The organism is Halomonas sp. HL-93 (assembly GCF_900086985.1).
Classification (GTDB): domain Bacteria; phylum Pseudomonadota; class Gammaproteobacteria; order Pseudomonadales; family Halomonadaceae; genus Vreelandella.
Window position 1 is genome coordinate 2056637 of the sequence record NZ_LT593974.1, and the last position, 229759, is coordinate 2286395.

The following is a 229759-nucleotide window of genomic DNA, read 5'->3' on the forward strand; positions in this document are numbered from 1 at the left end:
TCGCCAATGGGGTCGACGGGGCCGACGTAATAGATGAAACGGCCCTTCATATCCACGGGTAGCGGTTCGCCCTTGGCAAGCATATCCACCATGCGCTTGTGCGCGGCGTCGCGGCCGGTGAGCAGCTTACCATTGAGCAGCAGCGTGTCCCCGGGCTGCCAGGTTTTGACGTCTTCCGGGGTCACGGTATCGAGGTTGACGCGCTTGACGTTATCGCCAGCCTCGCGGGTGATTTCCGGCCAGTCTTCGAGCTTAGGCGCCGGCAGGGCCACGGGGCCCGAACCGTCCAGGGTAAAGTGCGCATGGCGGGTAGCGGCACAGTTGGGAATGATGGCGACCGGCTTGTTCGCCGCATGGGTCGGATAATCCTTGACCTTGATATCCAGCACGGTGGTTAAGCCGCCCAGCCCCTGAGCCCCAATGCCGCTTTTGTTGACCTTGTCGAACAGCTCAAGACGCAGTTCCTCGGCGCGGTTGCTCGCGCCACGTGCCTGAAGCTCCTGGATATCGATCGGCTCCAGCAGTGCTTCCTTGGCGATCTCCATGGCCTTTTCCGCCGTACCGCCAATGCCGATGCCCAGCATGCCCGGCGGACACCAGCCGGCCCCCATCTTGGGCAGCTGCTCCATCACCCAGTCCACGACGCTGTCAGACGGATTGAGCATGGCAAACTTGGATTTTGCTTCGCTACCACCGCCCTTCGCTGCCACGTGAATATCGACCTTGTCGCCCGGCACGAGCTTATGGTGGATAATCGCGGGCGTGTTGTCCTTGGTGTTTTGACGCTTGCCGTCGGGGTCTGCCAGCACCGAGGCGCGCAGGATATTGTCGGGAAGCTGATAGGCGCGGCGCACGCCCTCGTTGACCATGTCATCCAGGCTCATGTCGGCGTCCCAGGTCACCTGCATGCCTACGTGGACAAAGACCGTCACGATGCCGGTATCCTGGCAAATTGGCCGATGACCCGTGGCGCACATCCGCGAGTTGATCAGAATCTGCGCAATCGCGTCCTTGGCAGCGGGGTTTTCTTCGCGCTCATAAGCGGCCGCCATGGCGTCGATAAAGTCTTTGGGATGATAGTAGGAGATATACTGCAGGGCATCGGCAACGCTTTGAATCACGTCGTCCTGGCGAATCACGGTCATGGACAAACAGCTCCTTGGTTATCGTCTTATCGGCAAGCCTAAGCGATCTTTTGCCGCAAGGGCCTGCTCGGCTTTACGCATTATACCGTATTGGCCCCACCCCGGCAGCAACACCAACGTCATAGAAACGAACAGATATAGGCAGTTGCCAAATTTAAAACGATACAAGATAACGGTATAAATTATGGTGTATTAACCTGACAGCCCGGGCACCAATACAGCCGCCTGGACCCTACCATGGTGCGCTCGATGACCTCGCCGCAGCGGTGACAGGAAAGCCCGGCCCGCTCGAAGACGCTGAACCGCCATTGGCGACGCGGTTCGCCGGCGGTGATGGCCTGCTCAATCCAGGCTTTGGTATTAGTGACGCCCGCCTGTTCATACGCCTGACGCGTCACTTGGATAATACAGGTGGCCAGCTGATGGCGCTGAGACTCGGTCAAGTCAACCGGACGTTGCTTGGGGTGGCACTGGGCAAAGAACAGAATTTCTGAGCGCAGGTAATTACCCAACCCCGCGACAAGACCCTGGTCGAGTAACAGACCACCCAAGCGACGGCGTAGAAAGGCGCGTGAGGCAAGCCGCACCGCCACGTCATCAGCGGTCAGCGAGTGGCTGAGCAAATCCGGCCCCAGCCGAGATAAAAAGGGATGTTGCTTCAGATCTTGCGCATGCCAGAGCGAAATATCAGACGCACTGTAGAGACTCGCCGCCCTACCGTCGGCCACCAGACGAACGCGCAGCGAGCGCTTGGTGGAAGGAGGCTTGGCCGCGTCGTGGAGTTTCCACACGCCGTATAGCTGGTTGTGGGAATACAGCACCTGCTGGTTGGCAAAGCGCAGCAGCATGGCCTTCCCCCAGGTATCCACTGCGTCGACGCGAACCCCCTCCAGAACGTTTGCCTGCTCGGCAAGCTCAGGAAAGGCAAACCAGGCCTCGTCGACCACCCTGCCGCCAATCTGAAGCTGAATCTTGTCCGCCGCGCGACGGATTTCCGGGCCTTCAGGCATGCCCTACCCCAGCGCCAGTTGTTTTTCTTTCATTTGATGCAGCTGGTCGCGCAAACGGGCGGCTTCCTCGAACTCGAGATTTTGCGCAGCCTCGAACATCGCATCTTCCAACTTGCTGATCGCCGTGAGGAAATCGTGCTTGTTCATGTTGGCCGTATCGTATTCGGCGGCGGCTTCGGCAACCTTGCGATCACTGCCGCGTTTACGGCTGTTTTTCTTGCCGGGCGCCTGAGCGGCTTCCATGATGTCGGTTACCGAGCGGGTAATCGTGGTGGGGGTAATGCCATGGGCGTCATTGTGTGCCTTCTGCTTGTCACGCCGACGCTCGGTTTCGTCCATCGCCCGACGCATGGAATCGGTCACTCGATCGCCATAGAGAATGGCTTTGCCCTGGGCGTTGCGCGCGGCACGGCCGATGGTCTGGATCAAGGAACGCTCGTTACGCAGGAAGCCTTCTTTGTCGGCATCAAGGATAGCGACCAGCGACACCTCAGGGATATCCAGGCCCTCGCGGAGGAGGTTGATCCCCACCAGGACGTCGAACTTGCCCAGACGCAGATCGCGAATGATTTCCACCCGCTCGACGGTATCGATATCCGAGTGCAGATAACGCACGCGAATCCCGTGCTCGTCCAGGTATTCCGTCAGGTCTTCGGCCATTCGCTTGGTCAGCGTGGTTACCAGGACCCGCTCGCCCACCTCGGTGCGCAGGCCGATCTCTGACAACAGGTCGTCGACCTGGGTACTGGCCGGGCGCACCTCCAGTTCAGGGTCCAGCAGCCCCGTCGGCCGCACGACCTGCTCGACGATTTGCCCGGCATGCTCGGCTTCGTAGGGGCCGGGCGTTGCCGAGACAAAAATCGTTTGCGGCGAAATCGCCTCCCACTCTTCAAATTTCATAGGACGATTGTCCAACGCCGACGGCAAGCGAAACCCGTACTCGACAAGCGTTTCTTTGCGCGAGCGGTCGCCTTTGTACATGCCTCCCACCTGGGGCACGCTGACGTGGGATTCATCGATGAACAGCAGCGCATCGTCGGGCAGGTAGTCGAAGAACGTCGGCGGCGGCTCGCCGGGCGCGCGGCCCGATAAATAGCGCGAGTAGTTTTCGATGCCGTTGCAGTACCCAAGCTCGAGCATCATTTCGATATCGTACAGGGTGCGCTGTTCGAGGCGCTGTGCCTCGACAAGCCGCTCATGCTTGCGCAGCCAGTCGAGGCGCTCCTTGAGCTCGGCCTTGATATCATCGATGGCGCCGAGGATGGTCTCGCGGGGCGTCACATAGTGCGACTTGGGGTAGATCGTCATGCGCGGGACCTGGCCCCTTACGTCACCGGTCAGCGGATCAAACAGCCGGATCGAATCGATTTCATCATCGAACAGCTCGACGCGCACCGCCTCTTCTTCAGCGTCCGCCGGAAAAATATCGATCACGTCGCCACGTACCCGGTAAGTACCGCGGCGAAAATCCATATCGTTACGGGTGTACTGAAGTTCCGCGAGCCGGCGCAGAAACGCCCGCTGGTCGATCAGCTCGCCGCGGGTAAAGTGCAGGCGCATCTTCAGGTACTGATCAGGGTCACCCAAGCCGTATATCGCCGACACCGACACGACGATCAGGGCGTCGCGACGCTCCAGCAGCGCCTTGGTGGCGGAAAGGCGCATCTGCTCGATGTGATCGTTGATCGAGGCATCCTTTTCGATAAAGGTGTCCGATGACGGCACATAGGCTTCCGGCTGATAGTAATCGTAGTAGGAAACAAAGTACTCGACGGCGTTGTCGGGAAAAAACGCCTTGAATTCTCCGTACAGCTGGGCGGCCAACGTTTTATTGGGCGCCATGACGATCGTTGGGCGCTGCTGCTGCTCGACGATATTGGCCATGGTAAAGGTTTTGCCGGACCCCGTAACGCCGAGCAATGTTTGGTGGGCAAGCCCCGACTCAAGACCGCCGATCAAACCTTTTATAGCATTGGGCTGATCCCCTGCGGGCTTAAATTTTGACTGCAACCGGAATTCCTTGCTCATCATCGCTCCTGTCGGGGTAAGACGAGCTACTCGGTGCTCGTCGTAATATCCACGGTAGAATGGGTCATCAACCGCTGGATGGGGCAGCGGTGGCTGATATCTTCAAGCCTAGCGCGCTGCTCAGGATCATCAATGCCGTGGAACGTCAATATGACAGCCAACTTGTAGACGCCTTTCCTTTCCTGACTATCATCGCGCTGCACCCTGACGGTAATGCCTTCCAAAGGCCATTGCTTGCGTTTGGCGTACATTTGTACCGTGATCGCCTTGCACGTACCCAACGCAATATCGAAGTAGTCATGGGGGTCCGGGGCACTGCCTTCCCCCCCGACAACGGGCGGCACATCGGCATACATATCCTCCCAACCGTCTACTTCTACGCGCTGGCGGAAAATGCGGTTGCGTTCACTGATCACGGTAATGGGCTTGTGCATCATATTACCTTTATGCCGAGGTTGAGTTTTTCAACGGCCTTGATGAGCGCCTCGCGTTTTACCCGACCGTCTATTTCGGCGCCGTAGCGGCCAACTTCGGCACTGTCCACGCCATCAAGCATCATCAACGCAGTGGTAATCTGGTTGACTTGCTCGGCGGATTTAACACCGTGAAAGGTTAATGATTGCTGTGCCATCGCGCTGGGCTCCCTCATTACGACTGCAGTATATCGCCACAGGCCATCGCCAACCGAAGTGGCTCGCCAAGTGCGCTGGTTTCGCCCTATGCAAAACTGATACAGACAAATGAGTCTAGCATGCAGCATGTACCTTGCAATCGCTGCCTACTGCCCACACGTTAAACATTATTGATTTATATTCTTTATTAGGAGTTGTCATTGTGATCGTTCCCTCATTCGACACTCTCAACAGCGGTGTATGGCTTAACCACCTAGCCGCGTTAGACGTGAAAGGTGTCGACGCTGAGAAATTTCTACAGGGACAAACCAGCACTCAGGTTAGCCTCGCAGACGGCCGATTTGCTCCCCTCACCTGCTTCTGCACCCCGAAAGGGCGCATGCTGGCAAATGCTCAGCTGATGAAAATCGGTGACGCTCACTATCGCCTTTTGCTCAGCGCGTCGCTGCTGGAAACTCTGGCCAGTCACTTAAAAAAATTTGCTGCCTTCTATAAAGCTGAGTTAACCCCACTTCCTGAGCTCTCGCTGATTGGAGCAGGTGAAAATGCTCGCTCGATCGCGCAAGCGCTAGGTTTAACCCTGCCCACCGCGCCTGGGACTCACTTCACCAATGAGCACGCCAGCGTACTTTGTTACCCGGGCGACACGCCGCGCTGGCTATTCTGCCTGGAAGACAACGCCGACATCTCAGCGCTGGATGATGATGCAGGCCGGGCGGCCTGGCAGTTGGCTGACATACGAAGCGGCCTCGCGTGGCTGACCGATGCACAGCAAGACCACTTTTTGCCGCAGATGCTTAACTGGGAAGCACTGGGAGGTATCAGCTTTAAAAAAGGCTGTTACACCGGTCAGGAAGTCGTTGCCCGCGCCCACTTCCGTGGCCAGGTAAAAAAACGCCTGGTGCGCGCCGAGCTGACAAACGCGACTGCGCCAGCAACCGGGGAGACTATCGTCAACGAAACCGACAAGGGCGTTGGCGAAGTCGTCACCAGCGCTTTTAGCGAAACAGGCAATATTGAGCTTCTGACCGTCATGAACACCAAGGTAATGGACGAGGCAATGCCCGTTTATCTTGGGGAAGCACGCTTGACACTACTCGACCTTCCCTACCCTATTGAGCGGCTCGACCCTGAGCAGCTCGCCATGGGCCTGGCTAATTAACCGCAGGTAGGCAAGCGAAACATGCGGGCAGCATTAGCGCTACTAATCGCGGCGACATGCTCGCATGTTTGGCCGCGTAATCCGGCCACTACCTTGCACACGTCGCTCACTCGGCAAGGCTCATTGCGTTGGCCTTGATAGCCGCTCAATGGCATGTCCGGGCTATCCGTTTCCAACACAAAGCTGTCATCGGGCAATGCCTTGATAACGCGTTGCAGCCGTTTTGCCCGCCGATAGGTTGCCGCACCGCCAAGACCCAGCACATAACCGAGATCCACAAATTTTTTGGCCTGTTCGTAAGACCCGGCAAAGGCGTGGATCAGACCAGCTCTGGCAAGCGCGCGTTGGCGAAGCCGTTTGGCGACGGTATCGTTGGCTTTGACACAGTGCACGACGATGGGCAATCCATGTTGCTTGGCCAGCGTTAATTGGGCATCAAAATAATCCCACTGCGCGGCGAGCGTATCGTCAAAGCGACCATCGATTCCGCATTCGCCCACCGCGACGAGTTCGGGATGCTCACTCAATACGCTATCTAATTGGTTGATATCTTGCTCGCGGTGCTCCGCTATGAAGTAGGGATGAAGGCCAGCGCAGACGCTAATATCAGCCCGGCACTGGCCCAATGCCAGCACGCTTTGCCAGCGGGCTCGCGTGGTGCCTGGCACGATAAAATGCTTAACGCCCACGCCTCTTGCGGCTTCGATGACCGCATCGCGGTCTGGATCGAAAGCTGCAAAATCAAGATGGCAGTGGGCATCGATCAGCATGTTCGCCTCGTGATGGCAAGGCGAGCGATTAGTGTTCACGTGTCGGCTGGAAGCGGACCTCAGGCCAACGCTCTTGCGTCATCTGCAGGTTAACCCGGGTCGGCGCAATATAAGTTAAATAGCCACCACCATCGATGGCCAAATTGGCACTTGCCTTACGCTTGAATTCCTCAAGCATCTTGGCGTCCTCGCAATACACCCAGCGCGCCGTCTGAACATTGACGCCTTCATACAGGCAGTCAACCTTGTATTCTTCTTTTAAGCGATGTGCCACCACGTCAAACTGCAGGGTCCCTACCGCGCCAAGAATCAGGTCATTATTGTCAATCGGCATAAAGACCTGGGTGGCCCCCTCTTCCGAAAGTTGCTGCAACCCTTTTTGCAGAGCCTTCATCTTAAGCGGATCTTTTAAACGAACGCGTTTGAAAAGCTCGGGGGCGAAGTGAGGAATCCCAGTGAAGCGCATATCTTCACCGACAGTGAACGTGTCCCCAATCTGGATGGTGCCGTGGTTATGCAAGCCAATAATATCGCCGGGCCAAGCTTCCTCAACCTGGGAGCGGTCGGAGGCCATGAATGTCAGCGCGTCAGCAATTTTGACATCCTTACCGATACGCACATGGCGCATCTTCATGTTCTTATCGTATTTACCCGAGCACACCCGCAGAAACGCGATACGGTCACGGTGATTAGGGTCCATATTGGCCTGGATCTTGAACACAAAGCCGGTGAAGCGTGGATCATCGGCTGGTACATTCCGCACATTGGTTTCCCGGGCTTGAGGCGCTGGGGCATATTCAACAAAGCCATCCAGCATTTCACGTACGCCAAAATTGCCCATCGCGGTCCCAAAATAGACTGGCGTCAATTTACCGCTACGGTAAGCCTCCAGATCAAACTCATGGGAAGCCCCACGCACCAGTTCTACTTCCATACGGAGCTCTTCGGCCTGCTCTTCGCCCAGCACTTCGTCAACATCGGGATTATCCAGCCCCTCGATGCGCTTGTCCTCGGGAATGCGGCTGCCCTGGCCCTGGGTATAGAGATGAACCACATCGTTATAGAGGTGATAAACGCCTCGGAAATGCCGCCCCATGCCGATGGGCCATGTCATTGGCGCACACTGGATATTGAGAACCGTTTCGACTTCATCCATCACCTCGATAGGATCTCGGATATCGCGGTCCATCTTGTTGATAAACGTCAGAATCGGCGTGGTGCGTAGGCGGCATACGTCCATCAGTTTGATGGTCCGGTCCTCAACACCTTTCGCCCCGTCAATCACCATCAGGGCGGAATCCACCGCCGTCAATGTACGGTAGGTGTCTTCAGAGAAATCTTCGTGACCCGGCGTATCCAGCAGGTTGACGATACGCCCGCCATAGGGGAACTGCATCACCGAGGTCGTTACCGAGATGCCCCGCTCCTGCTCCATTTTCATCCAATCTGAGGTGGCATGCCGGTCGTTACGCTTGCTCTTCACCGAGCCGGCTAACTGAATGGCATTGCCAAACAGCAGCATTTTTTCAGTGATGGTCGTTTTCCCGGCATCGGGGTGCGAAATGATAGCAAAGGTTCTTCTAAGCCCGGCTTCTTGGGCTAATTGAGTATCTTTCATCGGGCCTCATCATTAGCGTGGACTCAGCCGAACATATAGATACCAAGTGACAACGGCTGAGCTAAATGGCAATGCCGGGATTGTACCCTTGCAGAGCGCATTGAGCCACAAGGGGCCAGGCAGGCTAACGGGTAGGTAACGAAGCGCAACCGGATACAATGGCATAAAAAAACACCGGGCGAACCGGCGTTTTTTTCAATCACAGCTTTATAACTGCTAGAACACAACCACTCAGGCGAAAGTATTAACCTGAGTGCCTACGCTCCCTTCCTGAGCCAAGTCTGGCTCAGCACCCATATCAGCTGAAGCCATAATTTCACTGACCTGCTGCTCTTGGGTATTAAGCGCATCTTTAAACACTTTCATTTGCGCTTGTTCAGCACTTTGTGCCTGATTCATGGATAGCGACGTGCTTACCGCATTACTAACCGCAACATCCATAGGTTCACCTCATTGTAGTGCGAATGTATGAGCAGCCTAGCAAAGAGTATGAAAACACGCAAAATCAGACCTATTAAAACCGCTCAGCCCTAAAGGGCGCCATATCGATGGCCGGTGTTTTGCCCTCCATCATATCGGCAAGCAAATAGCCCGTCGCCGGTCCCAATGTAAACCCTTGATGACCATGCCCAAAGGCCAACCACAGCCCTTTATGATGCGGGGCGGGCCCAATTACCGGCTTCATATCGGGAAGACATGGACGCGCGCCTTTCCAGGCCGCCTTGTCTCGCCGCTCACCTAACGGGAAGAGCGACCGAGCAACTTTTTCTGCGGCGCCTAATTGTTGCTCGTCCGAGGGCGACTCAAGACGATCCAACTCAGCACCGGTCGTGAGCCGTATGCCAGCATTCATCGGCGCCAGCAAATACCCCACTTCAGCGTCCATCAGCCAGTAACGCAGGCAGGCAGGCGACTGCGTCGAATAGTGCATGTGGTAGCCTCGCTTAACAAAGGTCGGAAAGCGGTAGCCTAATCCTTTCAACCACTCGCCTGCCCAAGGCCCGAGTGCCATTACGACGTCGTCTGCGGCTAGTTCCTCATCGGCGGTAGTAATACGCCATTGGGCTTCGAGCTGCGTTACCGACTGAATATCGCTTTGTACAATCCGACCGCCATTGGCAACAAATGACGCCGCATACGCGGCCACCAGAGCACCAGGATCTGCGACCGTCCAGGGGTCAAGCCAATGAATTGCCCCAATAATGTCATCACTAAGGTCGGCTTGTTTGTCTAGTAAGGCCGGGCGATCTAGCACTTGAAACTGAACATCATAACGTTCACGGGCTTCTTGCGCCTCTTGCGCACGCTTAGCAAGCTTTTCCGGCGTTCGGTAGATTTCCAGCCACCCATTTCGACGCACCAAATGCTCGACGCCGGCCGCTTCAATCATTGGTCCGTGGGTCTTAAGACATAGCTGAATCAGCGATGCATATTCCGGCACAATTTGCTGGTAGCGGCGCGATGATGAGTGATGCCAATAACTTAGTAAGGGCGATGCAGCCTTAAACATCCCACCGGTGCGGTAGCGAATATCGACCCGGCGATTGGGCAGTACGCTTAGGATGGTTTTCATATCGCGAGGAAACGGGTAAGGCTTTATCGCTTCCCGCTGGATAATACCAGCATTACCAAACGATGTTTCCTGCCCTGGCTGGCGTCGATCAACTAACGTGACCTGAATGCCACGCTGCTGTAAGTGCCATGCAATGCTGACACCTACCATGCCTGCTCCTAACACCACCGCGTGACGCGACATTAATAACGCCCTCCATCTGCTGATTACTCGACGCGCAGGCAAGGTCCATCGCGCGCCTCTCTATCTAAAAAAATAGCACTGATAAACAAGCATTAATACAGTGTAAAAAACTGTTTTTAATTGAGAAATCAGGAATTAATGTCGCCAAATCAGCAATAACGCCAACATCATGCATTGCGGCACAGCAATTGCTTAGCCTTATAACTACGCGGGCCATCGCAAAGCGATAAGAGGTTAATTCAGCACTACCTTAATCATCTTTACGTGGCACAGCGCACTAAAAAAGCACGTCAATCGCACCAAAATTTGATGTTAAGCATCGACTACGCGCAGTTTTTTATTAGGGCGCCCCGTCCCACTCACCCAAGCGACCGGTCGCCCAATCAAAGTAATGCCACGCTAGAGCAAGGCAAATAAAACTAAGTAAGTATAATGGGACAACAAACGAGGACAGAGTAAAGCGGAAATGAGCTGCATGAGGAGGTTAATGGGGTGGATGATGGGGATCGAACCCACGACCACCGGAGCCACAATCCGGGGCTCTACCACTGAGCTACACCCACCATAACCTAAAGAAGGGAAATACTACTGCTTGATTTTGCTGCGTTGTCGCTGGGGTGGATGATGGGGATCGAACCCACGACCACCGGAGCCACAATCCGGGGCTCTACCACTGAGCTACACCCACCATTGACAACTGCGGCTTAAAACACATTGAGGCTGATCGCCAGTGTTACAAATGGCGCGCCCAGCAGGATTCGAACCTGCAACCTACGGCTTAGAAGGCCGTTGCTCTATCCGGTTGAGCTATGAGCGCACATGTAATATCTGTAAGCAAAGACATTGATGAGCACTTGACCACAACCACCGCCTGGAAAAGCAAAACTACCTTTCACGTTAGACGTGGTCGGGGTGGAGGGATTCGAACCCCCGACATCCTGCTCCCAAAGCAGGCGCGCTACCAGACTGCGCTACACCCCGATTTTACTAGCCTAAACGCTGCCGCATGGCCCGTCTCAAGCGAGGCATATATTACTGTTTTTAATTTTAAAGTCAACCATCAAGCTAACAACTTACCCAGGCACTTTGCCTAACTGCCCCATCATGCGAAAATTAGCCATGGCTGGCCTTTGGTTAACCCTATTACTTTGTTCGCCTTCAACCTCACAGGGATTTCTTTACATGACCGCCCAACTCATCGATGGCAAAGCTATCGCCGCCAATGTCCGTCAACAGGTTGCTCTAAAGGTAACGGCTCGCCAACAAGCTGGCAAACGAGCACCCGGACTTGCGGTTGTGGTGGTAGGAAACGACCCTGCTTCGCATGTTTATGTAAACAATAAGCACCGTGCCTGTGAGCAGGCAGGCATCCTTTCCTTTCAGCACGCGCTGCCCAGCAACACTTCCCAGCAGGCACTTGAAACCCTGATTGACCAATTTAACGACGACCCCGCCGTAGACGGCATTCTCGTCCAACTGCCACTACCCGACCATCTCGACGCCGAGCCAATTTTAGAGCGTATCCGCCCTGACAAAGATGTGGATGGCTTTCACCCGTTTAACATTGGCCGACTCGCCCAACGCATGCCCGCCCTTCGCCCCTGCACACCAAAAGGCATTATGACGTTGTTTGAGCAGAGCGATATCAAAGTGCGTGGCCTGGATGCCACGGTAGTAGGCGCCTCCAACATTGTCGGACGTCCCATGGCGCTGGAGTTGATGCTCGCCGGCGCAACAACGACGGTATGCCACCGCTTCACACAAGACTTAGCGGCGCACGTTCGACGCGCCGACATTGTCGTGGTCGCCGTTGGCAAACCCGGCATCGTTAAGGGTGAATGGATTAAACCCGGCGCGGTGGTCATTGATGTAGGCATTAACCGCCAAGACGATGGCACATTGAGGGGGGACGTGGATTTTACCGCCGCCGCCGAACGCGCCAGCTTTATTACACCCGTTCCGGGGGGCGTGGGGCCAATGACCGTTGCCACGCTACTTGAAAACACCTTAGCTGCCGCTGAACAACACGATCAATCTGAAAGCTAACGACGGCTAATGGCCATCCCTTTAACGATAGGAAATTAACACAGTGAAGCGTATTGGCATTATCGGCGCCATGGCACAAGAGGTCAGCATCTTAGCGTCACAGCTGGACAATCCAGAGCGTTACGAGCACGCGGGCTTTATTTTCCATCGCGGCACGCGCCACGGCCTGGACATCACTATACTCCAGTCAGGCATCGGCAAGGTAAATGCGGCCGTTGGCACGGCGCTACTTTTAGAGCGACATCAGCCAGACGCGATAATCAACACTGGATCAGCCGGCGGGTTTGCCAGCGATCTGCGTATTGGCGACATCATTATTTCGGACGAAGTACGCCACCACGACGTGGACGCGGTGGTATTCGGCTACGAGATGGGCCAGGTTCCCGGCATGCCAGCGGCGTATCCAGCCGACGCGACATTGCGAGACATCGCCCGTGGAGCTATCAAAACACTGGGCGAGGTTAACGTGCGCGAAGGCTTAATTGCCACTGGCGATGCCTTTATGGCTGACCCTGCCCGAGTGGACGCAACGCGCGCGCTATTTCCCAGCATGTTAGCGGTAGAGATGGAAGCGGCTGCCATCGCCCAGACATGCTACTTGTACCAATGCCCCTTTGTAGTCATTCGCGCCCTATCCGACATTCCCGGCAGCGGTGATAACCACCTATCTTTCGAGCAGTTTCTCGATGTGGCTGCCGACCACTCATCGCGAATGGTCGATCAGATGCTACTTACGTTAAGTGCTAGCTAATTGACCAATCGAGTTTTTCCCCGGCCAGCAACGGGATAATTGCTTCGCCATCGGCATAGGGATAGCTGGCGGGGAGTGTTTGCGAACGCCTGGATAGGGTAATCGTGTCGCCATTAGGCGGCATACCGTAAAAATGCGGCCCATTCAGGCTGGCAAATTTTTCCAACGCAGAAAGCGCCCCCGCCTCTTCAAACGCCGTGGCATACAACTCAATGGCAGTTGATGCCGTGTAAGCACCCGCACAACCACAGCCAGACTCTTTCGCCGTTTGCGCATGCGGTGCGCTATCGGTGCCCAGGAAAAACTTCCCACTGCCGCTGGTCGCTGCTTTTAAAAGCGCCTGGCGGTGCTGTTCGCGTTTGAGAATGGGCAGGCAGTAATAATGTGGCCGTATGCCGCCCACCAGCATTTTATTGCGATTAAACAATAGGTGGTGCGCGGTGATTGTCGCGGCCACCGTATCCGGCGCTTGGGCGACAAACTCAGCGGCTTGCTGGGTAGTAATATGCTCAAACACCACTTTTAGCGTGGGATGACGCGCCAAAAGAGGTGTCAGCACGCGCTCTATAAAAACCGCTTCACGATCAAAAATATCAATATCACTATCGGTGACTTCGCCATGCATCAATAACGGCATGCCCGCCTCGGCAAGCGCCGCAATCGTGGCGTCGCAAAGCGCTAGATCGGTAACGCCTGAGGCGGAATTGGTTGTCGCGCCAGCAGGGTAAAGCTTGACGGCTTTAACAATGCCGCTTTTGACCGCCCGCTCGATTTCTTCCGGGGGAGTGGTATCGGTCAGATAAAGCGTCATGAGAGGCTCAAAGCGACTCCCAGCGGGCAGAGCCGCGAGAATACGCTGACGATAGGCCACGGCCTGTTCCGTCGTAGTGATTGGCGGCGTCAAGTTCGGCATAATGATAGCGCGCCCCATTTGGGCCGCCGTATGGCCCACGACCGCTTTAAGCGCCTCGCCATCACGCAGATGTAGGTGCCAATCGTCTGGCCGAGTCAAAGTAATAGCGTCCACGGAAAATCCTGTACGTAGTCAGTAACGTCGTATGATGCATAGCAAAGTAAAAAATGAGCCATGCAGTGCCCCAACTCCTCAGTATACCGGATACGCCACCAGGTTGAATCGACCAGAAGTCACCCACAGCTAACGTGATCTGGCGTATGATTAATTATCGTTGTTTGGTTAAAGGATACACTTTATGCAGAACGTTCGGCGCTATGCCGATATCATTGCCAGCGCCGAAGGCCTGATATGGCTGGGCCTTGCATGGTCGGTATCGTTTTCTGCGTATTACGGCAGTACAGAAGCGACCCTCGCCATGCTGCTTATCATTGCCACACTGGTATTTTTTAGCTGGGCGCACCGCCCGTTTCGCTGCCTGCTGCGACGCTACCACGTGCGTAAACGGCGTACCGATATGTGGATTCACCTGCTGGCTTTGCCGCTTCTTATCGCGATGTTTTTCCACATTATGATCGAAGGCCTGCTGGGCAGCGCTTGGCTGCCACCTAAAATGCTTATGGTCAATATTGTCGCCACGGCGGGATGGCTAACCTATGTGGTGACGCTATGCATTAAATTTTTAATCCACCGCTTTAAAACCACCGCCAAGTGAGCGACATGCCAACCGAGCTCCCACTGCCGCTATCAACCCCAAACCGAAACTTGGTTCGCTTGACCATTGTGCGAGGCATTACCTGGACGGGGTTTCTAATTGCCATCATTGTGGGCACGAAGTTTCTGGCATTTGAGCTACCCATTCCCGAGGTGTTGAGCGTTGTTCTAGCGATGGGACTGCTCAATATTGCCACATGGTGGCGACTGGGGCGCCCTCGTGCTGTCGAGCATCTAGAATATTTAATGCACTTACTCGCCGACTTGGTGGGTTTGACGCTGCTGTTTTATTTTTCCGGCGGCTCTACCAACCCTTTTATTACCTATTATCTCGTGCCGATTACCATAGCGGCAGCCACCTTACCCTGGCGCCATGCATGGATTATTGCAGGCTGCGCCATGGCGGCGTATAGCTTTCTGATGATTGATTACCATCCCATTCCCCAACTTGGCCATATCAATAGCAGCAGTCCCTTGAGCCTACACATTCTTGGTATGTGGGTGAATTTTGGTATGTCGGCGGGGCTAGTCACTTTTTTCATTTATAAAATGGCCCATGCCCTAAGACGCCGGGACCAAGCGCTTTCTCGCACTCGAGAGGCAGCATTACGCAATGAGCAAGTACTGGCTGTCGCGACTCAAGCCGCAGGTACAGCACATGAATTGGGCACGCCTTTATCGACGATGGCGGTCCTGCTTAAAGACATGCAGGAAGAAGCCAAAGACAACCCGGAACATCAAGAAGATATCGCCTTGCTGCGCCAGCAAGTCGATATTTGTAAATCACGCTTACAGCATCTCGTCAGCCAAGCGGACAGGCGGCGCATGGCGGAGCCAGAAATGCTTGACGCTGAAACGTGGCTCACCGGTGTTGTGCAACGTTGGCTAGTACTCCGACCCGATGTAAGCCATCGACTTGAAATTGCAGAACGTCGTGGGCGGCCCTGGCTGGCGGTCGACGCTACGCTCGACCAAGCACTCACCAACCTGCTCAATAACGCCGCAGATGCCAATCCCGAGGGCGTTGCCATCGGTTTGGATTGGCATTCGGATCGCATCGTGATCGATATTCGTGATCACGGCCCAGGCGTTGCCATGTCAATTGCTGACCAGCTTGGCGATACGTTTATTTCAACTAAAAGCAAAGGCATGGGCATTGGCTTATTTTTAACCCACGCCACCATCAATCGCTTTGGTGGCGGGGTCAGTCTGTATAACCATCCCGAGGGCGGCACGTTAACCGAAGTCACGCTTCCCCGTGCAGGCGCTGCTTAACGCCCTACTGCGTGTTCCGTTAGTTATTTATTGAGGTCATCATGCAAACACAAGACCAACGGCTGCTGATTGTCGACGACGACGAAATGTTTTGTCACGTGCTCAGCCGATCGCTCACCCGGCGAGGCTTTGAAGTCATCGTCGCACATGATGCTGACCAAGCCCTTACGCTGGCGGCTCAACATATGCCCACTATGGCCACACTCGACTTAAAGCTGGAAAACTCCTCGGGACTCAAGCTACTGCCCGAGCTTCTGACGGTGTCTCCAAGTTGCCGTGTGGTCGTGTTGACCGGCTATTCAAGTATTGCGACAGCGGTTGAAGCCATCAAGCTAGGGGCGGTCAACTATTTATGCAAGCCGGTCGACGCTGACGATGTGTTAACTGCGTTCGAACGATCAGACGGTGACCCTAATATTGAGGTTGCTGATAACCCACCCTCGATTAATCGCATTACCTGGGAGCACATTCAAAAGGTATTACAAGAGCACGACGGCAATATTTCCGCCACTGCCAGGGCGCTTGGCATGCACCGCCGCACGCTGCAGCGCAAACTACAAAAACGCCCCGTTCGCCACTAACGGCACGCCGAGATTAACCAGCAGCCGTTTTGAGTTAACACTAATTAATGGGCGGTCCAGCCAAGATCAATGTTCCAACTCGCTCCGGTCACCGCCCCGGCTGCATCGGAGGCCATATAGGCCACAAGCTGCGCCACTTCACTGGGCTCAATAAGGCGTTTTACCGCTGCGTTTTTGAGCATGATATTTTCAATCACTTCTTGCTCGCCCATGCCATGCAACTTCGCTTGGTCAGCAATTTGATTGTCGACCAGTGGCGTTTTCACATAGGCCGGGCAAATCGCATTGGCCGTAATTCCCTGCTCACCGCCTTCTAATGCAGCCGTTTTGGTCAGGCCAATCATGCCGTGCTTAGCACTTATATAGGCTGCCTTGCCTGGCGAGGCCACTTGGGCATGAATGGAGGCAATATTAACAATTCGCCCCCAGCCCTTTTTGCGCATATGCGGCCACGCTGCCTGAGTAAGCAAAAATGGCGCCGTCAGCATCAGGTCGATAATTTGACGCCATTTTGCTTCAGGAAAATCTTCAATGGCCGCGACATGTTGAATCCCTGCATTGTTAACCAGGATATCCACGCCACCAAAGCGTTTCACTGCTTCGGCGACGGCTCCTCGGCAGGCAACCGGATCGGTTAAGTCAGCTTGATAAAACGCAGCACCTGCTGCCTCAGCGACGGCTTTACCATCCGGGTTAAAATCGACCGCTAATACTTGATGGCCTAATTCACAAAACTGCTTTACCACCGCCTCGCCAATACCGCTACTAGTACCGGTTACGAGGGCAATACGAGGGGTAACCGCTGGTGTCGTTGTCATGGCAATTCCTGTTAATCAAATGCATTTAGTGGATGAATTTAGTTTAGTCGATTGCTCACGGCACCACTGCGTCTATACGATAAAAAGCTGCAGATGATAACGTGATTCAATAACCTTTTTAGCGTGGCCCTATTGGATAACATTCGATGGCTGGTTCACAATTGACCATTCTTTATGGGGTTGGCAAAGGAGTTATGCATGTTTGTAGTCATTTTTGGGCGCTTATCCTGCCCGTTTTGCGTTCGCGCCAAGCAGCTCGCTGAGCAACTAGAACAGCTAGGCAATATTGAAGGCTACCGTTACATTGACATGCCTTCTGAAGGTGTCAGCAAAGAGGATATTGCCAAAACCGCTGGCAAACCCATCCATACGGTTCCACAAGTGTTTGTGGATCAGCAACACGTAGGCGGTTTTACCGAGTTTGATCAGTTCGTACGCGACCGCCAGTTACTCAGCGCATCATCTACCGCCTAGACGATCGTTAGTCCGCCGTTTAGCTGCGTTGAACCATCGTATTGCCACTTGCCTATACTTGAATCGATATAAACCCATACCCAAATGGGCCGACACGTTGGCAAGGAAGGCACTATGCACCGCGAGGAGTTCATCCAGCAGTTATGGCTGGATTATATTCATACCCACCCTGATATCGGGGCACTTCGCCTATGGCCCCTTTCCACCCCAGCGGATTACCTCACCCTGGTAACACTTAACGTGGGTAATTTCTCCGCTCAAGCGCTATCGCCAGCGCTTGCTCACATGGGGTATCGCCATACTGGGCATTACGCGATGGCCGATAAAGGACTATTAATTTATTTGCTCGCTCCAGCAGACGGTGGCAGCTGGCTAGTCCTCGCCGAATTGCAGACAGGCACTCTATCCAAGCCCCTGCGCGATGCATTGCTTGATCTCGTCCAGCAAACACACCCGCAAGACGGTAAGGGACAAAACCTGCTATGCCGCGGCCGCCCTTGGCCAATGCCTTCATGGGCGCTTTATCAGCAACTGCACAATGCGCATCCGCTCGCCGCTTGGCTGGCCGTCATGGGGCCCAGGCTGCACCACGCAGGTTTTGATTGCGAACAGCTAGGCAACTCACTTGAAGCGCTTGACGAACAACTTCTACAAAGTGGTTTAACACACATGGACGACCAGCAAAACGGGGTATTCGGCGTTTCTAACCTCCTTGCACATCGCTTTTATCCTGCCACGCCGCAAAAGATAATTTTCAGCCAAGGGGATGAACATCGACTTTGTTTGGGTGGCCTTGCCATTGTTCAAAAGTACCTGGGCAATGACCACGAGCGGGTGGCGGAATTATTGCTGCCTTTACACGCTCGCTGCGAGATGGCGTAACCGAGATTAACCGTTACGCCGCCCGCCGGACAACGCGCCCGTCACACTTCAACAAACGTCATTTCAGGCACGTGGTCCGGCACCACCAGCTTGCCAGCGGTTTTTTCGATAATTTCTTCAACGCTGACACCGGGTGCCCGTTCTTTCAGGATGAAAGTACCGTCTTTGATTTCCAGGTAGGCCAGATCCGTCAAGACGCGGTTAATACAGCCGGCGCCGGTGAGTGGCAGGTTGCACTGCTCAAGCAACTTGGACTCGCCGTGTTTCGAGGCGTGGGTCATGGTACAGATGATATTTTCCGCGCCAGCAACCAAATCCATGGCGCCGCCCATGCCTTTAATTAACTTACCGGGAATCATCCAGGAAGCGATATTGCCGTTTTGGTCCACCTCAAAAGCGCCCAGCACGGTGAGGTCGACGTGACCGCCACGAATCATCGCAAAGGACTCTGCCGACGAAAAGATCGCGGCGCCGGGGCGCGCCGTAACGGTCTGTTTGCCAGCATTGATCATATCGGGATCAACTTCCTCTTCAGTGGGATAACGTCCCATACCCAGCAGACCATTTTCCGACTGCAGCATGACGTCCATGCCGTCGGGAATATAATTAGCGACCAGCGTCGGAATCCCAATACCCAAGTTAACGTAAAAACCGTCTTCAAGTTCGCGTGCCACACGCTGTGCCATTTGTTCACGTGTTAAAGCCATGGTCAGTTCCTCATAGTGAATCGATTAAAAGCCGAAGCAACAACGTTTGTTAAGAGCGTACCGTGCGTTTTTCGATGCGCTTCTCAAACGTGCCCTGGATGATTCGGTCGACATAGATACCCGGGGTATGAATCTGACTGGGTTCTAACTCGCCAGGCTCGACGATCTCTTCAACTTCAACGACGGTAATTCTGCCCGCCGTTGCGACCATGGGATTAAAGTTTTGCGCAGTGTGACGGTACATCACATTGCCGTAGCGGTCGGCCTTCCAGCCCTTAACAATAGCGAAATCGCCGGTAATCGCTTCTTCCAAAATATGCGGACGACCATTGAACTCACGAACTTCTTTGCCTTCACCGATGGGCGTACCGTACCCAGTAGCAGTGTAGAAGGCCGGGATGCCCGCCCCGCCTGCGCGCATTTTTTCCGCTAGTGTCCCTTGGGGCGTCAGGATCACTTCAATTTCATCATTGAGCATTTGCTGCTCAAACAGCGCGTTTTCACCTACATAGGATGCCAGAATCTTGCGTATTTGACGGTCTTCAAGCAACAAGCCAAGCCCAAAACCGTCAACGCCACAGTTATTCGATACAACGGTAAGGTCCTTAACCCCACGTCGCTTTATTTCGGCGATTAAGTTTTCGGGGATACCGCATAGGCCAAAACCGCCGGCTAACACGGTCATACCGCTTTCAATGCCTTCCATCGCTTCTTCATAGGAAGCAACACGCTTATCAAATCCTGCCATTGTTATGCCTCGTCTTATTGTCGGTGATACGCCAATGTCGCTAAGCCCACGATCCGCAAGCTGTGACGGCTAACGCGACGCAGACTTCTGACTTGCAGTGTTGTGCCAGATGATATATTTGTTAAGTTTGTTTTTCTTATCAATTTATTTGTATAACTTATAAAGAGCCTTCCATGACCGTCAAGCAACTCCGCGCCTTTCTGGCTGTTGCCCAGACTCTGAGCTTTACACAGGCCTGTGAACGGCTGCATTTATCGCAGCCTGCCCTGAGTTTAGCCATAAAAGGTCTGGAGGATGCGCTGGGCGGCAAATTATTGCTGCGTAGTACACGCAGCGTCCGTTTAACGCCTGAAGGCGAATCGTTGCTGCCGCTGGCTAAACATTTACTTGCCCAATGGGACAATACCGAAGAGCGTCTGCGGCAACGCTTCACCCTACAGCTGGGTCGGCTAAGCGTGGCGGCGATGCCTGCCTTTGCCTGCAATCTGCTACCCGCCGCACTGGTGCGTTTTCGTCAACAGTACCCCAAAATTAATGTGACCGTGCACGATGTCATCAACGAAGACGTGACCGATATGGTGCGCTCACGCCAAGTGGAAATGGGCATCGCGTTTTCGCCGGAAGGTACCGATAGCCTGTCGTTTACGCCCCTGTTCGAGGATCATTTTGTCGCCGCCGTCCCCCAGGATTCAGCGTTGAACGGTCATGCATCTATAACATGGGAACAGCTGCTTAAAGAGGACTTTATTACCTTGCAGCGTCCGTCGATGGTCCGCCGGTTGCTGGAGCACGCACTTTCCAAACAGCGGATTGACTTGCCGGTCGCATTCGAAAGCCATCAACTCTCTACGGTCGGCCGCATGGTCGGGGCGGGTCTCGGCGTCAGCGGGGTGCCCTCAATGTGTATTCCTCAAATGCAGGCGTTGGGCGCTCGTTGCGTACCCTTAACATCGCCTACCATCGCCTGCCGAGTTGGCATACTGACGCAACAAGAATTATCAGTAGCCGCTCATGCATTGCGCACGGTGTTGCTGGAAACGGTACAAGCACCCTACTTACCTGAGCAAGAGGCTGGGCAGGGTTAGCAATATCCTTTAGCATTCATCAATACGCACGACGATGGTAAGGAAATGCGGTATGCCAATATTGAAAGGAGTGATTAGCGTTACGCTATTAACGCTCAATACGCTGTTCTGGGGAATACCGCTGATTGCGCTTACGCTGGTCAAATTAGTCACCCCTTCTGGTCGCCCTAGGCAAACAGTGCTTCAGGGGCTAAACCGCGTTGCCCTGAATTGGATTGGCGTCAATTTGTGGTGGATGCGCCGTTGGCTCAAGCCTCAGTTGAATGCCTCCCTTCCTAACCATCTGCATCCAGACCAATGGTGGCTGGTCATTTCCAACCACCGCAGCTGGACGGATATTTTCATGTTGTTAATGGTCCTCCATCGACGCATACCCATGCCGCGTTTCTTTGTTAAGCGGCAATTGCTCTGGATACCCGTTGTCGGCCTTGCCTTTTGGGCTCTCGAATTTCCTGTGATGCGCCGTATCACCCGGGAGCAAGTGGCCCAAAACCCGACACTTGCAACGTTGGATCAAAAGGCAACAGAGCGCATGTGTGCCCGCGCTCGACAGACCCCCATTGCAATCTTTAATTTTGTGGAAGGTACTCGCTTCACACCGCACAAGCATGGCCTGCAGCAAAGCCCCTATCGCCACCTGCTTCGCCCCAAAGCCGGCGGTGTCGCCCAGGTGCTCAGATTGTTGGGTGACAAACTCGACGGCATCCTTGACGTCACGTTGAGCTATGCCAACCCCACGCCTACCTTTTGGGGTTTTCTGTGTGGAAAGGAAGCACCTGTCACCTTACAGGCACGTGTCCTTGACGTGCCCCAATGGATGCTAACCGCTGATTATCACGCTGAAACCCAGCACAAGGAAAAATTTCACACATGGATCAACGCACTCTGGCAGGAAAAAGACTGTCAGCTGGATGGTCAGATCGATCACGCCTGAGCCATTGGCTTGGCATGTTCATGTTGGTCAGCGCGATGGCCGGTTGCGCCAGTTCGCCCCCTTCTTCCCAACGAGTCACCGCCCCGGCGGCGGCTCAGATCAGTGGCAGTTGGGTGGAAATCCAGCGCGGTGACACATTGGGCCAGTTAGCCAAACGCGCTAATGTGCCACTAGAGCGCTTACAGCGCTTCAACCCCGGCGTCAAAGCACGTCACTTGGTGGTTGGCCAACGGTTGCTTGTCCCTACTCAGCAGGAGCGTGCTCCAGCGAGCGGCCCATACCGTTATCAAATTCGCCCTGGTGATACCTTTTCGAGCCTAGCTCGCCACTTCGGGACGACTTCATCTCGCTTGCAAGGCGCCAATACCGGCAGCTCGGCGACAGCGCTACGCGTTGGGCAGATGATCAACATCCCTATCGGCTCAAACCCCAGCGCCTCAAGCACCGCGAGTTCGACCCCAGTCAGTGCTAGCCAGCCTGCTAAGCCAACGTCTAGCAAAAACAACTCATCACTCCCCGCCTCAGCCAAAGGCTGGCCCTGGCCGCTGGAAGACTACCGTGTCGTTCGACGCTTTGGTCCCGATAGCCGGGGCACGCTTCAGCCCATGCTGCTAGCAACACAGGCGAATGCAAATGCGCACGCGGTAGCCGCAGGCGAAGTGCGTTTTGCGGGCAGCATGCGGCAACTTGACAAGGTGGTCATTGTCCACCATGCGGATAATCTGCAAAGTGTCTATGCGCTTTGCGAAACAATAACCGTTGAAGAAGGACAGGAGGTATCCGCTGGGGACCCTCTTTGCCAAGTAGGCAAAAGCCGCGCAACCGACCGATATGATTTGTTGTTTGACTTACGTCAGGGAGGGAAACCTATTGACCCGAGGAAAATATTGGAATGACGACACCCCCGCGGCGTATGCCATCGCGGGGGCTATCTCAAGCGGCTTTCAGACCTAGCCACGATAAAAGTTGGCTGTTACAAAAGGCGTCTTGCTAACGGTCATGGGCAGCCGCTTGCCGCGTACTTCGGCATACACTGTCGTGCCCGGGGTTTCGGCGTCTCGGGTGACATAGCCCATCGCCACCGGTTTGCCAACACTCGGACCGAAACCGCCAGACGTTACCTGCCCCACCTCGTTGCCTTCTTCATCTACCAGCAAGGCCCCTTCACGAACCGGCGCCCGTCCATCAGCGACTAAACCAACACGCTTACGGCTATGGTCTTTGGCCTCTACTTGGTGAAGAATCAAATCTGCGCCCGGAAAACCTCCAGGCCGCTCGCCTCCATGTCGACGCGGTTTGCTGATTGCCCAGATCAAACCGGCCTCAACCGGTGTGGTGGTGGTATCCATATCGTGGCCGTAAAGACATAGACCTGCCTCAAGACGTAATGAATCCCGCGCGCCAAGACCAATCGCTTCCACTTCAGGCTCTGACAGCAAGCGCTCAGCCAACGTTTCAGTGGCGTCGGCGGGGACTGATATTTCAAAGCCATCTTCACCGGTATAACCACTGCGACTAATCCAAACCTCATGATCAAGCACCTGGAAGCGTCCGTGCTGCATAAAGACCAGTTCACAGGCAGCCGGGCAAAGACGCTGCATCACTCGGTGAGCAGTAGGGCCCTGCAAAGCCAGCAAGCCTCGGTCCAATCGCTCTACGGTCAGGTGATCGCCCAAGTTAACTCTCAGGTGGGCAATATCCTGGTCTTTACAGGCAGCATTGACCACTAAATAAAAGTGATCACCGGCGTTGACGGCCATCAGGTCATCAAGAATCCCGCCTTCGTTATTGGTAAGTAGGCCATAGCGTTGTGCACCCTGTGCCAAGCCTATCAAGTCGGCAGGAATTAACGTTTCCAGCGCCTCAGCCACGTTATCGCCAGAAACAATCACCTGCCCCATGTGTGAGACATCAAACAAGCCACACTGCTGGCGAGTGTGCTCGTGTTCTTTTTTTACGCCCATCGGAAATTGAACGGGCATATCGTAACCGGCAAAAGGCACCATTTTCGCCCCTAGGCGGCCGTGCAGTGCATGCAACGGTGTTTTTTTAAGCTCAGTCATTGATCACTCCTTTACAAACAAGAGCGGGAAGTCACATGAGTGCCTTCCCGACTCTTCAAAAGCATTGCAAATGCGCACGAGCGCCTAGCAACTATTAGTTATCGTGGTCTAACGATTCCCCTGGCAACACATCTTTGCCATCGAAATAGTCTTTGGTCAGTTTAAACACGACGGGCGATAGCAGCGCCAAGGCGATTAAGTTCGGAATGGCCATCATGGCGTTGAAGGTATCCGCCATCAGCCAGATGAAACCAAGCTGCGCGATAGCACCGAGCGGAATTGCTAATACGAATAGCACGCGATACAGCATAATGGAGCGCGTTCCAAACAGGAACTGGAAGCATTTTTCGCCGTAGAACGACCACCCAAGAATGGTTGTAAAAGCGAATACGGCCAACGCAATGGCAACAATTTGATTACCAAACCCGGGTAGCGCCGCATCGAAGGAAAGCGCCGTCAGCGATGCGCCCTCTTCACCATCAACCCACACCGTAGAGGTGAGGATAACCAGCGCTGTGATAGTACAGATAACAATGGTATCAATGAACGTTCCCAGCATGGCAATTAAGCCCTGACGCACAGGATTTTTGGTTTGCGCCGCCGCGTGGGCAATGGGCGCACTGCCTAGACCCGCTTCGTTAGAGAAAATCCCTCGCGCTACGCCAAAGCGAATAGCCGCCATGACGGCAGCACCCGCAAAACCACCAGCGGCAGCAATCGGGTTAAAGGCGTAGTAGAAAATCAGGCTGAAGGCTTCACCGATCTGCCCAGCATTGACAATCAAAACAATAATACCCGCGACCACGTAGGCGATACCCATCACCGGCACCAGCTTGCCGGCCACCTTTGCAATCCGCTTGATGCCACCAAGAATGACTGCCCCGGCGAGCACCATAATGACAACGCCAGTAAGCCAAGTGGGCACACCAAAAGTCGAGCTCATGGCATCGGCCACCGAGTTGGACTGAACCGTATTGCCGATCCCGAATGCCGCGACAGCCCCAAAGAAAGCAAACAAGCCGCCTAACCACATCCACTTTTTGCCAAGACCGTTTTTGATATAGAACATCGGCCCACCGACATGGTAGCCAGTGCTATCGGTCTCGCGGAAACGAACCGCCAGTACGGCCTCGGAGAATTTCGTGGCCATCCCCACCAGGGCAGTGATCCACATCCAAAAAACCGCCCCGGGCCCACCGAGCGCAATCGCAGTGGCTACCCCGGCAATATTACCGGTACCAATCGTTGCCGATAATGCCGTCATTAACGCGTCAAAAGGCGAAATTTCGCCTTCTTTATCATCGGCACTTTTAACGTCAGCTGCCGCCCCACTGCGCCCCTGCCACATTAGCTTGAAACCCATACCGAGCTTTCTAATCGGCATCAGTTTCAAGCCAAGCTGAAGGTAAATCCCCACACCTAACAGCAAGATGAGCATCAACGGGCCCCAGACCACCCCGTTAATGGCTCCGAAGAGACTTGTTAATGTTTCCACTTGTTATCTCCTTAACCCTTTCATGGTTTGATTTATTCGAAGTCGACCCAACCGGTCAATGTCTTACACATCAATTTATTCTGGCCATCAAACGCTAACGTGTCACGAACCATTCGCCGACCACGCTAAACGTAAGATTGGCATGTTTTACACCATAACTTCGGTGGCTTGCTATGCCATTGTCGAGTTAATGCAGCAAATATCGCTATTTTGACAATTCATCGCCACGTAATCCTCATTGCTGGCAAGGTTGATCAAATGCAGAGGCAGGCGGCATCAAGAAACTTGTTTCCTATCGGAAACACGTTACCATGCACCGCTAAACGCTTGCCGTGAACAGCGCCCATCGCCAAGGTGGACTACAAGCGCTAACATGGCGGCTCCACATCCGTTTCGTATAGGGAATCATTATGAGCAACCTTCCTGCCAATCTTCGTTACGCTGAGAGCCACGAGTGGGTACTTGATCATCAAGACGGCACAGTCACCATTGGCATTACTGACCACGCACAGGCCGCGCTTGGCGATGTTGTATTTGTCGAATTACCAGACGTTGGCGCTACGCTGACCAAAGGCGATGAGTTTGGTGTGATTGAATCGGTCAAGGCCGCTTCCGATCTCTACGCCCCCGTTGATGGCGAAGTCATCGAAGTCAACGAGGCGCTGGAAGATGCCCCTGAAACGGTCAACGATGCACCCTATGAAGGCGGCTGGATCATGAAGGTGCGTCTAAGTGACCCTAGCCTTGACGGGCTAATGGATGCCGATGCTTACCAAGCGACGCTAAGCAGCGACGACTAGCCGTTAACGCCTGTCTTTTGTCAGGCGTAATTCCAAGCCCTGCACGGTTTTCTCATCACGTTCGGAATTTTCTCCATGCCTTTTGAAACTCGCCGATTAGCCGAACTGGCTGACCACGATGCTTTTATCAAACGTCACAATGGCCCCAACGCCGATGACGCGTCCACAATGTTAAAAGCGCTCGACCTTCAGCGCATGGATGACCTGATCGAGCAAACCATTCCGGGCGACATCCGCCTGGGCCGAGAACTTGCCCTGGACGACTCCAGAAGCGAAGCCGAAGCGCTTGATTACCTGAGCCAGCTGGCGCGTCAAAACCGGGTCGCCAAAAGCTATATCGGCCAGGGGTATTACGGCACCCACATGCCCGCGGTGATTCAGCGCAACGTGCTGGAAAATCCAGGCTGGTACACCGCCTACACGCCCTATCAGCCGGAAATTTCCCAGGGCCGTCTCGAGGGGCTACTCAATTTCCAGCAGGTCGTGATGGATTTGACCGGCATGGAACTGGCCAATGCGTCGCTGCTGGATGAGGCCACCGCGGCCGCAGAAGCCATGGCGCTGTGCAAGCGGGCCAACAAGAAAAGCAAGTCCAATGCATTTTTTGTCGCTGACGATGTCTTTGCACAAACCCTGGACGTGGTGAAGACCCGCGCCAACTTTTTTGGCTTTGAACTGATCACGGGGCCCGCAGACTCGGTTGCCGAGCATGATGTGTTTGGCGCTTTACTGCAGTACCCCACCGCCAGCGGCGAGATCAGCGATTTGGCACCGCTGATCCGTGCGGCGGCTGACCGCTCAATCATGACCTGTGTCGCCACCGACTTGCTAAGCTTGGTGCTGCTTAGAGAACCGGGCGCTCTCGGCGCCGACATTGTGGTGGGTAACTCCCAGCGCTTTGGGGTTCCCATGGGCTTTGGTGGCCCCCACGCCGCGTTTTTTGCCACGTCGGACAAGCTCAAGCGGTCAATTCCTGGCCGGATTATTGGCGTGTCCAAGGACAGCCGCGGCAATACGGCGCTGCGCATGGCGATGCAAACCCGCGAGCAGCACATCCGCCGCGAAAAGGCCACGTCGAACATCTGTACCGCTCAGGCACTGCTGGCCAATATTGCTGGCTTCTATGCCACTTACCATGGTGCCGAAGGGCTGCGTAAAATTGCCGGGCGCGTACATCGCTTGACTACCTTGCTGGCGCATGGCCTTCAGCAGTCGGGAGTTCGACTGGGCCACGACACCTGGTTCGATACGCTGCGTTTGACCGAGGTAGACGCAGGTAAGATTCACGGCCGCGCCATGACCCACGATATCAACCTACACTACTTTGCCAACGGCGACGTAGGCATCAGCCTGGACGAAACCACTACGGCTCATGATGTGGCGACGCTCTTTGATGTACTACTTGGCGATGAGCATGGCCTTTCAGTCGCCACCCTTGACGAACAGATTGTTGCTGAACGTATTTCAGGCATACCTAGCGCTTACCAGCGCGAAAGCGATTTCCTGACCCACCCGACGTTTAAGCGCTACCGCAGCGAAACCGAAATGCTGCGCTACTTGAAGCGGTTGGAAAATAAAGATTTATCGCTTGCACACGCGATGATTCCGCTTGGCTCGTGCACCATGAAGCTCAACGCCACCAGCGAGATGATTCCCGTTTCCTGGCCGGCCTTTGCCCATATTCACCCGTTTGCCCCTCGCGAACAGGCGGCAGGCTACCATCAGATGATTGATGAGCTAGCCGCCTTCTTAGTCGAAGTGACCGGCTATGACCATATCTCCATGCAGCCCAACTCTGGTGCTCAAGGTGAATACGCCGGGCTAGTGGCAATTCGGCGCTACCAAGAGGCCCAAGGCGAAGGCCATCGTAATGTTTGCTTAATACCCAGCTCCGCCCACGGCACCAATCCGGCATCGGCGGCGATGGTGCAAATGAAAGTGGTGGTGGTCGAATGCGACGCAAACGGCAATATCGACCTGGCGGACCTGCGCCAGAAGGCAGAACAGCACAGCGAGCAGCTCTCCGCCATCATGCTCACCTACCCGTCCACTCACGGTGTCTTCGAGACCAGCGTGCGTGAAGCCTGCCAGATCGTTCACGATAATGGCGGCCAGGTGTATATCGACGGGGCCAACATGAACGCCCAGGTAGGATTAACGCGGCCCGGCGATTTTGGTGGCGACGTGTCTCACCTCAATCTGCACAAAACGTTCTGCATCCCACACGGTGGCGGCGGCCCTGGCATGGGGCCCATCGGCGTTAAAGCCCATTTGACGCCCTACGTGTCCAACCATGTCGTCACGCCGATCAACGGTGTCAATCCAGAGAGCGGCGCCGTATCCGCTGCGGCGTTTGGCAGTGCTTCCATTCTGCCGATTTCCTGGGCCTATATTAAAATGATGGGCGCACGCGGGCTGCGCGAAGCAACCGAGCTGGCCATTTTAAACGCCAACTATATTGCCAAGCGGCTTGAAGCAGCCTACCCGATTCTATATCGCGGCCAGAACGGCACGGTGGCCCATGAATGTATCATTGATATTCGCCCAATCAAGGCGGCGTCTGGCATCAGTGAAGAAGATATCGCCAAGCGCTTGATGGATTACGGCTTCCACGCCCCGACCATGTCGTTCCCCGTGCCGGGCACGCTGATGATCGAACCCACCGAGTCGGAATCGCTCTACGAAATTGATCGATTCTGCGATGCCATGATCGCCATTCGCGAAGAGATTACTCGTGTCGAACAGGGCGAATGGCCGCTGGACAATAACCCGCTAGTAAATGCGCCGCACACCCAGGCCGATATTATCGACACCGAATGGCAGCGCCCTTACAACCGCGAACTGGGCGCCTTCCCTACTGAAGCCGTCAAGGCGTCGAAATACTGGCCAGCAGTGAATCGAGTGGATAACGTCTTTGGTGACCGCCAGTTGATTTGCTCTTGCCCCCCAATTGACGAGTACCGCGACGAATAACGGCTCACTCAGCCGCCTGACCGCCTTGAGGCTTCCTGTATCCCAGCGAGCCTCAGGGCGTTTTTTCCTGCAGCCGCTGCTGGTGAAAACCGTCGAGTAGCTTTTCATACCGCTTGGGAAGCACGGAATCTTGCCGCCGCAGTAAATACAATACTTCATTAACCGTATTGGGAAGGTTAAGCGCCTTCACCTGGCGCTGCCAGGGGGATGTCTCAAGCACCAGGCGAGACACCACCGTAAAACCCAGCCCCCGCGCAACGGCATCCAATACCATGCTGACTTCATTAGTGAAGCCCTGGTGCCGGAAATGCGTCATCGATCGAAAATCATCGGGATAGTTGGCGCGCAATAGGGCGTTGGCGTGATTGATGCCATCGTAATAGTTAAGAAACCCAATGCCCATTAGGTCCGAAAGTGTACCTTCGGCAAAATCAGCAGGCACGACCAAACACAGCGGTTCCTGGTGCCAGATTTGGCATGCCAAATCTGGATGATTGACTGCTTCGGTGACGATCCCGATATCGTAACGTCCTTCTAATAAATCATTTACGATCTCGTGGTTAAACGCGAAACTATAGCTAACGGTTAAATTGGGATGCCTTTGCTGCTGGCCCAAGATATAAGGGTAAAACATCAGGCCAACGCTACCCGGTGACGCAATACGGCATTCGCCGCTATCCAGCAAATCGTCATCTAACGCGTGACGAAATTGCTCGTGCTCAGCAAATAGTTTTAACGCATAGTCGTAAGCACGGCGTCCCGACTCGGTTAACGTAAAACTTCGGCCACGCCGTTCTAATAAGGTCTTATTTAAATAACGCTCCAACTTGCGAATATGCTGGCTCACCCCCGGCTGCGTCATATCAAGCCGCTGCGCCGTGCGTGTAAAACTGCCAGTTTCTACTAAGGTGATGTACGTTCGAAAATATTGCGCATTAAACATGTTGGGCATCATCGGGTTAGCAATGGTACTTATCATATCATACTGCCCGCAGGGCTCTGACGGTGTACCTACTTAAGGAGCGTGATAGTATGCGATAAGACCTCACACCGTCAGGAACTGCACCACTAATGACCCACAACGCTCAACCGCGCGACACTATTTCCAGCATTATCTCGCCTGAAGGCAGCCTTGAAGTTCTCTCACAACACGAAGTCAATCGACTGCACCGCACGTCAAAAAGCGGACTGCATGATTTACTTAGGCGCTGCGCATTAGCCGTGCTTAACTGCGGTAGTCCGACTGACGACAGCTTAGCAATTTTAGAAGCCTATAAAGACTTTGATATTGAAGTGCTTCAGCAGGATCGTGGCATTCGTTTAAAATTGACCAATGCGCCCGCCGAAGCCTTCGTTGATGGGCGCATGATTCGCGGTATTCGGGAACACCTTTCATCGGTAATCCGCGATATCGTTTATATTTACAACGAAATCCAACGCCACGATCGTTTTGACCTCACCACCGCCGAAGGTACCACTAACGCGGTGTTTCATATTTTACGCAAAGCGGGCACGCTCAAACCTGGCCGTGACCCTAGCCTGGTGGTTTGCTGGGGCGGCCACTCCATTTCTCGGGAAGAGTACGAGTACACTAAAGACGTCGGTTACCACTTGGGCTTGCGCGACTTGGATATTTGCACAGGCTGCGGCCCCGGCGCCATGAAAGGCCCGATGAAAGGCGCCAACGTGGCCCACGCCAAGCAGCGTCGCCGCGATGGCCGCTATCTAGGCATTTCAGAGCCAGGCATCATTGCGGCCGAAGCGCCAAATCCTATCGTCAACGAGCTTGTGGTCATGCCCGATATCGAAAAACGCCTTGAGGCGTTCGTACGATTGGGCCACGGTATTATTGTTTTCCCCGGGGGTGTCGGTACCGCGGAAGAAATCCTTTACCTGCTGGGTATTCTGTTACATCCCTCGAATCAAGATATGCCGTTCCCGCTGATCCTAACCGGTCCGGCCAATTCAGCGGCCTACTTTGAGAAAATTGACGAATTTCTGGTATATACCCTTGGCGAAGACATTCGACGCTTTTACACCATCATCACCGGCGACCCGGTAGCCGTCGCACGCCAGATGCGCCAAAGCATCGATGAAATCACCGAATTCCGCCGCACCCACCAGGACGCCTTTTACTATAACTGGCGCTTAACGGTTGCCCGTGACTTCCAGGCCCCTTTCGATCCCACACACGATGCCATGCGCGCCTTGGCGCTTCACCGCCAACAGCCGACCCATGAGCTCGCCGCCAACTTACGACGCGCTTTCTCGGGCATCGTTGCGGGTAACGTCAAAGAGCAAGGTATCCGCGCCATAGAGGCACACGGCCCTTTCGTGCTTAATGCCGAGCCTGAGCTTATGCTGCGTTTAGATGAACTGCTAAGCTCGTTTGTAGCGCAGGGGCGGATGAAACTCGACGGGCAGGATTACACTCCTTGTTACGTTTTGACGTGACAGGGCGGGCAAAACACCGCCAACCCGCTACACTAGGCTAGTCTGATTAGCCATTTAGGGTTCACCACGGATAGGAGATCAATATGGACATGATTAATCAGTTAAGTGATGGCAAAACCAAGGCGTTCGCCAAGCATTGTTTTGAAAGGCATTCGAAAGATGAGCTCGAAACTGCCGCCAAAGGAAGCCCCGATCAAGCTGAAATGAAGCACTGGGGCATTAGCGAAGGAGAGTGGGAAGAAGCGGTTGCCGCCGCCCTCGCCGATCATCAGTCGCAAGGCTAATGCCAAAGATAATAAGTCTACAAGGCTTATTATCTGCACATGAAATATGCCGCATACCCATAATGCCGCCTGAGAATAAAATCTGGCGGCATTATGATTCAGCTTAAGCCTAGCTTTTCCGGATCTACTTCTCCCCATACACAAAGAAGTCTTATTGCATTGCTCATCAGCGATGTCACTGAGACAATTCACCGGCCAATTAGAGTTCAGCCAAACGCAACGCTGGAGGCCTGTATGAAGCCTTTATCAAATATGGGGTTTGCCCTCTTTGGGGCCGCTCTCGTTGCAATCAGTTACGGACTTGCGCGCTTTGCGTTTGGCTTGTTCGTGCCGTCCATCAGTAACGAGTTGGATCTGTCAGCATATGTCGTCGGCATCATCGGCGCATTGCCATTTGTCAGTTTCGTGCTTGCCACGATGGTGGCACCGCTTGCCGCTAATCGCCTCGGGGCTCGCAACCTGGCGATGCTCTCGGGGTGTTTGGGTGTTGGCGGCCTTGCACTGATAAGCCGGTCCTCAGACGCCCTATCGCTGTCTATTGGTGTGTTTATTTGCGGCATCTGTACGGGTTTGATGATGCCGGCGCTTACCTCCGCCATGCAGGTAATGGTTAGCCGTTCGATGCACGGGCGCGTTAGCTCGATTATGAACGCCGGCACCAGTATCGGCATCATCGTGGCGGTGCCCACCGTCGTGTTTCTTGCAGATGCATGGCGTTTTACCTACACAACCTTTGCCGTACTGGCAGGCACGGGAGTCGTGGCAGCATGGTTTTTTATCCCCTCGGTCTCACGGGTTATTCCCGCCAACGCGGCTCCCCCACCGCCCGTGACTCGGCAGCAGTGGTCGCGCCTTACCCGGCTTTCGCTGTTCGCCTTCGCGATGGGTTTTGTGTCTGCGCCGTACTGGATTTTCGCTCCGGACCTAGTGGTTAAGCTGGGCGAGTTGCCTTCCGCCTTTACAGGCTGGCTATGGTTTGCAGCCGGCATTGCCGGTCTTGGAGGTGCTGTGATCAGCGATTTAGCTGATCGAAATAATCCTCCCATTACGCAAGCATTGATGCTTATGATGCTGTCGTCGAGCCTTGTGCTACTGGCCGCCAGCCCTGACGAGTTGGCCCTGGCGATGTTTTCCGCTTTGATATTCGGCCTTGCCTACATGAGTTTGACAGGGTTGTATCTGATGACCGGCATCCGCCTATTGCCGGGCCGCCCATCAATGGGCCCGGTACTGCCTTTCATGGCCTGCGCGCTGGGACAGGCCGCCGGCTCTCCAGTGGTCGGCATGCTGGTCGGCGAGTTCGGCTATGCCGATGCTTTTTCAATATTCTGCGTCATCGGCATTCTGATGGCGGTGCTCTCACCTATCTATCCAGGCCACATTGACTATTTGACAGAAGACGACGAGCCGCAAGAGGGAGAGCCCGAAGAAACAGGCCTTCAGGCAGCATACGACCACCAATTCCTTGACGAGGATGGTAACCCCCTCGAACCGGTCGAGAACGAAGAGGAAGCATCTCCCCAGGAACAACGCTAACAGTTGCGCTGAGCGTTATACTTCCCCCATAAAAAAGGCCACTTGCTTTATTAGCTAGTGGCCACTTTTATATATTTTGGTCGGAGCGACAGGATTCGAACCTGCGACTTTTGCAACCCCATTCCGTTTACCCCAAATTTAAGCAGGAACTAACAGAAACAAGAAGCAACATTAAAATATTGAAAATATTAAATTAATCATGAATTATAGTTTTCCCATTGTTTCCCTCTGTACCCTATTATATTCAGCTCCTGCTACCTATTTGCTACCTAGAAAATAAGAGACCAAGCATGGAAACCACGGGAAAATGAAGCTAACCGGCAAAGCGCTTGAGCAGCTTATCAATCAGGGGGAGATGTCGGCGGGAATGTTACGTAGAAGTGAGTGCATCAGCCGGCACGAGCACGACGAGCTGGCATACAAAGTATAATCAAGGGCTGCCAATTTAAGCGCACCTTGGCCCTGAACGGTGAAAGCGTCAACGTCACCCCACCCTAGCCCAGGTCTATATTAGAATCGCCTTGTAAGCGAACTGCTTAACAACGATCATCGAAACCTCTGATATTGCACTGATGGTCGACCAGCTGTCAGTCTGCCTTATGCTTTTGGCTTAGCAAGAGAACTGAAAGTACGAAGCATTTCAACATTCCATCACCATGCTCATTCGACCCAAGAGAACGCTTTCTCAATTAAGCACCTTAACAGGCAGCACAATTAGGCTTGTGCGGAGCCCAAACCGGAAAACGTAATCTATCTGCTTTTGTGTCCGACATAAATCGTGACAATGCACTGGTTGAGCGGCACTTCGAACCCTCGGATCAATTCTCAGGCATGCTAAAACATTAATGCCTCAAGTCTAATTTTATTTTACATGCGCTTTAGTTGGTGCATTCGCATGCTCGTTTAACCTGACCGGCCATAGGCGCCTGCGAACCCAGGTTTCGATTTCCAAAATCACCAGCACCGCCACTCCGGCTAGACAAGCTAAGACCAGCATTTCCAGGGATAAGGCACTAGTTTCAAAAGTGTTATGGAACCAAGGCAAATAAGTAAACAGAAGTTGCAAAACTACGATTGCCGCTACTGCAAGTAATACAATAGGAGTGCCCAAAACACCACGAAGCGTAATAGACGGTGTGTCGAGATAGCGCACAGCGAACAGATAAAACACCTCCATGGCTACTAAAGTATTGACGGCCAGGGTGCGAGCTATACTTTGGTCGTCATAGTGGTGCATGGCAAAGAACCAGGCGCCGAAAATGCCTGTTAGAAACAGTAGTGACACGAAAATTACCCGCCAGATCAAGAAGCCTTGCAGCAAGGACTGTTCTCTCGGCAGGGGCGGGCGTTTCATGACATCCGGTTCTGGTGGCTCAAAAGCCAGGGTCATTGCCAATACAACAGCGCTGACCATGTTGACCCAGAGAATCTGCAGCGGCGAAATCGGTAACGCGAGTCCCAGTAATAAAGCGATGATAAGGCTGATGGACTCACCGCCATTAATTGGCAGCATGAACGCAATGCCCTTTTTCAAATTAGTATAAACCGATCGCCCCTCGCGAATGGCCGCAACTATGCTGGCAAAATTATCGTCCAGCAATACCACGGATGAGGCCTCACGCGCTGCTTCTGATCCCTTCACACCCATGGCAATTCCCACATCGGCCCGCTTCAGGGCCGGGGCGTCATTGACACCGTCTCCGGTCATGGCAACAACCCCATGCTGTGCCTGGAGGGCTTCGACCAATCTCAGTTTATGCTCCGGGCTAGTGCGCGCGAACACATCTACTTCAGTCACTAGTTGTTGCAACTCATCAGTGGTGAGATCATCCAAATCCATTCCGGTCAAAACACGCTCGCTGTTACGCAGCCCCAGTCTTCTCGCAATGGCCCCCGCCGTCAGAGCATGATCCCCAGTAATCATCTTTACTCGGATACCCGCCGCATGGCAGTCGGAGATGGCGCGTATTGCTTCTTGCCGGGGCGGATCCAGCAACCCCACTAGGCCCAGAAGTTCTACGCCGGTGCCAATATCCTCCACTGCGAGATCGGCCGTGCCTCGGGAAACGGGTTTCCGGGCCAAGGCTAGTACCCTCAATCCATCCGATGCCAAATCGGCAATCATCTGGTCCCACCAAGAACGCTCAAGGGCAGCGGTACCATCGTTTTCTGTCACTTCCACCTCGCACATGTCCAGGATGCGCTCCGGAGCACCCTTGACGTACACCATGCTGTGGCCATGGTGATCATGGTTAAGAGTGGCCATAAAACGGGTCTGGGTGTCGAAAGGGATTTCATCTCTGCGGGGCCAATCATGTGCACTACCTTCAATATCAAACGCCGCCTTGTGAGCAAAAACTTTCAGGGCTGCCTCCATAGGATCGCCCTGAATACGCGGCTGCTTTTCTCGAAAATCAAGGTGGGCATCGTTGCAAAGCCCGGCGGCCCGAGCCAGCTCCTCCAGCGCCCCGGTGATATCCACGGGCTTGCTATTCTGGCTTACGACCCCCTCCAGTTCATAACCCTCACCGGTTATGTCAAGTCGCTGCTTGCCCACCACTGCTGTGGTCACCACCATTTCATTGCGAGTGAGCGTGCCGGTTTTGTCGGAACAAATTACTGATACCGCCCCCAGTGACTCAAGGACGGGCATTCGACGTACCACGGCCTTTCGTCTAGCCATCTGGCGGACACCTATCGCCAAGGTGATGGTCAGTATGGCCGGTAATCCCTCTGGAATAGCGGCCACCGTCAGCCCTACAACAGCCATGAACAGCTCTCGGAAAGGCAGGTCACTGAAGACCAGCCCCCCGGCAAATATGACCGCACCGGCAATGACCACAATGATGGACAAGATTTTGGCAAAGCGGTCCATCTGTTCTACCAAGGGTGTTTTTAGAGACGTGGTCCGTGCCAACAGACCAGAGATACGACCAATCTCCGTCGACGCTCCGGTGCGAACCACCACGCCACGCCCGGTACCCGTAGATACCATGGTGCCGGAAAACGCCATGCTGGTTTGGTCACCCAGCGCCGCCTCTTTCTCCACCGGTTCCGGGGATTTCTCTACCGCTACGGATTCACCCGTAAGGATGGCTTCCTCGATCTTCAAGTTATGGCATTTTTCCAGGCGGGTATCCGCCGGTACGCGATCGCCGGGTTCCAATAGCACCGTGTCTCCGGGCACCAGGTCAGCGGCGTTAATTTGATGCTGGCCATCCTCACGGACTACACGTGCCTTCGGTGCCAGCATGTGTCCAATGGCGGACAATGCCTGCTCGGCCTTGCCTTCCTGGATAAAGCCCACAAGCGTCTGGATCACAACCACAGCCATGATGACCCCAGCATCTACCCAGTGGCCAAGTGCCCCTGTAATAGCCGACGCAGCCAAAAGAACGTATATCAGGAAGTTGCGGAGCTGGCGAATGAGTCTAGCAATGGGCCCGCTTGCCTTTCCTTCCGGAAGACGATTAGGGCCATAGACTGCAAGTCGCGCGGCGGCTTCCTCACCACTAAGAGGCGCTGTTGCTTCCAGTTGCTCTCTGGTACCGAAGGCATCCACTGTGTGCCAGTGCTGTTCTGGAGACTGGACGGGTAAGTTATCAACGGACAACACAGGTACCTGCCCGGCGCTCAAGAATTGCGAGAGCATCCCTCAGCCTACCAATGCCACTGACACCACCGCTTTCGGCGAAGTTGCCCGCTGCCGCCATTTTGGGATCCATTGAGCCGGCCGGCAGGTCAAGTTCTCTGGCTTCAGCAAGAGTTAATTCATTGATCGGTTCAGCGGAGTCCATTCCGAAATCGCGATAGATGGCATCCACATCTGTGAGGAGTAATAAGGCATCGGCACCCAGTTGGCGGGCCAGCAGTGCGCTCGCAGCATCTTTATCGATCACAGCTTCCACGCCGATCATGCTGCCATCATCAAGGCGAAGAACGGGAATGCCCCCGCCCCCTGCGCAGATCACCACAACGCCCTGCTCCAGCAGCAGTTTCAGCACCCGCATGTCGGGTATCTCCAAAGGTTTGGGCGAGGGCACGACTCGCCGCCACTTATCACCGTCCTGAGCTATCTTCCAACCTGCCGCTTCAGCTCTGGCTTCGGCCTCTTCTCTGCCATACACTGGACCGATAAATTTCGTGGGTTTGCTGAAAGCAGGATCGTCCTTGTCTACCACTACCTGGGTAAGCAGAGTTGCTACCGGCCGGTCATGTTCAAGAGCATTTTCCAGCTCCTGTTCGATGACATACCCAATCATGCCTTCGGTTTCGGCGCCAAGCACGTCCAATGGATAGGCTTCTTCAGATTTGTAAGCCGCACCCTGCAGCGCCAGCAGGCCTACCTGCGGGCCGTTGCCATGAGTGATCACCAGCTGATGGCCTGCCCGGACGATTTTGGCCAGTGATTCGGCGGCAACCTTCACATTTGCTCGTTGAGCCTCAGCGGTCAGTGGTTCACCGCGACGCAACAGGGCATTGCCGCCCAGAGCTGCAACTACCAGCATGTGTGACTCTCCCTATCAGCTTCCAAGAGTGGCAACGAGAACCGCCTTGATGGTATGCATTCGGTTCTCCGCCTGATCAAATACGATTGAAGCGGGGCTTTCGAAGACTTCATCAGTAACTTCCATGGCATTAATCTTGAACTCCGCCTCCATCTCCTTCCCGACAGTGGTTTCGGTGTTGTGGAAGGCTGGCAGACAATGCATAAATCTTGCCCTGGGGTTACCGGTTTTCTCCATCAGAGCCGTATTCACCTGATAAGGCTGAAGCAGCTTGATCCGTTCCGCCCACTTTTCCTTAGGCTCACCCATTGACACCCACACGTCGGTATAGACGAAATCCACGCCCGCGACAGCGGCATCAGTGTCTTCAGTGATCATGATCCTCGCGCCGGTGTCAGTGGCAATGGCCTGGGCTTCCTTCTGAATTGCCTCGCTTGGCCAGCAAGCTTTAGGGGCACACATACGGACATCCATACCCATCTTCGCACCCCCGATCAGCAGGCTGTCGCCCATGTTATTTGCGGCGTCGCCGATGAACACAAACGCTACGTCCCGCAGCGGCTTTTCAACGTTTTCCTGCATGGTCAGGAAGTCGGCCAGTATCTGAGTAGGGTGGAATTCGTTGGTCAGGCCATTATAAACGGGCACGCCAGCGAACTTGGCCAGCTCCTCAACCACCGACTGGCCAAACCCTCGGTACTCTATTGCGTCATACACCCGGCCTAGCACCCGTGCAGTGTCTTTCACCGACTCTTTATGGCCAATATGAGTACCTGTTGGCCCCAGGTAGGTCACCCGGGCTCCCTGATCAAACGCTGCAACTTCAAATCCCACCCTGGTTCGGGTGGAGTTTTTTTCGAAGATCAGCGCAATGTCTTTGCCTTGTAACTGCGGTACTTCTGTGCCGGCGTACTTGGCAGTTTTCAGGTCGGCAGAAAGCTTGAGCAAAAAACTTATCTCACGGGGAGTAAAGTCCCGTAGCGTCAGGAAATGACGATTCTTGAGGTTAAAAGCCATGTACTTCTCCTTTACTGTCAGACAGCATCCCTGATGGTTGGGCAGCTCATGCAGCGTCCGCCGCCCCTGCCGCGGCCCAGTTCAGCACCAGGAATAGCCAGCACTTCTATGCCGGCCGCTCCCAGGGCGGCGTTGGTGTCGTCATTACGGTCATAACCGACAACTACCCCGGGGCTCAGCGCCAGCACGTTGTTACCATCGTTCCATTGCTCCCGCTCACGCTCTTGCGGGCTATTGCCGCCTGTTGGCACAACCTCCAGCGTCGGGAATCCGAGAACCTCGGCAACTACTTCAAACAGGTGGCGGGAATCCTGTATGAAGGCCAATGTTTTGGCGCCCTCGCCCGGCCTCAGGTCATAGCAGACCACCGCATCTGCCACCTCCGTGAAAGCGGTCACAACGTTTCCGCCACAAAAGGTAAATACCGTATCCAGGTGCATTGCTGAGCGGTTTTTTGGCAACTGACAGGCAATAACTCGTTCTACCGTACCGTCGTCGAACAGTGCTTTTGACAGCTGGCCAATGCCTTGAGGGGAGGATCTTTCGCCCATACCCACCAGGACCGTGCGATTACCCAGAGGCATGATATCTCCCCCCTCCAGAGTGGCCAGACCATGGTCTTTCAGGGGGTCCCCCCAATGTACTTTCACTTTGCCCGCAAATTTCGGATGAAACTTGTAGATGGCGTTCATCAAAAGGGTCTCCGGCTTTCGGGCTGCCCAATACATGGGGTTCAGTGTTACCCCGTCGTAAACCCAGGCACTGTTGTCCCGGGTGAAAAGAAAGTTGGGCAGCGGGGGCAACACGAATCCGAAATGCCCAAGATGGTTACCAAACAGCCCAGTCGGGTCAAAAGGAAGATCCCCGACCTCCAGGCCGCCAATCAGGAATTCGGCCAGATCTTTACCAGGCAGTTCATTCATCCAGGCCTGAAGGTCCGATACCATGCCAACGCCGATGTAGTTCCAGTTGATACGATGGCCCAGAACCCATGCGCGACCCTCCGTAATTTCCAGCGTTTCTGCCAGAAGGTCATTAACATCTAGAACATCAATGCCGCGGCTCCGCATCAGATCGGTAAATACATCGTGGTCTTTCTGGGCCTGCTTTACCCAGAACACATCATCAAAAAGCAGGGAATCGCAGTTCGAGGGCGTTAACCGACGGTGGGCCAAGCCAGGCCGACAGACAATGACCTGGCGCAGGATCCCGGTTTCAGAGTGCACTCCAATGCTTTGTCCAGACATGGCAAACGTCCTTTTTCCAAGCGTCACAGCATAGTTCCGACGCTGATAATCACGGTGATAAACACGGTTAGGATGAGCAGCAGAGGCCAGATAAAGGCGAGCCAGCGATCGTAAGACACCCGCCCGATGGCAAGGCCACCAACTACAACTGCAAAAGTGGGATTGATCAGATTTACAAGACCGTTCGCTGACTGGTAGGCCGTCACCACGAGATCTCGTCCCACGTCCGCAAAATCGGCGAGCGGTGCCAGAATCGGCATGGAAAGAACAGCCAGCCCGGAGGACGATGGCACAAAAAAGCTCATGCCGATCTCAATCCAGAACATGAGATTGATGAAAGCGAGCTCTGGCAGACCGCCTAGCGATGCTTCTGCGCTGTGGAGGATGGTATCGGCAATCATGCCCTGCTCCATGATCACCACAATGCCACGGGCTAGCCCAACCACCAGAGCAACACCGAGAAGATCTCGGGCACCATCCACAAAGCTGCCGGTCAGTTTCTTTTCACCCAGTCGGGCAATGATGCCAATAACAATAGCGGCACCAAAAAACAAAGCGCCCATTTGCGCCATCCACCACCCCTGGGACGAAACACCCCAGATCATGACAACAAAGGCCAGCCCAAAGATAATCAGCGAAATGATCTGAGTCTTGGTGAGTCTAGCGCTATGGGTATTTTCATCATGTCCCTGTATGAACAGTTTGCGGTGGGCGTCCCACTGTTTTGCAACCACCGAGCGGGACGGGTCTGCTTTAACGCGGTGGGCATACCGCATGACATAGGCAATGCAGATCAGCAGACCGCCAATAAGCAGAATAAAACGCAGCACGATACCATCGGTAAACGGGATGCCTGCAGCATTAGCCGCAATAACGGTGGCGAAAGGATTGATAGTGGAGCCCAGTACGCCTATCCCCGCGCCAACCAAAATGATAGCGACACCGGTCACCGCGTCGTATCCGGCCGCGAGTATGACGGGAACAAGAATGGCGTAGAAAGCAAGAGTTTCTTCAGCCATCCCATAGGTTGTTCCGCCTAGTGCAAACAACGTCATCAGGATAGGAATCATCCAGATTTCATGCCCCTTTAGGTGGCGCATAGCGCTACGAATGCCGGTATCAATGGCACCGGTTGCATTCATCACGCCGAGAAAGCCCCCTAAGAACAGCACAAATAGTGCGACATCAATGGCATTCGCAGCGTAACTCTCGGGATCGTAGAATCCGGCGGTTGGGGCCAGCATGACCTCAACAAATCCCTGAGGATTGGGATCAACGGTTTGATAGGTACCTGGCACTGCCACTTCACGACCGACCTCTTCATTCATAGTCCGTTCATACTGCCCTGCCGGGATAATCCAGGTCAGAGCAGCAATCAGCATAATCAGACAAAAAAGAATGGTGTAAGCCGTGGGGAAGCGCGAAGCTAGGTTGTTTTCTAAGTTTACTGACGCTTTTGGATCTTCAGCCACGATATGTCTCCAGTCCATAATCGCATTGTGCAGACAAGCTCTCTCCTGGAACTTCAAATCAAGTCTAGCACTGGAATTCCAGTATTGGGTCGACCAAAACACGGAGCAATCGGCTATCAGCTTCCAGGACGCACCTACCTACTTCAATGTGGTCCTATTATTCGTGCTCAACTTCTCCAATCGTCCCGGTAGGCTTGTCTTCCGTCATCGTAAGAACAGTCGAACCGGGAATCTGATAGCCGATCGCTTGTCGCAGTGCTTCTTAATTAGGAACACTAGACTGGCAATCTAATGGGTTCTGTGCGCTAAGAAACATAAGGAGCAAGAAGAGAAAAACCTTTTCTCCCGAGATAGGATAAAATGCGGCACCGAACCGTACTGGCACCCCAGGCTCCAATTCTTGGGGCAGGCCGAGCGTGACGACTGGGCAGTGGGAGGATATTACGAACTTTGAGCGTAATTAGAACAAGCGTGATAGCAGATAGTTGGGCGTAACTCATCCAGATTCGCAATTAGACAGCTTTACATTCGATACTTGAAGTGATGTCTTAAAGACCGAAAAGGAACCGTTCCAACTAGGTGTTTCGTACGCTTGTCACCTAGCAACAAGCACACATAAAAACGGCCACTGTAGCAATGAGCTAAGTGGCCACTTTTATATATTTTGGTCGGAGCGACAGGATTCGAACCTGCGACCTTTGCAACCCCATTGCAACGCGCTACCAAGCTGCGCCACGCTCCGTACGTCTCAGCATACGATTCTTGCCTCAAGACGGTGCGTATACTAGCGTTTTATCGAACAAATGAAAAGCTCTTTTTGCGCTTTCTTTTCAAGTGCTTGTCTTCCATAAAGATTCATAAATACGCCCTACGCATGGCTATCTGCGTCGCGTAGTAAATTAGCCATCGCGGAATAAATGGCGGGTGCGCTGACGAGCAAGTGCTTGGAGTAAAGATCCTCGGGCACGTCATCAGGTACGTCGTAAAGATGACCAATACGTGCACCCGCCTCGCGGGCAATCACCCAGCCTGCAACGAAATCCCAAGGCGAAACGCTTTCATAGTAAGCGTCCAAGCGGCCGCAGGCGACGTCACAAATATCCAGAGCGGCCGCCCCATTGCGACGCATGTCTCGGCAGTTAGCCAATACGGCGGCTAGGCGAGGCAACAGGGCATCGCGAGCCTCACGCTGGTACGGAAAACCGGTCGCCACAAGGCTATGCGCTAGCTCACGGGCTTCACTGGGAGCGATCGGCTTATCATTGCAATATGCCCCAAACCCATCGGCCGCGGTAAAGGTTTCATTCAAAAACGGCGCGTGGACGACGCCGATTTTCGCCACCCCGTTCTCCAGCCAGCCTATCGAGACCGCCACATGGCGTAGCCCCTGGGCAAAATTAACCGTGCCATCAATCGGATCGACGACCCATAGCTGCGGTGTACTGACGTTGAACGCCTGGTCGGGGGATAGCTCTTCACTTAGACGGGTCTCGTCAGGAAAATGCAAGGCTAACTGCTTGCTGATAAAGCGATCTACCGCTATATCGGCATCCGTTACTAGCTCATCACCTGCTTTTAAGTGCCGACCAAATGACTGGTTTTGGCGTGCCTCGATAATCATTTGCCCCGCCTGTTCGGCAATCGACCGGGCAATTTCCAGGCGCTCTTTGAGCGTATAGGCCGACATAGCAACTCCATTAGTGGATGAGACGTTAGCGTAGAGCATCCACCAGGATATCGACAACCACACGAGTAGCCGCATCAATCAGCACTACATCGGCGCCCACTCGCTGCCATTCATAACCCGGATAATCGGGAAGCTGATTGGCTAAAGAGCCGTCAAAGCGCTTGGCGATACCCGGCGGCAACGGCTTGCCACGCGCCAGGTTACGCTCAATGCCGGGCGGCAGCGACTCAGCTCGGGGCGCACCATACTCACGCAGCAAGCGCTGAAGTGCGCGCTCTTCAATGCGCGGCTGATCGTCACGGTAATCACGCTCACCGCGATGGTCGGATGACCGCTGACGGTGCTCTTGATGCTGGCCTTGCTGATGCTGTTTATCCCGAGCACCATGCGCCGGGGCATGATCAGGCTGAGCAAACGCCGCGCTACTGAGCACCAGGGCGGCCACGCCACCAACAAAAACGATTTTGAAAGGATTCACTGTAAGCTCCTCGTATGGGCTTAGAACCTACAGTGTAACGAGCGAATGCGCAGGGAATGAGCAAACAACGAGCATATTGCAGACATCAAAATATCTAAACGACTCCTCTGCAAAAAAGCTGGCTTACTTGGAAAGCTTAAAGCTCTTTCTCATCACGGCAGGAACCCGGCAAATATTTTTCGTCAAGCGCATTGCCTGCCCCAGTAGTGGTTCGACAAGACCACTGAAGAGAACCCTCTGAAGCCGTAGACTCCATCACCACCCATTTACCCGCAATAGCGCTGTTGGAATTGTCACTCATCTCCATAACAACACGGGCATCGTAATTTTCTTCGCCAGGCCAGATGCCAATATAGGCCACAAAACTGTCGTTATTGATCTCCCCTCCGTTTCCGCTCCTATCGCTATCTTCAGGCAGACCAGCCTCCTCATTACTATCGGGGAAGCGGCCTCGTACCGAATAAAACTCACTCATGGTCGTTTTATACGCCGATGCCAGATTAAATGCCTCAGATACCTGGGCACGGGCGGTATAGTTCTGATACTGAGGAATGGCGATAGAGGCCAGTACTCCGATAATGGCGACCACAATCATTAGCTCGATTAGCGTAAAGCCTTGCTGGATTTTCTTCACGTTCCATCCCTCTAAGGGCGGTCTTGGTCGTCACTATATAAATTGGGGCCATTAAGGCCCCAACAGTTTGCGTTTGGTAATAAAATTAGTCTTTACATCCCGCAGGAATACGATTATCAGCTATAGCATTTTCTCCATCACCACCGCTGCATACCCACCCTTCTTGGGGATCTTCGGTTTCCAGAAGCATAGTGCCGCCTTCTAATGCACTATCCGTTTCAAACGTTACAGTGATAGTGCCAGTATCCTCTTCGAATGCATATGAAGCATTTTGCACATATCTACCTGCTGGCTCATCGTCGGCTTCGACTAAGTCATCGACATCATCAGTTGATGGCATATCTCCCTGAAGTGAGTATTGCTCAGCAATATCTGCGCGCATGCCTGCCGTCACCGACAGTCCTTCACTTGCCTGGGCGCGGGCGGTGTAGTTCTGATATTGCGGGACGGCAATGGACGCCAGTACGCCGATAATCGCCACCACGATCATTAGCTCAATCAGCGTAAAACCGCCCTGTTTTTTGTTACCTACTGCCGGTTGTGCAGAATGCTGCATGGAGTCGTCTCCTTGGGGAATCGTACTCAGCGTCGGCGCTGGGCATCACAATTGGGTGAAGGCTTAATGACATTAACTTACAGTCTGTTATTTATCAACGCTGCGCATTAACCCTAACGTATGAACATTATCGACCGTTATATGCTTTTCTTGAGTTTATCGGCTTAAGCCATGTTACTGCCGTGCGGGGCCAAGTATGGTAAAAGTACCCCACAGCGCTATTCACTAATGAGTCCTGCATGAGCGAATCTAATGTCGAGTCCACTTTAAGCCATGCCGCCGCCCGGGGCGGGCTTCGAGGTATTGCCCAGCGTTTGGTCAAGCATGACTTGCTCACTGAGGCTCAGGCGGCCACCGCCGAGGCGACGGCCTTTGATTTAGACATTTCACTGCTACAACACGTGGTGGATAGCGGCCTAGTCGACTCTAAGCAGGCAGCAGTCGCCGCTGGCTGGGAGTACGGGCTGCCGGTGATTGATCTCAATGCAGTGCGTTTATCATCGCTACCGCCGGCCGCGGAATATCCCGTCAAAGTGCTGCAACATTTAACCGTTTTGCCGCTGGCGCGTCATGGCCACCGGCTCACCGTTGCCGTCCCCTACCCCGCAACACTCACCCAACTGGATGAGTTGCAATTTGCCACCGGTCTAAGTGTTGAAGGGGTGCTGGCCCCCGTTGACCAACTCGCCACGGCGCTAAATCAATACCTAACGCAAAACGAGCGCAGCATGCTGGAAGAGCTTGACGACGTCGATGATGCCGTCAGCTCTTTAAATGTCGTTCAGGGCGCGGGGGATGACGCTCCACTTGAAGAGGCACCCCAAAATAGCGACGATGCGCCGATCGTTAAATTCGTCAACAAATTATTGTTGGATGCCATTCGCCGAGGCGCGTCGGATATCCACTTTGAGCCCTATGAAACCCAATACCGCGTTCGCTTCCGGATTGACGGCATGTTAATTGAAGTGGCGCGCCCTCCTTTTGCCATGCGTAACCGCATTGCCGCGCGCTTGAAAATCATGGCGCGGCTGGATATTTCCGAACGTCGACTGCCCCAGGACGGGGCCATTAAACTGAAACTGTCACGCACCCGTTCTCTCGATTTTAGGGTTAACTCTCTGCCCACCGTGTATGGCGAAAAGCTGGTGTTGAGGATTCTAGACCCTACCGCCACACAACTGGGTATTGAGCAGCTTGGTTTCACTGATGACCAGCGTGGCTACTACGAGCGGGCGTTAGCACAGCCACAAGGGATGATCCTGGTGACGGGTCCAACGGGCAGTGGTAAAACCGTATCGCTATATACCGGCATCAATATGCTCAACCAGGTAGAACGCAATATCTGCACTGCCGAAGATCCTGTAGAAATCAAAGTCCCTGGCGTTAACCAGGTCAACGTGCTGCCGAAAATAGGTCTGGATTTTGCCAGCGCGTTAAGGGCATTCTTGCGCCAGGATCCCGACGTGGTCATGGTGGGTGAAATACGCGATTTAGAAACCGCTGAGATTTCGGTCAAAGCCGCCCAAACCGGCCACCTGGTTCTGTCCACCGTACATACCAACTCGGCAGCCGAGACCTTGACTCGCTTATCCAATATGGGGGTGTCCTCCTTCAATATTGCCAGTGCGGTCAGCTTAATTATCGCACAACGTTTGGCGCGCAAGCTTTGTCCTCATTGCAAAGCACCCGCTGATATTCCCCATGAAACCCTTCGGCGCGAAGGCTTTAATCAACAGGAAATTCAGCAAGCTACTCTCTATCGTCCGGTGGGCTGTAAGCAGTGTACCCAAGGCTACAAAGGACGCGTTGGCGTTTATGAAGTGGTCCCCATTACCGATGCGATGCGTCAGTTGATTATGCGCGATGCCAATGCCCTCGATATTGACCAGTTGGCTCGTCGCGAAGGGTATCCTAGCTTGCATCGCAGCGGCCTTTTAAAAGTGATGCAAGGGATTACCAGCCTTGAGGAAGTTAACCGCATCAGCAAGGAGTAAATCATGGCCAAGGCGCCCCGCGCTCGACGCCAGCCGACCGTTCAACTTTATCGTTGGAAATGGGAAGGTACAGGACCACAAAATCGTACACTGAGCGGAGAAATCGTTGGCCGCAGCAAGGCGGATGTGGCAAGCGAGCTGGCGAATCAACAGATCAGCGTGCGTCGACTACGCAAAAAAACCGGCCTCAGTGGGCGCGGGCGCATTAATCCGCAAGATATCATGGTGTTTGCTCGTCAAATGGCCACCATGATTCGCGCCGGCATTCCGCTTTTGCAGGCGTTGCAGGTGGTGGCCGAGAGCCTTAAAAAACCGGCGATGGTGGCGCTGGTACAGCAAATGATGAGCGATATTTCCGCGGGTGCCAGTTTCTCCGATGCGCTACGCCGCCATCCTAAATATTTTGATCGGCTGTTTGTGAACTTGGTAGAAGCAGGTGAGCAAGCCGGTGCGCTGGACCAGATGCTTGACCGAATCGCCACCTATAAAGAAAAAGTCGAATCGCTGAAGAGCCGCGTTAAAAAGGCCTTGTGGTACCCTTCCGCCGTGTTGCTTATCGGTGTAGGGGTCACTTTGCTGTTACTGGTTAAGGTAGTGCCCGAGTTCGATAGCATGTTTGACAGCTTTGGCGCGGAGCTACCCGCCTTGACGCAAATGACCGTCAACCTATCCGACCTTGCCCAGCGATTTTGGCTACACGCACTGGGGGCCGTCCTAGCAGGCGTATTACTGCTAAAACAATCCATTAAGCGCTCTCCGCGCATTGCTTACCGAGCGCACAGCGTTATACTGCGCCTGCCCATTGTCGGCGACATTTTGCATAAATCGGCAGTCGCCCGTTTTGCCAGAACCCTGGCGACGACGTTTGCTTCTGGCGTGCCATTAGTCGAGGGACTTGATACGGCGTCAGGTGCCACCGGCAACAGGGTTTACGAGCGCGCAGCCACCCAGACACGTCATGACGTCGCCACCGGCCAACAGCTACATTTCGCCATGCGCATGACCAATCAGTTCCCGCCCCTGGCGGTACAAATGGTCAGTATTGGTGAAGAAGCTGGCTCACTTGATGCCATGCTAAACCGCGTCGCGGACTACTACGAAGAAGAAGTCGACAACAAGGTTGATGCCTTAACCTCGCTGATGGAACCGCTTATTATCGTGGTGCTAGGCCTTTTGGTTGGCGGTGTCGTGGTGTCGATGTACTTACCCATCTTTAACTTAGGCTCGGCTCTATAAGGGTCAGTGCAAAGGCTTGTCATGCAGTATTTTTCGATAACGTTCTGGCCGCTTATTTTTATACTGGGGTTATGCCTGGGCAGTTTTCTTAACGTTGTCATCACTCGACTGCCCGTCATGCTGATGCGGCAATGGCGCCAGGAAGCACGCGCTCAATTGGCGCTGGGCGACGAGCCATTGCCGCGATTCAATCTTGCCCAACCACGCTCCATGTGTCCTCGCTGTGAAACCACTCTTCATTGGCACGACAATCTACCACTAATCGGCTGGCTTAAGCGACGCGGGCGCTGCGCGCATTGCCAGGCCAGAATCAGCGTACAGTATCCGCTAATTGAGTTTGCCGGTGGTGTCCTGGCCATCACTGTTGTCTTGCTTTATGGCTTCAGTTGGCAAGCCCTATGGCTTTATGGTGCCTGCTTAACGCTGCTTGCGCTGGCGGTCATCGACTGGCGAGTGCAGCTGCTACCTGACGCTCTAACGTTGCCGTTACTGTGGGCCGGGTTACTTTACCAGTGGCTCTTTCAGCCTGCTTTCCTGGCCGATGCTGTCATCGGCGCCGTGGCCGGTTATCTAAGTCTTTGGAGTTTCTACTGGTTATTCAAACTTGCTACCGGCAAAGAGGGCATGGGCTTTGGTGACTTTAAACTATTAGCCGCATTGGGCGCTTGGCTGGGTTGGTTATCACTACCGCTGGTCATGCTATTTTCAGCGGGCTTAGGAGCCATATTGGGCATCGTCTATCAAGCATCATCTCCCCAAGCCCGCGGCACGCCTATACCGTTTGGGCCCTTTTTGGCGCTCGCCGGCTGGATTATGCTGCTTGCTGGCAACGAGGTATTAGCAATGTACTTGAATATCGTCAGTTAAGCATCACGCAAACAAATGACATGTCACAGGTATAAACACCATGATTATTGGCTTAACGGGGGGGATCGGTTCGGGTAAGTCGACGGTCGCCCGCGCCTTTGGCGAACGCGGCATTGGTTGGGTCGATGCCGACGACGTCGCCCGTGAAGTTGTCGCGCCCGGCGAGCCCGCCCTCACCGACATCCTTAACCGGTTTGGGCCCGAGGTGATCGCCGAAGATGGCTCGCTCAACCGGGCCACACTTCGCGAGATTGTTTTTGAAGAACCAGAGCAACGCCAATGGCTTGAGCAACTCACTCATCCACTCATTCGTGAACGCCTCATTGCAGCGCTACGGCACATCGAAGCGGGACCTTCACCTTACGCGCTGCTGGTATCGCCTTTACTGTTCGAGTCTGGGCAAGCGGCATTAGTGGATCGTACCCTGGTGATCGACATTCCCACCGACATGCAGCTATCAAGAACGCTGAAGCGAGACGGTGTCAGTGAAGCAAACGTGCGTGCTATCCTAAAAGCACAAATGTCGCGTGAGGAGCGCTGCGCTAGGGCCGATGACATCATCGACAATAGTCGCGATATTGCGCATATGAAGCAGCAAGTCGCTAGCCTTGATCAAGCCTATCGCGCGTACCTTTCTTCATGATTGGCTTCACAACTATTTTCGTTTCTCACTCACTAATACGTTTTACATCACTTCGGATTTATTATGCCTCAACCCGCTAACGACAGCCCATTTGAAGTTGCTTGCCCCCAGTGTACTCGCGCCGTTCCGTGGAGTGACGAAAGCCCCTATCGTCCATTTTGCAGTAAGCGATGCCAACAGCTCGACTTGGGTGCCTGGGCAGAGGAGTCTCATCGGATTGCCGGTGAAAACGCCATGGACGAAGCGGATATCGACACCCTTCTAGCACAGGCAGATCGCGATGCACCGCTTTCCTGACCTTTTAGCTTATTTACAAAGCGCATTCCACGATCAAAGAGTCACCGCTCCATGACGGCACCACACTACCCTGCCTACCAACTTATGCAGGAGCTTGAGCGGTGTTTTGACAATCTGATGGCAGCATTGGAAGTACTCGCAAAACGCTACGAGGAGCAACGTCCGCTTACCTGGACACTATTGCCGACAAACGATACCTCATCTGAATGGTTTAGAACGGCCATGTTTGATGTCTGGCACCAACCGGGGCAGGACGGCCGGGAAACACGCAATTACCTAGGCATTGTGGTTGCCAATGATGCGCTTATCGACGCTGCTCACAATGTTAATTTGGCGAAAGAGGCTTTTCATACAGGCTTACAAAAAATCAAAAACACCTCACCGAAGGCGCTGAGTGACGCCAAAGCACGCCTAACAACACGGCACCCAGAAGTTAAAAGCGTTTTACGTAAAGAAGGCCTAGCTCGGCTGCATTTAAAGCAATGCTGGCGTCAGTTACCTATCGCAGATGCGGAGGTAAGCAAAGTACGCTTTGCCTGGTACCAAAGCGGGCGGTCAATTAAACGCATCACCGTTCGAGAAGCAGAACAAAAACTTCTCCAGCTTGACGCCGAAGCACCTCATGTAAAGCTGCAACTGCGTCGCCTTGCAGGTTTGCCTAGCGGTGAGCCGCTCGCCCAAGTCCAGCCTCAGGCACCGCTAATGCGAGCCAATCTATTTTTTACCCACCCGCTTGCAGATGGCCATACCAGGCGAGCGTTAAACGTCGCAATGCCCCTATTTGTTCCCAGCACTAGCGCTGGGCTACCTAATATCAAAGCACCGCCTTCTCATCCTCAGCCCACGCGAACACGTGCAACTCGACGCGATGAAAAGCTAGAATCTGACGTTTTTTTACCCAGCCTGCGAGTCTATCGTTACCGCTCATAACCACGACTTGAAGACTTTAGGCAGGCACCTGTCCGTCTGTCCAACGCCCAGCCGTTATTAATGTCTCTATCAGGAGGCGTAGGTCATGCGGGGCAATATGGTACTCCGTCAGCAGGGCTTCAAAACGCTGCTGAAACTGCTCCTCGCGTAGATGGGCATTCTTTTCCGCGTCTTCTTTCTCAAGCGCTTCCAAAGAGCGAACAGGCGGTCCGGTAGGAATATCCATCGTGCTGCCAGGGTCTTCTAGCTGACGTAGCGCTTGCGCAAACGCATCATCTAATTCACGAAATTTGCGAAGCTTATCGCGCTCGTCCAACTGTTTATGAACTTTTTGATATTTCATTGATGTTTCATTTACACCCTTTCGATTATGGGATTCGCCTGTTTATTTGGCTATTTTCCCTAAAAACTGTGCCCAAACGCGTAAAAAGGCAAAGCAAACTTGCCTTCATCGGCTGTTACTAGCATAAAGAGAGCATCGTTATAAATCGGTGCACATAGCAAAAAAAGCTTACGTATCGTTGCCCATTTTGCAATCACTGTAATAGTAAGCTGCAATGTAACTATCACGGCGCCAAGTAAGCCGTCGTCACATTGCCCTAATGCGAAAGTACACCCGCTACATCAACGCACCGGGAGGGTGCACATTACAGCCAGATCCGGCATCTGGCCGTAATACTCATGCATGGGAGGCCAGATAATGTTCAACGCAATGACACGAGCTGAGATCTGGCTGCAGGACACACTTGAAAAGCCATTAAGCATTGATGATCTTGCTCAAAATCTAGGGTATTCAGCTTCTCAAGTACGGCGCCAATTCCGCCATTACTTCCACACCTCGCCGAGTGCTTATCGAGAAAAACGGCGTTTGGAACGAGCTGCAGTATTACTAGCCTTTACTCCACGTAATATAGCGCAAATAGCGATAAGCTGTGGCTACCAAAATCACTCATCTTTCTCGCGAGCTTTTCAGCGGCACTTTCAATTATCCCCGCGAAATTATCGTCAGGCTATACGCTACGTGCTACACCAGCAGATACCCTCTCACGGCTTTACGACACGTATTGAGCGCGCACCCGCGCGACAGGCAGTTTTAATGCGGCTGTATAAGTCGCCTGAACACCTACAAGGCCTGGGGGATACTACTTACCATAGCCATCAGTTGGAAGGCCTGCAAGCACGTTTGGCTGACTCCACACCGGTCGTCTCGCTGCCCGATCTGCTAAGCGAGAAAATAGACGCACTCAGCGATCAAACATCACATCCAGTACGCACTGATATCGGACTTTATCTGGAAACGCTTCATAATATAAAAAGCATTCCATTACCAGCGCCCTATCGCCGCGTAAATATTGCAACGCGCTATTATGCAAGCACCTACTTTCATGAATTTTCACAGCTTTCACGCGCATTAACCAACACGCTGCTAGAGCTTCTGCATAAACCAAAAAACGTCTATATTAGCGGCGATGCACCTATGGTTCTCTGGCAGCCGGATTATTTGGAGCTAAGGGTACCGCTGACACACTGAAAATAGAGATTATTTAGGGCCATAAATAAACCGGCACTTCAATAGAAATGCCGGCTTGTAGATGCTTAGTACTTAGTCTTCCATGCGGACGAGCCAGGACTCAACGGCCTCATCGCCGTGTTCGTCTTTCCAGCTGCGCAGCCCTTTGTGGTTACCGCCACGCGTTTCAATAACCTCACCTGTATGGGGGTTTTTGTATATCTTCAAACGGCGCTTACGGCGACCAGCATTGCTGCCAGTTGATTTCGCACCACGCTGATCAGCGGCAGGATCAAGTAACGCCACCACATCGGCTGGCCGCTTACCAAATTCATTCATTAGCGCTTCAAGCTTTGACTTGAACTCTAGCTCGCTTTTGAGCCGCTGATCACCCTCAAGGCGCTGAAGATCTTCTTGAAGCTGCTTCAGTTGCTGTTCTTTTTGGATGTATTCATTAAGTAGTGACATGGGGAATCCTTTAACATCAGGTCAAACCAGATAAGATACCGAACTGACATTGCCAGTATCCATTAGTTCAGAATGCGTATTCATTATTACTGCAAAAGAGCCAACTGACAACAGTCTAGTTCATTTTTAGTCAATTACGAAAATTTTTTAAATATTGACTTAGCATGGAATAACTTTAAAAGGCTTTATCAATAAGTCACTGAAGGCAGGAAGTCACAGACAAAAAAGCGCCGCCTTAAAGGCGGCGCTCTTACAAAGCCATGACTAATGCGTCATTAGTCTTGACCCATCTGCTGCTTAATCAAGTCACCGATAGTGGTGGCACCACCTGTTTCCGGCTCTTGCTCACGTATTTTCTTAAGGTTCTGACGCGTGTCGTCTTGCTCTTTCGCTTTTACTGAAAGATTAATCTGACGACTCTTACGGTCAACGCTTACAATGCGCGCTTCAACACTGTCACCTTCGTTGAGCACGTTACGTGCATCTTCAACGCGATCAGCGGCGATTTCAGATGCCTTAAGGACGGCTACCACATCAGTGGCCAGCTCGACATGAGCTTCTTTAGCATCCACTTCAACTACACGGCCCGTGACGATACTGCCTTTGTCGTTAACCGACAGGTACTCGGCAACCGGATCGGAATCCATTTGCTTAATACCTAAGGAGATACGCTCGCGCTCAGGGTCGATAGACAGAATAACCGCTTCAGCTTCGTCGCCTTTCTTGAAGTTACGAACCGCTTCTTCGCCAGTATCTGTCCAGGAAATATCCGACAGGTGAACCAGCCCGTCGATACCGCCTTCCAGGCCGATAAAGATACCGAAGTCAGTGATTGACTTGATGGTACCTGATACACGGTCGCCTTTGTTGTACTCGGCATTGAACGTTTCCCACGGGTTCGCAGTGCACTGCTTAATACCCAGAGAAATACGACGACGCTCTTCGTCGATATCCAATACCATGACGTCAACATCATCGCCCACTTGCACTACTTTGGACGGATGAATGTTTTTGTTGGTCCAATCCATTTCAGAAACGTGAACCAAACCTTCAACGCCTTCTTCCAGTTCAGCAAAGCAGCCGTAGTCGGTCAGATTAGTGACCACTGCGTGCACTTTGGTACCTTCTGGGTAACGGTCTTTAATGTTAACCCACGGATCTTCGCCCAACTGCTTAAGACCCAGCGAAACGCGGTTGCGCTCACGGTCAAACTTAAGCACTTTCACGTTGACTTCGTCGCCTACGGCCACGATTTCAGACGGATGCTTGATACGCTTCCACGCCATATCAGTGATGTGCAGCAAGCCATCAACACCGCCCAGATCAACGAAGGCACCGTAATCGGTCAGGTTCTTAACGATACCTTTGATTTGCTGGCCTTCCTGGAGTGTTGCCAGCAGCGCTTCACGTTCAGCGCTATTTTCTGCTTCCAGAACCGCACGGCGTGAAACCACGACGTTATTGCGCTTCGGATCGAGTTTAATGACTTTAAAGTCCAACTCTTTATTTTCCAGGTGCGCGGTATCGCGAACCGGACGAACGTCAACCAGAGAGCCTGGCAAGAAGGCACGGATAGAGTCGACGTCGACAGTGAAGCCGCCTTTGACCTTACCGTTGATCACGCCTTTGACAACTTCATCTTTCTCGAAGGCGGCTTCCAGAATCTTCCAAGCTTCTGCGCGCTTGGCTTTTTCACGGGACAGACGCGTTTCACCGAAGCCATCTTCAACAGCTTCAAGTGCAACGTGCACATCGTCACCGATGGCAATGTTCAGTTCGCCATTCTCGTCACGGAACTGAGACGCGGGAATCTGACCTTCCGATTTTAGACCGGCGTTAACGGTAACCCAGTCACCGTCAATATCGACAACTTGGGCCGCAACGATAGCGCCCGGCTCCATGTTAATGTCGTTAAGAGACTGTTCAAACAGTTCAGCAAAGCTTTCGCTCATGGTGTTCCTACGTGATCAACGTTGTTGAGGCATAAATGCCTTCTCCGTACCACCAGCGAGTACGGGCCTAATGTCACTCTGCTTTTGGGGGTGTTAGCGCTGGTTAGACCTGACCGGGCTCACCGATGTGAGTATTGCGCCCTGCCATGTCGTGACACCTATCCAAAAACGCCGCAAGGGAGAGTCAAATGCCGGATGCTAAGCCATGCTGGGAAAGCAACTCGGTCAATTGATCAACCACTTCCGGTATGCTCAGGCACGTGGTATCAAGCGTAATGGCATCATCTGCCGGCTTGAGTGGAGCCACGTTGCGCTGCATATCGCGTGCATCGCGCGCCTGAATCTCCTTTAGAAGACTCGAAAGACTAGCATCCACGCCCGCTTCCTGCAACTGCTGATGGCGACGGCGGGCCCGCTCGGAGGCCGATGCAGTCAAGAATATTTTTAAGGAAGCGTTAGGAAAAACGATCGTTCCCATATCGCGGCCATCCGCCACTAGTCCAGGTGCTTGGCAAAAGTTGCGCTGGCGTTGCAATAGCGCCTGACGAACTTTGGGCAGCGCGGCCACCTGAGAGGCGCGCTCACCAGCCTCTTCAGTACGAATCACGCGGCTAACATCCTCTCCTTCCAAAAGCGTCCGCGCCTGACCATCATCAACTGGAAAGGCGACATCCAGTGATTGCGCCAATGTTGCCAGGGCATCTTCATCATCAAGCGCAACCTGATGCTTAACAGCCGCCTGCGCGGTTAAGCGATACAGAGCACCACTATCTAATAGATGCCATTTCAAACGGTCAGCCACCAGCCCGCTAATGGTGCCTTTACCCGCACCACCGGGACCATCAATCGTCAACACAGGGAACTGCTCGGTCATACGCCCTCCGCTGAAAGCGTCATGCCCACGCGTGTGGCCAGAGGGACAAAATCAGGGAACGAGGTGGCGACATTAGCGCAGTCGTCGATCACGATATCGTCACTTGCCCGTAGCGCCGCAATGGCAAAGGCCATCGCGATACGGTGATCACCAAGGCTATTGATCCGACCACCGCCGTAACTGGGTGTTTGATCATTGCCATTGCCAATGATATCGATGCCGTCAGCAACCACTGTGTTTTCAACGCCCAAAATAGTGAGTCCATCGGCCATTGCCTGGATGCGGTCAGACTCTTTAACCCGTAACTCTTCTGCTCCGCGCAGCCGGGTGGTGCCTGTGGCATTCGCGGCGGCAATAAACAACGCAGGAAATTCGTCAATCGCTAGTGGCACTTGGTCTACGGGGATATCAATGCCGGTGAGGGGCGAGTAGCGAATGCGAATATCCGCAACGGGCTCACCCCCCACTTCGCGCTGGTTTTCAAGCGCTAAGTTTGCACCCATTAAGGTGAGAATATTGATCACACCAATGCGGGTCGGGTTAATGCCGACGTGCTCAAGCGTTATGTCAGACCCCGGCGTAATAGCAGCAGCGACCAAGAAGAATGTCGCCGATGAAATATCCGACGGCACATCAATCGGGCCTGCTGTCAGCTTACCGCCGCCCTGCAGCCAGCAGGTGTCGCCTTCGCGCGATACTGCATAGCCAAAGCCATTAAGCATGCGCTCAGTGTGGTCGCGAGTAGGCGCGGGTTCTCGAACGCGGGTTTCACCCTCGGCGTATAATCCAGCTAATAATAAGCAGGACTTCACCTGGGCACTGGCCATGGGCATATCGTAATAAATGCCCTTCAGAACGGCGCCGCCGGTAATCTTCAAGGGCGGCCGTCCGCCTTCTGCGGTATCGATCGTTGCCCCCATCAATCGCAGCGGGTCGGCAACGCGTGCCATCGGGCGCTTGTTCAACGACTCATCGCCTGTCAGTTCGGTATTAAAGGCCTGACCAGCCAATAAACCCGCAAACAAACGCATCGCCGTGCCTGAGTTGCCTACATAAAGCGGCCCGGAAGGCGCTTTTAGCCCCTGCATACCAACGCCATGGATAGTAACGCGTCCCTGGTGAGGGCCCTCAATGGCCACGCCCATTTCCCGAAACGCTTGAAGAGTCGCGAGGCTATCTTCACCCTCTAGAAACCCCGTGACATCAGTGACACCCTCAGCAAGCGCGCCAAGCATAATGGAGCGGTGCGACATGGATTTGTCACCGGGTACACGTAGGCGACCTTGCGCCTGACCGCCTGGCCGCACCCGGTAAGTCACCTTACCTTGTGGTTGCATATGATATTCCGCCTGGTAAGTGGTTTTATTCAATAACGTATCAAAATAATGGCGTGCGTGACTGGCCCGATCAAATGTCGCGATCAGGGCATCACTATCGCCACGCTCAACGGCATCCCGCAGCCGAGCGAGGCCTGCTTCAAACTCGTCCAAGGACGTTAGCACTGCCTGGCGATTGGCAATAAAAATATCTCGCCACATCACCGGGTCGCTACCGGCAATACGGGTAAAATCACGAAAGCCACCGGCGGCATAACGGAAAATATCCAGCCGATCATCCTGACGTGCCAGCGTATCGACCAATGAAAAAGCCAACAGGTGCGGCAAATGGCTAGTGCGTGCCAATACATGGTCGTGGTGCTCAACGCTCATCTCAAGCACTTCAGCCCCGCAGGCTTTCCAAAGCGTTCGCACACGCGCTAACGCGGCCGGGTCAACATCGGGCTCGGGAGTCAAAATCACTTTATGGTGACGATAGAGGCCTGGGTCGGCCGCCAAGACGCCGCTCTTTTCCGAGCCTGCAATGGGGTGACCCAATACCATGTTAGTGGGCACGCGGCCGAACACACGCTCAGCACAGGCCCGAATCGTCGCCTTGGTGCTACCCACATCGGTAATGACTACATTTTCGCCGGCGCGCGGTAAAGCACTGGCAAGCGCTTTCATGACCGTTTCCATTGCCAGCACCGGTACAGCCAGCACGATCAATGATGCATCAACCACTTGATCGCCAAGCTCGGTTCCACCGCTGTCAATTATCCCCATCTCGACGCCACGCGCAATTTCATCTGGATTGGGGTCGCAGCCGACTATCTGACTCTCAAAACCAGCCGAACGCAGTGCCGCTGCCAGTGAGCCACCTATCAACCCAAGACCAACGATCAATACTCGCGATTCATTAACGCCAGTCACCCCATTATCCCCTGGCGTCACAATACGCCCTGGGGGTAGGAGCCCAGCACGCGCAACTCAGCGGCACGGAGTTGGACTTCTTCCAATACGGCCGCGACACGGGGCTCGTCGCGATGACCTTTAAAGTCGATAAAAAAGACATAGTTCCACGCGCCGGTACGCGACGGACGCGTCTCCAGGCGGGTCATATCAATTTGATGGCGATGAAACGGCTCAAGCAGATCATGAAGCGCGCCTGGCTGGTTGCGCATAGCAACCACAATCGACGTTTTATCCTCTCCCGACATGGGAATATCTTGGTTGCCGATAATTAAAAACCGTGTGGAGTTATCCGGACGGTCTTCGATTTTTTCTGCCACGGGCTCCAAGTTATACAGTTTTGCCGCCATATCACCGGCAATCGCCGCGCTGTGCCATTCGGTTTTCACCAGTTTTGCCGCTTCGGCATTGGAGGAAACCGGCACTCGCTCAGCGTGTGGAAAGTGCGCGTCAAGCCACTTGCGGCACTGGGCAAAGGACTGGGGGTGAGAGTATATACGCGAGACTTTATCGCGGCGGGTGGTTTCACTAACCAACAAGTGGTGATGAATACGCAACACCACTTCACCGCAAATCCGAATGGAAGATTCCATAAAGGTATCAAGGGTGTGGTTCACTACGCCTTCGGTGGAGTTCTCAACAGGCACGACACCGTAGTTAACAGCACCGGCTTCTACCTCACGAAATACTTCATCGATAGCAGCCATGGGGAGACTAACGGCACTTTCACCAAAGTGCTTTAACGCCGCCTGCTGAGTGAAGGTGCCTTCAGGCCCCAGATACGACACCTTGATGGGCTTTTCCAGTGCCAGGCAGGCCGACATAATCTCGCGGAACAGCCGCGCCATTTCTTCAGAATCAAGCGGGCCTTTGTTCAAAGACATAATGCGGCGCAGCACCTGGGCTTCGCGCTCAGGGCGATAAAACACCGCACCTTCGTCCTCGGCAAGCTTGACATGCGCGACCTGCTGAGCGCAGTCGGCACGCTCACTAATCAAACGCAGGATATCGTCATCCAGCTGGTCAATACGCTGGCGCAACGCGTCCAGATTGATCGGCGTATCGGACATGGTGATTAGCCCCTTCGTTGTTCGAAATCTGCCATGAAGGCAATCAATGCGTCCACGGCTTCCTCGGGCACGGCGTTATATAGGCTGGCGCGCATGCCGCCAACGCTGCGATGGCCTTTCAGATTCAGTAGCCCGGCCTCATCTGCCTCTTTTAAAAACAGCTGATCCAGTTTAGCGTCCGCCAAAACGAAGGGCACGTTCATGCGTGAACGGTTATGAACCGCAATCGGGTTGCTATACAAATCACTGGCGTCGATAGCAGCATAAAGCTTTTGGGCTTTGCGTTGGTTAATCGCATCCATCGCTTTAAGGCCACCAACGTCTTCTTTAAGCCACTGGAAAACCAACCCCGCCAAATACCAAGCATAGGTAGGCGGTGTATTGACCATAGACCCCGCTTCGGCGAGAAGCTGATAGTCGAACAGCGAAGGAATGGTGGGCTTAGCCTTACCCAATAAATCATCACGCACCAAGACTAGCGTTAACCCTGCCGGGCCAATGTTTTTCTGCGCGCCCGCATAAATCACGCCGAACTCACTGACATCCAGCGGCCCGGAAAGAATGCTAGAGGACATATCACACACCAGCGGAACAGCGCTGCCATCACTGCGCTGCACCCTTGGGGTGTAATCAAACTCAAGGCCGCCAATCGTTTCATTAGCGGTATAGTGAAGGTACGCCGCATCATGGCTTACATTCAGCGACTGGGCCGCTGGCACGGCGGTATGGCCGCTGGCCTCGCTACTGGCGGCCACATGACAATCGAAGCCGAGCCGCTTGGCCTCGTTGAGCGCTTTTTTACCCCAAATACCGGTTTGTATAAAGTTGCCACAGCCTCCTGGCCCCAATAGATTCATTGGCAGCATTGCGAACTGCAGACTGGCGCCGCCTTGCAGAAACAGCACTTTATAGTTGCTGGGAATATCCAGCAACTGGCGCAAATCGGCTTCAGCTCGTTCGGCAATCGCAACAAACTCGTCGCTACGGTGACTCATCTCCATCACCGATAAACCACGCCCCTGGTAATCGAGCAGTTCATCACGGGCCCGCGCCAACACCGCCTCAGGCAGTGCCGCCGGTCCCGCGCAAAAATTATAACGACGTGTCATCGGCTCCGTCATCCTGTGCGTCATTATCATTGGCGTCGTCTGTCTCCGCCTCTTCGAGCGCTTCAAACTCTGCCTCTTCCGGCTCATCGACGCGCACGGTCTTGACCAGCTTCTCTTCTTTACCGAGGCGGATCAGCATGACCCCCTGGGTATTGCGCGATGTGATCGAGACTTCTTCCACCCGCGTGCGGACCAACGTGCCGCGATCGGTAATCAGCATCATTTCGTCGCTGTCGTAGATCTGCATGGCGGCCACCAGCGAACCATTACGCTCGCTGGTCTGCATGGCGATCACGCCCTGGCCACCGCGGCCGCGCAGCGGGAACGCTTCCAGCCGGGTGCGCTTGCCATAACCGTTTTCACTGGCGGTGAGAATGTAGATATTGCCGCCATCGGACGGGCTTTCGACATCGCCGTCGGTGGCGTCGTCTTCGCCGTCGATCTGCTGCGTCTTGGGGATGATCAGGCTGATCACTTCAGCGTTATCCGTCAGACGCATCCCACGCACACCGCGGGCCGTACGGCCCATGGCACGCACGTTACCTTCCTCGAAGCGGATCGCCTTGCCGTTGGACGACAGCAGCATCGCATGATCAGACCCCGAGGTAATTGCGGCGCCCACCAGACGATCGCCCTCTTCAAGGTCGATCGCAATCAGGCCCACGCTGCGCGGACGCGAGAACTGTTCGAGACTGGTGCGCTTGACCGTCCCCTGCGCGGTGGCAAAGAAGATGTAGTGATCGGGATCGTAATCGCGCACCGGCAGGATCGCGTTGACCGCCTCGCCTTCCTCGAGCGGCAGCATATTGACCAGCGGCTTGCCACGCGAGCCGCGGCTGGCGTTGGGCATTTCGTAGACTTTCAGCCAGTACACCTTGCCGCGGTTGGAGAACAGCAGCACCGTATCGTGGGTCGACGCCACCAGCAGGTGCTCGATGACGTCTTCGTCTTTCATGGCCGTGGCGGACTTGCCGCGGCCACCGCGACGCTGGGCCTGGTAGTCGGAAAGCGGCTGGGTCTTGGCATAGCCCGAGCGGGAGACGGTGACCACCATGTCTTCTTCGGCAATCAGGTCTTCCATCGACAGGTCGAGATGGCTGGCCTGGATTTCGGTGCGACGGTCGTTGCCGAACTGATCACGCACCGCGTGCAGCTCTTCACGAATCACTTCCATCAGACGGTCTGGCGAGGCAAGAATCTCTGTCAACTCGGCTATTTTTTCCAAGATGGAGAGATATTCATCAAGCAGCTTCTCGGTTTCAAGGCCGGTAAGACGATGCAAGCGAAGCTCCAGGATCGCCTGAGCCTGCGCTGGCGACAACCGGTACTCAGTAGCGCTGGGGTTTAGGCCAAAGCCTTCTTCAAGCTCTTCTGGCTTGCACGACGTTGCACCGGCTCTCTCCAGCATGGCGGTCACTTGGCCGGGCTGCCATGTCTTGGCGAGCAGCTTCTCACGCGCTTCTGCCGCATTGGGCGAGGCTTTGATGAGCTCAATGACTTGATCAATATTGGAGATGGCGACGGCCAAACCTTCCAAGATATGACCACGCTCACGGGCTTTTTTCAGTTCAAACAGCGTACGCCGAGTCACCACTTCGCGCCGGTGGCGGATAAACGCTTCGAGCATTTCTTTCAGGTTCAACGTGCGAGGCTGGCCATTTTCGAGGGCCACCATGTTGATACCAAAGACGTTTTGTAGCTGTGTTTGAGCGAAGAGGTTATTCACCACGACGTCGCCGGACTCGCCGCGTTTAATTTCAATAACCACGCGCAGCCCGTCTTTATCGGACTCATCGCGCAGTTCGGCGATGCCCTCTATCTTCTTCTCTTTGACCAATTCGGCGATCTTTTCGATCAAACGCGCCTTGTTTACCTGATAAGGCAGTTCGGTAATGATGATGTGATCGCGGCCGGTTTTATCGTGGTGCTCGATGGTGTGGCAAGCGCGCACATAAATGCGTCCCCGCCCGGTACGATAAGCTGACAGAATACCCGCGCGGCCATTGATAATAGCGCCTGTGGGGAAATCCGGGCCGGGGATATACTCCATCAAATCATCCACCGACAGCGTATAGTCATCAATCAGAGCCAGGCAGCCATCAATCACCTCGCGCATATTATGCGGCGGGATGTTGGTGGCCATGCCCACAGCGATACCCGATGACCCATTAATCAACAGATTGGGAACTTTTGTGGGCAGCACCTCAGGAATACGCTCGGTACCGTCGTAATTGTCTACCCAGTCGACGGTATCTTTTTCAAGATCGGCGAGCAGCTCATGGGCCAGGCGCGACATACGCACTTCGGTATAACGCATGGCCGCTGCATTATCGCCATCGATCGAACCGAAGTTACCCTGGCCGTCGACCAGCACGTGGCGCATTGAGAAATGCTGCGCCATGCGAACGATGGTGTCATAGACCGCACTATCGCCGTGCGGGTGGTATTTACCGATAACGTCACCGACGACACGCGCCGACTTCTTATACGGTTTATTCCAGTCATTGCTCAGCTCATGCATGGCAAACAGCACACGCCGATGAACAGGCTTCAGGCCGTCACGCACATCAGGTAGCGCGCGGCCGATAATGACACTCATCGCATAGTCGAGATACGACTGTTTGAGCTCGTCTTCAATATTGACGGGCAAGATTTCTCTGGCGATGTCACCCATGAAAGTCAGATCCTTTGCACTGCATTGGCACTGCGAGAGTTGAAAGCGCTTATAAAAACGGCCTTAAAGGCACGGCAAAGCGGCGCCCAAATACTGCCCCATCATACCACTGCATTGGCACCAAGGGCAGCCGGTCACATCGTCAAGACGTTTCAATCGGCAAATACCGCCTTCTCTACTGTTAAAGCCTCAAGCGTCTGGCGGACATTGCCGTCAATAGCGCTAGCCTTGTTGGCCCGCACGTCCAGCAACACAAAGGTGAGATCCGCTTGGGCCACTAAACGGCCATTCTGTTGGCGAATCTGGTGGTGGCATATCGCACTACGCTCGCCCACATCGACAATCCCCGTCATGATCACCAAGTCGTCGCCTTGAACGGCGGCGGCACGGTAATCAATATTCAAATTAACCACGACAAATGCCCGACCGGCATCGTGCAATTCTTTCATGAGCGCGGGATGTGCATCGAAAAACGCCCAGCGCCCTTCTTCCATAAATTCCAAGTAACGCGCATTGTTAACGTGCCCATAGCCATCCAAATGATACCCACGTACACGGAGATGAATACGCGATACTAAGTCAGCCGACATAAATACTCCCAGGGTGTATACGTTATTGATAATGACCGCTAACCAACTTAACTGAGCCAGCGCCATCCCCAATCAAACATAAGTTTGAAACACTCGCAACATTCAACCTCTTGGTGACGGTGCTGGTAGGAAAGCGCTGCTTTCGACATAATGTGCCACCTTTTAAACAGGACAGGCGACATGTGGTTCAAACACCTGCACTTATATCGCGTACATAGCGCCCCGGCGCTAGACCAATCGGCCCTGAGCGACGCGCTGGATGCGCACGCGGCGGCGCCCTTAGGTAATGCCGATGCGCGGCGTCTTGGTTGGACGGCACCTGCCGGGCGGCTCGGTAGTGGTCAGCGGCTACATGAAATCCAAGGCCATCGTCTGCTGTCGGCGCTACGCCAAGAACGCTTGTTACCCGCTTCTGTCGTTAAAGAGGAAGTCGACGAGCAGGTGGCCAATATTGAAGCAAGCGAAGGCCGCAAAGTAACCCGCAAAGAGAAAACCGCTCTTAAAGAACAAGTCACTGAAGACCTGCTGCCTCGCGCCTTTGTTCGCAGCCAAAAAATTGATTTATGGTGGGATACGGGCCGCCAACTCATCGGCATTAATGCCAGCTCGCGCACACGGGCGGAAGATATTCTAGACCTGCTACGCGAATCCCTGGGCACCTTGAGCGTTACACCGTTAGCTTCTCAGACGCTGCCCATGCGTGCCATGACCACTTGGCTAGGTGACCCCACAAGCCGCCCCGCCGACCTTCAGCTTGGCTATCAGGTAGAATTAAAAGCCAAAGGCGACGATGGCGTGCTCCGCGCGCGGCAGGTTGACCTGGACAGCGACGAAATCCAACAGCTATTAGAGAGTGGGCGCCAAGCGAGTAAACTCGCTCTACATATCGAAGGTCGCCTAAGCTTGGTATTACACGAGGACTTAGCGCTTAAGTCGCTGCGTTTTGGCGACGCACTAATAGAAGAGGCCGACCAAACCGATGATGGCGACGATGCGTTGGCCCGGTTAGAAACCGACTTTATTTTGATGGCGAACGCCCTGTCTGAGGATATCGCTCGCTTGATGGAATGGCTTGGCGGTGAGACACAACGGGAACCTTCAGCCCCTTGAGCACTCTGTCTGACAGTTTCGACTTTCTGCTGCCCACACAATTGATTTTATTATTGAAATCCTACGGATCGCATGACACATCACAATAACGCTTCAACTACCTCGACGACATCAGACCCTTGGGCGGATATTCGCCCTTACATGGATCATGAAGTAGCCAACGTGCTTGCCAAGCTTTCACGGGATAACGAGCTGCTTGATGCGCTTACCCGCTTCCGGCTGCCCCGCTTAGCCCGTTGGGCTCCACCGCTGGCACGAGCCATTGCCAGCCACGCGGTGCGCCGGGAGGTTAAGGACGTCACTAGCGTGCGCGAATTTCAGATGCGCATCGCAAGTTACATGGTGCGCATGATTCGCACGACCACTGATGCCTTTGAGGTCGAGGGGTTAGATAAGCTCGACGCTGATAGCGCCTATTTATTTATAGGTAATCACCGGGATATTTCGCTTGACCCAGCCTTCGTCAACTACGCCCTCTATCAAGCAAACCGGGATACCGTGCGCATTGCGATTGGCGACAACTTATTGAAAAAGCCTTATGTCACCGATCTAATGCGGCTGAACAAAAGCTTCATTGTACCCCGCAGCGTACGTGGAAAGCGGGCCATGCTGGCCGCTTATCAGCAACTCTCAGCCTATATCCGTCACTCGATCACCGAGGATCAGCACTCGATTTGGATGGCACAGCGGGAAGGTCGAGCCAAAAACGGTATTGACCGGACTGACCCTGCCATTATCAAGATGCTGACTATCGCCAGCCGCACCAGCAACCGTGACGTACTGTTCGGCGAAGCGATTGCCGAGCTTAAGCTCGTGCCGGTCTCAATCAGCTACGAGTACGACCCCTGCGATCTGCAAAAAGCCCAAGAGCTTTACGATATCGACACCAAAGGCAGCTACGCGAAAAGCGAATTCGAAGATATTCGCTCCATTGTCGCCGGCATTACCGGCACCAAGGGGCGTGTTCAACTGCGCTTTGGCTCGCCGGTTGGCGCCGACATGGCCACTCCTGACGAGGTCGCCGCTGACATAGACCGACAGGTAATTGGCGGCTACCGGCTGTTTCCCAGTCATTATCTGGCGCTTGAAGCACTGGGTGATGCGCCAGAGCTGGTGGCCCGGCGTGCCATTACCCGTGACGACCGGGAGCGCTTCAATGCACGGCTGGCCAACGTCCCTGAACAGCTACGCCCATACTGGTTGGCGCAATACGCCAACCCGGTAAAACACAAAGCGGGGCGCTTAACGAGTTGAGCACACCCGCCCATGCTCGCTGGCGGAAAAAATGCTATGGTCAAAGCATTTAGTGGTCTCGGCTGACGCTCAGCACGTCGCGATCTTAAGGAGAATCCCATGTCCGCTTCAGAAATTCAGAAAACGCGCATCATTAATGAGCTACGTGGTTTTATTCGCAAGCTGCTGCAAGATCCCAAAATTCTTGAACAGTCGCTGGTCATTGCCCGCGAACAGCTTAGCGAAGGCAGCAGTCCAGCCGTTATGGCGCAAATTGCCAACCAAATATCCGATACCACTAGCGTGCATATCCCCGAAGACCCGGCTGAGCACTCAGAGGCGGATAAGCTGTTTCTGGAGCTTTTGCGCGAAGTGGTCCAAGAGGAGCAGGCGCTTTACTAGCGCGCACTGCGTCACTCCCGGCGAGGCATAAATGCCTCGCCATATATCTTTTTTGTTAATGTCTGATCGGGATTTTCGTTCATCATGTCAACTATTTCTTCGCGCCGCATTCTGGTAACCAGTGCGCTTCCTTACGCTAACGGCGCTATTCACCTGGGCCATTTGCTGGAATATATCCAAACCGATATTTGGGTGCGTTTTCAGAAAAGCCGTGGTCAGCAATGCTATTACGTATGTGCCGATGATGCGCACGGCACCGCCATAATGCTGCGTGCTGAACAAGAAGGCATTTCCCCTGAGGCATTAATTGACCGGGTCTCACGCGACCACCAAGCCGACTTTGCCCGTTTTGGCGTCGCCTTTGACAACTACCATTCCACTCATTCGGACGAAAACCGCTATTACAGCGAGTTGATCTATCAGCGTCTACGCGATAAAGGCCATATCGCCACACGCGAAATTGAACAAATGTTTGACCCACAAAAAGGGCTATTTCTCGCCGACCGCTTTATTAAAGGCACCTGCCCTAAATGTGGCTCTGACGATCAATACGGCGATAACTGTGAGAAATGCGGCGCTACTTATACGCCGGCAGAGCTCATCAACCCGGTCTCGGCGATTTCTGGTGCCACCCCTGAAGTACGCAGTTCAACGCATTATTTCTTTAAGTTACCGGACTTTGCAGATTTTCTTCAGCGCTGGATTAACGATGGCCACGTTCAGCCGCAAATTCGCAATAAACTAATGGAGTGGTTTGAGTCAGGCTTTAACGAGTGGGATATTTCCCGCGATGCGCCTTACTTTGGCTTTGAAATACCCGACGCTCCTGGCAAATACTTTTATGTATGGCTTGATGCGCCGATTGGTTACCTGGCCAGCTTCAAAAACCTGTGCGAGCGTGAAGGCATCGATTTCGACAGCTTTTGGCAGCCAACATCTGACGCTGAGGTTTACCATTTTATCGGCAAAGATATCGTTTATTTCCACGCTCTGTTCTGGCCGGCCATGCTCCACGGTGCCGATCTGCGCACACCCACCGCGGTTAACTGTCATGGTTTCTTGACTGTGGACGGTGCCAAGATGTCGAAGTCCCGAGGCACCTTTATTAAAGCCGCCACCTACGCCGACCACCTCAACCCTGAATATTTGCGTTACTACTTTGCCGCCAAGCTAACCTCCAAGGTCGACGACCTTGACCTGAACCTTGAAGACTTTGCCGCAAGAGTAAACTCAGACCTAGTGGGCAAAGTGGTCAATATCGCCAGCCGTTGCGCGGGCTTTGTTAAGAAACTAGGCGGCGGCCAGTTGTCGGCCCATTGCAGCGAGCCGCAAATGGTCGCCCGTTTCATTAGCGCTGGTGACAGCATTGCCCAGGATTTCGAAGCTCGCGAATTCAGCCGCGCGATGCGCAGCATCATGGAATTGGCCGACGAGGCGAACACCTACATCGCTGAAAAAGAGCCCTGGGTGCTGGCCAAGCAGGAAGGACGCGATGCCGACGTGCTGGATATCTGCTCGGTAGGCATTAATTTGTTCCGCCAACTAATGGTATACCTCGCCCCGGTGGTTCCCAGCATGGCCGAGCAGGCGCGGGTGTTCTTGAACGTCGATACGCTAAACTGGGAGAGTCGCCAAGACGTTCTGGTCGATCATGCCATTAATAAATTCAACCCCCTCATGCAGCGCATCGAGCGCGACAAGATTGACGCCATGATTGAGGCCTCAAAGGAGGATCTGGTGGAAGAACAAAAGCTTAAGGAATCACCCAAAGGCCCTTTGACTGAAAACCCAATCGCGCCCGAAATCAGCTTCGATGAGTTTGCCAAGGTCGACCTGCGCATTGCCCGCATTGCCAAGGCGCAATACGTTGAGGGTGCCGATAAGTTGCTTCAACTAACGCTAGATCTAGGTGGCGAAACCCGCAATGTATTTTCGGGCATCCGTTCGGCCTACGCTCCGGAAGCGCTTGAAGGACGCTTAACGGTGATGGTCGCCAACCTTGCACCGCGTAAAATGCGCTTTGGTGTATCGGAAGGCATGGTCCTCGCCTCGGCCAATCAAGACGGCATTTATCTGCTTTCCCCGGATTCCGGCGCTGAACCGGGTCAACGGGTAACATAATCAGGTAAACTTTAATTTAGGGGCAAGGCAAGCTGCCTTAGCCCCTTTTTTATGCGTTTATATTGGCAAGTTCAACACGGCTGAGCTCACTATATGCAACATCGCTTCTCACGCTCACTGCGATTTCGTTTTTTTGCTGCTCTTGGTGGTTTACTTGTCTGTGCAATAGCCGCGCTGGCAGCCCTCAGCGCATGGATTATATTTCCAGCATTACAAGCTGAAGAGCGGGCAATGGTGAAACGCGAGCTGGACCGTGTTGAACGTAGCTTCCAACTTGATCAGCAGCAATTACAGTCCCAGGTTCGCGACTGGGCTCATTGGGATGATACCTATCAATTTGTTCAAGGCGACTATCCACGCTATTCAGAGGTCAACTTTAGCCAAGAAATGTTTGAGGACATGCGCTATCAACTGATGGCGTTTTTCACAACCACAGGCGATGTGCACTTTTTGGCGGGTATTAATCCTGTCACCGGCAATTATCAAACGTGTACGACACCCAATGATGAATGTGCCTGGATGACGCCTTTTGTAAAAACCATGCAAGCCGCCATCGCGGAGGATCGCTCAGAGAGCACGGCTATCTACGCTGATCATAATGCTGCACTCATGGCTTCAACCCCCATTTTACGTACCGACAAAAGTGGTGATTCAGTTGGCTGGCTATTCAAAGTTCGTTCTTTAGACGATGAATGGATAAGCTACATGGAAGATTATACGGGCCTGCCTATTTCGCTTACTCTCAGCAACGAGAAAGCGCCCGGCAGCGATGATTTCCACTTTTCGGGCAATACAGTATTTGCCGAACGCTACTTCCCTGCCTATGGCTCGGCCAACTCCCCTTCATTAGCGTTAGGTATAGACCTCAATCGCACCAGCTACTTAACCAGTTTAACCACCTTCCGCTATGTACTGGTGTGGACTGCAGTTCTAATGATCATGGTTATCGCCCTGGTGCTACTCTTGCTTGAAAAAATTGTGCTTAAGCCACTGCGTTTATTAACTCAATTTACCCAGCAAATAGGTATGACCGAGTCACAAACTGATTGGCTTACCAAGCGGGATGACGAAATAGGTTTGTTATCGCGTGCGTTTCAGGAACAGTTTGCCCATCAGCAACAGCTCAATGATGAACTGCTGAAGCTGTCCACTCATGACGCACTGACTGGGCTGCCGAACAGGAGACTCTTTGACCAGCGTCTTGATGCCGCCTTTAGCGAAGTCGACGGCACTTCAGACTTGCTTGCGGTGATGATGCTCGATATTGATCACTTCAAACTCTACAACGACCACTACGGGCACCCTGAAGGGGACATCTGCCTGCAGCGTCTTGCCGAAGTTATGCATAATGTCGCGCAGGCGCGGGGCTTTTTTATTGCCAGAACAGGGGGAGAAGAATTCTGCGCTATCCTGCCCCACACGTCGCCCGGTTCTGCCAAACATATTGGCGAACAGCTCTCATTAGCGGTAGATCGATTGCAGATCCCTCATGCAACATCGCCAGTGAAGCCTTTTGTCACGATAAGCGCGGGCATTGCCATGCTGCAGGACCCTAAATCCCAGTCACCGAGTGAGGTCGTCAGCTGCGCCGATCAGGCACTCTACCTTGCCAAGGAAGCTGGTCGACATCAGGTGGTATTATTCAGACCACCGCTAGCCAGCGGCGTGATTTCTGAGCACAATACGCCGCCATGAGTGAGCTTTTCGTTATTCTGATAAGCACCGCGCTGGTCAACAATTTTGTGCTGGTACAGTTTCTTGGCTTATGCCCATTTATGGGCGTTTCCAATAAACTAGAGTCAGCCATGGGCATGTCGCTGGCCACAACCTTTGTGCTTACGCTTGCCTCGGCCGCCAGCTTTGTGGTGTACCACGGGCTGTTGGTACCTTTAGACATTACCTATTTACGCACCATCAGTTTTATCGTGGTGATTGCCGCCGTGGTTCAGTTCACCGACATCATGGTGCGCCAGCTAAGTCCATTACTGCACCGTGTACTGGGGATTTTTCTACCCCTGATTACCACCAACTGCGCGGTACTTGGCGTTGCACTGTTATCGCTGAATCGCGATCTGGGCTTTTTTGCCACCACCCTTTATGGGCTGGGAGCGGCGATTGGGTTTTCATTGGTGCTGGTGCTGTTTGCCGCCATGCGCGAACGCTTGGCAACGGCGGATATACCGACCCCTTTCAAAGGTGCCGCTATCGCGATGATCACGGCCAGCTTGATGTCACTTGCCTTTATGGGCTTTTCTGGCTTGGTCCAAGGATAATGTGTCAATGAGCGAAACATTTTCGATGCTTGGCCTGCTGAACGCCGTCGGTGTGCTCACCGCTTTGGGCGTGGGGTTTGGGGCCTTGCTGGGCGCTGTCAACGAGCGTTTCAAAGGCGACGAGTCCTCGCTCGTTGAAAACATTGACGCTTTGCTTCCCCAGACGCAATGCGGACAATGCGGTTATCCCGGGTGCCGTCCCTACGCCGAGGCCATCAACCAGGGGGATGCTATCAACAAGTGTCCGCCTGGTGGTGAAGCCACTATTATCGCCCTCGCCGACCTGCTAGGTCGAACGCCTGAACCTCTGGATGGCGAAGCCCCTGGTGAACCATTGGTCGCGTTTATCCGCGAGGATGAGTGCATTGGATGCACCAAATGTATCCAGGCGTGCCCGGTCGACGCAATCATTGGCGCGGCCAAACAAATGCATACCGTTATTGAGGATGAATGTACGGGGTGTGATCTTTGCCTTGAACCCTGCCCGGTAGATTGCATCGATATGCTGCCACCCAGCACGCCGCTCAACCAATGGCAGCCAGTTACCCAACCGCCGCACGTTATTGCCAGCGATCGTCCTCATTCAGTGGAGATGCCTTATGGCTCGCACGTTTGAGTTTCATGGCGGTATCTATCCGCCCGAACGCAAACAGCGCTCTTTAGTGCCAGTGCGTCATGCGACATTGCCCTCTCGGGTCGTGCTGCGATTGGATCAACATACCGGACGCCCTGCCCTGGCTACCGTCGCCGTGGGCGAAAGGGTCAGCGTCGGCACGCCTATCGCCAGGCGCGATGGCATGATTTCAGCTGACCTACATGCCAGCATCAGCGGTACCGTTTCGCATATGGATGCCAAGGCCATCACCATCGACAGTGACGGTTACGATACCTGGGAGCGTTTAGCCCCGCTTGAATGGCCCACCGCCAGCGCTGAGCAACTATTGGCGCGTCTGGAGCAAAGCGGTGTGGTAGGGCTTGGCGGAGGGGGCTTTCCTACCCACATCAAGGCCCGGGTGGGTGAACGCCAGCGTATTGATACCTTGGTGGTCAACGCCGCCGAGTGCGAACCCTATATCACCACCGATGACCTTACCCTGCAGCACTTTGCGCTGGAGGTGCTCGAAGGTGCACAACTCATAGCCTCTCTTTGCAGCGCGAAGCACATTATAGTGGGCATCGAAGATAACAAACCTGATGCCATTCACGCCCTAAGGCAGGCTATTGGGGTCAGCCATCCGCTACCTATCACGCTGTCTGTGATGACCACACGCTACCCCAGCGGTGGCGAGCGTCAATTGATTAAAACGCTGCTTAACCGGGACGTGCCCAATCAAGGCCTGCCAGTGGATGTCGGTGTGCTCTGCCATAACCCCGGCACCTTGTTAGCGGCGCTGCGTGCGGTTCGCGATGGCGAACCGCTGGTGGAGCGGCTGGTGACTCTAACCGGCGAAGCCATCAGCGACCCCGGTAACCGTTGGGTGCGTATCGGCACGCCGATAGTCACTTTGCTTGATGAGGCGGGCCTGAATCGCTCAGTACTTCACCAACTGATTGAAGGCGGCCCGATGATGGGTACGCCGCTGCCTGATCTTGGCGCCTCGGTGACCAAAGCAACAAACTGCTTAATTGCCGCCACGTGGGAAGAACTGCCACCTGCGCCACCTGAAACGCCTTGTATCCGCTGCGGGGCGTGTGAAGACGTCTGTCCCGCTAACTTGCTGCCACAACAGCTGCACTGGTATGCGCGTGCGAATGACGATGACAAGCTGGCTCACTACCGGCTGTTCGACTGCATTGAATGCAATGCCTGTAGCTACGTATGCCCAAGCCATATTCCCTTAGTCGCCGACTACCGTAGTGCTAAAACCCGGCTTCGCCACCAGCAGTTGGAAACCGCCAAAGCTGAACACGCCAAACATCGCTTTGAATGGCGCCAAGCGCGGCTCGCCCGTGAAGAAGCGCAAAAGCAGGCACGCCGCCAGGCACGCCTTGCGAAGCAACGGCCACCTCAAGCCCACGATTCCCAAGCCCCCTCTCCCCAAGCCGACCTGAGGAGTTTACGGATCGCGCAAACGGCGGCCAAAGCCGCCGTAAGGAAAGCCGAAAAAAATCTGGCGAGAGCGGCACAGCAAGACCCTCAACAAGCCCATGATGACCTTGAGACACAACTGGCCACCGCGCAGGAAAATTTGCACGCAGCTGAGGCACGCCTCGCCGAGGCTCGAGAAGCGGACGCCCCCCAAGAGATCCCATAAGTATGCTGCATGCGTCCCAGATCAATGATCGACCCCACCTGAGCATAATGCCTAGTACCGGAGGCATTATGCGCTGGGTGCTGATTGCCACGCTGCCCGGCCTTATCACCATGACGTTTTTTTTCGGCCTGGGAGTGATCAGCAATGTGGTGCTGGCCGCTGCTTTTGGCCTGGGCTTTGAAGCGCTTATCTTATGGCTGCGCAAGCGCCCGCTGCGCCCAGCACTTAACGATGCCAGCGCGCTGCTCACTGGCGTATTGTTGGGCGCATCGTTACCGCCGGCAAGCCCCTGGTGGCTTATTGGCATCGGCATGGTCGCCGCTATTATCGTTGCTAAGCAGCTTTATGGCGGACTAGGTAATAACCCATTTAACCCGGCAATGGTCGGCTATGCACTGCTACTGGTGTCGTTTCCCACCTATATGACCCTATGGCCGACTCCCCAGCCGCTATGGCCTGATATGTTATGGGGTCAAATCATGGGCAATGTCTCGGTCGACCAGATTGATAGTTTAAGCGGCGCCACACCGCTTGATGCCTTTAAGCACAAAGGCGAGGGGGTATCAGCCAGCCAATTTTGGGCCAGTCAACCACTGCCAAGCGGCACCCTAAATGCTTGGCAATGGGTCAGCTTTGCTTGGCTTGCGGGCGGCGTACTCTTGCTGGCCAAGCGCATCATCACCTGGCATATACCCTTGACGATGCTAGCCAGCATGATGGCCTTTGCCTCGCTGCTGTACTTGTTTGATCCGGAGTACTTCGCCTCGCCTTGGCTGCACCTGCTCACCGGTGCCACGCTCTTCGGCGCATTTTTCATTGCCACCGACCCCGTTTCTGCTGCCACCAGCCAACGCGGAAAACTGATCTACGGCGCAGGCATCGGCGCGCTTGTCATGCTGATTCGTACCTGGGGCGGGTATCCCGATGCAATTGCGTTTGCAGTGCTACTCATGAACCTGTGTGTTCCGCTACTAGATCTATACACCGTGCCTCGCCCAACTGGCCTGAAAAAAACGACATCTAAGGAGCAGCCATGACCCCCCTCAATGCCATGCAGCAGGGCGCGCTGGTACTGGGGCTCTTTGCACTGATCACCGCGGGCAGCGTCGCCACGCTTCGTGGCTTGACCGCTGAACGCATCGATACGCATCAACAAGCCTACCAGCAGCGCCAACACCAGGCTGTACTACCTGATCCATTAAAGAACGCCCAGGTGAGTTCTATCTCGTTACCCAATGCGTCACAACTTGGCTTCCTCGACGGTGCAACCGGTTGGCAGGTAGATAACGACACCCAACGCGCCCTCGTCTTGCCGGTTGTAACGCAGCGCGGCTATAACGGTGAAATACGACTGTTAGTGGGCATTGATGATCAGCAGCGCATCAGCGGCGTACGCGTGACCCATCATCAGGAGACACCGGGTCTAGGCGACGATATCGAGCGGCGGCGTAGCGATTGGATCACTCAATTCGATGGCTTAACATTAGATTCACTACCGTCCGAGGGTTGGGGCGTTACTCAAGACGGCGGGCAGTTTGATGCGTTCACTGGCGCCACCATTACGCCCCGCGCGGTAGTCGATGCGGTTCATAGCGCCCTGCAATACGCCACCAGCACCCCTTTACTTGGGGAAAACAAGGAGTCCCAGCCATGAGCCCGCTAAGTCAACTTACCCGCGAAGGGCTATGGTCAAATAACCCGGCGCTGGTACAACTATTGGGGCTGTGCCCGTTGCTAGCCGTAAGTGCTAGCGTGGTCAACGCGCTTGGGCTTGCCATGGCTACGCTGGTCGTGATGGTCGGCGCAAGCACCACCGTATCGCTGATTCGTCACCAGGTACCGAGTGCCGTTCGCCTGCCTGCCTTTGTCATGATTATCGCTGCGTTTGTCACCTGTACCGAATTGCTCATGGCCGCTTATGCCTACCCCCTCTACCAAGTTCTGGGGATTTTTATTCCGTTAATTGTTACCAACTGCGCAATTTTGGGCCGCGCAGAAGCCTTCGCCTCTCGCCAGCCGGTTTTACCTTCCGCCATTGATGGCTTGATGATGGGCCTCGGCTTCGGCGCCGTTTTAGTTGTACTAGGAGCACTGCGGGAATTATTGGGCCAGGGCACTCTGTTCAGAGAAATGTCGCTATTGCTGGGGCCCGTGGCCGAAGGATGGCAACTGACGCTTATAGACGACTATCAGTTTTTGTTTTTTATTCTGCCCCCCGGCGCATTTTTTGTAGTGGGCCTATTGATCGCGCTAAAAAACGTTGTTGATCAACGCCATAAAGCGTTTACTGAACCTAAGACCGTCACACCCCGTGAGCAACGCCGGGTCCGCGTCACCGGTACGATTAAATAACCCAGAGAGTTACCATGAATGCCCAAAAGCGTCATGAAATTTTTGCCCGACTGAAAGCCGAAAACCCACACCCAACGACCGAGCTTAATTGGCGTACGCCTTTCGAACTGCTCGCCGCCGTGCTGCTCTCCGCCCAGACGACCGATGTGGGCGTGAATAAGGCGACTGCCCGCCTTTTCCCCGTAGCTAACACGCCCCAGGGCATTATCGATTTGGGCATTGATGGGTTAAAAACACATATCAAAACCATCGGCTTGTACAACACTAAAGCCGAAAACCTGATGAAGACCTGCCACATATTGGTTGAACACCACGGCGGTGAAGTACCTCAAACCCGCGCCGCATTGGAGGCCCTCCCTGGGGTTGGCCGAAAAACGGCTAACGTGATTTTGAATACCGCGTTTGGCCAGCCGACCATGGCCGTGGATACGCACATTTTCCGCGTGGCCAACCGAACGGGCATTGCCAAAGGCAAAAACGTCGTCGAGGTGGAACAAAAGCTGTTACGTCACGTCCCCAAGGCTTTCCTGCAGGATGCCCACCACTGGCTTATTCTACACGGCCGTTATACGTGCATCGCCCGTAAGCCGCGATGCGGCAGCTGCATTATTGAAGATTTATGCGACTATAAAGAAAAAACCGAGATCGCCTAAACGGGTAACTGATTGCGCCAGGGGAAAACCATTCATGCCAACGCCTGCCTCACTGCTGCATGACCAACCTATCGAACAGCGAATTGACGCGCTGTTTGATTTATCGCGCCAGCACGCGGCGCATTTTTGTAGCCCCGACGCAGAATTGGCCAGACGGCATTACCTTGCCAAGCACCCCACCTCTATCCTGGTAATGAAGTGCATGGATGGCCGTATCCATATACCCCATGCCACACGCACCCCTCTCGGCATCATCACGCCCTTTCGCAATCTCGGCGGGATTTTCGACCTTGGCTGGCCCTATTTAGGAGAGCTACTCACTGAAGCCGTCATTGATGCAGCTACGCAGGGCCGGGGCACCTTGCTACTCATCACCTATCACTTTTCCCATGGCAGCAAAGCCCGTGGTTGCGCCGGATTTAATTGCGATACACAAGCTGCCAGGGCGCATGCCTACGCGATTTCCAAGCAAGCCGAGCACTTATTTGGCCGTGAACGGCAACAAGTTTATCCGCTTGTTTGTGGCTTTGAGACCGACAGCGATGCGTTGATTGTTCACGGTCAGCACGGGGCAACGCTTGATACTCGCGAATGTATTGGCCACTCACCGGCACAGCTCAGTACTGCCCTTCAGGCGACTTGCCCGGATATGCCTACCGAGATGCGCCGCGACTTGCTTCCCTTATTGACCGGCAACCTCGCTCACGTCAACGAACTTCAAGGCACTCAGCGGGAACTGGATATCGAGCATCGTGAATGGGTGATCTGCATTGGCCGAGGCTTTGATTTCTTGCACCTACCCAACACCGCGCTGATTATTGGCCCTTACGGGCCTGATTTAGCGAAGCCAATTGGCACTGCAGCGTCTATTATTGATGCCAACCGTCAGGCAAAACGCATCCCCGATGATGGTTTCTTATTGCTTGCCTCCACCCCTTATCAGCACAGCGGCGTTGACCGCGCGCGTGCCGAACTTAAATCACGGTTTTTATCAGAGTTTGCCGAACAGGTGATTCGCCGCGAGCATCCGAATTTGGCGGCTTCCATGCGGCGTCGCACAGCCGTGGTGCACTGGCCGACGCGTCGTCTTGATCAGTTAACCACGGCGTCTGCCAGCAACGCCGAATAAGCTACCCGCCAAGCGGGCCACTCCCAATCAGCGCTGTTCAGTGGTGGGGGTTGAGCCGATGGTGTGGTCAACCAACGGTTTAAGTGATCGTAAAGCCCTCGACGCGTGCCGTCGTAGCGATAGACATCCGGATATAGCTCAGGAAAACACAGGCGATCAGGCACCAGCGGTCGCACGCCGCGCTGGGCGGCTTCCATAATCGCCAAGCCTTGAAATTCGTGCCAGGTCGTCGACACCACGATTCCCGCTTTATCGAGTTCCGTTTGGTAGCGCTCTTGAGGCTGAGGCCCCCAAGTAACGATATGCCTTGCCAGACGTTGCTTCGCCTCAGCAAAGATTGGCGGCACATGGCGAAAGTGCTGTCCAACCACTGCCAGCTCGAAAACCACACCCTGATCGCTTAGCTCACACAGCACTGCAAAAAAGTCCTCGGGGTTCTTGTCATACTCCCACCGGTGGTTCCATAGGATGCGCTGGGGGTTGCGTTGCTGTTGACGCTCGTCTTCGAGTGGCATAATTGGGACAGGCAGTACCTTGGCGCGTTTACGCAGCGCCTCAAGCGGCTTTACTGCCGGCACATTCTCGGGCATTTTTTTCAAGAAAGCGCGCGCACCATCGACAAATGAATCGCGGTTATAAGCGGTATTAAACACTACCGTGTCCGCCGCTAATGCCGCATAAAGGTTTACTATTTGAGCTTCTACCTGAGGCCGCTGCTCTCCCGACGCGGGGTAGGCAAACTGGTTTTCATGGAAGTAAACAATCTTGCGTGCTTGCCCAAGCGAAGGGAACAAGCCGGCCAAGGTGGCTAAATCCACCATTGAGGTCGCAAGCACCACATCATACTGCTGGCTGAGTGTCTCATGCTCTTTCCACAGCCAGGTCAATGGGTTGCCCCGAATACGCCAACTAAAATGGCGAGCGGGTAAGCGCAACTGAGTCCATGCCACACCATCGACGTGCTGCATCACACTGTCGGCCCAGTAGCGATGACTTACGGCATCGTAGGCGGATAGAAGCAATGCCCGCATTAAAAGCCCTGCTGTTCAAGCTGGGCGGCTAACGCCTCCAGAGCCTCTATCCCCTGTACATCAGTAGGCTGCCACTCAAGCTTAGGCCGCGGTAAGCGAGCAAATAGTTCATCAATGCGGGTCAAATAGTGCGCTTCTTGCTCTCGTCGGGAGGCGAGAAAAGTACCGTCTGCTTGATGGGGAATTACTCGGTTAATAAGTGTCCCCGCGACCGGTATATCGGCGTCTTCCAGGGCGCGCACCGCACGATCGGTTTCAAGAATCGGCAGTCGCTCCGGTGTCATGACAAACAGAAAACTACAGGCGTCAGCATCCTCAATACGGCGTCTAGCTTGATGAAACAAACGCCGACGATTGATCAGCGTTTTAGCCACATCGCGTGTACGCTCGTCCAAATCATCCAACGGATCTTCCGTGGGGTCATCAAACGGTGTAGCCACATCGCGGCCGCGCTTGGGGGTTAAATGATCCAATACCTTGCCCAGCTCAGCCGATTTTCGGTTATGAGCCAAAAGCCCATCTGTCCACGCTGCCATGGCTTCTGGAAGCGTGAGCAACCTTAACGTATGGCCCGTAGGCGCGGTGTCGAAAATAATTAAATCGTAGGGCGCGTCGTCATCGATCATCAAGCGCGCCAAACGCTCTAACAAGGCGGCTTCCTGCGTGCCTGGCGACTGCCGGGTAAGGCGCATCTGGCGTTCTAGCTCTTGCATCATCTCGGGCGCCGCATAGCGGCGCATTTGCTGCGTGACGCGCTGGAGGTGCGCCTCGACTTCCACATCGGGGTCAATTTCCATCGCGTCAAGGTTAGCTAATAGGCGCCGCGGTGCATCGCCAAGGGTACGATCAAACACATCGCCAAGGCTGTGCGCCGGATCCGTCGACACTACTAACACGCGTTTACCGCGCCCGGCGGCCAGCACAGCGAGCGATGCGGCGACAGTGGTTTTACCGACCCCGCCTTTCCCGCCTACCCACAGCAGGCGTCGATTGAGTAAAGCTTGCATTCATGACTCTCTAGATGACGTGAACTCAGCAACAACGAAAATGATCCAGCGGAGAGCGCTCCATACCCATGCGCTTATGCCAGTCATGGAAGCGTTCTAACAACAACGGTTGAAGCTCAAGCGTGTAGTATGAGGCGGGATTCTGTAACCCCATCATCTCGGAAAATACCAACAGCATAAACAGGTCGTCTTCGTCGCGGCGCGCCCGGGCGATGGCACCTCGATAACGCGCGCTATATACCTCTTCAGTGAAGAAACGGGCTTGGTCTAACCAAGCCCGTAATCCGCTGCGACGTGACGACCCATGTTTGGGTTCGTCGGTCATTAGCTGTCACTCCTCAAGGTTGATCGTGCTGCGCTGCAATGTCGGCTCGCGAACGCTTAAGGGCTGCTGAGCACTCCATTGCCACTAACACGGCCGCTATCAACACCACGACGTCGAGCACTAACAGGAACATATTGCCATCATTCCAGAACGTACGAAGCTGTAGCAACAACGCCAGGATGGTCATCACCAGCAAAAAGCAAAGGGGTGCCAGCGTAAACCACATGGGCCTCTTCAGGCGCACTAGCATAACGGTAATCACTAGCAGCGTAAGGCCTGCTAACAACTGGTTGGTCGTACCGAAAAGTGGCCAAATAATTAGCCCACCGGAGCCATCCGCGCCACCGGCGCCAAAGGCAAGTACCAGGCACGACCCTACGGCCAGGCCGGTCGCAATAGACGGTTTTTTCATCCACTGCTGCTGATAGATCTCGCCCCATTCCTGGAAGATATAGCGCTGCAAACGCAGCCCGGTATCCATTGTTGTCCCTGCAAACAGCGCCGCCATCACGGTGAGAAGCGTCGACGCGGTGGCTTCTGGCAACCCTATACCGTTGTGAATAATAAAGGCACCACCTTCCACAAAGGCATTCACGCCACCCTGGCCGAACGCAGTGTACATTGCCTCCCAATCGCCCATTGTGGCAAACCCCGCGGTCGCAGCCAGAATGGCGGCCAGCGCCAGCATGCCCTCACCTACGGCACCGAAATAGCCTACAAAACGCACATCGGTTTCTTTATTGAGCTGTTTCGAGGTAGTGCCCGACGATACCAAGCCATGGAAGCCAGAAATGGCACCGCAAGCAATCGTTACGAAGAGCAGCGGTAATAATGACGGCGTGCCATCGGGCACATCATTGTTAAATGCTGGAGCGACCAAGGTCGGGTTAAGCAGTACCAAGGCCCCATAAAGAATGATCAGACCGATAAACAGTTGCAGACCATTAATATAGTCACGGGGCTGCAGCAGCATCCAGACAGGCAGCAGCGATGCGACGGCCGCATAGCCAAACAGAATCAAAATCCATACCGCATTGCCTGACATAGCCCCGACCTCGTCGGGCATTTGAATGGGGACTGAGGGGCCAATCCCGATCAACGCATAGAGAGCAACTACGCCTAATATCGATACCACCGGGAGGCTTAATATCCGCCGATAAATCATTTGGCCGATGATTAGCGCCACGAAAATTGCGCCCCAAACCGGCACTACGGCGCTTGAAAAGTTCATCATCAAGCCTGCAATCACCACCGCAAACACGGCGTTTACCATCAGCAGAACCAAAAATATGACGATCATAAAAATACTACGCGCTCGCGTGCCTACCACATCGCCCGTGAGTGCCCCAACGGATTTTGCCTTATTGCGAACGCTGGCCCAGATGGCACCGGAATCATGAATACCGGCGAAGAAAATAGTACCGAACACCACCCATAAAAATGCCGGCGCCCAGCCCCAGATCACAGCAATAGCAGGACCCACAATGGGCGCAGCACCGGCTACTGACGTAAAGTGGTGCCCCCAAAGCACGTAGCGATTGGTCGGCACATAGTCCACCCCATCTTCAAATTCGTGGGCCGGCGTTTTAAAGTCAGGGTCAAGCTGAAAGATCTTTTCGGCTATGAACTTGGAGTAAACAAAATACCCCGCTGCCATTGCCCCTAGGCCTAGCAGCAGCAAGATAACAGCACTCATAGGATTGTCTCCTTTGGCTTTTGATTATCAATTAGTTACGCCAATCATAATATACGGCAAGCCATCATATAGTGGTACGACGATTGGCTGACGTCCACGCTAACCACTGATAACACAACAAAATTACATCTAAAGTCTTAGCTATCAGCCAACTAGTAAGGCAGTCACCGTCAGCAAAAGGTCGTCTTGGCGCGGCACCTCCATCTGCCTACACTCTTCATTAACAACGGGGAACACATTCTGCCCCGCCAATTCAATTTCGGGAGAGCACGATGGCCAGAGTGCTTGTGGTCGATGACGAGCCCAACATCCTCATCTCGCTTGAGTTTCTTATGCAGCAAGCGGGCTTCGACGTCGTCACTGCCGAAGATGGCGAGCAAGCGATGACCTGCGTTAATCAAGCCAAGCCGGATCTTATCTTGCTGGACATTAGCCTACCGGGCATCAGTGGTTTTGATGTGCTGGAGCAGTTGCGTCAGGACAGCACCACCGCGACACTGCCCATCATTATGCTAACGGCACATGGCCGTGAGGTAGAGCGTGAAAAAGGCATGGCACTTGGTGCAGACGATTACATTACCAAGCCTTTTTCTACCCAGGCACTGGTCGAAAAAGTCAACGCGCTGCTAACCGAGACGCGGCCATGACAAAAGGCGGGTTGCCCAAGCGCCAGCGTTTAATTGGTCTATGGCTATTGCTCAGCGGCATTAGCCTGCTGGGCGGCGCTATTTTTGCCGCGTGGCTAGAGGCACAGTTTGCCCCCACCGGGGGAACGCGAATAGCCCTATGGTTGGGTAGCTTTTCTGGTGGTTCGACGATTTTTTTAGTCGGCTTGCTGCTTGAGCGTATGCTGTTTACCCCACTGCGCCACTTACAGGTGCAGCTAGCACGCTTAGTGGCAAACCCCGATGCGCGCGATGAATACCCACCCGAAGGCTGGCTAAAAGGGTTAGGCCCGGACCTACAGCGAGTGCGCGAAAGCTGGCGTGCGGACCGTGGCCGCCTGGCCACCGCGCATACTGAAGGCGCACGCAGCGCGGCCAAAATCCGTCAAGAACTAGAAACCCTGCTGCAAGTGCTCGAGACACCGCTATTGCTGTGCGATCATCACCGCCGCGTGATGCTGTTTAATCAGGCCGCCGAGGACTTTTTCGTCGATAATACAGGGCTCGGTTTAGGTAAACGCCTGGAAGCCCTGCTACCGGTAGCAAGTTTGCAACAGGCGTTAAGCCAGTTACCTAACGACGGCGCTCCTCGCGAGCTGCTCGCCCCCTGCGATAACCGCTGGCTAAAAGTCATTATGCGTCGCGTTCCAGGCAGCGACGGCGAAACGCTATTGACGTTTAATGACGCAACCGCCTCCTGGTCAAGCGAAATGGGCGTCAGAGCAGAGCTTGCCGATATGCTGACACCGCTTCGTCAGCATACTGCAAGCCTAACCAGTGCTGCCGACGCGTTGATTCAACTACGCCTTCAAGGCGGCGTCGATACCTCAGCGCTGCGCCAACGCTTTGAACGCGTCATTCAGGAAGAAGGCGCCACGCTCGGCGACAACGTCGCGAAAATTGGCCAGCTCCTTGATGATATGCAGCATCAAGGCGAACGCTTAACCCCGATGTGGTCCAATGATTTCTGGCAGGCACTCGATGAACGCCTCGACCCTGAGCACCGTTTAATTACCCCGGTGGGCATGCCCGCCTGGTTTAAAGGCGATGCCCCGGCCCTGATCGCCCTGTTTGATTCGCTAGTCAAACATTTAAGTGCCCACCTTCCCGACAGTGGCTTTGAGGGTGAAATATGCTTGGGTAATAAACGCGTCTATTTAGACCTTATTTGGCGCGGAAAGGCGTTGCCGGAGCATGCTCTCGCCGAGTGGCGACAACAAACGCTGCCTTCATTACCGCTGAATCCAAGCGTTGCTGATGTGTTACGTCAGCACGCCAGCGATATTTGGAGCCTGGCGGCCGATGATGGTATCCATGCCCGCTTGAGGCTTCCGCTGCCCGCCATGGAACGCGTAGGCGCCCCTAGGGAAACCGCCCCACCGCGACCCGAATTCCATGATTTTGGGATTGCCGACCTTCCTCCGCCCGACGAAGCCCTCGCCGGTCGCTCTCTGCGCAGTCTGGAAGTTGTGGCCTTTGATACCGAAACCACTGGGCTTGAGCTTCGCCGGGGAGATACCGTCATTAGCCTGGGGGCATGCCGCGTGGTGAACGCGCGACTGTTAGCAAGCGATGTGTTTGATCAAAAAGTCGATCCCAAGCGACCCATCCCGTTGGCCAGCACCGCCATTCATGGGCTTACCGATGCCGATGTGGCCGGCGCACCGCCACTGGATATCGTGCTGACTCGCTTTCGCGACTACGTAGGAGAAGCAGTATTACTGGCGCATAACGCTGCTTTTGATTTGCTGGCTATTAGCCATAAGGGCGTTACCTTCGATATTCCCGTGATCGACACCCTGCTCATCTCGCGCGCACTGGACGAAGCGCTGGATGGACATGACCTGGATAGCCTTGCCCAGCGCTACGACTTGGCTTTCCCGCCGGGCACTCGCCATACTGCGCTGGGCGATGCGCGGGTCACCGCCGAGTTGTGGCTCGCGCTATTACCGCGCTTGGAAGCCCGTGGCGTTGATACCCTTGAGCAACTGCTCGCACTGCAAGCCAATGCCTTCGACCGACAGGATGCCAGCGCCTCATGAAACCTTCTGGTCTGAAAACGCGCAAAACAGAACGCTTGGTGGCGTTGGTGGTGATCGCCCTGCTGCTGTTCTGCCCACCACTGATTATCGTGGTCGACCGCCTTCCCCCGTTCGGCATAGGTTGGCTACCCGTGTATTTATTTAGCGCCTGGGCAATCGTCATCGGCTTGGCGGCATGGCTTATGGAATACCGTGCGGGCCGCTGACCATGCGAACTGACCCCATCATTCTAGGCACTGCCTTTGGCTACCTGGCGCTACTTTTTGTGGTTGCCGCCTGGGGCGATCGACGTGCCGAGCAAGGCCGCTCACTGATTGGTTCGCCCACGGTCTATGCCCTCTCCATTGCCGTGTACTGTACCGCCTGGACCTTCTACGGCAGTGTAGGCCGCGCCGCCGAGCACGGCCCCAGCTTTCTACTCATCTACCTAGGGCCTACGCTGGCAATGCTGCTGGCGCCGTTTGTGATTCGTAAAATGGTGCGCATCGCGGCGCGCCAGCGAATCACCTCGATTGCCGATTTTATCAGCGCTCGCTATGGCAAAAGCACAAGCCTGGGTGCGCTTGTTGCCTTGATGGCACTGATTAGCATCACGCCGTATATCGCCCTTCAGTTAAAAGCGATCACCGTGAGTCATGCGGTACTGATTAACTACCCCCATACCGCCGATACCACCCTTGTGGATGAACGCTTCTGGATGGACAAATCCCTCTGGATCGCCCTGGTGCTGGCCGTGTTTATTATTCTGTTTGGCACGCGCCATTTGGATGCCAGCGAGCGCCACGAAGGCATGGTCGCAGCAATTGCCTTGGAATCCATCGTAAAGCTCGTTGCTTTCATGGCCGTCGGCGTGTTTGTGGTCTTTGTAATGTTTGAAGGACCCGCCGCACTGTTTGCCCAAATAGCAGCCACACCAACGCTGATTGACAGCATGCGCTTGGACAGTGTGCCTGGCGGCGTTACCGGCTGGGTAGGCATGTTAGTGCTGTCATTTTTGGCGTTTTTAACCCTGCCGCGCCAGTTCCAGGTCTTGGTGGTAGAGAATGTCGATGAGCAACACCTCACCCGCGCGAGCTGGCTTTTCCCTCTTTATATGCTGCTGATCAACCTGTTCGTGATTCCCATTGCTCTAGCAGGCCTATTGCTGGGCGCAAGCGCAGGTGACCCGGACAGCTTTGTGCTAACACTTCCCCTTTCGGCCGGACTTGAGGGATTGCCGCTACTGGTGTTTATTGGCGGCCTCTCGGCGGCCACTGGCATGGTTATCGTCGAAACGATTGCGCTTTCCACCATGGTTAGCAACCAACTGGTCATGCCGCTACTGTTGCGTTCGCGGCGGCTGCACCTAAGCACCAAAGGCGAACTTGCCGGCTGGCTATTGGGTATCCGCCGGGTGGCTATCGTGCTTATTTTGTTACTCGGCTACCTCTACCATGCACTGATTGGCGACTCCTATAGTCTGGTCACCATTGGCCTGGTGTCCTTCGCGGGAGCCGCACAGTTTGCGCCTGCGCTGTTAATTGGCCTTTACTGGCGTGGGGCCACCCGCCAAGGCGCCGCCTCAGGATTAATTGCCGGTTTCCTGGTGTGGTGCTATACGCTGCTGCTGCCGGGGTTTGCCCAGTCCGGCTGGTTAGATGCAGCGCTCCTCACCGAGGGCCCTTGGGGGATTGGCTGGCTGATACCTTACGGTTTATTTGGTCTTGAAGAATGGGACATCTATACCCATTCGCTGCTCTGGAGCATGCTCGCCAACGTGGGGCTGCTGGTGGGGGTGTCTTTGTTTACTCGTCCAACGCCCCTTGAACAGACCCAGGCGGCGCTGTTCACCGAAGCCATGCATCCCAACCTGCAAACCGCTCCGCTATGGCGTGGGCAAACGACTCAAGGAGCACTCAGCGAACTGCTCGTTCGCTACTTAGGTGACCAGACAACGCGTCGCGTATTCAAGCAAAGCCCCTCCAGCAGCGCACTCGCTGCGGAAGAGCCCGCCAATGCCGAGCTGATCACACGTGCCGAGCAAGCGCTTGCTGGCTCATTAGGTAGCGCTTCAGCGCGGGTGCTGATTAACTCAGTCGTACGTGGCGAAGCGTTGGATATCGAGTCGATTCTGAGCATTCTGGATACGACCTCCCAAACCCTTGAGTACAATCGCCGCCTGGAGCAGAAGTCCCAGGAGTTGGTCCAAATCGGCGAAGAGCTGCGCAGTGCCAATGAACGACTGCGCGAACTGGACAGGCTCAAAGACGAATTTGTCGCCATGGTCAGCCATGAACTGCGCACGCCGCTCACCTCAATACGCGCCTTCGCAGAAATTTTACGTGATAACAGCGAGCTCCCCGATGACAAGCGCCAGCACTTTCTGGGGGTTATCGTCCATGAGAGCCAGCGCCTATCGCGCTTAATCGAAGAGATTTTAGACCTTGCCCGCCTAGAAAGCGGTCGTTTAACGCTCAACCCAGTGCCGCTCGATCTGGCCGCGCTCGCGAGACACAGCATTGATGCTATTGCGCGTCTGCATGAGCAACGTGGCATTACCCTGGAGGTCAGCTTAGCAGCGGATCCCGCGATGGTGATCGGCGACCAAGACCGGCTAGAACAAGTGATTATCAATTTATTGGATAACGCGGGTAAGTTTGCCGATCGCCACCAGCCCAAAGTACGCTTAGCGCTTTACCCCCATCGCGGCCATTTTCGTTTAAGCGTTGAGGACAACGGCGCGGGGATCAGCATAGACGAACGCGAGCGGGTGTTTGAAAAATTCCATCAAATACAGCAAGACGGCGATATTCCCCACGGCCGACCAAAAGGCAGCGGCCTTGGGCTACCTATTAGCCGCGGCATTATCGCCCACCTAGGCGGACGACTATGGGTGGAGGATGCCAAGACGCTAGGGGGTGCCTGCCTAACATTGGAACTTCCATCGGCGCCGGATAATACCTCCACGGTTTAATGGCGGACACCGCGTCATACCCATAGTGCGCTTAGCTATGCGTTTCTTACTTGCTTCACAAAAGCTTTAATCTGCTGAAGATCAAATTTTAAAAGTAACCGTTGGTCTTCGCGTAGATGACGCAGGTCCACCCAACCATCAGCGGCATGGCCATGGGCTTTATTGACACGCTGCTGATCCAATAGACATTGCTGCAGGCGTTCAAAAGCCGCCAGAAGCATATCTGATTGCATCGACGTTAAGGCCCTGGATTCATGATTGAGTGCAATCAAACGCTCGCGGGTGGCTATTTCATGGCGCTGATGGCGCACACAAAGCAAACGCACGGCGCTAACCAACGGCATTAATCCCTGATGTTTAAGGTTGATGGCCTGGTCGTGCGGCGCCGCAAGACCAGGGCTTGAGGCTATCCGCCCAAAGCGGTCCAGGGCCACCGGCAGCTCGTCAAGCAACGCGGCCATTTCATGCATAAATAACGGCGCCTTGGGCAGCGTCGCCGCGATGGTCTCCCCAAGTCGTTCCGCAAGCGCTGGATTGCCCGCCACCGGGGAAAAATCGAGCAGAATATTGGTTTGCTGTACCCGCTTCACTTGGCGATCAGCGCTCCAAATTGCCAGTTGTGCACGCCACTCGCTCAACCGTTTACGCCACATCGGCCAGCGCGCCATCACGTGGCCTCGGCACAGCGGAATACCCGCCTCATCAAGGCGTGCTGTAAACCGCTCGCCTAACGCTTGAAAGTAGCCATCGATTTCGACATGCCGGTGGTCTGGGTAATCATCAATAATCATTGCATTGTCCTGATCAGGACCCAGCAAGCTTTCATAGCGCGCTGCCGAACCTAACAGCAGGACGCAGTAATCCACCGGCGGCTCTCCCCAGCCCTGGGCACGCATTTCGTCAAGCGACAGCTCGATCGCCTGACGGTAAAGCATGGCGTTATGGTCACTAATGATTTGGCTAATGCGCCAGGCAGGCAAATCGTAATGCACCAATGATTCAACCAGGGATAGTTGCCACGCATAGGCGTCGACTAATGAGGTCTGCGGCGAGGAAATATAATTAAACAGATGAACCAGCGGCGCAGTGAGCGCTGATGTATCGAGCGTCCCGTCAGCGTTTAGCAGGGAGCGCCAGGGTGAGGCTCGGTGTACAACACGCATACGCCTCTCCTTGAACGTTAGAGCGGCTTCGCTGTTAAGTATTGCCTTCGCGACGCGGGTCGGGGGTGAACATGTCGTCGCCTACTTCATCGATATAGCGCTGGGCCTTGCTGACCATCATGGCGTCGCATGCCTCGCGGCTAGGCAGCATATCCGAACGTTCAAAACGGTGTTCCAGATCATCACCCTCTCCTTGGGGCCGACGAATCCAACCGCTGACACGGTATTGACCGCTTTGGTTATCGGGCTGGGAGGTGATGACATACCCTTTGTATTCAACTGATTCGGCAGCCTGTGGTTTACCCGCAGCGCCGTCACGGCCACCGCCCAGCAAACCTGAGAGTAGTTTTTTAAACATTTTAACTCCTACGCACCTAGCAGGCGGCAAGTTTGTCTTGCCGCCCCGCCAGCCTGTTAGCTTTGTTTGCGACCTTTACCCGCCGCTATCCGCAAGCGCAACGCATTCAGCTTGATAAAGCCTTCCGCGTCTTTTTGGTCGTAAGCGCCCGCATCGTCTTCGAAGGTAGCGATCGATTCGTCAAACAACGACTGGTCGGACTTGCGGCCTACCACGATGGCGTTACCTTTATAGAGCTTCATGCGTACAACACCGGATACGTTATGCTGCGTCTCGTCGATGGCCGCCTGTAGCATGCGGCGCTCGGGGCTCCACCAGTAGCCGTTGTAGATCACTTCGGCATACTTCGGCATCAATTGGTCTTTCAGGTGGGCCTCTTCACGGTCAAGGGTAAGCGACTCGATCGCGCGGTGTGCGCGCAACATGATGCTGCCCCCTGGGGTTTCGTAACAGCCACGCGACTTCATGCCCACGTAGCGGTTTTCCACAATATCCAGACGCCCGATGCCGTTGTCGCCCCCTAACTTATTAAGTTTTTCAAGCACTTCGTGCGGCTTATGGGCTTCACCGTCAATCGCGACAATATCGCCTTTGTCAAACGTCAGTTCCACATAGGTAGGCTGGTCGGGTGCTGCTTCAGGCGAGACACTCCAGCGCCACATGTCTTCTTCCGCTTCCGCCCACGGATCTTCGAGAATGCCGCCTTCATAAGAAATATGCAGCAGATTGGCATCCATTGAGTAAGGCGACTTTTTCTTTTTGCTGGAAAAGTCGACGGGAATGTTGTGCTCTTCGCAATAGGCCATGAGTTTTTCACGCGAGGTAAGGTCCCACTCGCGCCAGGGCGCAATGACTTTCACGCCTGGCTTCAAGGCGTAGCCGCCCAGCTCAAACCGAACTTGATCGTTGCCCTTACCGGTCGCGCCATGGGAGATAGCATCAGCACCGGTCTCGTTGGCAATGTCGATCAAACGTTTGGCGATCAATGGGCGGGCGATAGAGGTACCCAACAGGTACTCACCCTCGTAGATAGTATTGGCGCGAAACATCGGGAAGACGTAGTCACGCACAAACTCTTCGCGCAGGTCCTCAATGTAAATTTCCTTTACGCCTAACGCCTGTGCCTTGGCGCGTGCGGGCTCAACCTCTTCACCTTGACCGATGTCGGCGGTAAACGTCACTACCTCGCAGTGGTAGGTTTCTTGCAACCACTTGACGATAACGGATGTGTCCAGGCCGCCTGAATATGCCAGCACAACCTTTTTGACATCGGACATTCTTGACTCCTTTTTCTGAATAAAATGCGCGCCACACACGCGATGGTGTTATTAGCTCACGCGATCGAATAAACGTTAAGTATAGCGTTCTCAGTGCTCAGCGAATACCGCCAACGACGCCTTAACAGGAAACTGCTAGAATCACCCCACGAAAAGCGCTAGATGCTCTTTGCCCACTGATTACTCGCTTACTAAGGAGAGCTGCATGAGCGAGGCGATTGCCCGCGAATTAATGGCCCAACGTTTTCGCAGTTATCTGCCCGTTGTGGTTGATTTAGAGACGGGCGGCTTTAATGCGCAGGGTGATGCTGTGCTGGAAATTGCAGCCGTCACTCTGACAATGGACCCTGAGGGCAACCTCCTGCCCGATGCCACTTACGCCTACCATATTCAGCCGTTTGACGGGGCCAACGTTGAACAATCGGCGCTGGATTTCACCGGCATCAATCTGGACGACCCGTTACGCCGTCAGGTAGCGCTGAGCGAAGAACAAGCCCTCGGCGAAATTTTTCGGCCTATCCGTAAGTCAATCAAAGCCCATGGATGCTCGCGGGCTATTCTGGTGGGGCACAACGCAGCGTTCGATCACGGTTTCTTGAACGCAGCGGCTAACCGCTGCGGCATCAAGCGCAACCCCTTTCATCCTTTTTCCAGCTTTGACACGGCGACACTCGCAGGCTTGGTTTACGGCCAAACCGTGCTGGCTCGCGCGTGCCGAGCTGCTGGCATCGAATTTGATAACAAGGCTGCCCATTCGGCACGCTATGATACAGAACGCACAGCGGAGCTATTCTGCGCCATGATCAATCGCTACAAGGATTTGGGCGGATGGCAATTGGCCCAACGCGAGCAGGCCATGGATAACGGCGACTAGCCGGATGCAGGCCTAAACGCTTTACGCTAAACTTCGCCTAGTTATTTTTACGCCTTCCGACCTCCAGGAGATGAGATTTTTCCATGGCTCAGCATAATGCCTTTTACGCCCAATCAGGCGGTGTCACCGCTGTGATCAATGCCAGCGCTTGTGGTGTCATCGAAGCTTGCCGACAAGCCCCCGACCAGATTGGTAAGGTCTATGCCGGTCATAACGGCATTATTGGCGCCCTAACGGAAGACCTCATCGATGTGACCCAAGAGAGCGACGATGCCATCGCTGCTCTACGCTACACACCGGGAGGCGCTTTTGGTTCGTGCCGTTACAAACTTAAGGATATCGACACGCATCGTACCCAGTATGAGCGCCTGATCGAGGTCTTCAAGGCCCACGATATTCGTTACTTTTTCTATAACGGTGGCGGTGACAGCGCGGATACCTGCCTAAAAGTCTCCCAGCTGTCCGAAAAACTGGGCTACCCGCTGACCGCGATTCACGTTCCCAAAACCGTCGATAACGACTTGCCCATCACCGACAACAGCCCAGGATTTGGCAGCGTGGCAAAGTACATTGCCACGTCTACCCGTGAAGCGTCTTTGGACATTGCGTCGATGTGCGCCACGTCAACCAAGGTATTTGTACTTGAAGTCATGGGGCGCCATGCCGGCTGGATCGCAGCGGCGGGCGGCTTAGCGGGCGAAGGCCCAGGCGAGCCACCTCACCTGATCATATTCCCGGAAATTCCGTTTAATCGTAAAGCGGTCATGAACAGAGTCGAGCAAAGCGTCCAACAGAATGGCTACTGCGTTATTGTGGTATCTGAAGGGGCACGCTACGAAGACGACACTTTCCTGGCCGATGCTGGCAACACCGACGCCTTCGGCCACCGGCAATTGGGCGGTGTCGCTCCTACGCTGGCTGGCATGATCAAGCAGGACCTGGGCTACAAATACCACTGGGCGGTTGCGGATTATTTACAGCGCGCCGCGCGCCACTTGGCGTCTAAAACCGATGTGGAACAGGCCTACGCGGTAGGTCGTGAAGCAGTTACCCTGGCACTTGCGGGCAAAAACGCCATGATGCCGGCCATTCGTCGCATCTCTCAGTCACCCTATCAGTGGGATGTCATCTCTGCCCCATTGTCTCAAGTGGCTAACCAAGAGAAGTTTATGCCCCGCGATTTCATCAGCGAGGAAGGTTTCGATATTACCGACGCCTGCCGGGACTATCTCTCGCCGTTGATCCAAGGTGAGGACTTTCCGCCTTTCGAAAATGGCCTGCCTAAAGTAGCCAAACTGAAACTGGCCAAAGTAGAACGCAAACTGCCTGTGTTCACGCTTTAAACGTTCACTGATACTCATAAGCGAAAGCCCAGGATCGTTTTAGCGACACCTGGGCTTATTTATTATTGATGGGTACTGGCAAGTGTTAACGCAACAGCCACGACAGCACGAGCAGCAATAGCAAAATACCCGCGACTCCCTGCCAGAAATGACGCGGCTCTTTGCGCTCTTCATCGTCCGTCGAGCGTTTGCCCAACGGCAACCGCAAAGCATGCAAAAACTCGGATAAACGCCTGAAACGCAGGGAGCGCTGGGGGTCCAAGGCGCGCCGTAAGGCTTCGTCGAGCTCCGGCGATATTTCCGGATTAGTGGTCCGTGCGTTGCGGTAGGTCAGGCCTTCCAGGTCAGTATGACTGCGTAGCCGGTTAGGCGTCAGGCTATAGGGCATTGCCCCAGTCAACAGCCAATACACGGTCGAGGCTAATGAGTATTGGTCACTGCGCCGCCCGACGCTATCGCCCAGCGCGTACTCTGGGGCGGTGTGTTCATTAAATCCTAACTGCCTCAACAGCTCGCCTGAATGACGGTGGCCATCCACTTCGCGCATATGGCAGGCACTAAAGTCAGTGAGAACGACCTTGCCATGGGGGTCGATCAAAATATTATCGGGGTTGATTTGTTGGTGAATGATTTCACGATGGTGCAAGGCCTGAACGGCTTTACCCAATTGATTGGCGATATCCAACCGCTGGGACAGATTTGCCTGCGGATGGCGCTCGGCCCACTGGCGTAATGTCTCGCCTTCAATATGCTGCATCAAATAGTAAAGGTAGCGCCGGGGACGCGACGGCTCAACGACCTTAACCACAAACGGCGAGTTAACCCGCTCAACGACCCATTGTTGAAGCAAAAAATGCTCTAAGTAAGCGTTGCGTAACGACAGCTCGGGGCTCGGTGCCTTCATCACCATTTCGCGCTCTGAATACACATCCCGTACGCGATAAATACGTGACTGCGCCGTGCGTGACAGGACAGCCAGCACTTCCAGGCCATCCAATCTTGCCCCAGGCGCCAACTCTGGTGGAATCGGCAACTCACCGTATAGCTGACCGGGATGGTCTCGGCTTTCTTCAGGCAGCTCATCAATGCGTACCAGTTGGAAACAAAACTGGTCGCCGCCGTAACCACGCTCTTGAGCCCGTTGCTTCGCCTCATTGGCAAGACGTTCGCAGGCCGCGTCCAGATCGCTTGCGTCCTGACGAATCAATCGCACGTAGTCGGAGGGCAGCAAGGTGCCGCCGACTGCCTGGGTAGTAAACAAGAACAGATCGCCCTGCTTCACCTGCAAGTGGGTATAGTCAATATCCACGCTGCCATCCATACCCAGCGCTCGCGACGGATAACGGTATCCCCCCAGGTCCGTGACATGGTCGCGGGTCAACTGCTCAAACTCGGCGCCACGCAAGCGAAACACCAGGGTGTCACCCATATGGAATAAGTGGGCATCGCGTTCACGGAATACGATGGCTGACAGCGATGACACAAAGCTGCCGTTTTTGACGTGCTGACTTTGACCATAACACCAGCTATTGAGTGCTCTAAGCACGCGAGTCGCTGACGTTTTAACATCCCAGTGATCCGGCGTTGAAAAATAATCGGCTAAAAAGCCGCGTACGCTTATATCGCCCGCTTGTTTTGCTAGGGTATTGCGTGAGAGCGAGTCGCTAATGACCGCACAGCCCCCCTTTGCTTTAAGCAACGGCGGTTCGGGAAAGCGTACCGACATGGAACTGCGGTGCAGGCGGCGGTCGGGTGCAACAAATGCCTGACCGTAACTGATCAGCAATTGGGCGTGTGCCAAGTCATCCTCCTGAGCATACAGCGTTGGCAACTGACATCACTGTCTAAGTAGAACCTATGATACACGCTGATAGCGCTAAACGATGCCCGCCAAACGTCGTGAGATGGCAAGGCAGGCTATTCAGCGCTGATAGCATTTACGCAACACCTATGTCGCATTGGTAATCCTGCGGCCATGTTCGTATAATTCGTCGTTATCCATATAGCAACTTCGATTGCCTAGCCATTGTACGACCAAGGAATTAACGATGAACTTCGACAACATCCCCGCTGGTAAGGATCTGCCCAACGACTTATACGTGGCGATTGAAATCCCTGCCAACCATGCGCCGATCAAGTACGAGATCGACAAAGACATGGGGGCCCTGCTGGTCGACCGCTTTATGGCCACTCCCATGTTCTATCCGGCCAACTACGGTTTTATTCCCCACACCTTGGCCGACGATGGTGACCCGTTAGACGCCCTCGTCGTTACCCCCCATCCGGTTCAGCCGGGAAGCATTATCCGTGCACGCCCAGTAGGCATCCTCAACATGACGGATGAAGCCGGTGAAGACGCCAAGCTGGTCTGCGTCCCTCACCCCAAACTCAGCTCGCTTTACGACGACATTCAGGAAGTCACCGACTTACCCGAGCTGCTGCGTCAGCAAATCGCCCACTTCTTCGAAAACTATAAGGACCTCGAAAAAGGCAAATGGGTGAAAGTTGAGTCCTGGGAAGGCGTAGAAGCGGCACGTAAAGCGATTGAAAAATCAGCGGCGGCTTACCATAAAGCCTAACCTCTCTCGGTTTAGCGCCGCACGCAACGGGGCCACCTTCGGGTGGCCCCGTTGCTTTATAAACCCACTGGCATGCGCTGGATGCTCGCTTAGCTTGCAACCGTTGCCAGCGCTTTAAGTTGCGGTATGCTAGGCAGCTGAATATTGACCTATTGACCAAGGACGTACTTTGCTGACACTTCGACGTTTAGGGCTTGTATTACTGCTAGGGGCGTTACCGATATTGGCCCAAGCCCAGTGGTTCTCATCAAGCGATCAGAGTGACGATTTTCTTCCGGTGTCAGAGGCCTTTCAGCCGACGGCTTGGCATGACGGCGAGACATTATTTATTGGCGTCGAAAGCGCTGAGGGTTACTACCTCTATCGCCATCAGTTCGCAGTAGAGAGCCTTGAAAATGACGTAGAATTAGGCGAGCCCGACTTACCTGAAGGCACGTTTACCAACGATGAGTTCATGGGCGACGTGTATGTTTTCCGTGATCAAGTGATCATGGAAGTACCTCTGGAAAGCGCCTATTCGGGCCCTCTGGACGTCGATTTCACTTTTCAAGGCTGTGCCGACGAAGGACTCTGCTACCCCCCAGAGACGCTGTCTCTGCAAGCCACCGAAAGCCAGCCACCGAGTCAATTTGCCGACGAGCAGCCGTCCGCCACTTCCAACGAAGCACCCGCTTCCTCGCCATCGACAGCGCCAACTGAAAACGGCACCACCGCCGACACAACACAGGCACCCTCAGCGTTTGACGACAGTGAGGATATTGACGACGCACCAAAAAGCGCCGACAGCCGCTTTAGCACCTTGATGACCGATGCCAGTTTGCCTCTGGCGCTAAGCATTTTCTTTATAGCTGGCATCGGACTGACATTTACACCTTGCGTATTACCCATGGTGCCTATCCTGTCGTCGATTATCGTCGGGCAGCAACCCACCCGTCCTCGTGCTTTTCTGCTTTCGGCCAGCTATGTTCTCGGCATGGCAGCCACCTATGCCGGGGTAGGTGTACTGATGGGTCTGTTTGGGGCCGGCCTCAATCTCCAGGCGCAGTTGCAGTCTGCCCCCGTGCTGATCACCTTCACTATTCTATTCAGCCTGTTTGGCCTGGCGATGCTCGGCGCGTTTGACCTGCGCCTTTCGCCTCGCCTCGCTCAGCGCGTAGATGCCTGGCAGTCACGGGCTCAAAAAAGCGGCCCTGGGGGCTTGGCACTTGCCGGCGCCCTATCAGTGCTGGTGGTATCCCCCTGTGTAACAGCGCCCTTAGCCGGAGCACTGGTTATAATCTCGACCACCGGTGATGCCCTCACTGGCGGTGCCATACTGTTTGCGCTGGGCATGGGGATGGGCGTGCCGCTGTTACTCGTGGGTACTTTTGGTGCGACGTTACTCCCCCGTTCGGGGGCATGGTTGAACGGCGTCAAAACGGCGTTTGGCCTACTGCTGTTTGGCGTGGCTATCTGGATGATAGAACGCCTAATCCCCGCTCAGTTGACGCTATTACTCTGGGCGCTGCTTGCCATTGGTACGGCATTGGCATTGGGAGCCGTACAAACCAATACTCCTTCCGGCTGGCCCAAAGCCCGCCAAACACTGGGGCTTGTGCTGTTAACTTGGGGGATTGCCCTCACGATAGGGGCTGCCCTGGGGTCCCATAATCCGCTTCGCCCGCTACAGCTCCCAACCACCAGCACTAATGCCACTTCGGCACCGCTCGAGTTTCAACGTTTGGATCGGTTATCAGCGCTCGATAACGCTATCGACGAAGCTGAAGCTGCAAACAAGCCAGTCTTCGTCCATTTCACGGCGGATTGGTGCATCTCCTGCCGCCAGTTAGAACGTGAGGTTTACACTGACCCTGACGTTATCGATGAACTCTCAGGCTTTGAGCGTATTGCCGTCGATGTTACTGAGACCAATGCACAAAGCCGAGAACTGCTGGATAGTTACCAGCTATTCGGCCCGCCTAGCTTGTTATTTTTTCACCAAGGGCAAGAAGTGCGTGAGGCGCGCATTCAAGGCGACATTAATGCCACTGACTTTACCCAGCACCTCCGCGAATTGGCACGCTGGGTTGAGAATCGCTAGGCTGGCATAGGCGAGCACAGCGTAGCTAAGACGTGATAATGGGGCTACTTGTCGCGAATATCGTAAAACAGTCGTTTAAAAATACCATTAGGCAGCCGTTACACGATGGCTGGACATCGTTTGAGTTTTTCGGCACACTTCGCCCCATATTGTTTGAACTTCTGCTTTTATAAGCAGTAAAAAAGGGTAACGTTCGTCATCGTGCGGCGTTCTCTACATTTTTTCATTTGGTTTACTGCGCTATTAGAGCGTGGTAGGCACACCACTCTTAACAATAGTGACGGGGCTAGGTAATGGATATCCGCAAAGTTAAAAAGCTGATTGAACTACTTGAAGAGTCCAATATTAGCGAGATTGAAATCCAGGAAGGCGAAGAGTCTGTCCGTATCAGCCGCCATCCCAATGGCGCCACATGGCAGCCACAACCCATGCCTCAGTATGCCCAGCCAGCCCCGCAACAGGCCCCTGCTGCACCTGCCGTTAATACCCAGGCCTCTGAAGCAGACCCCATTCCCGGCAACAGCTATCGCGGTGAAGCCGTTAGCTCGCCAATGGTCGGCACTTTCTACCGCAGTCCGGCGCCGGGCGCCAAATCCTTTGTTGAAGTAGGCGACACCGTTAAACAAGGTGATACGGTTTGCATCGTCGAAGCAATGAAGATGATGAATCAAATTGAAGCGGACCGAGACGGCGTAGTGGAAGCCATTCTGGTGGAAGACGGTGAGCCGGTGGAATTTGATCAGCCCATGATCGTCCTCGCTTAATCCTTTATTTCAACACGGGTGGACTCTACCATGCTCGACAAGGTACTTATCGCCAACCGCGGCGAGATTGCCCTACGTATCCTCCGGGCCTGTAAAGAGCTAGGCATCAAAACCGTGGCGGTTCATTCCAAAGCGGACCGCGAGCTAATGCACGTGCGCTTAGCCGACGAAGCGGTATGTATCGGCCCAGCCTCCTCTGCACAGTCCTATTTAAATATTCCTGCGCTAATCAGCGCCGCAGAAGTCACCGATTCCAGCGCTATTCACCCCGGCTATGGCTTTTTATCCGAAAACGCCAACTTTGCCGAACAGGTCGAGCGATCAGGCTTCACGTTTATCGGCCCTCGCGCCGAAACCATTCGGCTAATGGGCGACAAAGTAAGCGCTATTGAGGCCATGAAAGTCGCTGGCGTACCTACCGTACCCGGATCAGACGGACCACTGGGTGACGACGATAAAACCAACCTCGCCATGGCTCGGCATATTGGCTACCCCATCATTATCAAGGCAGCCTCTGGCGGGGGCGGTCGCGGTATGCGGGTGGTGCACTCTGAAGGCCATCTTCTTTCCGCCATTAACGTCACACGTACCGAAGCCCACTCCGCGTTTGGCGATGGCACAGTCTACATGGAGAAATTCCTGGAAAATCCGCGCCATGTGGAAGTCCAGGTACTCGCCGACGGCCAAGGCAACGCGATTCACCTCTATGACCGGGATTGCTCGCTGCAGCGACGCCACCAGAAGGTCTTAGAGGAAGCGCCAGCACCCGGCATCGATCCTGAAGCGCGCGCCAAAGTATTGGAAGCATGTCGCCAAGCCTGCATTGAGATTAACTATCGTGGCGCTGGCACCTTTGAATTCCTTTACGAAGACGGTGATTTTTTCTTTATCGAAATGAACACCCGCGTTCAGGTCGAACACCCGGTAACAGAAATGGTAACCGGCGTGGATATTGTCAAAGAACAACTGCGCATCGCCTCCGGCCTGCCGATGTCGATTCGTCAAGAAGACGTAGTGCTGAACGGCCACTCCTTCGAATGCCGCATCAATGCCGAAGACGCACGGACATTCATGCCGTCTCCCGGCAAGGTCACGCTTTACCATGCGCCTGGCGGTCTCGGGGTACGCATGGACTCCCACCTTTATACTGGCTATACCGTTCCACCGCATTACGACTCACTGATTGGCAAGCTGATCACCTGGGGAGCGGACCGCGAAATCGCCTTAACACGCATGCGCAATGCGCTTGATGAACTGCTCGTTGAAGGCATCAAAACCAATATCGATCTGCAAAAAGATTTAGTGCGTGACAGTTACTTCCGCCAGGGTGGTGTCAACATCCACTATCTCGAAAAGAAACTCAGCAACTAACTCAACCTGAGTTTAATCAGCACGGGGTGGCCGCCAAACCACCCCGTCCCTTTTTGTGTTGCGGAGAACCGGCATGCCATGGCTTCAACTAAAAGCACACGTTCCGCCCGAGCAGGCAGAGCTTCTGGAAGAGCTACTGCTGGAAGAAGGAGCAACGGCGATTGGGTTTCAAGATGCCCATGATGAGCCGGTATTCGAGCCTGAACGCGGCACAACACCGCTATGGCAAGACACCGTTGTCACCGGGCTCTATGACGACCTCGAAGGCATTGACGCCATGCTCGCGCGCATCGAAGCCGCTTGGTCAGAACAGGTGCCCGACGAGCCCTGCCCTGCCATTGAATATGAGTTACTGGCGGACAGGGACTGGGAGCGCGAATGGATGGAGGATTTTACCCCTCTGCGCATGGGCCAGCGACTCTGGATTGTGCCAAGCTGGCACGAACCACCCGAGTCCGACGCCGTTAATTTGGTCCTCGATCCAGGCTTGGCCTTTGGCACTGGCACACACCCAACCACCGCACTGTGCTTGGAATGGCTTGATGAACTAGCAGTAAGCGGCCACCTCGCCGGGCAACAGGTGCTCGACATTGGCTGCGGCTCGGGCATCCTTGCCATTGCCGCATTAAAGCTCGGCGCGGCGCATGCCGATGGTACTGATATTGACCCTCAGGCACTGCAAGCAAGTCGGGAAAATGCCGAACGCAACCATATCGCTGAGACATCGCTGGCACTCTATTACCCAGAGCAACTGGCCGCACACGACTATCCGATTGTCACCGCCAATATTCTGGCGGGTCCACTGGTGGAACTCGCAAGTACCATTGCTGGCCACGTGGCCCCTGGCGGACGTATCGCTCTCTCAGGTATTTTGGCCAACCAAGCCGACGAGGTGCTGCACGCGTACCAAGAAGAAGGCCTGCACATGGAGCCGCCAACCGTTCGAGAAGGCTGGGTACGTCTTACCGGTCAGCGACCGGTTTAATTCAGTTAACCTAGCCTTCACCCCACCGCCGAGTAGGCGTATCATACGCCACCTCGAACGACCTGACGGTCGTTAACTGCATCATCGAAGCGCAACTGCCATGACCCTATCAACACCTCAAACGCTGAAGATCGGTCCCTACGCCTTGCCCAACCGGGTAATGCTTGCCCCCATGGCGGGTGTGACCGACCAACCTTTCCGCCAGCTGTGTCGACGGCTGGGAGCGGGTTGGGTGGTAGGCGAAATGGTCACCTCCGACCCGAGCCTCTGGCATACGCGTAAATCGAAGCTGCGCATGGATCATCGCGGCGAGCCCGGCCCCAGGGTCGTGCAAATTGCTGGGGGCGACGCAGAGATGCTTGCCCATGCGGCTAAATTAAATGCCGAGCTTGGCGCGCAGGTAATCGATATCAATATGGGCTGCCCGGCGAAAAAGGTCTGCAATAAAGCCGCAGGATCAGCGTTGCTTCGTGATGAAAAGCTCGTCAGCGAGATTCTCGAAGCGGTGGTCAGCGCCGTCGACATTCCCGTGACACTTAAAATTCGTACCGGTTGGTGTGCAGAGTCCAATAACGGCGTCAGAATTGCGCGGCTTGCCGAGGAAACCGGCATCCAATCGTTAGCGGTTCATGGCCGACATCGCGAGCAGCGCTATACTGGTTGGGCAGAATACGACACTATTGCCGATATCAAGTCACGTCTAGGCATTCCTGTGATTGCCAACGGGGACATTACCAGCCCGGAAAAAGCGGCAGATGTTCTGCGCTATACCCAAGCAGACGCGGTAATGGTGGGACGAGCGGCCCAGGGTAATCCTTGGATTTTTGATCAGATCCAGCACTTTCTTGAGCATGGTAAGCACCGCGCCAAGCCAAGCCTAGCAGAGCGCCGTGGCGTGCTAATTGACCATTTGAACGCTCTCCATGCGTTTTATGGGCCCACCATGGGCGTGCGCATCGCGCGTAAGCACCTGGGCTGGTATCTGAGTGATGATGACCGTTTTATCCCAGCGCAACGACGTGAATTGAAGCAGCAGTTCAACGGATTGGCATCCACAGAAACACAAATAAATTGGATCAACGACGCCATGGCCCCTGATGCCATCAAGCGTCTGCTAGCCAAAGGAAGCTATGCAGCATGACCGAACGCGACCTTGATCTCCTTTCCAGCGACAGTGCGCCAGATAGCCACGCACGGTTAAATGGCACACTGGCAGACCCTGCGGCCAGCACGCCGCCGCAGCCCCTTCGTGAAGCCGTTGAAACAGCGATGCGTCGCTACTTCGAGCATCTCGATGGCAGTCAGGCGACCGACCTGTACGCCATGGTGATGGCCGAAGTAGAGGCTCCATTGCTCACCTGCGTGCTTGAACACACCGACGGCAATCAAACCCGCGCCGCGGATGTGCTGGGCCTAAACCGTGGCACGCTGCGTAAGAAGCTAAAGCTTTATGGACTTATTGAAGGCGACGCCCCATAACCCGGGGCGTTATTGTTTATTCACTTTTTACTCTGCACACGAGCACCCTCATGGCTGATAGCACTGCGACCCCCGTCCGCCGCGCCCTTCTGAGCGTTTCTGATAAAACCGGTATCGTCGAGTTCGCTCGCGGCTTATCCGAGCATGGCGTGGAATTGCTCTCCACGGGCGGCACTTTCCGCTTGCTACAGGAGCACCACATTGCGGTGAAAGAAGTCAGCGAGCACACCGGCTTCCCTGAAATTATGGATGGCCGCGTAAAAACACTGCACCCTAAAATTCATGGCGGCATACTGGCTCGTCGCGGGCAAGATGACGAGGTCATGGCAGCCAACGATATCACGCCGATAGATATGGTCGTGGTGAATCTCTACCCCTTTGCCGCCACGGTCGCCAACCCCGACTGTACGCAGCAAGAAGCCATTGAGAATATCGACATTGGCGGTCCGACCATGGTCCGCGCCTGCGCCAAGAATCATGCCTACACCACTATTGTCGTCAATGCCGACGACTACGCCCGGGTGCTGGGTGAACTGGCGGCTCTTGATAGTTGCGTCAGCGAGGCCACACGCTTCGATCTTGCGGTGAAAGCCTTTGAACACACCGCTGGCTACGACGCGGCTATTGCCAATTACCTGGGACGCCAAGTGGAAAAGGCAGACGCCGACTTCCCGCGCACGTTCAACTTGCAACTGCATAAAAAGCAGGCCATGCGCTACGGTGAAAACCCCCACCAGCAGGCAGCTTTTTACGTAGAAGAAGATACCCATGAACCCAGTGTGGCAACGGCGAAAATGCTGCAGGGCAAACCGCTGTCGTATAACAATGTAGCCGATACCGATGCTGCCTTTGAGTGTGTCAAGGCTTTTGAAGACACCGCCTGCGTTATCGTCAAACACGCCAATCCCTGCGGCGTCGCCATCGGCGCCACGGCCTTGGAAGCCTACGACAAAGCTTTCGCTACCGATCCCACCAGTGCGTTTGGCGGCATTATCGCCTTCAACGTAGCACTCGATGCCGTCACCGCGCAGGCGATTATTGATCGACAATTCGTCGAAGTGATTATCGCCCCAGGCGTCAGCGATGATGCCGCTGCTATTGTGGCAGCCAAACAAAATGTACGCCTGCTGGACGTAAGCGCACACTGGCCCGGGGAAGCCAAGCCGGCATTTGACTTCAAACGCGTCAACGGTGGGCTGCTGGTACAACAACGCGACCACGGCATGGTAACGCGTGAGGCACTAACAGTGGTTAGCGATCGTGCGCCCTCAGAACAAGAACTGCGCGATCTATCGTTTGCTTGGCGGGTGGCCAAATTCGTCAAATCCAATGCCATTGTCTACGCCAACAATGGTCAAACGATAGGCGTCGGCGCAGGTCAAATGAGCCGCGTCTATTCCGCTAAAATCGCCGGCATCAAAGCCGCCGATGAAGGACTCTCTGTGCCAGGCTCGGTGATGGCATCGGATGCCTTCTTCCCCTTCCGTGATGGTATCGATGCCGCCGCCGCCGCAGGCATTACCGCTGTCATTCAACCGGGCGGCTCAATGCGCGATCAGGAAGTGATTGATGCAGCCAATGAGGCGGGCATTGCCATGGTGTTTACCGGCATGCGCCACTTCCGCCACTAACCCTTACCGCCACGCCCCTCATCAAAAAGCCCTCATCGTCGATGAGGGCTTTTGTGATACCTTCAGAACACGTCAAGAACGTGGCTCAACCAAGATCAATACATAGATACTTGGTTTCCAGATATTCTTCTAAGCCCTGATGGCCTCCCTCACGCCCCAAGCCAGAGGCTTTAACGCCGCCGAAAGGCGCCGCCGCGTTGGAAATCAGCCCGGTATTAATGCCGACCATGCCATATTCAAGCGCCTCGGCAACTCGCCACACCCGACCCAGATCACGCGAGTAAAAGTACGACGCCAACCCATACGGGGTGTCGTTAGCCATCTCAATGGCAGTTTCTTCATCGTCGAAGGGGAATACCGCTGCCAAGGGACCGAAGGTTTCTTCGTGGGCGACTTTCATTTCATGAGTAGCAAAGCTAATCAGCGTAGGGGTAAAGAAATTACCGCCCAGGGGGTGCGGGTACCCGCCCAATAACAGCTCGGCACCATGGTCCACAGCGTCTTGAACGTGTTCACTGACCTTATTGACCGCGTCCTGGTCAATCAACGGTCCGATATTGATATTGTCTTGCGTTCCATCACCCACATTTAGCTCGCTGTTCATTGCCACAGCCAGTTTTTCGCAAAACGCATTGATAACGCTCGACTGGACCAAGAAGCGATTGGTACACACGCACGTTTGCCCCGCGTTACGAAACTTAGCGGCCATGGCCCCGTCTACCGCAGCATCCAGGTCGGCATCCTCAAAGACGATAAAGGGTGCGTTGCCGCCCAGTTCAAGCGATATTTTTTGCACGTGCTCGGCGGCCTGCGCCATCAGCTTACGGCCTACTTCGGTTGAGCCAGTAAAGGTGATTTTGCGCACTTTGGGTGACTGGGTAAGCGCCTGGGCGATCTCGGCAGCGCTGCCCGGCACAACATTAAAAACGCCGCGAGGAATCCCAGCGCGCTCAGCCAGCATGGCGAGTGCCGTGGCGGAAAACGGCGTTTGGCTAGCGGGCTTAACGACAATCGTGCAACCAGCGGCCAGTGCAGCACCGGCTTTACGGGTGATCATCGCGGCGGGGAAATTCCACGGCGTAATAGCCCCTACCACCCCTACGGGCTGTTTGGTGACCACAATGCGCTGATTGGCATTGGCAGCAGGAATGGTTTCACCGTATGCGCGACGGGCTTCTTCAGCGAACCAGCGCAGGAAGCTTGCTGCGTAGGCGATTTCACCGGCTGCTTCTTTTAACGGTTTGCCCTGCTCATAGGTCATCAGCATGGCAAGGTCTTCCTGGTGCTCGAGCATCAGGTCATGCCATTTGAGCAGTAAATCTGCTCGCTCTTGGGCCGTAAGACCACGCCACGAGGGCAGCGCGGCATCGGCCGCCTCAATGGCACGTTCGGTCTCTGCTTTACCCAGCCTTGGCATATCGCCCACAGGCTTGCCAGTGGCTGGGTTGAGTACGTTGATCTGATCTCCACTGTCGGCCGCTACCCAACTTCCATCAATATAGGCAAATGGACAGTACAGCTGCGTCTCTTTCAGCGCTTCCATGACAGACTCCTGCCCCCGGTAAGGGACTCATCAGCAAATTAACCTCTTCATGCTATGACGAAACAGGGTAATAGACCAACCGTACTGGCCCATCATATAACGTCTGGTTTAGCTGACCAGCGTTAAAAACTCCTGACGCGTCGCTTGATTAGCACGGAAAGCGCCCAACATTACGGAAGATGTCATACTGGAATTTTGTTTCTCCACGCCCCGCATCATCATGCAAAGGTGACGCGCCTCAATAACCACCGCCACGCCTCGCGCTTGAGTAACCTGCTGCACCGCCTCGGCGATTTCGCGGGTCAAATTCTCCTGAATCTGCATACGACGAGCGTACATATCGACGATCCGGGCAAATTTGGAAAGCCCCAGCACATTTCCACTCGGCAAATAAGCAATATGGCATTTACCAATAAACGGGAGCAGGTGATGTTCACACATTGAGTACAGCTCGATATCTTTAACCAGCACCATTTCGTCGGTTTGTGACTCAAATACGGCACCGTTAATAATTTCCTCTAGCGACTGATGATAGCCCGCCGTTAAAAACTGCATCGCTTTCGCTGCGCGCATCGGCGTATCTTTTAGTCCCCCACGCTCGGGATTCTCTCCCAGTGCGCTAATGATATGTCGATAGTGGTGGGCGATATCATCCGTCATGGTAAGCCTCGTCGAAAGGTTTCGAACGCGCTGAGGAAACCCCTGACGCGCCAAATAGAGCTGACTACTGCCCGCTAGATCTACGTAGCATCACGCAGCGCAGACATTAATGTACAATTAATATAATTTATAGAAGTCATGTACAATATTTTAATCGATTGAGATCGAAAAAAACGCATTTTACCGCACCCTACCCCAATATCACCATGCGTTACGCAAACCATCGGGGGGATTTAAGCATCATCAACTGCTGCTCAAGCTGACGAATATGCTGATCCCAGTAGCCTTTATCGGCGACCCAGGGAAACGCCCGTTGAAATGCGGGATCTTCCCAGCGGGACACCAGCCATGCGCTATGCCGAATTAGCCGATAGGCGCGAAGCGGTTCAATCAGTGCAACTTGCTGGTGAGGGAAAGGCCGGCTTTCTTCGTACCCTTCTACAATCTCACTCATCTGGCGTCGCCATTCCTCAGGCTCATTTGCCGACAGCAACATCCAGATATCCTGAATTGCCGGGGCCATTAAGCAATCATCAAAATCGACTAGCGAAAAGTGCTCATCACGCCCCAAAATGTTGCCCAAATGACAATCACCATGACAGCGTATCATCACATCATCCTCCCACTGGTGGGGCGCAAGCGCTTCCAGCATACGGGTGATAACACTTTCATAACCTCGCCGCTGATGACGATCCAAGCGCTGACTATCCAACACCCGCTGCTGGGAGTTTAGCACCCCGTCCACCAATACCAAACGCGGACGGTGGGCAAACGTTGCTTTGCTTGAAACATCGTGCAGTTGGCCCATCAACTCACCCAAAGCAAACAGATGAGCATCATTGTCTAGTTCGGGCGCCTGGCCCGGACAATGGTGAAACAGCGTGAAGCGAAACCCTTCGTAATGGTGCTGACTCCGACCACTGGCATCACGCCAAACAGCAGCTACCGGCACCCCCGCTTGGCTAAGCTCAGAAAGAAAGTCGTGCTCCTCCTGAATAGTCGCGTCTTGCCAGCGCTCTGGACGATAGAACTTGATGATCCACTGCTCCCCTTGGTCATCGCGGAACATCATTACTCGGTTCTCATAGCTGTTTAATGCAAACGGTTCCGACGTTGGCCATATATCCAACGACTCAACCGCCGACATCACAAGGCCGGGAGAGAGTGAGCGAAAAGCATGCGTCATGATGACTCCAGAGACAGTCAAAAAAGAAAATAAAGAAGAGAGCGAGGAGCTAACGATTAATCGAGCACAAGCGGCGTGCGCGCGGCCGCCCAAATATCCACGCGACGAGCACCTGCACGCCGCAATGCCAGTGCTAGCGCATGGGCCGTCGCCCCTGTCGTAACAACATCGTCAACGATTCCAACATAAGCTGGCGGTGGTGAGTTGACCACAAAAGCGCCCGCCAGGTTGGCAAAACGCGCCTGCCGGTTCAAGCGACGTTGCGAAGGCCCTTGTTTGGTTCGCTCGACCTCAAACATTGGCACACCGCTGCGCCGCCCTAATTCAGCGGCAAGCCAGCGCGCCTGGTTAAACCCGCGGTCGCGGGCACGCTCGGGCGTCATGGGTACGGGCAGTATTGCATCAAACGGGGGCGATGGAAGGCTTGCCAGCATCAGCTCACACAGCAACATGCCCGCCCTAGGCTTGGCGTCAAATTTAAAATCGCGCACCAGCGCATTGATGGGAAACTGATAACGCAAAGCCACATGGGCCGCCTCAAATGCAGGACGCTTACTTAGGCAATGGCCGCACCAGGTTTGATGATCCCCGGCTAGCTCGTCACCACAGCGCGGGCAGGCCGGTTGATTCCAGGGCAGCTGTTCATAACAGGCAGAGCACCAGCTTGCGTGCCCCTCAAGCGGTGCCAAACAAAACGCGCAATAGCCGGGTAGCGCGCGCTTCACGATATCACTGCTTCCTGCTATCCAGCGTTTCCACAACATGGGCGCTCCCTCGCAAGCGAATCAAACACTTTATGATTGACTTTATATAAAACGCTGATAGTATACGCCTCGTTCCGCGGATGTGGTGGAATTGGTAGACACGCTAGATTTAGGTTCTAGTGCCGTAAGGCGTGGGAGTTCAAGTCTCCCCATCCGCACCAATTCAGATTTATCGTATACCCCTTCTCCTGCTAATCCCGTATTGCTCCCCCTTGCATGCCTCTGCTATTGCCTAACGTTATTTGATTAATACTGTCTGAGCTAATGCGCGCCCATTATATGCATTTTTTCTTATATTTATAAGGCAAGAGTTATTCTCCCACTGGCATCTTCAGCGTATTGGGCTAGCTTTTCTTCTATCTCTTAAGCACCCAATAATCCAACAGGCTAAGGAATGCTTCCATGGAATGGCTAAACGACAATGCACAGGCAATTTCCGCTATCACAAGCATCCTAACGCTCGGCGTTTGGTTCTTTTACGCGCAGTTGTTATATAACGGCTATGTACGCCAGCGACGGCCTCGCGTGATTATCAACCGGGGCCTCGGCACCGGGCAGAACGCGCTGTGTTTAATCAGCAATATGAGTAGCGAATCCATCTATATCCAGCATGTAGTGGCGATACTCCACACTGAACAACGCAGCTATCAGGTCGACGTTGCCGAGTATCAGGAAGAAAAAGAAGACAAACAGCAAGAAAAGTCCATCAGAAGCCATCAGGGGCCTCTAGCCTCCGGCGATTACCTACATATGCAGCGTTTCGCTGACATCGCCGAGCAGATCCGCGCCACCTGGCAATTGGATAACAACATCTTTGAACAGCCCAATCTGCAGTTAGAACTGCGCGTGATTGCGATCTATGGCTCGGAGGATCGGCCCATCGGGGCTTCACGCACTTTTTATTTGAGGGATCCATCGACCTCCAAGCCCGCATTAATCCCCGTCAGTGTGGATACCAGGCGTCTTAACAGTCGCCTTCAGCGACGTAAAGTGAAGCGTTGGGCGGAAGATATCGACAACCTGGAATCGCGCTAAGCAGCTGCTAAAAAGGCCGCGCTAATACGCCACGGCCAGTGCTGCACCATTCAGTTAGAGTCGTAATCCGCCATCGCACTCGATGATACGCCCCGAGAAGTAATCATTTTCAATCACAAAGGCCACACTCTGGGCAATATTATCCGGCTCACCCAGGCGTTTGAGCGGCACCTTCGACGCAATACGTTCCAGCATATCCGGGCGCATGGAGGCAGTCATTTCGGTATCGATGAAGCCCGGCGCTACCGTTCCCGTTCGAATGCCGTATCGTGCCAGTTCATTCGCCCAGGTGACCGTTAATGCATGCACTCCGGCCTTGGCGGCCGCGTAATTGCTTTGCCCGGGATTCCCCGCTTTAGAGATACTGGAAATATTAACGATCACGCCTTCGTGATGGGCTTCAATCATTTGCGTCGCTGCTTCGCGGCCACACAGAAATACGCCTGTCAGATTAATATCGATGACCCGTTGCCACGCCGCCAGCGACATACGCGTTTCTACCTGGCCCTCTTTGGCTTTCACCATTAAGGCATCGTCGGTAATGCCCGCGTTATTGACACACCCGCTAATCGGACCTTGCCTATCGGCAATCTCGGCAAATGCCTGCGCAACGGACGCCTCATTGGCGACATCGACGATCACCCCCTGCGCATCGATTCCCTGACCGGCAAGCCTGGAGACAGCATCATCCAATGCTTCACCACTAATATCCAGCAATGCCAGCCGTGCCCCTTGCTGCCCTAAACGTAGCGCCACGGCGTAGCCTAAACCTTGCGCGCCCCCGGTTATTGCAATCACCCGACCATCCAGCTTCATTTAACGCTCCTTTCATCAGCCTTTCATTTAATCCACATAACGGCTCAAACTGACACGCAAACTATCCCCCGGCAATCCCCCAAAGGCGCAACTGGGCTTACATACACTATTTAGCACGGCTTGTTTTTCAATCAGACTGTCACCATATTTACTGCGACGCCTATAACGGAGTTTGTTATGCCTATTTTGGTTTTTGTTTCCCTGTTCACGTTGCTTGATTTTGTCATCCTGTTTTCAATTGGCAGCCAAATCGGTTTGTTAACCACCCTGCTACTGGTGATTGGTACGGGGATCGTGGGGCTCCATCTCATTCGTAAGGAAGGCGTGGCGACATTTGCCCGTGCTCGCCAGCGTATGCAGGCAGGCGAAATTCCTTCCAACGAACTGTTTACCGGGGCCGCGCTGATATTTGGCGGCGCTCTGTTAATGGCACCTGGCTTTCTGTCCGATGCCCTCGGTCTTGCGTGCCTGATACCAAACGCGCGCCACCTGCTATTTAAACTGCTCACAGCGCTCGGCCTTAAGGCCACAGTGCAGCGCTCGACGGGGCATCACGAGTCACATACCTATCAAAAAAGCGAGTCTCGCTATCACCAGCACGAGAGCGCATCATCCGCCGGGCAGCCACAAGGCCCGATTGAAGGCGACTTCATTAGTCGAGACGAGCCGAAACATCGCCGATAAGGGCAGAGAGGCTAAAAACAAGCCCTCAAGATTTTTTTATGAGCGCCCCCTTGAAAGGTCATCCGCAGCCCCCATTTTTCAGGCAGCACACAAGTTCGGTAACCGCTTCACTATAAAGTGGTTGCCATTAACAGCGAAGACGTCTTGTCTTCATTTTTCGCGGGCTCTGCCCACGAAAACCATCAACATTAACCGCCCTGATTTGGGCTTTGACGATACTCAGGAGAACGTGAGCATGAATATCCGTCCTTTGCACGATCGCGTCGTCGTCCGTCGCGTGGAAGAAGAGCAGAAAACCGCTGGCGGCATCGTGCTTCCGGGCAATGCGCAGGAAAAGCCTACCCGTGGTGAAGTTCTCGCCGTAGGCAATGGTCGCATTCTAGAAAGCGGTGATGTTCGCCCTCTCGACGTGAAAGTTGGCGACAGTGTGATTTTCAAAGACGGCTTCGGCGTTGAAAAACAGAAAATCGACGGCGAAGAAGTCTTGATCATGAGCGAAGCCGATATTCTGGCAGTTGTCGAAGGCTGATCATCGCCTCGACCGCTTACTTACTTTCCCATTTTTCTGAATTTATTAGGAAGTAACGAACATGGCAGCTAAACAAGTCAAGTTTTCCGATGATGCTCGTAAGCGCATGGCGCGTGGCGTTGACGTTCTCGCCAACGCAGTAAAAGTTACCCTGGGCCCGAAAGGACGCAACGTCGTTCTTGAGAAATCCTTTGGTGCGCCCACCGTCACTAAAGACGGCGTCTCGGTCGCCAAAGAAATCGAACTGAAAGACAAGTTCGAGAACATGGGCGCTCAGATGGTTAAAGAAGTCGCTTCGCAAACGTCTGACGTTGCGGGCGACGGCACCACAACCGCCACAGTTCTGGCCCAGGCCATCATTGCGGAAGGCCTGAAAGGCGTGACCGCCGGCATGAACCCGATGGATCTCAAGCGCGGCATCGACCAAGCCGTCTCGGCAGCCGTCAAAGAAATCCAGGCGATGTCAGTGCCCTGCACCGACACCAAGTCCATTGCCCAAGTCGGTACTATCTCGGCCAATGGCGACAAGCGTATCGGCGAGATCATTGCCGAGGCGATGGAAAAAGTGGGTAAAGAAGGCGTCATCACCGTTGATGAAGGTCGCGGCTTCGAAGACGAGCTGGAAGTCGTCGAAGGCATGCAGTTCGACCGTGGCTACCTGTCGCCCTACTTCGTGACCAACCAGGACACCATGTCCGTTGAACTGGAAGATCCTTACATCTTGCTCGTGGATAAGAAGATCTCCAACATCCGCGAACTGCTGCCGGTCCTCGAAGCCGTTGCCAAGCAAGGCAAGCCGCTTGCCATCGTTGCCGAAGACATCGAAGGCGAAGCGTTGGCCACACTGGTCGTGAACAACATGCGCGGTATTGTTAAAGTCGCGGCCACCAAGGCGCCTGGCTTTGGCGATCGCCGCAAGGCCATGCTTCAGGACATCGCGATCCTCACCAACGGCACCGTGATTTCTGAAGAAGTCGGTCTGACCCTCGAGCAGGCGAACCTGGATCACCTGGGTACCGCCAAGCGCATGACCATGACCAAGGAAAACACCACCATCATCGATGGCGCCGGTGTTGAGGCAGACATCGAAGCACGTGTTAACCAGATTCGCACTCAGATCGAAGATACGTCTTCTGACTACGACAAAGAGAAGCTGCAAGAACGTGTCGCCAAACTGGCGGGCGGCGTTGCGGTTATCCGTGTCGGTGCGGCCACCGAAGTTGAAATGAAAGAGAAGAAAGCCCGCGTTGAAGACGCGCTGCATTCGACTCGCGCCGCCGTTGAAGAAGGCGTTGTGCCTGGCGGTGGTACCGCACTGGTTCGCGTCATGGCCAAGGTACAGGGTCTGACGGGTGATAACGAAGACCAGAACCACGGCATCAACATGGCGCTCCGCGCCCTGCAGTCGCCGCTGCGTCAAATCGTGAGCAACGCTGGCGAAGAACCGGCTGTGATCATCAACCGCGTGAAAGACGCTGAAGGCAACTTCGGCTACAACGCGCAAACCGGTGAGTTCGGCGACCTGTTTGAAATGGGTGTGCTTGACCCGGCCAAGGTAACGCGTTCCGCGCTGCAGTCTGCGGGCTCTGTTGCTGGTCTGATGATCACCACCGAGTGCATGATCGCCGACGACCCTGAAGAGAAAGAAGCCGCGCCAGACATGGGTGGCATGGGCGGAATGGGTGGTATGGGCGGCATGATGTAATTGCCCCCCGAGCCTTATCGCTCTGACGGTTAGCCGTCATCAAGAACCCCGCCCTGTGCGGGGTTCTTGTCGTTAAAGCATGGTAAAATCGCTGTTTTCCATTGCTATTCAGGCTGTCTTATCACCGTGCTTTCCAATATTCGCATTGTGCTGGTGCAAACCTTTCATCCCGGCAATATTGGCGCCACCGCCCGGGCCATGAAAACCATGGGCTTGACGAACCTGGTGCTGGTCAACCCGCGTCAATTTCCCGACGAGGAAGCCACTCGCCTTGCCGCTGGCGCCACCGACGTACTCGACAGCGCCCGGGTGGTCACTCAGCTCGACGAGGCAGTGAGTGACTGTGTTCAGGTTATCGGGGCCAGCGCAAGGCTGCGCAGCCTCCCCTTGCCACATTTTGAAGAACCCGACGACATGGCCCAGGCGGTGACCCAGAACGCGCAGCATGCGCCGGTAGCACTCGTGTTTGGCCGTGAGCGTTCAGGGTTAACCAACGATGAAATTCGCTGTTGCACGCATCAGGTAAGTATTCCCGCCAATCCAGACTATGGCATTTTGAACCTATCCCAAGCCGTACAGATCCTTGCCTACGAGGTGCATCGCGCGTGGCGTAAGCGCGACGGCAGCGACTATGTCTATCAGCAGCCTGCTGAAAGCACGCCACCTAGCCGCGAGCAATTCATGCACTTTCAAGACCATTTGGGTCGATTGATGCAGCAAAGCGGCTTTATCACCCAGCCCCATGCGCGCACCGAGGAACAGCTGCAAGCGCTGTTTACCCGCGCCCAACCAAGTCGCAAAGAACTGTCCCTGCTGCGGGGCTTGCTAAGCGCCTTTGAGTCCCACCTGCCTGATCGGTAAATCGGATCGAGCAGGCATCGGGGGCCATCATCAGGGCATCAGCCTGGCAATCCCCCACCAAGCTCACAATAAAAAACGGCGAGCTATGCTCGCCGTTTTTGACACTGAAGGTAAGGCTAATTAACGCGTCAGCCATGCGACCAATGCCTCGGCAGTAGGTGCAGAGGAAGGTGGGTTTTGGCCGGTAATCAGTTGGCCATCTTCACGCACATAAGGGGTAAAGTCGTCGGCTTTGCTGTAGATACCGCCACACTTCTGAAGCGCGTTTTCTACTAGATGAGGCACAACATCCGTCAGCCCGACGGCATCTTCTTCACCGTTGGTAAAGCCGGTCACTTCGCGACCTTTCACCAGCGGTTCGCCATTCGTGTCTTTCGCATTGACCAGCACAATAGGCGCATGGCAGACCGATGCCACCGGCTTACCTTGCGCGATAAAGGTTTCGATCAGCTTGATAGAGTCTTTATCATCGACCAAATCCCAAAGCGGGCCATGGCCGCCCGGATAAAATACCGCATCGAAATTATCAGCGCTCATATCACTTAAGCGATGGGTGGCGGCAAGTTCAGCATTGGCCTGTTCATCCTGCTTGAAGCGCCGCGTTTCGTCGGTCTGGCTATCTTCAGCATCGCTTTTCGGGTCTAGCGGCGGCTGGCCACCTTTAGGCGACGCCAGCGTTACCTCGGCGCCAGCGTCTTTGAACACATAGTAAGGGGCGGCGAGTTCTTCCAGCCAAAACCCGGTCTTGTCGCCGGTATCACCTAGCTGATCATGAGACGTCAGGACCACCAAAATACGTTTGCTCATCTAACTTCTCCTAGCGTGATGCGTTCAAAACTACGCTTAACACTCTTCTAGGTGGGGGCATATCCGCTGAGTTGCAAGCCGATTCCAGTTGTCCTTCTCGCCCTGGAGGGTTAAAGCGTCATCGCCGCCAGCCAGCCGAAGCCGATCAGCGGTAGGTTGTAGTGCAGGAAGGTCGGCACCACGCTGTCCCACATATGATCGTGCTGTCCATCCACATTCAGCCCTGCGGTTGGGCCAAGCGTCGAGTCGGATGCCGGCGAGCCCGCATCTCCCAAGGCCGCCGCGGTACCGACCAGCACCACGGTCGCCATGGGGGAGAAGTCGAACTGAACGGCGAGCGGCACAAAGATGGCGGCAATGATGGGAATCGTCGAAAACGACGAGCCGATGCCCAGGGTGATGAACAAGCCAACCAGCAACATGACCAGGGCGGCCAGGCCGCGATTATCACCGAACAGGTCAACAGCGCTGGAGACGAGTGTGTCGATATCGCCGGTGGTTTTCATGACCTCCGCAAAGCCTGCCGCCGAAATCATGATAAAACCAATAAGCGCCATCATGCGCATCCCGCTGGTGAACAAGTCATCGGCCTCGCGCCATTTAAAGATACCGCCCAGCGACAGCAGGCCGATACCCACCAGACCGCCCAGTATCATCGAGCCGCTATACAGCTGAAGCCCGAGGGCGGCGACAATGGCAACCCCCGACATGACCAGCCCAAGCATATGGGGCTTGGCGGGCGTGGCTGAATGCCCTGCCGACGTGTTCGCTAACGGCTTGGCCGCATAATCACGACGGCCGCGATAGCTGAAGCTTAGCGCCACGATCAACCCCATCAGCATCCCGCCGACGGGTATCGCCATGGCCATGGGAAGCATGTCGCGGGTAATCTCCAGTCCCAGCGGCTCCCCCGCACTGTTAAGATTGGCCAATAGAATATCGTTGAGAAAGATCGCCCCAAAGCCAACGGGAAGCAGCATGTAAGGAGCCGTCAAGCCGAACGTCAGCGCACAGGCCACCGCCCGACGGTCTAGCTGTAAGCGGTTCATGACGACCAGCAGAGGTGGAATCAACACCGGGATAAACGCGATATGCACGGGGATCGCGTTCTGGGACAGAATCGCGACCAGCACGACCGCGGCCAACAACACCCACTTCACGCTATTTTGGTTGGCCGCATGGGTTTCTTTCCCAAGCATTCTGATCAATACGTTGGCCAGCATGTCAGGAAGCCCAGAGCGGGAGATCGCCACGGCGAACGCCCCCAGCGTCGCGTATGCAAGCGCCACCTGGGCGCCACCGCCTACCCCATCGTTGAAGGCCTCAAGCGTCTGATCCATTGAAAGCCCGCCCACAAGCCCCCCAACTAACGCGCCCACGATAAGGGCGAACACAACCGACACCCGCGCTAGCGAGAGCGCGACCATGACAAGTACGGCAATAATTACGGCGTTCATCAATCTTCCTAAAGCAAAGCAATGAAGTGGTCAGCGAGAAAACGCGGGATTTTATCAGAGAAAACACCTACATGAGGCGTCTTTTGCCTGATATAACACTTATTTACGCCACTACCACTTTAGTCACACCCCTATTGCTGCCATGCAACATAATGCCTAGTATCCGCGGTTCGCTTACTTCGCGTTTATCTAAATTAAACTTTACCCAGGAGCCCGCATGAGCACACTTGCTATCGTTATTTCGTTAATGCTGCTCATCTTCTTTGCTTACCGTGGGATTAGCGTCTTACTGCTAGCCCCTCTGATGGCCGCACTCGCCGTCACGCTCTCTGGTGACGTTGCCTTCTTACTGCCTATTTACACCGACACCTTTATGGGAGCGCTGGGTGATTATGTTATTCAGTTTTTCCCGCTGTTTTTGTTGGGCGCTCTGTTTGGCCAGCTTATGGCAGACTCCGGCGCGGCCCAGGCAATCGCCAACGGCATTGTCAATAAACTGGGCACCCAGCATGTGGTGTTAACGGTGGTGATCGCCTGCGCAATTCTTACCTACGGAGGGGTGTCGCTGTTCGTGGTGGCATTCGCCATTTACCCGATCAGCCGTGAACTGTTTCGTCGCGCCAACGCGCCTAAGCGGTTGATTCCAGGCGCTATTGCGCTGGGCTCTTTCACCTTCACGATGACCGCCCTTCCCGGCACACCGGCAATTCAAAATGCCATTCCCATTCCCTACTTTGAGACCAATAGCTTCGCGGCACCCGGCCTTGGGATTATCGCCGGGCTTATCATGCTTGGGTTAGGCACTATCTATCTGCAGTCACGGGTGAAGCAGGCGGCCGCCAAAGGCGAAGGTTATGGCCAGCATACGGAACGCGAAGCCGAACAGACTGACACCGAAAATACTGACGCCTCTGCCACCTCGATGCACATGGCCATCGCACTGATTCCCTTGATTATGGTGATTGGCCTGAATGCCCTTCTCACTTACGGCATCTTCCCGTCACTTGACTTGAGCTTCATCAGCGATGAATTTGAAGACGTGTCGCCAAGTGGCCAAACCGGCCTGTGGTCGATATTAATTGCCCTGCTGAGCGCATCGGCCTGGCTCATCATCAGCCAGTGGAAACGCTGGGCCAACCTGAAAGGCACGGTGAACAACGGCTGCTTCGGCTCACTGCTACCGATTTTCAACACCGCCTCCGAGGTCGGGTACGGTGCGGTAATTGCCAGCCTTGCCGGCTTTGCATTGATTCGCGATGCGGTGCTTAACGTGTCACCAGGCAATCCGCTTATTTCCGAGGCCATGGCGATGAGCGTACTGGCGGGCATTACGGGGTCGTCTTCCGGTGGCTTATCCATTGCGCTGGAAACACTGGGCAGCGAATACCTAACGATGGCCCAGGAAGCCGGCATCGACCCCGAACTGATGCACCGCGTGGCCACGATTTCTGCCGGCGGCATGGATACCCTGCCGCATTCCGGGGCCGTCATAACGCTACTGACCATATGCGGGCTAACCCATCGGCAGTCCTACGGTCACGTGGCCATGGTCACCATCGTGTTGCCGATTGCCGCCCTGATAAGCGTCATTACCCTCGGCACCCTGTTCGGCAGCTTCTAAAAGCGGGGCTAGGCACTACCTTTTCTTATGTTGAGTACGGTTTACATTGAGCAGAATCATGTTTTTGTAGGCCGTACTCCTCTACACTCATTCACTAGCTTCCCTCGTCCCTCCTTTGAAACACGGAAATGCTGATGTATTTTGTGGCATCGCTTGCCCGCCAACTTAAAGATAGCTTGCGCGATTTAGCCCCCGTCGTGCTGGTCATGGCTTTTTTTCAGTTAGTCGTTATTCGTCAGCCCCTTCCAGACACCTTGGCATTAGCCGACTTAGCGTTAGGTCTGCTGTTTGTCGTGGTCGGCCTGACATTGTTTATTAAAGGGCTTGAACTAGGGCTTTTTCCAATTGGCGAGAACTTGGCCCATGCGTTTGTTAAAAAAGGATCGGTCGCATGGCTGCTGCTTTTCGCCTTTGCCCTGGGGTTTGGCTCCACGGTGGCAGAGCCGGCCTTGATCGCCATTGCCGCTCGCGCAGCAGAGGTCGTAGCGCAAGGTGGGCTGATTATCGACACGCGCAGTGCTCAAAGCACTTTTGCCTTTACCCTTCGTATGGTGGTGGCTGCTTCAGTTGGGCTGGCGGTGGTCGTCGGCGTGCTGCGGATTTTTAAGGGCTGGCCACTTCACTTAATGATTATTACGGGCTACCTGGTCGTGCTTCTTCTCACTCTATTAGCGCCCGCCGAAATGATCGGTATAGCGTATGATTCGGGGGGCGTTACAACCTCTACCATTACAGTACCGTTAGTGACAGCCCTGGGCGTTGGACTCGCCTCTTCTATTAAAGGTCGCAGCCCTATGCTGGATGGCTTTGGGCTTATTGCGCTCGCCTCGGTAATGCCGATCATTTTTGTATTGTTATTCGGTATTGTTGGCCTTCATATACTCCCAGGAGTTACCCCATGACATTTATAGCGACCTTATGGGGAACGCTACTGGATATTCTGCCCATTGCCGCCATTATTTTTGGTTTTCAGTACGTCGTTATTCGCAAACCCGTAAAGCGCCTGGCCCAAGTACTCACCGGATTTGTGATGGTGTGGGTGGGATTGTCTTTTTTCCTGTTGGGTTTAGAGCAGGCGTTGTTTCCACTGGGCGAACTGATGGCGACCCAGCTCACCAACCACGATTTTTTACCTACTTTAGCGCAAGACGATCAGCGCCATTGGAGCGATTATTACTGGGTGTATATTTTCGCTTTCACTATCGGCGCAAGTACGACCATCGCGGAGCCCTCGCTTATCGCGGTATCCTTGAAAGCCGGTCAGATCTCGGGCGGAACGATTAACCCATTTATGCTGCGAATTGCCGTCGCAATAGGCATGGCTTTTGGCATCACTTTGGGCGCATGGCGTATCGTCATGGGCTGGCCACTTCAGTGGTTCGTCTGCACCGCTTATCTGCTGGTGATAGTGCAAACGCTTCGCTCACCCCGCTCGATCATCCCCCTCGCCTATGACTCTGGTGGGGTGACAACCTCAACTATTACTGTTCCTATTATTGCTGCTTTAGGGTTAGGGCTTGCCTCCACCATTCCGGGCCGAAGCCCCGTAATGGACGGTTTTGGCATGATTGCCCTGGCCTGCTTGTTTCCAATTATCACCGTCATGGGCTACGCCCAGCTTGCTGAATGGCAAGCCAAGCGTAAGCTCAAAACTGCCACTTCTGCACCTAGCAAGGCTCAGCCTGCCTCAAAAGGAGGTCCGTAATGCGCTTTAAACTTATTGTCGCAATGGTCGAGGATGACCTAACCAACACTCTGCTTGACGCCGCTCGGCAAGCAGGTGCCACCGGCTCTACCGTGATTAATAACGCACGCGGCGAAGGGTTAAATAAAGCGCTGGGTATCTTTGGCATGGAGATCACCGCACAAAGGGATATGTTGCTATTCCTTGCCGAAGCGCACCGGAGCCAACATATCCTGGAAGCCATCGCCCGGGTTGGCGAATTTGATGAAACGCCGGGAACCGGCATCGCATTTCAACTGGATGTAGAAGAGGCAGTCGGGGTGAAGCATCAAATAGAAGCCCTTTCCGATACCAAGGGCCAAAAAAACCAATAACCCGCGTTAACATAGCCTTAGTTCATTCGCCAACGTCGCCATTGGCGGGCCAACACCCCGTGCCTTGGAGAAAACAGCAACGCGAGAAAGAACCAACCAGTGGCCACCAGCACGATCGTGCCACCAGACGCCACATCCAAGGCAGCCGAAAGCCACAGGCCGATCACCGCTGAACTCACGCCCACGGCAACCGAAATCAGCATCATAGTACGAAACCGATCGGTGAGCAGGTGGGCGGTGGCCCCGGGCGTTATCAGCATCGCCACCACCAGGATGATGCCCACGGTTTCAAGGCTTGCCACGATGGTCAGCGTTAACAACAAAATCAGCCCGTAGTGAATCACGCTGGTATTGAAGCCCAGCGCCTGCGCCTGCTGCGGGTCAAATGCGTAGAGCAACAGCGGCCGAAAGCAAAGCCATACCACCCCCAGAGCAATCACGCTCGCCACCAGGGTTAGCAACAAAGCCGACTCACGCACGCCAAGCACGTTACCGAAAAGGATGTGCATCAAGTGGGTACTAGAAGCAATTTTGCTGATGATCACAATCCCCAACGCAAAAGCGCCGGTAAACATCAGCCCCATCGCGGCATCCGACTTAATGCGTGTATGGCGCTCAATAGCCCCGATGCCTATTGAGGTCAGCGCGCCGGTAATAAACGCACCGATAAAAAACGGCCAGCCGAGCAGGTAGGCAATCGCCACGCCGGGCAGCACCGCATGAGAGATGGCATCCCCCAGCAGCGACCAGCGCTTGAGCACCACGTAGCACGACAGCAGTCCGCAAATCGCCCCCACCATGACCGAAGTCAGCAGCGCGCGCTGCATAAAGCGGTACTGAAAGGCGTCCGACAAGGTATCAGGCAGTAGATTGACCACCACCATGAGGGCACTCATAAGACCGTTTACCAGCGCGGAGCTTAAGGTATCTAGCACTTCCATGGTCCAGCGCCTCCTGGTTAACCTATCGCGGTGGTAAGTGAGCTGGATATTAATCCATTATCGTCAGCCGAGGCGTCAATAGCGCTGACGGCTAGCGCCGCCAGCTTGGTATCGCTAAGCATGTCGTCGGGGCGACCCACGCCACGAATCACTCGATTAATCAGCACGACATGATCAGCATAACGGCGCGCGCTTGGCATATCGTGCGTCACCATAATAATGGTGCTACCTGCCTGCCGTTCGCGGCATAGAACATCTAAAATGAGCTTTTCACTGGGCGGGTCAACGCCGGCAAGCGGTTCGTCAAGTAGCAAAATGTTGGCCTGCTGAGCGAGGGCTCGCGCTAGCAGTACACGTTTTTTCTGCCCGCCGGAAAGCGCGCCAATTGGCCGGTCCGAAAACGCCAGCATGTCAACAGCGGTCAATGCATTGCGCACAGCCTCACTGTGACGTGGGTGATACCAGCGCGCGGGCAGACAACGCCGCCACCAAGCATCCTGGCGCATATGGCCGAAGCGGCCGCCCATTACTGTCTCCCACACTGACACGGGAAAGTCCCATTCGATGGCCTCTCGCTGGGCCATATAGGCAATCTGACCTGCTCGGCGGTGCTCGGCAATAGGCTGACCGAAGGCATGAACCCGGCCACGCAAAGGTTTCATACTGCCTGTCAGTACATGGAAAAGCGTCGATTTACCCGCTCCATTAGGACCCACAATGGTGGTCCACTGACCGGCCGGAAACACCAGGTCGATATTTTCCAGCACCGGCTTGCGCTGATAAGCCGCATACAGACCTTCAATCTCAATGGCGGCGGTGGATGTGTCAGGGTTTAGGGACATGACGGATTACTCGCTTGCCAAATGATCACGCAAAAGCTCAGCGTTGTGGCGCAGCATGGCGAAATAATCGGGCGCATCGCCATCGGGCTCGCTCAGCGAATCGACATACAGAGGGCCGGCCACAGGCAGGTTCGTATCATTCGCCACGCTGGTGACATGTCGATCAGAAATGGTGCTTTCCCAGAACAAGGCGGCTGGCTTTCGCTCATTAATCATGTCGATGACCCGCATTAGCTGGCGCGGTGAGCCTTCCGTTTCAGCGTTGGTGCCCCAGATGCCATCGTGTTCGAAATCGTAAGCATCGGCGAAGTAAAGAAACGCAGCTTCGCTGGAAAGCAGCACACGACGCTCTTCAGGTATTGAGGAAAGAGTTTCTTGTAGCTCAACATGCAGATCATCGAGTGATGCTTCAGTCTTTTCAGCACGGCGCTGAATGTCGTCTGCCTGGTCAGGTAGCGCGTCTTCAAGCTGATCGGCAATCGCCTTCACGTAGGCTACCGCCGCGCGCGGGTCCATCCACAGATGGGGATCGACATCGCCTTCCATATCACCGGTGACGATGGTCTGAGTCGGGTAGCCCGACGCCTCGGCCACCGCCACGACAGGGGTATCGTCATCCACCGTGGCATTGACTTGCGACATCCATTGCTCTAGCTGATAGCCGTTGTAAAACACCACATCAGCGTCTTCCAGGGCGGCAAAGTTGTCAGGCGTTAACTCCCACTCGTGTACCTCGGCATTAATCGGGGTCAGCACAGATACCTCGGCACTATCCCCCGCCACTTGCTCAACCAGGTCACCCAATACCGAAAAGGTGACAGCCACCTTGAGAGGCGACGCGTCTTGATCCGCCTGAGCACTGGCCACGGTTGCGGTAAATACCAGGGGTATGCAGAACGTCAGCCTCTTATCTCGTTGGCGCATAATGACTCTCCACTGTGATAGGATCGTGTTAAACACAACTTTAGCTCACTTAAAAAGCATCATGCAAATAGTTTAGCCTTGGCTAACAATTATTCCAAAAAATACGCTACCATGCTAATCAACGTTTTTACTCACTCTGATAGCCAACCTATATAGCCAATATGAGCGATCACGAACACCAACCGTTGCCGCCTACTTCACGCCTGAGTGGCGATGCACTGCCGCCTGTAGAGCAGCATGCGCAGCAGTACGAAACCGTGCGCAACGCCCACGAAACCGAGCTTATCGAAGATTATGTGGAATTGATTGGCGACCTGTTGCGCCATCGGGGCGAAGCACGCGCGGCTGACATCGCTAGCCGCATGGCGGTTAGCCAGGCGACCGTGTCAAAAATGATCCGACGCTTAAATGAGCTGGGACTGGTGACGAGCCGACCCTATCGGTCACTTTTCTTGACTGTGGAAGGCCAAAAAATGGCCGAAACCTCTCGGGCTCGCCATGACATTGTGCTGCATTTCTTGCGCGCCCTGGGAGTTCGCGATACCACTGCACGCATTGATGCCGAGGGCATGGAGCATCATGTCAGTGATGAAACGCTCGCTATTATGCAGCGCTTCACTAAGCAGCAGCAAAAATAAGCTAAGCCGCTATTTTTGCTGCACGGGTATCGCGGAAAGCCGGTTAACCTGAGCAATAGAACCGTTCCATATCATTTCCAGATGCGTGGTCTGAATCACATCCCTTACATACTGTGGTGTCATCAGCGCCCAGCAGATCGCACCCTCATAACGCACCGAGTGATACCGCAGCCCGACACTGGCCGAACGGCGCAATTCACCGCCCAACTCCCGAGACGCGTGGTAAGCATCCGGATGATAAATGGCATGGGTTCGCGCTAACGTCAATGCATCACGGCAGCCGCCTTCATCGAACACACACTTCAACCCTCTAAAAACAAAGCGCTCAAAGTGCAGCGATGGCACCTTCTGCCAATATGCTTGCTGATGGTATTTGACTTCAGCAATCGCGGCGGAGAGGGAATCGGCGACATACAGCACGCCAAAGCTGCCATCGCTAAAACGCGAGCCATTGGGGTTCACGTGGGTAAAGGGCGCAGTCGCATAAGAACAGCCGCGAATGCCGAAAGGTATTTCATCGACGGGCAAAAGCCCCAGGTCGCCTACTTCATTGCGCAGGCGTGGATTGGTTAACGCCTGAAGCGTATATAACGCCTCAAATTCGTCAGCGTCTGCCACATCGTCAAATAGCCCAATCGGCGGAAACTTGCTGTGGATCAAGCGGTAGCTTTCCACCTGGTTTGTGGCACATGCTGGCAGATCACTCGGTGCTACCACTGAGCACCTCGCAGGCTATCAATGCGCTTAAACGTTTCGTAAAGCGCGGCAAAGTCACCGCTGCTAATCACCTCAAGCGGCGTGCGACCATTAAAGTAAGGGTTGTGATTGGCCATTGAGACAAACCCGTACAGATTATCTGGATTCTCGAACAGCATGCGTAACGCCGCATGAATATTAAGCAAATAGCTGATCCGGGTGAGTTGGTCGCTATCCAGTTTGATCTCAGCCAAATCGCCGCGCCGAGCGCGGGCATAGGTACTGTGCGATACGCGCAAAATCGCCTCGCCTTGCTCGCCGGTTGCCTGCCATTTGTCCAAAATGCGCACCGCCGCCTTCAAGCCAACAGCCGCCGCAGATTTGTTATAGGCCAGTTCAGTTAGCGTTTGCATCGACATGCTCATTACCTATTCTGTAAAAACAAAAATGCAATTAATGTATTTACAGACATAGTACATCATTTTTCCCTTCTCTGCGTAATCCTGGCAGCAATTCGTCACCAAGCCTTGCAATACGCTTTGCCGTTTACTGGCGATTTCCCATGACCTTGGCTGGCATGCCCAACCGAGCGATACCAGGTAGCTTTAACGCTGGGCGCATTACATCAATGCCCACTCCAAGCCCCAAAATGTTCACCTCTATACCCTCCTCCAACGCAACCAGTAACCCAACGACGCCTCCTAAAGACAGCTGGTAACCCGTACCGCTCGGTACCGGCGCAACCACCCCATCAAACAAGTAATCTTTGCCAACAGCAGTAACGGGCAGCGCCACCTTAAGGCTTGGCACTTCACGCGCAATCCAGGCGATAAAACTATTGCTGTTAGGGCCAGGCCAGACTCGGTACAGGTCGGCATAAGGGAAACGTGACGCAGCATCGGCAATTTGGGGAATCATCTGCTGGGCTTGCTCACCGCGATAATCTGCCAGCAATTCCGGCGGGTTGCCAAACCAAGAGCGGTCCGGTGTATCAGTCGACGATACTACCGTGGGTCGACGCCAGCTCAATACTTGGTGCAACCGGTAGTGGTCAGCATTTTGCGATTTAGTGGCGATCCAGATATGCACGCCAAAAGCACCCCGCCAGTTATACGCGCGGGCAGCGTAAACCTGAACGACCGCTTCCGAGACATCCTCTGGCGACGGAGCAATATCCGCTGAAGAGCGATCAAGTGCCGACCAATGCCCATCTGTAACGATCTGATCACTGGCCAACATCCATACCGGCCCAGCCAACAGCACCCCCAGCAGCAAGATTGACACCGCTATCCACCGCCCTAGCAACGCGAGCGTTTTTTTCATAGAAGCCTCTAGTCGCTAACAGCCATGATGGCCGGATTTCCAAATTACCGCTGAGTCAGGTACAAATCGAGCGATGGGTCTAAACGCGGTTCACACGCTAAAGCGTTACCCACTCAGCGGCAGCAAGCAAAGCTGGCGTGGGATTTGCCATGCTGAACGGGTCACTTATACTAGGGGCTAAATATACTGGCACAGAGGCATAATGCGACTGACACAGTTAGCTTGGTGCGGGCTAGCCTATCTGTGCATCGGGCTGGGGGTAGCGGGGATTGTCTTACCTCTTGTGCCTACCACACCGTTTCTATTGCTGGCCTTGTGGGCAGCCACCAAGGGTTCGCCTCGTTTAGCCCACTGGTTATACCACCACCCTCGCTACGGCCCTTATCTAAAGGCTTGGCACGAACAGCGGGCAATCCCCAAACGGGCTAAAATCATTGCATTACTTTTACTGGTTACCAGCTGGTTTACCCTTTGGGCAAGCGGTGGAAGCCCCTTATTACTGGCGGGAATGGCCGTTTTCTTTTGTGGCGTTGCCACCTTTATTGTGACGCGACCTAACGCACAAAGCTAAATGGGCGGAACTTGAGAAATCTTAAACGATTGCCAGAAGAGACAGCCTGTTGAGCCACAGGCAGGCGAAGTGAGTCACTGCCTGAAGTGACCCCCTCCAGAGCCACACAATCAAAACGATCTTCGTCGGCTGGAGGGATGGACAATGTCTCTTTCGTCATGACTCACCTCCCTCAATCAACCGCCAGGCCGGATGGCCAGACATTGTCGGGGCCATCCAGAATTGACCTTAATGACGCAGCAAGCTCTGCGTCCAGCGGCTGGTTGAGCCATTCAATATTCTGAGCGATATATGCCGGGTTGGCGGTACCCACTAACGTCGTAGGAATATCCGGATGTCCCGCAGCGAACTGCAACGCAACTTGAGTAATATCCACACCCTGCTCCTGGCAAAACTGAACAGCCTGTCTGGCACGCTCTTTCAGTCCTGCGCTTGCTGGGTGCCAACCGGGCGCGCCTCTTTGTGTCAACAAGCCCATGCCAGTCGGTGAAGCATTGATAATACCCAGTTTCTTTTCAGCCAGCTCGGGCAGCAATGACTCGAGGCTGACATCGTGCAACGCGTAGCGGCAATAGGTCAGAATGCAATCAATCTCAAACTGACGGATAACTTCACGAAATGGCTCAATCGGGTAGCCGGTGATGCCGTAATATCGAATCCGCCCTTCTTCTTTGAGCTTTTCCAGGCAAGGTAACGCTTCGTTCAGAACGATATCAAGGTCGACAAATTCAATATCATGTAGAAAAAAGAGATCAATTTCACTGACGCCAAGGCGGTCCAGACTCTCATCCAGGCTCTTGCGAATTCGTCTTTCGGACATGTCGAAGTCTTCCACCTCAGGCCCATAACGACCGGCTTTGGTGGACAAGATGTATCGATCGCGAGCAATACCCTTCAATGCTTTCCCAAGGACGGCTTCAGCTTTTGTCATGCCGTAGTATGGAGAGCAGTCGATCAGGTTGATGCCTTTATCCAGGGCGGAATGAACCGTTCGTATTCCCTGTGATTCGTCGATATCCCCAAATACCCCACCCAAAGGTGAAGCGCCATAGGCCAGCTTCGACACTTCAAGGCCGGTATTACCCAACTGTGAATACTGCATATGAGTCAATGTCCTGTAATTATTTTCGGTATTGGCTATAAACGATAAAAAGCTACGGCGTTAGAGCCGAATATCGCTGCTTCATGTGTGGGGTACCGACGCCTTACAAAATCCGAAACCAATGTGTAAACCTGCTGATAGTTACCTGCCACCTGGCATACTGGCCAGTCCGAACCGAACATCACTCTTTCCGGTCCAAAAACCTGAAAAACATGTTCCAGATAAGGTTCAAAATCAGTGGGCTTCCATTTGTACCAATCAGCTTCCGTTACCATGCCGGAAATCTTGCAATGTACATGGTCAAATGACGCCAGGTACGACAGTCCTTCAGACCACTCATGCCATTCCTGTTGCTTGATGTCTGGCTTTGCAATGTGGTCCACTACCAGCCGCATGGGTGGGAGCTGGCGAACCAGGCTGGCAGTTTGAGGCAATTGATCTGACCGAACCAAAAGGTCGTAGCTATAGCCATATTCGGCCAGAGTTTGCACGCCGAGGCAGAAGTTTTCTTGTAACATGTAATCAGGATCTGGCTCCCCTTCCAGGACATGCCGAAAGCCTTTCAACTTTGTTTCAGTTTTATAGTCGTCCAGCATGTCTCTGAGGTCCGGAGCCAATAGGTCTATCCATCCAACAACGCCTTTGATCACGCGATGCTCTCGGGCCAGTTCCAAAAGCCAGCGGGTTTCCTCTGCAGTTTGACGGGCCTGAACCACAACAGAACCATCGAACTGCGTAGACTGCAGTTCTTCGATCAGATGGCCGGGCAAATAGTCCTTCTGGATAACCGACATCTCATCCGAGATCCAGTCGTACTCAGCTGGGTTATAACGCCAAAAATGATGATGAGCGTCGACACGCATTTCTCAGTCCTCACGCATAGTCGGATAGGTCGAAACAGGATTCCATGGGTACCCATTTTTGCCCCGCCGGCGTTCCGGGCAGGCCCATTTGGTAAAGGTCCATTTTCTCCTCCCACGCAGCGCAAGCGGGGTCATAATTCAGGTACTGCTGAAACGCTTCGTCTATTTGATAGTGGTCCTCAGTCTTGAGCACCATGACAAGGCGATTGCCATAACAGTATATGGTCATGTCAATGACGCCCGTTTCCCTGAGTGATCGAATCACTTCAGGCCAAACCGATTGATGGAGACGCTTGTATTCTGCAATCAGACTTGGATCGTCCCTCAAATCCAATAATTGAACGTATGTCTTCATGAACACCTCTCTACAATGAAACACCGCGCTTCCAGGGAATAAAATCATCCTGACCGAGACATTGTGCTTTGCTTACATAAGCTCCTGAGCCAGTATCCACACATAGACTAAAGAGCTCTTCCGCCAACTCTGGAAGCCCACGCTCACCGGTGATGATGGGGCCGGCATCAAAATCGATGATGTCCTTCATCCGCATGGCACCTTGCTATTGCTTGAAACCTTTAATACAGGAACAATTGGATTTCCGGTCGGTGCACCCATGCCGGTCGAGAACAGAATCACATTGGCACCAGCCGCAGCAAGCGCCGTCGTTGATTCGACATCGTTGCCAGGCGTACACAGCAGATTCAAACCTGATGTTCTGGCTACCTGCGGGTAATCCAGAACATCAACCACTGGAGAAGTACCCCCTTTTCTTGCCGCGCCGGCTGATTTCATTGCATCCGTTATCAACCCGTCCCGGATGTTTCCAGGTGATGGATTCATGTCAAAACTGGCACCGACTGCAGCCGCGTGACGCACGTAGGACTGCATTAACTGCTTGAAGCGCTCGCGCAAAACCGCCGCATTCAACGCCGATTTTCAACTTCGATAAGGGAACAGGCCTCCCTTGTTGTTGGTTGGCATATGCCAAGCCTTCAAAAGTCTTCATCGCAAACTTGTGCTTGCTCTTTACGTCTTCGGTCAGGGTCACGCTCCGGTCGGATAAATCGACCTTCTGGCCCTTGGTCAAATCACCAGAGCAACAATCAGGTCATCATCCGGGGTACTTTCAAAACATTGGAAGTTTTCATGGCATTCTTCTCTACTTGATCAGGTGGTGTTGACGCAAGCATGCCGTTAACCGGGGGCAATCTACTCCAGAACGCGCTTGCCATACTGGGAGAATCCGACGCTCCACCTTGTTCGCATGATTCTGCGCGATATCTGACAGTTTGTGCTCGAGATAGGGGTTTAAAAACCGCTCGCGAACGGCGTCGACATAAGCTTTTACATCCTCGCCAAGTTGCATTGATTGCAGGATGGGGATGACTTCATCCGACAGCACAGCCTCCAGATCACGGCGCAATGCCTTGTGGTTCATCGCCTGATAAACGGTCTCAACATTCAACGCATCCGCTTGCCGCCAACGCTCTACGATATAAGTATGAGAAAGGTTAAGTACTCCGAGCTTAAGCCATTCAAAAGGTGCCAAATTGCTGACCACCCTGATTGCGTTGTGCACACAGGGGACAACAAGCCCAGGCTGGTCTTCGATCGCCCAAAGTGCGTAGGGTTCTGTCACGGCACCAATTGGGTCCAGTGGACTGGAGACGATTCGGTCTACCAATGAGTTCACCCAAATGCATTCTTCATCCAACCAGGCAAGAAAGGCCTCCGAAAGACGCCAGTCCCTTGCCAGGGACAGTATTGTCCCTTTCAGTACCTGGCCGTTGTCTACAATCAACTCGCAAGGCATGATCGTCACGCCCTGACCGGTACTCGAGAATCGTGCAAACAGTAGTGAAACAAGTTTGGCAGGGAAGCTGGACGGAGGTCGGTCATCAGGGTGATCACTTTCTGCCAGTTGATACCCATTGTCAGCCGTGTTGGACACTACATGAGTAACACGTTGGCAGAACAGTTCGACAACTTGTTCCCAGGATTGACTGGCCTGTAGCGCACATTCAACACTGCCCACCCATTCAACTCGGTCTATCGCTTCTCCCGACTCTATTCCCTGTATGCGGACTGGATAGCGTTCCATCTGATTGAAGGCTTCAACCCGAGCTCTACCCGAGGGATTCGAGGTTGTTTGCACCACGGCAATCGGCGTTGACGACCGTCCAGCTTCAATGGACTTTGCAACAAAGTAGTCGACATGCGCCTGTAAAAAGCGACTGGTGCCAAATTGCATGATAAGCGGTGCGGGCATCAATTGATCTCCACAATCGCCTTGATCATACCGCTGGTCGGTTGGATCCATTTTGGCATCGCTTCTGGAAGCTCATCGAGACCACAGCGATGGGTTACCATTTCGGTGGATAAGACGACACCCTCCTGCAGATTACGCACGACGTGCTCAAAATCTTCACGAGTCGCATTTCGGCTACTCAGCAGTGACAACTCTCGTTTGTGGAATTCAGGGTCGCTAAACGTAATATCAGCTTTGACAATGCTAACCAGGACGTATGTCCCTGCATGAGCCGTCCAATTGAATCCGGCCATCATGGCTTTTGGATTTCCCGTCGCATCAAAGACCACATTCGGAAAATCACCGTTAGTTAACGTGTCTAGCTCTGACGCAACGTCCTCATCGGCAGAAATAACTGCGGCGGCGCCCAGGTTTTCTTGACAGAATTTCAACCGGTCAGGATTCGAATCCACCACGATAACCCGGGCCCCACGCGCTTTTGCGAATTGAACGATGCCCATTCCAATAGGACCGGCACCGACTACCAACGCGGTCGAACCGGGCTGGACATCAGCTCGGCGGACGGCATGAGCGCCAATCGCCATGCACTCCACCAGAGCCAACTGATCGAGATCCAAACCCTCTGCACTGATGACGTGGGACTCGGGAACAGGAAGGTACTCACACATCCCACCGTCCTTGTGGACTCCAAGGACACTCATATTCTTGCAGCAGTTGGTACGACCCTGTCGGCATGCTGTGCAGTTTCCACATTCAATGTATGGTATGACATAGACGGGAGCGCCAGGCTTTATCGTAGTGACCTCCGACCCAACAGATTCCACGACCCCGGCGAGCTCGTGTCCCAGCACTCGAGGGTATTGAAAGTAAGGTTGATTGCCTGCGTAGGCATGTATATCTGTCCCACACAGACCAACGCGCTTAATGGCGACCAGTACCTCGGAAGCTCCAGGGGAAGGCTTTTCGGCTGTTTCGTCGAACACCATTTCCCCGGGGTTTTTACAGGTTACCTGTTTCATCATATTCTCCAATGTTGTAGTGGTGCTGGGTACTGACCAACCCTAGTGACGCGGTGTAATTCTGAAACTGTGCAGAGTTCAAAGCCTTGCGCGAAAAAGTTTTTAATTATTAAAAACCTTTTAGCACAGAAAAAAATGCGCTGTCAACAATCGCTGCCTGGATGCAGCACTGTGCCTTGGCGTTACAACACCGCCCCTACAGGTGATTGTGGATCTTGAGCGACAATAGCAATGTCTTTTTTGAGGTGTTCAGGTGTTTACGAGCGGCACTCAGAGCTGCCGACTCATCGCGACTCTGAATTGCCTCGATCAGCTCAAGATGCTCTTGGATTGCCGCTTCATTGCGTTCACGTTCATCACTCTTGTCCCATTGGTAGTGATAATAGAAAACCAAGGCGATGATCCTTTGTAACTCCACGATAAAGCGGTTGTGGTTCACTTTATAGATAGCGTTATGGAAGCGCTCATCTAGAACTGAAAAATCGTTATAGCGTTTGTCAATTTGCTCCGCCAACTCCTGATGCTCACATTTCAGATCATCCAGTTGAGGCCAGATAGGGTGCTCCTCTGGCAAGGCCACCAAGCGCGAGATTGCGTTCAACTCGATCATCGTTCGCAGTTCGAACAACTCCAGCGCATAGTCACGTGTAAAGCCCAGCAACTGCCACCCGCCTCTTTGCCGACGCGCCACCAAACCAAACCGGCTGAGTGACGCCAAGAACTCATGCAGGGCGTGTGGCGGCACATTGAAGCGTCGGCATAATTCAGAAGCATTCAATGGGGTACCAGGGGGTACATCAAACCGGAGGATCCAATTCAGGAACTGACGTTCCAGCTCATCACCGCTGATGGTTTCCGACGGCACTTCGATATAGTCGCTATCGTCCAGTTCACGCATCACGCGTTTGTCGCGACCATCCCAATGGATAATTCCAACATCGCTCAACCGAGAGAGTGCTGAACGGATCACCGTCCTGCTTACACCCAGTTTCTTTGACAGCTCCGCCTCAGATGGAAGTGACTCGTTCTTCGGCATGGAAGAACAGATGGACAAAAGCGCGTTATACGCTTCGCGAAAGCGTTCATCAGTACGTGCCATAGCTAGCCTTAAAAGTTCACTTGTGTGAAGGTCTACCCGTTCAGTCTACAATTAATAAAAAACCATTGACACATCTAAAACCCTCAAGCAATACTGCCCGTATTAAATAATAAAAAACCATTCAAGGAGAACACCATGGTTGAATATCTCGCTCATTTACGAGCGCGAGGGGCATCGTTCAAGCTGTCCAAAGGTGGCTTCCACAGGATTTCAGCGGTGTTAACTGTCCTGATTCTGGTCATCGTTTTCTCAATGGCGAGTCCTGCATTCTTCACGGTTAACAATTCGATGACGATCCTGTTGCAGACTGCCGTGATTGGCATGCTGGGAATAGGCTTGACCCTCGTAATCATCACCGGAGGCATAGACCTTAGCGTCGGTTCCACACTTGCTCTGGCCGGCACCTCTGCAGGCTTGTTGGTGAAATCAGGAATGCCCGTTCTGCCAGCCATGTTGCTCGGCGTGCTTGTAGGGGCACTTTGCGGATTAATCAATGGCCTCGTCATTACCAAAATGCGAATTACACCTTTTGTCGCAACCCTGGGCATGATGATGATGGCACGGGGCCTTGCGCTTGAGTTGACTGGCGCCGCCCCAGTTTCCCGCCTGGGTGAGTCATTCTCGGTTCTAGGTAACGGAAGGCTTTTTCGCATTGTAGAACAAGGCCCGAACGGTTTACCCAGCGTCGTTTTCCCCGGCATACCCTACCCTGCGATCCTGCTATTGATTGTCGCAGTGATGGCGGCCTATTTGCTTCGCCGTCGGGCCACAGGAAAACATATCTACGCGACCGGCTCTAATGAGGAGGCTGCACGCCTCTCGGGTGTAATGGTCGACAAGACCAAAATAATCGCCTACACGCTCTCCGGAGCGCTGGCAGGTTTGGCAGGCATGGTTCTAATGTCCCGGCTGGGAACGGCACAGCCCAACGAGGGAATCATGTATGAATTGGATGCCATCGCCGCTGCTGTCATCGGCGGCGCTTCGCTGATGGGCGGCATTGGCAATATTGGAGGCACGATGATAGGCGCATTTATCATCGGCATCTTGCGCAATGGCCTCAATATGTCCGGCGTTTCAGCCTTCATCCAGCAGATCATCATCGGTTTCGTGGTCATTCTGGCCGTATATATCGACCAGATGCGAAACCGGCGGTGAGATACATTTTCAACCAATAGTGGAGAACAACAATGAAAACGTCTCTGAAAGTCCTAGTCACAGCGGTAACACTGTCTCTCGTATCAATGCCGGCGTTTGCTGGAGAGATTGCCGTTATCGTCAAGACGACCAACTCAAATTACTGGCAGAACGTTGACAGAGGAGCCGCAGAGGCGCTGGCTGACCAATCAGAACACAGCTACACCTTTAATGGCCCTGCATCCGAAACTGCTATCTCCGACCAGGTTAATCTGGTGGATAACGCGGTGAATCGTGGAGTCTCCGGCATTGTTCTAGCCCCGTCCGATCCCGAGGCACTGGCGCCCGCGGTTACGCGCGCGTATGAAAACGGCATTCCTGTCGTAATCATCGATTCGGAATTGGATGACTCAGCCGACGGTAGCTATCAGGCATTTTTGTCCACTGACAACTGCGCCGCAGGTGAATTGGTCGCAGAAAACATGATTGATGAGGTTGGCACAAGCGGCAAGGTGGCCGTCATGTCTTACGTTGCCGGGGCTGGTTCTGAAGTTGGGCGTGTAGGTTGCTTCACCGACTATCTGGACGCAAATTCTGATTTGGAAATTGTCGGCCCTCACTACTCAAAATCGCAGATGGGAACTGCATTAAACCAGACCACGGATGTTCTGGCTGCGAATGACGACCTGGTAGGCATTTTTGGTGCCAATGAGCCTACAGCAGTAGGTATGGGCCGCGCACTGGAAGAGTCTGGCAAAGCCGGAAATCTCGTAGCATTCGGTTTCGACGGCAGCGAAGACCTGCAGGACTTCATCCGGGACGGTACCTTGAACGCCATTGCCGTTCAAGGTTCGTTTCAGATGGGTGAACAGGGCGTGCAAACCGTCATTGAATTAATGAATGGCGATTCGGTCGAGGAATCCATTGATACAGGTGTTGTTTTGGTAACCCAGGATAACATCGACGATCCAGAAGCTCAGAACGTGCTGTACTAATAGCTGTGTCGCACCTGATACGCCTTTCGGCGCATCAGGTGCCTTATAGCGTTAATCGGAGTTAGTCCATGAGAATGCCCCACCAACAAGAAACACCGCTCGTCGAAATGGAGCATATTGAAAAGCTTTTCGGCGGTGTCCAAGCGGTCAATGACGTATCTGTAAATCTCAATGCTGGAGAGGTTGTTGGAGTATTGGGCCACAATGGTGCAGGCAAGTCCTGCCTCATGCGTATCCTGTCTGGCGCCATGAGCCCTAATGAAGGCACCATTCGTATCAAAGGTGAAAAAGTTGACATCAAGTCACCGCACGATGCCCGTGCTCTCGGCATCGAAACCATATATCAGACTCTGGCATTAGCGAACCACCTGGACACCCCATCCAATTTTTTTCTGGGCCGGGAGCTCAAGACGTTGTTCGGCAATCTTGATGACAGACGTATGCTGGAAGAGTCAAGCAAGGTCCTCCACAGACTCAACCCAAACTTCAAGAACTTGCAGGATCCGGTGTCCAGCCTTTCCGGTGGACAGCGCCAGGTAATTGCGATTGCCCGTGCGATCTACTTCAACGTCAAGATATTGATAATGGATGAGCCGACAGCCGCGTTGGGCCCTTCGGAAACAGCGATGGTTTCGGATCTGGTAAAGGAGCTCAAAAGCCAGGGTATCGGGATATTCCTGGTCTGCCACGACATACACGACGTGTTCGACCTTTGTGACCGTGTCATGGTCATGAACAGGGGAGAAAAAGTGGGACTGCATGACATCGAGGACGTCACGAAGGATGATGTACTAAGCCTGATCATCAAAGGAAAATTGCCCGACACCTGGTCGCCGAAGGCGGATGTTGCGCTGCAGTAGATTGCAGATTATCAAGGTTTAAGGAGCTTCTGATTCAGACGAATACTCAGTGGAATGCCTTGCCGATGGCGGAAACTCGCCATGTTGATAGGCTTTAAGATCAAGGCACAATCAATCAAATTCAGAAACGACAAGTTGAAAAATTATAAGTCTTAATGTCAAAGATATTCTAGCTCGATCAAATCCGGTCATGCCGGTACTTGCAGTTGAACATGTTGAAGATGCCGTGCCCCTGGCAGAGGCTCTGAAAAGTGGTGGGTCGCATTGGCAGCGCCAGGGAGATTGCGGCGTTGGCTACCTATTTGGCCGCAGACGAGTCCGCCTACACCACCGGGAGTGTTCATGTGATTGATGGCGGCTGGCTGACATGATTCCCGATTGCAACTGACGGTGCCTTGCAGTAACCGACTGCTACCAATATCCAAGGCTTTAAAGAAAGAGTGTTACAGCTATGAAATTACTTCGCTATGGGGATCCAGGCCAAGAAAAGCCCGGGCTGTTAGATACCGAGGGGAACATTCGTGATGTTTCAGCCCACCTGCCCGACCTGGCAAAACAATACATTGACCCAGACAATCTGGCCAAACTGGCTGGCATCGAAATTGACAGCTTACCCAGGGTGGATCAGTCAGTGCGAATCGGCCCCTGCGTCGGATCCATCGGTAAGTTTATCTGCATCGGATTGAACTATTCGGATCATGCCGCTGAAACAGGTGCAGAGTTGCCGCCCGAGCCCGTCGTCTTCAGCAAATGGACCAGCTCAGTATGCGGACCCAATGACGACGTCATCATTCCCAGGGGTTCACAAAAAACGGATTGGGAAGTCGAGTTGGGTGTTGTCATTGGTCGAGGTGGCTCTTACATCGAAGAAGCAGAAGCACTAAACCATGTTGCCGGCTATTGTGTAATCAATGACATTTCCGAACGAGAATTCCAGCTTGAACGCAGCGGCAGTTGGGACAAGGGCAAGGGGTGCGACACCTTTGGCCCGTTGGGCCCGTGGCTTGTTACTCCTGAGGAAATCCAGAACCCTCATGACCTCGATCTTTGGCTGGAAGTGGACGGGTACCGCTACCAGGACGGCAATACACGCACCATGGTTTACCAGATTCCCTTTCTGATCAGCTACCTGAGCCGGTTCATGAGCCTGCAGCCCGGCGACGTCATTTCTACCGGAACACCTCCGGGCGTAGGCCTCGGCCAAAAGCCTCCAGCTTATCTGCAGCCGGGCCAGACAATGCGCCTGGGCATTTCCGGGCTTGGTGAACAGCAACAAGTAACGCGATCTGCGGACCTGATCTAGGGCCTCATTCATGTTGCGTGCGCCCTATGTCAACCTAGTTGTGTCCGGCTAATGGAGTATAGTAATTATGAAGTTGATCCATAAAACAGCTATTGTTACAGGTGCCGGCAACGGCATTGGACGGGCAACGGCATTGTCTTTTGCAAAGGAAGGTGCTCAGGTTGTCGTCTCCGATATTGATTACGCCGCAGCGCAAACTACCACACAAAAGATAAAGGACATGGGCAGTGAAGCCATAGCAGTAAAAACTGACGTATCGAATCTGGCGGACCTTCAATCACTCATTGATAAAACTGTCCGCCATTTCGGGCAACTGGATATACTGGTAAACAACGCGGGCGTTATTCTTCCAAAGAGGCTAGACGATGTCTCCGAGGAGGACTGGAACCGGCTCTGCGACATCAACCTGAAAGGCGTCGTGTTCGGTTGCAAGCTTGCTCTGCCCGAGCTTCGCAAAAGGAAAGGAAACATTGTCAACATGGCGTCAATGACCGGTGTGTCCGGACAACAGAATAATCCCGTATACAGTGCCACCAAAGGTGGCGTCATCGCGCTCACACGCTCCCTGGCTATTGATTGCGCGATGGAAGGCGTCAGGGTAAATGCCGTCTGCCCGGCGGGCGTATCTACACCGCTTCTCGAAAAGTGGCTGGCTAATAGCGAGAACTCCGAAAAAGCCCGGATCAATCAGGATTACTCGCACCTTCTCGGCCGAACTGCTACCTCGGAAGAGATTGCATCGGTCGTGGCTTTTCTGGCCAGCAATGAAGCCTCTTTTATCACGGGTCAGGACATTCACGTCGAAGGCGGCGCAACCTTGGGTTATGGAGTCGGGCCAAAGGCTGAGTGGCATTCGCTATTGCCGCCGAGATAATTGGACAATTGCCCAAGAATCCAGGCTTTTAGCAGCCTCTCTTTTAGCGGCAAAACGTTGCATAATTTCAGGTTTTAAAAAAAAGCGAGCAGGCTTGATTTCGACAAAGGTAGCAACGCCTGAAGCATTAATTAAGCGAAAATCTGGGGTATAGGGAAGGGTTTTGGCTTCGTAGTTGTAGTGAAACCCCATAGGCTGGGCTTCAAAAGACTGAATGTCATCCGAATATTCAAAGTGAAAGCATGCATCGAATTCCAAAGTCCATTCGACGGTTAGGACATTGCCGTTTTTGGCACTAGCGAACTTGTAGAGATTTTTGACGCGGGAGTGGCGGAGCTTGCGGCGGTACATGGCACCACCCTTATATGTAGTTTAATTACATAAAAGGTAGCTTATGACAGGTTTTTTGAGAATTATGCCAACTAGCATTGAAAACGACATAAATGGAGGCGGCCCCAAAAGCCACATCCCGGCACACGCATCCACCACTACCGAGTATCATTCCGAGTGCCTTGGCAATTGATTTACAAAGAAATTTCAGCCTTCACTTGTTAGCGTGCACTTCCCAGCACGCTGCCCATATTGTACCCAGAATTATCCATTTTGTATCACCAATGTGTACCAAAATTCATGCCTTTCGAACCGTCCACTAGAAATTCTAAGGGCTTGTTGTAGACCACTGGACTCATATCAGAGATTTCAAGCACCCTCCCTCGATAACGATACGGGTAGGAACAAGCACACGGGCAGATTTTGAGCTTTTGGCATAGTGAGCGCATAGAGCTCTGACATAGCACAGCCCTATGCAAATGCTTACTTGCTATATAATTTTTTCTAGAATTCATATTTCCTTGGCAGACACATACATAAGCACATTTTGATACTCAAGCCTTGAGAGCGCGCTGAACAGTCGAAACGCCACAACCAGCAAGATCAGCTGTCTAGCGAATGCTAAAACCTTTCTCTCGAAGCTCTCGTATTTTCTGATGTAGAACAGCATCTATAGGTCTTCCCTTGTAAGCACCTTGAGCCTTCGCCTTTTCGATTTCTTCAGCCTGTCTTCTTCGCCGGTCGTCATAATCCTTGCGGGCAACGGCCGCTAGCATTTCCATGAGCATCGAATTAACAGCATCCAACATCCTTCCTGTGAAGTCATCGCTAGCGCTTACGGTCATAGCTACATAGCTAGTTGGCAGATCAAGAGAGACCACACGAAGACCCGCGCTCTGTATAGCAGCTTTCAGCTTGTCCCAATCAGCCTTAGTGAGGCGTGCTCAAGTGAGTACGCCGATAGGTAAGGCAATGCTGACTATGCTTACTGCTATGGCTGAGCTTGAACGTTCAAACATCAAAGAACGCCAACTGACTGGCATCAAGCGGGCCAAGGCTAAAGGCAAAGCGCTGGGTAGGAAGAAGACCATCAACGATGAGGATGTAGCTCAATGGCGTCAGGAGAATAGCGCCAGCATCAAAGCTACTGCTGAACATTTCGACATTTCGACAGCATCCGTAAAGCGAGCCTGTCGGATAGCCAAGGAAGTTGTAGTGTAGAATACACCAAAGGGATTTATGACTATAGTATGATACCTTTATTTATTGCCCTCACTTTTGTGGTGGAGTAATTATTTTACTTTGGCATTAAATGTAGCTGATGCTTTTAGAAAATATAGAGGAAAACTATTTTATGGCTTTGGTAACATGTAAAGAATGCCTTTCAGAAATTAGCAGTAAGGCTGCTTTGTGTCCTCAATGCGGAGTCCCACAAACAAACAAAAATCAGGGTAAGAAAGCGCTTACTATGGTTTTTTTAGCAATATTAGCTTTTTACTTTATGAATGATTCAGATAAAGATAATGACGCTAACAGCCATGCAGAAATAGCTAGCAAAAACTCTGGCAGAGATATAGAACATTTCAAAGAACCTTTCAATAGGAACTCTGCTGATGACCGCGATAATATTTTACCTAGCTCCCTTGGTGCAAGGGCAGCGTGTAGACATTTTTTGATACAATATTTAAATGACCCTGATAATGCTGAATGGGAGCCTGGTTATACATGGGAAACTGAGTTAGAAAAAGATTTTGCTGTAGTTTTTCCTTCTTTACGTACTCGTAATGCAAAGGGATTATCAATACTCGCTAGTTTTAAGTGTGAGATTGGTTTCGAAAATGGTAACTGGCATTTGAATGAATTAGAAAGAATTTAAATGGATGGGTTATAAAAATTATGTGGGATGAAATTGACGAAATTGTATATCATTCAGCATCAAGCCTTCTTCAGCATTTCGTAACTGAAAAGCACCCAGGTCTTGTTTATAGAGGACTCGGCTACCATCGCCACACACTCAGTCCGTCTATTGTTAGAGCCAAAACCTCTAGAAAACTGGAAGCTATCTATGGTGGAGACGCAAAAACATTTAAGGAAATTACATACCTGTATTGGTTCGTAAATGCCTGTGACGATGCAGGACTTCAAGTTGCTGGCGATAGTAGCGAACTGAGAGACTTCCTTCGGGAGCCAATAGGTCAGAATAGCCAAGGCCGAGAAGTTGATCTATTTAAATTTCCAAGTTTATGGCCCACAGATCAAGATTCCGTTTTCAGGTTCCTAGCACAAGCCCAACATCATGGTGTACCTACGCGACTCTTGGATTGGACTAGCTCTCCCTTGGTTGCTTGCTACTTCACTGTCTCTCAGGCTTTGAACGAACGAATCAGACAAGATGACGAAGCGGACTTATCAACTTGGATGGTGAGCATTGTTGAACTTGATAGCATTGCAGCAGGTTCTTTTGAGGATACTTTCACAATCAGAAAAGCTCCTGGCTCAACCAGTAAGAACCTAGCAGCCCAAAAGGGCATGTTCACGTTAATTAAAGGTTTTGAATTAAATAATCTCGACATAAATAACCACAGGTTATCCCGTATTTATCTTAAACGACACCTTCTCCCTCTTTCAGAAGCAAAAGAATTAATGCAACATCTTGAAAGACTGGGAGTAACAGTTGCGACCCTTTTCCCTGGCTTTGATGGTGCGGCGAAACACGCGACTGAAGCCATGTTACTTGAAGACTTAGACCAAGAATTAAGAGAGATTAAGTTAAAATAGCAATGTAGCAATACATATAATTAATATTTTATGTGTTATTATTTATATATGGCCTTGATCAATTTGGAATTCAACCCATTCCTTTAAATCTCTTGCTAAAGCAGAAAGTTCATGACTTTTTGCCCCTGAGAAACCGTGAGCAATACTCAGTAGCCCAGTTCTCTCTAACCTTGTTAAAAGAGCCGAACTAAGTTCTACGTCGCAGTTCATTTTTCCAGCTATATAGGTTGCCATGTTTTTTGGTTCAGTTTTTATACAAGAACTTTTATTGTTATTGCTATAGTCGTAAAGATAGTAGAGTATAATAATTTCCCGATCAGAAAGATCATCAACTATAGATAATATTTCATGATAAGAACTGGGGTTTTCAAAAAGTTTTCCCGACTCAACACCATATACTAACATATTGGAAAGTGTCATGATCTTATTTTTTGATGAGCTCCTTTTTAAAGCATCTTCAGTAGCGATAAAAGCCGCAATAAATTCATCTTTTTTAATTTCGGGGCTTTCTTTCGTAAAACCAGCTTTTGATAGCTCCTCTAACAAAAATATACGCCTCTTTTTTTTATACCTATTTAAAAAATATTTAAAAGTGTGTTTAATTATCATTGAGTTTGGCTCATTCACAATTTCCATTTTTTCCTCATTCGTTACGAATTTTAATAGAAATAATTAATTTCAAATTATAATAGAACACTTTTGCTTTCTTTTCATCACCAGCTGTTTATCCTATTACAGAAAACCGCTACATTGGGATGTGGTTTTAATAAACAAGCGTCTGATTTTAAAGCGTTTTATGTTTTTCGATTGCGATCCCAGTTTCTCCGCCAATATTTAAGGATAATTAGCAATTTAGTTGGTTCCTTTTTTTGTTTTAGACGCGAAAAGAGTAAATCTATAACGAGGCCGACACCTATCATTATGTTGCTCAGGCTAGACCAGTACACAATAGACGAAAGTCTAGCTTGAAATGAATTCCTCAGCGCCTAGTGCTAGGAAGCTTTGGCGCCATCGCCGTTTATTTTAATTTCAATTAGCGGAATATATTGGTTGTGGTTAGACATTCAACTCAATAGTTTCTAAATTAATATTGTTGGTTTATTTTCTCTATATTACATAGTAAAAGCTCCTGTCGGTGCTTGGTCTTTGTTATTTGGTGTACTTATAAAGATATGCTCACTACTCTTCGACCAGTATATATTCCCTGAGAGATTAATTCCCAATAATTTTTCATAAGGTCTCACGCTGCCTTTTTCAGCGCTCTTTGTACGGTCTTAGTAGTAATCCCATATTTTTCGGCAATCACTTTATGTGTATTTTTTTCACTCAATTCCCGAATCTCTTGGTCACGCTCTGCATTCTTCATTTTCGCTGGAGTTGGTGCCTTCTCAGGAATATCAAGCATAATGGAAAGATCAAGCTCACAATTTATTTGGAGTGCCTCTTCAATCTTTTTCGCCACATCTATTGTAGGAAGCACCACAACGATACGTTCTCCTTCAATGCCGTTACGAATGGAAGTGCGTGCAATGTGCTGTGCCATTGGTTCAATAAAGCTCTCATGCTCAATAGCAGCCCTACCAACTTCAATATCTACGCCCATCATTGCAAGCATTTTTGTATGTAAAGGTTTTAAAATTGGAATAGGGTTACCATGAATAATGTTCACTGTACGATGGTGAGTATCCCTATATACGTTCAATCCACGAGAATCAAATGACGTTACTGTAGCGTTAATATAGTTACTAAAAGGAAACTTCTTCATCCAAGAAAAGCACTGCACCAATATACGTTTACCCTGGTGATATTCGATTGCCTTCTTAATTCCTTTCCAGCCTATACAGGTTTCATCAAATTTTAAAGATTTGGTGCCGTCTTCTTTTAACTCCATCTTCTCACGACTAATCTTGTTAGTATTGAATAATGGAGCCAATGTCACAGTTGATTTATACTTAAAAGAATCTGGAGCATACTCTGACCTATTAATCTTATACCCTCTTACCTTCACAAACTGATAGAAAAGACTCTTTTCAACACTATTGCCCATCACATGAAATGAAATGCAGGACTTAATAATATTGGCATAATCAATGTAATCAGCAATAGTGATTATATACCCTTTTCTATTCTTTAAAAGTTTTACAAAAGCCTTCCTCTCTAACAACCCACTAAACATCATTTCAGCAGATTCAATACCAGCTAAAGTAGATTTCTTAAGCTCTTCAAGTAGCACTGAATCTGGAACACCATCTCGTATAGTTACGGTTCCATCTTCATGGTCTTGAACTAGCCCTTCAAAAAGTCTTTCATAGGTACTGGGTGGTATTTCCCTAGAAAATTTACAGTTGCTCAAGTTAGGCACTTCATCACAAACAACTATCCAGCCAGTCAAGAGATCAGTGTTAAGCATAGCAAGAGCTTTTTGTGTAACAACCAGAACACACCCTTCTCGACCTTCTATTAGAACTTTTTCTATTCGGCTATTTGTAGAGCCCAGATAATTGTCTTCAGAGTTAAAAACCTCATAGATGACACCTGCTTCTTCCATAGCTATTACTATATCATCACCAAGCTTAATCGTAGGCACCGCAAGTATTATGTTATCTTCAGGGTTGATTTTTTCAATGAATCCTCGAGTCTTTCCAGCGCCCATAAGGGCACTTGCAACACATACAGTATCAGTCATTTAATTTTCCTCAGTTATTTTTTACATTGGATCTTCCCACCGTTCTGTACGAAAGTGTGAGAGTTTCTAGCTTAGGTTGATATATCAAAGGTGGACAAAAACCCTTATAGATCTATAAGCAAAAATGTCCACTGTTGAAAAAAGTTATAAATATTTCCAACAAACAACAAGAAAGAAAATTATATCTCAGCGTCTAGTATTTCTGTTTTTTATTTTCTTCTCGTAAAACAATTTTTCTTATGCTTATCATATTATATTTATTTCAATAAAATCCTCCTTGGTCATTTCTGTTGTTGGGTTATATTGGTGTGGGTATCAATTTCCTATAACTACTTATAAGTTTATTGAACACCTGGCTGTGCCCACACTGAACATATCACTGTGTAATTCAGTAATGCTTGTATTCAATCTTCAGACACAAAAAAGAGCTGGGAAACAAATCCTATAAAAGGATGCCCGGTTCGGATATTCAGCTTTGGGGTACTAGAAACATTAAGCCACAGGTGCTGCTCTCAAGTCAAGTTTGTATCTTTATGTAACATGAATCATGTGTGGTAGATATCTCATAGCATCCGATAGCCACCAAAACGATGACAGTGAACCACCCTATTGAGCATTCCCATAAAACAGAAAATAGCTATACATGAGCAAAGCAGTACCGATGATTGCAAAAGCTAATTTCAGTGCTCAAGCAACTCAATTACTGGTTTCAACACTTCAGGCTTAAAGTCTTTTCCGTAGCGCGTATTAGTTATCCCACCTGTTGTATGCCCAAGAATCCCACCTATTAAGTTTTCGCTTACTCCTTTCTGCTTCAACTCATCGGCTACTGTATGCCTAAAACTATGAAAATCTTTCCTTCCAGACCCATCACCACACAGACCCACATCAGCTTTAAATCTTCCAAACCATCGACTTGGTGTAGCTGAATATCCATGTTTATCAGAATAACTAAGCATTGGAAATATTTGAGTTTCATGTTTCTCTAACCATTCATTTAAACCAAACTCTATAAGCTTGCTATGTAAAGGTATAACTCGCTCAGAAGAATGGTTCTTTAATCTTTGATTTGGTGAAGCTGCTTGTATGTGGATGCATGGCACATCATTTACTATTTTTATATCTTTCTTGCATAGCTGACATAGCTCATTCAAACGGGCACCAGTATAATAAGCCAATCTAGGCAACCAATACTTAAAATCCTGCTTAGACTCTCTATAATAGTTTGTTTTTTCGAATATCAAAGCCACGTCACTAGGAGTAAATACATCACGATATGAGTTAATTCGTACAGGATTCTTGATTCTCATACTAGCAAATGGATTGCTATTCAATATTCCTTCTTTTTGAGCGTAAGAAAATATTGTAGCTAAATTTTTAATATAGTTGTTATAAGTTGTAATACTGATAGTAGGGCCACCGCAATCAATCAAGTCTGAAAGGGCTTTATTAGGATGATTTTTTAAAGTACGAAGCGCTAAGGGAGGGAGTTGTAAAGCTTTCTCTCGGAATAGCTTCGCATCGTCTATGGAGTAGCAATCAATTCTCTTATCTTGGCAAATCAACAGTAACAGACGAATAACGGCTTCTTTGTCGTCTAGCGTCTTTAAGCTAACACCTTAGACTAGCTGAAACTGACGATAGGATTCAAAGAATTGAGATAGCGTGGGAATAGACGTGGCGAGACTTGATGAAGTATCAGAAGGTATCAAGGGAGGTCGAGAAGCGCCTAAAAGGCCCACATCAAGGGCGATAACCGTTTCCCTACCCTGTGTACTACCCAATAGCTCTTGAGCCTCCAGCAGCAATTTAGCCGCCTTCAACAAAGCATCTCGTTTGCTTCTCGTTTTGAGGGATCGTCTTAACTCCGTCTTCCCAATCTCTGCCCCTGAATTCATAGAATAACTGCAGCACTTTGGATCATACGGTAGAGGCAGGAGGGCCAGCAGCGGTACCCTCTCCGCCTTACCGACCAAAGTGAAGCAGAGTATGGGATACCGACAACTGACCCAGGCACAACGATATCAAATTTTTGCCCACAGGGATGTAGGGGTGAGCCAACGTCAGATTGCTCAACAGCTTGGCATTCACAGCAGTACCGTGAGCCGTGAGCTGAGACGTAATTCAGGTGCCAAGGGATATGAACCCGCAAAAGCGCAGCGTTACAGCGATCAGAGACGCCGCTCTGCTTGGAAGTGGACAAAGCGACTCCCTAGCCTGATCAATGCCGTAGCTGACAGGCTTAGGGAAGAATGGAGTCCAGAGCAGATTAGCGGTTTTATGGCGCCGTTGACGGGTATAGGGGTGAGTCATCAATGGGTCTATTCGTTGATCTGGGACGATAAGGCCAAGGGTGGCGATTTGTGGCGACACCTCCGCCAGCCCAAGCGTCGCAGTAAACATCGTGCCAATGCCAAAAGCGCAGGACTAGGCAAGATTCCTAAGCGTGTGGGGATAGAGCATCGGCCGCCTGCTATCGAAAGACGCCTCACCATCGGTCACTGGGAAGGCGACACGGTGCTTTATGGGCACAAGCAAGCGGGGATAGTGACGTTGGTAGAGCGACGAAGTGGCTACTTGTTGGCGGCACGTCTTCCAAAGGTAACGGCAGAACTAACGCAGAAAGCCATGGTTCGGTTACTTAAGCCTCGTCGGGGCGCGGTGAAGACGATCACGCTAGACAATGGCTCGGAGTTTGCAGACCACGAGACGGTCGCAAAAGCGGTTAGCGCCTCCGTGTATTTCTGTGATCCTTACTGCTCAGGCCAACGTGGGACAAACGAGAACACCAACGGCCTGATCAGGCAGTATTTTCCGAAAGGTACAGACTTCCGGAAGGTGACTAATGTAGAGCTGCGACGCGTTGTTCACAAGCTGAACGATAGACCCAGAAAGCGGCTGGGATACCGAACCCCAGCCCAGGTGTTCTTAGGAGAATATTCAGGAGCGCTAGAAACCGCGGGTGCTGCACTTATTAGTTGAATTCAGGCCCGAAGCGAGAAAGGAATAACTAGACGAAAGTAGTAAATACCATGGCGAGATTTGAAGAGGTAGGGTGAGCTCATTTGTACCACCATTCTGTATCACTAAGACGCAGAAGGTGAAATTTCCAAGCTCTTTCAATTGCTTACCAAAAATGGAGGCGGCCCCAAAAGCCACATCCCGGCACACGCATCCACCACTACCGTTGCTCCCTTCCGGGCCTGGCGGGGTTTGCAGTTTAGCGTTGCGGGAGGACCTAAGGGGCCACCATTACGGCTGACTCGTTTACGAGTCTAGCTACGCTGAGTGGTGGCTACGCCCTGATTTGAACAGGGGACCCCATCATTATGAGTGATGTGCTCTAACCAACTGAGCTACGTAGCCTTTCTGACATCAGCGGAGACGTATTGTGCCTACCTTAACGGCAAAAGGCAAGCCGAGAACCGGCCTGCCTTCAACTATCACTGAGGCTTATTGAAGTGCGTTACGCACAGCTTCTTCAGCAGGCTCACCATCGATGGTTTCAACGCCAGCTAACCATTCGCCTAGCAGATCATCGTTTTCCTTGAGATATGCACGCGCTGCATCACGTGGGTCTTCCCCGTCGTCCATGATTTCGCCCATCAGCTGGTTTTCCATCTCGAGCGTGAACGTCATATTGTCGAGTAGTTCACCGACGTTGGGACACTCTTCAACGTAGCCGCCACGCGTATTGGTATATACCGTGGCACCACCCAGGTCCGGCCCAAAGTAATCGCCTGCACCTTCCAGATAAGCCATGTCGAAGTTAGTGTTCATGGGGTGTGGTTCCCAACCCAGGAACACCATCCACTCTTCGTCAGGCACCCGTGCACTCAGCTCGGCCAACATGCCGGCTTCACTGGAATCAACCACTTCCCAATCGCCAAGGTCGAAGGCATCGTCATCGATCATTTGTTGAATCAACTCATTGCCGTCGTTACCCGCTTCAATGCCATGCAAATCGTTGTCAAACTTGTCCGCATGCTCGGCCAAGTCCTCAACCGAGGTAACGCCCGCGTCGTAAACATACTGCGGGACTGCGAGGGTGTATTTAGCGCCTTCAAGGTTGGCGGTCAATCGGTCCACGCTACCTTTTTCGGTATAGGGGTCGCTGATAGACGCCATCGACGGCATCCAGTTACCTAGAAAGACATCAAAGTCACCGTTTTCCATGCCAGAATAGGCAATCGGTACCGATACCGTATCTACGCGCGTCTCATAACCCATGCCTTCCAATACTTCACTGGCAAGCGCCGTGGTTGCAGTAATATCGGTCCAGCCTACCTCAGCAAAGCGAACGGTGCTGCACTCGTTGGCCATCGCTAGGGAAGGCAGACCCGCCGTTACGACCATCGCGCCCATCATGCCTAAACGTGTTCCCTTCATGCAGTATCCCCTTTTAATCAAGTTGTCGAACACCCACCCGACGTTTACGCCCTGGTAGGTAGAAGCAACATCTTTTTATTGATTGAACGTTCAATAAAAAAATGCGACTATATCTAGGTAATCATGCCTACCTCTGTTTTTCAAGTTGAGGGGATGAATAGGCATTCAACGTGAGGAGTGAAAGCTGTGCCTAAGGTGGGAATGGAACCAATACGCCGCCAGCAGTTAATTAAAGCCACCATGGCGGCCATTGATGAGGTCGGATTAGCAGAAACCACTGTCATGCGAATTGCCCGCCATGCGGGGGTTTCAGCAGGCATTATCAGCCACTATTTTGGTGGCAAGGATGGCCTACTGGAAGCCACCATGCGGCAAATCTTAACGGACTTAAACCACGCCGTTTATGTCCGCCGCTGCGCATTAGAAGATGAATCTCCCCGCGCGCACATTGGGGCGATCATTGAAGGTAACTTCGACCGCACTCAGGTCACCGGGCCGGCTGCCAAAACCTGGCTCGCCTTTTGGGCAAGCAGCATGCACAAACCCATGTTGCTGCGCTTGCAGTACGTAAACGACCGCCGCCTTTATGCTAATTTATGCCACCAGTTTAGCCGTGTGATGCCCCGGCCAGAGGCCCGCAATGCAGCACGGGGTTTGGCCGCGATGATCGACGGTCTATGGCTTCGCGGTGCGCTCGCGCCGGAAGGCTTAGACGCTGAAGAGGCCCGTTACCTGGCCCACACCTATCTTGACCAATTACTTGCTCACCATGGGTGCCAACAGCAGGCATCCATTGCCGAATCTAATTAAGGAGACCACCATGGCCGCTCAAGACATACAGCCCCTATTTATTAATGGTCACCCGGTTGATGCCACATCAGGCGAAACCTTCACCATCACCAATCCTTTTGATGGCAGCCTGCTGGCAACGGTAGGTCAAGCGAGCCAAGCCGACGTCGACAGCGCGGTTGGAGCCGCAAAGCGTGGCCAGCGTGAATGGGCTGCCATGACTGGTATGGAACGCTCGCGCATTCTGTTGCGCGCCGTAGCGCTTCTGCGTGAGCGTAATGACGAATTGGCTGAGCTAGAAACCCGCAATACCGGCAAGCCGATTAGCGAAACCGCAAGCGTCGATATTGTCACAGGCGCGGATGCACTGGAGTATTACGCAGGCTTGGCCCCCGCTATTGAGGGCAGCCAGATACCCCTGCGTGATAGCTCGTTTGTGTACACCCGTCGCGAGCCACTGGGAGTGATTGGGGCGATTGGCGCCTGGAACTACCCGATTCAAATTGCCTGCTGGAAGGCGGCGCCTGCGCTAGCGGCAGGTAATGCCATTGTCTTTAAGCCCAGCGAGGTCACCCCGCTGACGGCCCTGAAGCTTGCGGAAATTTTCACCGAAGCCGGATTACCCAATGGCGTTTTCAATGTTGTACAGGGTGACGGCCGCGTGGGCGCGATGATGACGGAGCACGAAGGCATCGACAAAATATCATTTACTGGTGAAGCGGGAACCGGCAAGAAGGTGATGTCAGCGGCCGCTGGCTCGACACTTAAAGATGTGACCATGGAGCTCGGCGGCAAGTCACCATTAATCGTGTTCGCCGATGCCGACCTCGACCGCGCCGCCGATGCGGCTATGATGGCCAACTTCTACTCCTCCGGCCAAATCTGCACCAACGGCACGCGGGTATTTGTCGAGCGCAGCGCCAAAGAGGCCTTTGAGGCCAAGCTGGTCGAGCGTGTTAAGCGTATTAAAGCGGGCGACCCCATGGACCCAAACGTCAACTTTGGCCCGCTGGTCAGCTTTGAGCACCAGGAAAAAGTGCTGTCTTATATTGCCCTTGGCAAAGAGCAAGGCGCACGCGTGCTGATAGGCGGCGATGACTGGAACACTGGCAGCTACGCTAATGGCGCGTGGGCTGCACCCACCGTGTTCACCGATTGCACCGACGACATGCGCATCGTTCGCGAAGAAATCTTCGGCCCGGTGATGTCAGTGCTCGCCTTTGATGACGAAGCGGAAGTCATTCGCCGCGCCAACGATACCAAGTATGGTCTGGCCGCCGGTGTCTTCAGCGAAAGCCTGAACCGTGCGCACCGCGTGATTCATCAGCTGGAAGCGGGGATCTGCTGGGTCAACACCTGGGGTGAATCTCCGTCCGAAATGCCGGTAGGCGGCTACAAAGAGTCAGGCATTGGTCGCGAAAACGGGGTTGAGACGCTAAATCACTATACCCAGACCAAGTCAGTACAGATCGAGATGGGGCCGTTTGAGTCAGTGTTTTAACTCCTGAATCAACACTCTCAAACACTTAGCTGATTACCATCTTGATGAGAGAAACACTGATGTCTCAACCACGCGAATTTGATTACATCATTATCGGTGCAGGCTCGGCGGGCAATGTGCTCGCGACTCGGCTCACCGAAGACAGCGCCGTGAGCGTCCTGCTGCTCGAAGCCGGAGGGCCGGATTATCGCTTTGATTTTCGCACCCAAATGCCTGCTGCACTGGCCTATCCGCTGCAGGGCAAGCGCTATAACTGGGCGTTTGAAACCGACCCGGAACCGCATATGGACGGCCGCCGTATGGAATGCGGTCGCGGCAAGGGTCTGGGTGGCTCTTCGCTGATCAATGGCATGTGCTATATCCGCGGCAACGCGCTGGATTATGACAACTGGGCCAAGCAGCCGGGTCTTGAAGACTGGGACTACCTAAGCTGTCTGCCCTACTTCAAGAAAAGCGAAACCCGCGACATCGGGCCAAACGATTACCACGGCGGTGACGGTCCGGTGAGTGTAACTACGCCAAAAGCTGGCAATAACCCGCTGTATCGCACCTTTATCGAAGCCGGCAAGCAGGCAGGTTACCCGGAAACCGAGGACGTCAATGGCTACCAGCAGGAGGGCTTTGGCCCCATGGACCGCTTCGTGACGCCCAACGGTCGGCGTGCGTCAACTGCCCGTGGCTACCTGGATACTGCCAAGCAGCGCGAAAACCTGACCATCGAAACCCACGCGGTAACCGATGTAATCGAGTTTGAAGGCAAGCGTGCTGTAGGCGTTCGTTACGAAAAGAAAGGCGAAAAACAGCAGGCCTACGCTCGCCGTGAAGTGCTGCTCTGCGGTGGTGCCATTGCCTCACCGCAAATTCTTCAGCGTTCAGGCGTTGGTGATCCCGAGCTGCTCCGCGAACTGGATATCCCCGTCGTGCACGACCTGCCCGGGGTGGGTGAAAATCTCCAGGATCACCTGGAAATGTACATCCAGTACGAGTGCAAAGAGCCTATTTCACTCTACCCGGCGCTCAAATGGTACAACCAGCCCAAGATAGGCGCCGAGTGGCTGTTCAAAGGCACTGGCGTAGGTGCCAGCAACCAGTTTGAATCCTGTGGTTTCATTCGCAGCCGCGATGAAGAAGAATGGCCCAACCTCCAGTACCACTTTTTGCCCATCGCCATCAGCTATAACGGCAAAAGCGCGGTACAGGCCCACGGCTTTCAGGCCCACGTTGGGTCCATGCGTTCGGAAAGCCGTGGGCGTATCCGACTGACATCAAAAGATCCCCACGCAGCGCCCAGTATTTTGTTTAACTACATGGCGAAAGACAAAGACTGGCAAGAATTCCGCGACGCCATTCGCTTGACGCGCGATATCATCGCCCAACCGGCGTTTGACCCATACCGTGGCCGCGAGATTGCACCAGGCCCAAACGTGCAAAGCGACGAAGAGCTGGACAAGTTCGTCAAACAGCACGCGGAAACGGCCTACCACCCCTGCGGCAGCTGTCGAATGGGCGATGACATAATGGCAGTGACTGACGGCCAAGGGCGAGTACATGGACTCGAGGGTCTGCGCGTCGTTGACGCATCATTATTCCCTGTCATCCCCACCGGCAACCTCAACGCACCCACTATTATGTTGGCGGAAAAAATCGCCGACCGAATCCGTGGGCGCGAGCCGCTGCCCCGTGCTGACGTCGATTATTACGTTGCCAACGGTGCCCCTTCCAAACAACACTGAACCAAGCCCTGAGGGTAAAACTCTAAAACGTCGCAGCCTCGCTGCGGCGTTTTTTTATACCCGCAAAAAGGCACCGAAATACTTGCACTGGATGGCACAGGTCTGCCAATATTCAAACATCCGTTTAAATATGTAAACGAATCATACCGCACTACCCCTAACATGGAGAGGCTTTATGCTCACCCTACTACTGATTGTGCTGGCCATTATCGGCCTGCTTGTGGTGATGCGCCGCGAGGCGGGCGCACCAGCAGCCCTAGCCGTGCTTGGCGTACTTGGCCTGGTTGGCCTACTGGTAGATGCCAGTGTTATCGGCGTACTGCTTCTATTGGGCGCTGCCGCTGTAGCAGTAGCGGGCTTACCCGCATTGCGCCGCCAATGGCTCACCCCACGGGTGTTTGCGATGTTCAAAAAAGTCGCTCCCAAGGTTTCCGATACGGAGCGCACCGCTCTGGAAGCGGGCACCGTCGCTTGGGACGGCGAGCTGTTTTCCGGCAAGCCCCAGTGGAACAAGCTGCTCAACTATAAAGACGACGGCCTGCGTGAAGATGAGCAAGCCTTCCTAGACAACCAGTGCGCTAAAGCCGCTGGCATGTGTAACGCATGGGACATCACCATTGAACGCGCAGATTTACCCCAGCAGCTGTGGGATTACCTGAAAAAAGAAGGCTTCTTCGGCATGATTATTCCGAAGGAGTACGGTGGGCTGGGTTTCTCTGCCAAAGCACAGTCGATGGTGCTACAAAAGTTATCAGCCAACGAGACGCTAATGGTCACCGTCGGCGTCCCCAACTCGCTAGGCCCAGGCGAACTATTGCTCAAGTACGGTACGCAAGAGCAAAAAGATCACTACCTGCCGCGCTTATCCGATGGCCGTGAAATCCCCTGCTTTGGCTTGACGGGCCCGCGTGCTGGTTCAGACGCCACCTCGCTGCCGGATACCGGTGTGGTGTGCAAGCAGATGGTCGACGGCAAAGAAGTCTTAGGCCTGCGGCTTAACTTTGAAAAACGCTGGATCACCCTGGCACCCATTGCCACCGTGGTCGGACTTGCGTTTCGTCTGTTTGACCCAGACAACCTGCTCGGCGATGAAGAAGACCGCGGTATTACGCTGGCGTTGATTCCCCGCGATACCGACGGCATGGACATTGGCCGCCGTCACCACCCGATTGGCAGCCCGTTTATGAACGGCCCGATTATCGGCAACGATGTTTTTGTGCCGCTGGATACCATTATCGGTGGCCCGGATATGATCGGCCAAGGGTGGCGCATGCTGGTTGAGTGCCTTTCCATCGGCCGCTGCATCACCCTGCCCTCGGGTGCCACCGGCACGGCGCGCTATGCACTGGGCTGGAGCGGGGGCTTTACTCGCGTGCGTCGCCAGTTCAACGTCCCCGTGGCGGAAATGGAAGGCGTTCAGGAACCCCTGGCGCGCATGGCAGCGCTGGGCTACATCGCTCAGGCGACGGTGTATCAAACCGCCAATCTGATCGATCATGGCGAAAAGCCTGCGGTCCCCTCGGCGATTCTGAAAAGCCAGCTGACCGAATTCCAGCGCGACATTCTGGCCGACGCCATGGACGTACACGGTGGCAAGGCGGTCACGCTTGGCCCGCGCAACTACTTAGGGATAGGCTACAGCGCCAACCCGGTGGCAATCACCGTGGAAGGCGCCAACATCATGACCCGCAATTTGATGATCTTTGGTCAGGGCGCAATTCGCTGCCATCCCTACGTGCTCGAAGAGCTGGCTGCCAAAGACGCCAATGATATCAAAGCGTTCGACAAGGCGTTTTTCAGTCACGCTGGGTTAATCTTTGGTAACGCGGCGCGCGCTTTCACACTCGGCTTTGGCATCGGCAAACCCAACGTGCCGTTCGATGGCCCCGCCACTGTCTATGCCCAGGACATCGCGCGTCTCTCAGCCGGCTTTGGCCTATGCGCCGATGCTGCCATGGCAAGCCTTGGCTCGGCTTTGAAAAAGCGCGAAATGCTTTCCGCACGCTTAGGCGATGTGCTTTCCAATCTTTACCTCGCTTCCATGGTGCTTAAGCAGTGGCAGTCGGGCACTAAGGTAGAAGGCGAAGAAGCCCTACTGCACTACAGTTGCCGCTTCCTGCTCCAGCGTGCTGAGCAAGCTTTTGTCGAGATTTTCGATAATCTACCCAATCGCGCACTGGGCAAAACACTTAAAGTGATCGTCATGCCAACAGGTCGTCGCTGGGACAAGCCCCATGACGACTTTGCACGGGATATCGCCCAGCGTGTTTCGACGCACAGCGCATTGCGCAGCAAACTGCTGGAAAACACCTGGGATAAGGACGACGGCGAGCAGCCCAACCCGTTAGCGCGCTACAACGCACTGCTGGTGGACTATGACCGCGCAGAAGCCCTTTATCGCACGGTCAACAAAGCCTACGCCAAAGGTGAACTTCCGCAAACGGCGCTACATCCTGAAGCACGTGTCGAAGCGGCGCTAGAGAAAGCGCTGATTAGCGAAGAGGATGCTCAGTTTATGCGCGAATTCGAGGCTGAAGTGCTTGAAATGCTCACTGTGGATGATTTTGCCTACGACGCTTTTGCCAAGAATAAGTCGACGCTAATCGACCATAACGCTAAGCCCGCGGCTGACAACAAAGCCGACAAGGCGGAAACCAGCGTCAAATAGCGGCTTGCGCAGTCTTGCAACTTATAACCGGCCCGCGAGGCCGGTTTTTTTGGGCCTATACTTTCGTTTAATTTTCGATTTTTATGCGCAAATGACTTACCAACGGCACATAAAAGGCGTTGCATGTTCGAAATCGATCAACTAGAATTTCGTAAACGAAAGCTAGATTTTCCAATAACAACGACGCTAGCGAGATTGGCATGTCCCTACACTTGCAAAATATCGAACACACTGTGGGTGGTGTTCCCTATATCCGCGACGTTGACCTAGCGCTTGAGCCAGGCTCATTCAATGTGCTGCTGGGCAGAACATTGGCGGGTAAAACTACCCTGATGCGCTTAATGGCTGGGCTTGAAGCGCCCACCAAAGGGCGCATTCTGATGGACGGCAAAGACGTTACCGGCGTTTCAGTACGTCACCGTAACGTCTCTATGGTGTATCAGCAGTTTATTAACTACCCCAGCTTAACGGTCTACGACAATATCGCCTCGCCGCTCATTCTGGCCAAACACCCGGCGCATGAGATTGATAAGCGCGTGGGCGAAATTGCCGAAATGCTGCATATCGAGCATCTGCTTAAGCGCTACCCGCAGGAGCTTTCCGGCGGCCAGCAGCAGCGCACCGCCATGGGCCGTGCGCTGGTCAAAGATGCCGATGTGATTTTGTTCGACGAACCTCTGGTTAACCTGGATTACAAACTGCGCGAAGAACTGCGCGATGAGCTGCGTGAGCTTTTTAAAGTGCGCAACTGCATTGCCGTTTACGCCACCACCGAACCCAATGAAGCGCTCGCGCTGGGTGGCAATACCGCAGTGCTACACGAAGGCCGGCTGTTGCAGTACGGCCCCACTGACCAGGCCTACCGCGAACCCAACAATGTGTTAAGCGCTGAAATGTTCTCCGAGCCGCCCATTAACATTCTGCCCGGGCGGCTAACAGATGACCAAATCACCTTCGATGGCACCACCCACTTTGCTTGCGACGACGCCCTGCGTCGGCTGCCACCGGGCGACTATCAGTTTGGCGTGCGTGCCTCGCATTTGAGCCTCACGCCCCGCGCGGAAGATGACTTGGCCCTGGAAGTCGTCGTCGATGTGGCGGAAATCAGCGGCTCGGAAACGTTTTTACACGTTCGCCACCCGCACTTTGCACTGGTGCTACACCTGGTCGGCATTCACGAGTTGAGTATGAATCAGGCTATCAACGTTCACCTTCCGATTCACAAGCTGTTTGTGTTTGATCAGCAAGGCAGCATTGTGCATACCCCAACGCATCTCATGGAGGGCGCTGCACATGGCTGAGATCGAGCTTAAATCGCTTGCCCACACTTATAGCGAATCCCCGCAATCGGCGGCCGATTACGCCATTCGCCACATGCAACATACATGGCACCAGGGTGGTGCGTATGCACTGCTGGGGCCTTCCGGGTGCGGTAAGTCGACGCTTTTGAATATTATTTCCGGACTGATAGCCCCCTCCGAAGGCGAGGTGTTATTCGACGGCCACTTGGTCAACGAATTACCGCCGGAGGAGCGCAACATCGCCCAGGTTTTTCAGTTCCCAGTGATCTACGACACCATGACGGTGTTCGATAATCTGGCGTTTCCACTGCGCAACATGAACACCCCCGAGCATCGCGTGAAGCCCAAGGTACTGGAAATTGCCGATATTCTAGAGCTGACCCCGCTGCTCTCGCGCAAGGCCAAAAACCTGACCGCCGACGAGAAACAAAAGGTTTCCATGGGCCGGGGCTTGGTGCGTGATGACGTGACAGCGATTTTGTTTGATGAGCCGCTCACGGTGATTGACCCGCAGTTAAAGTGGAAGCTGCGGCGCAAGCTCAAGGAAATTCACGAGCGCTTTAATATCACCATGATTTACGTCACCCACGACCAGCTAGAGGCGTCTACCTTCGCGGATAAAATCGCCGTGATGTACGAAGGCCAGGTGGTGCAGTTTGGCACCCCCCGCGAGTTATTTGAGTCGCCCGCCCACACCTTTGTGGGCTACTTCATCGGCAGCCCTGGGATGAACTTTTTCACGCTGCGATACCAAGACCACGCCGCCTACTTTGGCGACCAAGCCATTGCGTTAAACCCAGCCTACCTGGGCGCAGTGAGTCGCGCTAAAAGCGACAACGTAAAGCTTGGGATTCGGCCTGAATTTGTCGAGGTATTTGCGACAGCCAAGCCCGACACCCTGGCGGTGCACAATCAGCACGTTCAAGACCTTGGCACCTACGCCATTCTGACCTTTTCGCTAAATCAACAGACGTTCAAAGCGCGGCTTTCCGAGGACCATCCGCCGCTGGGTGAGACGGTTCACGTACGCTTTCCAGACGACAAACTAAGCCTTTACGTCGATGAGTACCGAGTTGAGGTAGACCATGAATAAAATACGTAATAACCGCGCCTGGCTACTCGTGCTTCCCATGCTGGTGTTGGTGGCGTTTTCCGCCATTGTACCGCTGATGACGGTCGTCAACTATTCGGTTCAGGACGTGCTGGGTGCCAACGCCCGGTTCTTTACTGGCACCGAATGGTTTAAAAGCATGCTCAACGACCCTGAGCTGCAAGTCGCGTTTGTCCGCCAAATGATCTTTTCGCTCACGATTCTCGCCATTCAGGTGCCTTTGGGTATCGGCATTGCGCTGATTATGCCCAAACGCGGCTGGCAGGCCTCGGCGGTGTTGATTTTGATTACCCTACCGCTGCTGATTCCCTGGAACGTGGTCGGCAGCATTTGGCAAATCTTCACCCGCGGCGATATTGGCCTGATGGGCTGGGGCTTACGCCAATTAGGCGTGGACTACAATATTACCCGCGACGCATCAGATGCCTGGATCACCATCATATTAATGGACGTATGGCACTGGACGCCGTTGGTCGCCATGCTTTGCTACAGCGGTCTGCGCTCCATCCCCGAAGCCTACTACCAGGCAGCACGCATTGACCGAGCCTCCAAATGGGCGGTGTTTCGCTACATCCAACTGCCCAAGCTGACCAATGTGCTGGTGATTGCCGTACTGCTGCGCTTTATGCACTCGTTCATGATTTACGCCGAGCCGTTCGTGCTGACCGGCGGTGGGCCGGGCAGTTCGACCACGTTCTTAAGCCAGTCGCTTGCCACGATGGCTATCGGCCAGCAGGACCTTGGGCCGTCGGCGGCGTTTTCGATCATCTACTTCCTGGTCATTCTGCTCGTGAGCTGGGTGTTCTATACCGCCATCATGCACATGCAAAAAGACAAACATCCTCAGGGAGGCGCGTGACATGAGCTATCAACTCGAAAATACCCAGCAGGGCGAAAAGTACAACACGATTTTTAGCCGCACGACACCTGCCAAACGGCGCAAGCGTAACGCACGCAGTCGGCTGCGCTCCCGCGTGCTGCTGGGGCTGTATCTGTTTTTAATGATTTTGCCGATTTACTGGCTACTCAATATGTCGCTGCAAACCAACAGCGAGATATTAGGCTCCATGACGCTATGGCCAGAGAACATCACGCTGGATAACTATATTGGCATCTTTACCAACTCAAGCTGGTATATGGGTTATGTCAACTCGATCGCCTACGTGCTGATGAACATGCTGATCACCATTTGCGTGGCGTTACCTGCCGCTTATGCGTTTAGCCGCTACAGCTTTATCGGCGATAAGCATTTGTTCTTCTGGCTGTTAACCAACCTGATGGCACCACCGGCGGTGTTCTTGCTGCCCTACTTTCAGCTGTATTACTCGGTGGGGCTGTTCGATACGCATATTGCCGTCGCGCTGGCCCACTGCCTGTTCAATATTCCGCTGGCCATTTGGATTCTGGAAGGCTTTATGAGCAGCGTGCCAAAAGAGATCGATGAAACGGCGTATATCGACGGCTACAGCTTTCCGCGCTTTTTTATCAAGATTTTCATTCCCATGATCCGCTCGGGCATCGGCGTCACACTGTTCTTCTTGTTTATGTTCTCGTGGGTGGAGCTGCTGCTGGCCCGCACGCTCACCGCCACCAGTGCCCAACCGATTGGCATGATCATGACGCGCACGTCCACTGCATCAGGGATCGACTGGGGCACGCTTGCCGCCGCCGGTGTGCTGACCATTTTGCCCGGCATTCTGGTGGTCTACTTCGTTCGCAACCATATCGCCAAGGGCTTTGCCCTGGGTCGTACCTAAGGAGGTGATGTATGTCTTGGATGGTATGGACAGTGCCCACGGCAATTTTCTTTTCCGCCATTGCGGCCATGCTGGCCGGGATGACGGTATGGGAAGTTGTCTCGCCCACCATAGAGCGAAAGGGCTTTTTGCCGATTAGCACAACCCGCGGCGACCGGCTGTTTATTGGTCTGCTCTCAGCCGCGTTTATTCACCTGGGAGTAATTGGCTACACCTCTTTATCGATTTGGTTGGCACTGGCGGCATCGTTTGTCTGGCTGTTGGTGCTAATGCGCTGGGGCTAACCGGCGCTAATCAAAGTAGCGGTTTCATGGACGGTTCCGTCATTAGGGAAGATCACAACACAACGAGGTCAACATGCGACATAACAATTTCAAACTCACCACCCTCGCCGCTAGCCTGCTGCTGGCATCCGCCACGCTGTCGGCGGATGACAGTGATGCGCGCGCCATTGCCGAACGGCTGGTCGATGAGCATTTCCAAGACTCGACACTAAGCCGAGAGGAAAAGATCGAAGAGCTGATGTGGTTTGCCAAAGCCGCCGAGCCGTTTCGCGACATGGACATTGAAACCGTCGCCGAGGGCTTAACCACCCACGTCTACGAAAGCGAAGTCTTGGCAGAGGCGTTCACCGAACTCACTGGTATCAATGTCACCCACAACATCATCGGTGAAGGTGACGTGGTCGATACCATGCAAAACCAGATGCAGTCGGGGAACAGCATCTATGACGGCTTCGTCAACGATACTGATTCCATCGGCACGCACATTCGCTACGGCACCACGATCAACCTGTCTGACGCCATGGAAAACGAGTGGGCCGACTACACTCTGCCCACACTGGATCTTGACGACTTTATCGGCCTGCAGTACGGCACCGGACCGGACGGCAATATTTACCAGCTGCCCACTCAGCAGTTTGCCAACCTTTACTGGTTCCGCCATGACTGGTTTGAACGCGAAGACTTCCAGGAGCAGTTCCGCGAGATTTACGGCTATGACCTGGGCGTGCCGACTAACTGGACCGCCTACGAGGATATTGCCGAGTTCTTCACCGAGCACGTTGGCGAAATCGACGGTGAGAAAGTCTATGGCCACATGGACTACGGCCGCCGCGACCCCTCGCTAGGCTGGCGTTTCCACGACTCCTGGCTCTCCATGGCCGGTATGGGCAGCAAAGGCGTGCCGTTTGGCAACCCGGTTGATGACTGGGGTATTCGTGTTAACGAAGACAGCCAGCCGGTCGGCGCAAGCGTAAGCCGTGGCGGCGCCACCAACTCGCCGGCTTCCGTGTTTGCCATGCAAAAAGCGGTTGACTGGCTAGCCGATTACGCCCCAGAAGAAGCCCAGGGCATGACGTTTGGCGAGGCTGGCCCCGTGCCTGCTCAAGGCCATATTGCCCAGCAGATTTTCTGGTACACCGCCTTCACCGCCGACATGACCGACCCGGAAGTGGCCGTCACCGATGACGAAGGCAACCCGCTGTGGCGCATGGCTCCCTCGCCCACTGGCCCGTACTGGGAAGACGGCATGAAAGTCGGTTATCAGGACGTAGGTGCCTGGACCTTCTTTGACTCAACGCCTGAGGACCGCCGCACCGCTGCCTGGCTGTTTGCTCAGTTCACCGTATCCAAGACCGCGTCGTTGGAAAAGCTGATGCACGGCCTTACGCCAATTCGTGAGTCGGATATTTTCTCGGATCAAATGACCGAAATGGCACCCAAGCTAGGCGGTTTGGTCGAGTTCTACCGCAGCCCCAACGAGTCCAACTGGACGCCTACCGGCACCAACGTGCCCGACTACCCGCGCATGGCTCCGCTATGGTGGCAAAACCTGGCACCGGTGATGAGCGGCGAAGTCTCGCCACAGGAAGGCTTGGATAAGCTGGCCGAAGACATGGACAACACCATGAGCCGCCTGGCCCGTGCCAACGTATTCGACAGCTACGCGCCAGTGCTCAACGACGAGCGCGACCCGCAGGAATGGCTGGATGAAGACGGCTCGCCCAAGCCAAAGCTTGACGATGAAATGCCGCAGGGCACCACCGTGCCTTACGACGAAATGATGGAAGAATGGATGTCAGCAGGCACCCGCTAACGCGGTGCTTAGAACGGCATACTCGCGCTAATACGGCGGCCCACCAGGGCCGCCATACATCGCCACAAGGCTGGCTGAGTGGGTTAAACGCCCTGCCCAGCGTGAACGGGGCTTTTCTTTGTTAATTTGGATCCGCTATGAAACTGCGTAACCGTAATATAGAAAAACTACACAGCGAAGCCTTCGATGTACTGATTATCGGCGGCGGCATTAACGGTGCCGCCACCGCTGCCGCGCTTTCGGGCAAAGGTGCCAACGTGGCCTTGATTGACCGAGGTGACTTTGCAGGCAGCACCAGCATGCACTCTTCAAACCTGGTTTGGGGCGGCATCAAATATATGGAAAGCAAAGACTTCGCACTGGTTCGTAAACTGTGTAAAAGTCGTAATCATTTAATTAAAAGTTACCCGTCAACGGTTCAGGAGATTCGTTTTCTGACCACGATCACCAAAGGTTTTCGCCACTCACCACGCTATTTGTGGGCGGGCACCTGGCTTTACTGGCTAATGGGGAATGGTTTTACCAAGCGCCCTCGTTTACTGTCCCCCAAGAAAATCAAGCAAGAAGAGCCCATCATCGATATCGATGGGTCCGTTGGCGGCTTTGAGTATTCCGATGCCTACCTGCACGACAATGACGCACGATTTGTATTTAATTTTGTTCGCCATGCCCTTAACTACGGTGCCATCGCCACAAATTATGTTGAGTCCCTAGGTGCCGAACGCCACGGCGATTATTGGGTAACCAAAGCTCGTAACGTGATTGACGGCCAGTCATTTGATATTCGCGCCAAGGTGTTAATTAATGCAGCGGGTCCGTGGGTGGATCAACACAATGCCATGACAGGACAAAAGACCACCCATCAACACCTGTATTCAAAGGGCATACACCTAATTGTGCCGCAGCTGACAGATTCGCAGCGTGTGTTGGCATTTTTCGCTGACGACGGTCGTTTGTTCTTTGTGATTCCCATGGGCAATCGGACCTGTATTGGCACCACCGATACGCACATGGAGCATCCCGAGGTGGAGGTCACCGCCGAGGATATTGCCTTTGTGCTGGAAAACATCAATAAACGCCTGACACTCGACAAGCCACTCGATCAAACCGATATCATCTCGACGCGCTGTGGCGTTCGGCCGTTAGCGATTAAAGCCGAAGAAGAAAGCGACCGTGATTTCCTACAGCTATCCCGCAAGCATGTAATTGATACCAATAAGGACAGTGCTCACATCAGTATTTTTGGCGGCAAGCTGACCGACTGTTTGAACGTAGGGGATGAAATTGCCGAGGCTGTTGTACAACTCGGCATCGCGCTACCCGATCAAGGCTTCCGCTGGTATGGCGAACCCGCCAACGCGGTGAAACAGCAATTTATGGATCAGGCAAAACGCATGAACCTGGATGCGATGACGGCTGCTACGTCTTCAGAGCCCCTTTCATCGCGCCTTTGGCGGCGTTACGCCGAGCAGGCAATGCCCATGCTGGAAAAAATCCGTCAAGACCCTGCGGAAGCCGACATTCTAATTGAGGGCACAGAGTATATTCGCTGCGAGCTTGCCCACGCACGCGACCATGAAATGATTACCCAACTTGAAGATTTTCTTCGCCGGCGGGCAAAAGTATCGCTAGTGGTTCACCACGAGCAACTACGTCATTCTAAGGGATTAAAAGAAGCTTGCCGTGTGTTGTTTGGCGAGAAAGCAGAAGAACGCTTTGAGGACTATTTTGCCCAGCACCGCGATACGGCCCAACCCTATACCCCCATGCAAAAAGTGCCTTCATAAACGGGCGGCTTTGCGTGAACATCAGCCCATAATAAAACCCCCCTAACGGAAACCGTCAGGGGGGAAGGAAATGCACGTAAGTTACGGGCTATTCTTCATCCTCAACCAGCAGCTGGGAATCGCCTGCCAATACCTCATCCCATGCTTCTTCGAGCGTGTAGCCTACGCGACTATCGATCGTATCGATTACCTCAACCGCGTGCTGAAGCGACTCCCTCTGGCCCTTTAGCGCCAATACTAACTTGGCAAGATCCTGTTTGCTAAAGGTATTCGCGATACGGTCGGCTTGTTGACTTAATTCGATGCAGTTCATGGTTAAACCCTCATGGTATGGTCATCCGCTGCTTACTATTATCGTTAGTCGTTAAGCAGCCATCTTGTTAATGACGAATGGTGACGTTGCTACTCATGCTGGACCGGATAAGTGTCCAGTTCGGTGACTGCGATAGGGTCACAAGCGTTACAAGACCTTCGCTTCAAGCGCCCGGATAATTCAAAAGCGCATCAAATGTAGCAGTGGTCAGGAGGGCATATCGGGATAACGAAACACCGCCCTGATCCATGACTTCACTATGGTGCACTGCCGTAAAGCTCACAATGCATCGTTGGCCGCAGCCGGCGTTGTAGCTTGACTACATCCACGGCAAATAGACGCAAAGAGTGTTGTAGAATTTCATAGAAGGTACGGCGCTGGCGCAAAGTGCGCTGATCAGGCAGGAAATAAGGCCGAATGGCCTAGATAAGCGGAAGGAAGTATACGCCATGGAGACATTGACGCCAGTCGACGAAGGGCTAATACAGGCAAGCGGTTTATTATAGCTGGCCGCTACCCCTTAACGGCGATAGCGGCGTATAGGCAAGCGTTAATCCACAGAGCGCACACGGGAGACGGCGTCTAGCCACCCCTGATAAAGCTGATCGCGAGTCGCTTCTTCCATGCTGGGCGTGAAGCTACGCTCACAGCGCCACAGCTGCTCAATATCATCAAGCGTTTCATACCAACCTAGTCGCAGACCTGCCAGGTAGGCGGCTCCCAGGGCGGTAGTTTCCAGAATTGTTGGACGATCCACCTGCACGTTCAGCATATCGGCCAGAAACTGCATGACCCAGTTGTTCTTGACCATGCCGCCATCGACACGCAAGTTGCCGGGCGGCGCTTCCATGTCGTCATTCATGCAGTGTTGAAGATCACGCGTCTGGTAACAAACCGCCTGAAGGCCGGCGGCGACAATTTCCGCGATCCCGGTGTCGCGGGTTAGGCCAAAAATCGCCCCGCGGGCTTTAGGATCCCAGTGCGGTGCGCCCAAGCCAGTAAACGCAGGGACTAAATAAACGCTGTGCCCGCTACGCGTTTTACGGGCAAGCGCTTCGGTTTCCGCTGCATCTGCAAATAAATTCAGGCCATCGCGCAACCACTGCACGGTGGCACCGGCTACAAAGATACTGCCTTCCATGGCATAAGTGGGCTTGCCATTAAGTCGATAACCGATCGTGGTCAGTAGCCGATTACGCGACAAAGAGGGTGTCTCGCCAGTGTTGACGATCATAAAGCACCCAGTGCCATAGGTGCTTTTCCCCATTCCCGGCTGAAAACACGCTTGGCCAACCAGCGCGGCTTGTTGGTCGCCAGCCACACCGGCAATGGGCAGCTCGGCACCCAACCAGCGAGTGTCCATTGTGCCGAAATCATCGCTTGAGTCTTTCACCTCGGGGAGCATCGACGCGGGTATATCGAACAAATCAAGTAGCTCGTCGTCCCAGCATTGCTCATGGATATTGAACAAGGCCGTACGCGACGCATTGGTGGCGTCTGTCACGTGATGACGGCCACCGGTTAAACGCCAGATCAGAAAGCTATCAACCGTCCCAAATAGCAGTTCACCTTTTTCTGCCCGCGCACGGGTGCCTTCGACGTTGTCTAATATCCATGCCAGCTTGGTAGCGGAAAAATACGGGTCGATCAGCAGGCCAGTCTTGGCTTGAACACGCTCAGTGTGGCCCTCAGCGCGAAGCTGCTCACAGAGCGATGACGTACGCCGGTCCTGCCAAACAATGGCGTTATAAACCGGTTTCCCAGAGTGCTGATCCCATACGATGGTGGTTTCACGCTGATTGGTGATGCCCACCCCGGCAATTTGGTTTACCTTGATCGCCGCTTTTTTGACGACGTCTCGGCAAGTGGCGACAACAGTCTCCCAAATATCTTCAGGGTCGTGTTCAATCCAGCCATCATGGGGATAGTGCTGGGTAAACTCCTGCTGCGCGACCGCGGCGACTTGGCCTTCACGGTCAAAGAGAATCGCGCGGGAACTGGTCGTACCTTGATCAATGGCAAGTATAAAAGAGGACATAACAAGTTCGCTTTGTTGTTGGTTCTTTCGATTTTGTATGATTACTTTCGTTTTATTATCATCCTAGGCTACGCCAGCCGCCACCAATGCTCAAGTATGAAAACCCTAACGACTCGCCGATTCAGGCAAGGTGTAACGCGACATCGTGCTGAGTAAGCAAACGCTGAATGGCCTCGGGCGGTTTACGGTCGGTAAATAATGCATCCAGTTGGGCAATATTACCCTGACGAACCACCGGGTTACGGTGAAATTTGGAGTAATCGGCGGCCAGATAAACACGCCGTGAATTGGCGATTATCGCCTGGGCAACGCGGACTTCCTGATAGTCAAATTCTAGTAAAGAACCGTCTTCGTCGATGCCGCTGATCCCGATAATGCCGTAGTCGACCTTAAACTGATTGATAAAGTCGATGGCCGCCTCGCCAATAATCCCCCCATCGCGTGAGCGCACCTGCCCCCCCGCGATAATCACCGTGAAGTCTTCCTTATGCTGCAGTATCGCGGCAACGTTGAGATTATTGGTAATTATCTCCAGTCCCTGGTGATCTAAAAGTGCCTGAGCGATCACCTCGTTACTGGTACCAATGTTAATAAACAGCGAGGCATCGTTCGGAATATGCTCGGCTAAACAGCGGGCAATGCGTTCTTTTTCTTCCAGATGCATGGTTTTACGCGTGCTGTAAGCCGTATTCACCGTACTTGACTCAATCCCTACACCACCATGGACGCGTCTCACACGGCCGTCGTTAGCCAACGTATTAAGGTCTCGACGAATGGTTTGCGGCGTTACGGCAAAATGGTCGGTGAGTTGCTCAATGCTCATGTAGCCATGCTGGCGGACCAGCTCAATAATCGCATCTTGACGAAACTGTTGATTCATAAGCTAGCCCGTAACGTTATTTGTTCGCTTTAGAACATAAGCGTAGCAAAATTTTCATCAAATAACGCTGATTGATCACACCTCATCGTCTCGTGCTAGTACTCTGTACGCGTTACCCCGACAGCGGCCAAACCCACAGAATCATTGGTATCGACACCACCAGCACGACAACCGAAAGCGGCAAGCCCAGTTTCCAATAATCGCCAAACTGATACCCCCCGGGGCCGAGCACAAGGGTGTTTGACTGGTGGCCAATCGGCGTTAAGAAGGCACAGGAAGCACTCACTGCAACGATCATTAAAAAGGGGTCAAGCGACACATCAAAGCCGTTGGCAAGGCTCACAGCAATGGGTGCCATTAACAGCGCCGCCGCAGCGTTATTGACGACGTTAGAAAGCAGCATGGAGAGAATAAACAGCCCAACCATCGTTACTACCACCGGCCAGTCAGTCCCCCAGTGCAACAGCGCTTGGGCAATTAAATCCGCCCCGCCGCTGGTTTCCAGTGCTTCCCCTACCGGGATCATGGCACCTAACAGTACTATCACAGGCCCATCAATCGACTGGTAGGCCTCGCGCAGTGGCAATACACCAATCAGCAGTGAAATCAATGCCGCGCTACTCAATGCCACCGCGGCGGGTAATAAATCCAATAACATCACAACAATCGCAGCCGCAAAAATCGCTAGAGAAAACAGCAGCTTGCGCGGCTTACCAAGGTTCAAATCACGACTCGCCAGCGGCAAGCAGCCCAGTGTCGGAAGGCTTTCGGCAATTTCATTTTCCTCGCCCTGCAGCAGCAATATATCGCCATTCTTAAAACGGATATCACGCAGCCGCTGTTTAAGACGTGTGCCATCCCTGGCCACGGCCACCAGGTGCAAGCCAAACTGATGATTAAGACGTAATTGGCGTACGCTGCGGTTGATCATCATCGAATCATTGCGCACCACCACTTCCACCAGTTGAAGCCCTTCGGTATCCACCGGAGGGTGCGCCTCGGGCTCGCTGTCGTCTTCCGTTGAGTCGCGATCTTCATCTATTGACTCCCCGTCCTCTTCCTCGTCTTGCTCAGGTTCGGCAACGGCGCTAAGACCTGCTTTATCCTCAAGCAGCTTCAGCTCATCTGGCCCGGCTTCTAAAAGCAGGATATCCCCTGCCTGAAGCATACCGTGGAATGAATAACCCGCTTGGCGGTTATCGTCACGTACCACGGCCAAAACCGGGATGGGATCTTCCAGTTCATCGCGAAGCTGTTGCAGCGTTAACCCTTTGGCCTTGGAATCATCGCTGACTTTAAGCTCCACCAAGTAGTTGGCCGTGTCGAACATATCCGCTGCGGATGCTTGACCACTACGCTTCGGCGTAAACCGCCAGCCGATAAGCACGATAAACGCAAGGCCAGCCAACGCCACCACAATGCCCACAGGGGCAAAACTAAACATGCCGAAATTGCCATCGGACACGTCAGCCCGGTAGCTTGAGATAATGATATTCGGCGGCGTGCCTATCAGCGTAATTAACCCACCCAACAACGAGCCAAATGCCAGCGGCATCAGCAATAGTGAAGGTGAGGTATTGTGTTCACGCGCCAAACGCATGGCCACAGGCAGGAGTAACGCCAACGCCCCTACATTATTCATTATTCCAGAGAGCACCACGACAGTGCCCACCAACACCAGCAATTGAAGGATCAACCGTTCGCCGACCTTGAGTACCTGCTCGGCGATAATATCGACTAAACCGGAGCGTTCGAACCCTCGGCTTAGCACCAAAACGGCGGCCACCGTGATCACTGCAGGATGGCCAAAGCCCAGAAAGGCATCGTTTGCGGGCACCAACCCAAGCATGACTGACCCCAATAGCGCGGCGAGCGCCACCAGATCATAGCGAAAGCGCCCCCATACAAAGGCGGCCAATGTTAGCCCTAAAACCATAAACACTAGGGTGCTAGGCGTTAGTCCCAGATCCTCAATTGCCATTGTTACGTCACCTCCCTATGAGCCACCGGCGCCGCCACCTTCGTGAAACGCCCGCTTCACTGTAAATCAGATGCTGCGATGCAGCCGATCAACATTATACATTTACCATACACACGTATTGCTTTTGATGAAGCCACCTAATAGCAAAAAACCTGGCAAAGCCAGGCATTGGAAGGTCATTAATTAAAACGAAGAAAACGTTTATGTCGTTAAGTTTTCATACGCGCCAGCATGTTCTGAACAGCGTCAAGGTGCTCGGGTTCGTTATGGCACATGCCTTGAAATGCGGCGCACACGTCCAGAAACGCTTTTAACTCCATATCCGGGGCCATTTTCATCAAGCGTTTCGTTAGCCGTGTGGCCTTAGGCGGCTGAGCGGCAATGCGCGCGGCATGTTCCATGACTCTCTTCATCAGGGCATCCGGCTCGACCACTTCCAGCACAACGCCATAATCCAGGGCTTCCTGGGCGTCGATCACTCGCCCGGATAACGTTAGCTCAAAAGCACGCTGATAGCCTATCTGTCGCTGCATAAACCATGCTCCCCCATCTCCGGGAACAATGCCCAGGTTGAGGAAGGTTTCGCCAAATTTAGCCTGACGTGACGCGATCCGTAAATCCGCCATATTCGCTAGGTCAAACCCAGCCCCTATCGCTGGCCCATTGACCGCTGCGATGACAGGCACTTCTACTTCGCTGAGCGCAAGTGGCATTCGCTGGATTCCGCGGCGATAGCGTTCAGCCACTTCCGCAGCGTCGCCAGCGAAGTCGCCGCGACGTTCGGCCATATCTTTGACGTTGCCGCCTGCGCAGAATGCCGATCCAACACCGGTGATCACCAGCACCGAGACGTCGCTTGTGCGGTTGACCCAGTGCGCGGTGGTGACAATGTCATCAACCAACGCGGTGCCGGTGAGCGCATTACGCACGTCGTGACGATTCAAGGTGAGTGTGGCCACCCGCTCTTCAAGCGTTAAGATAGCATCTGTCAGTGTCGGTAACGATTGACTCATTCTTCTCGCTCCACAATGATTCGAGCATCCACAATGGCATAACCATGGGGGTGGCTTTCTGGATACGCCATTACCGGGTTTAAATCTAGCTCACGAATACTCGGGTAGGCGTCCACCAGCTTTGAAATACGCATCAATAACAATACTAGCGCCTGCTTATTGACAGCCGGAGCACCGCGGACCCCTTCCAATACTTTTTGCGCCTTGATTTGATTCACCATAGATTCGGCATCGGCTTGGGTAATTGGCAGGGAACGAAACGCCACGTCCTCCCACACCTCAACGAACACGCCGCCCAGGCCAAACATAAGGACCGGGCCAAAGACCGGATCCCGCAGCATACCAATGATGACCTCCACCCCTTTCTCTACCATGGGCGTGACTAACACCCCGTCGAGTTGGGCACTTGGATCGTAACGCTGGGCGTTACCCATGATGGTTTTATAGGCATCGCGTAATGCGGCTTCGCCAACCAGATTCAGTTGCACCCCGCCAGCATCTGATTTGTGCAAAATATCCTTGGACACCACTTTCATTGCCAGGGGGTGATGGCCAAAGTGCCGTGCGACATCCGCTAACTCATTGGCGCTTTGCACCCGCCGCTCGTCGGGCACATGGATACAATGCTCGGCAAGCAGTGCCTTGGCTTCGAACTCGAGCAAGTCTCGCTTTTGTTGTCTTGCGGTCGCTAACAGCGCCTGCCCGTTAGGAGAGGCCTGCATCGGCCGAGTAGCGGGTTGGGCGGCGCCACGCGCCAGGTATTCACCACGCTCGCCAAGCGCCGCCAGCACCCTCACGGCATGTTCGATTGAGGCGTAAATGGGTAAGCCTGCCTCGTGCAAACGCCGTAGTGGAGGGGGCTTAATCGGTGCATAAAGGCTGTAGATGACTAGCGGCTTTTGGGTCGCATGAGCAAGTTCGACCATGGATTCAGCGCCGCGCATTTCGTCACCCAATAGCGACTCGGCAAAGCGCAGGCTATAGCCGCCAAACATCCCCACTAGAAAAACACTGTCGACGTTCGCATCGGCCGCCACCACTTCCATACATTGGGCCAAGAGTGAGGGATTCGCGTCTGAGGAGCCTGCCACATCCACAGGGTTGACGGACGACGCCTGGGGTAACAGCAGTGTCTTGAGTTTCGCCTGGGTGTCAGGGGAGAGCGCCGCCAGCGTTAGTCCTGCCTCCGCCAGTCGATCTGCCGCAATAGTGGCTTGGCCACCGCCGTCCGCAATCACCGCAACGCGTTTGCCCGCTGCTTTTTGTAAGCGACCTAGCCCTTCGGCGACTGGCAGAATTTCATCGGAGTATTGCACTACGCTCACCCCGGCTTGGCGTAGCAAGTCAACGGTCATCTGATAGCTGCCTGCCAGCGCACCAGTATGCGAGCTTGCCGCTTTTTGGCCTTGCTCGGTAGAGCCCGACTTATAGACCACCACCGGCTTCATGGCCGTAACCGCTCGGGCTACGTCAAGAAATTTACGCCCGTCTCTAAAGCCTTCTACATATAGGGTGGCGACTCGCGTGTGCTCATCTTCACCCAAATAGCGAAGATAGTCGTTAAAGCCGAGATCGGTTTGGTTGCCAGGGCCAATGTAGCTACTAAACCCAACCTGGCCGTTATGCTGGGCCTCCAACGCTAGCGAAAGCAGCATGTTGCCTGACTGGGAAACAATACCAATATCACCGGGTTTGAGGTTTTCAAGCGCCAGCAAATTGACGTTGTAGTGAAGATTAAATAAGCCTGATGTATTTGGCCCAATGATCCGCACGCCATGCGCACGGGCATTAGCCATCATTTGTGCTTCTAACTCTGCCCCCGCCTCACCGGTTTCGCTAAAGCCGCTAGCTAATACCACCGCGCCCTTGATACCTCGACGGCCGCACTCGGCAATTAGATCGGGTACCGTCGCCGCCGGCGTGCATATCAGCGCCAATGACGGTGTTCCCGGTATAGCGCTGATAGACGACCAAGCATTAACGCCTAAAATAGCCTTGGCTTTGGGATTCACCGGATAAATATCACCACGATAGCCGCCCTTAACGAGACCAACCATAGCTTTATAACCCCGTTTGGTGGGGTCAGATGAAGCCCCCACCACTGCGATTCCCTCAGGGGCCAGCACCGCGTGGAGGGGGCTACGTGAAGGAAGGTGACCTTCGATAGATTGCATGTGATTACCTGTCGAAATGAATAAAAATGCCGGCTCCCACCAGCTAAAAAGTGGCTAAGCGATTAGCGACCTTGGAACTGGGGCAGTCGCTTTTCAGCAAACGCATTCACCCCTTCCTGCCAATCCTCGGTGGTTGAACAGGTAAAAACAGCATCAAGCTCTTGCTGCAGTTGGCTTGGCATATCGGTATGCGCCGCGCGATTGATCAACGGTTTTAACATCGCCATGGATACCGGCGCGCGCTCAGCGAGTTGGGACGCCAACGCAGTGGCTTCATGCATCAATTGATCAAGCGGGTAATGAGCAAGCGCCAACCCAAGTCGGGTAGCCTCGGCACCTGTTATCTTTTCACCGGTATACAGCAGGCGACGGGCCTGTCCCAACCCCACCAACTGGGGTAACCATTTTGAAACACCGCCGCCCACGCAGGTGCCAATGCTGGTTTCCGGGAAGCCAATCGGGGCGTCATCCGCCATTAGAATAAAATCGCAGGCCACCGCCATCTCGGCGCCCGCGCCTAGCGCATAGCCGTTCAACGCAGCAATAACCGGTTTGCTGAGCTGGGCGATGGCCTCCGCTACGTCATTGGCTAACTGCAGATATTCGCGGCGCTGATAGAGCGTTCTTGCGGCGCCACCGTGGACTTTCATATCGGCGCCAACACAGAACGCGCGTCCCTCACCGGTGAGCACCACGGCACGCACCTCCCGCGTTTGCTGGGCAATCGTCAATACGTGGAGCAAGTCTTGATAAAGCGCCTCAACCACCGCATTAAGCCGCTCAGGACGGTTGAGGCGCACCGTCAGGACATAGCCTTGCTGAGTGACCAACAGCGTTTCATAGGAAGGCAAATCAAGGGTTGAGGTCATCACGGTCAGGTTACCTGTTAGATAAAGAAGGCGGCGAAACAGTACATACGTTTCAAATTTATATTAAAAAGCAACGTATGTATCATTCACAATGCTAGAGGTACCACCCACGCCAGTCAACACGATTGTTTCTTTAAAAAATAAAAAAGATACAAATGCACCAACCAAATTACATGGGTTACACTGCTCATCTGAATGCGCTGGAGCCTTACATGACTGGTCAAAACCGAGAATCGATTACGCCGCCCTCCTCCCCCTTAGGTTCTATTAATCAACGGCTTGCGGAGCTTTATCCCACGCTAAGTCCGCAGTTAAAACAGGCGGCAAGCTACGTGATGGAACACCCTCTCGAAATGGCGTTTCAGTCGATCCGTAAAACGGCCGGAATTGCGCAGGTCACCCCTTCAACGTTAGTGCGCCTAGCCAAGCGGCTTGGGTTTGAAAGCTATGAACCGTTTCGCGAGGTGTTTCAATCGGCGGTACAGACACCACCTGTGGAGCTCTCCGGACGCGCTAGCCAGCTACGTCACCAGGCTCACCAACCCGATGATCAACTGTTTGTAAATGTGGGCGATGCCGCATTCGATAATATCGGCCGCTTATTTACTGCGGATAATCAGGCACGCGTGCGCGATGCGGCCCAGCAAATGCTGGCGGCACGCAATATCGCCGTGGTGGGATTTAGGGATACGTTTGCGTGTGCCTATCACTTTGCCTATGTAGGGCGCATCGCCATGCCTAACATCACGCTAATTCGAGGTTTGGAAGGCGGGCTTTTAACCGAACTGGATCGTTTCAACGAGCAAGACTTGGTCGTGGTGTTTGGTTTTGAGCCCTATTGCGCAGAAACCGTTAAAGCACTGGAGGTCACCCGCCGTAACGGCGTTCAGGCCATCGCGATAACCGACACCCTTCGCTCACCGCTGGTACCCGGCGCGCTTATTACGTTCACCGTCGCTAATGCTACGCCGCATTTCTTCCCTTCGATCCTTGCGGCCATTACCTTAAGCGAGGCGATATTGGCTGAATGCGTGGCGTTTGGGCCCGACCATCTGGTCGATAATGTCGTCAGTTTCGAGACGCGCATGCGCCACATGGGGGCGTACGTAGACGTGTCCTAACGCAATAAACGCGGGGCGTTGCCCGCTGCTTTTCGCAGCGGGCATTTCCGCAAGCTTAGGGCAGTAGAATGGTGGAACCGGTGGTTTTGCGGCTCTGCAGAGCGTCTTGGGCCTTACCCGCCTCTGCTAACGGATAACGATTAGCGATATCTATTTTAACCTTGCCACTTTCAATCATGGCAAAGAACTCTTCACACATCATTTCCAAGCGCTCACGGGTATCGGCATAGCCGTTAAGGCTCGGACGGGTCACAAACAGCGCGCCCTTCTGGTTGAGAATGCCGATATTCACCCCGTCCACTGGTCCAGACGAATTACCAAAGCTGACCATCAGCGCCCGTGGCTTTAGACAGTCCAACGACATTTCCCAAGTGTCTTTACCTACCGAATCGTAAACCACGTCGCACATGGCGCCATCGGTTAGCTCGCGTACCCGCTCTACCACATTTTCTTCCGTGTAATTAATAGTCGCCCACGCGCCGTTGGCCATGGCTAAATCGGCTTTTTCTTTTGAACTAACAGTGCCAATTAGCTTAACGCCCAGCGCTTTCGCCCACTGGCAGGCAATCGAGCCCACACCGCCGGCAGCGGCATGGAACAAAATCGTTTCGCCCCCTTTTAGCTCGTAGGTTTGGCGTAGCAAATACTGCACCGTTAACCCTTTCAGCATGCTGGCCGCTGCCGTTTCAAAATCAATAAAGTCCGGTAGTTTGACGACTTTCGACGCAGGCAGCGTATGCGACTCAGCGTAGGCACCTAGAGGGCCCTGGGCATAGGCCACTCGGTCACCCTTTTTCAGATGGGTAACGCCTTCTCCTACTGCATCGACGATACCCGCCCCTTCAGTGCCCAGGCCAGAGGGCAGGGACGGTGCTGGATAAAGCCCGGTACGAAAATAGATATCAATAAAATTAAGGCCCACGGCCTTATTCGCAATGCGTACTTCACCGGCAGCGGGCACGGTGGGAGTCACTTCGACTAACTCCAGCACCTCAGAACCGCCAGTGTGAGCAAACTGAATTCGTTGAGACACATGTTCCTGGGACACGGGAAGCTCCTTTTTATTGGATAATGTTCAGACTCAGGTAAGCAAGCTAACGCTATCGGACCGCCAGCGCAACGCAGTTGTCACAACGCCCGTGCTAGACTCCTCCAGAATTAACGCCGACGGCTAACGGAACGTTGACAATGCATCCTGAAATTACGCTGCCCACGCTAATTGCCCATCGCGGCTATTCCGCCGCCGCCCCGGAGAATACCCTCTCAGCGGTGCGAGCTGCCCATCACGCGGGCGTTAGTTGGGTCGAACTCGACGTGCAGCTTTTAGGCGATGGAACCCCCGTTATCTGGCACGACGTGGATATTAACCGCTGTTCAGACGGGCGCGGAAAATTACGTCACCTGAGCTGGAAACAAACCCAAGACTTGGACGTAGGACGCTGGTTTTCAGCCGCCTTTGCAGGCGAAAAAATGGCCAGCCTGGAGGCCATGCTAGCACTGGTTGACGAGTTGGACATGGGCATCAACCTTGAACTCAAAGTGAACCGCGGCCACGACCCCATCGCTCTGGTCGAACGTGTGCTGCCGGTGGTGCTCGAAGCGCTGCCCGCCGAACGGTTTGTCCTGTCATCTTTTGATCAAACGGCGCTACGCCATAGCCGCACCTTCGCCACGGCAGACAACCTAGCGCTGGGCGTGCTGGTCAATCGCCTACCCAAAGGCTGGCAGACGCAATGCGGTGAAATCGATGCTTTCAGCCTTCATGCAAACTGGTCACGCCTCAAGCGTGCTCAGGCTGACGCCATTCAACAGGCGGGCTACTCGCTACTTTGCTACACGCCCAATAACCCTGTTGCCTTCCAACCGCTGTGGGCGTGGGGCGCTGCCAGCGCGATTACCGATGAACCGGAAATCTTCCAGCGCTACTTATCGGCCCCCACCGCAACGCCACCGGCATTAATAAATGAGGTCACAAAAGAACAGCGCTGATTAGCATAGCCTGGCTTGCTTACCTACGCTTAGAAGCCATAAATCCAGCCTGATGGATCGCCGCTCAACGCGACCGTCAACGAGGAGAGTGGGATGAGTGATACGGACCTCGGTACGTTAGATGTGCAAACCCTCAAGCAGCTCTTCGAAACACGCCAAGCATCCCCCTTAGACGCTACCCGTGCCGCTCTGGCGCGCATTGATCGTTTTAACGACACAGTTAACGCCTATGTTTACGTTGATCCAGAAGGTGCAGAGCAAGCCGCGAAAGCCTCGGCTCGGCGATGGGGGCAAGGTAAACCGCTCAGCCCCATTGATGGTATTCCAGTATCGATGAAGGATTTAACCGAGGTGGCAGGTATGCCCTGCCGTTCGGGTTCATTAACCTCATCCACAGCGCTGTGCGACACCGATGCGCCACCTGCGCGAATGCTTCGCGAAGCCGGCGCCATCATTCTCGGCAAAACCAATACGCCCGAATTTGGTTGGAAAGCCGTCACCGATAACCGCGTTTTTGGTGCCACCCAGAACCCCTGGGATACGCGTCTTACCCCCGGCGGTTCATCAGGCGGCGCCGCGGCGGCCGCGGCACTCAATATGGGGGTGTTGCATCAGGGAGGTGACTCAGGTGGCTCTATCCGCATTCCCGCCGCCTTCACCGGCGTTTTCGGCTTTAAGCCCACCTTCGGTTGGACACCTCAGTGGCCGCCAGCCAAGGAACCGAGCCTTTCACATCTGGGCCCGTTAACGCGTTCGGTACGCGATGCGGTCAGCATGCTCAATGTGATGGGCCGCTACGACTACCGCGATCCCTACGCGACCCGGGGTCAGCCTGACTGCTGGGGGGCCGACCTCGACAAGGGCCTTGAGGGTTTACGCATTGGCTATTCGGCTAACCTGGGCTATGCCAACGTTGATCCCCAAATCGCCAGCCGGGTAAAAGAAGCCGCCCAGAAGATGGAAGCATTGGGTGCCGAAATCGTCGAAGTGGACCCCGGATTCTCATCGCCGCTGGATACCTTTCGTAAGATTTGGTTCACCGCCTCGCTGGACCAGTGGCGACAGATGAATCAAGCGCAGCGCGAACAGCTGGACCCCGGCATGGTAGCCAATGCCCGCGAAGCCGAAGCATGGTCCGCGCTTGACCTTTTTCGGGCACTCTCGAACAGGGCCTTGCTGACCCAGCGGCTCGAACATTTTAACCAGCAGTATCACCTGATTATGACCCCATCAGTGGCCGTCTTGCCGTTTGAGGTCAACCAGGAAGTTCCTCCGGGCCGCCATATGCGCGACTGGGAAGAGTGGGCTCCCTTCTCTTATCCTTTCAACCTCAGCCAGCAACCCGCCGCCTCGGTGCCCTGCGGGTTCACTGACAACGGGCTGCCGGTGGGTTTTCAACTAGCGGGCGGTAAGTTCGATGACGTCCGGGTACTCCGCGCCTGCCATGCCTTCATGGAAGCACATCCGCCGCGCTTTCCAACAGTTCCCAACCCTTCTCAGTACGCATAGGCAAGTAGGGCATCTTACATGGTGGCTATACGATCCTGGTCTCTGACACCAGACATGCGCACCATCGCCAAGGCTTCATCCAAGCTTTCCACTTCTTCAACCTTTACCAGCTCGCTGTCTAGCGTGACCGGCTCCCCCACTCGCTCGGAAAGCAGTTTTTCAAGCGCAGCGACATCGATATTTTCATCCAGAGGCTGCATGTCAATATCACTGCTTGTCTGGCTGGGTAGATAGATCGTGCCGTTAGAGAAATCCACAGCGTAGGCGATCACGCCCGGCACGATAAAGAAAAGCAGCCCAACGCCATTGGCCACGGCTATGGCAGGGTCAATATCGCCGCCCAACTGGCCTTTGCGTTCTGGATGAAAAATTGTCCCGCAGCCGCTAATAGCAATTACTGCTGCGCCGATGACGGCCCCTTTTAACCAATGATTGACTGTGCGTTGCATGCAGGTCTCCCCGTTAATAATCGTTTTATGTAGGGTTAAAACGCGATGAGTTTAGCATACCCAACTATAACGTCAGCGCTCTTCGAGTCGGACAGTTTTGCCGCCTTACTCGCTTGGCCTTACAATGCCCACACGAACGATAACGGGTCCACCCCTTCACCAAGGAATGCTCTCGCCCATGCGCGCCAGCCAACTACTCATTGCCACCTTAAAAGAAACCCCGGCAGATGCCGAGGTGATCAGCCACCAACTCATGCTGCGCGCGGGCATGATCCGCCGCCTCACTTCGGGTCTGTACACCTGGTTGCCGATGGGGTTGCGCACGCTGCGTAAAGTGGAAACCATCGTACGTGAGGAGATGAATCGCGCCGGTGCCCAAGAAGTGTTGATGCCCGCCGTGCAACCCGCAGAGCTGTGGCAGGAGTCAGGTCGTTGGGAACAGTACGGTCCTGAGCTTTTACGCCTAAAAGATCGCCACGCACGCGATTACTGTGTCGGCCCGACCCACGAAGAGGTGATTACCGACCTGGTACGTAAAGAGATCGCCAGCTACAAACAGCTGCCGGTCAATTTCTACCAGATTCAGACCAAGTTCCGAGACGAGATTCGTCCGCGCTTTGGAGTGATGCGCTCGCGGGAATTCATCATGAAAGATGCCTATTCGTTTCACCTGGACGAGGCCTCTTTAAAAGACACCTACCAGGCGATGTACGATGCCTACACGCGTATCTTTACCCGCCTGGGTCTAGACTTCCGGCCGGTGATTGCTGACAACGGCTCGATTGGCGGTACGGGCTCGCATGAATTCCACGTGCTGGCCGACTCAGGGGAAGACGATATTGTCTTCTCCAACGCCTCGGACTACGCCGCCAACATCGAGAAAGCTGAAGCCTTGCCGGCGCCGCTGGGCAGCGATGCGACCCGGGCCGCGCCCCAGGAAGACATGCGACTGGTCGATACCCCCGATGCCAAAACCATCGCGGCACTGGTCCAGCAGTTCGGCCTGGCCATCGAGAAGACCGTTAAAACCCTGATCGTCAAGGGTACGGATGATGATCTGATCGCCTTACTGGTGCGCGGCGACCACGAACTCAATGAAGTCAAAGCGGAAAACCTGCCCCAGGTGGCGAGCCCGCTGACTATGGCCACTGAAGAGGAAATTCGCGCGGCCATTGGCGCAGGCCCCGGCTCGCTTGGCCCGGTAGGACTGAAGCTGCCGATCATTATCGACCGCAGCGTCGCCCTGATGAGCGACTTCGGCGCCGGCGCCAACATTGAAGACAAGCACTACTTCGGCATCAACTGGGAGCGCGATGCGCCACTACCGACCATCGCCGACCTGCGTAACGTGGTCGAGGGCGACCCGTCTCCCGACGGTCACGGCACGCTTTCGATCAAACGCGGCATTGAAGTCGGCCACGTGTTCCAACTCGGCAAGAAGTACTCCGAGGCCATGAACGCCAACGTCCTGGGTGATAACGGCAAGACCAGCCACCCCTGGATGGGTTGCTACGGTATTGGTGTTACCCGTGTGGTTGCCGCCGCCATCGAGCAGAACCACGACGAGGCTGGGATTATCTGGCCCAATGCCCTGGCGCCTTTCCACGTTGCCCTGGTGCCGATGAACGCGCACAAATCACAACGCGTACGTGAAGAGTCCGAGCGCCTCTACCAAGCGCTTAGCAATGCAGGGCTTGATGTGTTGCTGGATGACCGCGATACGCGCCCGGGCGTTAAATTTGCTGATCTGGAGCTGATGGGCGTACCGCATCGCCTGGTCATTGGCGACCGCAGCCTGGACAACGGCGAGCTGGAGTACAAGGGCCGCCGGGACAGCGACGCCACCATGGTACCGGCCGAGCAGATTATTGAGTTCCTACGTGAAAAGGCCGGCCTTGCGCCCACCACCCCGTAACAGCCCCACCTGCCGCGCCAAGGCAGCGAGTGCCCTGGCGCGACAGCTAATGGCGGGCTATTTGGCCGCCAGCGCCTTTTTGCTTATTCCGGTAACGCAGGCCGAGTCGCTGCCTACGTCACTTCGCCCTACATTGGCCGATACCCACCAGCGCCAACAAACACCTCAACAACAGTGGCTGATGCGCCAATGGCGTAAGCGCATGGATACACCATTGTCCACGTTCATCAACGACCCAGCCAAGCGCCGAGAGCTATTAACCCAGATATATCAAGAAGCCCGCCTTGCCGGACTGCCGCCCGAGGTGGTGCTGGCCTTAATCCATGTAGAAAGCGCATTCAGCGTTGACGCCGTGTCGTCGGCTGGGGCCGTGGGGTTGATGCAGATCATGCCGTTTTGGGTAGAAGAGTTGGGCTTGCCAATGGATGACCTGAGCCAGCCAACGCGTAACCTGCGCTACGGCTGTACCATTCTGGCCCACTACCTCGCCGTAGAGCAGGGTGACTTCACCCGAGCGCTGGCACGATACAACGGCAGTTTAGGCGAAACCTGGTATCCCGAGCGGGTCCTGCATACCTGGCGTGATCACTGGCGTTAAAATGGAAAACTTAAAAAATGCAGTGCGTTAGCACCCTGCAAAGTGCAAATTGACAGTGTCAGCAACAATCGGAGATAACATCTGAGCCAGACGCTTTATCGGCAGCAGCCATAGCAATGGCGTCCGAATAGTTAACGATGATTCAGCTGCACCATTTCCTAAATTAATTTAATCTTCAACGGCTATTAACTCGTTAAACTATCGAGCGTTAGTGGCCTGACAGGCTTAATCCGGGTCGGTCTCACGGGGATGATGTTTGGCGTTTTCCTGGGTTTCGAGGCCACTTTTCAATTCATGGGTCAAAGGGTCGTAATTGGGTCTCAACTCGTCCTTGATCGTGCCGCTCCACAGGTGCGTCCCTACAAAATAGCCTGCCCTGCCAATCACATGGGCAGCAACGGGAGCGGTCATCATGATGAAGAAGATTACCCCAAAGGCGCGTGCGACCACCGCCACCTCGGCGAAGTGCAGGGCCACCGCCAGCATGATCAGAGTAGCGCCCAGGGTCGCCGCCTTGGTGGTGGCATGCATGCGCGTCAGCAGGTCAGGCATGCGCACCAGACCCAGAGCGGCCAGGAACATGAAGATGGAGCCAACCAGTATCAGCCCGCCCTTGATCAGTTCAATCATCGCGGGGCCCTCCTTGTTCCAGGAAGCGCGCGAAGCCGATGGCCGCCATGAAGGCCATCAGCGCCATGACGATGGCCACGTCCAGCAGGCTGGGCACGTTGGTGGCGATGGCCACCAGGCCGATGGTGCCGACCAAGATCGACGAGAAGAGCTCGAGAGCCACCACCCGGTCGGGCAGGCTGGGGCCCTTGAACAGGCGCACGAAGGCTAGGCACAAGGCAATACACATAAGCGCCAGGCTCAGTTGAATGACAGTCGACACGGCTCACCTCCTCTCAATGGCAATCTCAGCAGAACGCTCAATGGAACAGCTCCAGGGCCCGGCGCTCGAGCTCGGCCAGGCCGCGGCGCAGCTCATCCTCGTCGTCGAGAAACATGGCGTGGATGTAGAGCACCCGGCGGTCGTCGGAGACGTCCAGGCTCAAGGTTCCCGGCGTCAACGAGATGAGGTTGGCGACGAAGGCGATCTCGAACTCGCTGCTCGCCTTGAGCGGCATGGCGATCACACCCGGCTTCATGTACCAGGGCGGCGTGATAATATCGAAGGCCACCTTGAAGTTGGCCAGCACCAATTCCTTGAGGAAGAAGCCGATGAACAGAATCAGCCGCGGCAGGCGCTGGGCATGGCCGGCCAGGGCCGGCACCTGGGGCTGGATCAACGCCAGCACCAGATAGCCGAAAAGCAGGCCCGCAAGCAGGTTGCCTCCGCTGAAGTCGCCGGTAAGCACCACCCAGGCGAAACCCAGCAGCAGGTTCCAGGCAGCACCGATCATGGTATCACCTCCTCGCCTTCGCCCAGCACCGCCTCGATGTAGCGAGACGGATCGAGCAGCTCGGTCGCCGAGGCCTCGGCCAGGGAATAGATGGGTTCAGCGTTTAGACCGATGAGCAGCGTGCACAGCGCCAGCCCCACTACCGGCGCAGTCATCAGCCACATCTCACGCTGGCCAACCGGCGGATAGGGATCGACCTCGCCTTCCTCCGGGGCATCCTTCCAGAACACTTCGACCCAAATCTTGATCATCGAATAGAGGGTCAGCAAGCCGACCAACAAGGCGATGAAAGTCACGCCCCAGGCTTCGGCCTCGACGCCCGCGCGGATGACGATGAACTTGGCGAAGAAGCCGGACAACGGCGGCACCCCGGCAAGCGATAAGGCCGGGATCAGGAACAGCACGGCCAGCCAGGGATGGCTGCGATACAGCCCCCCCAATTGCTTGAGCTGGTAGGTCCCGCGCAAGCGACGCACAATACCGCTGACCAAGAAGAGGTTAGTCTTCACAATGATGTGGTGCATGATGTAGAAGACCCCGCCGATGATCGCCAAGGGCGTGAACAACGCAAGGCCCAGGATCATGTAGCCAATCTGGCTGACGATGTGGAACGACAGAATGCGCCGGAACTCGTACTGGGCTGCCGCGCCGAGCACCCCGGAGAGCATGGTCAGCCCCGCACCCCATAGCAGTATCTCATGGGTATAGCCGGGGTTCTGGTTAAAGATCAGCGTGAACACCCGGTACAGCGCGTAAACCCCCACCTTGGTGAGCAACCCGGCGAACAGCGCCGAGACCGCCACCGGCGGCGTATGGTAGGAGGCCGGCAGCCAGAAGAACAGCGGGAAAGCCGCCGCCTTGATGCCGAAAGCGACCATGAACATCATCGCCAGTACATCAATCATGCCAGTATCTTCCAGCGTGGCGAGGCGCCGGGCGATGTCCGCCATGTTGAGGGTGCCGACCATACCGTAGAGCAGGCCCACGGCAACCAGGAAGATCACCGAGGAAAGCAGATTGAGGGTCACGTACTTGATCGCGCCCTCCATCTGCGCCTTCTCGCTACCGAGGATCAGCAGCGCGAAGGAAGCCACCAGCATCACTTCGAACCAGACGTAGAGGTTAAAGATGTCGCCGGTGAGGAAAGCACCGGCCACTCCAGCCAACAGCAGATGCATCAGCGGAAAGTAGCCATAGGCCTCGTGGCCTCGACTGGTAGTGGCTAGGGAATAAAGCGCCACAGCGAAGCCGATGATGCCGGTGAGCAACACCATGATGGCGCCCAACAGATCGGCCACCAGGCTAATGCCGAAGGGTGCCTGCCAATCGCCCATGTGCATCACCAGGATGCCGTCGCGATTCACCGTGGCGAGCAACCAAATGGCGGTGAGCAGCAGGCTACCGGTACCGACCACGGCGACGAAGCGTTGCATGCCGCGGGAACGCCAGAACATCAGCGAAACGGCACCAGCCAACAACGGGATCAGGATTGGCAGCGCGATCTGAGGCATCACGTGTCGGTATCCTTCATCTTATCGAGGTCATCGGCGCGAACGATCTCCCAGGCACGCCGCACCAGTACCACCGCGAAAGACAGCACGCCGAAGGCAATAACGATGGCGGTGAGCACCAAGGCCTGGGGCAGCGGGTCGGCGACCGCCCCCTCGGGGGCGCTCATGCCCAGGGGCACCAGCGGCGGCGCCCCGCGGGTCATCCCTGCGGTGACGAAAATCAACAGGTTGGCGGCGTTGGAGAGCAACATCAGGCCGATCACCAGCTTGACGATGGAACGGCGCAGCATCATGTAGATGGCGGCGGCGAACAGGATGCCAATGGTCACAGCCATCAAGGGTTCCATGTTACCTCCTCCTTGTCGGGTTTATCCTCGTGGTCGGTCTTGGTCAGGGCGGTGATAGCGGTGAGCACCGAGCCCAGCACCACCAAGTAGACACCGATGTCGAAGATCAGCGGCGTCGAAGCCTTGAAGTCGATAATCGGGATGGTCCACCACTGGGAGGTAAAGAAGGGATCGCCGACCCACCAGGCAGGCAATGTCGATAGCACCCCTAAAAGCAGGCCCATGCCGATCAGATCACGCGGCGAGACCTTGAGCATGGCGTGCATCGCCCGAGGCCCGAAGGCAAAGAGGTAGAGCGCGAAGGCCCCCGACGCCACCAGGCCGGCGATGAATCCGCCTCCCGGCTCGTCATGGCCACGCAGCAGCAGGAACAGCGAGAACAGCAACTGCAACGGCAGCAGCAGCCGCGCGGCGACGCTGAGGATCAGGGTGCCCGGTCTAATCATCGTATCTCTCCGGCGGGGCCGAGGGCTTGGCGTCGTATTCCACGGCGTGAAAGCGCATCATGGCATAGACCCCGATGGCCGCGAGGGCCAACACGAACATCTCCCCCAGGGTGTCCAGCGCCCGGAAGTCCACCAGGATGACGTTGACGATGTTGTGGCCATGGCCCAACGGCTGGCTGTTCTCCACCATGTAGTCAGAGATCCTCGGCAGCCGCTCGCCGCCCAGCACCGAGAGCATCAGCAAGGTGACCATGGTGCCCATCAGGCAGGCCACCACCAAATCTCGTAGGCGCTCCAGCGTGGTGGAAAAAGTGGCGAAGCGCGGCAGGCGAAATAGCACCAAGACCAGCAGAATGACCGTCAGGGTCTCCACCAGCAGTTGAGTGATAGCCAGGTCCGGCGCGCTAAACAGCACGAAGGTCAGGGCGATGGAAAAGCCCATGATGCCCACCGCGGCCACCGCGGCCAGGCGAGAGCGCATAACACAGGCCGCCACCGCCCCGGCCACCATCAGGCCAGCCGTCACCACCTCATGGAAATAGGCGTCCACCGAGAAGGGAAAACTTGGCGAGTGTCGGAAGAACAGCGCATGTCCCACCAGGCCCAACAGTACTAGCAGCGTCATCACTAGATAGTTGCGGATATAGCCGTTCTGCAGTATCCGCGTCTGCCATTCTGCGACCGACACCAGGCCACGCATCATGGCCTCATAGCCGGCTTCCGGGCCCCGGGCCATGAGCGGATCCAGCCGTGCCAGGACGGCGCGCACCCAATCCCAGCGGCGGAATACCAGAATACCCAGGGCGAGGCTGACTAGTGACAGCACCAACGGAAGATTAACCCCGTGCCACAGTGCCAGATGCGCCGACACTTCGCTGGCACTGACCCCAGAGGCGGTGGCCGATACCAAGTCGTCCAGCAGGCTCGGGGCCAGGCCGAAAACCAGCGACAGCCCGGCCAACAGCGCCGGCCCGACAAGCATGCCCAGGGGTGGGTCATGGGGCGCGTTGGGCGTCTCGCGACGCTCTCCGGCAAAGGGGCGCAGCACCACGATGGCCGCCACTGCAAGCGTCAGGAAGGCCGCTGTGAAGGCCAACAGCAGGATCACCCAGCGCCACGCCTCGGCCTCAAGCACCGACTCGAACATTAATTCCTTGCCCAGGAAGCCAAGCAACGGCGGCAGGCCCGCCAGGGACACTGCCGCCACCGCGGCGACCACGGCGGTGCGCGGCATTAACTGGCGCAGGCCCCCCATGGCGGTAACGTCCTTGGTGCCGGTCTCGTGGTCGAGGATGCCGGCGACCATGAACAGCGCGCCCTTGTAGAGCGAGTGGGCAAGCAGGAAAACCACGAAGGCGGTCAGGGCGTACTCGGTGCCGATGCCCAGCAGCATGGTCAGCGTGCCCAGCGCCATCACCGTGGAATAGGCCAGCAACTTCTTGATATTGGTGTGCTGGATGGCCAGGAAGGCCCCAGTGGCCATGGTCAGCGCACCCACCAGCGACAGGGTGATCACCCAGGGCTCGGTGCCGCCCAGCGAGGGATGCAGGCGCGCCAGCAGGTAGACGCCCGCCTTGACCATGGTCGCCGAGTGCAGATAGGCGGAGACCGGCGTGGGCGCCGCCATGGCATTGGGCAACCAGAAATGGAAAGGGAACTGGGCCGACTTGGTGAAAGCGCCCAGCAATATGCAGACCAGCAGCGGCGCGTAGAGGGCATGTTCGCGCAGCGCCTCCCCTTGGGTGTTGAGCTCAACGAGTGACCAGCTATCGCCAGCCACCCCCAGCATGGCAAAGCCGGCAAGCAGCGCCAGCCCCCCGCCCGCAGTAACGAACAGTCCCTGCAATGCCGATTTTCTGGCCTCCGGGTCGGTGTGGTTGAACCCGATCAGCAGGTAAGACGTGATACTGGTGAGCTCCCAGAAGACGAACAGCGTCACCAGGTTGTCGGCCAGCACCAGGCCGAGCATCGACATCATAAAGGCGGTGATAATCACCAGGAAACGGGCAAGATCGCGATGGCCGCGCAGGTACTCCCCCGCGTAGACCAGCACCAAGGCGCCGATCACGGTGATCAGCATGGCAAACAGCCAAGACAGCCCGTCGATGAAGAAGGTCAGGCTGATGTCGAGCCCCGGCACCCATGCCCACTCCAGCAGCAGCGACTCGCCGGCCAGTATCTCGGGTGCCAGGCCCAGCAACCAGACGGCCAGAAAGGCGGGATACGCCGCCATCACACGTGCCGTGTGGCCACCGAACCAGCGATGCAACAGCGGGGCTATCGCCGCCAGCAAAAATCCCATCAATAAGGCAAGTTGCATCCGGCGGTATCTCCTGTGTCATCGCCCCAGGTTTACAGAGCAAACTGTAAACCAGTCAGCGCTGGCTAGCCAATCAACGGTTGCTAAAGCACTTTGCGATCTTCTACCTTGCTGGGTTCGGTGCCCGGCGGCAGTGGATGGCCTTTGGCAAGCTCTGCCCGAGTCGCCTCGCGTATGGTCAACACCTTAACCTGATAGCGCAACGTGTGGCCTGCCAGCGGGTGATTGGTATCCACGGTCACGCTGTCTCCGTCTACGTTGAGCACGGTAACGACCTGGGGTCCGGCTTCACCTTCGGTTTGAAAACGGTCGCCAACGCTAAGCTCGGCGCTGCCAAACGAGGCCCGGCTTACCGTTTGCACCAACGCCTCGCTATAAACCCCGTAAGCGTCCGCCGGGGCAAGCGTCACGCCAAGCTCGGCGCCTGCTTCCTGGCCTTCCAAAGCCTGCTCAAGCCCCGGCAAAATATTGTCGTGACCGTGCAAATACTCAAGCGGTTTATCCCGCGCCTGGGAATCATCCAGCAGTTGCTCGCCACCATCGCTCAGAACGTCTTTCAAACGATAATGCAGGGTGACCACCCGCTGGGCTGAAATCGACATACAAAACTCCTCTCCGGTAAGCTGTTAGCTGTGTGTCCAAGCGTGGGCATAGCTTATCATTAGGCCGTTGTCACCGTCTTACCCAGGAGTCGCACTGTATGCCCATCCCTACTCCCCAGCGCAGTTGGCGCGCTGCTCTGGCGATTTATCTGCGCGCACCGGTTATTACCATGTTGTTTTTGGGATTCTCTGCCGGGCTGCCCTTTTTATTGGTGTTCTCCACGCTCTCCGCCTGGTTACGCAGCGATGGCGTAGAGGTGGCGGCGATTGGCTTTTTTGCCTGGATCGGGATGCTTTATTCGATCAAGTTTTTCTGGTCCCCAGTGGTCGACCGTTTAGCCCTGCCAGTGCTAACCCGCCATTTCGGCCAACGACGCGGCTGGATGTTGTTGGCCCAGGGAATGATTGCCGCTGGTCTCATTGGTCTAGCAGGCTTAAGCCCCGCAGGTAACCTGGGCTGGGTAGCCGCATTTGCACTACTCGTCGCTTTTGGGTCAGCCACCCAGGACATTGCCATCGACGCCTTCCGCATTGAATCTGCCGACGATGATATTCAGGCAGCGATGGCCTCAACGTATATTATTGGCTACCGCGGCGGGTTGATTGCCGCCGGGGCGCTGGCGCTTTATGTCGCCTCAGCCGTATCGTGGCAGGTGGCTTACCTCACCATGGCGGCACTGGTTGGCGTTGGCGTGATCACGGTACTGATACGTCCAGAACCCAAACGCACCTCGTTAGCCGTGCAGTTAATTCACGAGCCCAAAGTTCGTGCCTTTATCCGCGCCAGCCGCGGCCAACCCAAACTCCTTCGCCGCGTGGGTGCCTGGGTGATCGGCGCGATTGTCTGCCCGTTCACCGACTTTTTCACCCGCTATGGCGTTAAAGCGCTGTGGTTGCTGGTTTTCATCGGTGTATTTCGGATCAGCGACTTGGCCATGGCCTCGATGGCCAACCCGCTATATATCGACCTAGGATTTTCGCTGGAAACCATTGCCAACGTCACTAACGTCTTTGGTATTGCAATGAGCATTACCGGGGGCATACTCGGCGGCTTGCTGGTGGCGCGGTATGGCATTGGCCCGCTGCTGATCTTCGGCGCGGGGATTGTGATGGTCACTAACCTATTGTTCGCGGCCCTGGCGCTGATCGGTAATCAGTTGCCCATGCTGGTACTCACGATTACCGGCGATAACCTGGCCAACGGCTTGGCCAGCGCGGTGTTTATCGCGTTTCTTTCCAGCCTCACCTCACGGGCCTACACCGCTACCCAGTACGCGCTTTTTTCCTCATTAATGACGCTACCCGGTAAGTTTCTCAGCGGTTTTGGCGGAATAGTGGTCAGCGCCCAGGGGTATGCCAGCTTTTTTGTCGTGGCCACCCTGCTAGGCCTGCCGGCCATTGCGTTGGCTATCTGGATCAACCGCGACAAGCAGATAGTGCCCGCACCTCAAACTGCCGCCCGCTAACGCTCAGCGACTCTTGGGACGATGAGCGTCGAGCCAGTCCAACGCTCCCTGCGTGGTACGCCATTGATCACGCATTAGCGTGCGATACTGCCACGCTTCGGCACGCGAGCCAGGGTCAACCTGGCCATCCGCATAGGGCATGACAGGCCGGGGATTCTCGGCACAAATCATCTCTAACGCATGGCGGTTATGGGCGATCACCTCGCTTAGAGAACGCTCTGCCGCCTCGTGGTCAGCCAGCCGATAAAGCGCCAATGTGCGGCCCATGAGCAGCCCTAGTATCTGCGAGCCATCGTCAACAGGTTGCTCGGACAGGGCCAGCGCCTCTTCGTTGCGGTCATCACGCAATAACTGATCCAGCACCAGTTCGCGCAAGCCAAGGCTATCCTCCTGGTCAATCGCCAGGAGTTCTTCGGCAAGTTCACGTGAATGCTGGCGAGCACCTCGCTCCATGCCGACAACCAGGGCCAAGCCGGTGCGCAACAGCATGGCATTATCGGCATCGTCCCAGCGCAGGCTGCCCTCTCCTTCAGCACGCGCTTGGGCCAGCCAACGTGACAGGCGATTGGCCAGCGGGGCGAGTAAGCTGGGGGCCATCCAAGGCAGACTGCCAAAGCGGCTGGTAAGCGCCATCGTTAAGTCCTGCACCACTTGCGGGGCATCAAGCCATTCGGGGTGCGCGCAAAGCGCCGACATCCATTCCACCGCGTTACCCCAGGGGTCATCACGAAACCCCAAGGCGATATCTTCATCGACCAGCACCTTAAATTGCTCGTGCCAGGCGGCAAACAGGGTTTGTTCGCGAGCGCTGGTGTGATACTGCAAATGCCCCGTGTCAGCCTCCGTGTTGATGGCAATCTTCGGCGCGACGGGTAACGCAGCGAGCAATGCCTGCAACGAAATTAGCGGCGTTGCCAGGTCTTCTTCGGCGCTGAGCAGCTGATCCGCCAGTGTGGCGCCTGGGTTATCCGCCAATGCCGCCAGGAAGTCCAACTGCTCATCGTCGAGATCACCCTGCCGGACCAAGCGGCGATACCAGAAGTTGGCGCGCTCTTTGGCTTCCCGCTCGTGGCCTTCGTGAAGCAACAGCATGGCTTCGATATACGCCAGCGTGGGTGAGTCCGGCAGCGCTTGCTGAGCTTTGACGAACGCCCCCCGGGCGCTGTCCAGATCGTCGTTATCCAAGTGCATAAGACACAGACGCTCAAGCGCTACGCCTCTTAGAAAAATCGGCCCGCGCTCCAGGACGTCATCCAGCAGGTCGGCGCGCTTGCGGGTAAAACCGCGTTCTTGATAGATATCCAGCAGAATTTCAAACGCGGGCTCCGCCTGCTCGGGTAGTCGCGACCAATCACTGCCATCGAACAGCGATTCAAGAATCTGCATGGCGCGGCCGCTTTGACCACTTTCAGCGGCTATCAACCCGGCTTCCAATAGCGCTTGCGGAAGCGCTCGCTGGCTGTTTAACGCCGCTTTTAGCGTTGCGCCTTTCCATTCGCGCAGCGACAGCATCCACATCATTTGTTCGGGGATTTCAGTGGGAAACTCGACCTGCGAGCAGCACTGCTTGAACTTGCGCCCGGAATCGCACCAGCAGGGCTCGTTGCGGCCCGGCGTGGCCAGGGGTTCACAGGCGAAATCCAGCCGCTCCAGCGGAGTTTGGGACCACAAAATGGGGGCAAGCGCCTGAGCGGTTGCCAGGTCATCATTAAAAAACCCAGCACCCTCGGCACGTACCCAGGTCATAAAATCGGGATAGTGTTCTTGTTGCCTAATTGCCGCGAGTGCCCCGGAGGCAAATCCCAGCAGCTGATCGACCCATACCGCCAGCATTGCCGTCTCCACTTATTAAAAGACCATGTTCAAAAGCGACATAGTTTAGCATGACCAAGAGGGTGCACGCAGACCGGATTGGCGACATAGTGAGGGGCTGTTAGAGTGCGGCGTATTAACTGAACCGCACCGCGTTTAAATCAGCAGAGCAATGCCATGAACGAACTGACCTTCACTATCTGTCAAGGCCACGCGATAGCGCCAAACTTGCAGGCACTTGCCCGGCTACGCATTGAGGTGTTTCGTGACTTCCCCTACCTTTACGACGGCGATCTCGGCTACGAGGCGGACTACCTAGGCCGCTACGCGGATAATCCCGCTAGCCTTTTCGTCCTGGCCTTCGACGGTGACACGCTGGTAGGGGCGGCCACAGGGCAACCCTTAGCAGATGAAGTCGATGATTTTCGCCGCCCGTTTGAGTCTAACGGCATCGCCCCCAAGCGGGTGTTTTACTACGGCGAATCGGTGCTGCTTCACGACTACCGCGGCCGCGGTATCGGCAAGCGCTTTATGGCGGAGCGCGAAGCGCATGCCCAGCAGCAGGGTTTTGATATAGCGGCTTTTTGCGCCGTTGAGCGGCCAAGCGGCCACCCTCTGGAACCAGCCGACTACCGTCCGCTGCACGGTTTTTGGCATGCCCAGGGTTACCAACGCCACGGCGAGCTGACGACCACTTTCGCCTGGAAAGATATCGGCGAAGACGCAGAGAGCCACAAGACAATGGTGTTCTGGCTGAAAACGCTGGTTTAAATCTTGCGTGCCCATTCAAGTAATGGGGTCGTCCGTGAGTGCATATTCAACCGCGCCTGCAAACGCACCAAATTCCAGTAGTGGCCGTTAAGCGCTCTGGAAAGCAACAGCGTATCGGCGGGAGGCTGCAGCCGATCCATGGCACCCCATACCTTGGGCGTCAGCTCACGAAGACGGCGGTGAACCCGCACGTCGCTGAAATCCTGCTCGCCGGGCGCAAACAGCGGGGCCACGCATTCGGCAGATTCGCGATAAAGCGACAGCGGCGCGCCCTGCCCTTGTCGCCCCCCCATCTTTATCAGCGCCTCGTCCATTGCCATAGGATCGTGAGCAAGCGTCGCATCGAGTAGCAGCATCATGGCCTTCAGACGCGCCTCCGGCACCGGGATCACCGCGCCAAAGTCATAAATCACCAGCCGCCCCTGCTCATCGGCAGCAAAGTTACCCGCGTGAGGATCAGCGTGGAGTTCGCCGTGGGTAAACAGCTCTTCGGTAATCCAGTCTGCCAGCGCCACGGCGACTCTTTGACGAGTGTCATCGTCAACGCTTTCCAACTCACGCAGCGGCGTCCCCCCACAAATCGCATCGCCAGCACATGCTGGCCGGAAAGCTCGAACAGCGGCTCGGGAATCACTAAGCGTTCATCATGCTGATAGCGCTCGCGGTAGCGGGCCATGGCGTCTGCTTCAGCGCGATAGTCAAGCTCGTCACGAAGCCCCGAGGCCAACTCTTCAAACAGCGCATCAAGGCGGGCCTGGGGCACCTTGAACCAACGCCCCAACCCCATGATGCGTCTTACCTGCTTTAAATCGCTTTCCAGTACGTCGGACAGACCGGGGTATTGCACCTTAAGCACCACTGTTTCGCCGGCCTGGGTTACGGCTTTATGCACCTGCCCCATGGAGGCACTGGCAAAGGGCCGCTCTTCAATCTCGCGAAAATGTGACTCAAGATCGCCGTACTGCATCACCAGCGCCTCGCGAATGCGTGGCCAGGGCATGGGCTCGGCTTGACGCTGCAAGCGTGAAAGCTCATCGGCAAGATCCGGCGGCAGCAGGTCGTCCCACTGGGACATAATCTGCGCCAGCTTCATGGCCGGGCCCTTCAGCTCGGAAAGCCCTTCAAATAGCGCTTCGCCCAATGCTCGCCAGTCTGCCTGGCCGCCCAAGCGGGTTTTGAGCAGCGCACCGCCGGTGCGCGCGCCCAGGCCCATTAAACGTCGTGTTCTACCGCGATCTCGCATCTAAGTCGCCTCGTTGACCATCTGCTAGACAGCTTACGCAATCCCAATATTTTATACAAAAACTATACACAAGAATGCCAGCGCAACACTTTAACCACCCTCTAACTCCGCTCTGGGCTCTGCTACCATAGGCATTCGCTAATACCGCTAAGGGCAGCCGCATGCGCTTGATTATCGCTGAAAAACCCAGTCTTGCCCGGGCGATTGCCGAGGCGCTTCCCGGTAATGCCAAGCGCCAAGACGGCGCAATTAACTGCGGTGATACCATCGTGACTTGGTGTTTAGGCCATCTGCTAGAGCAGGCGGCACCGGAGGCCTACGACCCCGCCGACAAACAGTGGCGCCTGGATCGCCTGCCTATTGTGCCCACCACTTGGCAACTGGCACCACGCTCCAAAGCCCGTGGCCAGTTAGCGGTTATTCGTAAGCTGATCAAACAGGCAAGTGAGGTTGTTCACGCCGGTGACCCGGACCGAGAAGGCCAGTTGCTCGTTCAAGAAGTGATTGAACATCTCAAGTACCGGGGTCCGGTGCAGCGGCTGCTAATTAGTGACCTTAACCGCCCGGCGGTTAGCCGGGCACTGTCGAAATTACGCCCCAACACGGAGTTTCAGCCGCTTTTTCAAGCGGCCCAAGCGCGTTCGCGCGCTGACTGGCTCTACGGCATTAACTTAACACGCGCCTGGACGCTTACCGGCCGCCAAGCGGGGCACGACGGTGTGCTTTCCGTTGGCCGCGTACAAACCCCGGTATTGGGGCTGATCGTGCGTCGCGACAACGCTATTCGCGACTTTGTGCCCCACCCGTTCTACCCGCTATGGGTTGATCTCAAGGTGGCCCAAGGCCAGCTACGCGCCTGGTGGGCACCCAAGGAGCATCAGCCGCTGGATGACCAGGGCCGCTTGATTGACCGCACACCTGCCGATGCCCTGGCGGCACAGTTACCCAACGCCCACGGCACGCTGACGCAGCTTGATCAACAAGAAAAGCGCCAGGCACCGCCGCTACCCTACTCGCTTTCCGCGCTGCAGGTAGACGCCGCCCGCCGCCACGGGCTTTCCGCGCAGATGGTGCTGGATATTTGCCAGCGGCTTTACGAGCAACACAAGCTAATTACCTACCCGCGCTCCGACTGCCGCTACCTCCCCGAAGAGCATCTAACACTTGCCCAGCGTAGCCTGAGCGGCGCCTGCCAAAACGATGAAGCGCTGCAGCAGTGGCTTAAGGGCGCGGATTTCTCGCTACGCTCCAAGGCGTGGAACGATAAGCAAGTCGGCGCACATCATGCGCTTGCCCCCACCGGCAAACCGGCGGATTTCAGCCAGCTTTCCGCCACCGAAGGCCATGTGTTTCGGCTTGTAGTTCGCAACGTGATGGCGCAGTTTTACCGCCCGCTGCGCACCTTTGAAGTCAAAGCGGAGTTTACGCTGCTTAACGAGGCCTTCCGCGCTCGTGGCCAGAGCATTCTTGACCCTGGCTGGAAGCCATTATTCACCACCCGAGAAGACACTCCGCCACTACCTCCGCTGACTCAAGGCGAGCCTTGCCAGGCGCTGGCCGCTGGCGTTGAGGAGCGCGAAACCCGCCCACCAGAACCGTTCACCGATGCAAGCCTGATCAAAGCCATGATGAACATCGGCCGCTACGTGGACGACGCGGAAGTACGCCGTACGCTACGCGATACCGATGGCCTGGGTACCGAAGCCACCCGCGCCGGCATTATCGAAACCCTAGTACAGCGCGGCTATTTGGTGCGCAAGCAAAAGGCCCTGCGCGCCACCAAACTCGGCACCGCACTCATCGCCGCCCTGCCCAGCGCCGTCAGCACGCCGGAGCGCACCGCGCTATGGGAGCAGCGCCTGCGCGCGATTTCCGAACAGCAGGACGACCCTGACGCATTTCAGCAGGCATTGCTGGATGACCTGCGTGGCCTACTTAGGCACAGCGACGCGGGCAGATTACGCCACAGCCTGCAGACAGCACCGGGTGAAACCGGTGGCCCGGCTAAGCATGCAGGCACTAACAACAAACAAAGAGGAAATGTGAAACGTAAACCTGCCAAACAACGCTGATGGTGCTTGTAGCCCCTTTTCTCGCCTGATGTCAGGCACGTTTCCCATAGGAAGCCAGGATATCTAATTACCGCCAATCACGCAGACAACAAGCCAAGCAACTCCGATAAAGCCCCCGCTTGAATCAGTGATAGCAATCAGACAAACTGTCACCAGATACCAATAAGTGGTGACGATTTGTCTGACTATGACATCGCCCGATCTTCCCGGGCGCACCTCCAAACCCTGTTCCGCCAGCAAGGCGGCCAGCTGCGTTTGAGTGAGGCGCTGGCTCAGGGCATCAGCCGATACCAGTTCTATCAGCTCCGAGATGAAGGGCTGATAGAGCCTGTCAGCCGTGGCCTTTACCGGCTGGCGGAGCTGCCACCTATCGAAAACCCGGATCTAGTCGCCGCTGTCACGCGCTTTCCCCAAGCAGTGCTATGCCTAATTTCCGCTCTCGATTGGCACGGCATTACCACGCAAATCCCCCATAAAGTTCATCTCGCAGTGGAGCGGGACGCTCGCCTACCGGCTCTAGATTACCCACCAGTGGTCGGTTACCGTTTCTCCGGGCGGGCATTCAGCGAAGGTATTGAGCACGCAAAGGTGGATGGTAATACGCTGCAGGTCTACAACCCGGAGAAGACACTGGCTGACTGCTTCAAGTTCCGCAACCGCATCGGCATGGATGTAGTACTGGAAGCCCTGGAATTCTACCGCACGCGTAAAACCTTCAGGCCGGGCAAGCTAATGGAATACGCCAGAATCTGCCGCATCTCCAAGGTCATGGCTCCTTATGTAGAAGCCAAGCTGTGAATACAGTCCGCACATTATGAAAGGAGTCCATAGTGGCCAAAAACATCACGGCCTCTGTCCGCCAGAAATTGCTGAATAAATCCCGGGAAGAAAAGCGTCCCTTTCAGGAGTTACTGCAGTACTACGCCATGGAGCGTTTTCTTTACCGGCTTAGCCAATCGACTCATAAACGCTGCTTTACGCTTAAGGGGGCCCTACTGCTTTGGGCGATGCAAGGGCCGGATATTCGGCCGACACGGGATATCGATATGCTTGGCCAAACAAGCAATAACTCCGAGGCAATTCTAATTAAGGTGCGTGATGTTATCGCCACGGAGGTTGTTAATGACGGTTTGCTTTTTGACCCAAACACGCTGAAAGCGGAAGCCATTACCGAAGACGCCGACTATCAGGGACTTAGAGTGACGTTTATGGGCCTCCTCGGCAATGCCAAGATCCCCATGCAACTGGATACAGGCAGGCCAATGGCTAGTTTTTCCAAAGACAACATCGAACAGTAGAGTTCGCTGCAAATAAACGAAAATAGGTCATTGGTCGACTCGTGTAAAACGATTGGTACATTATCCCTATCAAGCCAACGTCAAGACAGAGTGTCTAAATTGCGACAATAGTCGTTTGCCACCATCAAGTATCTGAATCATCGTCATCATCCCCCGGGTGTGAAGACTTTTTCTTGCTGATTGGGCGTGAAAAGAAAGGCACCACATAAAGCACTACCCAGGCCAGCAACGTGCACAAAACGGCTGTCTGCTCGCGACCCATGCCTACGGCTATTCCAATAGCGGCGGTTAGCCAAACCCCAGCCGCCGTGGTAAGCCCTGACGTACCTTTTTCATCTTTACGGGTGATGATGGTGCCGGCACAAAGGAAGCCAATGCCCGCAATAACGCCTTGGATGACCCGACTCATTTCTGCATCAGAAATGCCCGCTTGTTCAGGAATAAAGATAAATAAAGCAGCCCCCATGCAGACCAGCATATGGGTGCGTATTCCAGCAGCCTTGCCTCGCTGCTCTCGCTCGAGCCCCAATAGACCACCAAGAACGGCCGCCAGCAGCAACCGAACCACCACAATGACGAATTCACTCAGGTCATTAAAATCCGAAAACTCGGAGACTATGATGTTACTGATCTCTTGCATTTTTTTGCTCCTTTGCGTTCAGCCTGATGCCCATAATACCCACACGTCAGTGCGATAACGTCGCTAGCACTCCAGGCAATGCTATTACCCACTCTCGAATAGCCAAAATTGTCGGATCGTGCTCGCGGCTTTCTGGGTAAACCAGAAAGAACGGTTTACCTTCAAATTCTGGGCCGAATGGTTGCACTAGGCGCCCCTCCTCCAACTCATCCTTGATCAACTGACGGCTCATTAGCGCCACGCCCTGCTCACCGACGGCGGCTGAAATAGCATGGGTTTCGTCAGAAAAAACCAGACCGGCACTCACATCCAGCCCAGGAACCTTTGCCAACTTCTGCCAAACAGCCCAATCCAGTGGAGAAGATACAGCGCCTGCATTACGAAAATGAATCAACGGATGTAAGGGCAGTTGCGTTGCATCGTGCAATCCAAGGTGTGGACTGCAGGTTGGAATGAAAGTGTTATCAAACAGCTTCTCTGCGATAAGCCCCGGCCAGCGACCATCACCATAACGAATAGCAATATCTGCGGTTACTCCATCTAGCGCTACCGGCTCATGAGAGGCATGAATACGCAGATCAATATCTGGATGAGAGTCGCGCAGCAAACATACCCAGGGCAGCAACCAGCGCACTGCAACGGCTGGCGTCGTCGAAAGTGTGGCCGTTTGGCGAATGGGCACTGCGCTCAGTTGCTCAACAACATGACTGATGCTATCAAACGCGGTTTCCAGCACCTGCAGTAGCTCACGCCCCTGGGGCGTCAGCGCCAACTGGCGGGGTTTACGTACAAACAAGGCAACGCCCAGCGTCTCTTCAAGCCCCCGGATCTGGTGACTGATGGCGGTCGCTGTTACCGACAACTCCTGAGCAGCCTGCTTGGCACTTTCATGACGGGCCGCCGCTTCAAAAGCGCGAAGCGCCGAGAGTGAAGGTAAACGCCGATGGTTCATGAATGAATTCACCTCATCTATAAGCGAAAGTAAAGGTCGTTTGTCGCTCATATAGCCGAGCGCTAACCTGTGTTTGTCGTTAATTACAGATGAGTTTAACTCTTCGCACAAGGAGAACTTTCATGACACACATACTGCAAATAGATGCCAGCGCTCGCCCTGGCTTTGCCGGCACCGACGAACATGGCTCGCACAGTCGCAATCTCACTCGTCAGTTTGTCAGTCAGTGGCAATCAGGCCGACCACAAGACACCGTCACTTATCGAGACATAGGCCAAAACCCACCGTCTTTTATTAACCACGACTGGATTGCCTCATCTTTTACGCCTGAAGAGCAGCGAGAAACCTGGATGAGGGATACGCTGGCAGAAAGCGATCAGTTGGTTGATGAGTTGATTGCAGCGGATATTTTGGTGATCGGTACGCCACTTTATAATTTCGGTATGCCAGCCGCCCTTAAGGCGTGGGTCGATCAGGTGGTGCGACCCGGCAGGACGGTGGATATCGATGAAAGCAACCCGACCGACCCTTATGTGCCAAAGCTCGCCGACCGGCCAAGGCATGCGGTTATTCTCACGGCGAGAGGCGGCATAGGCTTTGACCCCGGCGGTGAAATGGCCCATATGAACCACCTGGAGCCAAACCTGACCACAGCGCTTGAGTTTATCGGCATTACCCGTATCCACACCATTGCGATCGAAGGTCAGGAAGCAGGCGGCGAGCTACTTAAAGCGTCTGTTGCAGAGGCAGCACACAAAATTGAAGCTTTGGTCAATGAAATGCAGGAAGCGCTTGAAGCCACTCCAATCCACGAACCCGTCTAAATACAGAAGATAAGCACCTTCTCGTAAACAGCCGTTATTGTTAAGTGCGGAGATCGCTAGCTCAGGATGTCCGCACCTTTATGCCCTTCAGGCACGCCTTGGACTAACAGCACATCACCTTCGGTATGGCGGGTGCGAAATGGTCGGATCGCTTTATAAGCAGCCGAGTCATACCAGCCTTGCGCTTGTTCCATTGATGGAAACTCAATGACAACCATATCGCCAGCCCAAGCTCCTTCAAGCGGCGTGTATGGCCCACCATGCACGATGTATTTACCCGCGAAAGGAGCGAGCGTTGCATCGATACCCTCTAAATATTGTTTAATCTCGGGATCGAACCGGGTTTCTCGAATGAGAGCAACTGCATAGGCGGGCATCATCACCTCCCCTTGGTTATACGGAAATAGTTTCTTGAGTAGTGAAAGCCTAGAACAAAACTCGAGCAACGAACCTACTTGGCACTGGCCGCTAGCCGCGCGCCTAAAGCGACGAACAGCGCCCCTAAACTTCTGTCCATCCATAAACCCACGCGTGGTTTTCTGTTCAGCCAAGCACCCAGTTTTGCACCCGCCATCACCAACGGAGGTTCTACGAGCGCCGCCACCACAATAATCAGGCTGCCATGTAATAAAAGCTGCGCCTGGGCAGGGCCTGCGCCTTCCACGATAAATTGCGGCAAGAAAGCCAGGAAGAAGACGGCCACTTTGGGATTTAATGCTGACACCAGCATCCCCTGCCAGTAAACCGAAGATAGGCGCTTGTGGCGCTGCTTTTCCGCTGCAATAAATTGATCGCCCCGTGACAGCAGCATTTTTATGCCGAGCCAAATCAGATAGGCCGCGCCAACCCATTTAACAATTGAAAAAGCCAATGCGGAGGTTGCCAGTATGGCTGAAAGCCCTATGGCGGCCATCACTACATGCAGCGCCGCTCCCGTCCAAATACCCAGCATAGCGGCAACCCCATGCTGACGCCCGCTGCGTAATGTTTGCCCTAATATGTAGGCAATATCCGGCCCTGGTGAAAGATTTAGAAGCACAGCCGCAGATAAAAACGTCATCCAGTGATACAGCGAGTAATCAAACATCGTTACGTTCCTTTATTTCTCGACTGCCAATATATGAATAGAGTCAAAATCTAGAAAAATCGCTATGCCAGAACATTGCCTCGCTACAGCGGCTTATCGACAATTTCCAATGCTTTGCGAATAAAATCTCCCTTAGCTGCCGTATAAGCTTCTCTATCTGACGCAAATTCCGCCGCCCACAGGCGCTTCTTTTTCTCATATTGCTGCGCCAGCTCAGCATCAACGCGCAGTCTATTGCGAAAAGCCAATCGGCGATGCCACTCGTCGCTGCCATATACCATCAGATGCAGGTGATGCGTCCTACGGCCCTCAGCCCATCGCATTAACCAACGCCGCCCCACCAAAGAAGCGTTGTACTCCATGGATGTGGCATAGTTGGCACTGCATAAAGGCTCCATTAAGTCATCGGCCCGGGACATTGAGTCTACGCCCGCTAGAATATCGATTATTGGCTTAGCCGAAAGCCCGGGTACCGCGGTACTACCGATATGTTCTATCGCCAAAAACTCGCCTGGAAACAAGTCAAGCAGTCGGTCACGCTCCTGATCGAACAGAGTTGGCCACGAAGCGTCATATGTGCACAGCATGACCTTCTCATGAATCGCTCGGTTTAAAGACGCGGCTTCATCCATGAGCTTAATTCCCCCTGCGTCGCGAATTTCTGCTTACGATTCATCTGCTAATAGTGGCGGCATGGGGCAGTCGAGAATATCTGCCATAGCACGAAACAACTCGGCCTCAGCAGGGCGAATTTGCCCACTATGCTCAATGCAGCGCGCCATGGCTTGTAGCAACGCGGGCTTCTGCATGGGCTTTAAACGCCGCAAGCGTTCAACCGCTAAACTTAGCGCACGCATATCGCTTACATCGTCAGTGGCAGCTAATGCGAACGGCAGCTCGTTTTCAGCAGCATTGAGCGCGGCACTGATCTCTTCTGGGTCATGCTGACCGGCGGCAGCCAGCACTGTAAGGAGCAACTGACACTCTCGCTGCAAATCGTTCAATTGCAGGTTTGCGGGTTTGTTATCCTGTTCGTTCAAGTTGTTCAGTAACAGCTGATACAGCGTCCACTCCAACAGGCTGACATGACCATCCGCCTCAATCAGCCGTTCCATACAGAAGCGAAAGTGCTGGGCCTGCTCTGTCGAAAGCGACTGTAACGCTGGCAGCACCAACTCGATCAGCGGTAAGCGTAACTCTACCTCTAATCTCTGTATTTCAGGACCATAGTCCATCAGCACTCGGTAAACATCCGGCAGCGCAATTTGTTGCAGCGCCTCTAGCTGATGCTCACGCTCCTCCTGGTCCTCGCTAAGCAGCAGCGCATAGATGATGGCACGCGCTGCGTAGGGCTCATGGACAGCAGTTTTAATCCGACTTGGCAATGCGTGTAACGTTGACTGGGCCTTTTCGATGTGGCGTTGGTCGGGCTGCCCCATAGCAGTAATCGCGGTTTGCGCAGAAGCGCCGGTCAAAACCGCGGCCAGCGTTTCCGCGTTACGCCCGGGGCTTGCGTGCGCCACCTTTTCACCTGAATCAGGTATTTCGCGCTCTTCAGGTTTTTCGTGCTCGGCCTGCTGCCCAAGCAAGGCAGCCTCAAAGCGACCATCCCAGCCAGGCATGACCCGCTCAATGCGGTCCTTTAACGGCGGGTGGGTAGCCATCATTTGAGTAAACCCCAGCCGCACACCCTGACCAAAGAAAAGGTGGCTGAATTCCGCTGCTTGAGCGGCCTGCAGGTTAGAGCCTTGCGCATGCGCGCCGATCTTCACCAGCGCATTACCTATCCCTTGGGGGTTGCGGGTAAACTGCACCGCAGAGGCATCTGCGAGATATTCGCGCTGACGGCTGACGGCTGATTTGATCACATTGCCAAAGAAGGTCCCTGCGTAACCGATCAGCATTAGCACCCCTCCCAGTGCTAAAATGACCGCCCCTGAGTTGTCGCGTTTGCCACCGCCAATCCGCCGAAAACGCATGCTGCGCAGTATGGTACCGCCCAATAGACCAATCACCAGAATGCCATGCAGCACACTGATTAGACGCATATTCAGCCGCATATCGCCATGCAGAATATGGCTAAACTCATGGGCCACGACGCCCTGTAGCTCTTCCCTGGTCAGGTTGCGAATGGCGCCACGTGTGATACCGATCACGGCATTACTGGGCCGATGACCTGCGGCGAAGGCATTGATGCTCTCTTCCTCCAATACAAAAACGGAGGGCACTGATGTGCCTGAGGCAATGGCCATCTCTTCAACCACATTGAGAATACGCCGCTCGTCTGCATCGCGGGTATTTAGGTTGATCTCGCGTCCGCCAAGTGCTTCCGCTACCGCTCGGCCACCACGACGTAATTGATGTTGTTTGAATAGACCGCCCAGCACCACCACGACTAGCACGGCAATCGCCACACCCGCCACAAGTTCAATCGATAGCGCTGATAACATTCCCTGCGCATCTAGATTAGTTTGCCCTGCCGATTGGCCCCCATCCATCAATTGGAGTGTGATAGCAATCGCCAGCGTTGCCACGATAATCAGGGTCAGCACCGCCAAAACGAACAGTACTACCAAACGCCCGGTTTTGCGCCGAGCTTGATCTTGAGCAGTAAAAAAATCCATGTCTCGCCTTCCCTGATTAAAAACTTAGAACGACACCGTCGGCGCTGCTTGAATCTCGGCGCTGTCTTCGAACTCTAACAGGGAAGCATCTTCACCATGCCCAAACAGGCCGGCTACCGCCACCGGGGGAAAACTTTGCCGATAGGTGTTGTATTGCATCACCGCGTCATTGAATGCCTGTCGTGCAAAGGCCACCTTGTTTTCAGTGCTGGTGAGCTCTTCTGACAATTGCTGCATGTTTTCTGAGGCTTTCAAATCCGGATAGGCCTCCATCACCACGTTGAGACGCCCCATCGCCTGCGAAAGCGCACCCTCAGCACCTCCCAGGTCAGCAATGGCCTTAGCGCTGCCAGGGTTTTCAGAGGCAGCCTTAAGCCCGGATACTGCGGTATTACGGGCTTCAGTTACCGCCTGCAACGTTTCCCGCTCGTGGCTTAGGTAACCCTTGGCGGTCTCTACGAGGTTAGGAATCAGGTCGTGGCGTCGCTTGAGTTGCACTTCAATTTGAGCAAAGGCGTTCTCAAAGCGGTTTTTCAGCGAAACAAGTCGGTTATAGATACCGATGACGTAAAACGCGATAACGGCAAGTATCGCGACGATGATGATAAGAGTAATCGCCATGGTCTTTCCTTGTAGTAGGCTGTTGGGAATAAGAAAAAGAGTACCATCTAAGCGGTTTCCGTGTATTAGCGTAGGCATTTATGAAGCCGAACTAACCCCACAGCGTTGCCAAAAACTGCCCATTCCCGACAGGGACTGTGCAGGCAGTGACATGCGCATCTCCCGATACCAGCGCTATAAAGGGCCTCATCTCGTCAGCGTGGGAAGTAGCGTTATCGACCACGAGAAGACCTCCCTTTTTCAGTACACGCTTGATGGTTGGCCACCAGCGCTCATACTCAGAGCGTTTGGAATCTAGGAAAATCAAATCAGCGTTGGCGTCTAGCATGCTGTCAAGCAGGCCGCCCGCCTCCCCGCGAAGTTGGGTAATAGCATCAGAAAGCCCTGAACGCTCAAAATTTTTGGCCGCCAATTCAAGCTTGAACTCGGATTGTTCAATCGTCGTGACGTGCCCGCCTACCTTTTGCGCCGCTTGCGCCAGCCATAAGGTGGAATACCCGTTGGAGGTGCCAATCTCCAGCACACGTTGCGCATTGGTTGCTTGGATTAGCACCGCAAGAAACTCCCCGGTATCGCGGGTAATATTTAGCATTCGCCGTGGGCGGTCGGCGATGGCGGCATCGTTTTCCTGACCAAATTGCTCTAATTCTGCTAACAGCGCCTGTAATGACTCGTCCAAACCACCCTCCTTTCACCCAGTTCTTGGCAAATAGTCAACGGTATTACCAGGTCTCTTCAGAGCCCGGCGGCCCCACATCAATCTGCATATCAGGGGCAATATCCACCACCCCTTTGACCCTTTTCAGCCGCTCAGCCGTGATCTCATCTGCCGACCCGGTAATACACCCGATTTCCTCGAGGATCTCCTTAACGGTCAACCCCTCCTCACTAAGGCGTGTGGCGATGTCATTGATCGATTGATCGTTAGAAATCGTAATTATCCATAGCGCTATTTTCGGCATCGATCATCCTCTCTTAGGGCGCTTGTACCAATCCGGCACCGATGCGGGATTCACGCGATGGCAGCGCTTGCACCGACGCCACCAACTGTTGCCACAGCTTCATCCCGCGCAGTGACGAGTCAGACTGCGCCCAAAGAGCCGCGCAGCCTGCCACGTGAGGCGCTGCCATACTGGTGCCGCTAATCGTTTTATGACGACTCGGCCGTGGCCAGGAAGAAAAAATATCCCGCCCCGGCGCGGCAATCTCGATTTTGCCATGGTTGGAAAAACGGGAAGGCTTCAGGTTCTCATCGAGAGACGCCACGGACATAACGGTAGGCGAGTTGGCGGGCGAGCCAGTGCGTGCAGAGGCATTGCCTGCGGCGGCGATAATCAGGCAGCCATTACGCAGCGCCGCCTCGCCAGCATGGGTGTAGGCGGCCTGTACCGGGCTCTGACTGCCGAGCGACATTGAGATCACTTCGCAGCGCTGGGCAATCGCCCAGTTCAAGCCTGCAAGTACGCCCGCCCCTGTGCTGCTGCCGGAGTTGGTCAATACCTTGCCAACGAATACCTGCGCCTCATACGCAATACCATAACGCTGGGTGTTTCCATCGGGCACCTTTGGGCCGCAGGCGGTGCCGATACAGTGCGTTCCGTGTCCATTGATATCCTGAACCGGCTCCCCGACGAATGAGCGCGTAACGAACTCCCGGTCAGCGAAATCCGGGTGGCCAAGATCCATCCCGGTATCAAGCACAGCCACCTTAATACCTGCGCCAGTGCAGCTACTTTGCGGCACCTTGCACTGGGCCAACCCCCACGTCACCTCCATCTCTTCTGCTACACGCGCTTCGTCGCTTTCGTCATGATCAAGATCAACCCCGAGATCGCGAGCGATGACACTCGCTGCCCGCAGAAAGCCCCGCAGGTACTCCGAGTTTTTAGAGTCATAGTTCTTAGAATCAGAGCTGTCTGAAAACGCAAAATACTCAGGCTCGATAATTTCTATCGGGCCTTCCGCGGAGATCTCATCAAAAACACTCATGCCATGCTGCTGTAGGGCATCACCACCAACGAGCGCGACGCCAAGCTCCGGGAATACCATCGCCTCGGCATCCCCGGCGTCTTCCAGGCTGACCGCCTGATCGGCAAAGTCACGGGCATCGGCCACCCGAAAGTTTTGTGCCTTCAGCGCCTTGACGCCCTCTTCCACTCGCCCTTCGCGGTAGCTGATCAGGAAGCGCCCCGTTTCGAGGCAACTGCCGCCACGCTCCATTGCCGCCAGCAGGAGTTTCTCGGTGCTGCAGGAAACCGAGTTGAGTGACTCACTCAGACCCGAAGATGCACCGCTGCCGCTACCTTTCGGTTTTTTAGCCATCGTCGACCTCCTTTTCATTTGGCTTTAAAACGTTGCTGTTCAGGCGCTTAGCCATAAAACTTCACATAGCTATACAGACACCCGGTCATTTCAGCTTAACGCAGCTAATGAACTTCGCCAGATGAGTGTCTGGCCATGCAGGCGTTAAGCTAAATGCAAAGCAATACTGGTCGTCCAGCCAGCTAACTAAAGGTAGGCAACGGGGTACTTGCGACTATTGATGAGATACGGGTTCAATACGCTCCTCATCGCGCAGCGTGAGCACTTCGAAGCCAGAGGATGTGACCGCAACCGTATGCTCCCACTGAGCAGACAATTTCTTGTCGCTGGTCACTACCGTCCATCCATCCTTCTTGGTTTTAATCTTGGCCTTTCCCTGGTTAATCATGGGTTCGATGGTAAACACCATGCCTTCTTTTAAAACCAACCCTTTGCCTCTCTGCCCATAATGCAGCACCTGAGGCTCTTCATGCATTTCCCGGCCAATGCCGTGGCCGCAATACTCCCGGACAATGGAATAACCGTGCTTTTCAGCATGGTGCTGGATCGCATGGCCGACATCGCCCAGTGTTGCGCCTGGCCTAACCGCTTGTATGCCTTTCCATAGGGCCTCGTAGGTTTTATCGACCAAGCGCTTTGCATAGGGTTTTACATCGCCGATAAGGTACATCTTGCTGGAATCGGCAATAAATCCGCCCTTCTCAAGGGTAATGTCGACATTGACGATATCGCCTGACTTAAGCGTTTGCTTTTCCGATGGTATGCCGTGACAAACCACATGGTTGACTGACGCATTCAGCACAAATTGATAATCGTATTGTCCCTTGCTCGCCGGGCGTGCCTGCAAATCATCCACGATATAGCGTTCGGCCCAATGATTGATATCCATGGTGGATACGCCGGGCACTATGTGCTTGTCCAGATAGCTGAAAACCAAAGCGAGTAGGCGCCCGGCTTCACGCATTACACGCAGTTCCTGTTCACTTTTCAGGATCACACTAGGCACCGACAACCTTCCTTACATCCACATCGGCTTGTTTCATTTGCTCGCGCATAATCTCAGAGAACGTCATGGTTGGGTTGGCCTCGGCGAGCATGCCTATTTTGATCCAATACTCGGCTTGCGCATTGATAGAGCGCACCATGACGGCGCTCGCTTTGCGAATATCTTCATGCAACTGATCATTGATCTTAACGATACCCATGACACCACCCAATATATGAAGTGAATATATTATATATACGAATCGTATATTGGCTATCTTCTGCTGGCAAGGCTATGAGGCAACGTTGACCAGTGGCACAAACGCAAGGATCTCCTCGCGCAGTTTCTGCTTTGGCTGTTCTAGCGAAGCGCGCCATTGGCTGCACTCCTGCTTCTGCTGCGAGTCATTATCGGAACTGGCGCAGAAAGCATCCAACCAGGCTTGGCGAGTACACAAATCTTGAAAGTCACCGAGCAGGCGCTGGCGATGCTTCAATTCAGATAGAAAGGGTTTGGGCGTCTCCGGATTCAGGTCGGCAAGATAGCGGATGCGCTTTAAACCTTTACGAAGCTCATGCAAGGCAGTATCAGAGGCGTCGGACGAGAGTGCCGCCAGATCGTCATCATGGCGGGCGATACGTTTATCCAGTACTGCTTTGATACGCTTTGGCGTGAGCTTAGACAGCGCCTTCTTAACCTCATCGGAGGCAATAAACGCCTGCCAGTTCTGCAACTGCTCGGCATATTCAGGTGCTCTCAACAGCTGGCATACCGCGTTATGCTGCTCCGCACGGCAAGCCTGAAGCCATTGTTGAAGGTCCTTACGAGTATTGGCGGAAAGCGGCGGTGAGAGATTGCCCAGATCCTCCAAAAACACGTCCAGATCGCGAAGGTCACTGGTCGCCCGGGCACGGTGCTTGAGCGCCTTGAGCTGCTTCTTGAGCCCCGGCACCTTGGTAACGGAACGCAGGGATTCGCCCACCGCCCGGCTGCGACGCAGGTTTACCCGGTACTGGTGCAGAAACTCGGGATCCTCCCCCGCGATGACCCCGGGCTCCAGCGCCTTGATCATCCAGCACTGGTGCGCAAGCATGGCGCGGGTTCGTGTCGCCATATCGTTTTTAGGGTCAGGCGACTTGGGCGCCCGACGCTTGAACAGCGGATAACTCGCGGCTTCCGGGCTAAGGCTCCCCACCAGCGTCGCGCCGCCCTGCTCCATGGCCGACCAGGGCGTTTGCGGCAGCGTGAAATGCAGCACGCTGGCGGTGGACAGCTTCGTCGGCGAGGCTTTATCGAGCCAACGGGCAAGCTCCACCAGCGCCGGATTATGGCCGATTATCAATACCCGCTCGGCTCCCTCCGGCAGCGCCTTCAGCCAGGCCAGCAGTGCGTCGCCCTCAAAGGTGTAAAGGGCTTCATCGAAGTGCACTTGGTTCGCCATGGGGCGGTCAGGCAGCCGCCCGGCAATTTCGTCGAACGTCGCCCGTGTGCGCGCCGACGTGCTGACGTAAACCTCGCCTTCCAACGCTTGCCAGCGCTGCAGCACCGGCGCCATCGCCGCGGCCTGGCGTTTTCCTCGCTTGCGCAAAGGCCTTTGGTGGTCGGCCATATCGCCGCTGGGCTGTTTGGCCTTGGCGTGGCGCATCACGAATAGGTGGCGCATGTCTTGACTCCCTATCGCGACTTGATAAAGGTAGTCTAGTACACACCCTAGCGCGGACGAACACGCCGATGGGGCCGCACCACCCACCAGCTCGCCAGCACCAAGCCACCAAACACGCTGTAACCCACCACAAACACCCATTCCGGCGCGCTGTAGTAAAGCAGGCTGTGTAGCCAATGCTGAATAAACGACCCGGTATAAGTAGCCGCGCCCGCTTCGGCTCTAAGCGCCATTTCCCAGGTGGTCAGCGGGCAGACGGCGCCCAACCAGGATTGCATCACCACATAACCAATGGCACATAGATGAACGATACGGAACACTCTATTGCGCACCCAACGCCATTTCAGAAAATACCCTGCGAATACGGCGAACAGGCCGAGCACAACGAAGGCCACAAACAGCACGTGAATAATTAACATGGCGTCGGCTAAAAGCAGCAATAGCCACTGTTCGGACATCATCATTCACCTCGGCGTGGCTTATCTGTCTGCAAAGCTTGCCCACTGACGTTTCAAGCCCGTAACGGCAGCGCTGCGCCAATGGCCATGAACACTCCCCCGCAAACGCGATTAAACCCTCGCCCGGCCCGTTCTAACCAATGCCGAATACGGCTAGCGGCGCTTGCCAGAATGAACTCTGCCAAAAATTCCGTCATCACAAAGGTCGCCGCCATAATGACAAACTGGTGCACTAGGCTGTTTTGCGGGTCAAGGAATTGCGGTAAGAAGGCGCTAAAGAACAGCAACACTTTGGGATTGGTAATCGACGCAAGCGCCCCCTGGCGAAAAAGCGACCAACCACTGGTCACCATTTCGTCAGGATGCGCTGTCGTGGAAATTGGCGGTGAGCGCCATACCTGAATGCCAAGCCAAACGAGATACGCGCCCCCTACCCACTTCAGAATGGAAAGCCACATAACCGACGACTTGATCAGTGCCCCAATACCAAACATGCAAAGGGCGATAACGATGACAAAGCCTATTGCGCCGCCTGAAATAGTAAACAGCGTCTTGCGACTTCCGTGAAGCACCCCATGCGTCAGCGCGAGAAGCCCATTGGGACCTGGCGACAGCGACAAGCCGACACAGCTGACGAGATAGATAAACCACATATCGAACTGCATTGAATCTCTCCTGGATGCCCGCTGACACGCGCCCACAAAATACCAGCGACCGCTGCCTGCTATGGGGCAATCCTTACACAACTAGCCGATGAAATGCACTTTTCGACAGCGCGGCTGCGACTGGCTTATGCGTCGCTCGTTGTGTTCCTGTGCATCTCGGGAGAGCGTACACTCTCTACAAACCGGTTTACCGGAGAGCTCCACCAGCTGGCCTCAGGGTTCTGAGCCAAACCACAGAGGATGGCACTATGGCTCAATCAAAGCGGTTCACCCTGGACAGGCTGCGCTTTGCTTTCAGTCGGCTGAACGAGCGTCTGTGGGTCAAGCCACTGATGCTTTGCGTGCTTTCTATTGGTGGCACCTTCATCGCCATGCTCGCTGACGATATGGGGCTATCTAGTGTGCTGCCCGATATCACCCTGGAGTCTGTCGAATCGCTACTGACCATCATGGCGTCCAGCATGCTGGTGATTGCGACATTTGCGGTGGGGTCCATGGTGGCCGCCTACGCCTCTGCCAGCACCGGGGCCACTCCCCGCTCCATACCGCTGGTTATCGCCGATGACGTCACCCAGAACGCATTGTCTGCGTTTATTGGCGCCTTCATTTTCAGTATTGTGTCCCTTATAACCCTCAAGAACGACATGTTTGACGCTGCAGGCCGGTTTGCCATCTTCGCTCTGACGCTTTTGGTGTTTGCCATTGTCATCATCACGTTCGTTCGCTGGGTGGACAGAATCGCCCGGCTGGGCAAAGTGTTGAATACCCGACGTCACCCCCTGATTGAGTAGCGCTACACTTTAGAGTCCGATCCTATGGGTAAGGAGATTGGACATGAAGAAGCGTTTCAGCGAAGAACAGATCATTGGCTTCTTGGCCGAAGCCGAAGCGGGACTGCCCATCAAAGAGCTATGCCGTCGGCACGGTTTCTCAGAAGCCAGTTACTATCTATGGCGGAGCAAGTTTGGCGGCATGAGCGTCCCCGATGCCAAGCGACTCAAAGAACTCGAAGCCGAAAATGGACGCTTGAAAAAGCTGCTCGCGGAGTCGCTACTGGAGATGGAGGTCACTCGCGAGGCGCTGAGAAAAAAGTGGTGAGCGCCCCGGCACGCCGAGACGTGGTGCGCTTTATGGTGTCACGTGGCCTGAGTGAGCGCAGAGCGCTCCGTGTCATTCGTATGAGTGCCAGTGCATTGCGCTACCAGCCAGCCCCTGACCGCAATGAGACATTGCGTGAACGCATTGTTGCCTTGGCACACCGGCATCGTCGCTATGGCGCTGGCATGATCTACCTGAAGCTGCGTCAGGCCGGAGAGCCGGTCAATCACAAGCGTGTTGAGCGTCTGTATGCGGAAGCTCGCTTGCAGGTGAAGCGTCGCAAGCGCAAGAAGGTTCCCATGTCTGAGCGAAAGCCACTTGGTCGCCCTGGGGGTGCCAATCAGGTCTGGTCAATGGATTTTGTGTTTGACCGGACGGCAGACGGACGAGTGATAAAGAGCCTCACGGTTGTCGATGACGCCACCCATGAAGCCGTGGCGATCGTGCCTGAACGTGCCATTAGCGGACTGTTTTTAACACGTATTCTGGATCACCTGGCCCTACAACGTGGCCGACCGAGCGCCATTCGTACGGATAATGGAAAGGAGTTCTGTGGGCGCGCCATGCTGTCATGGGCGCATCTACGTGGCGTTGCCCTGTTTTTAATCGAACCTGGAAAACCCAACCAAAACGCCTACATCGAATCGTTCAATGGGCGCTTTCGAGATGAATGCCTAAATGAGCATTGGTTCACCAGCCTTCAACACGCCCAGGTTGTCATCGAGGCATGGCGGCGGGAGTACAACGAAGAAAGACCGAAGAAGAGTCTTGGAGGGCTGACACCGTCAGCCTATGCCGAGCAACTGGTGGTAAAACACGATAAAGTTATTTCTGACTCTAAACCCGGGTGCTACTGAAGATGGGGTGACGTCGTACCATTGAGAAAGCGGAAAAAGCCGCAGGCGACGCACTGAACCGTCGCCGACATGCGCCTTCGCTCGGCGCTTTGACAGCTTCCCCGCATCAGGCTGCTCACAAGGGCGTCCATGTGTGTTCTTCAAAAGTGGGCTATGTCCAGCATATCGACCTGGAAACATTACAATCCTGCGCTGAAGCGCACGACTGCCGCGTGACGGTAGCGGCTCTGCCGGGCACCTTTGTGCATACGCACTTCCCGCTGCTTTCCATCGTGGGCGACACTCAACCAGGCACGACGCTTGAGACCGAGGCGTTCTCCAGCGCCTTCACGATTGGCTCAAGCCGTACCTTTGAAGATGATCCACGTTTCGGGCTTCTTGCGTTGTCCGAAATTGCCGACAAAGCGCTGTCGCCGGGCATCAATGATCCGGGAACCGCGATCAACGTCATTGGCACACTGGTGCGACTGTTTACACTTTGGCAGTCCCCCATTGATAAAGACGAATTACAGGCGATCACCTATGACCGTATATCAGTTCCAGAACTGGTGATCGACGATCTGTTTGACGATGCCTTTACAGCCATTGCCCGTGACGGCGCGGGTACGATTGAGGTTTCAATTCGATTGCAGAAAGCGCTGTGTGCGTTGGCCGCGGCAGATGACCAGGCGATGGCGACGGCCGCCAAAAAACATTCAAGGAGGGCACTGGCCCGTTCAGAAAGCGTCATGTCGCTTCAGGATGATATCGATGCGGTGCGCAAAACTGCTGAGTTTTCGGCTGTGTAAAAGCAGAACAACAGTTTATCCGTGTTATCGGATGTGCCATAAAAAAATCTACACAACCGCTATTCCATAACGGAATCTTTATCGCTGCTCATAGCTTTGTTTGTCTCCTACGCGGGCCACAGAGCAAAGATATAAGCTCCGTAAAGAAAGAGAAGCAAACCACCCTCAAGTCGATGAAGAAGCCGCCCCGTATAGAGTAAGGGAATTAGTATGACTGTGAACACAATCATTGTCGCATAATCCAGTGTCGATATACCTGCCGCGCTTAACGGTGAGATAAGCGATGATAGACCCAGTATCCCAAGAATATTGAATATATTTGAACCAACAATATTGCCTATCGCGATATCGGGTTGCTTACGGAAAGCAGCAACAATAGAGGTAGCCAATTCCGGCATGCTGGTGCCTGCAGCCACAATAGTTAGCCCAATAACTGCATCACTTACCCCGAAGTCCTTGGCCAAGTTGATGGAATGCTCCACCAGCAGACTAGACCCAATCACCAGCACTGCAAGACCGCCTAAGATGAATAAAATATCTACTATCCAATGCCGCGAAACTACTGGTGTTAACGGATCGCTCGGGGTAGCAATAGTGGTTGTTTCTTTGCGAGCCAGGACAACATTCACCCAGGTGTACGCGACAATTCCCACGAATAGTAGTCCGCCCTCAAAACGACCTAGCGCCTGATCCAATAGGAAAAATACCAATATAAGGGCCACCCCGAGGGCAATGGGTGCGTCTATTTTAATGATTTTCCGATGAACAGGAATCGGACATACCAGAGCCGTTAGACCGAGAATAAAAGCGATATTAAAGATATTCGAACCCACTACGTTCCCAACTGCGATATCACCTTGCTGCGAAAGACCCGCTTTGACGCTTACGACCAATTCTGGCGAACTGGTACCAAACGCTACAACCGTCAGTCCCACTATCAAGGGGCTTAGCCCAGCTCGCAACGCCAGTGTAGTGCTTCCTCTGACAAGCCCCTCGGCACCAACGAAGAGCAGCACAAGTGAAAAGACAATAAATACATAGTCAGTGATCATCTTTTTACCTATCCGCTTGAACAAATATTATTTATGTATGCTCGACGACTACGAACAGTCATAACTTTATGCTGCACGCTAGCGGTCTAGTCACTAGAAACGTATAAATTTATTAAAATTCAGCGTAAAAATGCCAATCAGCGCTTGTGCTTCATGATACTGATAAAAAGGCTACTGTTGTTGATGCCATAGCCGATCAGCGTCAAGCAGCGACTTTTAACAACCTTAGCACAACGTAAGCATGATTTGAGTCATTCATTGACCTCTACTCGATGGAGTATCATGCAATAAACGGCTCTACTTGCATCGATCTATGGCACGCACACAATGCGTCGCACCAAAGCTTCGCTGATTTACAGCCGCACGATAAATTTGAGAGCGATGCAACTGCTCCTGGATCATACGAAGCTTGAAAGCCCTGTCAGATACCTTGGGATAGAGGTAGATGATGCTTTGGAAATGGCAGAGCAGACGGAAGTTTGATGTCGTCAAATAACAGTCTAAACGAGGCTGCCTTTATTCGGCCAAGAGCGAAGTTCAGCCTGCTGGATAACTATTGCCAATCCCTCAACCTATTCCACTCCCTTGTGGCACATTACCACCCGGTTCCTACCGCCACGCTTACCATCGTAAAGCATCTGATCCGCTCGCGTGATTAGGGATTCGAGGTCGACTTCCTCAGCGTTTGCTACAGCGATACCGATAGTTACGCTTGGGCATAGCACCCCCATTTCTTCCTTTAACGGCAGCTCTGCCACCTCCTTTTTCAAGCGCTCCGCCACAACCTGAGCGTCATCAGGGCCGGTATTCGGAAGGGCCACCACAAATTCTTCACCTCCGAAACGCCCTATCACATCCGTGGGGCGGAGCGATTGCGCACAAACCTCCGCAATCTTGGCTAAAACCCAGTCGCCGTGACTGTGGCCCCAGGTATCGTTGATTCTCTTAAAATGGTCCACATCGATCATGAAAAACCCAAACGGCACCTTTTCCAATTGTGATCGCTGTAATAGCGCTTCGGCCAGGCTCATGAAATGGCCGCGATTATTAAGCCCCGTCAGCGCATCCCGCTCGGCGACCACCCGAAGCTGCTCTTCCAGCGATCTCCGATGCGCGATTTCCTTGTGAAGTTGGTGGTTTTGATCACGCTCTTCATGAAGCAATGCATACTGCTTGCGCTGCAGGCTTTCCAATCGCAGCAAGGCACAGAACCCCACTACATTGGTCATAATCAATAACAGCGCTATGCGAACCGTCCCTACTGATCCAATCTGCGCAAACAGCACGGCAGCGATCATAAAACCAATATTCAAATAGAGGCTGGCAAACGTTACGACGGTCAGCAGATTGGGAATCAGAAGATAGAATGCGATGGTGGCGACCACAACCGCTGTTACCTGAGTAGGGAGGCTCTCAGGGCGCAAAGGAACAATCAAAATGATACCCGTCGCCAGTATCCATAGCGGCAAAGCGTGCAACCAGACTCGGTATGTGCGCCCTTCCCAGCGCCTAATCGCAAAGGCCACCAGAAGGCACATGCTCACCACCACAATGCGCATGGCCAGCAGCAGATAAAACTCCCGGGTGAGGCCCAGCAAGTAATAGTCTGAAATCGCAAACATGCCAAAAACTAATGCCGCGATGCTCAAGGCAAGGCTGTACTCAAACCTCACGCTTTCCAGGATAGACCGGCGATACATCAACTCGCTGCCGACATCGCAAAACTGGCCCGTTAGCCAATGCACCTGATACCGCTTATCTTGTAACGACAAAGCCACAAACTCCCTGAGTAACGCGGCAATTTCTTATTGTTCAGCAAGCAGCAAGGGCCGCCAATCTGATTGGCTCGCTGGAGTAACAATGTAGGTGATCATACGCGCCTAATTTCTACATACGATACACTGCAAAAGCCGAATGCGCGTGGGCCAGTTTTGCACATTTTACCCACCGGTCAATGATGCGCGCTACTATCCTTTGGCACTGATGAGAGTGCTTTTTTGGGGCGCGATTTTACGGTGATAGTACAGAAAGCTAGCGGCCAGAAGCGGGCTTTTAGACGACACTGATATAACGCCAGTTATAAGCGGCCGAGTGAATGAGGTCCGGCACACGTAGTGCGCGGGCTTCATGGTTTTTATACTCATTGAGCTCAATTTTCTGCACCTTATTGAGCTTTAGGAAATGCTCTAACATCATATTGTGCCCCGATGCCGATAATTGAACTTTCCGGTATTTTTTTGGGTTTAGCTTCTTTCCGGAACTTCACGTCGATGAGTGCGCGAACGGGTAGAGAATCTGGTGAGTTAAACGACATCCCGCCCCATTGGAGCCGGAATGCCGTTATGTTACATCATTCGGTTTCCAGCGCGTCTATAGGCTCTTCAAAAGCGATAAACAATACACAGTCTTCGTCGGAACGACAGTGCGTGACATGAGCCAGTTTGGGCGGGCCATAAGCGTAAGTACCCGGTCTCAGAATCACCGGCTCCTGCCCGTCGTAATCTACCTCCATTTCACCGGCGACCAACACCATACGCTCAGCGGAGTGATGCCAGTGATGGTCGGCAGTGGTTTTAGCGGGGAGCCGGAAGAAAACGTCGGCATTATGGTCTTCCGGATCGCCCTGCAGAACAGCCAGACCACAGCCTTCGGGCATAAATTCTGGACAGGGGCCCCATTGAAGCTCCTCGTCGTCAAGGTTCCATATAAAGGCCCGATCGTCAGCATACGATGGTATTGTGACCAGCAGTGGGCCAGCGAACAACAGGGAGAATAGAGCCCTCAGAATGGTTACTTTGGTCTGAATAAACATGATTTTTCTCCGTTTAGTTAGTTCCGATATGTGCGGTACATCGTCGACCGACACTTCAGCCTATATGTGAACGATTTCCTCCTTGAGCGAATAGGCAATACCCAGAACTTCGTTGCAGACCGGGCCGGAATATTCCATCTCGTTCATCGCCTGCATGATGTCGTCAATCACGGCCAGGTATTCGGCCGCGCTTACGTTCATCCCGGTGTGAGTTTCAATCATCGACCGACCGGTGTATTCCACGGGTCCGCCAGTACCGGCCGCAATGAACTCTTTGACTTTCTCACGCGCATGGTCAATTGCCTCTTCATCGAGCACCCAATATCGTGGACCGACAATGTCACTCTCGAGGTGAAGTTCGACGATCCGGTTTACGAGTTTGTCAATACCGTTGAGACCGCCGAGTCTGTCGAAAAGGGTGTCACTCATGTCAAGATACTCCCTGTTGAATAAGTTTTCGGTTAGATGCGCCTTGCACCTACGCATAAATGCGTGACAATCCTTGTTACAACCACAACAAGAGGGTTGAGCGATGACGGAAGGGGAACTGACGCGGATTCGGGCTGCCCTCGACGCTGGCGACTATGTGCAGGCCCAGAAGCTACTAACGAGACTGTCAGAACCACCATCAGCCGCGCCACCCACTGCCGAGCTTTTGGAGCTGCGGGCCCAAGCGGCTTACGGTGCCGGTGATCTGGAGGAAACGCTGGCAGCGTACGCTGAGCTCTACCACCTGCACCTTGAAAACGACCGCACCCGGGAAGCGGCATTCGCGGCAGTTATGGTGGGCATGTACCTGATGATGGACACGGGCCTGATGGCCACCGTGCGCGCCTGGCTGTCCCGGGCGGAATGCCTGGTGAAAGACGCGCCCGACAACCCGGTCTGGGCCTGGATCGCCGCGGTGCGGACCTACGAACGGTTGATGTGTGGCGACATGCCGGGGACTGGGCAATGGGCGCAACAGGCCATGGACGGAGGACAAAGGCACGGGCTGGCCGCACCCTCGATCATTGGACAGGTGGCCTTCGCCAGGGTCCGCATCCACGACGGCTACCTGGATGAAGGGCTGAGCGCGCTGGATGACGTTGCAGTGGAACTGAGCGCGGGCAACCTCGACCCCCTCACCTCGGGGCAGATGTGGTGCGAGCTTATCTGCGCGATGCAGTGGATCGGTCAGTACGACCGCGCCGAGGAATGGACCGAAGCCATGGAACGGTGGCGCCAAGGGGCAGCGTTTGGAGGCCTCCACGGCCGCTGCCGGGTTCACCGGGCGGAGATCATGCGCCTGAGGGGCCCGTGCGATGCCGCCGAGCAGGAGGCATTGCAGGCCTGCGAAGAGCTGCGCCCCTGGATGCGGCGGGAATTCGGTTGGCCATTGACCGAACTTGGCAACGCGCGGCTTCGCAAGGGCGATTTCGCGGGTGCTGAGGAGTCGTATCTGGCGGCCCACCAGAATGCCTGGCTCCCCCAACCGGGGCTTGCCTTGCTGCGGTTGGCCCAAGGACGAGTCGACGAAGCTTCTGCGATGATCGAAAGCGCGCTCGAGCACCCATTTGATATCCCGTCGAAGGAGCGCCCGCCTTCCGGAGGGTTGCAACGGGCCCCCTTGCGCGAGGCCCAGGTGGTCATAGCGCTGGCGGCTGGCGACGGCGACACGGCTCGCACTGCCGCAGCCGACCTTAAGGATATCGCCCGGACTTACCAGAGCCGCACATTACAAAACTCGGCGCTCGCCGCCCAGGGGCGGTTGGCGCTGCACGACGGGCAGAAATGCCAAGCGATTGAGCTTCTGAGCCAGGCCATGATGGAGTGGATCTCGCTGCGAATGCCGTTCGAAGCCGCGAATCTACGCGTCGAGCTCGCTTCGGCACACCGCGCGGCAGGTAACGACAGAACCGCCGATCTGGAACTCGACGCCGCTTGCCGAGCGCTGGAGGAGCTCAACGCCACGACCTGGGCAAAACTGGCTCGCGAACACCGGCCGGTGACACCCTCGCGGCAGGCTACGGAACCCGAGCATTGTGTTTTTTGCCGCGAAGGGGATATGCGAACGGTGACTTTCGGAGGCCCTACCGTCCGCTTGAAAGATCTCAAGGGCATGCGGTACCTGGAGCGCTTACTGGCGGAGCCCGGCCGGGAATTTCATGTCCTCGACCTGGTCGAGGTGGAACGTGGGGCGCTTCCCGTCGGCTTGTCCGCAGGTGGCGCACCCCGGATTGATGCCCAATGCGGACTGGAGGTGTTCGACTCCAAAGCTCGCGAGGCCTACCGGCAGCGCCTTGCCGAGACGGAAGAGGACATCGCGGAAGCCGAGGCGAACAACGATTTTCACCGAGCGCAACTCGCACGCGCCGATCGTGAATTTCTCGTCGACGAGCTGTGCCGCGGTGTCGGCCTGAACGGTCGGGCTCGTACCGTCGGTGACGGCGTAGAGCGCGCGCGCACCAGCGCCACCCGCTCGCTGCGCTACGCCCTCAATCGGATCACGCAACATCATTCAAGCCTCGGCGCGCACCTGGAGCGGACGCTACGCACCGGCACCTACTTCGTCTACCAGCCCGACCCTCGTGCGCCGGTGGACTGGAAAATCTGACAACTCCTGACCCTGCCTGGTTTCTGGGTCAGCGCTTATGCCAATAACGTTTTGGTTAACCGGCGCCTACACCGAACTTGCCCGGCTTTGCCGCCGTGTAGCTTTCTGGGGTAACGCCTTGCACCCGACTTCAAAACGATTGCCGATTTCCGCAAGTATACGGGTGTCTAGAATACTCGGAGCAATTCCCTATTAGCAGTAGCCATACAGTTGAATACGGCAACAGCCAACTGATTTATGAGTTTTCACACAGCCTCGGCCTTAAGCTCCCGTTTCATGTCTTCGGTGCTTCAGTGGCAACGTGCGAAGCGTTCCGGACCCGTTGAGTGGCACGAATGTAACCAGAAGCCAAGTTTTTACCATCTACATGGAGGTCACAAAAATTAACCGGCAAGCCCATGCCCTGGAACAAACTGGGTGAGTCTTGTAAATGAAAATGGAGGTGTGGCTCACTGCTATGGCCGCTGTGTCCACACTGACCAATGCGCTCTCCCCGCTTAACCTGGTCACCAGTGCGCACACAGATGCTGCCTTTAATTAGGTGGGCGTACAACGCAAATTCGCCTTCGGCATGCTGGATAATCACGTGGCTTCCAGCAAAATGCCGTGCTGTAAAATCACTAAATCCCCAACCGACAAACGGCGCGTCAGAAACGCGATTCTCGACGCCCACGACACGTCCATCGGCCGCTGCCAATATATCCTGACTATAACAATAATACTGTTCTAATCGCATACCGCTCCCCGAGTGGCGACAAAACGTTGGATCAGCTTTCACGAGGTCCAGAGCAAACCGTTGCCCCAGAAGCTCCCATGAATGCGAACTCTTCGGGCTATACCCTCCGTTGAAGACAAGCCATTCCCCATGAACGGGAAGGTGATATCTCGATTTGGTTTTATAGTTCACACCGCTTTCGCCGGTCCGCTTCTCTCTTTTCTCCAGTCGCGCATTGCCGATCATTTGGCGAATGATCTGCACCAGTTGAAATGGATTAAAAATGCTTAAGATGTTGGTGATCCAAAAGACGCACAAGAAAAGACATCCACCGAACGTAGGCCCCAATCGCCGAAACGGCCCCGATAGAGGCCAACTGGAACGGTCAGGTGCGGTGTCGTGTGGAAAAGAACGTTGCTTTCTAAATCGATGCTGCCACTGCAGAATCGCGTATAGAATTAGATAAATCGCGACCACCACAACACCGGCAACCTCCAGCGGGGAAAACAGCTGAATCGAGGTGACGACTACGAAGGTGAGTGCAAGTGCGATCAGTATGTTTTTCATTCTAGCATTTGGAGGCGTGATCTTACCCAGCGACATTGTCAACCTAAGCGGAGATTATGACGCCCTGTGCCGATTGTTGAAAAGCCTTTGACGTGAACTCGTGACTGCGCCGCACAATGCCAATTTGCAAATGAGGATGGGATGACGTCGAGGCGTGCTGATATTCCACTAACGACAAGGACGGGCAGCTTATCTTGCTAACGTCTACGCTTAACCTACAATGTGTTCCGCGCGCTAGCAGCCTGACCCGTACTCATTGGCGCGTTTTGATTACCACCAATGTGTGTTGTGAATATTGGCCCTCAAGCCGCCTGATCAACCGAGGCAGCCACACGCTCGTGACCAAGGGGCTCGACCTCAAGCGAGCAAGCAGGCATGGTAGGTATTATTATTCACCATGAGCGAACCAATAAGAGGTTACGTCAATGCCGCACTGTCTAAAGCAAAGCCTATGTATGATGGGACTATTATCGATCTTGATGTTGTCTCCCAACGCCTTCAGCCAACAAGAACCTGGGACGGCTTCCGATGATGATGTCACCACCGAGTCATTCCAGGACTGGGAGGTCCGTTGCCAGCGTAATGGCGAAGGCCCAAGCCCTTGTGCGATGGCGCAATTGATCACTCAACCTGACAGCGACCAGCCCTTGATGCAAGTAATTCTCGACTACCCACCCGAGGCCGATGACCCTGTGATGAGCTTCTTCGTGCCGCTAGGGGTACGTCTAGCCCCGGGCATGCAAATGAGCGTGGATGACGGTGAGCCGATCCAGTTCCCCTATCAGGTCTGCCAGGAGCAAGGGTGCCGTGCCGACGCCCCCATTGAGTCGTCGATGTTGCAGGAACTCCGCAGTGGCACTACGGCAACCCTCAGCATGATTGGTCCACAGGGTGACCGCATGGACCTGGATATTTCGCTGGCCGGCTTTACCGACGCCAGTAATCGCATCGCTCCCTGAGCCTAGGGGCCTTTCCCGACAAAGCCGGCCCACAGGGGCCGGCAAGTCTACTCAGTCGTTATCAACACGAATCGCTACTACGAAATGCACCCGTTTATGACGTACCAATGGAAAAGCCACTTCAAGCGAGCAGCCCTACCAACAGACGCGACGCGTGCTTTTGCGATTGGCGCTTTATGGGGTAGCGCTTAGCAGTTCAGAAAAAGTGGCAGGTAGTAATTCATCGATATAGCTGTCGTTGAACTCGACTAGCCGCGCCAACGCTTCGGGGTCTGGCAACGTTACTTGGTGGCGGTCGCGGATCACGAGCCCCTCTTCGCGCAGCATCGAGAAGGTCCGACTCACGTGTACCGGGCTCATCCCCAGCGCGTCGCCGATCAACTCCTGAGTGAGCGGCATGAGAAAGCCATTGTCCTCCACGGCCCCAATCCGCTTGAGTCGCAGATAGATTTCGTAGAGAAAGTGAGCCAGCTGCTCGTGGGCGGTATACTTGCCGAGGTAGATCAGGCGCTCTGAAAGCAGCGCCTGCTGACGCATCGCGGTGGCCATGATGCCAACAGCCAGGTTTGAACGCCCAAAGAGTTCAAAAAGCTGCTGATAGGAAAACGGGTAGATCACACCTTCATTAATCATCGACGCACTTGCCAAGCGGCGGGTGAAGCCAAAATCGCGAATACCGATGATATCCCCGGGGAGGTAGAACTTGAGGATCTGCTTCGAACCATTTTTCAAGTTGCGATAGGAGTATGCCCAGCCATCCTTGACCACACAGAACAGATCAGCATCCCCATTTTCCAGCCATAGTACCTCGCTGGCTGACATGCGCCGAGGGCTAAGCTCAAGTCCCAGCAACAACGCCTTGTCTTCAGGAGACAAGGCACCTTGGCGACTAAGGCCCCGCATGACGACGGTATCGAGGAGAGCCACTCTATTACCTCTCAGGCAAATGATTTTTTCACATTATTCTAATACACATGCCTAGACTGCCCACTTAACATAGGTTATGGATAACCAGTATTATCAGTCAGTTGGGTGGGTTCTTGCTGGGCGCTGCGCGCCATGACTGGCGCACAACCAAGACGCCCCCGGATTTCCGGGGGCGTAGGTGTTGCTAGGTTCTCAATTTTCCGAGAGTGTTAGAAGCTCTCATTGAGGACCGCTTCCGGGAAGTGGCGACGCAACATCCGGTTCTGGAAGTCGTCCACGAAGCGGCTGTTGATGATGATGATGAACCGCTCGAAGGGAACCTCGCTGTCGAGCTGTTCGATCCCATCGACACTGTGGAATAGCCGGTCATCGCGCAGATGAAGGATATCACCCGGATCCAGGGTGATATCGACCAAGGGTTGCGTGCCGGCCTTGTCTGCGAAGAGGTGGTTTTCACCCCCCGCCACGTTTTCCCGATTGATGACCAGAATACTCAGGGCCTTGCAGCCATCGGCATGAATTCCCTGGCCCTGAAGGGGATCGATGTTGCCTTCTCCACGGACCCCGGTGATCTGCATCAGGATGGGTTCGTGCGCACCGATACTCCACAGCCTTGCCCAGGCGCGAACGAAGGCCTTCACATCGGGGCGTGCCATGAATTCCCGAGTCAGCGGATCATAGTACCGCAGGCGATCCGCCATGCTTTCCGCGTCGTTGAAGGCCCCTCCCTGGGCCATGGGGCATTGGCCCATATCCTCGACATCTCCCTGATCATTCAGGGCGAGCCATGACATCCGCTTCCATCGCTGGTTAACGTAGGGATCGCGCGGCAGGTCAGCGGTAAACCCCTGCCAGGCGGTCAGATCGATTCGATCCCGAATATCGGTTTTCGCCCAATCCTGATGCCTCAGCGCCTCGGTCACTCCCGGATGCCAATAATCGGCGAGTGAATCGGCAAGCATGGAGGTGAGGTCGAAACCGTGCTTGAGAGTATCGAGTTTCATGTTGGTATTCTCCTGTTAACTGGGCGGAATTGCCCGGTGTTGCCGGTGTAAACACCGCGGTCAACAGGATTAAAATGAAAAGATTTGCAACGATATGTCAAAGAAATGTACTAAAAAAGAGTGATTTTTTTAAAAACAGGATCAGACCGTTGATAACGTATATATGTAGGTTCTCCTGCAAATAGGTGTAGGATAATCACAACAAAGTTGCCTATTGTTGCCATTATGATGGCTCTTGACAGTGTGTTTTCTTTAAGTGAATCCCATGACTGCCAGCGATTCCCGACATCACAGAGATTCGGAACGCCTGAAGAAGAACCGCAGGAAGTTTTCCGCTGCGCTCGCGTTGGAGGTGTCAAAGACACCTCCAACTGATGGCATCGATTCGCATGATGCCAGCAGGGAAGAAGTCGCGTTAGTACGCCGCCAGTATCTGGAGAGTGAACAGCGATTCCGCGCCCTGCTGGAGAGTCTGCCAAAGGTGGCGGTTCAGGGGTATGATCGCGATCGGCGAGTGATTTACTGGAATGAGGGTAGCACTCGTCTCTATGGCTATACCGCTGAGGAAGCCCAGGGACAGTTACTGGAAGATCTGATCATTCCTGCCTTCATGCGTGACGAGATGATCCAGGCGCATAGAGCCTGGATCAATGAAGGCATCGATATACCCGCCGATGAACTCGAGCTCAAGCATAAAACGGGTGAACTGGTATCGGTCTTTTCGCAGCATCTGATGCTCAATGAGCATACCGACGCACCCTTGATGTTCTGCGTGGATGTCGATCTTTCCGACCAAAAGCGCGCCCACCGTGACCTGGAATTCGCCACCCGTTTCGACAGGCTCACCCATCTCCCTAACCGCCAGACCTTCGAGGTCGACCTGGACAGTCTGTTGGATTCCTGTCGGCGCCAGGGCAATGGCCTGGCAACCATCTACCTGGACCTCGATCACTTCGTCGAGATCAATGATGCCCTTGGCTATGATCAGGGCGATCGCCTGCTCATTGAGCTGACGCGGCGGCTGAGAGAGTGCCAGCGAATCACTGACCTGGTGTCCCGTGTTTCTAGCGATGAATTCGTACTGGCCTTTCCCGGCGTCCACTTGGCCCCCGATGTCAGACGGGTCGTTCGTCATGTCCAGAATGTCTTCCGGGAACCTTTCGTCCTGGATGGCCGGGAGCGTCACGTCACGGCCAGCCTGGGGGTGGCGCTCTTTCCCGAGAATGGTGAATCGTCACGCGAATTGATCCGTAATGCCGATGTTGCCAAGAATCGTGCCAAGCTGGAGGGCCGGGGTGCTGTACGTTTCTTCGAACAGAAGCTCCATGATGAGCTGGTTCGCCAGCACTATCTCTCGGCGCGACTCGAGGAAGCCCTGGATAACGGTGAATTCTCCCTCCACTACCAGCCCCAGGTCTCGGCGGCCAGTGGGCGAATAGAGAATCTCGAGGCCTTGCTACGCTGGCAGCCTGCCGAGGGCCCGCCGATCTCGCCTGGCGAGTTTATCCCGCTGGCCGAGCGCTCCGGTGTGATCCATCGGCTGGGCGACTGGGTCATCGAAGAGGCTTGCCGCCAGCAGGTGGAATGGCGCGCCAAGGGATTTCATGAGCACCGCATCGACATCAATGTCTCGGGTCGTCAACTGGTGCGCCCCGATGCCCTGAAGAGCTTCGAGGACACGCTGCAGCGTCACGGCTTAGGCCCGCGGGATATCGGCATCGAATTGACCGAGAATGTCCTGATCGAAGCCGACGAGCCCCTCCTCGAGGACCTGCGGCGCCTCTATCATCGCGGTATTCGCATTGCGATCGACGACTTCGGGACCGGTTATTCTTCCCTGAGCTATCTCAAGCACTTTCCAGTCACCGCTCTGAAGATCGATCGCTCCTTCATCCATGACGCTCCCACCCAGCCCAAGGATAGGGCCATCATGGAGGGAGCCATCTTCATCGGTCATCGGTTGGGGTTGGAGGTAGTGGCCGAGGGCGTCGAGAACGCCGAACAGTTGTCATTGCTTCGCGAAATGCATTGCGACCTCATCCAGGGGTTCTTCTTCTACCGTCCGATGCCTGCCAAGGAAATCGACCGCCTGCTGGGCGGTTTCGTGCCTGGTCACGAGGGGCTGTCGAGCTGAGCCTCGTCGTGATTTGACGTACAACCCCCGGGGTTGCCATACCCTGGAGACCTTGCCCTCTTCATCGGCCCGTCCAGTTCGAAATTACCGAGCAGACTCTCATCGCTATTATCGGCTAGATATAGCTGGCTCAGCTCCGAAGCGAAGACCTCCTGTTTCCCAGCCGAATCAATAGCGCAAAGCATCTTTCAACGCGCCAATATGCCCGTATTGTGAAAGGCTGGGTCACCGCAATAGGTCTAGATGCGTCGCACAAAAGCTCGTTGATATACCGTCGCACGAAAAACCTGAAGACAGTGCAACTGCCCCTGGGTAACACAAAGCTGGAAAGCACTGTCAGGTATCTAGGGATAGAGGTAGATGACGCGTTGGAAATCGCAGAACAGACTGAAGTTTGATGCGGATGAACGACGGCCTATTCGGGCCGTCGTTGTCCGGCCAAGAGCGGTCTTTTAGATGTCACTGATGTTATGCTTTAACGCCTAAGCAGAGGCGCCAGCTCCGCTAGCGTCCTGCTGCCTTGATTTGTTATGTGCTTTCAATTCGTCGATGAAAGATTCCCATAACTCAACACACTCCCTTGCCAACTCCAGTGCATCAAGAATTTCTGTGTTGCTCACAATAGTATATTTACACTTCATGACTTCACCACCTCCACTGTCAGTAAGCCAAGTCGATGTACGCCTTTCTCTCCCCGAAATATGCGGTTGGCGTTCAGTGCGCATGGAGCGTGTGAGCTTGCAGTGCTTGGAACCATTGGCCAAGTCGGCACACACCTTCAGAGCTTTATGCTGATCAATATACAGATCAACTTGCTTTGCAGTTATGCCCAATGTGTTCAGGTAAATAATCCAGTCCCTGATGTGATAGCAATGAATGAAGAAAGAAACAACATCGTCATCATACGCATCCTTATCATGGCCTGTGGAGGAGAAAACGCCCTCATAAAACCCCTCGACACGCGATAGATATCTCTTCGCTCTTTCAAATTGTTCCAATGCTGAACTCCCTGAGCACATAACGCGAAGCTTTGCGGCAATTTTGGAGCCGCGCAGCGGTGGAAAAATTGTCCGGCAACAGCGGCTGGTTAAATTGTTACCGCTCACCCTTCAGCTCGTGCCATACCCGAAGAATGATGATGGCACTGACATGTACTGAATAACGGACAACGTGCTTCCCAAAAACCATGTCGCGGATCGAATCAGGTAGCGGTGCAATTTCAACCGGTATCCCCATTTTGGGGAAGTCTGGTAACAATTCGATTTCGCCTACCAGCTCTGCGGCTATCCTGGCTGCCGCTGAGGGATTATAGACTGCGATGAACTCCCTGAGGCGCTTCAAATCTTCAATGGCGTCATCCGTGTAAACCAGTTTCACTTACCTGACCTCGGTGCATCCTGCTCGTTTTCGGTTCCCCAGCTATTGAGCCAACGATGTACCTCGCTGGCATCAACTACTTTCCCTTGGGCGGCTGACTCCATTGCCTCTAGCGTTTGCTTCCAACGCTCTTGCTCAAGCTGTTGTTTTTCGATGTATTCCGAAAGCGCTTGGTTAATCACCCAGCCTTTGCTCCGGTGGAGCCTGCTGGCGATTGCCTCCAGGTGCTGTTCAACTTCTGCCTGAAGGCGAACTGTAGTGACACTCATGGCCGTACCCTCGGATTAGGTGACTACAATGTATTACACCATAGTCGGCGAGGGGGGCTGCAAAAATTTAACGCCAATATTCAGCAGCGGCCTTTGCGCAGCGAAGCGGAGAAAAGGCTGTCAGGTGGAGGCCCGCCAGGGCCGTAACGAACTGGAATGACTGGTTAAATGTGTTCACCTGGCGGCGATGCCACAATGGACGCACACCAATCTGGTCTTATAGAGCTTTCGAATGAACCACAACCCCAGAGCCCAAACGACCATAGTGATTAAATCGCTGGCTCCACTCTTGGCGTAGAAAATCATAAATAGAATGCAGCCAATGAAATAAGACAGGTGGGACAAAGCAACAACGGCATTTCTGAGATTAAGCGGTAATACCCATCGAGTTGCCCCGTTACAATTGTGGCAAAGGTATGGGCTATTTTCTTCAGCTTTCCCTAGAAGCACTGATTAACCTCTTTGCTACATTTAACGCTGAAATAAGCGGCGGCCCTTGAGGGGCGTCCGGTGGAGGCCGTAGGCCGGAACGAACTTAATTGACTGGTTAAAAGTCTCCATCGCTGCCTCCTGTTGAGTCCGCGCCGCCCGAATGGGTTGTTTCATCTCTGTTTTCTTGGACGGATGATAAAACTGCACCAAGGAAAATGTAGTTCAATAATGGAACGCCCGGTTTCTTACGCTGGCACACGAAATCATCACCGAGTGCCGCAACGGTAATACCAGGTCCAATTAGCGGAACTAGCCATACGAACAGATAGATGGTTCGCTTCTGACCAACCTCAAGTAAGTCTGATCGCGAAACATGGTACGTCACGAATGCTGCTGAGTAGATGATGAGCACCGCTAGGGTGAATAGTAGAGTGAGGCCGAACTTTTCCATAGTTATCCCTAACTTTTAACGCCGCTCAGCACGCGCGGTTACGGAATGGAGACGTAGCCGCACGTGACTGGCATGGTTAAGTAGCGGTTGCACGCTGCCACCTTTTTGCTTGTTTTAGTGACCGATGACGCAGAGCTTGAGTGTCGTTTTTTGACGCTGATATTTTCAGCAGTTGGTCACAAATTTCAGCATCTATTGGGAAACCTGATTCGATCCAAGTCACTGCCTTGTCTGCCCAGTGTCGCGAATCAAAGTCTAAGGCGTACGCAACCATATTCAAAAGGTTTGTTCCGCTTATCTTCGTACCTTTGATTTCCTCAATCACTTGCGGATATGCATACTCAAGCAAAGCCAACAACGCAATTAGCCTTCCAGCTTCAGCCCAGCGATGCTCAATTTCTTCGATGGTTGCCATAGCTACTTAACGCCCGGCTTAGCGGCGCACGAGGCAAACGCGTAGTGCGTCCGGGCCGCGCTTTTTGCGGCCGAACTACAGCCGATTGTTAAGCGATGCACGATTTAACAAACATCCCCCCGAAACGAGTTATTTCAACACCCCCTTTGTCTATGTGGACGCTGCTGCCCTCTTCTTTCATAACTTCCTCAATAACTGTTCGAATTTCCGGGTGATTTTGAATCTCTTCATAGATCGTATCGTCTGCCAGATGGGAGTGCTTTATTACGACCACTAGACCCATTCGCTCGAGATTTTCTATTGAAGGCATTGATCGCCATGGTTCTTCGAAGCCTGCATAATGGCCCAGAAGAGAAACGTTTCTGCTAATGTACTTCAGTCCTTTTGACCCTTCTTTGCTGATCGCAATGTCTATTACTGGTACAGGGGACCGTTTTCGAAGCTCCTTCAGAAGCCGTGCATCCAAGCTATTCATCGATCTAATAAGATCGACGAAAGACGGATGAACGTCATCTTTCTTGTCAGCGTTTACCGAGTTGGCAAGTAGCTCAGCGAACATCTCGCGCAGACTTTCTTCCTGAGCAGTGTACTTTAAGGCTTCTATTGCCGGACCTGCGACGTGTGGGTTGGGAGTTACGATCTTTTCCGGCGAGACCCCAATCAACTTCTCTGATACACGCTCGTTCATCCATACTGCTATTTGCTCAGCCCCCCATACAAGGCCCCTGATGGGCAACAGGGCGGCGTTTACAGCTTGCCCTACTGTTGTGAGTGCTTTGCCAGCCTCGTCAACTGCTCCCTTCATTCCAGACTGATAGGTGTGCGAGCTTTCTATCTTGTCTATGTTTTCGATAAATGTTTTTGGATCAGTCATGGTAATCCTCAGACCGCTTAACGCCCGCAGCACGCGCGGCTTTGTAGTGAAGGCGAAGCCACAACGAAAAAGCCGTCGCTGTGCCTGCGATTGTTAAGTCACTCACTTTTTGAGTCCGGCAAATGAATGTGGTTATGTATTTCAACCTTCAGGTTCTTATTGTTGCCGGATATCTCCACGCCGTTAATTTTGATATTTTTTTCTTTCTTACTTCTCTTTATGCGATCGTATAGCCAAGACGAAAATAGGCTTAGCGCGATGGTGCTACCCGAGCTAATAACGAATGTGGCGACCTGATTGGCTGCGGCCATCAATTCAGGATCTGCACCATCAAAAGTGGCGATTCTACGCCCAATATTCAGCCCATCTATATCCAGTGATTGCAAATCTTTCGCCAACTCAACATCCTCTGTCCTTATTTCGATTCGGCTCATAAAGGTTACTTCCTAAACTTAACAGGTATTAGACTGCCTATATTATGATTGAATGAACGCACTGGCACTTTTTCCCGACAAATACAGCCTGCCAGATTCTCCCAAGCCTATGACCCTTAAAACTATAAATTTCCATTAGGCTGTATAACCAAAATTCGCGCTCCTGCTGCATTTCCAAGAATAGCCACTCGGGGTCGTTAGCTGCCTTTTCTCATTACCAGCACCTGACCAATTTCATACTAAACTTAGCCTAGCACGAGCTACTTAAGCAGGCTGAGCTGTGTAAGCATTATTTTCAACGTTGCACCGATTTGTTTAGTAGGGCTAATAAACGACAAGCCCTCTCAGGTTTCAGTCAAGATCCCGCTTAAGCCAATGCGTGGGCGCTAGCCAGCGTCTGGGCCATACCTTTAAGCATCAGCCTAATGGAGCGGCTGGGGCCGACAATGGCTATTGGCCTATCGCCGTAAAAGCTGGCCGGCTCGCTAACGGCAAGCAACCGCTAGCGACTGCCTCTTTTGATCTTATACATATGGCTATCTGCATGGCTTAGCAGGGTTTCGGCGTCTTCTCCGTCGGCGGGATAACAGGCGACGCCGATGCTGCAGGTTGGCATTTGCACTTCACCGAACTCAGCACTTAGCGGCTGGTTGATGACAGTGAGTATCTGCTCCATCTTTTCTGTAGCAGCTTGCGCTGACTGAATCTCCGTTAATAGAACTGTGAATTCATCACCGCCTATCCGGGCTACGTTATCTGTCTCCCTTACACAGCCTTCCAACCGTCTGGCTATCGTGCAGAGGATCCGGTCGCCCATCGCATGTCCATGGATATCATTGATGCTCTTAAAGTCATTAATGTCCAAAAAAAGCAACGCCAGTCTGTTCTGATGTCGATGGGCTGCGCGCAAGCCTGAGTCTAGTCGATCATAGAATAGCGCTCGGTTAGCTAGTTTTGTCAGCGGGTCGTGAAGGGCGAGGTGACGCAATTCCTCCTCGGCCTGCATAAGGTCGGTAACGTTGCGCGCCACCCCGATCCGCACGCCCTCCTCCTCGTACCAGCGGGCAGACCACAGTATGTGGACGACTCCACCGTCTTTACGTATATAACGGTTGCGGAAATCAATGTGGGGCTTACCACTCATCACACGAGTAATGGAGTCCCGCGTAGCCGCTAAATCGTCAGGGTGCATGTAGTTGATGATTTGGGTGTCGATCAACTCGTGCGGAAGGTAACCGAGCAGTGACTCGCAGGCGTCACTCACAAAGATGATCTGGTTGTCTTTATCCACCACGAATACGGTGTCTAGCATCAAGTGAATCAGTTTTGGATAGAGCGCTTGCAGGTCAACGGCCATAGGTTGGGGTAATCCGGTTAGCATTCCTCGACTATAGAGCAATCGCGAAGAGGAAATACATGATTCTGTTCACTTTGGGTCGTTAACTGACTAGACCCAACTTTCAAAACGAGCCCATAAACCCTCGCAGGATATTCCTTTATCAATGCTCACGCGCTGACAACGTCGCCAGTGGCCTTCTGCACTCCATCTGCATAACGAAAGGCTAACTCCTCAACCACCTTAGCACCTGAGCATCGGCTCTGCCCTTTACTCTGCGATTTTTTCATGGGAAGCGTTGTTGCAAAATATCATGTTAATCATGAACTCCACAGCGCTTAAGGCCTTTGATAGCCAAGTCGCCGATATCACGCTTGGCGCTGGCCTTCAATCGACTGCGTAGTGTCATTGTGCCAAGATCATGATGAATCATTGACCCGCAGCAAGAGGAGCGCCAAACCACCATGCCTGAGGATTCCTTCTGGTTGGAGCTGTTGAGCAACCGTCTGGTGAGCTCGATTGCGCTCGTGGCGATTCTTATAACGCTGCGCATCCTTGCCGTGCGCGTCATCCGCGGGCGAGAAGAGATTTTGTCCGATTACCGTCGCGCCTGGCTGGCCAGGATCCGCAACGTTGCCGTCATCCTTACCTTACTCGGTCTGGCGTTGATCTGGCTGCCTTCCCTGCACGCCTTTGCGCTGTCCATCACCGCCTTCGCCGTGGCCTTGGTGATCGCAACCAAGGAGCTGATTCTGTGTTTGTCGGGCACCGTGCTGCGTATCGTCAACCAGCCGTTCGAGATTGGCGACTGGGTCGAAATCGGCGACCTGCGCGGCCAGGTGGTCGACGAAACCATGCTGGCGACGACCCTGCAGGAAATTGGTGGCGCGGTGGGACGTTTTGAATACTCCGGCAAGACCATCGTGGTGCCCAACAGCATTTTCCTGACCACGCCGATCCAGAATCAGAACTTCTTCAAGAAGTGGGTGTATCTTGAAGTCTGCGTCGTTTTAGAGCCCAACGTGGATATGCGATCCGAACTGCCGGCTCTTGAGGAGGAGGTGGCATCGCTTCATGCCCCGCATTCCGAATTGGCCCAACGCTACAGCGAGGTGATCAGAAAACGCAGCGGTATCGACATCGCCGACCCCCAACCCCGCGTGACCCTTGCCACCACGGACATCGGCAAGCAGCGCATTGGCGTCACGCTTTTCTGCCCCACGCCCAGCGCCTTTGAAATGGAACGCGCCATCAACGACGCCGTGCTGCGCCGTTATTGGCAGTTGCGCACAACAGCGAACGCCCCGGCACACGCGTGACCAGAAATTGCCTGCCTTCATTTGTTAGCAATGAACACGGTAAGCTTGGCAGCGACACCGCTGCTGAGCAACGATCTCAATGACAACATCCCACTGGATACTCGGCCCTGGCGCCATTGGCCGCCTGTTGGCCCATTCGCTCTCGCCCATGGCGGCGGTCACGCTGATTGGTCGTCGGGCGCTGGCTGAACAACAATGGCTCACCACGCCGGAAGGCGAACAAAAGTCGCAGCTTCTTAACACGTTTACGGTGGCCCAACTGGCTTCTGAAACGCATGCGCCACCTGCCTTTGTGCATATCACCACCAAAGCCATGGCGGCTGAAGCGGCGCTTGAAAGCATTTCAGAGGTCATCCCCTCGACTACCCCGCAGGTGCTATGGCAAAACGGTTTTTTGGCTCAGCCGCGGATTACCCAGGTATGGCCGGGTCCGGTGCTCTGTGCCACCACTTCTGAAGGCGCTTATTTAACCGGCGACGATGGCGTGGTGCATGCGGGGCGCGGGGCGACGTTTATTGGCGATTTGAATAACCAGCACGGTGCTCTGGCGGAAGCGCTGGCGCAGACGTTAACCCAGGCGGGGTTTGCCGCGACGGCAGTGGACGATATTCGAAGCCGCCTGTGGCAGAAGCTGGCGGTGAACGCGGCAATTAACCCACTTGTCGCGCTGCATGGGGTGCGCAACGGCGAGTTGCGTGAAGCAGCGTATGCAGGCCGGGTGAAAGCCATAGTGAAGGAAGTCGCGGCGATCATGCAGGCTGAAGGGATTCAGCCACCGAATGGTGGCCATGGCGAAGACGCATGGCGAGCGCTGGTCTTGCAAGTGGTGGAGAACACCGCCAATAACAAGGCCTCGATGTTGCAGGATGTGGAAGCCAGGCGCCCCACCGAGCGCGAGGCAATTTTGGGGCCGTTGATCGAAAGCGCGCAACACCACGGCCTGCCGTATGGCGTTCTTCAGGCGCTTGATGATGACATCGCCGCGCTGGAAGCGGGTTATTCAGAATCGGCTACCTGAACTAGTGAGCCTTCGGCTCACGCCACCGGAATCATTACCACCTTGCGGAAGCTGGGGCGTTCGGTGAGCGCTTGATACCAACGCTCCAAATGCGGGCGTGGCTGCCAGCTAAGGCCGCAGTTGAGCAAGTTATAGACCGACGGCGCAATCGCAATATCCCCCAGACCAAACGCTTCGCCAGAGAACCAGCGCTGGGTAGATAGCGCATCATCCATCATGCTAAACAACCCTTCACAGACCTTAAGGGACGCTTCAATGGCCGCATTGTCACGCTGTTCCGGTGGCGTTCTGACATAGCCCGCTAAAATAGCGCGATGCGTGGGCGAAA

General features: G+C 54.1%; 218 protein-coding genes, 7 tRNA genes, 1 other RNA gene and 1 pseudogene (2 of these 227 cut by a window edge). 102 read left to right on the top strand and 125 right to left on the bottom strand.

All coding sequences use genetic code 11. The annotated features are described in order from the left end of the window. The 5 genes from GA0071314_RS09490 to GA0071314_RS09510 all read right to left on the bottom strand — a co-directional run. On the bottom strand, positions 1-1145 hold the 5' portion of the coding sequence (locus GA0071314_RS09490; RefSeq protein WP_074396414.1) for a fumarate hydratase. Its footprint begins 361 nt before the window's first position; the window shows 1145 of its 1506 coding nt (coding positions 1-1145); the start codon lies at positions 1143-1145; its stop codon lies beyond the left edge, outside the window. A 182-nt stretch (positions 1146-1327) separates the two neighbouring features. Beyond that, positions 1328-2155 carry an endonuclease VIII gene (nei, locus tag GA0071314_RS09495; protein ID WP_074396415.1) on the bottom strand — a complete coding sequence of 276 codons (828 nt, stop codon included), beginning with the start codon at positions 2153-2155 and terminating at the stop codon, positions 1328-1330. 3 nt (positions 2156-2158) lie between these two features. Further along, complete coding sequence (gene uvrB / locus GA0071314_RS09500; RefSeq protein WP_074396416.1) at positions 2159-4183, bottom strand: excinuclease ABC subunit UvrB; 2025 nt, start codon at positions 4181-4183, stop codon at positions 2159-2161. Between the two features lie 26 nt (positions 4184-4209). After that, the gene (locus tag GA0071314_RS09505) at positions 4210-4617 is read right to left on the bottom strand and encodes an OsmC family protein (RefSeq protein WP_074396417.1); all 408 of its coding nucleotides are present in this window, start codon (positions 4615-4617) and stop codon (positions 4210-4212) included. Continuing rightward, complete coding sequence (locus tag GA0071314_RS09510; RefSeq protein WP_074396418.1) at positions 4617-4814, bottom strand: hypothetical protein; 198 nt, start codon at positions 4812-4814, stop codon at positions 4617-4619. Before GA0071314_RS09510 ends, GA0071314_RS09505 begins: the two co-directional genes overlap by 1 nt. A 200-nt stretch (positions 4815-5014) precedes the next feature. On the opposite strand from GA0071314_RS09510, the gene ygfZ reads away from it, so the two are divergent. After that, entirely contained in the window at positions 5015-5977 is a 963-nt protein-coding gene (gene ygfZ, locus GA0071314_RS09515; RefSeq protein WP_074398496.1) for a CAF17-like 4Fe-4S cluster assembly/insertion protein YgfZ, read from the top strand. Here ygfZ and GA0071314_RS09520 read toward each other — a convergent pair. The 8 genes from GA0071314_RS09520 to GA0071314_RS09555 form a co-directional block, all read right to left on the bottom strand. Continuing rightward, a complete protein-coding gene (locus tag GA0071314_RS09520) occupies positions 5974-6747 on the bottom strand; it encodes a TatD family hydrolase (RefSeq protein WP_074396419.1) in 774 nt (257 codons plus the stop codon). The genes ygfZ and GA0071314_RS09520 overlap by 4 nt on opposite strands. A 28-nt stretch (positions 6748-6775) precedes the next feature. Beyond that, on the bottom strand, positions 6776-8365 hold the full coding sequence (locus GA0071314_RS09525; RefSeq protein ID WP_074396420.1) for a peptide chain release factor 3: 1590 nt from the start codon (positions 8363-8365) through the stop codon (positions 6776-6778). Positions 8366-8596: 231 nt separating this feature from the next. Beyond that, positions 8597-8806 (bottom strand): putative motility protein, encoded by a 210-nt coding sequence (locus GA0071314_RS09530; RefSeq protein WP_074396421.1) that lies wholly within the window; start codon positions 8804-8806, stop codon positions 8597-8599. Positions 8807-8879: 73 nt separating this feature from the next. Continuing rightward, positions 8880-10121 (bottom strand): NAD(P)/FAD-dependent oxidoreductase, encoded by a 1242-nt coding sequence (locus GA0071314_RS09535; RefSeq protein WP_074396422.1) that lies wholly within the window; start codon positions 10119-10121, stop codon positions 8880-8882. A gap of 488 nt (positions 10122-10609) precedes the next feature. Next, a tRNA-His gene (locus tag GA0071314_RS09540) sits at positions 10610-10684 on the bottom strand. Positions 10685-10734: 50 nt separating this feature from the next. Then, positions 10735-10809 (bottom strand) — tRNA-His (locus tag GA0071314_RS09545). Between the two features lie 52 nt (positions 10810-10861). Further along, positions 10862-10938 (bottom strand) — tRNA-Arg (locus GA0071314_RS09550). Between the two features lie 87 nt (positions 10939-11025). Next, a tRNA-Pro gene (locus GA0071314_RS09555) sits at positions 11026-11102 on the bottom strand. A 201-nt stretch (positions 11103-11303) separates the two neighbouring features. Between GA0071314_RS09555 and folD the strand changes: the two genes are divergently transcribed. Both folD and mtnN read left to right on the top strand, forming a co-directional pair. Then, complete coding sequence (gene folD / locus GA0071314_RS09560; protein WP_074396423.1) at positions 11304-12167, top strand: bifunctional methylenetetrahydrofolate dehydrogenase/methenyltetrahydrofolate cyclohydrolase FolD; 864 nt, start codon at positions 11304-11306, stop codon at positions 12165-12167. A 43-nt stretch (positions 12168-12210) separates the two neighbouring features. Further along, complete coding sequence (gene mtnN, locus GA0071314_RS09565; protein ID WP_074396424.1) at positions 12211-12918, top strand: 5'-methylthioadenosine/S-adenosylhomocysteine nucleosidase; 708 nt, start codon at positions 12211-12213, stop codon at positions 12916-12918. On the opposite strand, the gene pyrC is transcribed toward mtnN, so the two are convergent. Continuing rightward, on the bottom strand, positions 12911-13945 hold the full coding sequence (pyrC, locus tag GA0071314_RS09570; protein WP_074396425.1) for a dihydroorotase: 1035 nt from the start codon (positions 13943-13945) through the stop codon (positions 12911-12913). The two genes, mtnN and pyrC, sit on opposite strands and share 8 nt — an antisense overlap. Before the next feature lie 184 nt (positions 13946-14129). Here pyrC and GA0071314_RS09575 point away from each other — a divergent pair, with 184 nt between their 5' ends. From GA0071314_RS09575 to GA0071314_RS09585, 3 genes are read left to right on the top strand one after another with little or no spacing between them, the layout of a single operon-like run. Further along, entirely contained in the window at positions 14130-14546 is a 417-nt protein-coding gene (locus GA0071314_RS09575; RefSeq protein ID WP_074396426.1) for a hypothetical protein, read from the top strand. A gap of 5 nt (positions 14547-14551) precedes the next feature. Then, positions 14552-15820, top strand: a complete 1269-nt coding sequence (locus GA0071314_RS09580) for an ATP-binding protein (RefSeq protein WP_074396427.1) — start codon at positions 14552-14554, stop codon at positions 15818-15820. Between the two features lie 41 nt (positions 15821-15861). Continuing rightward, entirely contained in the window at positions 15862-16401 is a 540-nt protein-coding gene (locus GA0071314_RS09585; protein WP_074396428.1) for a response regulator transcription factor, read from the top strand. A gap of 44 nt (positions 16402-16445) precedes the next feature. On the opposite strand, the gene GA0071314_RS09590 is transcribed toward GA0071314_RS09585, so the two are convergent. Then, on the bottom strand, positions 16446-17219 hold the full coding sequence (locus tag GA0071314_RS09590; RefSeq protein ID WP_074396429.1) for a 3-hydroxybutyrate dehydrogenase: 774 nt from the start codon (positions 17217-17219) through the stop codon (positions 16446-16448). Between the two features lie 198 nt (positions 17220-17417). Here GA0071314_RS09590 and GA0071314_RS09595 point away from each other — a divergent pair, with 198 nt between their 5' ends. Both GA0071314_RS09595 and GA0071314_RS09600 read left to right on the top strand, forming a co-directional pair. Next, complete coding sequence (locus tag GA0071314_RS09595; protein WP_074396430.1) at positions 17418-17693, top strand: GrxA family glutaredoxin; 276 nt, start codon at positions 17418-17420, stop codon at positions 17691-17693. Positions 17694-17807: 114 nt separating this feature from the next. Further along, positions 17808-18575: a DUF1338 family protein gene (locus GA0071314_RS09600; protein WP_074396431.1), complete on the top strand. Its 768-nt coding sequence runs from the start codon at positions 17808-17810 to the stop codon at positions 18573-18575. A gap of 41 nt (positions 18576-18616) precedes the next feature. Here GA0071314_RS09600 and GA0071314_RS09605 read toward each other — a convergent pair whose 3' ends face one another. Next, entirely contained in the window at positions 18617-19282 is a 666-nt protein-coding gene (locus GA0071314_RS09605; RefSeq protein ID WP_074396432.1) for a CoA transferase subunit B, read from the bottom strand. A gap of 49 nt (positions 19283-19331) precedes the next feature. Beyond that, positions 19332-20030 (bottom strand): CoA transferase subunit A, encoded by a 699-nt coding sequence (locus GA0071314_RS09610; RefSeq protein WP_074396433.1) that lies wholly within the window; start codon positions 20028-20030, stop codon positions 19332-19334. Positions 20031-20203: 173 nt separating this feature from the next. Between GA0071314_RS09610 and GA0071314_RS09615 the strand changes: the two genes are divergently transcribed. The 3 genes from GA0071314_RS09615 to GA0071314_RS09625 are packed head-to-tail and all read left to right on the top strand — an operon-like array spanning position 20204 to position 22945. Then, complete coding sequence (locus GA0071314_RS09615; RefSeq protein ID WP_074396434.1) at positions 20204-21115, top strand: LysR family transcriptional regulator; 912 nt, start codon at positions 20204-20206, stop codon at positions 21113-21115. Positions 21116-21167: 52 nt separating this feature from the next. After that, on the top strand, positions 21168-22049 hold the full coding sequence (locus GA0071314_RS09620; RefSeq protein WP_074396435.1) for an acyltransferase: 882 nt from the start codon (positions 21168-21170) through the stop codon (positions 22047-22049). Positions 22050-22084: 35 nt separating this feature from the next. Further along, entirely contained in the window at positions 22085-22945 is an 861-nt protein-coding gene (locus GA0071314_RS09625) for a LysM peptidoglycan-binding domain-containing protein (RefSeq protein WP_096300883.1), read from the top strand. A gap of 54 nt (positions 22946-22999) precedes the next feature. On the opposite strand, the gene gcvT is transcribed toward GA0071314_RS09625, so the two are convergent. Both gcvT and GA0071314_RS09635 read right to left on the bottom strand, forming a co-directional pair. Beyond that, positions 23000-24112, bottom strand: a complete 1113-nt coding sequence (gene gcvT / locus GA0071314_RS09630) for a glycine cleavage system aminomethyltransferase GcvT (protein WP_074396436.1) — start codon at positions 24110-24112, stop codon at positions 23000-23002. A 94-nt stretch (positions 24113-24206) separates the two neighbouring features. Continuing rightward, on the bottom strand, positions 24207-25607 hold the full coding sequence (locus tag GA0071314_RS09635) for an alanine/glycine:cation symporter family protein (protein ID WP_074396437.1): 1401 nt from the start codon (positions 25605-25607) through the stop codon (positions 24207-24209). A gap of 410 nt (positions 25608-26017) precedes the next feature. Between GA0071314_RS09635 and gcvH the strand changes: the two genes are divergently transcribed. Both gcvH and gcvP read left to right on the top strand, forming a co-directional pair. Continuing rightward, a complete protein-coding gene (gene gcvH / locus GA0071314_RS09640) occupies positions 26018-26407 on the top strand; it encodes a glycine cleavage system protein GcvH (protein WP_074396438.1) in 390 nt (129 codons plus the stop codon). 75 nt (positions 26408-26482) lie between these two features. Further along, positions 26483-29380, top strand: coding sequence for an aminomethyl-transferring glycine dehydrogenase (gene gcvP / locus GA0071314_RS09645; RefSeq protein ID WP_074396439.1), 2898 nt, complete (start codon positions 26483-26485; stop codon positions 29378-29380). A gap of 52 nt (positions 29381-29432) precedes the next feature. Here the strand turns inward: gcvP and GA0071314_RS09650 are convergent, their stop codons facing one another. Continuing rightward, positions 29433-30323 carry a LysR family transcriptional regulator gene (locus GA0071314_RS09650; RefSeq protein ID WP_074398498.1) on the bottom strand — a complete coding sequence of 297 codons (891 nt, stop codon included), beginning with the start codon at positions 30321-30323 and terminating at the stop codon, positions 29433-29435. Between the two features lie 128 nt (positions 30324-30451). Between GA0071314_RS09650 and ppnN the strand changes: the two genes are divergently transcribed. The 3 genes from ppnN (at position 30452) to GA0071314_RS09665 (ending at position 33654) form a co-directional block, all read left to right on the top strand. Then, positions 30452-31834 carry a nucleotide 5'-monophosphate nucleosidase PpnN gene (ppnN, locus tag GA0071314_RS09655; RefSeq protein ID WP_074396440.1) on the top strand — a complete coding sequence of 461 codons (1383 nt, stop codon included), beginning with the start codon at positions 30452-30454 and terminating at the stop codon, positions 31832-31834. 83 nt (positions 31835-31917) lie between these two features. Beyond that, positions 31918-32118: a hypothetical protein gene (locus GA0071314_RS09660; RefSeq protein ID WP_074396441.1), complete on the top strand. Its 201-nt coding sequence runs from the start codon at positions 31918-31920 to the stop codon at positions 32116-32118. Between the two features lie 234 nt (positions 32119-32352). Then, positions 32353-33654, top strand: a complete 1302-nt coding sequence (locus GA0071314_RS09665; RefSeq protein WP_074396442.1) for an MFS transporter — start codon at positions 32353-32355, stop codon at positions 33652-33654. An 862-nt stretch (positions 33655-34516) separates the two neighbouring features. Here GA0071314_RS09665 and GA0071314_RS09670 read toward each other — a convergent pair. The 10 genes from GA0071314_RS09670 to GA0071314_RS19885 form a co-directional block, all read right to left on the bottom strand. Then, positions 34517-37306, bottom strand: coding sequence for a cation-translocating P-type ATPase (locus GA0071314_RS09670; RefSeq protein ID WP_082934232.1), 2790 nt, complete (start codon positions 37304-37306; stop codon positions 34517-34519). Beyond that, positions 37257-38162 carry a carbamate kinase gene (gene arcC / locus GA0071314_RS09675; protein ID WP_074396443.1) on the bottom strand — a complete coding sequence of 302 codons (906 nt, stop codon included), beginning with the start codon at positions 38160-38162 and terminating at the stop codon, positions 37257-37259. The genes GA0071314_RS09670 and arcC overlap by 50 nt, the downstream gene beginning before the upstream one ends. Before the next feature lie 15 nt (positions 38163-38177). Then, positions 38178-39179 (bottom strand): ornithine carbamoyltransferase, encoded by a 1002-nt coding sequence (gene argF / locus GA0071314_RS09680; protein WP_074396444.1) that lies wholly within the window; start codon positions 39177-39179, stop codon positions 38178-38180. Between the two features lie 17 nt (positions 39180-39196). After that, positions 39197-40426 carry an arginine deiminase gene (locus GA0071314_RS09685; protein ID WP_074396445.1) on the bottom strand — a complete coding sequence of 410 codons (1230 nt, stop codon included), beginning with the start codon at positions 40424-40426 and terminating at the stop codon, positions 39197-39199. A 23-nt stretch (positions 40427-40449) separates the two neighbouring features. Next, positions 40450-41898, bottom strand: a complete 1449-nt coding sequence (locus tag GA0071314_RS09690; RefSeq protein ID WP_231896436.1) for a YfcC family protein — start codon at positions 41896-41898, stop codon at positions 40450-40452. 665 nt (positions 41899-42563) lie between these two features. Beyond that, positions 42564-42640: transfer RNA gene (locus GA0071314_RS09695), tRNA-Pro, on the bottom strand. A 126-nt stretch (positions 42641-42766) separates the two neighbouring features. Next, positions 42767-43585: an inositol monophosphatase family protein gene (locus GA0071314_RS09700; protein WP_074396447.1), complete on the bottom strand. Its 819-nt coding sequence runs from the start codon at positions 43583-43585 to the stop codon at positions 42767-42769. 25 nt (positions 43586-43610) lie between these two features. Continuing rightward, entirely contained in the window at positions 43611-44063 is a 453-nt protein-coding gene (locus GA0071314_RS09705) for an anti-virulence regulator CigR family protein (protein WP_074396448.1), read from the bottom strand. 136 nt (positions 44064-44199) lie between these two features. Then, positions 44200-44697 carry a pilin gene (locus tag GA0071314_RS19760; protein WP_074396449.1) on the bottom strand — a complete coding sequence of 166 codons (498 nt, stop codon included), beginning with the start codon at positions 44695-44697 and terminating at the stop codon, positions 44200-44202. An 85-nt stretch (positions 44698-44782) separates the two neighbouring features. Then, a complete protein-coding gene (locus tag GA0071314_RS19885) occupies positions 44783-45253 on the bottom strand; it encodes a pilin (protein ID WP_074396450.1) in 471 nt (156 codons plus the stop codon). 239 nt (positions 45254-45492) lie between these two features. On the opposite strand from GA0071314_RS19885, the gene pilB reads away from it, so the two are divergent. The 6 genes from pilB to GA0071314_RS09745 all read left to right on the top strand — a co-directional run bounded on the left by pilB (position 45493) and on the right by GA0071314_RS09745 (position 51220). Continuing rightward, positions 45493-47247 carry a type IV-A pilus assembly ATPase PilB gene (pilB, locus tag GA0071314_RS09720; protein ID WP_074396451.1) on the top strand — a complete coding sequence of 585 codons (1755 nt, stop codon included), beginning with the start codon at positions 45493-45495 and terminating at the stop codon, positions 47245-47247. Between the two features lie 3 nt (positions 47248-47250). After that, positions 47251-48483: a type II secretion system F family protein gene (locus GA0071314_RS09725; RefSeq protein WP_074396452.1), complete on the top strand. Its 1233-nt coding sequence runs from the start codon at positions 47251-47253 to the stop codon at positions 48481-48483. A 21-nt stretch (positions 48484-48504) separates the two neighbouring features. Further along, positions 48505-49350: a prepilin peptidase gene (locus GA0071314_RS09730; protein ID WP_074396453.1), complete on the top strand. Its 846-nt coding sequence runs from the start codon at positions 48505-48507 to the stop codon at positions 49348-49350. 40 nt (positions 49351-49390) lie between these two features. Continuing rightward, positions 49391-49993 (top strand): dephospho-CoA kinase, encoded by a 603-nt coding sequence (coaE, locus tag GA0071314_RS09735; protein ID WP_074396454.1) that lies wholly within the window; start codon positions 49391-49393, stop codon positions 49991-49993. 63 nt (positions 49994-50056) lie between these two features. After that, positions 50057-50290, top strand: a complete 234-nt coding sequence (gene yacG / locus GA0071314_RS09740; protein WP_074396455.1) for a DNA gyrase inhibitor YacG — start codon at positions 50057-50059, stop codon at positions 50288-50290. Between the two features lie 51 nt (positions 50291-50341). Beyond that, positions 50342-51220, top strand: coding sequence for a DNA replication terminus site-binding protein (locus GA0071314_RS09745; RefSeq protein ID WP_074396456.1), 879 nt, complete (start codon positions 50342-50344; stop codon positions 51218-51220). Between the two features lie 16 nt (positions 51221-51236). On the opposite strand, the gene GA0071314_RS09750 is transcribed toward GA0071314_RS09745, so the two are convergent. Next, complete coding sequence (locus tag GA0071314_RS09750) at positions 51237-51563, bottom strand: hypothetical protein (protein WP_074396457.1); 327 nt, start codon at positions 51561-51563, stop codon at positions 51237-51239. Positions 51564-51920: 357 nt separating this feature from the next. Between GA0071314_RS09750 and GA0071314_RS09755 the strand changes: the two genes are divergently transcribed. Continuing rightward, entirely contained in the window at positions 51921-52751 is an 831-nt protein-coding gene (locus tag GA0071314_RS09755; protein ID WP_074396458.1) for a helix-turn-helix domain-containing protein, read from the top strand. Positions 52752-52823: 72 nt separating this feature from the next. Here the strand turns inward: GA0071314_RS09755 and GA0071314_RS09760 are convergent, their stop codons facing one another. The 8 genes from GA0071314_RS09760 to GA0071314_RS09795 all read right to left on the bottom strand — a co-directional run bounded on the left by GA0071314_RS09760 (position 52824) and on the right by GA0071314_RS09795 (position 63755). Continuing rightward, positions 52824-53198: a histone-like nucleoid-structuring protein, MvaT/MvaU family gene (locus tag GA0071314_RS09760; protein ID WP_074396459.1), complete on the bottom strand. Its 375-nt coding sequence runs from the start codon at positions 53196-53198 to the stop codon at positions 52824-52826. A 275-nt stretch (positions 53199-53473) separates the two neighbouring features. Then, positions 53474-55150 carry a 30S ribosomal protein S1 gene (gene rpsA, locus GA0071314_RS09765; protein ID WP_074396460.1) on the bottom strand — a complete coding sequence of 559 codons (1677 nt, stop codon included), beginning with the start codon at positions 55148-55150 and terminating at the stop codon, positions 53474-53476. A 184-nt stretch (positions 55151-55334) separates the two neighbouring features. Then, complete coding sequence (gene cmk / locus GA0071314_RS09770) at positions 55335-56024, bottom strand: (d)CMP kinase (protein ID WP_074396461.1); 690 nt, start codon at positions 56022-56024, stop codon at positions 55335-55337. Beyond that, positions 56021-58273, bottom strand: a complete 2253-nt coding sequence (locus GA0071314_RS09775; protein ID WP_231896437.1) for a bifunctional prephenate dehydrogenase/3-phosphoshikimate 1-carboxyvinyltransferase — start codon at positions 58271-58273, stop codon at positions 56021-56023. The genes cmk and GA0071314_RS09775 overlap by 4 nt, the downstream gene beginning before the upstream one ends. A 17-nt stretch (positions 58274-58290) precedes the next feature. Then, on the bottom strand, positions 58291-59382 hold the full coding sequence (pheA, locus tag GA0071314_RS09780) for a prephenate dehydratase (protein WP_074396463.1): 1092 nt from the start codon (positions 59380-59382) through the stop codon (positions 58291-58293). A 5-nt stretch (positions 59383-59387) separates the two neighbouring features. After that, positions 59388-60491 carry a 3-phosphoserine/phosphohydroxythreonine transaminase gene (gene serC / locus GA0071314_RS09785; RefSeq protein WP_074396464.1) on the bottom strand — a complete coding sequence of 368 codons (1104 nt, stop codon included), beginning with the start codon at positions 60489-60491 and terminating at the stop codon, positions 59388-59390. Beyond that, positions 60475-63165, bottom strand: coding sequence for a DNA gyrase subunit A (gene gyrA, locus GA0071314_RS09790; protein ID WP_074396465.1), 2691 nt, complete (start codon positions 63163-63165; stop codon positions 60475-60477). Before gyrA ends, serC begins: the two co-directional genes overlap by 17 nt. A 152-nt stretch (positions 63166-63317) precedes the next feature. Then, positions 63318-63755 (bottom strand): acyl-CoA thioesterase, encoded by a 438-nt coding sequence (locus GA0071314_RS09795; RefSeq protein ID WP_074398500.1) that lies wholly within the window; start codon positions 63753-63755, stop codon positions 63318-63320. A gap of 180 nt (positions 63756-63935) precedes the next feature. Between GA0071314_RS09795 and GA0071314_RS09800 the strand changes: the two genes are divergently transcribed. From GA0071314_RS09800 to GA0071314_RS09860, 13 genes are all read left to right on the top strand, one after another. Further along, a complete protein-coding gene (locus GA0071314_RS09800; protein WP_074396466.1) occupies positions 63936-64865 on the top strand; it encodes a recombination-associated protein RdgC in 930 nt (309 codons plus the stop codon). A gap of 72 nt (positions 64866-64937) precedes the next feature. Beyond that, positions 64938-66119, top strand: coding sequence for a 1-acyl-sn-glycerol-3-phosphate acyltransferase (locus GA0071314_RS09805; RefSeq protein ID WP_074396467.1), 1182 nt, complete (start codon positions 64938-64940; stop codon positions 66117-66119). 99 nt (positions 66120-66218) lie between these two features. Further along, the gene (locus GA0071314_RS09810) at positions 66219-66500 is read left to right on the top strand and encodes a hypothetical protein (RefSeq protein WP_074396468.1); all 282 of its coding nucleotides are present in this window, start codon (positions 66219-66221) and stop codon (positions 66498-66500) included. Between the two features lie 84 nt (positions 66501-66584). Continuing rightward, positions 66585-68621, top strand: coding sequence for a methionine--tRNA ligase (gene metG / locus GA0071314_RS09815; RefSeq protein ID WP_074396469.1), 2037 nt, complete (start codon positions 66585-66587; stop codon positions 68619-68621). 93 nt (positions 68622-68714) lie between these two features. Beyond that, the gene (locus GA0071314_RS09820; RefSeq protein WP_074396470.1) at positions 68715-70316 is read left to right on the top strand and encodes a sensor domain-containing diguanylate cyclase; all 1602 of its coding nucleotides are present in this window, start codon (positions 68715-68717) and stop codon (positions 70314-70316) included. Continuing rightward, positions 70313-70894, top strand: coding sequence for an electron transport complex subunit RsxA (gene rsxA, locus GA0071314_RS09825; RefSeq protein ID WP_074396471.1), 582 nt, complete (start codon positions 70313-70315; stop codon positions 70892-70894). The genes GA0071314_RS09820 and rsxA overlap by 4 nt, the downstream gene beginning before the upstream one ends. Positions 70895-70901: 7 nt before the next feature. Continuing rightward, positions 70902-71510 carry an electron transport complex subunit RsxB gene (gene rsxB / locus GA0071314_RS09830; protein ID WP_074396472.1) on the top strand — a complete coding sequence of 203 codons (609 nt, stop codon included), beginning with the start codon at positions 70902-70904 and terminating at the stop codon, positions 71508-71510. Beyond that, the gene (gene rsxC, locus GA0071314_RS09835) at positions 71494-73149 is read left to right on the top strand and encodes an electron transport complex subunit RsxC (RefSeq protein WP_074396473.1); all 1656 of its coding nucleotides are present in this window, start codon (positions 71494-71496) and stop codon (positions 73147-73149) included. Before rsxB ends, rsxC begins: the two co-directional genes overlap by 17 nt. Then, positions 73146-74186, top strand: a complete 1041-nt coding sequence (locus tag GA0071314_RS09840; protein ID WP_074396474.1) for an RnfABCDGE type electron transport complex subunit D — start codon at positions 73146-73148, stop codon at positions 74184-74186. The genes rsxC and GA0071314_RS09840 overlap by 4 nt, the downstream gene beginning before the upstream one ends. Beyond that, positions 74183-74803 carry an RnfABCDGE type electron transport complex subunit G gene (locus GA0071314_RS09845; protein WP_074396475.1) on the top strand — a complete coding sequence of 207 codons (621 nt, stop codon included), beginning with the start codon at positions 74183-74185 and terminating at the stop codon, positions 74801-74803. The genes GA0071314_RS09840 and GA0071314_RS09845 overlap by 4 nt, the downstream gene beginning before the upstream one ends. Next, positions 74800-75501: an electron transport complex subunit E gene (locus tag GA0071314_RS09850; protein ID WP_074396476.1), complete on the top strand. Its 702-nt coding sequence runs from the start codon at positions 74800-74802 to the stop codon at positions 75499-75501. Before GA0071314_RS09845 ends, GA0071314_RS09850 begins: the two co-directional genes overlap by 4 nt. Before the next feature lie 14 nt (positions 75502-75515). Further along, entirely contained in the window at positions 75516-76154 is a 639-nt protein-coding gene (nth, locus tag GA0071314_RS09855) for an endonuclease III (protein ID WP_074396477.1), read from the top strand. A gap of 34 nt (positions 76155-76188) precedes the next feature. Continuing rightward, positions 76189-77283: a carboxysome shell carbonic anhydrase domain-containg protein gene (locus GA0071314_RS09860; protein ID WP_074396478.1), complete on the top strand. Its 1095-nt coding sequence runs from the start codon at positions 76189-76191 to the stop codon at positions 77281-77283. On the opposite strand, the gene GA0071314_RS09865 is transcribed toward GA0071314_RS09860, so the two are convergent. Genes GA0071314_RS09865 through GA0071314_RS09880 form a run of 4 tightly spaced genes read right to left on the bottom strand, consistent with a single transcriptional unit; the run spans position 77247 to position 81342 of the window. After that, on the bottom strand, positions 77247-78314 hold the full coding sequence (locus tag GA0071314_RS09865; RefSeq protein ID WP_074396479.1) for a tRNA-queuosine alpha-mannosyltransferase domain-containing protein: 1068 nt from the start codon (positions 78312-78314) through the stop codon (positions 77247-77249). The genes GA0071314_RS09860 and GA0071314_RS09865 overlap by 37 nt on opposite strands. Then, on the bottom strand, positions 78314-79321 hold the full coding sequence (locus GA0071314_RS09870) for an ArsA family ATPase (RefSeq protein ID WP_074396480.1): 1008 nt from the start codon (positions 79319-79321) through the stop codon (positions 78314-78316). Before GA0071314_RS09870 ends, GA0071314_RS09865 begins: the two co-directional genes overlap by 1 nt. A 25-nt stretch (positions 79322-79346) precedes the next feature. Continuing rightward, entirely contained in the window at positions 79347-79646 is a 300-nt protein-coding gene (locus GA0071314_RS09875; RefSeq protein ID WP_074396481.1) for a cory-CC-star protein, read from the bottom strand. Between the two features lie 13 nt (positions 79647-79659). After that, positions 79660-81342 (bottom strand): carbon starvation CstA family protein, encoded by a 1683-nt coding sequence (locus GA0071314_RS09880; RefSeq protein WP_074396482.1) that lies wholly within the window; start codon positions 81340-81342, stop codon positions 79660-79662. A gap of 272 nt (positions 81343-81614) precedes the next feature. Here GA0071314_RS09880 and GA0071314_RS09885 point away from each other — a divergent pair, with 272 nt between their 5' ends. Genes GA0071314_RS09885 through GA0071314_RS09900 form a run of 4 tightly spaced genes read left to right on the top strand, consistent with a single transcriptional unit; the run spans position 81615 to position 87002 of the window. Continuing rightward, entirely contained in the window at positions 81615-81989 is a 375-nt protein-coding gene (locus tag GA0071314_RS09885; RefSeq protein WP_074396483.1) for a response regulator transcription factor, read from the top strand. After that, positions 81986-84049 carry a 3'-5' exonuclease gene (locus GA0071314_RS09890; RefSeq protein WP_074396484.1) on the top strand — a complete coding sequence of 688 codons (2064 nt, stop codon included), beginning with the start codon at positions 81986-81988 and terminating at the stop codon, positions 84047-84049. Before GA0071314_RS09885 ends, GA0071314_RS09890 begins: the two co-directional genes overlap by 4 nt. Then, positions 84046-84255: a hypothetical protein gene (locus tag GA0071314_RS09895; protein WP_074396485.1), complete on the top strand. Its 210-nt coding sequence runs from the start codon at positions 84046-84048 to the stop codon at positions 84253-84255. Before GA0071314_RS09890 ends, GA0071314_RS09895 begins: the two co-directional genes overlap by 4 nt. A gap of 2 nt (positions 84256-84257) precedes the next feature. Further along, positions 84258-87002 (top strand): sensor histidine kinase, encoded by a 2745-nt coding sequence (locus tag GA0071314_RS09900; protein ID WP_074396486.1) that lies wholly within the window; start codon positions 84258-84260, stop codon positions 87000-87002. Between the two features lie 35 nt (positions 87003-87037). On the opposite strand, the gene GA0071314_RS09905 is transcribed toward GA0071314_RS09900, so the two are convergent. From GA0071314_RS09905 to GA0071314_RS09915, 3 genes are read right to left on the bottom strand one after another with little or no spacing between them, the layout of a single operon-like run. Then, positions 87038-88165: a DUF294 nucleotidyltransferase-like domain-containing protein gene (locus tag GA0071314_RS09905; protein ID WP_074396487.1), complete on the bottom strand. Its 1128-nt coding sequence runs from the start codon at positions 88163-88165 to the stop codon at positions 87038-87040. Between the two features lie 34 nt (positions 88166-88199). Beyond that, positions 88200-88523, bottom strand: a complete 324-nt coding sequence (locus GA0071314_RS09910) for an HlyU family transcriptional regulator (protein ID WP_074396488.1) — start codon at positions 88521-88523, stop codon at positions 88200-88202. A 56-nt stretch (positions 88524-88579) separates the two neighbouring features. Then, entirely contained in the window at positions 88580-89800 is a 1221-nt protein-coding gene (locus tag GA0071314_RS09915) for an argininosuccinate synthase (RefSeq protein WP_074396489.1), read from the bottom strand. Positions 89801-90005: 205 nt separating this feature from the next. Here GA0071314_RS09915 and rnt point away from each other — a divergent pair, with 205 nt between their 5' ends. Both rnt and GA0071314_RS09925 read left to right on the top strand, forming a co-directional pair. Beyond that, positions 90006-90674: a ribonuclease T gene (rnt, locus tag GA0071314_RS09920; RefSeq protein ID WP_074396490.1), complete on the top strand. Its 669-nt coding sequence runs from the start codon at positions 90006-90008 to the stop codon at positions 90672-90674. An 83-nt stretch (positions 90675-90757) separates the two neighbouring features. Then, entirely contained in the window at positions 90758-92017 is a 1260-nt protein-coding gene (locus GA0071314_RS09925) for a 6-phosphofructokinase (RefSeq protein WP_074396491.1), read from the top strand. 85 nt (positions 92018-92102) lie between these two features. Here GA0071314_RS09925 and GA0071314_RS09930 read toward each other — a convergent pair whose 3' ends face one another. Continuing rightward, positions 92103-93818, bottom strand: coding sequence for a bifunctional protein-serine/threonine kinase/phosphatase (locus GA0071314_RS09930; RefSeq protein WP_074396492.1), 1716 nt, complete (start codon positions 93816-93818; stop codon positions 92103-92105). 247 nt (positions 93819-94065) lie between these two features. Here GA0071314_RS09930 and ppa point away from each other — a divergent pair, with 247 nt between their 5' ends. The 8 genes from ppa to purH all read left to right on the top strand — a co-directional run bounded on the left by ppa (position 94066) and on the right by purH (position 102906). Further along, positions 94066-94596, top strand: coding sequence for an inorganic diphosphatase (ppa, locus tag GA0071314_RS09935; protein WP_074396493.1), 531 nt, complete (start codon positions 94066-94068; stop codon positions 94594-94596). A gap of 169 nt (positions 94597-94765) precedes the next feature. After that, positions 94766-96676, top strand: a complete 1911-nt coding sequence (dsbD, locus tag GA0071314_RS09940) for a protein-disulfide reductase DsbD (protein ID WP_074396494.1) — start codon at positions 94766-94768, stop codon at positions 96674-96676. A 293-nt stretch (positions 96677-96969) separates the two neighbouring features. Next, positions 96970-97440, top strand: coding sequence for an acetyl-CoA carboxylase biotin carboxyl carrier protein (gene accB / locus GA0071314_RS09945; protein ID WP_074396495.1), 471 nt, complete (start codon positions 96970-96972; stop codon positions 97438-97440). Between the two features lie 30 nt (positions 97441-97470). Beyond that, positions 97471-98811 (top strand): acetyl-CoA carboxylase biotin carboxylase subunit, encoded by a 1341-nt coding sequence (accC, locus tag GA0071314_RS09950; RefSeq protein WP_074396496.1) that lies wholly within the window; start codon positions 97471-97473, stop codon positions 98809-98811. A gap of 73 nt (positions 98812-98884) precedes the next feature. Beyond that, entirely contained in the window at positions 98885-99796 is a 912-nt protein-coding gene (gene prmA / locus GA0071314_RS09955; RefSeq protein WP_074396497.1) for a 50S ribosomal protein L11 methyltransferase, read from the top strand. A gap of 100 nt (positions 99797-99896) precedes the next feature. Next, positions 99897-100937 carry a tRNA dihydrouridine synthase DusB gene (gene dusB / locus GA0071314_RS09960; RefSeq protein WP_074396498.1) on the top strand — a complete coding sequence of 347 codons (1041 nt, stop codon included), beginning with the start codon at positions 99897-99899 and terminating at the stop codon, positions 100935-100937. Next, complete coding sequence (fis, locus tag GA0071314_RS09965; RefSeq protein WP_074396499.1) at positions 100934-101275, top strand: DNA-binding transcriptional regulator Fis; 342 nt, start codon at positions 100934-100936, stop codon at positions 101273-101275. Before dusB ends, fis begins: the two co-directional genes overlap by 4 nt. A gap of 50 nt (positions 101276-101325) precedes the next feature. Next, positions 101326-102906 carry a bifunctional phosphoribosylaminoimidazolecarboxamide formyltransferase/IMP cyclohydrolase gene (gene purH, locus GA0071314_RS09970; RefSeq protein ID WP_074396500.1) on the top strand — a complete coding sequence of 527 codons (1581 nt, stop codon included), beginning with the start codon at positions 101326-101328 and terminating at the stop codon, positions 102904-102906. 85 nt (positions 102907-102991) lie between these two features. On the opposite strand, the gene GA0071314_RS09975 is transcribed toward purH, so the two are convergent. The 4 genes from GA0071314_RS09975 to GA0071314_RS09990 form a co-directional block, all read right to left on the bottom strand. Beyond that, positions 102992-104449 (bottom strand): NAD-dependent succinate-semialdehyde dehydrogenase, encoded by a 1458-nt coding sequence (locus GA0071314_RS09975; protein WP_074396501.1) that lies wholly within the window; start codon positions 104447-104449, stop codon positions 102992-102994. Positions 104450-104557: 108 nt separating this feature from the next. Continuing rightward, a complete protein-coding gene (gene folE, locus GA0071314_RS09980; RefSeq protein ID WP_074396502.1) occupies positions 104558-105109 on the bottom strand; it encodes a GTP cyclohydrolase I FolE in 552 nt (183 codons plus the stop codon). A 211-nt stretch (positions 105110-105320) separates the two neighbouring features. Next, positions 105321-106295 carry a serine/threonine protein kinase gene (locus GA0071314_RS09985; RefSeq protein WP_074396503.1) on the bottom strand — a complete coding sequence of 325 codons (975 nt, stop codon included), beginning with the start codon at positions 106293-106295 and terminating at the stop codon, positions 105321-105323. A 56-nt stretch (positions 106296-106351) separates the two neighbouring features. Continuing rightward, complete coding sequence (locus tag GA0071314_RS09990; RefSeq protein WP_074396504.1) at positions 106352-107059, bottom strand: ComF family protein; 708 nt, start codon at positions 107057-107059, stop codon at positions 106352-106354. Between the two features lie 76 nt (positions 107060-107135). On the opposite strand from GA0071314_RS09990, the gene GA0071314_RS09995 reads away from it, so the two are divergent. Beyond that, positions 107136-107220: transfer RNA gene (locus tag GA0071314_RS09995), tRNA-Leu, on the top strand. 241 nt (positions 107221-107461) lie between these two features. Then, positions 107462-108094: a hypothetical protein gene (locus GA0071314_RS10000; protein ID WP_074396505.1), complete on the top strand. Its 633-nt coding sequence runs from the start codon at positions 107462-107464 to the stop codon at positions 108092-108094. A 54-nt stretch (positions 108095-108148) separates the two neighbouring features. On the opposite strand, the gene GA0071314_RS10005 is transcribed toward GA0071314_RS10000, so the two are convergent. Continuing rightward, the gene (locus GA0071314_RS10005) at positions 108149-108910 is read right to left on the bottom strand and encodes an SDR family oxidoreductase (protein ID WP_074396506.1); all 762 of its coding nucleotides are present in this window, start codon (positions 108908-108910) and stop codon (positions 108149-108151) included. A gap of 177 nt (positions 108911-109087) precedes the next feature. Between GA0071314_RS10005 and GA0071314_RS10010 the strand changes: the two genes are divergently transcribed. From GA0071314_RS10010 to GA0071314_RS10025, 4 genes are all read left to right on the top strand, one after another. Continuing rightward, a complete protein-coding gene (locus tag GA0071314_RS10010; RefSeq protein WP_074396507.1) occupies positions 109088-109594 on the top strand; it encodes an FxsA family protein in 507 nt (168 codons plus the stop codon). A 235-nt stretch (positions 109595-109829) separates the two neighbouring features. Beyond that, a complete protein-coding gene (locus GA0071314_RS10015; protein WP_027335617.1) occupies positions 109830-110123 on the top strand; it encodes a co-chaperone GroES in 294 nt (97 codons plus the stop codon). A gap of 61 nt (positions 110124-110184) precedes the next feature. Then, the gene (gene groL / locus GA0071314_RS10020) at positions 110185-111828 is read left to right on the top strand and encodes a chaperonin GroEL (protein WP_074396508.1); all 1644 of its coding nucleotides are present in this window, start codon (positions 110185-110187) and stop codon (positions 111826-111828) included. 126 nt (positions 111829-111954) lie between these two features. Continuing rightward, positions 111955-112689, top strand: a complete 735-nt coding sequence (locus GA0071314_RS10025) for an RNA methyltransferase (RefSeq protein ID WP_074396509.1) — start codon at positions 111955-111957, stop codon at positions 112687-112689. Between the two features lie 120 nt (positions 112690-112809). On the opposite strand, the gene GA0071314_RS10030 is transcribed toward GA0071314_RS10025, so the two are convergent. Together GA0071314_RS10030 and GA0071314_RS10035 are read right to left on the bottom strand one after the other, a co-directional pair. Further along, a complete protein-coding gene (locus GA0071314_RS10030; protein WP_074396510.1) occupies positions 112810-113496 on the bottom strand; it encodes a type 1 glutamine amidotransferase domain-containing protein in 687 nt (228 codons plus the stop codon). Positions 113497-113606: 110 nt separating this feature from the next. Then, positions 113607-114953 (bottom strand): Na+/H+ antiporter family protein, encoded by a 1347-nt coding sequence (locus GA0071314_RS10035; protein WP_074396511.1) that lies wholly within the window; start codon positions 114951-114953, stop codon positions 113607-113609. Positions 114954-115170: 217 nt separating this feature from the next. Here GA0071314_RS10035 and GA0071314_RS10040 point away from each other — a divergent pair, with 217 nt between their 5' ends. From GA0071314_RS10040 to GA0071314_RS10055, 4 genes are all read left to right on the top strand, one after another. Continuing rightward, the gene (locus GA0071314_RS10040; RefSeq protein WP_074396512.1) at positions 115171-116574 is read left to right on the top strand and encodes a GntP family permease; all 1404 of its coding nucleotides are present in this window, start codon (positions 115171-115173) and stop codon (positions 116572-116574) included. Between the two features lie 134 nt (positions 116575-116708). Beyond that, positions 116709-117476 carry a DUF1538 domain-containing protein gene (locus GA0071314_RS10045; protein ID WP_172822100.1) on the top strand — a complete coding sequence of 256 codons (768 nt, stop codon included), beginning with the start codon at positions 116709-116711 and terminating at the stop codon, positions 117474-117476. Further along, entirely contained in the window at positions 117473-118279 is an 807-nt protein-coding gene (locus GA0071314_RS10050) for a DUF1538 domain-containing protein (protein ID WP_074396514.1), read from the top strand. Before GA0071314_RS10045 ends, GA0071314_RS10050 begins: the two co-directional genes overlap by 4 nt. Next, positions 118279-118632 carry a P-II family nitrogen regulator gene (locus GA0071314_RS10055; RefSeq protein ID WP_074396515.1) on the top strand — a complete coding sequence of 118 codons (354 nt, stop codon included), beginning with the start codon at positions 118279-118281 and terminating at the stop codon, positions 118630-118632. The genes GA0071314_RS10050 and GA0071314_RS10055 overlap by 1 nt, the downstream gene beginning before the upstream one ends. Before the next feature lie 17 nt (positions 118633-118649). Here the strand turns inward: GA0071314_RS10055 and GA0071314_RS10060 are convergent, their stop codons facing one another. Genes GA0071314_RS10060 through GA0071314_RS10070 form a run of 3 tightly spaced genes read right to left on the bottom strand, consistent with a single transcriptional unit; the run spans position 118650 to position 121339 of the window. After that, complete coding sequence (locus GA0071314_RS10060) at positions 118650-119573, bottom strand: metal ABC transporter permease (RefSeq protein WP_074396516.1); 924 nt, start codon at positions 119571-119573, stop codon at positions 118650-118652. Between the two features lie 17 nt (positions 119574-119590). Then, entirely contained in the window at positions 119591-120415 is an 825-nt protein-coding gene (locus tag GA0071314_RS10065) for a metal ABC transporter ATP-binding protein (RefSeq protein ID WP_074396517.1), read from the bottom strand. Positions 120416-120421: 6 nt separating this feature from the next. Beyond that, positions 120422-121339, bottom strand: coding sequence for a metal ABC transporter substrate-binding protein (locus GA0071314_RS10070; RefSeq protein WP_074396518.1), 918 nt, complete (start codon positions 121337-121339; stop codon positions 120422-120424). A gap of 161 nt (positions 121340-121500) precedes the next feature. Between GA0071314_RS10070 and mntR the strand changes: the two genes are divergently transcribed. Further along, a complete protein-coding gene (mntR, locus tag GA0071314_RS10075; RefSeq protein WP_074396519.1) occupies positions 121501-121977 on the top strand; it encodes a manganese-binding transcriptional regulator MntR in 477 nt (158 codons plus the stop codon). Between the two features lie 9 nt (positions 121978-121986). On the opposite strand, the gene GA0071314_RS10080 is transcribed toward mntR, so the two are convergent. The 3 genes from GA0071314_RS10080 to GA0071314_RS10090 form a co-directional block, all read right to left on the bottom strand. Next, positions 121987-122637, bottom strand: a complete 651-nt coding sequence (locus GA0071314_RS10080; RefSeq protein ID WP_231896438.1) for an RES family NAD+ phosphorylase — start codon at positions 122635-122637, stop codon at positions 121987-121989. A gap of 50 nt (positions 122638-122687) precedes the next feature. Further along, positions 122688-123086 carry an antitoxin Xre-like helix-turn-helix domain-containing protein gene (locus tag GA0071314_RS10085; RefSeq protein WP_074396521.1) on the bottom strand — a complete coding sequence of 133 codons (399 nt, stop codon included), beginning with the start codon at positions 123084-123086 and terminating at the stop codon, positions 122688-122690. A 133-nt stretch (positions 123087-123219) separates the two neighbouring features. Further along, a complete protein-coding gene (locus GA0071314_RS10090) occupies positions 123220-123996 on the bottom strand; it encodes a DUF3750 domain-containing protein (protein ID WP_074396522.1) in 777 nt (258 codons plus the stop codon). A gap of 202 nt (positions 123997-124198) precedes the next feature. Between GA0071314_RS10090 and GA0071314_RS10095 the strand changes: the two genes are divergently transcribed. Continuing rightward, positions 124199-124567 carry a YbaN family protein gene (locus GA0071314_RS10095; RefSeq protein ID WP_074396523.1) on the top strand — a complete coding sequence of 123 codons (369 nt, stop codon included), beginning with the start codon at positions 124199-124201 and terminating at the stop codon, positions 124565-124567. Positions 124568-124739: 172 nt separating this feature from the next. Here the strand turns inward: GA0071314_RS10095 and GA0071314_RS10100 are convergent, their stop codons facing one another. From GA0071314_RS10100 to GA0071314_RS10135, 8 genes are all read right to left on the bottom strand, one after another. After that, entirely contained in the window at positions 124740-125669 is a 930-nt protein-coding gene (locus tag GA0071314_RS10100; protein WP_074396524.1) for an aldo/keto reductase, read from the bottom strand. 35 nt (positions 125670-125704) lie between these two features. Beyond that, positions 125705-126532 (bottom strand): amidohydrolase family protein, encoded by an 828-nt coding sequence (locus GA0071314_RS10105; protein ID WP_074396525.1) that lies wholly within the window; start codon positions 126530-126532, stop codon positions 125705-125707. Between the two features lie 10 nt (positions 126533-126542). Beyond that, positions 126543-126935: an L-rhamnose mutarotase gene (locus GA0071314_RS10110; protein WP_082934233.1), complete on the bottom strand. Its 393-nt coding sequence runs from the start codon at positions 126933-126935 to the stop codon at positions 126543-126545. Beyond that, a complete protein-coding gene (locus GA0071314_RS19890) occupies positions 126898-127077 on the bottom strand; it encodes a UxaA family hydrolase (protein WP_269449407.1) in 180 nt (59 codons plus the stop codon). Before GA0071314_RS19890 ends, GA0071314_RS10110 begins: the two co-directional genes overlap by 38 nt. Further along, the gene (locus GA0071314_RS19895; protein ID WP_269449408.1) at positions 127074-127445 is read right to left on the bottom strand and encodes a UxaA family hydrolase; all 372 of its coding nucleotides are present in this window, start codon (positions 127443-127445) and stop codon (positions 127074-127076) included. The genes GA0071314_RS19890 and GA0071314_RS19895 overlap by 4 nt, the downstream gene beginning before the upstream one ends. Before the next feature lie 247 nt (positions 127446-127692). After that, complete coding sequence (locus GA0071314_RS10125) at positions 127693-128853, bottom strand: hypothetical protein (RefSeq protein WP_082934234.1); 1161 nt, start codon at positions 128851-128853, stop codon at positions 127693-127695. Beyond that, a complete protein-coding gene (locus GA0071314_RS10130) occupies positions 128802-129824 on the bottom strand; it encodes a zinc-binding alcohol dehydrogenase family protein (protein ID WP_156524106.1) in 1023 nt (340 codons plus the stop codon). Before GA0071314_RS10130 ends, GA0071314_RS10125 begins: the two co-directional genes overlap by 52 nt. A gap of 193 nt (positions 129825-130017) precedes the next feature. Next, positions 130018-130920 carry a GntR family transcriptional regulator gene (locus GA0071314_RS10135; protein ID WP_074396531.1) on the bottom strand — a complete coding sequence of 301 codons (903 nt, stop codon included), beginning with the start codon at positions 130918-130920 and terminating at the stop codon, positions 130018-130020. Between the two features lie 135 nt (positions 130921-131055). Here GA0071314_RS10135 and GA0071314_RS10140 point away from each other — a divergent pair, with 135 nt between their 5' ends. The 6 genes from GA0071314_RS10140 to GA0071314_RS10165 all read left to right on the top strand — a co-directional run bounded on the left by GA0071314_RS10140 (position 131056) and on the right by GA0071314_RS10165 (position 136089). Next, positions 131056-132078, top strand: coding sequence for an ABC transporter permease (locus tag GA0071314_RS10140; protein ID WP_074396532.1), 1023 nt, complete (start codon positions 131056-131058; stop codon positions 132076-132078). 32 nt (positions 132079-132110) lie between these two features. After that, positions 132111-133052, top strand: coding sequence for an ABC transporter substrate-binding protein (locus GA0071314_RS10145; protein ID WP_074396533.1), 942 nt, complete (start codon positions 132111-132113; stop codon positions 133050-133052). A gap of 68 nt (positions 133053-133120) precedes the next feature. Then, positions 133121-133912, top strand: coding sequence for an ATP-binding cassette domain-containing protein (locus tag GA0071314_RS10150; RefSeq protein ID WP_074396534.1), 792 nt, complete (start codon positions 133121-133123; stop codon positions 133910-133912). Positions 133913-134163: 251 nt separating this feature from the next. Beyond that, entirely contained in the window at positions 134164-134283 is a 120-nt protein-coding gene (locus GA0071314_RS10155) for an SDR family oxidoreductase (RefSeq protein ID WP_082934235.1), read from the top strand. A gap of 80 nt (positions 134284-134363) precedes the next feature. Next, positions 134364-135215, top strand: coding sequence for a fumarylacetoacetate hydrolase family protein (locus GA0071314_RS10160; protein WP_074396535.1), 852 nt, complete (start codon positions 134364-134366; stop codon positions 135213-135215). 67 nt (positions 135216-135282) lie between these two features. Then, positions 135283-136089, top strand: coding sequence for an SDR family NAD(P)-dependent oxidoreductase (locus tag GA0071314_RS10165; RefSeq protein WP_074396536.1), 807 nt, complete (start codon positions 135283-135285; stop codon positions 136087-136089). Here the strand turns inward: GA0071314_RS10165 and GA0071314_RS10170 are convergent. Beyond that, entirely contained in the window at positions 136072-136440 is a 369-nt protein-coding gene (locus GA0071314_RS10170; protein WP_074396537.1) for a TnsA endonuclease N-terminal domain-containing protein, read from the bottom strand. The genes GA0071314_RS10165 and GA0071314_RS10170 overlap by 18 nt on opposite strands. Before the next feature lie 927 nt (positions 136441-137367). Between GA0071314_RS10170 and GA0071314_RS10180 the strand changes: the two genes are divergently transcribed. From GA0071314_RS10180 to GA0071314_RS10185, 3 genes are all read left to right on the top strand, one after another. After that, on the top strand, positions 137368-137640 hold the full coding sequence (locus GA0071314_RS10180; protein WP_269449409.1) for a recombinase family protein: 273 nt from the start codon (positions 137368-137370) through the stop codon (positions 137638-137640). Between the two features lie 133 nt (positions 137641-137773). Continuing rightward, a complete protein-coding gene (locus tag GA0071314_RS19340) occupies positions 137774-138295 on the top strand; it encodes a hypothetical protein (protein ID WP_156524107.1) in 522 nt (173 codons plus the stop codon). 20 nt (positions 138296-138315) lie between these two features. Then, entirely contained in the window at positions 138316-139197 is an 882-nt protein-coding gene (locus tag GA0071314_RS10185; RefSeq protein WP_074396538.1) for an FRG domain-containing protein, read from the top strand. A gap of 42 nt (positions 139198-139239) precedes the next feature. Here GA0071314_RS10185 and GA0071314_RS10190 read toward each other — a convergent pair whose 3' ends face one another. The 3 genes from GA0071314_RS10190 to GA0071314_RS10200 all read right to left on the bottom strand — a co-directional run bounded on the left by GA0071314_RS10190 (position 139240) and on the right by GA0071314_RS10200 (position 143448). After that, positions 139240-139833, bottom strand: a complete 594-nt coding sequence (locus GA0071314_RS10190; RefSeq protein WP_074396539.1) for a hypothetical protein — start codon at positions 139831-139833, stop codon at positions 139240-139242. A gap of 604 nt (positions 139834-140437) precedes the next feature. Then, positions 140438-141883: a hypothetical protein gene (locus GA0071314_RS10195; protein ID WP_074396540.1), complete on the bottom strand. Its 1446-nt coding sequence runs from the start codon at positions 141881-141883 to the stop codon at positions 140438-140440. Between the two features lie 680 nt (positions 141884-142563). Further along, positions 142564-143448, bottom strand: a complete 885-nt coding sequence (locus GA0071314_RS10200; RefSeq protein WP_156524108.1) for a site-specific integrase — start codon at positions 143446-143448, stop codon at positions 142564-142566. Positions 143449-143872: 424 nt separating this feature from the next. Between GA0071314_RS10200 and GA0071314_RS10205 the strand changes: the two genes are divergently transcribed. Beyond that, on the top strand, positions 143873-144865 hold the full coding sequence (locus GA0071314_RS10205; protein WP_074394883.1) for an IS30 family transposase: 993 nt from the start codon (positions 143873-143875) through the stop codon (positions 144863-144865). Positions 144866-145029: 164 nt separating this feature from the next. Here GA0071314_RS10205 and ffs read toward each other — a convergent pair. From ffs to GA0071314_RS10220, 3 genes are all read right to left on the bottom strand, one after another. After that, positions 145030-145126: signal recognition particle sRNA small type (gene ffs, locus GA0071314_RS10210), an RNA gene on the bottom strand. 46 nt (positions 145127-145172) lie between these two features. Then, positions 145173-145249, bottom strand: a tRNA-Met gene (locus GA0071314_RS10215). Between the two features lie 87 nt (positions 145250-145336). Continuing rightward, positions 145337-146272 carry a choline ABC transporter substrate-binding protein gene (locus tag GA0071314_RS10220; protein WP_074396542.1) on the bottom strand — a complete coding sequence of 312 codons (936 nt, stop codon included), beginning with the start codon at positions 146270-146272 and terminating at the stop codon, positions 145337-145339. Positions 146273-146473: 201 nt separating this feature from the next. Between GA0071314_RS10220 and betI the strand changes: the two genes are divergently transcribed. The 11 genes from betI to GA0071314_RS10275 all read left to right on the top strand — a co-directional run bounded on the left by betI (position 146474) and on the right by GA0071314_RS10275 (position 161016). Further along, on the top strand, positions 146474-147082 hold the full coding sequence (betI, locus tag GA0071314_RS10225; protein WP_074396543.1) for a transcriptional regulator BetI: 609 nt from the start codon (positions 146474-146476) through the stop codon (positions 147080-147082). A 10-nt stretch (positions 147083-147092) separates the two neighbouring features. After that, the gene (gene betB / locus GA0071314_RS10230; RefSeq protein ID WP_074396544.1) at positions 147093-148562 is read left to right on the top strand and encodes a betaine-aldehyde dehydrogenase; all 1470 of its coding nucleotides are present in this window, start codon (positions 147093-147095) and stop codon (positions 148560-148562) included. A 59-nt stretch (positions 148563-148621) separates the two neighbouring features. After that, positions 148622-150295, top strand: coding sequence for a choline dehydrogenase (gene betA, locus GA0071314_RS10235; protein WP_074396545.1), 1674 nt, complete (start codon positions 148622-148624; stop codon positions 150293-150295). 175 nt (positions 150296-150470) lie between these two features. Then, the gene (locus tag GA0071314_RS10240) at positions 150471-152963 is read left to right on the top strand and encodes an acyl-CoA dehydrogenase (protein WP_074396546.1); all 2493 of its coding nucleotides are present in this window, start codon (positions 150471-150473) and stop codon (positions 152961-152963) included. Positions 152964-153163: 200 nt separating this feature from the next. Continuing rightward, positions 153164-154264, top strand: coding sequence for an ABC transporter ATP-binding protein (locus tag GA0071314_RS10245; RefSeq protein WP_074396547.1), 1101 nt, complete (start codon positions 153164-153166; stop codon positions 154262-154264). After that, positions 154257-155357 (top strand): ABC transporter ATP-binding protein, encoded by a 1101-nt coding sequence (locus tag GA0071314_RS10250; protein ID WP_074396548.1) that lies wholly within the window; start codon positions 154257-154259, stop codon positions 155355-155357. Before GA0071314_RS10245 ends, GA0071314_RS10250 begins: the two co-directional genes overlap by 8 nt. Then, the gene (locus GA0071314_RS10255) at positions 155350-156234 is read left to right on the top strand and encodes a carbohydrate ABC transporter permease (protein WP_074396549.1); all 885 of its coding nucleotides are present in this window, start codon (positions 155350-155352) and stop codon (positions 156232-156234) included. Before GA0071314_RS10250 ends, GA0071314_RS10255 begins: the two co-directional genes overlap by 8 nt. A gap of 1 nt (position 156235) precedes the next feature. After that, complete coding sequence (locus tag GA0071314_RS10260; RefSeq protein WP_074396550.1) at positions 156236-157132, top strand: carbohydrate ABC transporter permease; 897 nt, start codon at positions 156236-156238, stop codon at positions 157130-157132. Between the two features lie 11 nt (positions 157133-157143). After that, positions 157144-157416 carry a DUF2160 domain-containing protein gene (locus tag GA0071314_RS10265; protein ID WP_074396551.1) on the top strand — a complete coding sequence of 91 codons (273 nt, stop codon included), beginning with the start codon at positions 157144-157146 and terminating at the stop codon, positions 157414-157416. A 73-nt stretch (positions 157417-157489) separates the two neighbouring features. Continuing rightward, positions 157490-159229: an ABC transporter substrate-binding protein gene (locus tag GA0071314_RS10270; protein WP_074396552.1), complete on the top strand. Its 1740-nt coding sequence runs from the start codon at positions 157490-157492 to the stop codon at positions 159227-159229. 137 nt (positions 159230-159366) lie between these two features. After that, on the top strand, positions 159367-161016 hold the full coding sequence (locus GA0071314_RS10275; protein ID WP_074396553.1) for a glycerol-3-phosphate dehydrogenase/oxidase: 1650 nt from the start codon (positions 159367-159369) through the stop codon (positions 161014-161016). Between the two features lie 88 nt (positions 161017-161104). Here GA0071314_RS10275 and GA0071314_RS10280 read toward each other — a convergent pair whose 3' ends face one another. The 7 genes from GA0071314_RS10280 to GA0071314_RS10310 all read right to left on the bottom strand — a co-directional run bounded on the left by GA0071314_RS10280 (position 161105) and on the right by GA0071314_RS10310 (position 170284). Next, positions 161105-161329, bottom strand: a complete 225-nt coding sequence (locus tag GA0071314_RS10280; RefSeq protein ID WP_074396554.1) for a hypothetical protein — start codon at positions 161327-161329, stop codon at positions 161105-161107. 550 nt (positions 161330-161879) lie between these two features. After that, on the bottom strand, positions 161880-163367 hold the full coding sequence (glpK, locus tag GA0071314_RS10285; RefSeq protein WP_074396555.1) for a glycerol kinase GlpK: 1488 nt from the start codon (positions 163365-163367) through the stop codon (positions 161880-161882). 121 nt (positions 163368-163488) lie between these two features. Continuing rightward, positions 163489-164247 (bottom strand): DeoR/GlpR family transcriptional regulator, encoded by a 759-nt coding sequence (locus GA0071314_RS10290; protein WP_074396556.1) that lies wholly within the window; start codon positions 164245-164247, stop codon positions 163489-163491. Positions 164248-164359: 112 nt separating this feature from the next. Continuing rightward, positions 164360-166228, bottom strand: a complete 1869-nt coding sequence (locus GA0071314_RS10295) for an SLC13 family permease (protein WP_074396557.1) — start codon at positions 166226-166228, stop codon at positions 164360-164362. A gap of 209 nt (positions 166229-166437) precedes the next feature. Further along, positions 166438-167241 (bottom strand): enoyl-CoA hydratase-related protein, encoded by an 804-nt coding sequence (locus GA0071314_RS10300; RefSeq protein WP_074396558.1) that lies wholly within the window; start codon positions 167239-167241, stop codon positions 166438-166440. Continuing rightward, positions 167238-169415 carry an acetate--CoA ligase family protein gene (locus tag GA0071314_RS10305; RefSeq protein ID WP_074396559.1) on the bottom strand — a complete coding sequence of 726 codons (2178 nt, stop codon included), beginning with the start codon at positions 169413-169415 and terminating at the stop codon, positions 167238-167240. The genes GA0071314_RS10300 and GA0071314_RS10305 overlap by 4 nt, the downstream gene beginning before the upstream one ends. A gap of 62 nt (positions 169416-169477) precedes the next feature. Further along, a complete protein-coding gene (locus GA0071314_RS10310) occupies positions 169478-170284 on the bottom strand; it encodes an enoyl-CoA hydratase/isomerase family protein (RefSeq protein WP_074396560.1) in 807 nt (268 codons plus the stop codon). A gap of 212 nt (positions 170285-170496) precedes the next feature. Here GA0071314_RS10310 and GA0071314_RS10315 point away from each other — a divergent pair, with 212 nt between their 5' ends. Beyond that, positions 170497-171405: a MurR/RpiR family transcriptional regulator gene (locus GA0071314_RS10315; RefSeq protein ID WP_074396561.1), complete on the top strand. Its 909-nt coding sequence runs from the start codon at positions 170497-170499 to the stop codon at positions 171403-171405. A gap of 55 nt (positions 171406-171460) precedes the next feature. On the opposite strand, the gene GA0071314_RS10320 is transcribed toward GA0071314_RS10315, so the two are convergent. Then, positions 171461-172438, bottom strand: coding sequence for an NADPH:quinone reductase (locus tag GA0071314_RS10320; RefSeq protein WP_074398501.1), 978 nt, complete (start codon positions 172436-172438; stop codon positions 171461-171463). A gap of 155 nt (positions 172439-172593) precedes the next feature. Between GA0071314_RS10320 and GA0071314_RS10325 the strand changes: the two genes are divergently transcribed. Together GA0071314_RS10325 and GA0071314_RS10330 are read left to right on the top strand one after the other, a co-directional pair. Then, entirely contained in the window at positions 172594-173394 is an 801-nt protein-coding gene (locus GA0071314_RS10325; RefSeq protein ID WP_074396562.1) for a glycerophosphodiester phosphodiesterase family protein, read from the top strand. A gap of 93 nt (positions 173395-173487) precedes the next feature. After that, positions 173488-174903: an amidase gene (locus GA0071314_RS10330; RefSeq protein WP_074396563.1), complete on the top strand. Its 1416-nt coding sequence runs from the start codon at positions 173488-173490 to the stop codon at positions 174901-174903. Positions 174904-174917: 14 nt separating this feature from the next. Here GA0071314_RS10330 and GA0071314_RS10335 read toward each other — a convergent pair whose 3' ends face one another. Further along, a complete protein-coding gene (locus GA0071314_RS10335) occupies positions 174918-175352 on the bottom strand; it encodes a hypothetical protein (protein WP_074396564.1) in 435 nt (144 codons plus the stop codon). A gap of 178 nt (positions 175353-175530) precedes the next feature. Here GA0071314_RS10335 and GA0071314_RS10340 point away from each other — a divergent pair, with 178 nt between their 5' ends. Both GA0071314_RS10340 and GA0071314_RS10345 read left to right on the top strand, forming a co-directional pair. Next, positions 175531-177267 (top strand): proline--tRNA ligase, encoded by a 1737-nt coding sequence (locus GA0071314_RS10340; RefSeq protein WP_074396565.1) that lies wholly within the window; start codon positions 175531-175533, stop codon positions 177265-177267. Between the two features lie 49 nt (positions 177268-177316). Next, positions 177317-177865, top strand: a complete 549-nt coding sequence (locus tag GA0071314_RS10345) for a transglycosylase SLT domain-containing protein (RefSeq protein WP_074396566.1) — start codon at positions 177317-177319, stop codon at positions 177863-177865. Positions 177866-178090: 225 nt separating this feature from the next. Here the strand turns inward: GA0071314_RS10345 and mnhG are convergent, their stop codons facing one another. The 8 genes from mnhG to GA0071314_RS10385 form a co-directional block, all read right to left on the bottom strand. Then, entirely contained in the window at positions 178091-178495 is a 405-nt protein-coding gene (mnhG, locus tag GA0071314_RS10350; RefSeq protein ID WP_074396567.1) for a monovalent cation/H(+) antiporter subunit G, read from the bottom strand. Further along, complete coding sequence (locus GA0071314_RS10355; protein WP_074396568.1) at positions 178488-178757, bottom strand: monovalent cation/H+ antiporter complex subunit F; 270 nt, start codon at positions 178755-178757, stop codon at positions 178488-178490. Before GA0071314_RS10355 ends, mnhG begins: the two co-directional genes overlap by 8 nt. Positions 178758-178794: 37 nt before the next feature. Then, on the bottom strand, positions 178795-179268 hold the full coding sequence (locus GA0071314_RS10360) for a Na+/H+ antiporter subunit E (RefSeq protein ID WP_074396569.1): 474 nt from the start codon (positions 179266-179268) through the stop codon (positions 178795-178797). After that, positions 179265-180782, bottom strand: a complete 1518-nt coding sequence (locus GA0071314_RS10365; RefSeq protein ID WP_096298119.1) for a Na+/H+ antiporter subunit D — start codon at positions 180780-180782, stop codon at positions 179265-179267. The genes GA0071314_RS10360 and GA0071314_RS10365 overlap by 4 nt, the downstream gene beginning before the upstream one ends. Next, positions 180779-181126 carry a Na+/H+ antiporter subunit C gene (locus tag GA0071314_RS10370; RefSeq protein WP_074396571.1) on the bottom strand — a complete coding sequence of 116 codons (348 nt, stop codon included), beginning with the start codon at positions 181124-181126 and terminating at the stop codon, positions 180779-180781. The genes GA0071314_RS10365 and GA0071314_RS10370 overlap by 4 nt, the downstream gene beginning before the upstream one ends. Then, a complete protein-coding gene (locus GA0071314_RS10375) occupies positions 181114-181572 on the bottom strand; it encodes a Na+/H+ antiporter subunit B (RefSeq protein ID WP_074396572.1) in 459 nt (152 codons plus the stop codon). Before GA0071314_RS10375 ends, GA0071314_RS10370 begins: the two co-directional genes overlap by 13 nt. Further along, positions 181565-183892 carry a putative monovalent cation/H+ antiporter subunit A gene (locus GA0071314_RS10380; RefSeq protein WP_074396573.1) on the bottom strand — a complete coding sequence of 776 codons (2328 nt, stop codon included), beginning with the start codon at positions 183890-183892 and terminating at the stop codon, positions 181565-181567. Before GA0071314_RS10380 ends, GA0071314_RS10375 begins: the two co-directional genes overlap by 8 nt. Positions 183893-183975: 83 nt before the next feature. Continuing rightward, complete coding sequence (locus tag GA0071314_RS10385) at positions 183976-184494, bottom strand: FKBP-type peptidyl-prolyl cis-trans isomerase (RefSeq protein WP_074396574.1); 519 nt, start codon at positions 184492-184494, stop codon at positions 183976-183978. A gap of 98 nt (positions 184495-184592) precedes the next feature. Here GA0071314_RS10385 and GA0071314_RS10390 point away from each other — a divergent pair, with 98 nt between their 5' ends. Further along, on the top strand, positions 184593-185960 hold the full coding sequence (locus GA0071314_RS10390; RefSeq protein ID WP_074396575.1) for an AmpG family muropeptide MFS transporter: 1368 nt from the start codon (positions 184593-184595) through the stop codon (positions 185958-185960). Between the two features lie 3 nt (positions 185961-185963). Here the strand turns inward: GA0071314_RS10390 and GA0071314_RS10395 are convergent, their stop codons facing one another. After that, on the bottom strand, positions 185964-187793 hold the full coding sequence (locus tag GA0071314_RS10395) for an SEC-C domain-containing protein (RefSeq protein WP_074396576.1): 1830 nt from the start codon (positions 187791-187793) through the stop codon (positions 185964-185966). A gap of 156 nt (positions 187794-187949) precedes the next feature. Here GA0071314_RS10395 and GA0071314_RS10400 point away from each other — a divergent pair, with 156 nt between their 5' ends. Continuing rightward, the gene (locus GA0071314_RS10400) at positions 187950-188543 is read left to right on the top strand and encodes a GNAT family N-acetyltransferase (protein WP_074396577.1); all 594 of its coding nucleotides are present in this window, start codon (positions 187950-187952) and stop codon (positions 188541-188543) included. Here the strand turns inward: GA0071314_RS10400 and GA0071314_RS10405 are convergent. Continuing rightward, positions 188540-189786: pseudogene (locus GA0071314_RS10405) on the bottom strand (ABC1 kinase family protein). The gene GA0071314_RS10400 and the pseudogene GA0071314_RS10405 sit on opposite strands and share 4 nt — an antisense overlap. Before the next feature lie 161 nt (positions 189787-189947). On the opposite strand from GA0071314_RS10405, the gene GA0071314_RS10410 reads away from it, so the two are divergent. From GA0071314_RS10410 to GA0071314_RS10420, 3 genes are all read left to right on the top strand, one after another. Then, positions 189948-191858, top strand: coding sequence for a DNA topoisomerase III (locus GA0071314_RS10410; protein WP_074396578.1), 1911 nt, complete (start codon positions 189948-189950; stop codon positions 191856-191858). A 177-nt stretch (positions 191859-192035) separates the two neighbouring features. Then, on the top strand, positions 192036-192656 hold the full coding sequence (locus GA0071314_RS10415; RefSeq protein WP_231896440.1) for a type IV toxin-antitoxin system AbiEi family antitoxin domain-containing protein: 621 nt from the start codon (positions 192036-192038) through the stop codon (positions 192654-192656). A gap of 32 nt (positions 192657-192688) precedes the next feature. After that, a complete protein-coding gene (locus GA0071314_RS10420; protein WP_082934239.1) occupies positions 192689-193156 on the top strand; it encodes a nucleotidyl transferase AbiEii/AbiGii toxin family protein in 468 nt (155 codons plus the stop codon). A gap of 124 nt (positions 193157-193280) precedes the next feature. Here GA0071314_RS10420 and GA0071314_RS10425 read toward each other — a convergent pair whose 3' ends face one another. Beyond that, complete coding sequence (locus GA0071314_RS10425) at positions 193281-193796, bottom strand: MgtC/SapB family protein (protein WP_074396579.1); 516 nt, start codon at positions 193794-193796, stop codon at positions 193281-193283. Between the two features lie 46 nt (positions 193797-193842). After that, positions 193843-194748, bottom strand: a complete 906-nt coding sequence (locus tag GA0071314_RS10430) for a LysR substrate-binding domain-containing protein (RefSeq protein WP_074396580.1) — start codon at positions 194746-194748, stop codon at positions 193843-193845. Between the two features lie 122 nt (positions 194749-194870). Between GA0071314_RS10430 and GA0071314_RS10435 the strand changes: the two genes are divergently transcribed. Then, entirely contained in the window at positions 194871-195572 is a 702-nt protein-coding gene (locus GA0071314_RS10435; RefSeq protein WP_074396581.1) for an FMN-dependent NADH-azoreductase, read from the top strand. Between the two features lie 56 nt (positions 195573-195628). Here the strand turns inward: GA0071314_RS10435 and GA0071314_RS10440 are convergent, their stop codons facing one another. The 13 genes from GA0071314_RS10440 to GA0071314_RS10500 form a co-directional block, all read right to left on the bottom strand. Continuing rightward, entirely contained in the window at positions 195629-195952 is a 324-nt protein-coding gene (locus GA0071314_RS10440) for a DUF1330 domain-containing protein (RefSeq protein WP_231896441.1), read from the bottom strand. A gap of 71 nt (positions 195953-196023) precedes the next feature. Beyond that, positions 196024-196659, bottom strand: a complete 636-nt coding sequence (locus tag GA0071314_RS10445) for a LysE family translocator (RefSeq protein ID WP_074396582.1) — start codon at positions 196657-196659, stop codon at positions 196024-196026. Positions 196660-196742: 83 nt separating this feature from the next. Then, positions 196743-197246, bottom strand: coding sequence for a GrpB family protein (locus tag GA0071314_RS10450; protein WP_231896442.1), 504 nt, complete (start codon positions 197244-197246; stop codon positions 196743-196745). Between the two features lie 78 nt (positions 197247-197324). Next, entirely contained in the window at positions 197325-199283 is a 1959-nt protein-coding gene (locus GA0071314_RS10455) for a M48 family metallopeptidase (RefSeq protein ID WP_074396584.1), read from the bottom strand. A 24-nt stretch (positions 199284-199307) separates the two neighbouring features. Next, positions 199308-199904: a LemA family protein gene (locus GA0071314_RS10460; protein WP_074396585.1), complete on the bottom strand. Its 597-nt coding sequence runs from the start codon at positions 199902-199904 to the stop codon at positions 199308-199310. A gap of 91 nt (positions 199905-199995) precedes the next feature. Beyond that, positions 199996-200583: an O-methyltransferase gene (locus GA0071314_RS10465; protein ID WP_074396586.1), complete on the bottom strand. Its 588-nt coding sequence runs from the start codon at positions 200581-200583 to the stop codon at positions 199996-199998. A gap of 43 nt (positions 200584-200626) precedes the next feature. Next, a complete protein-coding gene (locus tag GA0071314_RS10470; RefSeq protein ID WP_074396587.1) occupies positions 200627-200866 on the bottom strand; it encodes a hypothetical protein in 240 nt (79 codons plus the stop codon). Between the two features lie 13 nt (positions 200867-200879). After that, complete coding sequence (locus GA0071314_RS10475) at positions 200880-202226, bottom strand: S8 family serine peptidase (RefSeq protein ID WP_074396588.1); 1347 nt, start codon at positions 202224-202226, stop codon at positions 200880-200882. 214 nt (positions 202227-202440) lie between these two features. Next, a complete protein-coding gene (gene map / locus GA0071314_RS10480) occupies positions 202441-203232 on the bottom strand; it encodes a type I methionyl aminopeptidase (RefSeq protein ID WP_074396589.1) in 792 nt (263 codons plus the stop codon). Continuing rightward, a complete protein-coding gene (locus GA0071314_RS10485; RefSeq protein ID WP_027335531.1) occupies positions 203225-203431 on the bottom strand; it encodes a ParD-like family protein in 207 nt (68 codons plus the stop codon). The genes map and GA0071314_RS10485 overlap by 8 nt, the downstream gene beginning before the upstream one ends. Before the next feature lie 72 nt (positions 203432-203503). Next, positions 203504-204874, bottom strand: a complete 1371-nt coding sequence (locus GA0071314_RS10490) for a CHAD domain-containing protein (RefSeq protein ID WP_074396590.1) — start codon at positions 204872-204874, stop codon at positions 203504-203506. Positions 204875-204921: 47 nt separating this feature from the next. Further along, positions 204922-205338 (bottom strand): DUF2784 domain-containing protein, encoded by a 417-nt coding sequence (locus GA0071314_RS10495; RefSeq protein WP_442905883.1) that lies wholly within the window; start codon positions 205336-205338, stop codon positions 204922-204924. A gap of 47 nt (positions 205339-205385) precedes the next feature. After that, positions 205386-205997: a LysE family translocator gene (locus GA0071314_RS10500; RefSeq protein ID WP_074396592.1), complete on the bottom strand. Its 612-nt coding sequence runs from the start codon at positions 205995-205997 to the stop codon at positions 205386-205388. A 248-nt stretch (positions 205998-206245) separates the two neighbouring features. On the opposite strand from GA0071314_RS10500, the gene GA0071314_RS10505 reads away from it, so the two are divergent. From GA0071314_RS10505 to GA0071314_RS10515, 3 genes are all read left to right on the top strand, one after another. Further along, positions 206246-206788 carry a DUF2254 family protein gene (locus tag GA0071314_RS10505; protein WP_082934241.1) on the top strand — a complete coding sequence of 181 codons (543 nt, stop codon included), beginning with the start codon at positions 206246-206248 and terminating at the stop codon, positions 206786-206788. A 43-nt stretch (positions 206789-206831) separates the two neighbouring features. Next, positions 206832-207952, top strand: a protein-coding gene (locus GA0071314_RS10510) for an IS3 family transposase (protein WP_156524109.1) whose coding sequence is annotated in 2 segments (ribosomal slippage) — positions 206832-207090 and positions 207090-207952 — 1122 coding nt in all. Because the reading frame shifts where the segments join, the coding sequence is not laid out codon by codon here. A gap of 20 nt (positions 207953-207972) precedes the next feature. Beyond that, a complete protein-coding gene (locus GA0071314_RS10515) occupies positions 207973-208740 on the top strand; it encodes a DUF2254 domain-containing protein (protein ID WP_082934242.1) in 768 nt (255 codons plus the stop codon). 107 nt (positions 208741-208847) lie between these two features. Here the strand turns inward: GA0071314_RS10515 and GA0071314_RS10520 are convergent, their stop codons facing one another. From GA0071314_RS10520 to GA0071314_RS10540, 4 genes are all read right to left on the bottom strand, one after another. Further along, the gene (locus tag GA0071314_RS10520; protein WP_074396595.1) at positions 208848-209792 is read right to left on the bottom strand and encodes a calcium/sodium antiporter; all 945 of its coding nucleotides are present in this window, start codon (positions 209790-209792) and stop codon (positions 208848-208850) included. A gap of 572 nt (positions 209793-210364) precedes the next feature. Then, entirely contained in the window at positions 210365-211564 is a 1200-nt protein-coding gene (locus tag GA0071314_RS10530) for a GGDEF domain-containing protein (protein ID WP_074396596.1), read from the bottom strand. Positions 211565-212142: 578 nt separating this feature from the next. Continuing rightward, complete coding sequence (locus GA0071314_RS10535) at positions 212143-212604, bottom strand: DUF4437 domain-containing protein (RefSeq protein ID WP_082934243.1); 462 nt, start codon at positions 212602-212604, stop codon at positions 212143-212145. A gap of 60 nt (positions 212605-212664) precedes the next feature. Continuing rightward, the gene (locus GA0071314_RS10540; protein ID WP_074398505.1) at positions 212665-213033 is read right to left on the bottom strand and encodes a truncated hemoglobin; all 369 of its coding nucleotides are present in this window, start codon (positions 213031-213033) and stop codon (positions 212665-212667) included. Between the two features lie 103 nt (positions 213034-213136). Here GA0071314_RS10540 and GA0071314_RS10545 point away from each other — a divergent pair, with 103 nt between their 5' ends. Beyond that, positions 213137-215200: a tetratricopeptide repeat protein gene (locus tag GA0071314_RS10545; protein ID WP_074396597.1), complete on the top strand. Its 2064-nt coding sequence runs from the start codon at positions 213137-213139 to the stop codon at positions 215198-215200. Positions 215201-215474: 274 nt separating this feature from the next. Here GA0071314_RS10545 and GA0071314_RS10550 read toward each other — a convergent pair whose 3' ends face one another. Beyond that, complete coding sequence (locus GA0071314_RS10550) at positions 215475-216518, bottom strand: M23 family metallopeptidase (RefSeq protein WP_074396598.1); 1044 nt, start codon at positions 216516-216518, stop codon at positions 215475-215477. A gap of 419 nt (positions 216519-216937) precedes the next feature. Here GA0071314_RS10550 and GA0071314_RS10555 point away from each other — a divergent pair, with 419 nt between their 5' ends. After that, the gene (locus GA0071314_RS10555; RefSeq protein WP_331710449.1) at positions 216938-217441 is read left to right on the top strand and encodes an invasion associated locus B family protein; all 504 of its coding nucleotides are present in this window, start codon (positions 216938-216940) and stop codon (positions 217439-217441) included. 174 nt (positions 217442-217615) lie between these two features. Here the strand turns inward: GA0071314_RS10555 and GA0071314_RS10560 are convergent, their stop codons facing one another. Both GA0071314_RS10560 and GA0071314_RS10565 read right to left on the bottom strand, forming a co-directional pair. Continuing rightward, entirely contained in the window at positions 217616-218368 is a 753-nt protein-coding gene (locus GA0071314_RS10560; protein WP_082934244.1) for a Crp/Fnr family transcriptional regulator, read from the bottom strand. A gap of 209 nt (positions 218369-218577) precedes the next feature. After that, positions 218578-219372, bottom strand: coding sequence for a 2OG-Fe dioxygenase family protein (locus tag GA0071314_RS10565; protein WP_074396601.1), 795 nt, complete (start codon positions 219370-219372; stop codon positions 218578-218580). 265 nt (positions 219373-219637) lie between these two features. Here GA0071314_RS10565 and GA0071314_RS10570 point away from each other — a divergent pair, with 265 nt between their 5' ends. Next, on the top strand, positions 219638-221506 hold the full coding sequence (locus GA0071314_RS10570) for a putative bifunctional diguanylate cyclase/phosphodiesterase (protein ID WP_442905884.1): 1869 nt from the start codon (positions 219638-219640) through the stop codon (positions 221504-221506). A gap of 482 nt (positions 221507-221988) precedes the next feature. On the opposite strand, the gene GA0071314_RS10580 is transcribed toward GA0071314_RS10570, so the two are convergent. From GA0071314_RS10580 to GA0071314_RS10615, 8 genes are all read right to left on the bottom strand, one after another. After that, the gene (locus GA0071314_RS10580; RefSeq protein ID WP_074396602.1) at positions 221989-222504 is read right to left on the bottom strand and encodes a hypothetical protein; all 516 of its coding nucleotides are present in this window, start codon (positions 222502-222504) and stop codon (positions 221989-221991) included. A 97-nt stretch (positions 222505-222601) separates the two neighbouring features. After that, a complete protein-coding gene (locus GA0071314_RS10585) occupies positions 222602-222883 on the bottom strand; it encodes a type II toxin-antitoxin system RelE/ParE family toxin (RefSeq protein ID WP_074396603.1) in 282 nt (93 codons plus the stop codon). Beyond that, complete coding sequence (locus GA0071314_RS10590) at positions 222880-223152, bottom strand: CopG family ribbon-helix-helix protein (RefSeq protein WP_074396604.1); 273 nt, start codon at positions 223150-223152, stop codon at positions 222880-222882. The genes GA0071314_RS10585 and GA0071314_RS10590 overlap by 4 nt, the downstream gene beginning before the upstream one ends. Before the next feature lie 547 nt (positions 223153-223699). Beyond that, positions 223700-224035, bottom strand: coding sequence for a hypothetical protein (locus GA0071314_RS10595; RefSeq protein WP_074396605.1), 336 nt, complete (start codon positions 224033-224035; stop codon positions 223700-223702). A 76-nt stretch (positions 224036-224111) separates the two neighbouring features. Beyond that, entirely contained in the window at positions 224112-224450 is a 339-nt protein-coding gene (locus tag GA0071314_RS10600) for a hypothetical protein (RefSeq protein WP_074396606.1), read from the bottom strand. Positions 224451-224538: 88 nt separating this feature from the next. After that, complete coding sequence (locus tag GA0071314_RS10605; protein WP_074396607.1) at positions 224539-225324, bottom strand: DUF4393 domain-containing protein; 786 nt, start codon at positions 225322-225324, stop codon at positions 224539-224541. Between the two features lie 98 nt (positions 225325-225422). Next, positions 225423-225758: a hypothetical protein gene (locus GA0071314_RS10610; protein ID WP_074396608.1), complete on the bottom strand. Its 336-nt coding sequence runs from the start codon at positions 225756-225758 to the stop codon at positions 225423-225425. Between the two features lie 502 nt (positions 225759-226260). Next, complete coding sequence (locus tag GA0071314_RS10615; protein ID WP_074396609.1) at positions 226261-227115, bottom strand: GGDEF domain-containing protein; 855 nt, start codon at positions 227113-227115, stop codon at positions 226261-226263. Between the two features lie 443 nt (positions 227116-227558). Between GA0071314_RS10615 and GA0071314_RS10620 the strand changes: the two genes are divergently transcribed. Both GA0071314_RS10620 and GA0071314_RS10625 read left to right on the top strand, forming a co-directional pair. Next, entirely contained in the window at positions 227559-228413 is an 855-nt protein-coding gene (locus tag GA0071314_RS10620; protein WP_074396610.1) for a mechanosensitive ion channel family protein, read from the top strand. A 79-nt stretch (positions 228414-228492) separates the two neighbouring features. Further along, positions 228493-229431, top strand: a complete 939-nt coding sequence (locus GA0071314_RS10625) for a ketopantoate reductase family protein (RefSeq protein ID WP_074396611.1) — start codon at positions 228493-228495, stop codon at positions 229429-229431. Positions 229432-229448: 17 nt separating this feature from the next. Here GA0071314_RS10625 and GA0071314_RS10630 read toward each other — a convergent pair whose 3' ends face one another. After that, on the bottom strand, positions 229449-229759 hold the end of the coding sequence (locus GA0071314_RS10630; RefSeq protein ID WP_074396612.1) for a glutathione S-transferase family protein. It continues 316 nt past the right edge of the window; the window shows 311 of its 627 coding nt (coding positions 317-627); its start codon lies beyond the right edge, outside the window; the stop codon is at positions 229449-229451.

What these genes read in the sequence shown, in the direction of transcription:
- GA0071314_RS10520 (WP_074396595.1), bottom strand. Translation starts at nt 209,792, where the DNA reads ATGATCACTGACTATGTATTTATTGTCTTTTCACTTGTGCTGCTCTTC.
- GA0071314_RS09605 (WP_074396432.1), bottom strand. Translation starts at nt 19,282, where the DNA reads ATGGCTTTAACACGTGAACAAATGGCACAGCGTGTGGCACGCGAACTT.
- coaE (WP_074396454.1), top strand. Translation starts at nt 49,391, where the DNA reads ATGATTATTGGCTTAACGGGGGGGATCGGTTCGGGTAAGTCGACGGTC.
- GA0071314_RS10035 (WP_074396511.1), bottom strand. Translation starts at nt 114,953, where the DNA reads ATGAACGCCGTAATTATTGCCGTACTTGTCATGGTCGCGCTCTCGCTA.
- GA0071314_RS09700 (WP_074396447.1), bottom strand. Translation starts at nt 43,585, where the DNA reads ATGTCGGCCTATACGCTCAAAGAGCGCCTGGAAATTGCCCGGTCGATT.
- prmA (WP_074396497.1), top strand. Translation starts at nt 98,885, where the DNA reads ATGCCATGGCTTCAACTAAAAGCACACGTTCCGCCCGAGCAGGCAGAG.
- GA0071314_RS10240 (WP_074396546.1), top strand. Translation starts at nt 150,471, where the DNA reads ATGCTCACCCTACTACTGATTGTGCTGGCCATTATCGGCCTGCTTGTG.
- GA0071314_RS10085 (WP_074396521.1), bottom strand. Translation starts at nt 123,086, where the DNA reads ATGCAAACGCTAACTGAACTGGCCTATAACAAATCTGCGGCGGCTGTT.
- accB (WP_074396495.1), top strand. Translation starts at nt 96,970, where the DNA reads ATGGATATCCGCAAAGTTAAAAAGCTGATTGAACTACTTGAAGAGTCC.
- GA0071314_RS09520 (WP_074396419.1), bottom strand. Translation starts at nt 6,747, where the DNA reads ATGCTGATCGATGCCCACTGCCATCTTGATTTTGCAGCTTTCGATCCA.
- GA0071314_RS10060 (WP_074396516.1), bottom strand. Translation starts at nt 119,573, where the DNA reads ATGGAAGTGCTAGATACCTTAAGCTCCGCGCTGGTAAACGGTCTTATG.
- GA0071314_RS10400 (WP_074396577.1), top strand. Translation starts at nt 187,950, where the DNA reads ATGAACGAACTGACCTTCACTATCTGTCAAGGCCACGCGATAGCGCCA.
- metG (WP_074396469.1), top strand. Translation starts at nt 66,585, where the DNA reads ATGTCAACTATTTCTTCGCGCCGCATTCTGGTAACCAGTGCGCTTCCT.
- gcvP (WP_074396439.1), top strand. Translation starts at nt 26,483, where the DNA reads ATGCCTTTTGAAACTCGCCGATTAGCCGAACTGGCTGACCACGATGCT.
- GA0071314_RS09650 (WP_074398498.1), bottom strand. Translation starts at nt 30,323, where the DNA reads ATGTTTAATGCGCAATATTTTCGAACGTACATCACCTTAGTAGAAACT.
- GA0071314_RS09610 (WP_074396433.1), bottom strand. Translation starts at nt 20,030, where the DNA reads ATGGCAGGATTTGATAAGCGTGTTGCTTCCTATGAAGAAGCGATGGAA.
- GA0071314_RS09795 (WP_074398500.1), bottom strand. Translation starts at nt 63,755, where the DNA reads ATGTCGGCTGACTTAGTATCGCGTATTCATCTCCGTGTACGTGGGTAT.
- GA0071314_RS10335 (WP_074396564.1), bottom strand. Translation starts at nt 175,352, where the DNA reads ATGCAACGCACAGTCAATCATTGGTTAAAAGGGGCCGTCATCGGCGCA.
- GA0071314_RS09905 (WP_074396487.1), bottom strand. Translation starts at nt 88,165, where the DNA reads ATGCGTGTTGTACACCGAGCCTCACCCTGGCGCTCCCTGCTAAACGCT.
- nei (WP_074396415.1), bottom strand. Translation starts at nt 2,155, where the DNA reads ATGCCTGAAGGCCCGGAAATCCGTCGCGCGGCGGACAAGATTCAGCTT.
- GA0071314_RS10505 (WP_082934241.1), top strand. Translation starts at nt 206,246, where the DNA reads ATGGCTCAATCAAAGCGGTTCACCCTGGACAGGCTGCGCTTTGCTTTC.
- GA0071314_RS10130 (WP_156524106.1), bottom strand. Translation starts at nt 129,824, where the DNA reads ATGATGAAACAGGTAACCTGTAAAAACCCCGGGGAAATGGTGTTCGAC.
- GA0071314_RS09670 (WP_082934232.1), bottom strand. Translation starts at nt 37,306, where the DNA reads ATGCTCTCGCAATTCTTGAGCGCCGGGCAGGTACCTGTGTTGTCCGTT.
- GA0071314_RS10000 (WP_074396505.1), top strand. Translation starts at nt 107,462, where the DNA reads ATGGAATGGCTAAACGACAATGCACAGGCAATTTCCGCTATCACAAGC.
- GA0071314_RS09575 (WP_074396426.1), top strand. Translation starts at nt 14,130, where the DNA reads ATGCAGAACGTTCGGCGCTATGCCGATATCATTGCCAGCGCCGAAGGC.
- GA0071314_RS10430 (WP_074396580.1), bottom strand. Translation starts at nt 194,748, where the DNA reads ATGAACCATCGGCGTTTACCTTCACTCTCGGCGCTTCGCGCTTTTGAA.
- fis (WP_074396499.1), top strand. Translation starts at nt 100,934, where the DNA reads ATGACCGAACGCGACCTTGATCTCCTTTCCAGCGACAGTGCGCCAGAT.
- GA0071314_RS10455 (WP_074396584.1), bottom strand. Translation starts at nt 199,283, where the DNA reads ATGGATTTTTTTACTGCTCAAGATCAAGCTCGGCGCAAAACCGGGCGT.
- betB (WP_074396544.1), top strand. Translation starts at nt 147,093, where the DNA reads ATGGCCGCTCAAGACATACAGCCCCTATTTATTAATGGTCACCCGGTT.
- GA0071314_RS10565 (WP_074396601.1), bottom strand. Translation starts at nt 219,372, where the DNA reads ATGAAACTCGATACTCTCAAGCACGGTTTCGACCTCACCTCCATGCTT.
- GA0071314_RS09625 (WP_096300883.1), top strand. Translation starts at nt 22,085, where the DNA reads ATGGCCGGTTGCGCCAGTTCGCCCCCTTCTTCCCAACGAGTCACCGCC.
- glpK (WP_074396555.1), bottom strand. Translation starts at nt 163,367, where the DNA reads ATGTCCTCTTTTATACTTGCCATTGATCAAGGTACGACCAGTTCCCGC.
- GA0071314_RS09820 (WP_074396470.1), top strand. Translation starts at nt 68,715, where the DNA reads ATGCAACATCGCTTCTCACGCTCACTGCGATTTCGTTTTTTTGCTGCT.
- mntR (WP_074396519.1), top strand. Translation starts at nt 121,501, where the DNA reads ATGAGCGATCACGAACACCAACCGTTGCCGCCTACTTCACGCCTGAGT.
- GA0071314_RS09885 (WP_074396483.1), top strand. Translation starts at nt 81,615, where the DNA reads ATGGCCAGAGTGCTTGTGGTCGATGACGAGCCCAACATCCTCATCTCG.
- GA0071314_RS09915 (WP_074396489.1), bottom strand. Translation starts at nt 89,800, where the DNA reads ATGTCCGATGTCAAAAAGGTTGTGCTGGCATATTCAGGCGGCCTGGAC.
- GA0071314_RS09660 (WP_074396441.1), top strand. Translation starts at nt 31,918, where the DNA reads ATGGACATGATTAATCAGTTAAGTGATGGCAAAACCAAGGCGTTCGCC.
- accC (WP_074396496.1), top strand. Translation starts at nt 97,471, where the DNA reads ATGCTCGACAAGGTACTTATCGCCAACCGCGGCGAGATTGCCCTACGT.
- GA0071314_RS10260 (WP_074396550.1), top strand. Translation starts at nt 156,236, where the DNA reads ATGAGCTATCAACTCGAAAATACCCAGCAGGGCGAAAAGTACAACACG.
- ppnN (WP_074396440.1), top strand. Translation starts at nt 30,452, where the DNA reads ATGACCCACAACGCTCAACCGCGCGACACTATTTCCAGCATTATCTCG.
- GA0071314_RS10010 (WP_074396507.1), top strand. Translation starts at nt 109,088, where the DNA reads ATGCCTATTTTGGTTTTTGTTTCCCTGTTCACGTTGCTTGATTTTGTC.
- mnhG (WP_074396567.1), bottom strand. Translation starts at nt 178,495, where the DNA reads ATGATTGAACTGATCAAGGGCGGGCTGATACTGGTTGGCTCCATCTTC.
- GA0071314_RS10330 (WP_074396563.1), top strand. Translation starts at nt 173,488, where the DNA reads ATGAGTGATACGGACCTCGGTACGTTAGATGTGCAAACCCTCAAGCAG.
- GA0071314_RS10500 (WP_074396592.1), bottom strand. Translation starts at nt 205,997, where the DNA reads ATGCAGTTCGATATGTGGTTTATCTATCTCGTCAGCTGTGTCGGCTTG.
- GA0071314_RS09600 (WP_074396431.1), top strand. Translation starts at nt 17,808, where the DNA reads ATGCACCGCGAGGAGTTCATCCAGCAGTTATGGCTGGATTATATTCAT.
- GA0071314_RS10050 (WP_074396514.1), top strand. Translation starts at nt 117,473, where the DNA reads ATGACATTTATAGCGACCTTATGGGGAACGCTACTGGATATTCTGCCC.
- GA0071314_RS10140 (WP_074396532.1), top strand. Translation starts at nt 131,056, where the DNA reads ATGGTTGAATATCTCGCTCATTTACGAGCGCGAGGGGCATCGTTCAAG.
- GA0071314_RS09585 (WP_074396428.1), top strand. Translation starts at nt 15,862, where the DNA reads ATGCAAACACAAGACCAACGGCTGCTGATTGTCGACGACGACGAAATG.
- GA0071314_RS10150 (WP_074396534.1), top strand. Translation starts at nt 133,121, where the DNA reads ATGAGAATGCCCCACCAACAAGAAACACCGCTCGTCGAAATGGAGCAT.
- GA0071314_RS09850 (WP_074396476.1), top strand. Translation starts at nt 74,800, where the DNA reads ATGAGCCCGCTAAGTCAACTTACCCGCGAAGGGCTATGGTCAAATAAC.
- rnt (WP_074396490.1), top strand. Translation starts at nt 90,006, where the DNA reads ATGAGCGAGGCGATTGCCCGCGAATTAATGGCCCAACGTTTTCGCAGT.
- GA0071314_RS10600 (WP_074396606.1), bottom strand. Translation starts at nt 224,450, where the DNA reads ATGGCAACCATCGAAGAAATTGAGCATCGCTGGGCTGAAGCTGGAAGG.
- GA0071314_RS10145 (WP_074396533.1), top strand. Translation starts at nt 132,111, where the DNA reads ATGAAAACGTCTCTGAAAGTCCTAGTCACAGCGGTAACACTGTCTCTC.
- GA0071314_RS09900 (WP_074396486.1), top strand. Translation starts at nt 84,258, where the DNA reads ATGCGAACTGACCCCATCATTCTAGGCACTGCCTTTGGCTACCTGGCG.
- GA0071314_RS19885 (WP_074396450.1), bottom strand. Translation starts at nt 45,253, where the DNA reads ATGCAGCATTCTGCACAACCGGCAGTAGGTAACAAAAAACAGGGCGGT.
- GA0071314_RS10045 (WP_172822100.1), top strand. Translation starts at nt 116,709, where the DNA reads ATGTATTTTGTGGCATCGCTTGCCCGCCAACTTAAAGATAGCTTGCGC.
- GA0071314_RS09535 (WP_074396422.1), bottom strand. Translation starts at nt 10,121, where the DNA reads ATGTCGCGTCACGCGGTGGTGTTAGGAGCAGGCATGGTAGGTGTCAGC.
- GA0071314_RS10160 (WP_074396535.1), top strand. Translation starts at nt 134,364, where the DNA reads ATGAAATTACTTCGCTATGGGGATCCAGGCCAAGAAAAGCCCGGGCTG.
- yacG (WP_074396455.1), top strand. Translation starts at nt 50,057, where the DNA reads ATGCCTCAACCCGCTAACGACAGCCCATTTGAAGTTGCTTGCCCCCAG.
- GA0071314_RS10295 (WP_074396557.1), bottom strand. Translation starts at nt 166,228, where the DNA reads ATGGCAATTGAGGATCTGGGACTAACGCCTAGCACCCTAGTGTTTATG.
- GA0071314_RS10220 (WP_074396542.1), bottom strand. Translation starts at nt 146,272, where the DNA reads ATGAAGGGAACACGTTTAGGCATGATGGGCGCGATGGTCGTAACGGCG.
- GA0071314_RS10490 (WP_074396590.1), bottom strand. Translation starts at nt 204,874, where the DNA reads ATGCGCCACCTATTCGTGATGCGCCACGCCAAGGCCAAACAGCCCAGC.
- GA0071314_RS10460 (WP_074396585.1), bottom strand. Translation starts at nt 199,904, where the DNA reads ATGGCGATTACTCTTATCATCATCGTCGCGATACTTGCCGTTATCGCG.
- GA0071314_RS10445 (WP_074396582.1), bottom strand. Translation starts at nt 196,659, where the DNA reads ATGTTTGATTACTCGCTGTATCACTGGATGACGTTTTTATCTGCGGCT.
- rsxC (WP_074396473.1), top strand. Translation starts at nt 71,494, where the DNA reads ATGGCTCGCACGTTTGAGTTTCATGGCGGTATCTATCCGCCCGAACGC.
- GA0071314_RS09755 (WP_074396458.1), top strand. Translation starts at nt 51,921, where the DNA reads ATGTTCAACGCAATGACACGAGCTGAGATCTGGCTGCAGGACACACTT.
- GA0071314_RS09505 (WP_074396417.1), bottom strand. Translation starts at nt 4,617, where the DNA reads ATGCACAAGCCCATTACCGTGATCAGTGAACGCAACCGCATTTTCCGC.
- GA0071314_RS10105 (WP_074396525.1), bottom strand. Translation starts at nt 126,532, where the DNA reads ATGCGTGTCGACGCTCATCATCATTTTTGGCGTTATAACCCAGCTGAG.
- GA0071314_RS10380 (WP_074396573.1), bottom strand. Translation starts at nt 183,892, where the DNA reads ATGCAACTTGCCTTATTGATGGGATTTTTGCTGGCGGCGATAGCCCCG.
- GA0071314_RS09760 (WP_074396459.1), bottom strand. Translation starts at nt 53,198, where the DNA reads ATGTCACTACTTAATGAATACATCCAAAAAGAACAGCAACTGAAGCAG.
- GA0071314_RS10135 (WP_074396531.1), bottom strand. Translation starts at nt 130,920, where the DNA reads ATGGCACGTACTGATGAACGCTTTCGCGAAGCGTATAACGCGCTTTTG.
- GA0071314_RS10615 (WP_074396609.1), bottom strand. Translation starts at nt 227,115, where the DNA reads ATGGCCGTTGACCTGCAAGCGCTCTATCCAAAACTGATTCACTTGATG.
- GA0071314_RS09725 (WP_074396452.1), top strand. Translation starts at nt 47,251, where the DNA reads ATGGCCAAGGCGCCCCGCGCTCGACGCCAGCCGACCGTTCAACTTTAT.
- groL (WP_074396508.1), top strand. Translation starts at nt 110,185, where the DNA reads ATGGCAGCTAAACAAGTCAAGTTTTCCGATGATGCTCGTAAGCGCATG.
- GA0071314_RS10280 (WP_074396554.1), bottom strand. Translation starts at nt 161,329, where the DNA reads ATGAACTGCATCGAATTAAGTCAACAAGCCGACCGTATCGCGAATACC.
- GA0071314_RS10340 (WP_074396565.1), top strand. Translation starts at nt 175,531, where the DNA reads ATGCGCGCCAGCCAACTACTCATTGCCACCTTAAAAGAAACCCCGGCA.
- GA0071314_RS09530 (WP_074396421.1), bottom strand. Translation starts at nt 8,806, where the DNA reads ATGGATGTTGCGGTTAGTAATGCGGTAAGCACGTCGCTATCCATGAAT.
- GA0071314_RS10475 (WP_074396588.1), bottom strand. Translation starts at nt 202,226, where the DNA reads ATGGCTAAAAAACCGAAAGGTAGCGGCAGCGGTGCATCTTCGGGTCTG.
- gcvT (WP_074396436.1), bottom strand. Translation starts at nt 24,112, where the DNA reads ATGACTGAGCTTAAAAAAACACCGTTGCATGCACTGCACGGCCGCCTA.
- rpsA (WP_074396460.1), bottom strand. Translation starts at nt 55,150, where the DNA reads ATGAGCGAAAGCTTTGCTGAACTGTTTGAACAGTCTCTTAACGACATT.
- GA0071314_RS10110 (WP_082934233.1), bottom strand. Translation starts at nt 126,935, where the DNA reads ATGATTTTATTCCCTGGAAGCGCGGTGTTTCATTGTAGAGAGGTGTTC.
- uvrB (WP_074396416.1), bottom strand. Translation starts at nt 4,183, where the DNA reads ATGAGCAAGGAATTCCGGTTGCAGTCAAAATTTAAGCCCGCAGGGGAT.
- GA0071314_RS10625 (WP_074396611.1), top strand. Translation starts at nt 228,493, where the DNA reads ATGACAACATCCCACTGGATACTCGGCCCTGGCGCCATTGGCCGCCTG.
- GA0071314_RS09595 (WP_074396430.1), top strand. Translation starts at nt 17,418, where the DNA reads ATGTTTGTAGTCATTTTTGGGCGCTTATCCTGCCCGTTTTGCGTTCGC.
- GA0071314_RS09875 (WP_074396481.1), bottom strand. Translation starts at nt 79,646, where the DNA reads ATGACCGACGAACCCAAACATGGGTCGTCACGTCGCAGCGGATTACGG.
- GA0071314_RS10550 (WP_074396598.1), bottom strand. Translation starts at nt 216,518, where the DNA reads ATGTCGCTGGGTAAGATCACGCCTCCAAATGCTAGAATGAAAAACATA.
- GA0071314_RS10425 (WP_074396579.1), bottom strand. Translation starts at nt 193,796, where the DNA reads ATGCAAGAGATCAGTAACATCATAGTCTCCGAGTTTTCGGATTTTAAT.
- GA0071314_RS10190 (WP_074396539.1), bottom strand. Translation starts at nt 139,833, where the DNA reads ATGGAAATTGTGAATGAGCCAAACTCAATGATAATTAAACACACTTTT.
- GA0071314_RS10270 (WP_074396552.1), top strand. Translation starts at nt 157,490, where the DNA reads ATGCGACATAACAATTTCAAACTCACCACCCTCGCCGCTAGCCTGCTG.
- GA0071314_RS10620 (WP_074396610.1), top strand. Translation starts at nt 227,559, where the DNA reads ATGCCTGAGGATTCCTTCTGGTTGGAGCTGTTGAGCAACCGTCTGGTG.
- GA0071314_RS10095 (WP_074396523.1), top strand. Translation starts at nt 124,199, where the DNA reads ATGCGACTGACACAGTTAGCTTGGTGCGGGCTAGCCTATCTGTGCATC.
- GA0071314_RS09810 (WP_074396468.1), top strand. Translation starts at nt 66,219, where the DNA reads ATGTCCGCTTCAGAAATTCAGAAAACGCGCATCATTAATGAGCTACGT.
- GA0071314_RS09975 (WP_074396501.1), bottom strand. Translation starts at nt 104,449, where the DNA reads ATGGAAGCGCTGAAAGAGACGCAGCTGTACTGTCCATTTGCCTATATT.
- GA0071314_RS10185 (WP_074396538.1), top strand. Translation starts at nt 138,316, where the DNA reads ATGTGGGATGAAATTGACGAAATTGTATATCATTCAGCATCAAGCCTT.
- GA0071314_RS09895 (WP_074396485.1), top strand. Translation starts at nt 84,046, where the DNA reads ATGAAACCTTCTGGTCTGAAAACGCGCAAAACAGAACGCTTGGTGGCG.
- folD (WP_074396423.1), top strand. Translation starts at nt 11,304, where the DNA reads ATGACCGCCCAACTCATCGATGGCAAAGCTATCGCCGCCAATGTCCGT.
- gcvH (WP_074396438.1), top strand. Translation starts at nt 26,018, where the DNA reads ATGAGCAACCTTCCTGCCAATCTTCGTTACGCTGAGAGCCACGAGTGG.
- pilB (WP_074396451.1), top strand. Translation starts at nt 45,493, where the DNA reads ATGAGCGAATCTAATGTCGAGTCCACTTTAAGCCATGCCGCCGCCCGG.
- GA0071314_RS10435 (WP_074396581.1), top strand. Translation starts at nt 194,871, where the DNA reads ATGACACACATACTGCAAATAGATGCCAGCGCTCGCCCTGGCTTTGCC.
- nth (WP_074396477.1), top strand. Translation starts at nt 75,516, where the DNA reads ATGAATGCCCAAAAGCGTCATGAAATTTTTGCCCGACTGAAAGCCGAA.
- GA0071314_RS19890 (WP_269449407.1), bottom strand. Translation starts at nt 127,077, where the DNA reads ATGAAGGACATCATCGATTTTGATGCCGGCCCCATCATCACCGGTGAG.
- GA0071314_RS09665 (WP_074396442.1), top strand. Translation starts at nt 32,353, where the DNA reads ATGAAGCCTTTATCAAATATGGGGTTTGCCCTCTTTGGGGCCGCTCTC.
- purH (WP_074396500.1), top strand. Translation starts at nt 101,326, where the DNA reads ATGGCTGATAGCACTGCGACCCCCGTCCGCCGCGCCCTTCTGAGCGTT.
- GA0071314_RS10375 (WP_074396572.1), bottom strand. Translation starts at nt 181,572, where the DNA reads ATGATTAGACCGGGCACCCTGATCCTCAGCGTCGCCGCGCGGCTGCTG.
- GA0071314_RS19340 (WP_156524107.1), top strand. Translation starts at nt 137,774, where the DNA reads ATGGCTTTGGTAACATGTAAAGAATGCCTTTCAGAAATTAGCAGTAAG.
- GA0071314_RS09685 (WP_074396445.1), bottom strand. Translation starts at nt 40,426, where the DNA reads ATGTCTGGACAAAGCATTGGAGTGCACTCTGAAACCGGGATCCTGCGC.
- ppa (WP_074396493.1), top strand. Translation starts at nt 94,066, where the DNA reads ATGAACTTCGACAACATCCCCGCTGGTAAGGATCTGCCCAACGACTTA.
- GA0071314_RS09890 (WP_074396484.1), top strand. Translation starts at nt 81,986, where the DNA reads ATGACAAAAGGCGGGTTGCCCAAGCGCCAGCGTTTAATTGGTCTATGG.
- gyrA (WP_074396465.1), bottom strand. Translation starts at nt 63,165, where the DNA reads ATGGGTGACATCGCCAGAGAAATCTTGCCCGTCAATATTGAAGACGAG.
- GA0071314_RS10395 (WP_074396576.1), bottom strand. Translation starts at nt 187,793, where the DNA reads ATGCTGGCGGTATGGGTCGATCAGCTGCTGGGATTTGCCTCCGGGGCA.
- GA0071314_RS10450 (WP_231896442.1), bottom strand. Translation starts at nt 197,246, where the DNA reads ATGCTGTGCACATATGACGCTTCGTGGCCAACTCTGTTCGATCAGGAG.
- GA0071314_RS09925 (WP_074396491.1), top strand. Translation starts at nt 90,758, where the DNA reads ATGGCTCAGCATAATGCCTTTTACGCCCAATCAGGCGGTGTCACCGCT.
- GA0071314_RS10125 (WP_082934234.1), bottom strand. Translation starts at nt 128,853, where the DNA reads ATGGATCCAACCGACCAGCGGTATGATCAAGGCGATTGTGGAGATCAA.
- GA0071314_RS10005 (WP_074396506.1), bottom strand. Translation starts at nt 108,910, where the DNA reads ATGAAGCTGGATGGTCGGGTGATTGCAATAACCGGGGGCGCGCAAGGT.
- GA0071314_RS09580 (WP_074396427.1), top strand. Translation starts at nt 14,552, where the DNA reads ATGCCAACCGAGCTCCCACTGCCGCTATCAACCCCAAACCGAAACTTG.
- GA0071314_RS10545 (WP_074396597.1), top strand. Translation starts at nt 213,137, where the DNA reads ATGACGGAAGGGGAACTGACGCGGATTCGGGCTGCCCTCGACGCTGGC.
- GA0071314_RS10300 (WP_074396558.1), bottom strand. Translation starts at nt 167,241, where the DNA reads ATGAGTCAATCGTTACCGACACTGACAGATGCTATCTTAACGCTTGAA.
- GA0071314_RS10030 (WP_074396510.1), bottom strand. Translation starts at nt 113,496, where the DNA reads ATGAGCAAACGTATTTTGGTGGTCCTGACGTCTCATGATCAGCTAGGT.
- GA0071314_RS10595 (WP_074396605.1), bottom strand. Translation starts at nt 224,035, where the DNA reads ATGGAAAAGTTCGGCCTCACTCTACTATTCACCCTAGCGGTGCTCATC.
- GA0071314_RS10290 (WP_074396556.1), bottom strand. Translation starts at nt 164,247, where the DNA reads ATGAATCAACAGTTTCGTCAAGATGCGATTATTGAGCTGGTCCGCCAG.
- GA0071314_RS09805 (WP_074396467.1), top strand. Translation starts at nt 64,938, where the DNA reads ATGACACATCACAATAACGCTTCAACTACCTCGACGACATCAGACCCT.
- GA0071314_RS09730 (WP_074396453.1), top strand. Translation starts at nt 48,505, where the DNA reads ATGCAGTATTTTTCGATAACGTTCTGGCCGCTTATTTTTATACTGGGG.
- GA0071314_RS10570 (WP_442905884.1), top strand. Translation starts at nt 219,638, where the DNA reads ATGACTGCCAGCGATTCCCGACATCACAGAGATTCGGAACGCCTGAAG.
- GA0071314_RS10070 (WP_074396518.1), bottom strand. Translation starts at nt 121,339, where the DNA reads ATGCGCCAACGAGATAAGAGGCTGACGTTCTGCATACCCCTGGTATTT.
- folE (WP_074396502.1), bottom strand. Translation starts at nt 105,109, where the DNA reads ATGACGGATGATATCGCCCACCACTATCGACATATCATTAGCGCACTG.
- GA0071314_RS10015 (WP_027335617.1), top strand. Translation starts at nt 109,830, where the DNA reads ATGAATATCCGTCCTTTGCACGATCGCGTCGTCGTCCGTCGCGTGGAA.
- GA0071314_RS10090 (WP_074396522.1), bottom strand. Translation starts at nt 123,996, where the DNA reads ATGAAAAAAACGCTCGCGTTGCTAGGGCGGTGGATAGCGGTGTCAATC.
- GA0071314_RS10195 (WP_074396540.1), bottom strand. Translation starts at nt 141,883, where the DNA reads ATGACTGATACTGTATGTGTTGCAAGTGCCCTTATGGGCGCTGGAAAG.
- GA0071314_RS10535 (WP_082934243.1), bottom strand. Translation starts at nt 212,604, where the DNA reads ATGTTTATTCAGACCAAAGTAACCATTCTGAGGGCTCTATTCTCCCTG.
- GA0071314_RS09870 (WP_074396480.1), bottom strand. Translation starts at nt 79,321, where the DNA reads ATGCAAGCTTTACTCAATCGACGCCTGCTGTGGGTAGGCGGGAAAGGC.
- GA0071314_RS09880 (WP_074396482.1), bottom strand. Translation starts at nt 81,342, where the DNA reads ATGAGTGCTGTTATCTTGCTGCTGCTAGGCCTAGGGGCAATGGCAGCG.
- arcC (WP_074396443.1), bottom strand. Translation starts at nt 38,162, where the DNA reads ATGCTGGTAGTTGCAGCTCTGGGCGGCAATGCCCTGTTGCGTCGCGGT.
- GA0071314_RS09800 (WP_074396466.1), top strand. Translation starts at nt 63,936, where the DNA reads ATGTGGTTCAAACACCTGCACTTATATCGCGTACATAGCGCCCCGGCG.
- GA0071314_RS10385 (WP_074396574.1), bottom strand. Translation starts at nt 184,494, where the DNA reads ATGTCGATTTCAGCCCAGCGGGTGGTCACCCTGCATTATCGTTTGAAA.
- GA0071314_RS10610 (WP_074396608.1), bottom strand. Translation starts at nt 225,758, where the DNA reads ATGAGCCGAATCGAAATAAGGACAGAGGATGTTGAGTTGGCGAAAGAT.
- GA0071314_RS10360 (WP_074396569.1), bottom strand. Translation starts at nt 179,268, where the DNA reads ATGATCGGTGCTGCCTGGAACCTGCTGCTGGGTTTCGCCTGGGTGGTG.
- serC (WP_074396464.1), bottom strand. Translation starts at nt 60,491, where the DNA reads ATGACACGTCGTTATAATTTTTGCGCGGGACCGGCGGCACTGCCTGAG.
- GA0071314_RS10325 (WP_074396562.1), top strand. Translation starts at nt 172,594, where the DNA reads ATGCATCCTGAAATTACGCTGCCCACGCTAATTGCCCATCGCGGCTAT.
- GA0071314_RS10470 (WP_074396587.1), bottom strand. Translation starts at nt 200,866, where the DNA reads ATGCCGAAAATAGCGCTATGGATAATTACGATTTCTAACGATCAATCG.
- GA0071314_RS10205 (WP_074394883.1), top strand. Translation starts at nt 143,873, where the DNA reads ATGGGATACCGACAACTGACCCAGGCACAACGATATCAAATTTTTGCC.
- GA0071314_RS10410 (WP_074396578.1), top strand. Translation starts at nt 189,948, where the DNA reads ATGCGCTTGATTATCGCTGAAAAACCCAGTCTTGCCCGGGCGATTGCC.
- pheA (WP_074396463.1), bottom strand. Translation starts at nt 59,382, where the DNA reads ATGTCCGATACGCCGATCAATCTGGACGCGTTGCGCCAGCGTATTGAC.
- GA0071314_RS09990 (WP_074396504.1), bottom strand. Translation starts at nt 107,059, where the DNA reads ATGTTGTGGAAACGCTGGATAGCAGGAAGCAGTGATATCGTGAAGCGC.
- GA0071314_RS10370 (WP_074396571.1), bottom strand. Translation starts at nt 181,126, where the DNA reads ATGGAACCCTTGATGGCTGTGACCATTGGCATCCTGTTCGCCGCCGCC.
- GA0071314_RS10040 (WP_074396512.1), top strand. Translation starts at nt 115,171, where the DNA reads ATGAGCACACTTGCTATCGTTATTTCGTTAATGCTGCTCATCTTCTTT.
- GA0071314_RS09865 (WP_074396479.1), bottom strand. Translation starts at nt 78,314, where the DNA reads ATGCGGGCATTGCTTCTATCCGCCTACGATGCCGTAAGTCATCGCTAC.
- GA0071314_RS10605 (WP_074396607.1), bottom strand. Translation starts at nt 225,324, where the DNA reads ATGACTGATCCAAAAACATTTATCGAAAACATAGACAAGATAGAAAGC.
- GA0071314_RS10590 (WP_074396604.1), bottom strand. Translation starts at nt 223,152, where the DNA reads ATGAGTGTCACTACAGTTCGCCTTCAGGCAGAAGTTGAACAGCACCTG.
- betA (WP_074396545.1), top strand. Translation starts at nt 148,622, where the DNA reads ATGTCTCAACCACGCGAATTTGATTACATCATTATCGGTGCAGGCTCG.
- GA0071314_RS10055 (WP_074396515.1), top strand. Translation starts at nt 118,279, where the DNA reads ATGCGCTTTAAACTTATTGTCGCAATGGTCGAGGATGACCTAACCAAC.
- GA0071314_RS10250 (WP_074396548.1), top strand. Translation starts at nt 154,257, where the DNA reads ATGGCTGAGATCGAGCTTAAATCGCTTGCCCACACTTATAGCGAATCC.
- GA0071314_RS10275 (WP_074396553.1), top strand. Translation starts at nt 159,367, where the DNA reads ATGAAACTGCGTAACCGTAATATAGAAAAACTACACAGCGAAGCCTTC.
- GA0071314_RS10440 (WP_231896441.1), bottom strand. Translation starts at nt 195,952, where the DNA reads ATGATGCCCGCCTATGCAGTTGCTCTCATTCGAGAAACCCGGTTCGAT.
- GA0071314_RS10170 (WP_074396537.1), bottom strand. Translation starts at nt 136,440, where the DNA reads ATGTACCGCCGCAAGCTCCGCCACTCCCGCGTCAAAAATCTCTACAAG.
- GA0071314_RS10555 (WP_331710449.1), top strand. Translation starts at nt 216,938, where the DNA reads ATGATGGGACTATTATCGATCTTGATGTTGTCTCCCAACGCCTTCAGC.
- rsxA (WP_074396471.1), top strand. Translation starts at nt 70,313, where the DNA reads ATGAGTGAGCTTTTCGTTATTCTGATAAGCACCGCGCTGGTCAACAAT.
- GA0071314_RS09860 (WP_074396478.1), top strand. Translation starts at nt 76,189, where the DNA reads ATGCCAACGCCTGCCTCACTGCTGCATGACCAACCTATCGAACAGCGA.
- GA0071314_RS09590 (WP_074396429.1), bottom strand. Translation starts at nt 17,219, where the DNA reads ATGACAACGACACCAGCGGTTACCCCTCGTATTGCCCTCGTAACCGGT.
- GA0071314_RS09750 (WP_074396457.1), bottom strand. Translation starts at nt 51,563, where the DNA reads ATGAAATATCAAAAAGTTCATAAACAGTTGGACGAGCGCGATAAGCTT.
- GA0071314_RS10165 (WP_074396536.1), top strand. Translation starts at nt 135,283, where the DNA reads ATGAAGTTGATCCATAAAACAGCTATTGTTACAGGTGCCGGCAACGGC.
- GA0071314_RS10540 (WP_074398505.1), bottom strand. Translation starts at nt 213,033, where the DNA reads ATGAGTGACACCCTTTTCGACAGACTCGGCGGTCTCAACGGTATTGAC.
- GA0071314_RS09620 (WP_074396435.1), top strand. Translation starts at nt 21,168, where the DNA reads ATGCCAATATTGAAAGGAGTGATTAGCGTTACGCTATTAACGCTCAAT.
- rsxB (WP_074396472.1), top strand. Translation starts at nt 70,902, where the DNA reads ATGAGCGAAACATTTTCGATGCTTGGCCTGCTGAACGCCGTCGGTGTG.
- GA0071314_RS09985 (WP_074396503.1), bottom strand. Translation starts at nt 106,295, where the DNA reads ATGACGCATGCTTTTCGCTCACTCTCTCCCGGCCTTGTGATGTCGGCG.
- GA0071314_RS10315 (WP_074396561.1), top strand. Translation starts at nt 170,497, where the DNA reads ATGACTGGTCAAAACCGAGAATCGATTACGCCGCCCTCCTCCCCCTTA.
- GA0071314_RS10310 (WP_074396560.1), bottom strand. Translation starts at nt 170,284, where the DNA reads ATGACCTCAACCCTTGATTTGCCTTCCTATGAAACGCTGTTGGTCACT.
- GA0071314_RS10345 (WP_074396566.1), top strand. Translation starts at nt 177,317, where the DNA reads ATGGCGGGCTATTTGGCCGCCAGCGCCTTTTTGCTTATTCCGGTAACG.
- GA0071314_RS09525 (WP_074396420.1), bottom strand. Translation starts at nt 8,365, where the DNA reads ATGAAAGATACTCAATTAGCCCAAGAAGCCGGGCTTAGAAGAACCTTT.
- GA0071314_RS09510 (WP_074396418.1), bottom strand. Translation starts at nt 4,814, where the DNA reads ATGGCACAGCAATCATTAACCTTTCACGGTGTTAAATCCGCCGAGCAA.
- GA0071314_RS10255 (WP_074396549.1), top strand. Translation starts at nt 155,350, where the DNA reads ATGAATAAAATACGTAATAACCGCGCCTGGCTACTCGTGCTTCCCATG.
- GA0071314_RS10305 (WP_074396559.1), bottom strand. Translation starts at nt 169,415, where the DNA reads ATGCAATCTATCGAAGGTCACCTTCCTTCACGTAGCCCCCTCCACGCG.
- GA0071314_RS10265 (WP_074396551.1), top strand. Translation starts at nt 157,144, where the DNA reads ATGTCTTGGATGGTATGGACAGTGCCCACGGCAATTTTCTTTTCCGCC.
- GA0071314_RS10390 (WP_074396575.1), top strand. Translation starts at nt 184,593, where the DNA reads ATGCCCATCCCTACTCCCCAGCGCAGTTGGCGCGCTGCTCTGGCGATT.
- cmk (WP_074396461.1), bottom strand. Translation starts at nt 56,024, where the DNA reads ATGACCGAGCAGTTCCCTGTGTTGACGATTGATGGTCCCGGTGGTGCG.
- GA0071314_RS09615 (WP_074396434.1), top strand. Translation starts at nt 20,204, where the DNA reads ATGACCGTCAAGCAACTCCGCGCCTTTCTGGCTGTTGCCCAGACTCTG.
- GA0071314_RS09910 (WP_074396488.1), bottom strand. Translation starts at nt 88,523, where the DNA reads ATGTTTAAAAAACTACTCTCAGGTTTGCTGGGCGGTGGCCGTGACGGC.
- argF (WP_074396444.1), bottom strand. Translation starts at nt 39,179, where the DNA reads ATGGCTTTTAACCTCAAGAATCGTCATTTCCTGACGCTACGGGACTTT.
- GA0071314_RS10100 (WP_074396524.1), bottom strand. Translation starts at nt 125,669, where the DNA reads ATGCAGTATTCACAGTTGGGTAATACCGGCCTTGAAGTGTCGAAGCTG.
- GA0071314_RS10065 (WP_074396517.1), bottom strand. Translation starts at nt 120,415, where the DNA reads ATGTCCCTAAACCCTGACACATCCACCGCCGCCATTGAGATTGAAGGT.
- GA0071314_RS10495 (WP_442905883.1), bottom strand. Translation starts at nt 205,338, where the DNA reads ATGATGATGTCCGAACAGTGGCTATTGCTGCTTTTAGCCGACGCCATG.
- GA0071314_RS09745 (WP_074396456.1), top strand. Translation starts at nt 50,342, where the DNA reads ATGACGGCACCACACTACCCTGCCTACCAACTTATGCAGGAGCTTGAG.
- GA0071314_RS10485 (WP_027335531.1), bottom strand. Translation starts at nt 203,431, where the DNA reads ATGGGTATCGTTAAGATCAATGATCAGTTGCATGAAGATATTCGCAAA.
- GA0071314_RS10245 (WP_074396547.1), top strand. Translation starts at nt 153,164, where the DNA reads ATGTCCCTACACTTGCAAAATATCGAACACACTGTGGGTGGTGTTCCC.
- GA0071314_RS09845 (WP_074396475.1), top strand. Translation starts at nt 74,183, where the DNA reads ATGACCCCCCTCAATGCCATGCAGCAGGGCGCGCTGGTACTGGGGCTC.
- betI (WP_074396543.1), top strand. Translation starts at nt 146,474, where the DNA reads ATGGAACCAATACGCCGCCAGCAGTTAATTAAAGCCACCATGGCGGCC.
- dusB (WP_074396498.1), top strand. Translation starts at nt 99,897, where the DNA reads ATGACCCTATCAACACCTCAAACGCTGAAGATCGGTCCCTACGCCTTG.